At 65.7% G+C, this 202,852-nt stretch carries 193 protein-coding genes, 5 tRNA genes and 3 pseudogenes; 76 read left to right on the top strand and 125 right to left on the bottom strand.

Annotated features, from left to right (window positions below; genetic code table 11):
• Both HMPREF2914_RS24405 and HMPREF2914_RS24400 read left to right on the top strand, forming a co-directional pair.
• Positions 1-302 (top strand): annotated as a pseudogene (locus tag HMPREF2914_RS24405) (nitrite/sulfite reductase); the annotation flags it as partial.
• A complete protein-coding gene (locus tag HMPREF2914_RS24400) occupies positions 286-783 on the top strand; it encodes a DUF934 domain-containing protein (RefSeq protein WP_003088003.1) in 498 nt (165 codons plus the stop codon). The pseudogene HMPREF2914_RS24405 and the gene HMPREF2914_RS24400, both read left to right, overlap by 17 nt.
• A 64-nt stretch (positions 784-847) precedes the next feature.
• On the opposite strand, the gene HMPREF2914_RS24395 is transcribed toward HMPREF2914_RS24400, so the two are convergent.
• Entirely contained in the window at positions 848-1,429 is a 582-nt protein-coding gene (locus tag HMPREF2914_RS24395) for a TetR/AcrR family transcriptional regulator (RefSeq protein WP_003098179.1), read from the bottom strand.
• A 122-nt stretch (positions 1,430-1,551) separates the two neighbouring features.
• Between HMPREF2914_RS24395 and HMPREF2914_RS24390 the strand changes: the two genes are divergently transcribed.
• Together HMPREF2914_RS24390 and HMPREF2914_RS24385 are read left to right on the top strand one after the other, a co-directional pair.
• Entirely contained in the window at positions 1,552-1,989 is a 438-nt protein-coding gene (locus tag HMPREF2914_RS24390; RefSeq protein WP_003098177.1) for a hotdog fold domain-containing protein, read from the top strand.
• A 94-nt stretch (positions 1,990-2,083) separates the two neighbouring features.
• A complete protein-coding gene (locus HMPREF2914_RS24385) occupies positions 2,084-2,959 on the top strand; it encodes an alpha/beta hydrolase family protein (RefSeq protein WP_003087999.1) in 876 nt (291 codons plus the stop codon).
• On the opposite strand, the gene HMPREF2914_RS24380 is transcribed toward HMPREF2914_RS24385, so the two are convergent.
• Both HMPREF2914_RS24380 and sohB read right to left on the bottom strand, forming a co-directional pair.
• Positions 2,946-3,938, bottom strand: a complete 993-nt coding sequence (locus HMPREF2914_RS24380) for a YhdH/YhfP family quinone oxidoreductase (RefSeq protein WP_021264650.1) — start codon at positions 3,936-3,938, stop codon at positions 2,946-2,948. The genes HMPREF2914_RS24385 and HMPREF2914_RS24380 overlap by 14 nt on opposite strands.
• 58 nt (positions 3,939-3,996) lie before the next feature.
• Complete coding sequence (gene sohB / locus HMPREF2914_RS24375) at positions 3,997-5,022, bottom strand: protease SohB (protein WP_003087997.1); 1,026 nt, start codon at positions 5,020-5,022, stop codon at positions 3,997-3,999.
• A 233-nt stretch (positions 5,023-5,255) separates the two neighbouring features.
• On the opposite strand from sohB, the gene HMPREF2914_RS24370 reads away from it, so the two are divergent.
• From HMPREF2914_RS24370 to HMPREF2914_RS24355, 4 genes are all read left to right on the top strand, one after another.
• Positions 5,256-5,966: a histidine phosphatase family protein gene (locus HMPREF2914_RS24370; protein ID WP_004349259.1), complete on the top strand. Its 711-nt coding sequence runs from the start codon at positions 5,256-5,258 to the stop codon at positions 5,964-5,966.
• Positions 5,967-6,026: 60 nt separating this feature from the next.
• Positions 6,027-6,341: an SCP2 sterol-binding domain-containing protein gene (locus tag HMPREF2914_RS24365; protein WP_003087993.1), complete on the top strand. Its 315-nt coding sequence runs from the start codon at positions 6,027-6,029 to the stop codon at positions 6,339-6,341.
• Positions 6,342-6,597: 256 nt separating this feature from the next.
• Complete coding sequence (locus tag HMPREF2914_RS24360; protein WP_003087989.1) at positions 6,598-7,668, top strand: phosphotransferase family protein; 1,071 nt, start codon at positions 6,598-6,600, stop codon at positions 7,666-7,668.
• Between the two features lie 24 nt (positions 7,669-7,692).
• Entirely contained in the window at positions 7,693-8,460 is a 768-nt protein-coding gene (locus tag HMPREF2914_RS24355; protein WP_003087987.1) for an SDR family oxidoreductase, read from the top strand.
• 160 nt (positions 8,461-8,620) lie between these two features.
• On the opposite strand, the gene HMPREF2914_RS24350 is transcribed toward HMPREF2914_RS24355, so the two are convergent.
• Entirely contained in the window at positions 8,621-9,382 is a 762-nt protein-coding gene (locus tag HMPREF2914_RS24350; protein WP_004354847.1) for an SDR family NAD(P)-dependent oxidoreductase, read from the bottom strand.
• 131 nt (positions 9,383-9,513) lie between these two features.
• On the opposite strand from HMPREF2914_RS24350, the gene HMPREF2914_RS24345 reads away from it, so the two are divergent.
• On the top strand, positions 9,514-10,419 hold the full coding sequence (locus HMPREF2914_RS24345) for a LysR family transcriptional regulator (protein WP_003132802.1): 906 nt from the start codon (positions 9,514-9,516) through the stop codon (positions 10,417-10,419).
• Here HMPREF2914_RS24345 and HMPREF2914_RS24340 read toward each other — a convergent pair.
• The gene (locus tag HMPREF2914_RS24340; RefSeq protein ID WP_003087981.1) at positions 10,416-11,060 is read right to left on the bottom strand and encodes a hypothetical protein; all 645 of its coding nucleotides are present in this window, start codon (positions 11,058-11,060) and stop codon (positions 10,416-10,418) included. The genes HMPREF2914_RS24345 and HMPREF2914_RS24340 overlap by 4 nt on opposite strands.
• Positions 11,061-11,160: 100 nt before the next feature.
• On the opposite strand from HMPREF2914_RS24340, the gene HMPREF2914_RS24335 reads away from it, so the two are divergent.
• Positions 11,161-11,940: a TSUP family transporter gene (locus HMPREF2914_RS24335; protein ID WP_015503102.1), complete on the top strand. Its 780-nt coding sequence runs from the start codon at positions 11,161-11,163 to the stop codon at positions 11,938-11,940.
• Here HMPREF2914_RS24335 and nudC read toward each other — a convergent pair.
• Genes nudC through HMPREF2914_RS24320 form a run of 3 tightly spaced genes read right to left on the bottom strand, consistent with a single transcriptional unit; the run spans position 11,908 to position 15,284 of the window.
• Positions 11,908-12,744: an NAD(+) diphosphatase gene (gene nudC, locus HMPREF2914_RS24330; protein WP_003139928.1), complete on the bottom strand. Its 837-nt coding sequence runs from the start codon at positions 12,742-12,744 to the stop codon at positions 11,908-11,910. The two genes, HMPREF2914_RS24335 and nudC, sit on opposite strands and share 33 nt — an antisense overlap.
• The gene (gene fimL, locus HMPREF2914_RS24325) at positions 12,744-14,432 is read right to left on the bottom strand and encodes a type IV pilus/biofilm regulator FimL (RefSeq protein WP_023091943.1); all 1,689 of its coding nucleotides are present in this window, start codon (positions 14,430-14,432) and stop codon (positions 12,744-12,746) included. The genes nudC and fimL overlap by 1 nt, the downstream gene beginning before the upstream one ends.
• A 39-nt stretch (positions 14,433-14,471) precedes the next feature.
• Entirely contained in the window at positions 14,472-15,284 is an 813-nt protein-coding gene (locus HMPREF2914_RS24320) for a crotonase/enoyl-CoA hydratase family protein (protein WP_003087972.1), read from the bottom strand.
• Between the two features lie 223 nt (positions 15,285-15,507).
• On the opposite strand from HMPREF2914_RS24320, the gene nhaB reads away from it, so the two are divergent.
• Positions 15,508-17,010, top strand: coding sequence for a sodium/proton antiporter NhaB (gene nhaB, locus HMPREF2914_RS24315; protein ID WP_003087967.1), 1,503 nt, complete (start codon positions 15,508-15,510; stop codon positions 17,008-17,010).
• On the opposite strand, the gene HMPREF2914_RS24310 is transcribed toward nhaB, so the two are convergent.
• Positions 16,994-18,349, bottom strand: coding sequence for an amino acid permease (locus HMPREF2914_RS24310; protein ID WP_003087965.1), 1,356 nt, complete (start codon positions 18,347-18,349; stop codon positions 16,994-16,996). The two genes, nhaB and HMPREF2914_RS24310, sit on opposite strands and share 17 nt — an antisense overlap.
• 23 nt (positions 18,350-18,372) lie before the next feature.
• Positions 18,373-20,628 (bottom strand): lysine-specific pyridoxal 5'-phosphate-dependent carboxylase LdcA, encoded by a 2,256-nt coding sequence (ldcA, locus tag HMPREF2914_RS24305; RefSeq protein WP_003087961.1) that lies wholly within the window; start codon positions 20,626-20,628, stop codon positions 18,373-18,375.
• A 193-nt stretch (positions 20,629-20,821) separates the two neighbouring features.
• On the opposite strand from ldcA, the gene HMPREF2914_RS24300 reads away from it, so the two are divergent.
• The gene (locus HMPREF2914_RS24300) at positions 20,822-21,211 is read left to right on the top strand and encodes a nuclear transport factor 2 family protein (protein WP_003132809.1); all 390 of its coding nucleotides are present in this window, start codon (positions 20,822-20,824) and stop codon (positions 21,209-21,211) included.
• 27 nt (positions 21,212-21,238) lie between these two features.
• On the opposite strand, the gene dnaQ is transcribed toward HMPREF2914_RS24300, so the two are convergent.
• The 3 genes from dnaQ to HMPREF2914_RS24285 all read right to left on the bottom strand — a co-directional run bounded on the left by dnaQ (position 21,239) and on the right by HMPREF2914_RS24285 (position 23,254).
• A complete protein-coding gene (dnaQ, locus tag HMPREF2914_RS24295) occupies positions 21,239-21,979 on the bottom strand; it encodes a DNA polymerase III subunit epsilon (RefSeq protein ID WP_003087958.1) in 741 nt (246 codons plus the stop codon).
• A 64-nt stretch (positions 21,980-22,043) separates the two neighbouring features.
• Positions 22,044-22,490, bottom strand: a complete 447-nt coding sequence (gene rnhA, locus HMPREF2914_RS24290) for a ribonuclease HI (protein WP_003087954.1) — start codon at positions 22,488-22,490, stop codon at positions 22,044-22,046.
• 2 nt (positions 22,491-22,492) lie between these two features.
• On the bottom strand, positions 22,493-23,254 hold the full coding sequence (locus tag HMPREF2914_RS24285) for a methyltransferase domain-containing protein (protein WP_003087952.1): 762 nt from the start codon (positions 23,252-23,254) through the stop codon (positions 22,493-22,495).
• Between the two features lie 101 nt (positions 23,255-23,355).
• On the opposite strand from HMPREF2914_RS24285, the gene gloB reads away from it, so the two are divergent.
• From gloB to fabI, 8 genes are all read left to right on the top strand, one after another.
• Entirely contained in the window at positions 23,356-24,132 is a 777-nt protein-coding gene (gene gloB / locus HMPREF2914_RS24280) for a hydroxyacylglutathione hydrolase (RefSeq protein WP_003087949.1), read from the top strand.
• 77 nt (positions 24,133-24,209) lie between these two features.
• A complete protein-coding gene (locus tag HMPREF2914_RS24275; RefSeq protein WP_003132812.1) occupies positions 24,210-25,814 on the top strand; it encodes a lytic transglycosylase domain-containing protein in 1,605 nt (534 codons plus the stop codon).
• Positions 25,815-26,004: 190 nt separating this feature from the next.
• Positions 26,005-27,834 (top strand): extracellular solute-binding protein, encoded by a 1,830-nt coding sequence (locus tag HMPREF2914_RS24270; protein WP_003113590.1) that lies wholly within the window; start codon positions 26,005-26,007, stop codon positions 27,832-27,834.
• A complete protein-coding gene (locus HMPREF2914_RS24265) occupies positions 27,831-29,678 on the top strand; it encodes an extracellular solute-binding protein (protein ID WP_003087944.1) in 1,848 nt (615 codons plus the stop codon). Before HMPREF2914_RS24270 ends, HMPREF2914_RS24265 begins: the two co-directional genes overlap by 4 nt.
• Positions 29,679-29,684: 6 nt before the next feature.
• The gene (locus HMPREF2914_RS24260) at positions 29,685-30,767 is read left to right on the top strand and encodes a microcin C ABC transporter permease YejB (RefSeq protein WP_003098134.1); all 1,083 of its coding nucleotides are present in this window, start codon (positions 29,685-29,687) and stop codon (positions 30,765-30,767) included.
• 4 nt (positions 30,768-30,771) lie between these two features.
• Complete coding sequence (locus tag HMPREF2914_RS24255) at positions 30,772-31,791, top strand: ABC transporter permease (protein WP_003087942.1); 1,020 nt, start codon at positions 30,772-30,774, stop codon at positions 31,789-31,791.
• Position 31,792: 1 nt separating this feature from the next.
• Positions 31,793-33,403, top strand: coding sequence for an ABC transporter ATP-binding protein (locus HMPREF2914_RS24250; RefSeq protein ID WP_003087940.1), 1,611 nt, complete (start codon positions 31,793-31,795; stop codon positions 33,401-33,403).
• A 21-nt stretch (positions 33,404-33,424) separates the two neighbouring features.
• Positions 33,425-34,222, top strand: coding sequence for an enoyl-ACP reductase FabI (gene fabI, locus HMPREF2914_RS24245; protein WP_003087936.1), 798 nt, complete (start codon positions 33,425-33,427; stop codon positions 34,220-34,222).
• 97 nt (positions 34,223-34,319) lie between these two features.
• Here fabI and HMPREF2914_RS24240 read toward each other — a convergent pair whose 3' ends face one another.
• From HMPREF2914_RS24240 to tig, 7 genes are all read right to left on the bottom strand, one after another.
• A complete protein-coding gene (locus HMPREF2914_RS24240) occupies positions 34,320-36,185 on the bottom strand; it encodes a SurA N-terminal domain-containing protein (protein WP_003087933.1) in 1,866 nt (621 codons plus the stop codon).
• Between the two features lie 103 nt (positions 36,186-36,288).
• Positions 36,289-36,365 (bottom strand) — tRNA-Asp (locus HMPREF2914_RS24235).
• Between the two features lie 51 nt (positions 36,366-36,416).
• The gene (gene hupB, locus HMPREF2914_RS24230) at positions 36,417-36,689 is read right to left on the bottom strand and encodes a nucleoid-associated protein HU-beta (RefSeq protein ID WP_003087931.1); all 273 of its coding nucleotides are present in this window, start codon (positions 36,687-36,689) and stop codon (positions 36,417-36,419) included.
• 135 nt (positions 36,690-36,824) lie between these two features.
• Positions 36,825-39,221, bottom strand: coding sequence for an endopeptidase La (lon, locus tag HMPREF2914_RS24225; RefSeq protein WP_003124759.1), 2,397 nt, complete (start codon positions 39,219-39,221; stop codon positions 36,825-36,827).
• 131 nt (positions 39,222-39,352) lie between these two features.
• Positions 39,353-40,633 carry an ATP-dependent Clp protease ATP-binding subunit ClpX gene (gene clpX, locus HMPREF2914_RS24220; RefSeq protein WP_003087924.1) on the bottom strand — a complete coding sequence of 427 codons (1,281 nt, stop codon included), beginning with the start codon at positions 40,631-40,633 and terminating at the stop codon, positions 39,353-39,355.
• Positions 40,634-40,737: 104 nt separating this feature from the next.
• Positions 40,738-41,379, bottom strand: a complete 642-nt coding sequence (clpP, locus tag HMPREF2914_RS24215; protein WP_003098129.1) for an ATP-dependent Clp endopeptidase proteolytic subunit ClpP — start codon at positions 41,377-41,379, stop codon at positions 40,738-40,740.
• Positions 41,380-41,472: 93 nt separating this feature from the next.
• Positions 41,473-42,783, bottom strand: coding sequence for a trigger factor (tig, locus tag HMPREF2914_RS24210; RefSeq protein ID WP_003087920.1), 1,311 nt, complete (start codon positions 42,781-42,783; stop codon positions 41,473-41,475).
• Between the two features lie 231 nt (positions 42,784-43,014).
• On the opposite strand from tig, the gene parR reads away from it, so the two are divergent.
• From parR to HMPREF2914_RS24195, 3 genes are all read left to right on the top strand, one after another.
• The gene (gene parR / locus HMPREF2914_RS24205; protein ID WP_003087915.1) at positions 43,015-43,722 is read left to right on the top strand and encodes a response regulator transcription factor ParR; all 708 of its coding nucleotides are present in this window, start codon (positions 43,015-43,017) and stop codon (positions 43,720-43,722) included.
• A complete protein-coding gene (gene parS, locus HMPREF2914_RS24200; RefSeq protein WP_003087912.1) occupies positions 43,723-45,009 on the top strand; it encodes a sensor histidine kinase ParS in 1,287 nt (428 codons plus the stop codon).
• 104 nt (positions 45,010-45,113) lie between these two features.
• Entirely contained in the window at positions 45,114-46,946 is a 1,833-nt protein-coding gene (locus HMPREF2914_RS24195) for a serine hydrolase domain-containing protein (protein ID WP_023091944.1), read from the top strand.
• A gap of 286 nt (positions 46,947-47,232) precedes the next feature.
• On the opposite strand, the gene HMPREF2914_RS24190 is transcribed toward HMPREF2914_RS24195, so the two are convergent.
• The 5 genes from HMPREF2914_RS24190 to HMPREF2914_RS24170 all read right to left on the bottom strand — a co-directional run bounded on the left by HMPREF2914_RS24190 (position 47,233) and on the right by HMPREF2914_RS24170 (position 48,128).
• Positions 47,233-47,454 carry a hypothetical protein gene (locus HMPREF2914_RS24190; protein ID WP_003087901.1) on the bottom strand — a complete coding sequence of 74 codons (222 nt, stop codon included), beginning with the start codon at positions 47,452-47,454 and terminating at the stop codon, positions 47,233-47,235.
• A gap of 189 nt (positions 47,455-47,643) precedes the next feature.
• Positions 47,644-47,719: transfer RNA gene (locus HMPREF2914_RS24185), tRNA-His, on the bottom strand.
• Between the two features lie 66 nt (positions 47,720-47,785).
• Positions 47,786-47,870 (bottom strand) — tRNA-Leu (locus HMPREF2914_RS24180).
• A gap of 54 nt (positions 47,871-47,924) precedes the next feature.
• A tRNA-His gene (locus tag HMPREF2914_RS24175) sits at positions 47,925-48,000 on the bottom strand.
• 51 nt (positions 48,001-48,051) lie between these two features.
• Positions 48,052-48,128 (bottom strand) — tRNA-Arg (locus HMPREF2914_RS24170).
• A 278-nt stretch (positions 48,129-48,406) separates the two neighbouring features.
• Between HMPREF2914_RS24170 and folD the strand changes: the two genes are divergently transcribed.
• Entirely contained in the window at positions 48,407-49,261 is an 855-nt protein-coding gene (gene folD, locus HMPREF2914_RS24165) for a bifunctional methylenetetrahydrofolate dehydrogenase/methenyltetrahydrofolate cyclohydrolase FolD (protein WP_003087898.1), read from the top strand.
• 57 nt (positions 49,262-49,318) lie between these two features.
• Here folD and cysS read toward each other — a convergent pair whose 3' ends face one another.
• On the bottom strand, positions 49,319-50,701 hold the full coding sequence (gene cysS / locus HMPREF2914_RS24160) for a cysteine--tRNA ligase (protein ID WP_003120296.1): 1,383 nt from the start codon (positions 50,699-50,701) through the stop codon (positions 49,319-49,321).
• Between the two features lie 9 nt (positions 50,702-50,710).
• Positions 50,711-52,381 (bottom strand): glutamine--tRNA ligase/YqeY domain fusion protein, encoded by a 1,671-nt coding sequence (locus tag HMPREF2914_RS24155; RefSeq protein WP_003139945.1) that lies wholly within the window; start codon positions 52,379-52,381, stop codon positions 50,711-50,713.
• A gap of 122 nt (positions 52,382-52,503) precedes the next feature.
• On the opposite strand from HMPREF2914_RS24155, the gene HMPREF2914_RS24150 reads away from it, so the two are divergent.
• The 3 genes from HMPREF2914_RS24150 to HMPREF2914_RS24140 all read left to right on the top strand — a co-directional run bounded on the left by HMPREF2914_RS24150 (position 52,504) and on the right by HMPREF2914_RS24140 (position 55,193).
• Positions 52,504-53,001, top strand: a complete 498-nt coding sequence (locus HMPREF2914_RS24150; RefSeq protein ID WP_003087890.1) for a peptidylprolyl isomerase — start codon at positions 52,504-52,506, stop codon at positions 52,999-53,001.
• 4 nt (positions 53,002-53,005) lie between these two features.
• Positions 53,006-53,728: a UDP-2,3-diacylglucosamine diphosphatase gene (gene lpxH, locus HMPREF2914_RS24145; RefSeq protein ID WP_003122838.1), complete on the top strand. Its 723-nt coding sequence runs from the start codon at positions 53,006-53,008 to the stop codon at positions 53,726-53,728.
• Positions 53,729-53,861: 133 nt separating this feature from the next.
• The gene (locus HMPREF2914_RS24140; RefSeq protein ID WP_003087885.1) at positions 53,862-55,193 is read left to right on the top strand and encodes an SPFH domain-containing protein; all 1,332 of its coding nucleotides are present in this window, start codon (positions 53,862-53,864) and stop codon (positions 55,191-55,193) included.
• A 48-nt stretch (positions 55,194-55,241) separates the two neighbouring features.
• On the opposite strand, the gene HMPREF2914_RS24135 is transcribed toward HMPREF2914_RS24140, so the two are convergent.
• On the bottom strand, positions 55,242-55,865 hold the full coding sequence (locus HMPREF2914_RS24135) for a tRNA isopentenyl-2-thiomethyl-A-37 hydroxylase MiaE (RefSeq protein WP_073651551.1): 624 nt from the start codon (positions 55,863-55,865) through the stop codon (positions 55,242-55,244).
• 170 nt (positions 55,866-56,035) lie between these two features.
• Between HMPREF2914_RS24135 and HMPREF2914_RS24130 the strand changes: the two genes are divergently transcribed.
• On the top strand, positions 56,036-56,899 hold the full coding sequence (locus HMPREF2914_RS24130) for a universal stress protein (RefSeq protein WP_003087881.1): 864 nt from the start codon (positions 56,036-56,038) through the stop codon (positions 56,897-56,899).
• A gap of 55 nt (positions 56,900-56,954) precedes the next feature.
• Here the strand turns inward: HMPREF2914_RS24130 and HMPREF2914_RS24125 are convergent, their stop codons facing one another.
• On the bottom strand, positions 56,955-57,422 hold the full coding sequence (locus HMPREF2914_RS24125) for a DUF1289 domain-containing protein (RefSeq protein WP_003098041.1): 468 nt from the start codon (positions 57,420-57,422) through the stop codon (positions 56,955-56,957).
• A 381-nt stretch (positions 57,423-57,803) separates the two neighbouring features.
• On the opposite strand from HMPREF2914_RS24125, the gene acnB reads away from it, so the two are divergent.
• From acnB to cobA, 10 genes are all read left to right on the top strand, one after another.
• Positions 57,804-60,413, top strand: a complete 2,610-nt coding sequence (gene acnB / locus HMPREF2914_RS24120) for a bifunctional aconitate hydratase 2/2-methylisocitrate dehydratase (RefSeq protein ID WP_003087875.1) — start codon at positions 57,804-57,806, stop codon at positions 60,411-60,413.
• 177 nt (positions 60,414-60,590) lie between these two features.
• Positions 60,591-61,799, top strand: a complete 1,209-nt coding sequence (locus HMPREF2914_RS24115; protein ID WP_023091968.1) for a CmpA/NrtA family ABC transporter substrate-binding protein — start codon at positions 60,591-60,593, stop codon at positions 61,797-61,799.
• Between the two features lie 16 nt (positions 61,800-61,815).
• Entirely contained in the window at positions 61,816-62,394 is a 579-nt protein-coding gene (locus HMPREF2914_RS24110) for an ANTAR domain-containing response regulator (protein WP_003087868.1), read from the top strand.
• A 229-nt stretch (positions 62,395-62,623) separates the two neighbouring features.
• Positions 62,624-63,319 carry a polysaccharide lyase family 7 protein gene (locus tag HMPREF2914_RS24105; RefSeq protein WP_017148930.1) on the top strand — a complete coding sequence of 232 codons (696 nt, stop codon included), beginning with the start codon at positions 62,624-62,626 and terminating at the stop codon, positions 63,317-63,319.
• Between the two features lie 353 nt (positions 63,320-63,672).
• The gene (locus HMPREF2914_RS24100) at positions 63,673-64,884 is read left to right on the top strand and encodes a NarK family nitrate/nitrite MFS transporter (protein WP_070702864.1); all 1,212 of its coding nucleotides are present in this window, start codon (positions 63,673-63,675) and stop codon (positions 64,882-64,884) included.
• A gap of 74 nt (positions 64,885-64,958) precedes the next feature.
• On the top strand, positions 64,959-66,554 hold the full coding sequence (locus HMPREF2914_RS24095; RefSeq protein WP_229039901.1) for a bifunctional protein-serine/threonine kinase/phosphatase: 1,596 nt from the start codon (positions 64,959-64,961) through the stop codon (positions 66,552-66,554).
• Between the two features lie 267 nt (positions 66,555-66,821).
• Positions 66,822-69,272, top strand: coding sequence for a nitrite reductase large subunit NirB (gene nirB, locus HMPREF2914_RS24090; protein WP_003139951.1), 2,451 nt, complete (start codon positions 66,822-66,824; stop codon positions 69,270-69,272).
• Positions 69,273-69,324: 52 nt separating this feature from the next.
• Positions 69,325-69,651, top strand: coding sequence for a nitrite reductase small subunit NirD (nirD, locus tag HMPREF2914_RS24085; RefSeq protein WP_003139953.1), 327 nt, complete (start codon positions 69,325-69,327; stop codon positions 69,649-69,651).
• A 26-nt stretch (positions 69,652-69,677) separates the two neighbouring features.
• Positions 69,678-72,404 (top strand): nitrate reductase, encoded by a 2,727-nt coding sequence (locus HMPREF2914_RS24080; RefSeq protein ID WP_003144730.1) that lies wholly within the window; start codon positions 69,678-69,680, stop codon positions 72,402-72,404.
• Positions 72,405-72,415: 11 nt separating this feature from the next.
• The gene (gene cobA / locus HMPREF2914_RS24075) at positions 72,416-73,153 is read left to right on the top strand and encodes a uroporphyrinogen-III C-methyltransferase (RefSeq protein ID WP_003087845.1); all 738 of its coding nucleotides are present in this window, start codon (positions 72,416-72,418) and stop codon (positions 73,151-73,153) included.
• A 68-nt stretch (positions 73,154-73,221) separates the two neighbouring features.
• Here cobA and oprF read toward each other — a convergent pair whose 3' ends face one another.
• From oprF to ppsA, 8 genes and pseudogenes are all read right to left on the bottom strand, one after another.
• Positions 73,222-74,274 (bottom strand): outer membrane porin OprF, encoded by a 1,053-nt coding sequence (oprF, locus tag HMPREF2914_RS24070; protein WP_003087843.1) that lies wholly within the window; start codon positions 74,272-74,274, stop codon positions 73,222-73,224.
• A 108-nt stretch (positions 74,275-74,382) separates the two neighbouring features.
• Positions 74,383-74,973 carry an RNA polymerase sigma factor SigX gene (gene sigX / locus HMPREF2914_RS24065; RefSeq protein ID WP_003098059.1) on the bottom strand — a complete coding sequence of 197 codons (591 nt, stop codon included), beginning with the start codon at positions 74,971-74,973 and terminating at the stop codon, positions 74,383-74,385.
• 71 nt (positions 74,974-75,044) lie between these two features.
• On the bottom strand, positions 75,045-75,869 hold the full coding sequence (locus HMPREF2914_RS24060; protein WP_003087830.1) for a mechanosensitive ion channel family protein: 825 nt from the start codon (positions 75,867-75,869) through the stop codon (positions 75,045-75,047).
• A gap of 2 nt (positions 75,870-75,871) precedes the next feature.
• Positions 75,872-76,126, bottom strand: a complete 255-nt coding sequence (locus HMPREF2914_RS24055) for a hypothetical protein (RefSeq protein ID WP_003120308.1) — start codon at positions 76,124-76,126, stop codon at positions 75,872-75,874.
• Positions 76,127-76,174: 48 nt separating this feature from the next.
• A complete protein-coding gene (locus tag HMPREF2914_RS24050; protein WP_003098062.1) occupies positions 76,175-77,173 on the bottom strand; it encodes a zinc transporter ZntB in 999 nt (332 codons plus the stop codon).
• A 187-nt stretch (positions 77,174-77,360) separates the two neighbouring features.
• Positions 77,361-77,849, bottom strand: coding sequence for a ribonuclease E activity regulator RraA (gene rraA / locus HMPREF2914_RS24045; protein WP_003087823.1), 489 nt, complete (start codon positions 77,847-77,849; stop codon positions 77,361-77,363).
• 106 nt (positions 77,850-77,955) lie between these two features.
• A pseudogene (locus HMPREF2914_RS24040) lies at positions 77,956-78,966 on the bottom strand (alpha/beta fold hydrolase).
• Positions 78,967-79,035: 69 nt separating this feature from the next.
• Positions 79,036-81,411 (bottom strand): phosphoenolpyruvate synthase, encoded by a 2,376-nt coding sequence (gene ppsA / locus HMPREF2914_RS24035; RefSeq protein WP_003098065.1) that lies wholly within the window; start codon positions 81,409-81,411, stop codon positions 79,036-79,038.
• A gap of 171 nt (positions 81,412-81,582) precedes the next feature.
• Between ppsA and HMPREF2914_RS24025 the strand changes: the two genes are divergently transcribed.
• The 4 genes from HMPREF2914_RS24025 to HMPREF2914_RS24010 all read left to right on the top strand — a co-directional run bounded on the left by HMPREF2914_RS24025 (position 81,583) and on the right by HMPREF2914_RS24010 (position 85,750).
• Positions 81,583-82,401 carry a posphoenolpyruvate synthetase regulatory kinase/phosphorylase PpsR gene (locus tag HMPREF2914_RS24025; RefSeq protein ID WP_003087813.1) on the top strand — a complete coding sequence of 273 codons (819 nt, stop codon included), beginning with the start codon at positions 81,583-81,585 and terminating at the stop codon, positions 82,399-82,401.
• A gap of 290 nt (positions 82,402-82,691) precedes the next feature.
• Positions 82,692-83,231 carry a retropepsin-like aspartic peptidase RloA gene (locus HMPREF2914_RS24020; protein ID WP_003087811.1) on the top strand — a complete coding sequence of 180 codons (540 nt, stop codon included), beginning with the start codon at positions 82,692-82,694 and terminating at the stop codon, positions 83,229-83,231.
• Between the two features lie 5 nt (positions 83,232-83,236).
• Complete coding sequence (locus HMPREF2914_RS24015; RefSeq protein ID WP_003087809.1) at positions 83,237-84,763, top strand: osmotic stress tolerance membrane protein RloB; 1,527 nt, start codon at positions 83,237-83,239, stop codon at positions 84,761-84,763.
• 3 nt (positions 84,764-84,766) lie between these two features.
• Positions 84,767-85,750 (top strand): alpha-L-glutamate ligase-like protein, encoded by a 984-nt coding sequence (locus HMPREF2914_RS24010; RefSeq protein ID WP_003087807.1) that lies wholly within the window; start codon positions 84,767-84,769, stop codon positions 85,748-85,750.
• 56 nt (positions 85,751-85,806) lie between these two features.
• Here the strand turns inward: HMPREF2914_RS24010 and HMPREF2914_RS24005 are convergent, their stop codons facing one another.
• The 7 genes from HMPREF2914_RS24005 to HMPREF2914_RS23975 form a co-directional block, all read right to left on the bottom strand.
• On the bottom strand, positions 85,807-86,994 hold the full coding sequence (locus HMPREF2914_RS24005; RefSeq protein WP_003132833.1) for a MalM family protein: 1,188 nt from the start codon (positions 86,992-86,994) through the stop codon (positions 85,807-85,809).
• Positions 86,995-87,007: 13 nt separating this feature from the next.
• Positions 87,008-88,606, bottom strand: a complete 1,599-nt coding sequence (locus tag HMPREF2914_RS24000) for an outer membrane protein transport protein (RefSeq protein WP_003132834.1) — start codon at positions 88,604-88,606, stop codon at positions 87,008-87,010.
• A gap of 19 nt (positions 88,607-88,625) precedes the next feature.
• Positions 88,626-89,651 (bottom strand): transporter, encoded by a 1,026-nt coding sequence (locus HMPREF2914_RS23995; protein WP_003120313.1) that lies wholly within the window; start codon positions 89,649-89,651, stop codon positions 88,626-88,628.
• A gap of 40 nt (positions 89,652-89,691) precedes the next feature.
• On the bottom strand, positions 89,692-90,453 hold the full coding sequence (locus HMPREF2914_RS23990; protein WP_003098072.1) for a C39 family peptidase: 762 nt from the start codon (positions 90,451-90,453) through the stop codon (positions 89,692-89,694).
• Positions 90,454-90,531: 78 nt separating this feature from the next.
• Positions 90,532-90,969, bottom strand: coding sequence for a DUF6160 family protein (locus HMPREF2914_RS23985; RefSeq protein ID WP_003098074.1), 438 nt, complete (start codon positions 90,967-90,969; stop codon positions 90,532-90,534).
• A 231-nt stretch (positions 90,970-91,200) separates the two neighbouring features.
• On the bottom strand, positions 91,201-93,924 hold the full coding sequence (locus HMPREF2914_RS23980) for a winged helix-turn-helix domain-containing protein (protein WP_003087788.1): 2,724 nt from the start codon (positions 93,922-93,924) through the stop codon (positions 91,201-91,203).
• Between the two features lie 2 nt (positions 93,925-93,926).
• Positions 93,927-96,632 carry a winged helix-turn-helix domain-containing protein gene (locus tag HMPREF2914_RS23975; RefSeq protein ID WP_003120314.1) on the bottom strand — a complete coding sequence of 902 codons (2,706 nt, stop codon included), beginning with the start codon at positions 96,630-96,632 and terminating at the stop codon, positions 93,927-93,929.
• Between the two features lie 164 nt (positions 96,633-96,796).
• Here HMPREF2914_RS23975 and pabB point away from each other — a divergent pair, with 164 nt between their 5' ends.
• Entirely contained in the window at positions 96,797-98,158 is a 1,362-nt protein-coding gene (gene pabB / locus HMPREF2914_RS23970) for an aminodeoxychorismate synthase component I (RefSeq protein WP_023091970.1), read from the top strand.
• Between the two features lie 42 nt (positions 98,159-98,200).
• Here pabB and thrH read toward each other — a convergent pair whose 3' ends face one another.
• Entirely contained in the window at positions 98,201-98,818 is a 618-nt protein-coding gene (gene thrH, locus HMPREF2914_RS23965) for a bifunctional phosphoserine phosphatase/homoserine phosphotransferase ThrH (RefSeq protein WP_003098078.1), read from the bottom strand.
• 134 nt (positions 98,819-98,952) lie between these two features.
• Between thrH and HMPREF2914_RS23960 the strand changes: the two genes are divergently transcribed.
• The gene (locus HMPREF2914_RS23960) at positions 98,953-99,756 is read left to right on the top strand and encodes a phosphoadenylyl-sulfate reductase (protein ID WP_010895583.1); all 804 of its coding nucleotides are present in this window, start codon (positions 98,953-98,955) and stop codon (positions 99,754-99,756) included.
• Positions 99,757-99,820: 64 nt separating this feature from the next.
• On the top strand, positions 99,821-100,168 hold the full coding sequence (locus tag HMPREF2914_RS23955) for a hypothetical protein (RefSeq protein ID WP_003087777.1): 348 nt from the start codon (positions 99,821-99,823) through the stop codon (positions 100,166-100,168).
• Positions 100,169-100,224: 56 nt separating this feature from the next.
• On the opposite strand, the gene cysB is transcribed toward HMPREF2914_RS23955, so the two are convergent.
• The 4 genes from cysB to HMPREF2914_RS23935 all read right to left on the bottom strand — a co-directional run bounded on the left by cysB (position 100,225) and on the right by HMPREF2914_RS23935 (position 103,315).
• Positions 100,225-101,199 carry an HTH-type transcriptional regulator CysB gene (gene cysB / locus HMPREF2914_RS23950; protein WP_003087775.1) on the bottom strand — a complete coding sequence of 325 codons (975 nt, stop codon included), beginning with the start codon at positions 101,197-101,199 and terminating at the stop codon, positions 100,225-100,227.
• A gap of 131 nt (positions 101,200-101,330) precedes the next feature.
• Complete coding sequence (locus HMPREF2914_RS23945; protein ID WP_023091971.1) at positions 101,331-101,828, bottom strand: universal stress protein; 498 nt, start codon at positions 101,826-101,828, stop codon at positions 101,331-101,333.
• A gap of 162 nt (positions 101,829-101,990) precedes the next feature.
• Positions 101,991-102,938 (bottom strand): putative 2-dehydropantoate 2-reductase, encoded by a 948-nt coding sequence (locus HMPREF2914_RS23940; protein ID WP_023980850.1) that lies wholly within the window; start codon positions 102,936-102,938, stop codon positions 101,991-101,993.
• The gene (locus tag HMPREF2914_RS23935) at positions 102,938-103,315 is read right to left on the bottom strand and encodes a thioredoxin family protein (protein ID WP_003120319.1); all 378 of its coding nucleotides are present in this window, start codon (positions 103,313-103,315) and stop codon (positions 102,938-102,940) included. The genes HMPREF2914_RS23940 and HMPREF2914_RS23935 overlap by 1 nt, the downstream gene beginning before the upstream one ends.
• A 317-nt stretch (positions 103,316-103,632) precedes the next feature.
• Between HMPREF2914_RS23935 and HMPREF2914_RS23925 the strand changes: the two genes are divergently transcribed.
• Complete coding sequence (locus HMPREF2914_RS23925; protein WP_003087765.1) at positions 103,633-104,709, top strand: 3-deoxy-7-phosphoheptulonate synthase; 1,077 nt, start codon at positions 103,633-103,635, stop codon at positions 104,707-104,709.
• Positions 104,710-104,766: 57 nt separating this feature from the next.
• On the opposite strand, the gene HMPREF2914_RS32790 is transcribed toward HMPREF2914_RS23925, so the two are convergent.
• Positions 104,767-105,051, bottom strand: coding sequence for a GNAT family N-acetyltransferase (locus HMPREF2914_RS32790; protein ID WP_003087762.1), 285 nt, complete (start codon positions 105,049-105,051; stop codon positions 104,767-104,769).
• Between the two features lie 384 nt (positions 105,052-105,435).
• Here HMPREF2914_RS32790 and HMPREF2914_RS23915 point away from each other — a divergent pair, with 384 nt between their 5' ends.
• Entirely contained in the window at positions 105,436-106,125 is a 690-nt protein-coding gene (locus HMPREF2914_RS23915; protein WP_003087759.1) for a crotonase/enoyl-CoA hydratase family protein, read from the top strand.
• A gap of 150 nt (positions 106,126-106,275) precedes the next feature.
• Positions 106,276-106,464, top strand: coding sequence for a hypothetical protein (locus HMPREF2914_RS23910; protein WP_003087758.1), 189 nt, complete (start codon positions 106,276-106,278; stop codon positions 106,462-106,464).
• Between the two features lie 71 nt (positions 106,465-106,535).
• On the opposite strand, the gene HMPREF2914_RS23905 is transcribed toward HMPREF2914_RS23910, so the two are convergent.
• On the bottom strand, positions 106,536-107,042 hold the full coding sequence (locus HMPREF2914_RS23905) for a macro domain-containing protein (protein WP_003087757.1): 507 nt from the start codon (positions 107,040-107,042) through the stop codon (positions 106,536-106,538).
• Positions 107,043-107,262: 220 nt separating this feature from the next.
• Here HMPREF2914_RS23905 and HMPREF2914_RS23900 point away from each other — a divergent pair, with 220 nt between their 5' ends.
• From HMPREF2914_RS23900 to HMPREF2914_RS23890, 3 genes are all read left to right on the top strand, one after another.
• On the top strand, positions 107,263-107,751 hold the full coding sequence (locus HMPREF2914_RS23900) for a hypothetical protein (RefSeq protein ID WP_023091972.1): 489 nt from the start codon (positions 107,263-107,265) through the stop codon (positions 107,749-107,751).
• A gap of 154 nt (positions 107,752-107,905) precedes the next feature.
• On the top strand, positions 107,906-108,124 hold the full coding sequence (locus tag HMPREF2914_RS23895) for a hypothetical protein (protein WP_003098091.1): 219 nt from the start codon (positions 107,906-107,908) through the stop codon (positions 108,122-108,124).
• A gap of 27 nt (positions 108,125-108,151) precedes the next feature.
• Complete coding sequence (locus HMPREF2914_RS23890; RefSeq protein ID WP_003087754.1) at positions 108,152-108,391, top strand: hypothetical protein; 240 nt, start codon at positions 108,152-108,154, stop codon at positions 108,389-108,391.
• 57 nt (positions 108,392-108,448) lie between these two features.
• Here the strand turns inward: HMPREF2914_RS23890 and HMPREF2914_RS23885 are convergent, their stop codons facing one another.
• Positions 108,449-109,171, bottom strand: a complete 723-nt coding sequence (locus tag HMPREF2914_RS23885; RefSeq protein WP_003087753.1) for an amidotransferase — start codon at positions 109,169-109,171, stop codon at positions 108,449-108,451.
• Positions 109,172-109,415: 244 nt separating this feature from the next.
• Here HMPREF2914_RS23885 and HMPREF2914_RS23880 point away from each other — a divergent pair, with 244 nt between their 5' ends.
• Positions 109,416-109,787, top strand: coding sequence for a glutaredoxin family protein (locus HMPREF2914_RS23880; RefSeq protein ID WP_003087752.1), 372 nt, complete (start codon positions 109,416-109,418; stop codon positions 109,785-109,787).
• Between the two features lie 8 nt (positions 109,788-109,795).
• Here HMPREF2914_RS23880 and HMPREF2914_RS23875 read toward each other — a convergent pair whose 3' ends face one another.
• Both HMPREF2914_RS23875 and HMPREF2914_RS23870 read right to left on the bottom strand, forming a co-directional pair.
• The gene (locus HMPREF2914_RS23875) at positions 109,796-110,794 is read right to left on the bottom strand and encodes an SMP-30/gluconolactonase/LRE family protein (protein WP_003140024.1); all 999 of its coding nucleotides are present in this window, start codon (positions 110,792-110,794) and stop codon (positions 109,796-109,798) included.
• A gap of 22 nt (positions 110,795-110,816) precedes the next feature.
• Complete coding sequence (locus HMPREF2914_RS23870) at positions 110,817-111,788, bottom strand: aldo/keto reductase (protein ID WP_023091973.1); 972 nt, start codon at positions 111,786-111,788, stop codon at positions 110,817-110,819.
• 151 nt (positions 111,789-111,939) lie between these two features.
• On the opposite strand from HMPREF2914_RS23870, the gene HMPREF2914_RS23865 reads away from it, so the two are divergent.
• The gene (locus HMPREF2914_RS23865) at positions 111,940-112,854 is read left to right on the top strand and encodes a LysR family transcriptional regulator (protein WP_003087749.1); all 915 of its coding nucleotides are present in this window, start codon (positions 111,940-111,942) and stop codon (positions 112,852-112,854) included.
• 251 nt (positions 112,855-113,105) lie between these two features.
• Here the strand turns inward: HMPREF2914_RS23865 and HMPREF2914_RS23860 are convergent, their stop codons facing one another.
• From HMPREF2914_RS23860 to HMPREF2914_RS23850, 3 genes are all read right to left on the bottom strand, one after another.
• Positions 113,106-115,250, bottom strand: coding sequence for a 3-hydroxyacyl-CoA dehydrogenase NAD-binding domain-containing protein (locus HMPREF2914_RS23860; protein ID WP_023091974.1), 2,145 nt, complete (start codon positions 115,248-115,250; stop codon positions 113,106-113,108).
• A 13-nt stretch (positions 115,251-115,263) separates the two neighbouring features.
• On the bottom strand, positions 115,264-116,469 hold the full coding sequence (locus tag HMPREF2914_RS23855) for an acetyl-CoA C-acetyltransferase (protein ID WP_003087747.1): 1,206 nt from the start codon (positions 116,467-116,469) through the stop codon (positions 115,264-115,266).
• Between the two features lie 571 nt (positions 116,470-117,040).
• Entirely contained in the window at positions 117,041-117,928 is an 888-nt protein-coding gene (locus tag HMPREF2914_RS23850; RefSeq protein ID WP_003087746.1) for an AEC family transporter, read from the bottom strand.
• Positions 117,929-118,040: 112 nt separating this feature from the next.
• Between HMPREF2914_RS23850 and HMPREF2914_RS23845 the strand changes: the two genes are divergently transcribed.
• Positions 118,041-118,862: a cytochrome c gene (locus HMPREF2914_RS23845; protein WP_003109519.1), complete on the top strand. Its 822-nt coding sequence runs from the start codon at positions 118,041-118,043 to the stop codon at positions 118,860-118,862.
• Positions 118,863-118,869: 7 nt separating this feature from the next.
• Here HMPREF2914_RS23845 and HMPREF2914_RS23840 read toward each other — a convergent pair whose 3' ends face one another.
• The 6 genes from HMPREF2914_RS23840 to HMPREF2914_RS23815 form a co-directional block, all read right to left on the bottom strand.
• Positions 118,870-119,601, bottom strand: coding sequence for a proteasome-type protease (locus HMPREF2914_RS23840; RefSeq protein ID WP_003100716.1), 732 nt, complete (start codon positions 119,599-119,601; stop codon positions 118,870-118,872).
• Positions 119,602-119,682: 81 nt separating this feature from the next.
• Complete coding sequence (locus HMPREF2914_RS23835) at positions 119,683-120,483, bottom strand: transglutaminase family protein (RefSeq protein WP_003109518.1); 801 nt, start codon at positions 120,481-120,483, stop codon at positions 119,683-119,685.
• On the bottom strand, positions 120,480-121,433 hold the full coding sequence (locus HMPREF2914_RS23830) for an alpha-E domain-containing protein (RefSeq protein ID WP_003087742.1): 954 nt from the start codon (positions 121,431-121,433) through the stop codon (positions 120,480-120,482). The genes HMPREF2914_RS23835 and HMPREF2914_RS23830 overlap by 4 nt, the downstream gene beginning before the upstream one ends.
• Positions 121,434-121,435: 2 nt before the next feature.
• A complete protein-coding gene (locus HMPREF2914_RS23825; RefSeq protein ID WP_023091975.1) occupies positions 121,436-122,848 on the bottom strand; it encodes a circularly permuted type 2 ATP-grasp protein in 1,413 nt (470 codons plus the stop codon).
• A 349-nt stretch (positions 122,849-123,197) separates the two neighbouring features.
• Positions 123,198-123,896 carry a type 1 glutamine amidotransferase gene (locus tag HMPREF2914_RS23820; RefSeq protein ID WP_023091976.1) on the bottom strand — a complete coding sequence of 233 codons (699 nt, stop codon included), beginning with the start codon at positions 123,894-123,896 and terminating at the stop codon, positions 123,198-123,200.
• A 97-nt stretch (positions 123,897-123,993) separates the two neighbouring features.
• Entirely contained in the window at positions 123,994-124,335 is a 342-nt protein-coding gene (locus HMPREF2914_RS23815) for a ribonuclease E inhibitor RraB (RefSeq protein ID WP_003087738.1), read from the bottom strand.
• Between the two features lie 352 nt (positions 124,336-124,687).
• On the opposite strand from HMPREF2914_RS23815, the gene HMPREF2914_RS23810 reads away from it, so the two are divergent.
• Together HMPREF2914_RS23810 and bglX are read left to right on the top strand one after the other, a co-directional pair.
• Positions 124,688-126,745: a putative bifunctional diguanylate cyclase/phosphodiesterase gene (locus tag HMPREF2914_RS23810; RefSeq protein ID WP_003087737.1), complete on the top strand. Its 2,058-nt coding sequence runs from the start codon at positions 124,688-124,690 to the stop codon at positions 126,743-126,745.
• 170 nt (positions 126,746-126,915) lie between these two features.
• Positions 126,916-129,210 carry a beta-glucosidase BglX gene (gene bglX / locus HMPREF2914_RS23805; RefSeq protein WP_003087736.1) on the top strand — a complete coding sequence of 765 codons (2,295 nt, stop codon included), beginning with the start codon at positions 126,916-126,918 and terminating at the stop codon, positions 129,208-129,210.
• 102 nt (positions 129,211-129,312) lie between these two features.
• Here the strand turns inward: bglX and pscL are convergent, their stop codons facing one another.
• From pscL to popN, 28 genes are all read right to left on the bottom strand, one after another.
• A complete protein-coding gene (gene pscL / locus HMPREF2914_RS23800; RefSeq protein ID WP_003087735.1) occupies positions 129,313-129,957 on the bottom strand; it encodes a SctL family type III secretion system stator protein PscL in 645 nt (214 codons plus the stop codon).
• On the bottom strand, positions 129,936-130,556 hold the full coding sequence (gene pscK / locus HMPREF2914_RS23795) for a SctK family type III secretion system sorting platform protein PscK (RefSeq protein WP_023091977.1): 621 nt from the start codon (positions 130,554-130,556) through the stop codon (positions 129,936-129,938). The genes pscL and pscK overlap by 22 nt, the downstream gene beginning before the upstream one ends.
• 8 nt (positions 130,557-130,564) lie before the next feature.
• The gene (gene pscJ, locus HMPREF2914_RS23790; RefSeq protein ID WP_003120329.1) at positions 130,565-131,311 is read right to left on the bottom strand and encodes a SctJ family type III secretion inner membrane ring lipoprotein Psc; all 747 of its coding nucleotides are present in this window, start codon (positions 131,309-131,311) and stop codon (positions 130,565-130,567) included.
• Positions 131,308-131,646, bottom strand: coding sequence for a SctI family type III secretion system inner rod subunit PscI (gene pscI / locus HMPREF2914_RS23785; protein ID WP_003132858.1), 339 nt, complete (start codon positions 131,644-131,646; stop codon positions 131,308-131,310). The genes pscJ and pscI overlap by 4 nt, the downstream gene beginning before the upstream one ends.
• Positions 131,646-132,077: a YopR family T3SS polymerization control protein PscH gene (gene pscH, locus HMPREF2914_RS23780; RefSeq protein ID WP_003100725.1), complete on the bottom strand. Its 432-nt coding sequence runs from the start codon at positions 132,075-132,077 to the stop codon at positions 131,646-131,648. The genes pscI and pscH overlap by 1 nt, the downstream gene beginning before the upstream one ends.
• Positions 132,074-132,421: a YscG family type III secretion system chaperone PscG gene (gene pscG / locus HMPREF2914_RS23775; RefSeq protein ID WP_003109513.1), complete on the bottom strand. Its 348-nt coding sequence runs from the start codon at positions 132,419-132,421 to the stop codon at positions 132,074-132,076. The genes pscH and pscG overlap by 4 nt, the downstream gene beginning before the upstream one ends.
• 2 nt (positions 132,422-132,423) lie before the next feature.
• Positions 132,424-132,681, bottom strand: coding sequence for a type III secretion system needle filament protein PscF (gene pscF, locus HMPREF2914_RS23770; RefSeq protein ID WP_003087729.1), 258 nt, complete (start codon positions 132,679-132,681; stop codon positions 132,424-132,426).
• A gap of 2 nt (positions 132,682-132,683) precedes the next feature.
• Entirely contained in the window at positions 132,684-132,887 is a 204-nt protein-coding gene (pscE, locus tag HMPREF2914_RS23765) for a YscE family type III secretion system co-chaperone PscE (RefSeq protein ID WP_003100751.1), read from the bottom strand.
• Positions 132,850-134,148: a SctD family type III secretion system inner membrane ring subunit PscD gene (gene pscD / locus HMPREF2914_RS23760; RefSeq protein WP_003132859.1), complete on the bottom strand. Its 1,299-nt coding sequence runs from the start codon at positions 134,146-134,148 to the stop codon at positions 132,850-132,852. The genes pscE and pscD overlap by 38 nt, the downstream gene beginning before the upstream one ends.
• Position 134,149: 1 nt before the next feature.
• On the bottom strand, positions 134,150-135,952 hold the full coding sequence (gene pscC, locus HMPREF2914_RS23755; protein WP_003109511.1) for a SctC family type III secretion system outer membrane ring subunit PscC: 1,803 nt from the start codon (positions 135,950-135,952) through the stop codon (positions 134,150-134,152).
• Complete coding sequence (gene pscB / locus HMPREF2914_RS23750; protein WP_003109510.1) at positions 135,952-136,374, bottom strand: YscB family type III secretion system chaperone PscB; 423 nt, start codon at positions 136,372-136,374, stop codon at positions 135,952-135,954. Before pscB ends, pscC begins: the two co-directional genes overlap by 1 nt.
• 33 nt (positions 136,375-136,407) lie before the next feature.
• The gene (exsD, locus tag HMPREF2914_RS23745; protein WP_003109509.1) at positions 136,408-137,238 is read right to left on the bottom strand and encodes a T3SS regulon anti-activator ExsD; all 831 of its coding nucleotides are present in this window, start codon (positions 137,236-137,238) and stop codon (positions 136,408-136,410) included.
• Positions 137,239-137,335: 97 nt separating this feature from the next.
• The gene (gene exsA, locus HMPREF2914_RS23740; protein WP_003120334.1) at positions 137,336-138,172 is read right to left on the bottom strand and encodes a T3SS regulon transcriptional activator ExsA; all 837 of its coding nucleotides are present in this window, start codon (positions 138,170-138,172) and stop codon (positions 137,336-137,338) included.
• A gap of 297 nt (positions 138,173-138,469) precedes the next feature.
• Positions 138,470-138,883, bottom strand: a complete 414-nt coding sequence (gene exsB / locus HMPREF2914_RS23735) for a YscW family type III secretion system pilotin ExsB (protein ID WP_003109507.1) — start codon at positions 138,881-138,883, stop codon at positions 138,470-138,472.
• Between the two features lie 8 nt (positions 138,884-138,891).
• Positions 138,892-139,137, bottom strand: coding sequence for a T3SS regulon translocated regulator ExsE (gene exsE, locus HMPREF2914_RS23730; protein WP_003117722.1), 246 nt, complete (start codon positions 139,135-139,137; stop codon positions 138,892-138,894).
• 8 nt (positions 139,138-139,145) lie between these two features.
• On the bottom strand, positions 139,146-139,583 hold the full coding sequence (exsC, locus tag HMPREF2914_RS23725) for a type III secretion system regulatory chaperone ExsC (protein ID WP_003100769.1): 438 nt from the start codon (positions 139,581-139,583) through the stop codon (positions 139,146-139,148).
• Between the two features lie 126 nt (positions 139,584-139,709).
• Complete coding sequence (gene popD / locus HMPREF2914_RS23720) at positions 139,710-140,597, bottom strand: type III secretion system translocon subunit PopD (protein WP_009314655.1); 888 nt, start codon at positions 140,595-140,597, stop codon at positions 139,710-139,712.
• Between the two features lie 11 nt (positions 140,598-140,608).
• A complete protein-coding gene (gene popB / locus HMPREF2914_RS23715) occupies positions 140,609-141,781 on the bottom strand; it encodes a type III secretion system translocon subunit PopB (RefSeq protein WP_023091978.1) in 1,173 nt (390 codons plus the stop codon).
• Positions 141,762-142,268, bottom strand: a complete 507-nt coding sequence (pcrH, locus tag HMPREF2914_RS23710) for a SycD/LcrH family type III secretion system chaperone PcrH (protein WP_003087708.1) — start codon at positions 142,266-142,268, stop codon at positions 141,762-141,764. The genes popB and pcrH overlap by 20 nt, the downstream gene beginning before the upstream one ends.
• An 8-nt stretch (positions 142,269-142,276) precedes the next feature.
• Positions 142,277-143,161 (bottom strand): type III secretion system needle tip protein PcrV, encoded by an 885-nt coding sequence (pcrV, locus tag HMPREF2914_RS23705; RefSeq protein ID WP_003087704.1) that lies wholly within the window; start codon positions 143,159-143,161, stop codon positions 142,277-142,279.
• Between the two features lie 9 nt (positions 143,162-143,170).
• Positions 143,171-143,467, bottom strand: a complete 297-nt coding sequence (pcrG, locus tag HMPREF2914_RS23700; RefSeq protein WP_023091979.1) for an LcrG family type III secretion system chaperone PcrG — start codon at positions 143,465-143,467, stop codon at positions 143,171-143,173.
• A 27-nt stretch (positions 143,468-143,494) separates the two neighbouring features.
• Entirely contained in the window at positions 143,495-143,929 is a 435-nt protein-coding gene (gene pcrR, locus HMPREF2914_RS23695; protein ID WP_003100791.1) for an LcrR family type III secretion system chaperone PcrR, read from the bottom strand.
• The gene (gene pcrD, locus HMPREF2914_RS23690) at positions 143,926-146,046 is read right to left on the bottom strand and encodes a SctV family type III secretion system export apparatus subunit PcrD (protein ID WP_003100792.1); all 2,121 of its coding nucleotides are present in this window, start codon (positions 146,044-146,046) and stop codon (positions 143,926-143,928) included. The genes pcrR and pcrD overlap by 4 nt, the downstream gene beginning before the upstream one ends.
• Positions 146,043-146,372, bottom strand: coding sequence for a type III secretion system chaperone PscY (pscY, locus tag HMPREF2914_RS23685; protein WP_003113547.1), 330 nt, complete (start codon positions 146,370-146,372; stop codon positions 146,043-146,045). The genes pcrD and pscY overlap by 4 nt, the downstream gene beginning before the upstream one ends.
• A 4-nt stretch (positions 146,373-146,376) precedes the next feature.
• On the bottom strand, positions 146,377-146,742 hold the full coding sequence (gene pscX / locus HMPREF2914_RS23680; protein WP_003109499.1) for a type III secretion system protein PscX: 366 nt from the start codon (positions 146,740-146,742) through the stop codon (positions 146,377-146,379).
• Positions 146,739-147,110 carry a type III secretion chaperone SycN gene (gene sycN, locus HMPREF2914_RS23675; RefSeq protein ID WP_003087694.1) on the bottom strand — a complete coding sequence of 124 codons (372 nt, stop codon included), beginning with the start codon at positions 147,108-147,110 and terminating at the stop codon, positions 146,739-146,741. The genes pscX and sycN overlap by 4 nt, the downstream gene beginning before the upstream one ends.
• Positions 147,097-147,375, bottom strand: a complete 279-nt coding sequence (pcr1, locus tag HMPREF2914_RS23670) for an Acr1 family type III secretion system gatekeeper subunit Pcr1 (protein WP_003087693.1) — start codon at positions 147,373-147,375, stop codon at positions 147,097-147,099. The genes sycN and pcr1 overlap by 14 nt, the downstream gene beginning before the upstream one ends.
• A complete protein-coding gene (popN, locus tag HMPREF2914_RS23665; RefSeq protein WP_070702863.1) occupies positions 147,356-148,222 on the bottom strand; it encodes a SctW family type III secretion system gatekeeper subunit PopN in 867 nt (288 codons plus the stop codon). Before popN ends, pcr1 begins: the two co-directional genes overlap by 20 nt.
• Before the next feature lie 190 nt (positions 148,223-148,412).
• Between popN and pscN the strand changes: the two genes are divergently transcribed.
• From pscN to pscU, 8 genes are read left to right on the top strand one after another with little or no spacing between them, the layout of a single operon-like run.
• The gene (pscN, locus tag HMPREF2914_RS23660) at positions 148,413-149,735 is read left to right on the top strand and encodes a SctN family type III secretion system ATPase PscN (RefSeq protein WP_003100796.1); all 1,323 of its coding nucleotides are present in this window, start codon (positions 148,413-148,415) and stop codon (positions 149,733-149,735) included.
• Positions 149,732-150,208, top strand: coding sequence for a type III secretion system central stalk protein PscO (gene pscO / locus HMPREF2914_RS23655; RefSeq protein WP_003109497.1), 477 nt, complete (start codon positions 149,732-149,734; stop codon positions 150,206-150,208). The genes pscN and pscO overlap by 4 nt, the downstream gene beginning before the upstream one ends.
• Entirely contained in the window at positions 150,196-151,284 is a 1,089-nt protein-coding gene (gene pscP / locus HMPREF2914_RS31920) for a type III secretion system needle length determinant PscP (RefSeq protein ID WP_079383646.1), read from the top strand. Before pscO ends, pscP begins: the two co-directional genes overlap by 13 nt.
• Positions 151,281-152,210, top strand: coding sequence for a SctQ family type III secretion system cytoplasmic ring protein PscQ (gene pscQ / locus HMPREF2914_RS23645; protein ID WP_003087676.1), 930 nt, complete (start codon positions 151,281-151,283; stop codon positions 152,208-152,210). Before pscP ends, pscQ begins: the two co-directional genes overlap by 4 nt.
• Positions 152,207-152,860 (top strand): SctR family type III secretion system export apparatus subunit PscR, encoded by a 654-nt coding sequence (pscR, locus tag HMPREF2914_RS23640; RefSeq protein WP_003087674.1) that lies wholly within the window; start codon positions 152,207-152,209, stop codon positions 152,858-152,860. Before pscQ ends, pscR begins: the two co-directional genes overlap by 4 nt.
• A gap of 2 nt (positions 152,861-152,862) precedes the next feature.
• On the top strand, positions 152,863-153,129 hold the full coding sequence (gene pscS, locus HMPREF2914_RS23635) for a SctS family type III secretion system export apparatus subunit PscS (protein ID WP_003087672.1): 267 nt from the start codon (positions 152,863-152,865) through the stop codon (positions 153,127-153,129).
• Positions 153,126-153,914, top strand: a complete 789-nt coding sequence (gene pscT, locus HMPREF2914_RS23630) for a SctT family type III secretion system export apparatus subunit PscT (RefSeq protein ID WP_003132884.1) — start codon at positions 153,126-153,128, stop codon at positions 153,912-153,914. The genes pscS and pscT overlap by 4 nt, the downstream gene beginning before the upstream one ends.
• Positions 153,911-154,960, top strand: a complete 1,050-nt coding sequence (gene pscU / locus HMPREF2914_RS23625; protein ID WP_003087668.1) for a SctU family type III secretion system export apparatus subunit PscU — start codon at positions 153,911-153,913, stop codon at positions 154,958-154,960. Before pscT ends, pscU begins: the two co-directional genes overlap by 4 nt.
• A 105-nt stretch (positions 154,961-155,065) precedes the next feature.
• Here pscU and HMPREF2914_RS23620 read toward each other — a convergent pair whose 3' ends face one another.
• The 3 genes from HMPREF2914_RS23620 to speE all read right to left on the bottom strand — a co-directional run bounded on the left by HMPREF2914_RS23620 (position 155,066) and on the right by speE (position 159,061).
• Positions 155,066-157,168 carry an LTA synthase family protein gene (locus HMPREF2914_RS23620; protein WP_003087666.1) on the bottom strand — a complete coding sequence of 701 codons (2,103 nt, stop codon included), beginning with the start codon at positions 157,166-157,168 and terminating at the stop codon, positions 155,066-155,068.
• Between the two features lie 2 nt (positions 157,169-157,170).
• On the bottom strand, positions 157,171-158,040 hold the full coding sequence (locus HMPREF2914_RS23615) for an NHL repeat-containing protein (RefSeq protein WP_003087664.1): 870 nt from the start codon (positions 158,038-158,040) through the stop codon (positions 157,171-157,173).
• Positions 158,041-158,200: 160 nt separating this feature from the next.
• Positions 158,201-159,061: a polyamine aminopropyltransferase gene (gene speE / locus HMPREF2914_RS23610; RefSeq protein ID WP_003103196.1), complete on the bottom strand. Its 861-nt coding sequence runs from the start codon at positions 159,059-159,061 to the stop codon at positions 158,201-158,203.
• Between the two features lie 148 nt (positions 159,062-159,209).
• Here speE and HMPREF2914_RS23605 point away from each other — a divergent pair, with 148 nt between their 5' ends.
• Complete coding sequence (locus HMPREF2914_RS23605; RefSeq protein ID WP_003087659.1) at positions 159,210-160,103, top strand: DNA-3-methyladenine glycosylase family protein; 894 nt, start codon at positions 159,210-159,212, stop codon at positions 160,101-160,103.
• Positions 160,104-160,118: 15 nt separating this feature from the next.
• On the opposite strand, the gene HMPREF2914_RS23600 is transcribed toward HMPREF2914_RS23605, so the two are convergent.
• The 6 genes from HMPREF2914_RS23600 to aroC all read right to left on the bottom strand — a co-directional run bounded on the left by HMPREF2914_RS23600 (position 160,119) and on the right by aroC (position 164,550).
• On the bottom strand, positions 160,119-160,310 hold the full coding sequence (locus HMPREF2914_RS23600; RefSeq protein ID WP_003140068.1) for a PLDc N-terminal domain-containing protein: 192 nt from the start codon (positions 160,308-160,310) through the stop codon (positions 160,119-160,121).
• Positions 160,311-160,358: 48 nt separating this feature from the next.
• Complete coding sequence (mtnC, locus tag HMPREF2914_RS23595) at positions 160,359-161,036, bottom strand: acireductone synthase (RefSeq protein ID WP_003087657.1); 678 nt, start codon at positions 161,034-161,036, stop codon at positions 160,359-160,361.
• A 71-nt stretch (positions 161,037-161,107) separates the two neighbouring features.
• Positions 161,108-161,653, bottom strand: a complete 546-nt coding sequence (locus HMPREF2914_RS23590) for a 1,2-dihydroxy-3-keto-5-methylthiopentene dioxygenase (RefSeq protein ID WP_003087656.1) — start codon at positions 161,651-161,653, stop codon at positions 161,108-161,110.
• Positions 161,650-162,267, bottom strand: coding sequence for a methylthioribulose 1-phosphate dehydratase (locus HMPREF2914_RS23585; protein ID WP_003103182.1), 618 nt, complete (start codon positions 162,265-162,267; stop codon positions 161,650-161,652). Before HMPREF2914_RS23585 ends, HMPREF2914_RS23590 begins: the two co-directional genes overlap by 4 nt.
• Positions 162,264-163,415 carry an MFS transporter gene (locus HMPREF2914_RS23580; RefSeq protein WP_003087654.1) on the bottom strand — a complete coding sequence of 384 codons (1,152 nt, stop codon included), beginning with the start codon at positions 163,413-163,415 and terminating at the stop codon, positions 162,264-162,266. Before HMPREF2914_RS23580 ends, HMPREF2914_RS23585 begins: the two co-directional genes overlap by 4 nt.
• A 43-nt stretch (positions 163,416-163,458) precedes the next feature.
• The gene (gene aroC / locus HMPREF2914_RS23575; RefSeq protein ID WP_023091980.1) at positions 163,459-164,550 is read right to left on the bottom strand and encodes a chorismate synthase; all 1,092 of its coding nucleotides are present in this window, start codon (positions 164,548-164,550) and stop codon (positions 163,459-163,461) included.
• Between the two features lie 107 nt (positions 164,551-164,657).
• On the opposite strand from aroC, the gene HMPREF2914_RS23570 reads away from it, so the two are divergent.
• Both HMPREF2914_RS23570 and HMPREF2914_RS23565 read left to right on the top strand, forming a co-directional pair.
• Positions 164,658-165,641, top strand: a complete 984-nt coding sequence (locus HMPREF2914_RS23570; protein ID WP_003132885.1) for an alpha/beta hydrolase — start codon at positions 164,658-164,660, stop codon at positions 165,639-165,641.
• A 77-nt stretch (positions 165,642-165,718) separates the two neighbouring features.
• Positions 165,719-166,498: a hypothetical protein gene (locus tag HMPREF2914_RS23565; RefSeq protein ID WP_003087649.1), complete on the top strand. Its 780-nt coding sequence runs from the start codon at positions 165,719-165,721 to the stop codon at positions 166,496-166,498.
• 24 nt (positions 166,499-166,522) lie between these two features.
• Here HMPREF2914_RS23565 and prmB read toward each other — a convergent pair whose 3' ends face one another.
• Positions 166,523-167,437 carry a 50S ribosomal protein L3 N(5)-glutamine methyltransferase gene (gene prmB / locus HMPREF2914_RS23560; protein ID WP_003087648.1) on the bottom strand — a complete coding sequence of 305 codons (915 nt, stop codon included), beginning with the start codon at positions 167,435-167,437 and terminating at the stop codon, positions 166,523-166,525.
• 170 nt (positions 167,438-167,607) lie between these two features.
• Between prmB and HMPREF2914_RS23555 the strand changes: the two genes are divergently transcribed.
• From HMPREF2914_RS23555 to folE, 4 genes are all read left to right on the top strand, one after another.
• Entirely contained in the window at positions 167,608-168,204 is a 597-nt protein-coding gene (locus tag HMPREF2914_RS23555; protein ID WP_003103179.1) for a cysteine hydrolase family protein, read from the top strand.
• A 172-nt stretch (positions 168,205-168,376) separates the two neighbouring features.
• Positions 168,377-168,697, top strand: a complete 321-nt coding sequence (locus HMPREF2914_RS23550) for a hypothetical protein (RefSeq protein ID WP_003087644.1) — start codon at positions 168,377-168,379, stop codon at positions 168,695-168,697.
• 56 nt (positions 168,698-168,753) lie between these two features.
• Positions 168,754-169,311: a Smr/MutS family protein gene (locus tag HMPREF2914_RS23545; RefSeq protein WP_003087642.1), complete on the top strand. Its 558-nt coding sequence runs from the start codon at positions 168,754-168,756 to the stop codon at positions 169,309-169,311.
• A gap of 77 nt (positions 169,312-169,388) precedes the next feature.
• A complete protein-coding gene (folE, locus tag HMPREF2914_RS23540; RefSeq protein WP_003087639.1) occupies positions 169,389-169,934 on the top strand; it encodes a GTP cyclohydrolase I FolE in 546 nt (181 codons plus the stop codon).
• Between the two features lie 64 nt (positions 169,935-169,998).
• Here folE and HMPREF2914_RS23535 read toward each other — a convergent pair whose 3' ends face one another.
• A complete protein-coding gene (locus tag HMPREF2914_RS23535) occupies positions 169,999-170,460 on the bottom strand; it encodes a bacteriohemerythrin (RefSeq protein WP_003087637.1) in 462 nt (153 codons plus the stop codon).
• 245 nt (positions 170,461-170,705) lie between these two features.
• On the opposite strand from HMPREF2914_RS23535, the gene HMPREF2914_RS23530 reads away from it, so the two are divergent.
• Positions 170,706-171,086, top strand: a complete 381-nt coding sequence (locus HMPREF2914_RS23530; RefSeq protein ID WP_003110435.1) for a VOC family protein — start codon at positions 170,706-170,708, stop codon at positions 171,084-171,086.
• A gap of 27 nt (positions 171,087-171,113) precedes the next feature.
• Here the strand turns inward: HMPREF2914_RS23530 and HMPREF2914_RS23525 are convergent, their stop codons facing one another.
• From HMPREF2914_RS23525 to HMPREF2914_RS23435, 19 genes and pseudogenes are all read right to left on the bottom strand, one after another.
• Positions 171,114-172,103: a serine/threonine-protein kinase gene (locus tag HMPREF2914_RS23525; RefSeq protein WP_003140077.1), complete on the bottom strand. Its 990-nt coding sequence runs from the start codon at positions 172,101-172,103 to the stop codon at positions 171,114-171,116.
• Complete coding sequence (locus tag HMPREF2914_RS23520) at positions 172,100-172,828, bottom strand: PP2C family protein-serine/threonine phosphatase (protein ID WP_003110437.1); 729 nt, start codon at positions 172,826-172,828, stop codon at positions 172,100-172,102. The genes HMPREF2914_RS23525 and HMPREF2914_RS23520 overlap by 4 nt, the downstream gene beginning before the upstream one ends.
• Positions 172,828-176,355 carry a type VI secretion system membrane subunit TssM gene (gene tssM / locus HMPREF2914_RS23515; RefSeq protein WP_023091981.1) on the bottom strand — a complete coding sequence of 1,176 codons (3,528 nt, stop codon included), beginning with the start codon at positions 176,353-176,355 and terminating at the stop codon, positions 172,828-172,830. The genes HMPREF2914_RS23520 and tssM overlap by 1 nt, the downstream gene beginning before the upstream one ends.
• 15 nt (positions 176,356-176,370) lie before the next feature.
• Positions 176,371-177,240 carry a type IVB secretion system protein IcmH/DotU gene (icmH, locus tag HMPREF2914_RS23510; RefSeq protein ID WP_003087622.1) on the bottom strand — a complete coding sequence of 290 codons (870 nt, stop codon included), beginning with the start codon at positions 177,238-177,240 and terminating at the stop codon, positions 176,371-176,373.
• 2 nt (positions 177,241-177,242) lie between these two features.
• Complete coding sequence (gene tssK / locus HMPREF2914_RS23505; protein WP_003087620.1) at positions 177,243-178,574, bottom strand: type VI secretion system baseplate subunit TssK; 1,332 nt, start codon at positions 178,572-178,574, stop codon at positions 177,243-177,245.
• Complete coding sequence (gene tssJ, locus HMPREF2914_RS23500; protein ID WP_003110438.1) at positions 178,571-179,077, bottom strand: type VI secretion system lipoprotein TssJ; 507 nt, start codon at positions 179,075-179,077, stop codon at positions 178,571-178,573. Before tssJ ends, tssK begins: the two co-directional genes overlap by 4 nt.
• Before the next feature lie 5 nt (positions 179,078-179,082).
• On the bottom strand, positions 179,083-180,276 hold the full coding sequence (tagH, locus tag HMPREF2914_RS23495) for a type VI secretion system-associated FHA domain protein TagH (RefSeq protein ID WP_022580934.1): 1,194 nt from the start codon (positions 180,274-180,276) through the stop codon (positions 179,083-179,085).
• 17 nt (positions 180,277-180,293) lie between these two features.
• Positions 180,294-180,434 carry a hypothetical protein gene (locus tag HMPREF2914_RS23490; protein WP_003087614.1) on the bottom strand — a complete coding sequence of 47 codons (141 nt, stop codon included), beginning with the start codon at positions 180,432-180,434 and terminating at the stop codon, positions 180,294-180,296.
• Between the two features lie 88 nt (positions 180,435-180,522).
• Positions 180,523-182,034 carry a sigma-54 interaction domain-containing protein gene (locus tag HMPREF2914_RS23485; protein ID WP_023091983.1) on the bottom strand — a complete coding sequence of 504 codons (1,512 nt, stop codon included), beginning with the start codon at positions 182,032-182,034 and terminating at the stop codon, positions 180,523-180,525.
• Between the two features lie 10 nt (positions 182,035-182,044).
• Positions 182,045-184,678: a type VI secretion system ATPase TssH gene (tssH, locus tag HMPREF2914_RS23480; protein WP_073668174.1), complete on the bottom strand. Its 2,634-nt coding sequence runs from the start codon at positions 184,676-184,678 to the stop codon at positions 182,045-182,047.
• A 6-nt stretch (positions 184,679-184,684) separates the two neighbouring features.
• On the bottom strand, positions 184,685-185,692 hold the full coding sequence (tssG, locus tag HMPREF2914_RS23475) for a type VI secretion system baseplate subunit TssG (protein ID WP_003087607.1): 1,008 nt from the start codon (positions 185,690-185,692) through the stop codon (positions 184,685-184,687).
• Positions 185,656-187,443: a type VI secretion system baseplate subunit TssF gene (tssF, locus tag HMPREF2914_RS23470; protein ID WP_023091985.1), complete on the bottom strand. Its 1,788-nt coding sequence runs from the start codon at positions 187,441-187,443 to the stop codon at positions 185,656-185,658. The genes tssG and tssF overlap by 37 nt, the downstream gene beginning before the upstream one ends.
• A gap of 159 nt (positions 187,444-187,602) precedes the next feature.
• Positions 187,603-187,770 (bottom strand): annotated as a pseudogene (locus HMPREF2914_RS32455) (PAAR domain-containing protein); the annotation flags it as partial.
• Positions 187,771-187,780: 10 nt separating this feature from the next.
• On the bottom strand, positions 187,781-188,188 hold the full coding sequence (gene tssE / locus HMPREF2914_RS23460) for a type VI secretion system baseplate subunit TssE (protein WP_019683149.1): 408 nt from the start codon (positions 188,186-188,188) through the stop codon (positions 187,781-187,783).
• A gap of 12 nt (positions 188,189-188,200) precedes the next feature.
• On the bottom strand, positions 188,201-189,676 hold the full coding sequence (gene tssC / locus HMPREF2914_RS23455) for a type VI secretion system contractile sheath large subunit (protein WP_003087596.1): 1,476 nt from the start codon (positions 189,674-189,676) through the stop codon (positions 188,201-188,203).
• A 28-nt stretch (positions 189,677-189,704) separates the two neighbouring features.
• Entirely contained in the window at positions 189,705-190,211 is a 507-nt protein-coding gene (gene tssB / locus HMPREF2914_RS23450) for a type VI secretion system contractile sheath small subunit (protein WP_003114607.1), read from the bottom strand.
• Between the two features lie 35 nt (positions 190,212-190,246).
• Positions 190,247-191,803 carry a type VI secretion system protein TssA gene (tssA, locus tag HMPREF2914_RS23445; RefSeq protein WP_003097814.1) on the bottom strand — a complete coding sequence of 519 codons (1,557 nt, stop codon included), beginning with the start codon at positions 191,801-191,803 and terminating at the stop codon, positions 190,247-190,249.
• Between the two features lie 1,172 nt (positions 191,804-192,975).
• Positions 192,976-193,578, bottom strand: a complete 603-nt coding sequence (locus HMPREF2914_RS23440) for a glutathione S-transferase family protein (protein ID WP_023091986.1) — start codon at positions 193,576-193,578, stop codon at positions 192,976-192,978.
• Positions 193,579-193,633: 55 nt separating this feature from the next.
• Positions 193,634-194,800, bottom strand: coding sequence for an aminotransferase-like domain-containing protein (locus HMPREF2914_RS23435; protein ID WP_003097818.1), 1,167 nt, complete (start codon positions 194,798-194,800; stop codon positions 193,634-193,636).
• 81 nt (positions 194,801-194,881) lie between these two features.
• On the opposite strand from HMPREF2914_RS23435, the gene HMPREF2914_RS23430 reads away from it, so the two are divergent.
• Entirely contained in the window at positions 194,882-195,358 is a 477-nt protein-coding gene (locus tag HMPREF2914_RS23430; protein ID WP_003097819.1) for a MarR family winged helix-turn-helix transcriptional regulator, read from the top strand.
• Positions 195,359-195,397: 39 nt separating this feature from the next.
• Here HMPREF2914_RS23430 and HMPREF2914_RS23425 read toward each other — a convergent pair whose 3' ends face one another.
• Positions 195,398-196,033 carry a hypothetical protein gene (locus HMPREF2914_RS23425; protein WP_023091987.1) on the bottom strand — a complete coding sequence of 212 codons (636 nt, stop codon included), beginning with the start codon at positions 196,031-196,033 and terminating at the stop codon, positions 195,398-195,400.
• A gap of 230 nt (positions 196,034-196,263) precedes the next feature.
• Here HMPREF2914_RS23425 and HMPREF2914_RS23420 point away from each other — a divergent pair, with 230 nt between their 5' ends.
• Positions 196,264-197,460 (top strand): benzoate/H(+) symporter BenE family transporter, encoded by a 1,197-nt coding sequence (locus HMPREF2914_RS23420; protein WP_003087572.1) that lies wholly within the window; start codon positions 196,264-196,266, stop codon positions 197,458-197,460.
• Positions 197,461-197,466: 6 nt separating this feature from the next.
• Here HMPREF2914_RS23420 and HMPREF2914_RS23415 read toward each other — a convergent pair whose 3' ends face one another.
• Both HMPREF2914_RS23415 and HMPREF2914_RS23410 read right to left on the bottom strand, forming a co-directional pair.
• Positions 197,467-198,360 carry a bile acid:sodium symporter family protein gene (locus HMPREF2914_RS23415; RefSeq protein ID WP_003087569.1) on the bottom strand — a complete coding sequence of 298 codons (894 nt, stop codon included), beginning with the start codon at positions 198,358-198,360 and terminating at the stop codon, positions 197,467-197,469.
• A 158-nt stretch (positions 198,361-198,518) separates the two neighbouring features.
• Complete coding sequence (locus tag HMPREF2914_RS23410; protein WP_003120415.1) at positions 198,519-199,280, bottom strand: SDR family oxidoreductase; 762 nt, start codon at positions 199,278-199,280, stop codon at positions 198,519-198,521.
• Positions 199,281-199,530: 250 nt separating this feature from the next.
• Between HMPREF2914_RS23410 and HMPREF2914_RS23405 the strand changes: the two genes are divergently transcribed.
• Positions 199,531-200,535 (top strand): NADP-dependent oxidoreductase, encoded by a 1,005-nt coding sequence (locus HMPREF2914_RS23405; RefSeq protein WP_003110637.1) that lies wholly within the window; start codon positions 199,531-199,533, stop codon positions 200,533-200,535.
• Between the two features lie 163 nt (positions 200,536-200,698).
• Complete coding sequence (locus tag HMPREF2914_RS23400; protein ID WP_003087559.1) at positions 200,699-202,420, top strand: SulP family inorganic anion transporter; 1,722 nt, start codon at positions 200,699-200,701, stop codon at positions 202,418-202,420.
• Here the strand turns inward: HMPREF2914_RS23400 and HMPREF2914_RS23395 are convergent.
• Positions 202,401-202,852: methyl-accepting chemotaxis protein (locus HMPREF2914_RS23395; protein ID WP_256562294.1), on the bottom strand; the 452-nt coding region annotated here is incomplete at its 5' end. The genes HMPREF2914_RS23400 and HMPREF2914_RS23395 overlap by 20 nt on opposite strands.

The raw sequence follows: 202,852 nt of genomic DNA, 5'->3' as shown, positions 1-202,852 counted from the left end.
TGAACATCTCCGGCTGCATGAACGCCTGCGGCCATCATCATGTCGGCCACATCGGCATCCTCGGGGTCGACAAGAAAGGCGCGGAGTTCTACCAGGTCTCCCTCGGCGGCAGCTCGGCGCGCGACGCCAGCCTCGGGCAGATCCTCGGCCCGTCCTTCGCCCAGGAGCAGATGGCCGACGTGATCGACAAGATCATCCAGGTCTACGTGGAACGCCGGACCGAGGAAGAACCCTTCATCGACACCTTCCGCCGTATCGGTATCGACCCGTTCAAGGAGCGCGTATATGCAGCGAATCATTAAGGACCGCCAGGTGGTCGACGACCGCTGGCACTTGCTGCCCAAGGACGCGACCCTGGAAAGCGTGCCCAACAGCGACGACGTGATCATCCCGCTGGCCCTGTGGCTCGAGCACGGCCCGGCCCTGCGCGGCCGCGACGGTGGCCTGGGGGTCTGGCTGGACGCGGACGAGGAGCCGGAAAGCATCGCCGGTGACCTCGACAGGTTCCAGGTGATCGCGGTGAACTTCCCCGCCTTTACCGATGGCCGCGGCTTCAGCAGCGCGCGCCTGCTGCGCGAGCGCTACGGCTACAAGGGCGAGATCCGCGCGATCGGCGACGTGCTGCGCGACCAGCTGTTCTTCATGCGCCGCTGCGGCTTCGACGCCTACGCCATCCGTGCCGACCGCAGCCCGGAAGACGCCCTGGCCAGCCTGGACGACTTCAGCGAGGTCTACCAGACCTCGGTGGAGCAGCCGCTGCCGCTGTTCCGCCGCCGCGGCTGAACCCGGCCCTGACGAAAAAGCCCCGCAGCCGCGGGGCTTTTTCGTTCCCGAGGCCACGGACGCCTCAGGCCGCGCGCACGCTGTCCCAGGCCACCTGCGCCAGCAGTTCGCGACAGTCGGCCAACGCCACCCGGGTTCGCCCGGCCAGCCACTGGCGGGCAAGGTCGTGGGCCGGGCCGATCACCACCGAAGCAAAGCAGTCGTCCGGCATCTCGCGGAACAGGCCCTCGGCCCGATATCCCGCCAGCGCCGCATGGATCCGCGCGAAGTGGGCCTGGTTGTCGGCCCGCAGGCGCTCGCCCAACTCCCCCGCCTCTACCCGCCCGCGGCTGTGCAGGATGAAGCGTGCCCAGTCAGGATTCGCCACGACCCAGTCGATATAGCTGGTGACCAGCAACCTGACCGTTTCCTCGGCGCTGCGCGCCCTGGCGAAGCCGGCTTCGAGCAACGCCGCGTACTGGCCGATCCCGGCCAGGTACAGTTCGCCATGGATGCGTTCCTTGTTGCCGAAATGGTGGTAGAGGCTACCGATGCTCGCTCCGGAACGGTCGCGGATCATCTCGATGGTGGTGGCGTCTACGCCATGCTCGCTGAAGCAGGCCAGGGCGGCCTGGAGAATCTCGTCTTTGCGGGAAGAACGGCCCATGTCGGTCCTTGTCGATAATCGTCGAAACGCTGACTAGAATATTTTTCTAGAATAAATTTCTAACCTTCGTATACTGCCCCGGTGCGCACACATCTTCAATCCTGAAACGCCCGGAGTTTTCCATGAGTCAGATGATGCAGATGTACCAGCAGGTCGGCCCGGCTCAGTTCAGCGCCATGATCGGCCAGTTCGCACCCTATTTCGCCAGCATCGCCCCGCAGTTCGTCGAACTGCGTCCCGGCTATGCCGAAGTCACCTTCCCCAAGCGCCGCGAGGTGCTGAACCATATCGGCACGGTGCATGCCATCGCCCTGTGCAATGCCGCCGAACTGGCCGCCGGGACCATGACCGACGCCTCGATTCCCGCCGGCCATCGCTGGATTCCGCGCGGCATGACCGTCGAGTACCTGGCCAAGGCCACTGGCGACGTGCGCGCGGTGGCCGACGGCAGCCAGATCGACTGGCAAGCCACCGGCAACCTGGTGGTGCCGGTGGTCGCCTATGTCGACGACAAGCCGGTATTCCGCGCCGAGATCACCATGTACGTCAGCCAGGCCTGACCGCCAAGGCGCCCCGGCCGTGCTTTCGGCCGGCTGGAGGCGCCCTGGCGGCCAGCTCTATTCTCGAAGCCATGAGCAGACCACGGAGACCGGCATGAACCCTCCGCAACCACGCCTCATCGATAACGGCAACGGCCATCCGCTGGCCAGCCATTGGTACCGGCCTGCCGGGGAGCCGCGCGGCTATCTCCTGATCGTCCCGGCGATGGGCGTGGAACAGCGGTTCTACGCGCCCTTCGCCGCCTGGCTGGCAGAGCGCGGCTACCTGGCCATCACCTTCGACTACCTGGGCATGGGGCAATCGCGCAACGGCTCGCTGCGCGGTCTCGAGGTCGATGTGCTGGGTTGGGCCCGTCATGACTGCAGCGCCATGCTCGCCGCCGCGCTCGCCGAGAGCGGGAGCAAGCCCCTGTACTGGATCGGCCATAGCCTGGGCGGCCAGATCCTGCCCTTCGTCGAAGGGCGCGAGCGTATCGAGAGGGTCTTCAGCATCGCCAGCGGCAGTGGCTACTGGAAGGAAAACAGCCCGCGGTTGCGCAACAAGGTCTGGTTGTTCTGGTACCTCGTCGCGCCCCTGCTGACGCCGCTGCTCGGCTATTTTCCCGGGCGCCGCCTGGGCATGGTCGGCGACCTGCCGCGCGGGGTGATCGAACAATGGCGACGCTGGTGCCTGCATCCGCAGTACGCCCTCGCGGATGGCGAGGCTATCCGCCGCGCCTTCTCCGCCGTACGCACGCCCATCGTGTCGCTGTCGTTCACCGACGATGAAATGATGTCCCGACGCAGCATCGAGTCGCTGCTGGGCTTCTACCGCGAAGCGCCGAAAACCGCCTGGCGCATCGCTCCCGAGGAAATCGGCGCCCGCCACATCGGCCATTTCGGCTTCTTCCGGCCGCAGTTCGCCGAATCGCTCTGGGCGGGCTACCTGTTGCCGGAGCTGGGCTCCGGCAACGCCCTCAGCCGAGGTTGACCAGCACCCGGCCGACCAGTTTGCCGGCGAGGATCTGGTTGATCGCCCCCGGCAGCTCTTCGAGGGCGATCTCGCGCGCCACCTCTTCGAGGTTGTCGAGCTTCCATTGCAGCGACAGCTTGTCCCACATGGACGCCTTGACCACCAGCGGCAGCTCCACCGAGTCCACCCCGAGCAGGTTGACCCCGCGCAGGATGAACGGCAGCACCGAGGCCTTGAAGCCGGCGCCGGCGGTCAGGCCGCAGCAGGCGACGCTGCCGCCGTACTGCAACGACTTGACCACGTTGAAGAGGATGTCGCCGCCGACGGTGTCCACCGCGCCGGCCCACTGTTCCTTGAGCAACGGCTTGTCGACGCCATCGGCCACGGTGGCGCGATCGAGGATCTGCTTGGCCCCCAGGCGGTTGAGGAACTCGGCCTGCTCCAGCTTGCCGGTGGCGGCCGCCACGGTGTAGCCGAGCTTGGCCAGCAGTTCCACGGCGATACTGCCGACCCCGCCGCTGGCGCCGGTGACCAGCACCGAGCCATGGTCGGGGCGCAGGCCGCTGCGCTCCAGCTTTTCGACGCAGAGCGCCGCGGTCAGGCCGGCGGTGCCGAGGATCATCGCCTCGCGCAGGCTCAGGCCTTGCGGGCGCTTGATCACCCAGGCCGCGGGCACGCGGATGTACTGGCCGAAACCGCCGGCGGTGTTCATGCCCAGGTCGTAGCCGGTGACGATCACCTCGTCGCCGGCCGCGAACTCGGCCACCGAGGACTCGGCGACCACACCGGCGGCATCGATGCCGGGGGTATGCGGGTACTTGCGGGTCACCCCGCGGTTGCCGCTGGCGGACAGCGCATCCTTGTAGTTCAGCGAGGAATACTGCACGCGGATCAGTACGTCGCCCGCCGGCAGGTCGCCGGTATTGCGCTCGACCACCTGCGTTTCGTAAACGCCGTGGGGCGCTTCCGTCACCCACAACGCCTTGAATACAGCCATTTCGACCTCCTCTCGTGAAAACCCTGAAGACAGCGTGTTCGTCCCTGTCGGCGCCGGCCTATTGCCAGAACTTCTGCTGGTTGAGCCGCCCCCACCAGGTCACCAGCACGCGGTCGATAACCACGCTGGCGGCCAGGCCGACGCGTTCCTGCAGGCTCTTGCGCTCGACGAATTGCACCTGGTAGACATCGCGCTCCCTGGCCTGCTCGGCCAGGTACTCGTCGCTGGTCTTGAGTTCGTCCACCAGCAGCTTGCCCAGTGCGGCCTGGCCCAGCCAGACCTCGCCGGTGGCGATCTCGTCCATGTTCAGTTGCGGCCGGTAGTGGGCCACGAAGTTCTTGAACAGTTCGTGGGTCACCTCCAGGTCCTCCTGGAACTTTTCCCGGCCCTTCTCGGTGTTCTCGCCGAATACCGTCAGCGTACGCTTGTATTCGCCAGCGGTAAGCACCTCGAAGTCAATATCGTGCTTCTTCAACAGCCGGTGGACGTTGGGCAACTGCGCCACCACGCCGATCGAGCCGAGGATGGCGAAGGGCGCGGAAAGGATCCGATCGCCGATGCAGGCCATCATGTAGCCGCCGCTGGCCGCCACCTTGTCGACGCACACGGTCAGCGGCACGCCGGCCTGGCGGATGCGCGCCAGTTGCGAGGCCGCCAGGCCGTAGCCATGGACCATGCCACCGCCGCTTTCCAGGCGCAGCACCACCTCGTCGTCCTTGCCCGCCATGCTCAGCACCGCAGTCACTTCGTGGCGCAGTTGCTCGGTAGCCGAGGCCTTGATGTCGCCGTCGAAATCGAGCACGTAGACCCGCGACTTCTGTTCAGGATGTTTCTTCGCCTGCTTCGCCGCCTTGCTCTCCTCCTTGCGCAAGGCCTTGAGGCTGGCCTTGTCGAGGACGCTGTGACGGACCCGCTCGCGCAGGTCCTTGTAGAAATCGTTGAGTTTCTGCACGTCGAGGTGCCCGCCTGCGCCGCGCCGGCCGCGGCCGCGCAGGGCGACGATCACCACCAGCACCACGATGATCGCCGCCAGCACGGTCACGGTCCTGGCCAGAAAGCCCGCATATTCGGCAATGAACTCCACACAACCCCCTCTCTACTGTTGACGCACCCGTCTACGGGCGACACGATTGCGCAAGCATACCCAGGCCACCGACGGGCGGCCAGCGATGCCACTGCCTGAAGAGCCTTTGCAGGGCACGCCCGGAGCAGCCGATAAAGGCAGCGAATGACATTCAAACAAGCGTATGTTTTTTCGTTGACAGCCCTGGGTGATCCTCATACCCTCGCGGAACTTTCACCCGCCGAGGTCCGCCCGTGGGCAGCATCTACCTGATTCGACATGGCCAGGCGTCGTTCGGTGCCGACGACTACGACGTGCTGTCGCCGACCGGCATCCGCCAGGCGGAAATCCTCGGCGACCACCTGCTGAACCTCGGCGTCCGTTTCGACCGCGTCCTCAGCGGCGGCTTGCGCCGCCAGCAGCACACCGCCCGCGCCGCCCTCGAACGCCTGGAGTCCTCCGGGCTGGCCACGCCGGAGCTGGAAGTCGATCCGGCGTTCAACGAATTCGAAGCCGACGCGGTGATCCGCGCGCACCTGCCGGACCTGCTCGAGGAGCAGCCGGAAGCCCTGCACATCCTTCGCCATGCGGCCGAGCATCGGGCCGAGTTCCAGCGCCTGTTCTCCACCATCATCGCGCGCTGGGTTTCCGGCAACCATGAGAAAGATGGGCTGGAAAGCTGGCAGGAATTCCTCGATAAGGTCCATGACGGTCTTCGTCGTCTGCTGGCGCAGGCCAGCGGCAAGGACAGGGTCGCCGTGTTCACCTCCGGCGGTACCATCACCGCCCTGCTCCAGCTGATCGTCGGCGTTCCGCCGCTCAAGGCCTTCGAGCTGAACTGGCAGATCGTCAATACCTCGCTGACTCGCCTGAGATTCCGCGGCGAGGAAGTGTCCCTGGCTTCCTTCAACAGTCACGTGCACCTGGAACTGTTGAAGGCGCCGGAACTCATCACCTATCGATGAGCCGGCCTACCGCGACCGTTCCGGTCGCCGAAAAAACCCTAGAAGAAAGGAATAGAACCCATGACCACCGTTGCTGACATCGTCTCCACCATGAAAAGCAAGTTCAACGCCAGCGCGGCCGCCGGCCTGGATCTGGTGTTCCAGTTCAACATCGAAGACGGCGACAACCACTACCTGGTCGTCAAGGACGGTACCTGCGAAGTGGTACAGGGCGACGCCGAGAACCCCAACGTCACCCTGATCATGGACAGCGAAACCCTGAAGGGCATCACCAGCGGCGAGACCGACGGCATGCAGGCCTTCATGGCCGGCAAGCTGCGCGCCGAAGGCGACATGATGCTGGCGATGAAGCTGGGCGAACTGTTCCCGGTCTGACCGTTTCCGGCGCCATGCCAGAAGGAAAACCGGAGTCCCTCGCGGCTCCGGTTTTTTTTGTCCGGCATTCCTCCAGGCCGACGATCAGGGACCGTGATGGAGCGGCAACACGCTTGCCCATAACGCCCGGCGGCGGCTTGTGAGGGCCGGGACAGGGCATTAGATTAGCCAATTATCGCCGGCCACCATCATTGCGCAGCCTGATGCGCGCACCGGCTCCCGCGGCTCCGCCGTGGCACCACGAGAAGGGAACCCCATGTCGCTGACCGACCAATCCACTCGCATCCGCGCCGGCGAAGAACTCGACGCCGCCGTCATCGACCCGTACCTGAAAGCCCATATTCCCGGCCTCGAAGGCACCCCGAAGATCAGCCAGTTCCCCGGTGGCGCGTCCAACCTGACCTACCTGATCGAGTATCCGCGCCAGGAGTTCGTCCTGCGTCGCCCGCCATTCGGCCACAAGGCCAAGTCGGCCCACGACATGGGCCGCGAATACCGCATCCTGAACCAGTTGAACGCAGGCTTCCCCTACTGCCCGAAAGCCTACCTCTACTGCACCGACGAGTCGGTGATCGGCGCCGAGTTCTACGTCATGGAACGGGTCAAGGGCATCATCCTGCGCGCCGAACTGCCGCCTGAGCTGAATCTCGACGAACAACAGACCCGCAGCCTGTGCAAGAGCTTCATCGACAAGTTCGTCGAGCTGCACAACGTCGACTACGCCGCCTGCGGACTGGCCGACCTGGGCCGCCCGGACGGCTACGTGCAGCGCCAGATCGCCGGCTGGACCGACCGCTACGAGAAGGCCCTGACCCCCGACGCGCCGCTCTGGGAACCGGTCAAGGCCTGGCTCAAGGACAAGCAGCCGGCCGATCACCACAAGCCGGGCATCGTGCACAACGACTACCGCTTCGACAACGTGATCCTCGACCCGGACAACCCGATGCAGATCATCGGCGTGCTGGACTGGGAACTGGCCACCCTCGGCGATCCGCTGATGGACCTCGGCAACACCCTCGCCTACTGGGTGGAAGCCGGCGACCCGGCTCCGGTGCAACTGACCCGCCGCCAGCCCAGCCACCTGCCGGGCATGCTGACCCGCCGGGAGTTCGCCGACTACTACGCCGAGCGGGCCGGGATCCCGCCGATCGACAACCTGGACTTCTACTACACCTATGGCCTGTTCCGTCTTGCCGGCATCGTCCAGCAGATCTACTACCGCTACTACCACGGGCAGACCCAGGACAAGCGTTTCGCCCAGTTCGTGCAGATGAACAAGCTGCTGGAGCAGATGAGCCTGCAGGCCATCGAGCGCTCCCGCCTGTAACCGACCACTACAAGGGGATAGCCCATGTCCAAGACCCACCTGTTCGACCTCGACGGCAAGATCGCCTTCGTTTCCGGCGCCAGCCGCGGCATCGGCGAGGCGATAGCCAAGCTGCTGGCCCAGCAAGGCGCCCACGTGATCGTCTCGAGCCGCAAGATCGATGGCTGCCAGGCGGTCGCCGACGCGATCACCGCGGAGGGCGGCAAGGCCACCGCGATCGCCTGCCACATCGGCGAGATGGAGCAGATCCAGAACGTCTTCGCACAGATCCGCGAGCAGTTCGGCCGCCTCGACATCCTGGTCAACAACGCCGCCACGAACCCGCAGTTCTGCAACGTACTGGAAACCGACCTCGGCGCCTTCCAGAAGACCGTCGACGTCAACATCCGCGGCTACTACTTCATGTCCATCGAGGGCGGCAAGCTGATGAAGGAACACGGCGGCGGCAGCATCATCAACGTGGCCTCGATCAACGGCGTATCGCCCGGCGAGTTCCAGGGCATCTACTCGGTGACCAAGGCCGCCGTGATCAGCATGACCAAGGTCTTCGCCAAGGAATGCGCGCAGTTCGGCATCCGCTGCAACGCCCTCCTGCCAGGGTTGACCGACACCAAGTTCGCTTCGGCGCTGGTGAAGAACGACGCGATCCGCAACCTCGCCCTGCAGCGCATCCCGCTCAAGCGCGTGGCCGAGCCGAGCGAAATGGCAGGCGCCGTGCTCTACCTGGCTAGCGAAGCGTCCAGCTACACCACCGGCGTGGCGCTGAACGTCGACGGCGGCTTCCTTTCCTGACGGAACGGCGAACGCGCGAAGAGGGAGCCAGGGCTCCCTCTTTTCATTTCAGGATTGCCAATGCCTCGCACCAGCGCGGGACAGGCGCCCCACGGCTATTCACCTGCGTTCTCGGGTAGCCGGACGAGTCCCCCCATAGGTGTTACCCGCCGCCTCCACTTCAGTTGCCGACCCGCCAGCCACCGTTCACCGACACCACCGTTCCGGTGACGAACCCCGCCTCGGGCGAGGCCAGCCAGGCCACCGCCGCGGCGATGTCCTCGACCCGGCCGGTCCTGCCCAGCGGGGTCTCGCCGACGATGGCGGCGACCCGTTGCGGATCGAGGCCGCCGGGAAAGAACCGGGTGTCGGCGATGTAACCCGGCGCCACGCTGTTCACCGTGATCCCGCGCGAACCGAGTTCCCGCGCCAGGGCCACGCCGAAGCCATGCAGGCCGGCCTTGGCTGCCGCATAGCCCAGCGCACCGGGACTGCCGCTACCGGTCTGCGCAGCGATCGATCCGATATGGATGATCCGCCCGCCCTCTTCCGCGAAATGCGGCAGCACCGCCAGCGACATGAGGAACGCGCTTTTCAGGTTGCCGTCCAGCAGCGCATCCCATTCCCGCTCGGCCTCTGCCAGCGGAGTGGTGGCGGCGATCTTTCGGGTGAACCCGGCATTGTTCACCAGCACGTCGAGCCCTTGGAAGGTGTCGCCGACCCAGGCGGCCACCGCCTCGACAGCTTCGCGGCGGGAAAGATCGGCGGCCATCCAGGGCACGCCGCCCAACTCGGCGGCGGCGCGTTGCAGGCGCTGGGAATCACGGGCCACCAGGGCGATCCGATAACCCTGTTGCCGAAGGCGCCGGGCGATGGCCAGGCCGATGCCCGACGAGCCGCCGGTGACCAGGGCGGTACGGGGGGTTGGAGAATGAGTGTGCATGACGGGCTTCCTCTGTGATGGATGGAACGCCTCGTCTGGCCAGAGCGAACGTACGGATGGATTCTCGACGGATTCGCCGCGATATATCCAATACTGTCTTTCTTAACTCACCATATCCGGGAGATATCGCAATGGCCGACTTGCGCCAGTTCCGCCAGTTCGTCGCGGTTGCCGAGGAGCTGAGCTTCCGCCGCGCCGCTGAGCGCCTGCACATGGCCCAGCCACCGCTGACCACCGCGATCCGGCGGCTGGAAGAAGAAGTCGGCGCCAGCCTGCTGGAGCGTGACAACCGTATCCACCGCCTGACGCCGGCGGGCCGCGCGTTCCTCGACGAAGCCCGGCGCACCCTGGCCCAGGCCGAACGCACCCTGGCGGCCGCGCGCAGCGCCGCCAGCGGACGCAGAACGTTGCGCCTGGCGTTCGTCGACAGCACCATCAATATTCTGCTACCGCGCATACTCCAGGCATTCCGCCAACAGCATGGCGCGCTGGACTTCCAGCTCCAGGAAGACACCACCGCGGGGCAACTGGAGGCGCTGCGCGAAGACCGCATCGATGCCGGCCTGATCGTCCTGCCGGTCGACCGCCAGCCCGGCCTGTACACGCATCTACTGGTGGACGGAGACATGCGCGTGGCATTGCCCGAAGGGCATCGGCTGGCACGCCATGCGCGCCTGCGCCTGGAACAACTGGCCGGGGAACCCTGGCTGCTGTTCCCACGGCACTATGGGCCGGGCATGCACGACCTGATCGTCGCCGCCTGCGCGGCAGCCGGCTTCGTCCCGGAGGTGGTGCAGGAGGCGCGGCAGATGCAGACCATCGCCGGGCTGGTGGCCGGCGGCATCGGCGTCGCGCTAGTGCCTTCGCTGCTACAACCGTTGCGCCCGCCGGGAGTCACCTTTCGTCCCCTGCAAGGGCGGCGGGCGCGAATTCCCTACCGGCTGGCGTTGGCCTACCGCACGCCGTCGGACCTCATCGAACGCTTTCGCGAAACCGCCCAGACGATCGCCGCCGCCCCGGCTTTTCGCATGGCCTAGCGCCAGTCCCTGAGCGCCTCCTCGGCCGCCAGGTTCATCGGCTCGGCAAGCAGCCCGGCGACGCCGTAGTTCACCGCGAACACCGCCTTGTCCGCCATCGGCAGGAAAGTCACCCGCCCCGCCAGCGGCTCGAACAGGAACAGGTCGTGCTCGCCGGCCCGCAGCCAGCGCCAGAGATCGACCCCCAGCGGACTCTGCGACAAGCCCAGGCGGCGGCCCCGGGACTGCTGCTCGAGGGCCAGGAAGCGGCCGCTGAGCGCGTCGAGGCGATAGCCCGGCGCCAGACCGATCAACGCGGCCAGTCCCTTCCAGCGGAAAATCCGCGCGTCCAGTTGCCAGAGTTCGCCGTCCAGCACCACGCTGCGCTCGTTGGCGCCCTCCTGGATCAGCACCCGGTAGCGCTGCGGCCCTTCGGCCTGGAAGCTCAGGGTGGCCATCGGCTGCTCGGGCTTGAGCAGCGAATAGCTGCGCAGGTCCCAGGCGAGCACCAGCAACAGCGCCGCCACGGCGACGAAGGCCAAGCCGCAGGTGCCGCGCAGCCAGCCGAGGAACCAGGTGCGTTCGAAGAGGATGCGCACCGCGACCAGGGCGGCCAGCAAGGCCAGTAACGCGAATGCCCAGGCCAGACCGTCGTACTGCATGCAAGCGATTCCTTCTGCGTGAAATTGCGGGCATTATGCGCACCCCTCCTCCCGACGGCCAGCGAGGCCGTTTCCCGATTGGAAGCAGGTCCGGTTTTTCATGCCCTTCGAACTCGCGATAGACCCCAGCACCCTGATCATCCTGGCCGTGGTGGCCTTTCTCGCCGGCTTCATCGACGCCATCGCCGGCGGCGGCGGCCTGTTAACCATCCCTGCGCTGCTCACCGCCGGGGTCCCGCCGCACCTGGCGCTGGGTACCAACAAGCTGAGCTCGACCTTCGGTGCGGCGACCGCCAGCTACACCTTCTACCGGCGCAAGCTGTTCCATCCCGGGAAGTGGCGCAACGGCCTGCTCGCCACCGCGATCGGCGCCGCCATAGGCGCCTGGGCGGCTCACCTGCTGCCCGCCGAGTGGCTGAACCGGATGCTCCCGGTGGTGGTATTCACCTGCGGCCTCTACATGCTCTTCGGCGGCACGCCGAAGGCGCCACTGGACGCCGATGCGCCGGTCGGACGCAAGCGCCAGTGGCCGCAGGGCCTCGCCCTGGGCTTCTACGACGGCGTGGCGGGACCGGGCACCGGAGCGTTCTGGACCGTCAGCTCGCTGCTCATGTACCCGCTGGACCTGGTCCGCGCCAGCGGTGTGGCGCGGAGCATGAACTTCGTCAGCAACATAGTGGCGCTGGCGGTGTTCGTCGCCTCCGGCCAGGTGATCTGGCTGCTCGGCCTGTGCATGGGTGCGTCGCTGATGGTCGGCGCCTATTTCGGCGCGCGCACCGCCATCGGCGGCGGGGCGAAGTTCATTCGCCCGGTGTTCATCCTGGTGGTCCTGGCGCTGACCGCGCGGCTAGCCTGGCAGCACTGGTTCAGCGGCGCCTGAGCGGCGCGCCAGGTACAGGTCGATCAAGTGCCGGGCGATCGAGCGCTGCGCCGGTAGCGGCGGCAAGGCATCGAGGGAGAACCACTGGGCGTCCTCGATCTCGTCCTCCTGCGGGACGATCTCGCCGGACACGTACTCGGCGTGGAAACCGAGCATCAGCGAATGCGGGAACGGCCAGTTCTGGCTGCCGATGTATTCGAGATTGGCGACCTCCACCCCGACCTCTTCGCGCACCTCGCGGACCACGCACTGCTCCACCGACTCGCCGGCCTCGACGAAGCCGGCCAGGGTACTGTAGACCCCCGGCACGAAGCGCGGCGAACGCGCCAGCAACACCTCGTCGCCCCGGGTCACCAGGACGATCATGCTCGGCGACAGGCGCGGGTACTGGTGCAGCCCGCACTGCGGACACTGCATCACCCGCTCGTGGTCCTGCGCCTGCATGCGTGTGCCGCAGTTGCCGCAGAACCGGTTGTGACGTGCCCAGATGCCGATCTGGCTGGCATAGCCGAGCATGCAGAACTGATCGAAATCGCCGTGCAGCATGAACTGCCGCAACGGCGCCCAGGCCATGCCCGGCAGCTCGATCGGCTCGTCCAGTTCCAGCACGTAGACCGGCTCGCCCTGCCAATGGCCGACCCCATGTTCGGCGAGCAGCGGGAGTTCCTGGCGCTTCAGCCATTCGCGGGGGAACAGCAGGCCGTTGTCGTCTTGGAGGAAGCGCTGCTGACAGTGCGCGAGCACCCAGCCGCCGACCTGGGCGGTAGTCGGCCGACCTGCCTGCCAGCGGGACTCGCCGGCCATCAGGCGGCCACCGGCAGCCCGAGCGCCTTGACGCTGGCGCTGGCCAGGTCGAGGACATCCGGCTGGCCCTGCGGACGCAGCACGGCACCGCCCTCGAGATAGTATTCGAGACTGGTCAGGGCGTCGGCGAGGGTTTCCAGCATCTGTTCCGAAGGCATCTGCGCGGTCTCGATCATGCGCTGCTGGATGTAGTCGGCGCAGCCGCCGACCAGCAGCGCGGCGCGCTCCTGACCGAGGAACCAGAGACCGCCCCGGACCGCCTGCAGGCTGGCCGGGACGTTGGCCAGGTTGAGCTTGTCGCCATTGGATTCCAGGTACGCGGTGATCGCACGCTTGGCCAGGGCCAGGCCGGCCTTGGCCTCCTCGATCACCACGATGCGCGCCTCGGCCAACTGGTGCACGGCGAACGCATCGGCTTCCTGCCCGGGCTCCGCCGGAGTCGGCCGGATGATGCGGCGCTCGCCGCGCTCGAGGTTGCCGACCATGCTTTCCACGTAGAGCACCGCATCGGCCAGGCGCAGCAACGCCGGCGGCGAATCGGCGACGCCGCTGGCAGCCCAGGCGGCCACGGTGGGCAGCTGGGTCTGCAGGGCGGTGCCGGCCGAGTTCAGGCCGACCATGCCGAGGGTCTTGCTCAGCTTGCCCAGTTGCGCATGCAGGTTGGTCAGGCTATCCGGCTGGGCCACGCCGCGCTCGATCAGGTCGAGCATGTCCTTGACCCCGGCGAGTTCCTCGCGGATCGCCGTGGACAGCGAACGCATCACCGACTGGCCGGGGCCGGACAGGCGCTGCGATTCCTCTTCCAGCAGGTGGTCGGTGAACGGCAGCGGTGCCAGCCCATGCAGTTCGCGGACCTCGCGCGAACGCGGGCCCTGGCCGTCGGACAGCGCCACCAGGTAAAGCAGTTCCTTGAGCAGATGGCGCGGCGCCTCGTAGGCCGGGCCGATCAGCAATTGCTTGAGCTCGCGGTCGATGCGCGAGAACAGTTGCTTGCGCGACTTGCGCGGCAACAGTTGGCCATCGACGATCGACTCGATCGCCGCGGCGCCGATCCAGCACAGCCGCGAACGGGCCACCCCGCCGTGCAGGCTGTCGAGGCGCGCCAGCGCGCGGCCCATCAGCTTGAGGCTGGGATAGAGGTTCTGTTCGCGGATCAGGCCGAGCAGGCCGATCTGGTACATGTGGCGCATCCGCCGGCTTTCCTCGCCCAGTTCGGTTTCGGAAGGCAGGTGGTCGATGGCGGTGCTCGGCGGCCGCGGGATATCCAGGCGGGCGCTGAAGAAGAAGCTTTCCGGCAGCGCCGGCTGCCCTGCGGCACAGCGCACTTCGTTGATCGCCGGCAAGAGCAGCTCGGGGATCTCCTGGCGATTGGCCTCGACGTTCTCCAGGTAGCGGCGCAGCACGTACAGGGCGTTACCCAGGGCTGCCAACTGGCCGTCGCGCTCCTCGCTGACGCCGGTGGGAATGTCGGTCGCCAGCTGCAGGGCTTCCTGGGCCAGCAGCTCGGCGCCGGCCAGCTCGATCAGGTTGAGGGTGCCGCGGATCTGTTGCAGGCATTCGACGGCGTGCTGCAGCAGGCTGCCGTTCTGCCGCTCGGCAATGAACTGCTCAAGACCCTGTTCGGCCTGTTCCATGGTGGCGAACAACTCGTCGCGCACCAGACTGAGGGACGTGGCTCCTGTGACCATCGGCCTAGTGCGCCTCCCGCGCAAGAATATACAACGGCATCAATCAGCGAATTCCGGCTTCTGCTTGGCCATATGCGCGGCCATCGCCACCCGCAGGTCGGCGGACTGGAGCATGGCGGCGTTCCAGGTAGCGACGTACTCGAGGCCGTCGTCGACCCGGTGGTCGCGCATATAGCGGATCATTTCCTTGGTACCACGGATGGCGATCGGCGACTTCGCGGCGATCTGCCGCGCCAGTTCGAAGACCCCATCCATCAATGCGGCCTGGTCCGCGTAGGTACGATTGACCAGGCCGATGCTCCGTGCCTCTTCGCCGTCGACCATGCGCCCGGTGTAGGCCAGCTCACGCATCATGCCATCGCCGATGATCCGCGGCAGGCGCTGCAGGGTGCCGACGTCGGCGGCCATGCCGATGTCGATCTCCTTGATCGAGAACTGCGCGTCGGCGGTCGAGTAGCGCATGTCGCAGGCCGAGACCAGGTCGATGGCGCCGCCCAGGCAGTAGCCCTGGATCGCCGCGAGCACCGGCTTGCGGCAGTTGTCGACCGCGTTGAACGAGGCCTGCAGCTCGAGGATCTTGCGACGCAGGGCGTCGGCGTTGCGGCCGACGTCCTTGCCCAGTTGGCTGCCGACCTGGGCCAGCAGCATCAGGTCGATCCCCGAGGAAAAATGCTTGCCCGCCCCGGACAGCACGACCACCCGCACTTCGTCGGTATCGTCGACCCAGCGGAAGATCTCGATGATCTCGCGCCAGAAGTCCTGGTTCATGGCATTGATCTTGTCCGGACGGTTGATCTGGACGTGGGCGATCTTGTCTGCCAGCTCCACACGGAATGCGTTGTACTCGGTCACGGCGATAGTCCTCGGCAGAGCAACTGCGCTGTCAGAACGCAGAGATTTTTGTTGTGCGGGAAATCCCGCAACTATAACAAGGGCGAGCCAAATGTCGATGCTGCACTATGTGATGCACGGCACGCCCATTGATACCGCAATCTCTTCGATGATTGCGCTAAACGCTTGATCCAACGAAAGTCCTGCTGGCATTTTCAGTCTTTTCCTTGCCGTGGAGTCCATCGTGAGCAGTCCCTTGAGCCAGGCTTTCGCACAGAACTTCCTCGGGCATTCGCCGCGCTGGTACAAGCTGACGGTGCTCGCCTTCCTCTTGCTCAACCCCCTGCTGCTATGGCTGGCCGGGCCGGTGACAAGCGCCTGGGTGCTGGTCGGCGAGTTCATCTTCACCCTGGCCATGGCGCTGAAATGCTATCCGCTGCAGCCGGGCGGCCTGCTGGTGCTGGAGGCGCTGTTGCTCGGCCTGGCTACCCCCGAGGCGCTCTATGCGGAGTTGCAGCACAACTTCCCGGTGCTCCTGCTGCTGATGTTCATGGTCGCCGGCATCTACTTCATGAAGGACCTGCTGCTCCTGCTGTTTTCCCGCCTGCTGCTCGGCGTGCGCTCGAAGGCCCTGCTATCGCTCCTGTTCTGCCTGCTGGCCGCCCTCCTCTCGGCCTTCCTCGACGCCCTCACCGTGACCGCCGTGGTGATCAGCGTGGCGGTGGCATTCTTCGCCGTGTACCACCGGGTCGCTTCGGGGCAGCGCGCCAGCGAGGACTACGATCCCGCCACCGACCGCCAGGTCCCGGAGCTGCACCGGGCCCATCTCGAAGAATTCCGCGCCTTCCTCCGCAGCCTGCTCATGCACGCGGCGGTCGGCACCGCGCTGGGCGGCGTCTGCACCCTGGTGGGAGAACCGCAGAACCTGCTGATCGGCCACGAGGCCGGCTGGCATTTCGTCGAGTTCTTCCGCCAGGTCGCGCCGGTATCCATGCCGGTACTGGCGGCCGGCCTGCTGACCTGCGTGCTGCTGGAGAAGAGCCGCCGCTTCGGCTATGGCGCCCAGTTGCCGGCGGCGGTGCGCCAGGTGCTCGCCGAGTACGCCGCCAGCGAAAGCCGCAAACGCGGAGCGCAGCAGAAGGCCGCGCTGCTGGTGCAGGCCCTGGCGGCGCTGGTACTGATCGTCGGGCTGGCCCTGCATGTCGCCGAGGTCGGCCTGATCGGCCTGTTGGTGATCGTGCTGATCACTGCCTTCACCGGCGTCACCGACGAACACCAGATCGGCCGCGCCTTCCAGGAAGCCCTGCCGTTCACTGCGCTGCTGGTGGTGTTCTTCGCGGTGGTCGCGGTGATCCACCAGCAGCACCTGTTCACCCCGATCATCCAGGCGGTGCTGGCGCTGCCGGCGGAACGCCAGCCGGGCATGCTGTTCATCGCCAACGGCCTGCTCTCGGCGATCAGCGACAACGTATTCGTCGCCACCATCTACATCACCGAGGTGAAACAGGCGCTGGATGCCGGCCACATGAGCCGCGAGCATTTCGATACCCTGGCGGTGGCGATCAATACCGGCACCAACCTGCCCAGCGTAGCGACGCCCAACGGCCAGGCGGCGTTCCTCTTCCTGCTGACCTCCTCCATCGCCCCGCTGGTGCGCCTGTCGTACGGCCGCATGGTCTGGATGGCGCTACCCTACACCCTGGTGATGGGCGGCCTGGGCTGGTGGGCGGTCAGTCATTGGCTTTGAGCGTCGGCACTCCGTTGACCTGGTTGCGCCATTGCCGCCAGGTGTACATCGGGATACCGGCCATCAGCACCAGGAAGCCCCAGAAGATCGCCTGCTGGCCGGTGCCATACAGCGCCCATAGCGAGTAGGCGAAGCCCAGCGAGCCGATCACCAGCAATTGCCGGCGTGAACGCGGCGAGAACTCGTCCGGTCGCACCGCCAGCAGTTGCAACAGCGCGGCGGTGCAGAACGCGTAGGGGACCACCCCGGTCATGGTGCCGAGCAGGATGATCACGTTGAACACATCGACCAGGTCGCCATGCCCGTCGACCATCACCAGCGCCGTCACCAGCAGCCCCGAGGCCAGCAGGCCGTGGGCCGGCGCGCCGTTCTTGTTGAGCTGGCCGAGCGACTCCGGGAACAGCCCGTCGCGCGCCGGAGCCACCGGGATCTGGCCCTGCAACAGGACCCAGCCATTGAGCGCGCCCAGGCAGGCGATCACCGCCCCGGCAGCCACCAGGTAGTAGCCCCAGTCGCCCATCAGGATCCGTGCCGCGTCGGCGAACGGCGAGGTGGAGCGGGCCAGCACCTCCGGCGGCATCAGGCCCTGCACCGCAGTGATAGAGAGGATGTAGAGGGCCGCCGCGGCCAGCGTGCCGAACAGGGTCGCGCGGGGAATGGTGCGGCGCGGGTCCTCGACGTCGTCGGCCGGCACGGTGGCCGACTCCAGGCCGATGAACGACCAAAGAGTCAGCGCCGCGGTGGTGGCGATCGCCTGGGCATAGCCCATGTTCGGCAGTTCGCTGCGCGCCGGGATCGCCAGGTGCTCGGGATTGAAGTGGAACCAGCCGAGGATACCGACCAGCAACAACGGCAGCAGCTTGAGGATGGTCAGCAGGTTCTGCACCACGCTGAAGGTGCCGATGCCTCGCAGGTTGATCAGGGTGCACAGCCAGATCGCGGCGATGGCCACGCAGACCATCAACAGCGGATCCGCCAGCGCCGGGATGAACACCCGCAGGTAGCCGACCAGGGTCACGGCGATCGCCGCGTTGCCGATCCAGGCGGCTTTCCAGTAGGTCCAGGCGCACAGGTAGCCGGCGAAGCTGCCGAAACCGTCGCGGGTATAGGCGTAGGGGCCGCCGGCGCCGGGGTTGACCCGCGCCAGGCGGGCGAAGGTCAGCGCCAGCAGCACCGCGCCGGTGCTCGACACCAGCCAGCCGAACAGGCTGAGCCCGCCGAACGCCGCCAGGCTGGAGGGAAGCAGGAAGACTCCCGAACCGACCATGTTGCCGATCACCAGCGCGCTGCAGGTCCAGAACCCCATGCCGCGCTTGCCGGCCTTCTCTCCCCCCGCCATCGACACCCCTTAGCCTGTCGGCCTCATTCTTTTATGCATTCAACGGTATAGCAGCGCCCGGACGGTCCGTCCTGATGCTGCAGGCCGTGCACATCGGAGTCGAAACCAGGGAAGGCGCGCTCGAAGGTCCGCGCGAACTCGAGATAGTCGAGGATCGAGCGGGTCGCCTCGGTGAAGCGCTCACCCGGCATGATCAGCGGGATACCCGGCGGATAGGGTACCAGCATGACGGCAGCGATGCGCCCTTCCAACCGAGCGATCGGTACCGCCTCGACCTCGCCGCGCACCAGCTTGTCGTAGGCCTCGGACGGCCGCATCGCGACCTCCGGCAGCACCGTGTACATGCGCTTCATGGCCTTCGCCGTGGCGTTGTCGCGGTAGCTGGCGTGCATGGCGTCGCTGAGGTCGCGCAGGCCCACGCCGTTGTAGCGCTTGCCGCCGGCCTGGGCCACGGAGGGCAAGACGTCGAGCAGCGGCAGGTTGGCGTCGTAACAGCGCTTGAATTCGAGCAGTTCGGTGACCAGGGTGCTCCACTTGCCCTTGGTGATGCCCATCGAGAACAGCACCAAGAAGGAGTAGAGACCGGTTTTCTCCACCACCAGCCCGCGCTCCCAGAGGAAGCGGCTGACGATGGCGGCCGGAATCCCCTGCTCGCTGAGCTTGCCGCCGGCGCTCAGGCCCGGGGTGGTCAGGGTGACCTTGATCGGATCGAGCAGCACGTAGTCTTCGGCGATATCGCCGAAGCCGTGCCAGTCGGCGCTCGGCTCCAGCACCCAGTCATGGGTGCCGACCTGATCGGTGCCCTCCACCTGCTCCGGCTGCCAGACGCCGAACCACCAGTCGTTCCGGTCCAGGTTCTGCCGTACGTTGGCCAGGGCCCGGCGGAAGCTGAGGGCCTCGTCGAAGGTTTCCTGGATCAGCGAACGCCCGGCGGGCCCTTCCATCATCGCCGAAGCCACGTCCAGCGAAGCGATGATGCCGTACTGCGGCGAGGTCGAGATGTGCATCATGAAGGCTTCGTTGAAGCGCGCCACGTCCAGCTTCCGGGTCCCGCCATCCTGCACGTGGATCATCGAGGCCTGGCTGAAGGCGGCGAGCATCTTGTGCGTGGAGTGGGTGGCGAACACCAGGGGTCCCTCCTCGCTGCGCGAGGTGCCCATGCCATAGCGTCCGTCGTAGAACTCGTGGAACGCGGCATAGGCGTACCAGGCCTCGTCGAAGTGCAACACTTCGACGCTGTCGCCGAGGGTCTGCTTGATCAGCTCGGCGTTGTAGCACAGGCCGTCGTAGGTGGAGTTGGTCACCACCGCCAGCTTCACCTTCGGCTCGCGGCCGCGCGCCAGCGGGCTGGCGGCGATCTTCGCGGCGATCGACTCCTTGCTGAATTCGCTCAGCGGGATCGGCCCGATGATCCCCAGTTCGTTGCGTTCCGGAGTCAGGTAGAGCGGTATCGCCCCGGTCATGATGATCGAGTGGAGGATCGACTTGTGGCAGTTGCGGTCCACCAGCACCAGGTCTTCGCGACCGACCATGGAGTGCCAGACGATCTTGTTCGCGGTGGAAGTGCCATTGATCACGAAGAAGGTATGGTCGGCGCCGAAATTGCGCGCGGCACGGTCCTCGGCCTCGGCCAGGGGGCCGGTATGGTCGAGCAGCGAGCCCAGCTCGGGGACCGAGACCGACAGGTCGGAACGCAGCGTGTTCTCCCCGAAGAACTGGTGGAACGCCTGTCCCACCGGACTCTTGCGATAGGCGACACCGCCGCCGTGGCCCGGCGTATGCCAGGAATAGTTGGACTGCGCGGTGTGCTCGACCAGCGCACGGAAGAATGGCGGCAGCAGCCCGGCCAGGTAGTTGCGCGCCGCCCGGGCGACCTGGCGGGCGAGGAACGGCACGGTGTCTTCGAACAGGTAGAGGATGCCGCGCAACTGGTGCAGGTCGGCCATGGACTCGGCCGGCGCGTTCTCGATGGTCACCTGCTCGCCGAGGGCGAAGATCGGCAATTGCGGCGCCCGCACGCGGGCCACGCGGATCAGTTCGACCACATCCTGCAGCAGGCGCTGGTTTTCCCCGGCACCTTCGGCGGCGACCAGGATGCAGGCCAGGCCGTGGTGGGTGGAAGCGACGATGCGCCCCTCGGCGGAGCTGGCGGTGGAGAGAATGCTGAAGCCGTCCTGCTCCAGTTCGTGGGCGATGCCCCGCACGCGTTCGCCGGCAACGGTGTCGGCCTTGATGTCGCGATGGACGATGAGGACGGGAAATTTGAGGTCTTTATACATTGTTGATCCCGAGCAGCAGGCGGGCGAACCCCGCCGGTTGGCTCAGGGTAGAGACTTGCCGGCACGCGCGTAACCCCCGGCGGCTTGCCCTTGTAAGAAAAGGTCGCGGCAACACAAGTCGGCGCGCCGCGCTTGCCTCCGCTCCCGCCAGCAAGGAGCATGGACCTCTCTGCCCTGCTACGGAGCGACAACGATGCGCAGCGCTTATCGGATCGTCAGCGATCACTATGCGGCCTCTAGCCGTGGGGACCTCGCCGGAATGCTGGCGGACATGGACGAACGCACCGAATGGACGGAAATGGCCGGTTTCCCGCTGGCCGGCACCTATGTCGGCGCGGCCGCCATCGGCGCCGGTGTGTTCCAGGCCTTGCAGCGGGACTGGGAGGGCTTCAGGGTCGAGATCGAGCGCCTGATCGACGGCGGCGACAGCGTGGTCGCCGTCGGTCGATATGCAGCGACCCACCGTCGCAGCGGCAAGTCGTTCGAAGCGCGCGTGGCACACGTATGGACGGTGGAGGACGGCAGGATCCGCCGTTTCGAGCAGTTCTGCGACACCTTGCTGGTGGAGCGGGCGACGCGCTGAACGCGGCGCCCGTGGTGCATGGGCAGGCTATTCGCCGACCGGCGCTTCCAGTTGCGCCCAGAGCGACGGACCACCTGCCGACTTCTCGATCACCGCCAGCCGCGCCGCATGCGCAGCCAGCTCTTCGGCGTTGGCGCGCAGCACCGGGGTGGCGACCCGCGCCGGATCGAGCCGACGGATCGGGCTGACCATCGGCCGGCCGCTGCCGTCGCCTTCCGCGCCGCTGCCGGCCAGCGACAGGCTGGTCTGGCCGCCGGTCATCGCCAGGTAGACGTCGGCGAGGATCTCGGCGTCGAGCAACGCGCCGTGCAGGTCGCGGCCGGAGTTGTCCACGCCGTAGCGCTTGCACAACGCATCGAGGTTGTTGCGCTGGCCCGGATGGCGCTCGCGGGCCATCAGCAGGGTATCCAGCACCGAGCAGTACTCGGTCACGTCCGAGCGGTCCTGCTGGCCCAGCAGGGCGAACTCGTTGTTGATGAAGCCGATATCGAACGCCGCGTTGTGGATGATCAGCTGGGCGCCGCGGATGAATTCGAAGAAATCGTTGGCGACCTCGCGGAAGCGCGGCTTGTCCTTCAGGTATTCGTTGGTGATGCCGTGGACGGCGATCGCCCCTTCGTCGACCTCGCGATCGGGTTGCAGGTAGACGTGGAAGTGGCGACCGGTCAGGCGGCGCCCCTCCAGCTCGACACAGCCGATCTCGATGATCCGGTGACCATCGGTCACCGGCATGCCGGTGGTTTCGGTATCCAGTACGACGCTACGCATCTATAGAGCCTTTCTCTGTTTCGCTGCAGCCGTGGCTGCTGAACGCTTGTTTCGGTGTGGCCGCTCAGCGCGGCAATTCGGCGACGCCACGGTTGGCCAACTGGTCGGCCCGCTCGTTGCCGGGGTCGCCGGTATGCCCGCGGACCCACTGCCACTCCACCTGGTGCCGGGCGACCTGCTCATCCAGGGCCTGCCAGAGGTCGGCATTCTTGACCGGCTGCTTGCTGGCGGTCTTCCAGCCGCGCTTCTTCCAGTTCGGCAACCATTCGGTGATGCCGCGCATCACGTATTCCGAGTCCGTGATCAGACGGATCGGACAGGAACGCTTGAGTGCCGCCAGCGCCTGGATCGCCGCCATCAGCTCCATACGGTTGTTGGTGGTGTCCGGCTCGCCGCCCCAAAGCTCTCGCTCGGCGCCCTTGTAGAGGAGCAACGCCCCCCAGCCGCCGCGCCCAGGGTTGCCCTTGCAGGCGCCGTCGGTATAGATCACTACCTGTTCTTTATCTGTCATGCCTAAATTTCGGAGTCTCGCCGGCTGACTTTCGCCACCGGCATGGGCACCAGCTGACCGCGCGGTTCGCGCTTGCTCTGGCGCAACGGGCGCAACCCCACGACCAGCTTGCGTGCCACCAATAGATAGAAGCCGGCGCCCGAAGACTGCCAGGCGTCGCCCCAGCGCTCCAGGCGAGCCAGGCGCGATTGCCAGGCTGCCGACGCAAGCGGCGGACGATAGCACCCGAAGCGCCGTTTCTCCAGCGCGAAGCCCAGCAGGTTGAGCCAGTCGCAGGCCCGCGACGGAGGAATGCAACGGGCCTGGCGCAAGGCATCCCCGGCGAAATAATGACGGATGCCCCACAGGCTCCATGGGTTGATTCCGATCAGCAGCAGGTGGCCGCCCGGACGAACGGTACGCGCGGCTTCGCGCAGGAGACGGTGAGGCGACAGGCAGAAATCCAGGCCGTGTTGCAGCAGGACCACGTCCGCGGCATGTTCGCTGAGCGGCCAGGCGCCCTCTTCGCAGGCGATGTCCACGCCCGGCAGCGGCGGCCCCAGGCGCACGCCGCGCTGAATCTGCCCGGTGCTCGGCGGCAGTTCGGCATGCGGCCCGTAGTGCACCAGGTAGCCACCGAAGTAACGGGTCAGCTCGTCGCACAACAGGCGTCGCTCCTCGGCCAGCATCAGGCTGCCCAGCGGGCCCTGGAACCAGTCGCGCGCCCGGTTGATCGATGCCAGCCACTCGGCATCGGTCTGGGCGAAGGCTTGCGGTTCGTTCATGCGTACCTCCAGCGTCTTCCCCTTCGCGGCGACGGACGCCGGCACGACGGGAAAATAAGCAATACTATGCGCCAATGACTTCTGCTTAGCGACATCGACCCATGATACAGATCGACGCCCTGCCCGCCTTCAACGACAACTACATCTGGCTGTTGCAAGATGCGACAAGCCGTCGCTGCGCGGTGGTCGACCCCGGCGATGCCAAGCCGGTGGAAGCCTGGCTGGCCGCCCATCCCGACTGGCGGTTGAGCGATATCCTGGTGACCCACCACCATCACGACCACGTCGGCGGCGTCGCGGCCCTGAAGGAACTGACCGGCGCGCGGGTTCTCGGCCCGGCCAACGAGAAGATCCCGGCCCGCGACCTGGCGCTGGAAGACGGCGAACGGGTCGAGGTGCTCGGCCTGGTCTTCGAGATCTTCCACGTGCCCGGCCATACCCTCGGCCATATCGCCTACTACCACCCGGCGGAGACGCCGCTGCTGTTCTGCGGCGACACCCTGTTCGCCGCCGGCTGCGGCCGTCTCTTCGAAGGCACCCCGGCGCAGATGCACCATTCCCTGGCGCGACTGGCCGCGCTGCCGGCCAACACCCGGGTCTACTGCACCCACGAGTACACGCTGAGCAACCTGCGCTTCGCGCTGGCGGTGGAGCCCGACAACGCGGCGCTGCGGGAACGCTTCGAGGAAGCGACCCGGTTGCGCGAACGGGATCGCATCACCCTGCCGTCGGAAATCTCGCTGGAATTGTCGACCAATCCATTTCTTCGCGTTTCGGAAAATTCTGTTAAGAAAAAAGCCGACCAGCGGAGCGGCCAGCAAAACCGCACCCCGGAGGAGGTTTTCGCCGTCCTGAGGGCCTGGAAGGACCAGTTCTGAAGGTTGGCGAAATCTTGACCACTCTTGAGGTCATTTCTAGAATCGGCTGAATTTTTGCCCGGAACAGCACTCAGCCGATGCCGCCACAGACACGTAAAACCCCCGATCTAGACGCCCTGGCTCGCGCCGTTCGGGTGTCCATCCTGCTCATCGCCGGTGCGCTCGCCGGCTGCCAGGGCAGCGGCCAGATCAAGGGGGAGGCCCAGGCCAAAGCAGCACGTCCCGGCGCCCGAGCCGTCGACGTCCAGTTCAATCCCTCCTGGCTGCATGCCCAGCCCGGCCAGAACGCCGCCTACAACGACATCTGGGACCGCATGCGCGACGGTTTCCAGCTCCAGGATGCGATCAGCACCAACCCGCGCATCGAACGCCAGCGCCTCTGGTTCCTCAGCAACCAGTCGTTCCTCGAACAATCGAGCGCGCGCGGCAGCCTCTACATGCACTACGTGGTCGAGCGCCTGGAAGAACGCAACATGCCGCTCGAACTGGCGCTGCTGCCGGTCATCGAAAGCGCCTACAACCCCTTCGCCCTGTCGCGCAGCAACGCCGCCGGCCTCTGGCAGTTCATTCCCGCCACCGGCCAGCATTTCAACCTGCGCCAGACCAATTTCTACGACGGTCGCCGCGACATCACCGCCTCGACCAACGCCGCCCTGACCTATCTCGAGCGCCTGCACGACATGTTCAACGGCGACTGGATGCTCGCCCTGGCGGCCTACAACGCCGGCGAAGGCACTGTCAGCCGTGCCATCGAACGCAACGAGAAACTGGGCCTGCCGACCGACTACTGGAACCTGCCGCTGCCGCAGGAAACCCAGGACTACGTACCCAAGCTGCTCGCCCTCTCGCAGATCGTCATGGCGCCGGATTCCTACGGCATCAGCCTGAACCCGATCAACAACGAGCCCTACTTCCAGGCCGTCCGGGTCAAGCGCGGGATCGACCTGTCCAGTGTCGCCGCGCTGGCGAACCTGGACGAGGACGAGCTGTACCAGCTGAACCCGGCCTACAAGCGCCGCGTGACCATGGACGGCCCCCAGCAACTGTTGGTGCCGATGGAGAAAGCGGCGTTCCTGACCGCCTCGCTGGACACCCTCAAGCCGAAGGAAGTCACCGCCTGGCAGCAATACCGGGTGCGTAGCGGCGACAGTCTGCACAGCATCGCCAACCGCTATCGGATCACCGTAGCGGAGCTCAAGAGCGCCAACCGCCTGTCCAGCAACCACCTGCGCAAGGGCCAGCAACTGAGCATCCCCGGGCAGATCGCCGGCGGCGCCGTCAAGCCGGTCTACCAGCAACTTGCCCGACAGGCTTCCACCCCGGCCAGGACTCGCTCCTACAAGGTCAAGAACGGCGACAGCCTGTGGCAGATCGCCCGCAACAACGGCGTCGACGTCAACGACCTGAAGCGCTGGAACGGCCTGGACAAGCACGCCCTGAAGGTCGGCCAGACCCTCAAGCTGCAAGGCGGCACCCAGGCCCTGGCGGCCCGCAAGGGAAATGCCGCCGGCAAGCGCGACAGCGCCACCTACTACAAGGTCAAGCAAGGCGACTCGATGTACCTGATCGCCAAGCGCTTCAATGTCGAAATGAAGCACCTGCAGCGCTGGAACCCGCGCAGCAAGCAGGCGCTCAAGCCCGGCCAGACCCTGACCCTGTACCTGGACACCGCGAGCCGCTGACAGCCCATTGCAGGTCGTCCCGAAACGCCACGCCCGCTCCTGCCGGCGTGGCGTTTTCGCAAGCGCGGCCAGAACCCCGGACCCTAGGCCGGCCAGGCCCGCGCTCCCTCTTTTTTCCTGTGCGGGCAAGGTGTTACTGTTGCCTGACGATTCGTTGTCAAAAATAGCCAAGGACCCGGACACACGCCTGATGCGTCGCCTCTCCTTCCTGATCCTCGGCCTGGCCGTGAGCCTGCCCAGCTTCGCCGCGATTACCCAGAGCCATGGTTATGCCCAATTCGGCACGCTCAAGTATCCGGCCAATTTCCAGCACTTCGACTGGACCAATCCCGACGCCCCCAAAGGCGGCACCTTGCGCCTGATGGCCTCGGGCAGCTTCGACACGCTCAACCCCTACACCCTGAAAGGCACCAGCCCGATCGGCACCGGCGATTTCCTCCAGTACGGCGTCAACGAGCTGAACGAACCGTTGATGGTGGGCACCGGCCTGTACGATCCGTCCGGCGACGAACCAGCCTCCAGCTATGGCCTGATCGCGAAGAGCGTGGAATACGCGGAAAACCGCAGCTGGGTGGTATTCAACCTGCGGCCGGAAGCACGCTTCCACGACGGCAGGCCGATCACCGCCAGCGACGTGGCCTTTTCCTATCGCACCCTGGTCAAGCAGGGGCACCCGATGTACCGCACCTACCTGCAGGAGGTGAAGCGGGTCGATATCCTCACCCCCCACCGGGTGCGCTTCGTCCTGCGGCGCTCCGGCAACCCGCTGCTGATCCTGCGCCTGGGCGAGCTTCCGGTGCTGCCGCAGCATTACTGGAAGGATCGCGACTTCCGCGCCACCACCTTCACCGCGCCGCTGGGCAGCGGTCCCTATCGCATCGTCGAGGTCGATCCCGGGCGCCGCCTGGTGTTCGAACGCGTGAAGGGCTGGTGGGGCGAAAAACTGCCGGTGAACCGCGGCAAATACAATTTCGACCGGGTCGTGGTGGACTTCTACCGGGACAACGGCGTCGCCTTCGAAGCCTTCAAGGCCGGCGAGTTCGACTTCTACATCGAGCACCAGGCGAAGAACTGGCTGAACAACTATCGCTTCCCCGCGGTTCTGCGCGGCGATGTGATCCGCACGGAAATCCCGCACCAGATCCCCAGCCAGACCCAGGCGTTGTTCATGAACACCCGTCGCGCCGTGTTCAAGGAGCGCGCGCTACGCCAGGCGCTGGGCGAGATGTTCGACTTCGAATGGACCAATCGCGCCCTCTTCAGCAATTCCTACCTGCGCTCGCGCAGCTACTACCCGAACAGCGAATTCGCCGCCAGCGGCGTCCCGGAGGGCCAGGAATGGCTGTACCTGTCGCCGTACCGCAAGCAATTGCCGGCGCAGTTGTTCAAACAGCCGTTCAGCCTGCCGACCACCGAGGGGCGCGGCATTCCCCGTGAAACCCTCAGGCATGCACTCGGTCTACTGGCCGATGCCGGCTGGAAGCTGTCCGGCGACCGACTGCTGAATAAAAAGGGCGAACCGCTGCGCTTCGAAATCCTGCTGGTCAATCCGAGCCTGGAGCGTATTCTCCAGCCCTATCGCGAAAACCTCGCCAGCATCGGCATCGACGCGCGCCTGCGCACCGTCGACCGCGCCCAATACAAGCAGCGCCTGGACCAGTTCGACTACGACATGATCCTCATGACCCTGCCGCAGACCCTCAGTCCCGGCCTGGAACAGTGGCAGTACTTCCACTCCAGCCAGGTGAAGGTCAAGGGCAGCAAGAATTACGCGGGAATCGCCAACCCGGTGGTCGACGCCATGCTCAACCGCCTGCTCGGCGCCCACAGCCGCGACGAACAGGTCGCCGCCGCGCGCGCCCTGGACCGGACCTTGCTCTGGCAGTACTACAGCATTCCCAACTGGTACCTCAATTCGCACCGTCTGGCGTACCGCAACCGCTTCGCCTTCGTCGCCACCCCGCCCTACACCCTGGGCCTGCGCGCGTGGTGGCAGAAAAACCTGGAGACGTCCCGATGATCCGTCCCCGCTTCACCCCTCTGCTGGCAGCCCTGCTGCTCGGCTGCTGCGGCCCGCTCCTCGCCGCCCCGAAACATGCACTGACGCTCTACGATGAGCCTCCGAAGTATCCCGCCGATTTCAAGCATTTCGACTACGTGAATCCGGATGCGCCGAAAGGCGGCATCCTCCGCCAAGCCGACTTCGGCGGCTTCGACAGCCTCAACCCGTTCATCGGCAAGGGCGTCTCGGCCCCTTCGCTGGGCCTGATCTACGACACCCTGGCCTTCCAGTCGCAGGACGAGCCGTTCACCGAATACGGCCTGCTCGCGGAGAAGATCGAGAAGGCACCGGACAACAGCTACGTGCGCTTCTACCTGCGCCCCCAGGCCCGTTTCAGCGATGGCACGCCGGTCACCGCCGAAGACGTGGTGTTCACCTTCGAGACGCTGGTGAGCAAGGGCGACCCGATGTACCGCAACTACTATGCGGACGTCGACAAGGTGGTCGCCGAGGACAAGCTTCGCGTGCGCTTCGACTTCAAGCACGCCGGCAACCGCGAACTGCCGCTGATCCTCGGCCAGATCGCGATCCTGCCGAAACACTGGTGGGCCGACCGCGACTTTTCCAAGACCGGCATGGAAATCCCGGTAGGCAGCGGTCCCTACCGCATCGCCAAGGTCGATCCGGGACGCTCCATCAGCTACGAGCGAGTCAAGGACTGGTGGGCCAAGGACCTTCCGGTCTCTCGCGGACTCTATAACTTCGACACCATCACCATCGACTCCTATCGCGACATGTCGGTCGCCCTGGAAGCCTTCAAGGCCGGCCAGTACGACGTCAACCTCGAATATTCGGCGAAGGACTGGGCCACCGGCTACGAGTCGCCGGCATTGCGCGACGGGCGCTTCATCAAGGCCAGCATCCACAACCACAACCCGGTGGGGATGCAGGGCTTCGCCTTCAATATCCGCCGCCCGGTGTTCCAGGACCGCCGGGTACGCCAGGCGATCAGCCTGCTGTTCGACTTCGAATGGTCGAACAAGCAGCTGTTCTTCAGCTCCTACAAGCGCACCAACAGCTATTTCGAGAACTCGGAGATGGCCGCCCACCAGTTGCCCAGCGAAGCCGAGCTGAAGATCCTCGAACCGCTGCGCGGCAAGATTCCCGACGAGGCCTTCGACCAGGTCTTCCAGAATCCGGTCAATGACGGCAGCGGGGTGATCCGCGAGCAGCGGCGCAAGGCCTACCAGTTGCTCACCGAGGCCGGCTACAGGATCGAGAACAACCGCATGGTAGGTCCCGACGGCCAACCACTGAGCTTCGAATTCATGCTGTTCCAGGCCAACATGGAACGGGTCATCCTGCCGTTCAAGCGCAACCTGGCCGAACTTGGCATCGACATGCAGATCCGTCGCGTCGACGTCTCGCAGTTCGTCAACCGCCTGCGCTCGCGGGATTTCGACATGACCTCGGCGACCTGGCCGCAATCCAACTCGCCAGGCAACGAACAGCGAGAGTTCTGGCATTCCAGCAGCGCCGACAAGGCCGGCAGCCGCAACTTCATCGGCCTCAAGGACCCGGCCATCGACAGCCTGGTGGAAAGCCTGATCCAGTCCGACTCGCGGCAAAGCCTGATCGACCATACCCGCGCCCTCGACCGCGTACTGTCGTGGGGCTACTACGTGGTTCCCAACTACTACGTCGATACCTGGCGGGTCGCCTACTGGAACCGTTTCGGCCGGCCGAAGGTGACGCCACTCTACGACTGGGGCCTGATGACCTGGTGGCAGACCAGCGACAAGGCGCTGCCGAGCAAGGCGCAAGCCGAAGCCGCGCAAGACGCCGAGCCGGAACGGGAGTAACGCCGCATGCTCTCCTATATCCTGCGGCGCCTGCTGCTGATCGTCCCTACCCTGTTCGGCATCCTGCTGATCAACTTCATCATCATCCAGGCCGCTCCCGGCGGTCCGGTGGAGCAGATGATCGCCAAGCTGGAAGGCTTCGACGCCGCTTCCGGCGGCGCCACCGGACGCATCTCCGGCGGCGGCGGCGAAGTCGCCGTGGCCGGCTCGCAATACCGCGGCGCGCAAGGCCTGGACCCGGAGCTGGTGAAAGAGATCGAGCGCATGTACGGCTTCGACAAGTCGGCCCCCGAGCGCTTCATGATCATGCTGAAGAACTACCTGCACCTGGACTTCGGGCAGAGTTTCTTCCGCGACGCCAAGGTCACCGACCTGATCATCGAGAAATTGCCGGTGTCGATCTCGCTCGGACTCTGGAGCACGCTGATCATGTACCTGGTGTCGATCCCGCTGGGGATCGCCAAGGCGGTCCGCCATGGCAGCGTCTTCGACATCTGGACCAGCTCGGCGATCATCGTCGGCTACGCCATTCCCGCCTTCCTCTTCGCCATCCTGCTGGTGGTGCTGTTCGCCGGCGGCAGCTACTGGGACTGGTTCCCCCTGCGCGGCCTGACCTCGAACAACTTCGACCAGCTCAGCCTCGGCGGCAAGGTACTCGACTATTTCTGGCACCTGGCCTTGCCGGTAACCGCCCTGGTGATCGGCAACTTCGCCACCATCACGCTGCTGACCAAGAACAGCTTCCTCGACGAGATCGGCAAGCAATACGTGGTCACCGCCCGCGCCAAGGGCCTGACCGAACGCCGCGTGCTCTACGGGCACGTATTCCGCAACGCCATGCTGCTGGTGATTGCCGGCCTGCCGGCTGCGCTGCTGGGGATCTTCTTCACCGGTTCGCTGTTGATCGAGGTGATCTTCTCCCTCGACGGCCTCGGCCTGCTCAGCTTCGAAGCGGCGATGAACCGCGACTACCCGGTGGTCTTCGGCACGCTGTTCATCTTCACCCTGTTCGGGCTGGTCATGAAGCTGATCAGCGATATCGTCTACACCCTGGTCGATCCGCGCATCGACTTCGAGAACCGGGAGTAATCCGATGCGCCTGTCTCCCATCAACCAGCGCCGCTGGGCCCGCTTCAAGAGCAACAAGCGTGGCTGGTGGTCGCTCTGGCTGTTCCTCATCCTGTTCGTCGGCAGCCTCGGCGCCGAACTGATCGCCAACGACAAACCGCTGGTCGTGCATTACGACGGCGGCTGGTATTTCCCGGTCTTCAAACGCTACCCGGAAACCACCTTCGGCGGCGAATTCCCCCTGGAAGCCAACTACAAGAGCCCCTACATCAGCCAACTGATCGCCGAGAAGGACGGCTGGGTGCTTTGGCCGCCGATCCCCTACAGCTACGACACCATCAACTACGAGCTGAAGGTTCCCGCCCCCGCCCCGCCGTCGGCGGAAAACTGGCTGGGCACCGACGACCAGGCCCGCGACGTGCTCGCCCGGGTGATCTACGGCTTCCGCGTGTCGATCCTCTTCGCCCTGACCCTGACCGTGCTCAGTTCTCTGATCGGCGTCACCGTCGGCGCCCTGCAAGGCTACTACGGCGGCTGGGTCGACCTGCTCGGCCAGCGTTTCCTGGAAGTCTGGTCGGGGCTGCCGGTGCTCTACCTGCTGATCATCCTGGCCAGCTTCGTCCAGCCGAACTTCTGGTGGCTGCTGGGCATCATGCTGCTGTTTTCCTGGATGAGCCTGGTGGACGTGGTCCGCGCCGAGTTCCTCCGCGGGCGCAACCTGGAATACGTCCGCGCCGCCCGGGCCCTCGGCATGCGCAACAGCGCCATCATGTTCCGTCACATCCTGCCGAACGCGATGATCTCGACCCTGACCTTCATGCCGTTCATCCTCACCGGCGCCATCGGCACCCTCACCTCCCTGGACTTCCTCGGCTTCGGCCTGCCGCCCGGCGCGCCGTCGCTAGGCGAGTTGGTCGCCCAGGGCAAGTCCAACCTCCAGGCACCCTGGCTGGGCATTTCCGCCTTCGTGGTGCTGGCGGTCATGCTGAGCCTGCTGGTGTTCATCGGCGAAGCCGCCCGCGACGCTTTCGACCCGAGGAAATGAGATGAGCGAGAACATTCTGGAAATCCGCGACCTCGCCGTCGAATTCCTCTCCGGCGAGCAACGCCAGCGGGTGGTCGAAGGCGTCAGCTTCGACATCCGCCAGGGCGAGACCCTGGCCCTGGTCGGCGAAAGCGGCTCGGGCAAGTCGGTGACCGCCCACTCGATCCTGCGCCTGCTGCCCTACTCCGTCGCCAGCCACCCAGCAGGCAGCATCCACTACCAGGGCGAGGATCTGCTCAAGCTCCCGGAACGGCGCCTGCGCGGGATCCGCGGCAACCGCATCGCCATGGTCTTCCAGGAACCCATGACCTCGCTCAATCCGCTGCATACCATCGAGAAGCAGCTCGCCGAGGTCCTCGCCCTGCACAAGGGCCTGGGTGGCGCCAAGGCCAGCGCGAGAATTCTCGAACTGCTCGAGCTGGTCGGCATCCCCGAGCCAGCCAAGCGCCTGAAAGCCTATCCACACGAACTCTCCGGCGGCCAGCGGCAGCGGGTGATGATCGCCATGGCCCTGGCCTGCGAGCCGCAACTGCTGATCGCCGACGAACCGACCACCGCGCTCGACGTCACCGTCCAGTTGAAGATCCTCGATCTGCTCAAGGACCTGCAGGCACGCCTGGGCATGTCCCTGCTGCTGATCACCCACGACCTCAACCTGGTCCGGCGCATCGCCCACCGCGTCTGCGTCATGCAACAAGGGCGGATCGTCGAGCAGGCTTCCTGCCAGGAACTCTTCGCAGCCCCGCGACACCCCTATACCCGCGAGCTGCTCAACGCCGAGCCCAGCGGTGCGCCGGCAAGCAACCCGCCCGGTGAAACCCTGTTGGCGGTGGACGACCTGCGGGTCTGGTTCCCGATCCGCAAAGGCGTGTTCCGCCGCACCGTGGACCACGTCAAGGCGGTCGACGGGGTCAATTTCGAACTACCCCGCGGGCAGACGCTGGGCATCGTTGGCGAAAGCGGCTCGGGCAAGTCGACCCTTGGCCTGGCAATCCTGCGGCTGCTGGAAAGCCAGGGCGGCATCCGCTTCGAAGGCACCCGGCTGGACGGTCTCGCGCAACATGACGTGCGCCCGCTGCGCCGCGAGATGCAGGTAGTGTTCCAGGACCCGTATGGCAGCCTCAGCCCACGCATGTGTGTCGGCGAGATCGTCGGCGAAGGCCTGCGCATCCATAGGATCGGCAGCGAGGCCGAACAGGAGCAGGCGATCATCGACGCGCTGGTGGAGGTCGGGCTCGATCCGCAGACCCGCTACCGTTACCCCCACGAATTCTCCGGCGGCCAGCGCCAGCGCATCGCCATCGCCCGGGCACTGGTGCTGAAACCGGCACTGATCCTGCTCGACGAACCGACCTCGGCGCTCGACCGCACCGTGCAGCGCCAGGTCGTGGAATTGCTGCGGCAACTGCAGGGCAAGTACAACCTCACCTACCTGTTCATCAGCCACGACCTGGCGGTAGTCAAGGCGCTCAGCCACCAGCTGATGGTGGTTCGACATGGCAAGGTAGTGGAACAGGGCAGCGCCGAAGCGGTTTTCGCCTCGCCGCAACATCCCTATACGCAGCAATTGCTGGAGGCCGCCTTCATGGCCCCGGCAAGCGCGGAAAACTGAGTAGCAGACAAGGAACGGACCATGGGATTTCTCACAGGAAAACGCGCCCTGATCGTCGGAGTCGCCAGCAAGCTCTCCATCGCTTCCGGCATCGCCGCCGCCATGCACCGGGAAGGCGCCGAACTGGCCTTCACCTACCAGAACGACAAGCTCAGGGGCCGGGTGGAGGAGTTCGCCAGTGGCTGGGGCTCGCGGCCGGAGCTGTGCTTCCCCTGTGACGTGGCCGACGACAGCCAGATCGAAGCGGTGTTCGCCGCCCTGGGCAAGCACTGGGACGGCCTGGACATCATCGTCCACTCCGTCGGATTCGCTCCAGGCGATCAGCTCGACGGCGACTTCACCGCGGTGACCACCCGCGAGGGCTTCCGCATCGCCCACGACATCAGCGCCTACAGCTTCATCGCCCTGGCCAAGGCCGGACGGGAAATGATGAAGGGCCGCAACGGCAGCCTGCTGACCCTCTCCTACCTGGGCGCCGAACGGACCATGCCGAACTACAACGTAATGGGCATGGCCAAGGCCAGCCTGGAGGCCGGGGTCCGCTACCTGGCCGGCAGCCTGGGCGCGGAAGGCACCCGGGTCAATGCGGTTTCCGCCGGGCCGATCCGAACGCTCGCCGCCTCCGGAATCAAGAGCTTCCGCAAGATGCTGGCCGCCAACGAGCGGCAGACGCCGCTGCGGCGCAACGTCACCATCGAGGAAGTCGGCAATGCCGGCGCCTTCCTCTGTTCGGACCTGGCCAGCGGTATCAGTGGCGAGATCCTCTACGTCGATGGCGGCTTCAACACTACCGCCATGGGCCCGCTGGACGACGACTGATCACCCCGCCCATGAAAAATGGCCGCTTCGAGCGGCCTTTTTCATGGGCGGAATAAAGAAAAGGCCGCGTAAGCGGCCTTTTCTCTGCATCTCGGTCTCAGTATTTCTCGACTTCCGCCTTGTCCTGCAACTGACGGCGGAAGGCGGCGAAGTCTGCCTGTCCGCTGCGCGAAGCCAGGAAGCGGCGGTACATGGCCTTCTCGTCGTCGGAGATAGCCTCCTCCGGCTCGCTGACGCCATTCAGGCGGATCACCACGTAATCGCCATTGGCCAGGGTCACGCCAGAGAGCGAAGGCTTGTCCTTGGCCTCCGGACGCTGCATGCGGAACACCGCCTGGAGCAGTTTCGGATCGACGCCTTCCTGGCCGCGGGAGGCCGCCTCGACCACTTTCCACGACTCACCCGCTGCGGAAGAGGTACGGCCTTCACGCAGCTCTGCAATCAGGGCCTCGCCACGCTTCTGCGCCTCCTCGGCGGCCTTTTCGGCGGCCAGGCGCTCGCGGATGTTCGCCGCGACCTGCTCCAGCGGTTGCTCCTTCGGCTTGTTGTGTTCCTTGACCCGCAGCACCACCACGGTGTCCGGATCCAGCTCGATGGCGCCACTGTTGGCGGCTTCTTCCAGCACCTCGGGGCTGAACGCGGTCTGCACGATCTGGCGGTTGGCAGCGATGCCGTCGCCCCCCGAACGTCCGAACGGCTGGCTGGTCTGGACCTTCAGGCCCATTTCCTGCGCCGGCTGGCTCAGGTCGGCGGCTTCGTAGGCGGAGCTTTCCAGGTCCTTGGTAGCCTCGACGAAACGCTGCTCGACCATCTGCTTCTTCAGTTCGTCCTCGAGCTTCGGCTTGAGGCTTTCCAGGCTCGGCACTTCCGGTGCCTGCACGCCCAGCAGCTTGATCAGGTGGTAGCCGTACGGAGTCTTCACCGGGGCGGATACCTCACCTTGCTTCAGCGCATACAGCGCCTCCTCGAACGCGGGGTCGTACACGCCGCGACCGGCGTAGCCCAGGTCGCCGCCGGTGGCGGCCGAGCCGATATCCTGGGAGAACTCCTTGGCCAGCGCGGCGAAATCCTCGCCCTTGGCCAGGCGAGCCTTGATCTCGTCGATCTTCGCCTTGGCCTGCTCGTCGCCGACCTTGTCGTTCACCTCGATCAGGATGTGGGCGGCATCGCGCTGCTCGGAGAGGTTGGCGATTTCCTTCTGGTACAACGCCTCGAGGTCTTCCTGCTTCACCTTGACCTGGTCGAAGAAGGAGGACTTCTTCAGTTCCACGTATTCGACGACCACCTGCTCGGGAGTCATGAACTCGCTCTTGTGGCCTTCGTAGAAGGCCTTCACCTCGTCCTCGCTCACGCTGCTCTTGGAGGCGTCGGCCTTGATCGCCAGGGTGGCGAAGTCGCGGGTCTGCTTCTCGAGGCGAGCGAAGGACTGCAATTCGTTGTCGGTGACGAAACCGGTGCCCGCCAGGCCGGCGCGAAGCTGGCCGATGAGCATTTCCTGGCCGAGCATCTGGCGGAACTGCATGCGGCTGTAGTTCATCTGGCGGATGACCTGGTCGAAGCGATCCGCGTTGAACTTGCCGTCGACCTGGAACTCGGGAGTTTGCAGGATCAACTGGTCCAGCGCCTGGTCGGAGAAGGCGAACTTGTCGTCCTTGGCGGCCTGGAGCAGCAGGGTACGCTCGATCAGCCCCTTCAGGGCCGCTTCCTTGAGCAGCTTGTCATCCAGCATGGATGGATCGAAATCCTTGCCCAGGCGTTGCAGCAGCTGGCGACGCTGCATGTCCACGGCCTGTTGGACTTCATTGAGACTGATATCGTCGCCGTTGACCTTGGCGGCCACGTTGGAGTGGTCGGTGGCCCGGATGATCGCGTCGAAGCCGGTCAGCGACAGGAGAACGATGATCACGCCAATGATGGTCTTGGCGATCCAGCCCTGGGAATTATCCCTGATGTTCTGCAGCATGCAGCCCCCAAAAACTGCCACGACCAGCCGTCTTGGGCGGCGCGGCGTGGGTAAGAGATGCGGATATAAGAAAGGCGCATCCGAGGATGCGCCTTCTCGTAACTGGCGGAGCGGACGGGACTCGAACCCGCGACCCCCGGCGTGACAGGCCGGTATTCTAACCGACTGAACTACCGCTCCGCAGCCAGGCCAGCCTTGGCCGACCTGGGTAGAACGAGTCCCAAAAGACGCTTAGTTGACAGCATCCTTCAGGGCTTTACCGGCTTTGAAGCCCGGGATCTTGGCAGCGGCGATCTTGATCGGCTTGCCAGTTTGCGGGTTGCGACCGGTGCGAGCAGCGCGCTCTTTGACAGCGAAGGTGCCGAAACCAACCAGCACGACGGAGTCACCAGCCTTCAGGGCGCCAGTGACGGACTCGATCACTGCGTCCAGTGCGCGACCGGCAACAGCTTTCGGGATATCAGCAGATGCGGCAATTGCATCGATCAGTTCCGACTTGTTCACTCTAAGTCCCCTTATTTCTGTTGAGTATGTTTCTATGTGTTAGGTGTAAGGAAATTCTGCGCTGGTAGGCCAACTGACTCAGCAAGTGCCGCTTTATAACAAGGGCCCAAAAACAGTGTCAAGAATACCTACCGACTAATGCGTGCTAATTCGCTCCTTGGAATCAGGCTCGCGTTTTTCATCCTTTGCAACCATCTCCGGAGCCGCATCGGGCAAGGGCTCCGGGGCGTATTGCAGCGCAATTTGCAGGACTTCGTCAATCCATTTAACCGGTTTAATAACCAGATCACTCTTAATATTGTCCGGAATTTCCTTCAGGTCGCGAACATTTTCCTCGGGAATGATCACCGTCTTGATCCCGCCGCGGTGCGCCGCCAAAAGTTTTTCTTTCAGCCCGCCGATCGCCAGCACCTGCCCACGCAGGGTGATCTCCCCGGTCATTGCCACGTCGGCGCGCACCGGGATCTGCGTGATCGCCGAAACCAGCGCCGTGCACATGCCGATGCCTGCGCTCGGGCCATCCTTCGGCGTAGCGCCTTCCGGAACGTGGATATGGATGTCACGCTTCTCGTGGAAGTCCGCCGCGATTCCTAGGCTCTGGGCGCGGCTGCGCACCACGGTCAACGCCGCGGTGATCGATTCCGCCATCACGTCACCCAGCGATCCGGTCTTGGTCAACTGGCCCTTGCCCGGTACCACGGCCGCCTCGATGGTAAGCAGCTCGCCGCCGACCTGGGTCCAGGCCAGCCCGGTCACCTGGCCGATCTGGTCCTGCTGTTCGGCGAGGCCATAACGGAACTTGCGCACGCCGAGGTAGTTCTCCAGCGTCTCGCTGGACACCACCGCCTGGATACGCTTGAGCTTAGCATGCTCCTTCACCGCCTTGCGGCAGACCTTGGCGATCTGCCGCTCGAGGCTGCGCACCCCGGCTTCGCGGGTGTAGTAGCGAATGATGTCGCGCAGGGCGCCTTCCTCGAAGGTCAGCTCGCCCTTCTTCAGGCCGTTGGCCTGGACCTGCTTCGGAATCAGGTACTTGGAGGCGATGTTGACCTTCTCGTCCTCGGTGTAGCCCGGCAGGCGGATGACTTCCATCCGATCCAGCAGGGGCGCCGGGATGTTCATCGAGTTCGCGGTGCAGAGGAACATCACGTCGGACAGGTCGTAGTCGACTTCCAGGTAGTGATCGTTGAAGTTGTGGTTCTGCTCCGGGTCGAGCACCTCGAGCAGCGCCGAGGCGGGATCCCCGCGCATGTCGCTGCCCATCTTGTCGATTTCGTCGAGGAGGAACAGCGGGTTGCGCACGCCGACCTTGGTCATCTTCTGGATCAGGCGGCCCGGCATAGAGCCGATATAGGTACGACGGTGACCGCGGATCTCGGCCTCGTCACGCACGCCGCCGAGCGCCATGCGCACGAACTTGCGATTGGTGGCGCGGGCGATGGATTCGGCCAGGGAGGTCTTGCCCACGCCGGGCGGCCCCACCAGGCAAAGGACCGGGCCCTTGAGCTTCTTCACCCGCTTTTGCACGGCGAGATACTCGAGAATGCGCTCCTTGACCTCTTCCAGGCCGTAATGGTCGGCATCGAGGATGTCTTCCGCCTTGGCGAGATCATGGCGCACCTTGCTCTCGGCCTTCCACGGCACGTTCAGCAGCCAGTCTATGTAGGAACGCACCACGGTGGCTTCCGCCGACATCGGCGACATCTGCTTGAGCTTGTTCAGCTCGGCAGTGGCCTTGGTGTGCGCCTCCTTGGTCAGGCCGGCGGCGTCGATGCGCTTCTTCAGCTCCTCGACTTCGTTGTGCCCTTCGTCGATATCGCCGAGTTCCTTCTGAATGGCCTTCATCTGCTCATTCAGGTAGTACTCGCGCTGGCTGCGCTCCATCTGCTTCTTGACCCGGCCGCGGATACGCTTTTCCACCTGCAGCAGGTCGATCTCGGCATCCAGCAGCGCCAGGACATGCTCGACCCGCGACGACAGGTCGGTGATCTCCAGGATGTCCTGCTTCTGCTCGATCTTCAGCGCCATGTGCGCGGCCATGGTATCGACCAGCCTGCTCGGCTCGTCGATGCTGTTCAGCGAAGAAAGCACCTCGGCGGGGACTTTCTTGCCCAACTGGACGTATTGCTCGAACTGGCTCAGCAGGCTGCGAGTGAAGACCTCGGCCTCGCGCTCGCCGACATTGGCGTCATCGATGGCCTGGACCGCGGCACGAATGTGCCCTTCCTCCTCGATGAAGCGCTCGACCTGGCCGCGCTGCTCGCCTTCGACCAGCACCTTGACGGTGCCATCCGGCAGCTTGAGCAACTGCAGCACGGTAGCGACCGTACCCATGCGGTACAGGCCATCTTCGCCCGGATCGTCGTCCGCGGGGTTTTTCTGCGCCAGCAGGAGGATTTGCTTGTCGCCGGTCATCGCTGCCTCCAGGGCCTCGATGGACTTTTCCCGACCGACGAACAACGGGATGACCATGTGCGGGTACACCACCACGTCACGTAGCGGCAGCAAGGGCAATTCGACGAGTGTTTTCATAATGTCGGCTCTACAGCGGCACTTGGCCACGAAACAGATAGGAAGACCTTTCAGCCTAAGATGGGGTTAGGCCCGGGAAAAAACAAGCGTGCCAGTCGGAAAAGAAAAGGGGCCCGAAGGCCCCTGCTCTTTCATGCCTCAGGCGCAGCCTTGGCTGGCTTTTCGCTGTTCTCGTAGATCATCAGGGGTTGCGACGAGCCATCGATGACACTCTCATCGATGACCACCTTGCTGACATCCTGCTGGGAGGGAATCTCGTACATGGTATCGAGAAGGATACCTTCGAGAATTGAACGCAAGCCACGTGCACCGGTCTTGCGTTCGAGCGCCTTGCGGGCAACCGCCTTGAGGGCGTCCGGACGGAATTCGAGGTCGACGCCTTCCATCTCGAACAGCTTGGCGTACTGCTTGGTGAGAGCGTTCTTCGGCTCGGTCAGGATCTGCATGAGCGCAGCCTCGTCGAGTTCATCAAGAGTCGCGATCACCGGCAAACGCCCTACAAACTCGGGAATGAGACCGAACTTGACGAGATCTTCCGGCTCGACTTCCTTGAACGCCTCGCCGACCTTCTTGCCCATCTCCTGACTGCGCACTTCGGCATTGAAACCGATGCCGCCGCGCGCGGAACGGTTCTGGATGACCCGCTCCAGACCGGCGAAAGCGCCGCCGCAGATGAACAGGATGTTGCGCGTATCGACCTGCAGGAACTCCTGCTGCGGATGCTTGCGACCGCCCTGCGGCGGTACCGAGGCAACGGTGCCCTCGATGAGCTTCAGCAGGGCCTGCTGCACACCCTCGCCGGAGACGTCGCGAGTGATGGAGGGGTTGTCCGATTTCCGGGAAATCTTGTCGATCTCGTCGATGTAGACGATGCCCATCTGGGCCTTCTCCACATCGTAATCGCACTTCTGCAAGAGTTTCTGGATGATGTTCTCGACATCCTCGCCCACGTAGCCCGCTTCCGTCAGCGTGGTCGCATCGGCGATGGTGAACGGCACGTTCAGCAGACGTGCGAGGGTCTCGGCCAGCAGGGTCTTGCCCGAGCCGGTTGGGCCGATCATCAGAATGTTGCTCTTGCCGAGCTCGATATCGTCCTTCTTGTCACGCTGGTTGAGGCGCTTGTAGTGGTTGTATACCGCTACCGCCAGAACCTTCTTGGCCCGCTCCTGCCCGATCACGTACTGATCGAGGATGGTGCGGATCTCTTTCGGCGCCGGAAGTTTGTGCCCACTACTTTCCGCCTGCGCTTCCTGCACCTCCTCGCGGATGATGTCATTGCACAGGTCGACACACTCGTCGCAGATAAAGACCGAGGGGCCGGCAATCAACTTGCGCACTTCGTGCTGGCTCTTGCCGCAGAAGGAGCAATACAGCAGCTTGCCGTTGTCCTCGCCGTTGCGGGTATCAGTCATTCGATCGATCCAATGGGTAGCTTCAAACACAAGATGAAGGCAATTGTGGGCATTTTCAAGCCCACGAGGCGGCCGAATGTCTCGACCGCCAGTATTGCGGAGCCTTAGACGGCCAGGTCGCGCTGGGTCATGACCTTGTCGATCAGGCCATACTTGACGGCTTCGTCACCGCTCATGAAGCGGTCACGATCGGTATCGCGGGCAATGACGTCCAGGGGCTGGCCGGTGTGGTGCGCCAGGATCTGGTTCAGACGCTCCTTGATGAAGAGGATTTCCTTGGCATGGATCTCGATATCCGAGGCCTGGCCCTGGAAACCGCCCAGCGGCTGGTGGATCATCATCCGCGAATGCGGCAGGCAGTAGCGCTTGCCGGCGGCACCGCCCGCAAGCAGCAGGGCACCCATGCTGCACGCCTGACCGATACAGGTGGTCGAGACGTTGGGCTTGATGAACTGCATGGTGTCGTAGATGGACATCCCGGCAGTCACCGAGCCACCCGGCGAGTTGATGTAGAGATGAATGTCCTTCTCGGGATTTTCAGCCTCCAGGAACAGCAACTGGGCAACCACCAGGTTGGCCATGTAGTCCTCGACCTGGCCGACCAGGAAGATGATCCGCTCCTTCAGCAGGCGCGAATAGATGTCGTAGGCGCGCTCGCCGCGGGCGGACTGCTCCACCACCATGGGCACCAGGCCACCGGCGGCCTGGATATCGGGAACGTGCGGAATAAAAGAGTTGCGAGACATGTCTTGCGATCACTCCCTAACAGATAGTGAAGCCTCAAAGACGCACAAGCCAGCACTAAGGCTGGCTTGTGGGATTCGAACGAGAGGAACGAATCAGGCCGCTTGCGGAGCTTCGGCCGGCTTGACCGCTTCTTCGTAGGATACCTGCTTATCGGTCACAGTGGCCTTTTGCAGGACAGTATCTACGACTTGTTCTTCCAGTACAACAGAACGGACTTCGTTCAGCTGGGGCTCGTTCTTGAAGTACCAGGCGACGACCTGCTCGGGCTCCTGGTAGGCCGAGGCCATTTCCTCGATCATTTCGCGAACGCGACCTTCGTCGGCCTTCAGCTCGTGCTGCTTGACCACTTCGGCGACGATCAGGCCCAGCACCACACGGCGCTTGGCCTGCTCTTCGAACAGCTCGGCCGGCAGTTGGTCAGGCTTGATGTTGCCACCGAACTGCTGGACGGCCTGCACGCGCAGACGGTTCACTTCGTTGCCGATCAGGGCCTTGGGCACTTCGATCGGGTTGGCCTGCAGCAGACCTTCCATGACCTGGTTCTTGACCTTGGACTTGATCGCCTGGCGCAACTCGCGCTCCATGTTCTTCTGCACTTCGGCGCGGAAGCCATCGAGACCGGTTTCCTTCACGCCGAACAGAGCGAAGAACTCTTCGTTCAGTTCCGGCAGCTTGGGCTCGGCTACGCTATTGACGGTAACGGTGAACTCGGCAGCCTTGTTGGCCAGGTCCAGGTTCTGGTAGTCCTCGGGGAAGGTCAGGTTGAGCACGCGCTCTTCACCGGCCTTCGCCCCCACCAGCCCTTCTTCGAAGCCGGCGATCATGCGACCGGAGCCCAGCACCAGCAGGGTGCCCTTGGCGGAACCGCCGGCGAAGGCTTCGCCGTCGATCTTGCCGACGAAGTCGATGTTCAACTGGTCATCGTTCTGGGCGGCACGCTCGACCACTTCGAAACGGGTGTTCTGCTTGCGCAGGACATCGAGCATGTTGTCGACATCAGCATCGGAAACTTCGGCCTGCAGGCGCTCGACCTTGATGTCTTCCAGGCCGGAAACGGTAAATTCCGGGAAGACTTCGAAGGTTGCGATGTATTCCAAGTCCTTGCCTTTCTCGAAGGACTTGGGCTCTACCGACGGCGAACCGGCCGGATTCAGCTTCTGCTCGACCACGGCTTCGTAGAAGGTTTCCTGAATCAGATCGCCCATGGCTTCCTGGCGCGCGGAAGCTTCGTAGCGCTGACGAATGACACTCATCGGCACCTTGCCGGGGCGGAAACCTGGAATCTTGGCACGACGGGCGGTCTGCTGCAGACGCTTGTTGACTTCGGTCTCGATACGCTCGGCAGGCACACCAACGGTCATGCGGCGCTCAAGAGCGGAAGTGCTTTCAACAGAAACTTGCATGGATATTCCTCGTTGCACAGACGTAAGCCGGTCCTTCCGGCTCCCAGAATCAAGGGCATGCATTCTAGTAGAGGGAAAAGCAGAAGTCACCCCGCCAGGGTGCAGGCGGATCCCCGGGGTGTTTCCGGCCGCTTCCGCCGATCGCAGCCCGGTCTCGAACGAGTCGCTGGAGCTTCGCCGGAAGCGGGTGCATATAATGCCAGCCGATTCCGCTCCGACCGATGAAACCCTATGGACTGCCCTACCCTCAGCAAGGTATTGCTCGTCGAAGACGACCAGAAGCTCGCCCGCCTGATCGCCAGCTTCCTTTCCCAGCATGGTTTCGAAGTGCGCCAGGTGCATCGCGGTGATGCCGCGTTCGCCGCTTTCCTCGACTTCAAGCCGCAAGTGGTGGTTCTCGACCTCATGCTCCCCGGACAGAATGGTCTGCAGGTGTGCCGGGAGATCCGCCGGGTCGCGAACCTGCCGATCCTCATACTCACCGCCCAGGAGGACGATCTCGATCACATCCTCGGCCTGGAGTCCGGCGCCGACGACTACGTGATCAAGCCGATCGAGCCACCGGTACTGCTCGCCCGCCTGCGCGCCCTGATGCGCCGGCACGCGCCCCTTCCCGCCTCCCCGGAAAGCCTGACATTCGGCAAGCTGAACATCGACCGACGGCGGCGCGAAGCGGAACTCGAAGGCCGCGGCATAGAACTGACCACGATGGAGTTCGAGCTGCTCTGGCTGCTGGCCAACCAGGCAGGGGAAATACTTTCCCGCGACGAGATCCTCAACCAGATCCGCGGCATCGGCTTCGACGGCCTGAACCGCAGCGTCGACGTCTGCATCAGCAAGCTGCGCAATAAACTGAAGGACAATCCGCGCGAGCCGGTCCGGATCAAGACCGTCTGGGGCAAGGGCTACCTGTTCAACCCGCTGGGCTGGGAACTCTGAATGCTGCGCCTGTTCCTGCGCCTCTACCTGCTGCTGGCCCTGGGGTTCGCTGCCGCGATCTTCGTGGTCGACCATGTCATCGACGCGTTCTACGACAGCATCGTCGAGAACTATCACCGCGACGCCGTTCGCGGCCAGGCCTATTCGCTGGTGGAAAAGCTGGCCCCGCTGGACCAGGCCGGACGCCAGCGACAGCTCGAAGACTGGCGCCCCCACTACGGGCTCGAGCTGAGCCTGACGGATGCCAGGCAGGCGAAGCTGACGCAGGAAGAGCAGGCCCTCCTCGACAAGAACCTGCTGGTGGTACGCGAGGACTTTACGGAATTCATCAGCCGCATCGACGCGGGTCCGCAGCTGCTCGACATCAAGCTGCCGCCGGAACCCTCGCTGACCCCACTGTTCACCGTGCTGGCCTACATCCTGCTCGGCGTGCTGGTCGGCATCGCCCTGCTGGTATGGGTCCGCCCGCACTGGCGCGACCTCGAGACCCTGCGCCTGGCCGCGCAACGCTTCGGCGATGGCGACCTGTCATCGCGCACGCGCATTTTCCGACGCTCCGATATCCGCACCCTGGCCCAGCACTTCAACCAGATGGCCGACCGCATCGAAAGCCTGATCAGCAACCAGCGCGAACTGACCAACGCGGTATCCCACGAATTGCGCACGCCGATCTCCCGCCTGTCCTTCGAACTCGAGCAATTGAACAAGCAGGTCGACGCCGAAGTACGCCACGACCTGATAGAGGACATGCGCGCCGACCTCGGCGAACTGGAGGAAATGGTCTCCGAACTGCTGACCTACGCCCGCCTGGAGCACGGCAACGTCGGGAGCCACCGGGAAATCGTCGACGCCGCGAGCTGGCTGGATAGCGTCGTCGCCGACGTCGCCCTGGAAGCCGAAGCCGCCGGAGTCACCTGCGAGATCAGCGCCTGCCAGGTCGAACAGATCCGCATCGAGCCTCGCTTCATGGCGCGCGCCGTGATCAACCTGCTGCGCAACGCCATTCGCCACGCACACTCGCGCGTCGAAATCGCCCTCCTCGATCAAGGCGACAGCTGTCAGATACGGGTCAACGACGACGGCCCCGGGATACCGGCGGACGCCCGGCAGAAGATCTTCGAACCCTTTTCGCGCCTGGACGACAGCCGCGATCGCAGCACCGGCGGCTTCGGCCTGGGCCTGGCGATCGTCCGCCGGGTCGCGCAATGGCACGGCGGCTATGCGGAAGCGCTGGAAACGCCGCAGGGAGGCGCCTCCTTCCGCCTGACCTGGGAGCGGCCCCGTTGACAGCGGAGGCTTAACAATCTTTCACAGATTGCTGACAAAGCCGTAAGGATTGCCAGCCAGGCCCGCCCTAGCATGGGACACCTCGCCTTTCCGCCAGGTATTCCATGTTTCGCGCCATGCACCTTCCCCTTCTCGGCTGCCTGCTCGGCACCAGCGGCTGCCACGGCCTGCCACCCGCCCCGCCAGCGCCGAGCGCCGCCGTGGGCAACTACGGCGAGGTCATCGACTATCTGCAACGCCACATCCGCCGGGAAATGGAAAGGCAGGACGTGCCCGGCCTGGCACTGGCATTGGTCGACGACCAGCAACTGGTCTGGGCTCGCGGTTTCGGCTATGCCGACCGACAGCACAGGATCAACGCCAGCGAGCACACCGCATTCCACGCCGGCGACCTGTCCAAGCTACTGATCGCCAGCGCGACCCTGCAACTGGCCGAACGCGGCCAACTCTCTCTCGACGCTCCGCTCCAGGACACCTTGCGCGAGTTCTACGTACGCTCACGCTTCCATGCCGACCAGAGCGAGGCGGATCGCGCGATCACTTTCCGCCGGCTGCTCAGCCATCAGTCCGGCCTTCCTGGCGAACACCTGCCGCCCCTGTTCGGCGAACGCCCGAACTCACTCGGCCAACTGCCGGCGAAAGTATCCGGTGTCTGGCTGAGCAATCCGCCGGGAACCCAGGTCGCCCATTCCAACCTTGGCTACGAACTGGTCGGCGCGGCCATCGAGCGCAACACCGGAAAGCACTTCGAGCAGCACATGCGGGAGCACCTGCTGGACCCTTTGCAGATGACTCGCTCCAGCTTCGCCAGGAACGCCCTGCCCCAGGCGCAACGCGCCCACGGCTACAGCGGCGGCGGTCGCCCCGGCTCCGCCAGCGACCTCCCGGTCAACGATCTGTGGAGCAGCCCGGTCGACCTCAGCCGCTTCGTCCGCATGCTGTTCGCCAACGGGCGCCACAAGGAGCGCCAGCTTCTCAGGAAACACTCCGTCGAGGAGATGTTCCGCCAGCAGAACGCCGGCAATGCCCTGGACTTCGACTGCCAGGTGGGCCTGGCCTGGTTCCTCAGCCCGTGCGGCTCCGCGCCGCTGGAAGGGGGCATCCGTCACTATGAGTACGCCAGCGCCACCCCAGGATTCAGCGCCCACCTGGTTCTGCTGCCGGAACAGCGCCTCGCCGCCATTGTCATGAGCAACGCCGATGACCGCGGTTCGCTCACCGCCTCCCTGGCCCGGCAAGCGGCGTCGCTCATGCTGCAGGTCAGGCAGGGCGCTCGTCGCCCCGCCGTACAGCCCCCCCCCGCGCGGGCCCCCGCACTGAAGGTGCCGAGCCCGGAGGACCGGCGACAGCTATACGGTCGCTACGCAACCCGCCAAGGCCAGGTTCGCCTGCACGAGCGCAGGGGTCGCCTGTACGCGGATTTCGGCGAACAACGCGTGGAACTGTTGCGCGACACCTCGGGCTGGCTGCAGATGAGAAAAAGACTGCTGGGGTTCTGGCCCGTCGGCATGGACAGCGCCGGACAGTTGCAACTGGACGTGGTCAGCTACGGCCAACGCCGAATCCTGGTGTCCCGCCGCCACGGCCAGGCCGCCTACCTCGGCGAGCGCATCGAGCCGCCCCCCCTGCCCCAGGCCTGGACCGAAGCCGTCGGCACCTACCGCGTCGCCAGCACGGGCCGGCACAGCTACCTGAACGGCCTGAGCATCAGGATCGAAGACGGCTTCCTGCTGGTGCGCGGGCAAGCCGGAGGAACCCGCTCCGGCGAGTTCATCCTGCAACCCATCGACAGCGCACACGCCGTCCTGGCCGGCAGCGGCCAGGGCCTGGGAGACACCTTCAGTCGCGACTTCGACGGTCTGAACGCGCTCGGCTACCGCTTCGCCCAGCAAGACACCAAGGCACGTCCCTGGCCGCAACGGAAGGAGTCCCCATGAGAAGCCCCTCCCTGTGCCTCGCCGGCACGCTCGCCAGCCTCTGCTCCGCCGCTGTCGCCGAAGAGTGGCATGACAGCATCGGCCTGGGCGTCCTGGTGGAACACCGTTTCTGAAACGCACCGAGAGAGAATACGAACATGTTCACCGCCTTCGCCTTCCGCGGCCGCCAACCTTATACCGTTCGCCGGAACACAGCCCAGGGCGCGACCTTGCGCCCGAAACTGGCGAACCGGCCGGATGCGCCGGCTTCCGCCGGGAAGTCCTGAACTGCGGAGCGTCTACGGCCTCATTGGCAACGGATCACGCCGCTGGCGATTTCGTCGTCGATGGAGCGCAGCGCATCGGCATCCTGGTGCATCTGCTCGATCACCTCGAGCAGGCGCTGCGCCAGCTTCGGATCGTTCGCCCGCTCGACGGCGCGCATGACCTCGACCGCAGCCGATTCATGATTGTTCGCCATCTGCTTGAGAGCCTTGCGCAAGCGCTGCTCGGTCCATTTCATCGACATGTCGCTTCACCCAGACTGCATATACGGACCCGCCAGGAACGACAGGCTCGCTTAAGAGCGCCGGACCCGGAACAAGTTCAACCTGCCGTCGCGCCCATGAGGGCGGATTGGGTACCGGAAAGGCAAGCGGAGAAGAGATCGTGAAGCGCAAACGAAAACGCCAGGCACAAGGCCTGGCGCTTCGAAATATGGGGTGGACGATGGGAATCGAACCCACGACACCAGGAGCCACAATCCTGTGCTCTACCAACTGAGCTACGCCCACCATATCGTGAATCGTGCCGGACGTTCCGGCTTCAACCGCAGCGGCCGGACAAGCCGAGCCTGAAGGTGGTGCGGACGGAGAGACTCGAACTCTCACGCCTTGCGGCGCTGGAACCTAAATCCAGTGTGTCTACCAATTCCACCACGTCCGCGGGACACTGCTTGGAAATGAAAACGCCAGGCCCCGGGCCTGGCGCTTCGGAATATGGGGTGGACGATGGGAATCGAACCCACGACACCAGGAGCCACAATCCTGTGCTCTACCAACTGAGCTACGCCCACCATATTACGACTTGCGGTAAAACATCGCCTGCTTCTTGCCGATTCGCCGAATGGCGCACCCGGCAGGACTCGAACCTGCGACCATCCGCTTAGAAGGCGGATGCTCTATCCAGCTGAGCTACGGGCGCTTTATTCATCTGCATTCAATGCTGAGCGCAAACTTTAAGCTCTGGCAATCACAAAGTCAGCAACCGACTTGCTTTACCTCTTACCCTGCGTCCGGCTGTGCTCGGCAAGCGGGGCGCATGTTATACAGGGGGCGAAAGGCCGTCAACGGGTTTTTTAAAAAAATTCAGCTATATAAAGGAGTTACGGCAAATCCACGGGTCGCCTCCTTTGCCCCGGGCGGCGTCCATGCGAAAATGCGCGTCCTTTTTCCACCCGATTCGATGGTTACCCTTCCGACATGACCGCACAACTGATCGACGGCAAAGCGATCGCCGCCAACCTTCGCCAGCAGATAGCCCAACGCGTGACCGAGCGCCGCCAGCAAGGCCTGCGCGTTCCCGGCCTGGCGGTGATCCTGGTCGGCACCGATCCGGCCTCTCAGGTCTATGTGGCGCACAAGCGCAAGGACTGCGAGGAAGTCGGCTTTCTCTCCCAGGCCTACGATCTTCCCGCCGAAACCAGCCAGGACGACCTGCTGGCCCTGATCGACCGCCTGAACGACGACCCCGCCATCGACGGCATCCTGGTCCAGCTACCCCTGCCCGCCCACCTGGACGCCTCCCTGCTGCTGGAGCGCATCCACCCGGACAAGGACGTGGACGGTTTCCATCCCTACAACATCGGCCGCCTGGCCCAGCGCATGCCCCTCCTGCGCCCCTGCACCCCGAAAGGCATCATGACCCTGCTCGCCAGCACCGGCGCCGACCTGTACGGCATGGATGCGGTCGTGGTCGGCGCCTCGAACATCGTCGGCCGGCCCATGGCTCTGGAGTTGCTGCTGGGTGGCTGCACCGTCACCGTGACCCACCGCTTCACCCGCGACCTGGCCGACCATGTGTCGCGCGCCGACCTGGTGGTGGTCGCTGCCGGCAAGCCGGGACTGGTCAAGGGCGAGTGGATCAAGGAAGGCGCCATCGTCATCGACGTCGGCATCAACCGCCAGGCCGACGGCCGACTGGTCGGCGACGTGGAATACGAAGTGGCAGCGCAACGCGCCAGCTGGATCACCCCGGTGCCGGGCGGCGTCGGGCCGATGACCCGCGCCTGCCTGCTGGAAAATACCCTGCACGCCGCCGAACACCTGCACGACTGAGGTCGCCGGTAATGAAAAGCCCCGCGTTCGCGGGGCTTTTCATTTATCGCTGCGGGTTCAGTCGGCCAGGCGCCAGGTAGTGCCGCCCTTGCCATCCTCCAGCACCACGCCCATGGCGGTGAGCCGATCGCGAATCCGGTCGGACTCCGCCCAGTTCTTCGCCGCCCGCGCCTCCAGGCGCGCCTGGATCAGCGCCTCGACCTCGGCCGCATCGACCTTGCCCTCGGCGCCCGCCTGCAGGAAGGCTTCCGGCTCCAGTTGCAGCACCCCCAGCAGGCCAGCCAACTGCTTCAGGCGCGCGGCCAGCGCGGCCGCCGCCGACAGGTCGCTTTCGCGCAGACGATTGACCTCCCGCGCCAGCTCGAACAGCACCGAGCAGGCACCCGCGGTATTGAAGTCGTCGTCCATCGCCGCGGCGAAGCGCTCGACATACTCCGCCGCTTCCGCCGGCGCCGCCTCGGGCAGCCCCTTGAGCGCGTTGTAGAAACGGTCCAGGGCCGCCTTGGCCTCGCGCAGGTTCTCCTCCGAGTAGTTGATCGGACTGCGGTAATGGCTGGCGATCAGCAGGTAACGCACCACTTCGGGGTGATATTTCTCCAGCACTTCGCGGATGGTGAAGAAATTGCCCAGCGACTTGGACATCTTCTCGCCGTTGATGGTGATCATCCCGCAGTGCAGCCAGGACTTGGCGTAGGGCTTGCCGGTCGCGGCCTCGCTCTGGGCGATCTCGTTCTCGTGATGAGGGAACTCCAGGTCGTTGCCACCGCCATGGATGTCGAAGGAATCGCCCAGGCAGCAGGTGGACATCACCGAGCATTCGATGTGCCAGCCCGGGCGCCCCTCGCCCCAGGGCGACGACCAGCTCGGTTCGCCCGGCTTGGCGCCCTTCCAGAGCACGAAATCGAGCGGATCCTCCTTCGCTTCGCCCGGCTCGATCCGCGCACCGATGCGCAGGTCCTCGACCCGCCGCCGCGACAACTTGCCGTAGCCAGCGAACTTGCCGACCCGGTAGTACACGTCACCGTTGCCCGGCGCGTAGGCATAGCCCTTGTCGATCAGGGTCTGGATCATCGCGTGCATGCCGGCGATGTGATCGGTGGCGCGCGGCTCCTGGTCCGGCTTGAGGATGTTCAGCCGGGCCTCGTCCTCGTGCATCGCCGCGATCATGCGCTCGGTCAGCACATCGAACGGCTCGCCGTTCTCGTTGGCGCGATTGATGATCTTGTCATCGATATCGGTGATGTTGCGTACGTACGTCAGGTCGTAGCCACGGTGGCGCAACCAGCGGGTGATCACGTCGAACGCCACCATGCTGCGGCCGTGGCCCAGATGGCAGTAGTCGTACACGGTCATGCCACACACGTACATGCGCACCTGGTTGCCGACCAGCGGCGTGAAGACTTCTTTGGTCTTGCTCAGCGTGTTGTAGATCTGCAGCACGGTCTTTCCTCAGCCCTGTCCCCAGGAGTCACGCAGGGTGACGGTACGGTTGAACACCGGCTTGCCCGGCCTGGAGTCCTTCAGGTCGGCGACGAAATAGCCTTCGCGCTCGAACTGGAAGCGATCCTCCGGGTTCGCCTGGCCCAGCGACGGCTCGGCGCGACAGCCGGTCAGTACCTGCAGGGAGTCGGCGTTGATGTTGTCGAGGAAGCTGCCGCCCTCTTCCGCCTTCTCCGGATTGGCCGAGCGGAACAGCCGATCGTACAGGCGCACTTCGCACTCGACGCTGCCCTCGGCCGGCACCCAGTGGATCACGCCCTTGACCTTGCGGCCTTCCGGGTTCTTGCCCAGGGTGTCCGGATCGTAGCTGCAGCGCAGTTCGACGATATTGCCGTCGGCATCCTTGATCGCTTCGTCGGCACGGATCACGTAGCTGCCGCGCAGACGCACCTCGCCACCGGGGATCAGGCGCTTGTAGCCGGCCGGCGGGACTTCCTCGAAGTCACCGGCATCGATGAACAGCTCGCGACCGAACGGCAGTACGCGCACTCCCATGTCTTCCTTCGGATGACGCGGCAACTCGAGGTTCTCCACCTGCCCTTCGGGGTAGTTGGTGATCACCACCTTGAGCGGTTTCAGCACGCACATGGCACGCGGCGCGGTGGCGTCCAGGTGGTCGCGGATGCTGAACTCGAGCATGCCGATGTCGACCACGCCGCTGGCACGGTTCACTCCGATCATCTCGCAGAAGTTGCGGATCGACTCCGGGGTGTAGCCGCGGCGGCGATAGCCGGACAGGGTCGACATCCGCGGATCGTCCCAGCCGCTGACATGGCCTTCGTCGACCAGTTGCTTGAGCTTGCGCTTGCTGGTCACGGTGTAGTTCAGGTTGAGCCGGGAGAATTCGTACTGGCGCGGTTGCGCAGGTACCGGCAGGTTGGCCAGGAACCACTCGTAGAGCGGACGATGGTCTTCGAATTCCAGGGTGCAGATCGAATGGGTGATGCCCTCGATGGCGTCCGACTGACCGTGGGTGAAGTCGTAGCTCGGGTAGATGCACCACTTGTCGCCGGTCTGGTGGTGATGCGCATGGCGGATGCGGTACAGGATCGGATCGCGCAGGTTCATGTTCGGCGAACCCATGTCGATCTTCGCCCGCAGCGAACGGGCGCCGTCGGGGAACTCACCGGCCTTCATGCGGGCGAACAGGTCGAGGTTCTCCTCCACCGAACGGTCACGGTAAGGGCTGTTGCGGCCCGGCTCGGTGAGGGTGCCGCGGTATTCGCGCATTTCCTCGGGACCGAGGTCGCAGACGAACGCCTTGCCGGCCTTGATCAGCTCGATGGCCCAGGCATGCAACTGGTCGAAATAGTTGGAGGCATAGCAGACCTCGCCGGACCACTGGAAGCCCAGCCACTTGATGTCGGCCTCGATGGCATCGATGTACTCCTGGTCTTCCTTGGCCGGGTTGGTGTCATCGAAGCGCAGATGGCAATCGCCAGCGAATTCCTGGGCCAGGCCGAAGTTCAGGCAGATCGACTTGGCGTGGCCGATGTGCAGGTAACCGTTGGGCTCCGGGGGGAAACGGGTGACGATCTTCGCGTGCTTGCCGGCATCCAGGTCGGCTTGAACGATCTGGCGCAGGAAGTTCGGGGCGGCGGTGGTCTCTGGCTTGCTCATGGGATCCTTGGTCATGCTCTCGCCCGACCAGGGTAGGCCGGGCAAATCAAAGCGCTTATCATAGCCGAAGCTGTCAACCCCCTGACAGGCCTTCGATTTTCACGACAAAGCGGATTACCCACATGATCAAGCTGCATACCAACCATGGCGTCATCACCCTGAAGCTCGATGAAGAGAAAGCCCCGGAAACCGCGGCGAACTTCAAGGAGTACGTGAAAAGCGGCCACTACGACAACACCGTCTTCCACCGCGTGATCAACAACTTCATGATCCAGGGCGGCGGTTTCGAGCCGGGCATGAAGCAGAAGCCCACTCGCGCACCGATCAAGAACGAAGCCAACAACGGCCTGACCAACAAGGTCGGCAGCATCGCCATGGCTCGTACCATGGACCCGCATTCGGCCAGCGCGCAGTTCTTCATCAACGTCGCCGACAACGATTTCCTCAACCATACCGCCCCCACCACCCAGGGCTGGGGCTATGCCGTCTTCGGCGAAGTGGTCGAGGGCATGGACGTGGTCAACAAGATCAAGGGCGTGGCCACCACCATGCGCAGCGGCCACCAGGACGTGCCGGCCGAGGACGTGATCATCGAGAAGGCCGAAATCGTCGAAGAATGAAGCGATGAGCGTCCTGTTCATCTCGGACCTGCATCTCGAAGCGGAACGCCCGGACATCACCCGGGCGTTTCTGTCTTTCCTCGATGAGCGCGCCCGTCGGGCCGAGGCCCTGTACATCCTCGGCGACTTCTTCGAAGCCTGGATCGGCGACGACGGCATGGACGCCTTCCAGCGCTCCATCGCCCAGTCCCTGCGCCAGGTGGCCGACGACGGTACGCGCATCTACCTGATGCACGGCAATCGCGACTTCCTCATTGGCAAGGCGTTCTGCCGCGAGGCCGGATGCACGCTGCTGCCCGACCCGAGCGTGATCGACCTGTACGGCGAGCCGGTATTGCTGATGCACGGGGACAGCCTGTGCACCCGAGACGAGGCTTACATGCGCCTGCGCCGCTGGCTGCGCAACCCGCTCACGCTCTGGGTACTGCGCCACCTGCCGCTGGCCACCCGGCACAAGCTGGCACGCAAGCTGCGCAAGGAAAGCCGCGCGCAGACCCGCATGAAAGCCGTCGACATCATCGATGTCACGCCCGAAGAAGTGCCCCGGGTCATGCGCGGGCATGGCGTGCGTACCCTGATCCATGGCCACACTCATCGGCCGGCCGAACACCCGCTGGACATCGACGGCCAGCCCGCCCGGCGCATCGTGCTCGGCGACTGGGACCGCCAGGGCTGGGCCCTGGAGATCGACGCCAACGGCCATCGCCAGGCGCCCTTCCCGCTCTGACCCACCCCAGGCCCGCCATGCGGGCCTTTCAGCGAAGCATTATGCGATTCGCATTTTTTCCGCCGTCCATCTTGACGTCGCGGGCCACCTTTCAGCAGGATCGCGCTCCCCCACCCCGCATCAAGGAATGATCGTGATCATCTCGAAGGGAAACCTGATCAAGTTCGTCGCCGCCCCCCTCGGCGTGCTCGCCCTCGGCTTCGGCCTGTTCAACGGCGTGTTCTTCTATAACGAAGCCGGCTTCATGACCCACGTAAGGACCATCTTCGGCGACGAGAAGATCGTCGATGACGTCGGCTACGCGACCAAGTGGTTCGGTCGCGCCACCACCTGGAAGAAGGCCATCAGCGTGCAGTCCGTGCTGGTCATGGACGATAACGACACCAATCCGGACAACGACGGCCTCGGCGCCACCATCGAGGCTTTCCCGATCGTGTTCCTCGGCAACGTCGACGCCAAGGTCGAATCTTCCGCGCGCTTTCGCCTGCCCGGCGGCGAGCCGTTCCTGAAGATGGCCCAGGAATACCGCAACCCGGACAATTTCATCCGCACCGCACTGGTGCCGGCGATCAAGGAAACCCTCCAGGCCACCGCTTCGCTGATGAGCGCCGACGACTACTACGCCGGAGCCCGCAGCGAATTCGCCGCCGAGTTCGAGAACCAGCTCAACGACGGCCTGTACCTGATCAAGCGCAAGGAAGTCCGCGGGCCGCGCGGCGCCATTCCGCACCAGACCGCGATCCTCCAGGCCGGCACTGAGCAGGGAGCGTTCGGCGACAACAACGCCAGCCAGTTCGTCACCGAGAAGGTCACCGATGCCAAGGGCATCCCGGTACGCAAGCAACAGCAGTTCCGCAAGTTCGGCGTCGAGGTGGTGGAAGCGCGGATCACCAACGTCGATCCCAACCCGCAGTACAAGCAGCGCATGGTCAAGGTCCAGCAGGCGCTCGCCGAGCTGGCGGTGGCGCGGCAGAACCGCCTGAAGGAAGAAGAGGAAAAGCTGCTGGTCACCGCCCGCGGCGAGAAGGAAGTCGAGGCCAAGCGCCAGGAAACCCTGCGCGACCAGATCGAACGCACCACCCAGGCGGAAACCGACAAGCAATTGGCGGTGATCAACGCCGAGCGCGAGAAGCAGCGCGCCGAGATCGAGAAGCAGACCGCCGAACTGCTGCGCGACAAGGCCACGGTGACCGCCCAGGCCACCAAGATCACCGCCGACGCCGAGGCCTACGCCCGCGAAGCGGTGATCAAGGCGGACGGCGCGTTGCAGCCGAAGCTCGACGCGCTGATCGCGATCAACAAGGTCTGGGCCGAAGCCGCCGCCCAGGCCCCCGTCCCCAGCGTAATGATGGGCGCCGGCGCCAACGGCGCGGCAAGCCGCCAGGACGAGATCGGCCAGCTGATGGGCGTTCTGGCGACCAAGGCCGCCCGCGACCTGGCCCTCGACCTCAAGGTCAAGGACTGATTCAGGCAGCAAAAAAAGCGCCCCGCGGGGCGCTTTCTTGTTTCCGGCTCAGGCCACCAGGTCCACCGGGTGGCCGCTGTGGAAGCGGAATTCGTTGTCCGGACTGCTGATCAGCTCGGCCTCCTTGGCCCGCACCACCTCGATCGTCCGCTCCACGTCGGCCTCGTCGCCGTACTGGTAGGCCAGCTTCAGGTAGTCCTGGAAATGCCGCGACTCGGACTTCAGCAAACCGCCGTAGAATTTCGCCAGCTCCGCGTCCAGGTGCGGCACCAGGGCGGCGAAGCGCTCGCAGGAACGCGCCTCGATGAAGGCGCCGACCACCAGCGTATCGGTCAGCCGCTGCGGCTCCTGCTTGCGCACCAGGTCGCGCAGCGCCGAGGCGTAGCGGGAGGCGCTGACATTGACCACCGGGATACCGCGTTTCTTCAGGATCGCCAGCACCTGCTCGAAGTGGCGCAGCTCCTCGCGCGCCAGGCGGCTCATCTTGTTCACCAGGTCCAGGCGGCCGGAGTACTTGCCGATCAGTTGCATCGCCGTCGCCGCGGCCTTCATCTCGCAGGCCTTGTGGTCCAGCAGCATGACGTCCTGGCGCTCCAGGGCCGCCTCGACCCAGGCGGCGGGAGTGGAACAGGCGAGGAATTGGTCGATCTCGGGCAACATGGTGCAGGTCACTCATTCTGGAAAGGGTCTGCCACGACGCTGGTCGGGGCAGGAAAGGCGGAGCATTATACGGAAGCTGCGGTGGTCGGGCAGGCCGACCCGTTTGATATGCATCAAGAGCAGCGGCTGGATTGCGTCTAGAGTTGTTTCAGCGATAACCACAAGCACTCAGGGAGACGATCATGCAAGCCATTCGCAGCATCCTCGTGGTGATTGAACCGGACCAGTTGGAAGGTCTCGCCCTGAAACGGGCACAACTGATCGCCGGCGTGACCCAGTCGCACCTGCACCTGCTGGTCTGCGAGAAGCGCCGCGACCACAGCGCCGCCCTCAACGACCTGGCCCAGGAACTGCGCGAGGAAGGCTACAGCGTCTCGACCAACCAGGCCTGGAAGGACTCCCTGCACCAGACCATCATCGCCGAGCAACAGGCCGAAGGCTGCGGGCTGATCATCAAGCAGCACTTTCCCGACAACCCGCTGAAAAAGGCCATCCTCACCCCGGACGACTGGAAACTGCTGCGCTTCGCGCCCTGCCCGGTACTGATGACCAAGACCGCCCGGCCCTGGACGGGCGGAAAGATCCTCGCCGCGGTCGACGTCGGCAACAACGACGGCGAGCACCGCTCCCTGCACGCCGGGATCATCAGCCATGCCTACGACATCGCCGGCCTGGCCAAGGCCACGCTGCACGTGATCAGCGCCCACCCCTCGCCGATGCTCTCCTCCGCCGACCCGACCTTCCAGCTCAGCGAAACCATCGAGGCCCGCTATCGCGAGGCCTGCCGCACCTTCCAGGCCGAGTACGGTTTCAGCGACGAACAATTGCACATCGAGGAAGGTCCGGCCGACGTGCTGATCCCGCGCACCGCGCAGAAGCTCGACGCGGTGGTCACCGTGATCGGCACCGTGGCGCGCACCGGGTTGTCCGGCGCGCTGATCGGCAATACCGCGGAAGTGGTGCTGGATACCCTGGAAAGCGACGTGCTGGTGTTGAAGCCGGACGACATCATCGCCCACCTGGAGGAACTGGCCAGCAAGGAGTGACCGCTGGTCGGACGAAAAAGCCGCCCAAGGGCGGCTTTTTCGCTGGAGACACCGCCTATCTGTCGATCGCCTGCAGGAACGAGGGCGCGATGTAGCGCTGGTAATGCGCTTCCGACAGCAGGAAGAATTCCCGGTCGATGGCATCGCGCAGGTCCGGCAGGCTCCAGTCGCGGAATTCCGGCAGCAGTGCCACGCCGTAGGCTTCGATCTGGTTGATCAGCCGGGAACCGCGGGCGATCAACTGGTAGGCCCAGCAATAGGGAGACTGCTCGGGGACGAAGCGGATCTGCCGCTGCTCCAGTTGCAGGCGCAGGCGCGCGGCGTCGAAGACTTCCAGCTTGGCGGCCATCACCTGGGCCAGCAACTGCTCAAGGCGACTCCAGACAGCCCGCTTTTCCTCGGCGTCGTAGAGGTTCCAGTTGACCACCTCATGGTGGAAACGCTTGCAGCCACGGCATACCAGGTCGCCGTATACCGTGGAGCAAAGCCCTACGCAGGGGGTTTTGATTCTTTGCGAAGACATGGCCGGGACAACGAAAACAAAGCGGCATCTTAGCCCTTTGTCTAATCAAGTTCACCCCGTGGTTCCTAGGGTTTCCGACTTAACTTTGCGTCGAGTTTCCAGTAACATTGGCCCGCCTTTTTAGGCGCCAATGTCCGTTAGAAGCTGTTTTCAAAGCGTCACGAGCACAGTTTCCGGCAGGTACGCTGGCGACGGCGCCTCCCTCAAGCGTCTCGCCAGCCCCACCCCAGCCCGCCGGCGTAAAACTTTGAAAACAGCTTCTGTCTGGAACCTGCCGATGCCCTCGTAGGTTGGTGGATTACCGTCCACCTGGGCCTGACGAGCGGATCTGCGTCGGTTCCTGGATACGTGTCCCCCGGGACCACTGATGAGGGAAATACTGTGCTTGAAGCCTACCGCAAACACGTAGAAGAGCGTGCCGCCCAGGGTGTCGTGCCCCAACCGCTGAACGCCGAACAGACCGCAGGCCTGGTCGAGCTGCTGAAGAACCCGCCGGCCGGCGAAGAAGAATTCCTCCTTGACCTGATCACCAACCGCGTACCGCCGGGCGTCGACGAAGCCGCCTACGTCAAGGCCGGTTTCCTTTCCGCCATCGTCAAGGGCGAAGCCACCTCCCCCCTTATCGACAAGCAACGTGCCGCCGAGCTGCTGGGCACCATGCAGGGCGGCTACAACATCGCCACCCTGGTCGAGCTGCTGGACGACGCCGAACTGGCCAACACCGCCGCCGAACAGCTGAAGCACACCCTGCTGATGTTCGACGCCTTCCACGACGTCGCCGAGCGCGCCAAGAAGGGCAATGCCGCGGCCAAGTCCGTGCTGCAATCCTGGGCCGATGGCGAGTGGTTCAAGGCCAAGCCGGAAGTCCCGGAAAAGCTGACGCTCACCGTATTCAAGGTCCCCGGCGAAACCAACACCGACGACCTCTCCCCGGCCCCCGACGCCTGGTCGCGCCCGGACATCCCGCTGCACGCCCTGGCCATGCTGAAGATGGCCCGCGACGGCATCGAGCCGGTCCAGCCGGGTTCGGTCGGTCCGCTGAAGCAGATCGAAGCGGTCAAGGCCAAGGGCTTCCCGGTCGCCTACGTCGGCGACGTGGTCGGCACCGGTTCCTCGCGCAAATCCGCCACCAACTCGGTGCTGTGGTTCTTCGGCGACGACATTCCGTTCGTGCCGAACAAGCGTGCCGGCGGCTTCTGCTTCGGCACCAAGATCGCGCCGATCTTCTACAACACCATGGAAGATGCCGGCGCCCTGCCGATCGAGTTCGACTGCACCAACCTGGCCATGGGCGACGTCATCGACGTATACCCCTATGAAGGCAAGGTCGTTCGCCACGACAGCGGCGAAGTGGTCACCACCTTCGAGCTGAAGACCCCGGTCCTGCTCGACGAAGTCCGCGCCGGCGGCCGTATCCCGCTGATCGTCGGCCGTGGCCTGACCGAGAAGGCCCGCGCCGAGCTGGGCCTGGGCGCCTCCGACCTGTTCCGCAAGCCGGAAGCACCGGCCGATAGCGGCAAGGGCTTCACCCTGGCGCAGAAAATGGTCGGCCGCGCCTGCGGTCTGCCGGAAGGCCAGGGCGTGCGCCCGGGCACCTACTGCGAACCGAAGATGACCACCGTCGGTTCCCAGGACACCACCGGCCCGATGACCCGCGACGAACTGAAGGACCTCGCCTGCCTCGGCTTCTCCGCCGACCTGGTGATGCAGTCCTTCTGCCACACCGCGGCCTATCCGAAGCCGATCGACGTCAAGACCCACCACACCCTGCCCGACTTCATCATGACCCGTGGCGGCGTGTCGCTGCGCCCGGGCGACGGCATCATCCACAGCTGGCTGAACCGCATGCTGCTGCCCGATACCGTTGGTACCGGCGGCGACTCGCACACCCGCTTCCCGATCGGCATCTCGTTCCCGGCCGGCTCCGGCCTGGTGGCCTTCGCCGCCGCCACCGGCGTGATGCCGCTGGACATGCCGGAGTCGGTGCTGGTGCGCTTCAAGGGCAAGCTGCAACCGGGCATCACCCTGCGTGACCTGGTCCATGCGATCCCTTACTACGCGATCCAGCAGGGCCTGCTGACCGTCGAGAAGAAGGGCAAGAAGAACATCTTCTCCGGCCGCATCCTCGAGATCGAAGGCCTCAACGACCTGACCGTGGAGCAGGCCTTCGAGCTGTCCGACGCCTCGGCCGAGCGTTCCGCCGCCGGCTGCACCATCAAGCTGCCGGAACAGGCGATCGCCGAGTACCTGAAGTCCAACATCACCCTGCTGCGCTGGATGATCGGCGAAGGCTACGGCGACCCGCGCACCCTGGAGCGTCGCGCCCAGGCGATGGAAGCCTGGCTGGCCAAGCCGGAGCTGCTGGAAGCCGACAAGGACGCCGAGTACGCCGCGGTGATCGAGATCGACCTGGCCGACGTCAAGGAGCCGGTGCTCTGCGCGCCGAACGATCCGGACGACGCGCGTCTGCTGTCGAGCGTACAGGGCCGCAAGATCGATGAAGTGTTCATCGGCTCCTGCATGACCAACATCGGTCACTTCCGCGCAGCCGGCAAGCTGCTGGACAAGGTCAAGGGCGGCATCCCGACCCGTCTGTGGCTGGCTCCGCCGACCAAGATGGACGCCCACCAGCTGACCGAGGAAGGCTACTACGGCATCTACGGCAAGGCTGGCGCGCGCATGGAAATGCCGGGCTGCTCGCTGTGCATGGGCAACCAGGCTCGCGTCCAGACCGGTTCCACCGTGGTCTCCACTTCGACCCGTAACTTCCCGAACCGTCTGGGCGATGCCACCGATGTGTTCCTGGCATCGGCCGAGCTGGCGGCGGTCTCCTCGATCCTCGGCAAACTGCCGACCGTGGAGGAGTACATGGCCTACGCGAAGGACATCGACAGCATGGCTGCCGACGTCTACCGCTACCTCAGCTTCGACCAGATCGCCGAGTTCCGCGAAGCGGCTGCGAACGCCAAGATCCCGGTCGTCCAGGCCTGATCCAGCGACGCGTCGAACAAGCCCCGCCCCGTGCGGGGCTTTTTCTTGCCCGGCGAAAACCCCCGCGCCGCCTGGCATAGCGCTTGCTGTGGCAGCTATGGAAAAGCGCGCCGACGACGGCGCCGGCGCACTGGAAAACGGGACGGCCCGCGCCGCCCTCCCGCACTCGAGGTGGTGATGACAGACAGAGCGATACGCAGCCAGGCCTGGGCCGGCGGTTCCGACGCACCGGAAAAGAGCGCCCTGGACATCGGTTTCATGGCGCTGACCGATTCGGCCTCGCTGATCGTGGCCGCCACCCAGGGCTTCGCCCAGCCCTACGGCCTCACGCTCAATCTCAGGCGCCAACCGTCCTGGGCCGCCTTGCGCGACAAGCTGCTCAGCGGCGAGCTGGATGCCGCGCAGTGCCTGTACGGGCTGGTCTACGGCGTCCAGCTCGGCCTCGGCGGCAGCGCGGCAAGCGAGATGGCGGTGCTCATGGGACTGTGCCAGAACGGCCAGGCGATCAATCTTTCCGAACCGCTGAAGCAGGCTGGCGTGACCAGTGCGGAGGCACTGCTCCGGCATCGGCGCCAGAATGGTGCACGCCTGACCCTGGCGCAGACCTTTCCCACCGGTACCCACGCGCTCTGGCTGAACTACTGGCTGGCGAGCATCGGTCTGCATCCGCTGCACGACGTGCACAGCGTGGTGGTTCCACCGGCGCAGATGGTCGGCCATCTCCAGGCCGGGCGCATCGACGGGTTCTGCGCCGGCGGCCCCTGGGGCGCCCTGGCCGTGGACCAGGGCCAGGGCTTCACCATCGCCACCAGCCAGGCGATCTGGCCGGACCACCCGGAAAAGGTCCTCGGCACTACCCGCGCCTTCGTCGACGCCTACCCGAACACCGCCCGCGCGCTGGTCATGGCGGTCCTCGACGCCAGCCGCTTCATCGAACAGAACGCCGAGAACCGCCTGGGCACCGCGCAACTGATCAGCGGCCGCGACTATGTCGACGCTCCGCTCGGCGCGATCCAGCCGCGCTTCTTCGGCCGCTACCAGGACGGCCTCGGCAACGCCTGGCAGGACCCGCATCCGCTGCGTTTCTACGCCGACGGCGAAGTCAACCGGCCCTGGCTCTCGGATGGCATGTGGTTCATGACCCAATTCCGCCGCTGGGGCCTGCTGCGCGAAGACCCGGACTACCTGGGCATCGCCCGCAGGGTCCAGCAGACCGCGCTGTACCGCGATGCCGCGACGGCCCTTGGCCTGTGCCTGGACGGCGCCGACATGCGCCGCTCGACACTGATCGACGGGCGCACCTGGGACGGCAGCGACCCCGCCGGCTACGCCCGCAGCTTCCCGATCCACGCCCTGGCCGAAACCGGCCAGGGTATCGCCCCCTGACCCTGGTGCGCCCGCCATGCTGCGTATCCTGCTGATCGACGACACGCCGAAGAAAGTCGGACGCCTCAGGGCCGCCCTGCTCGAGAGCGGTTTCGAAGTGGTGGACGAGTCGGGGCTGACCATCGACCTGCCGGCGCGCGTCGAAGCGCTACGTCCCGACGTGATCCTGATCGACACGGAGTCTCCCGGCCGCGACGTGATGGAGCAGGTCTGCCTGGTCAGCCGCGACCAGCCGCGCCCGATCGTGATGTTCACCGACGAGCACGATCCGGGAGTGATGCGCCGCGCCATCCAGTCCGGGGTCAGCGCCTACATAGTCGAAGGCATCCAGGCCAGCCGCCTGCAACCGATCCTCGACGTCGCCATGGCGCGCTTCGAGAGCGACCAGGCGCTGCGCGCTCAACTGCAGGCGCGCGAGGCGCAGCTGGCCGAGCGCAAGCGCATCGAGCTGGCCAAGGGCCTGCTGATGAAGATGAAGCATTGCGGCGAGGAGGAGGCCTACACGCTGATGCGGCGCCAGGCCATGAGCCGCCAGCAGAAGCTGATCCAGGTCGCCGAGCAGATCATCGCCATGCACGACATGCTCGGCGGCTGAATCCGGCTGGGCAGCTGGCGATCATATCGCCAGCCACCCTGCTGGCCCCCGGCGCAGAGCGGCGCGGCTATGCTCGTGCGCCCGGAACGGCCCTATCCGTTCTGGGAGCTACCCTCTCGCCACCCTCGACTAGCATGACCAGGGAGGCCCGCAGTGGACGCCCAGGGCTAGGAGCCGCAGGCGTCCGCCCGAACCGCACCGCCGACTCAGCGGTCAGGAGATGCTCAGCATGATCGATCTCAGCACCTGGAACCTTACCATTCCCACCGAACCCACCCCGCAGGTGATCACCACCCAGCAACTCAACAACGGCTACCAGAGCCGGTACTTCCAGCAAGGCAACGATGGCGGCCTGGTCTTCTGGGTGCCCATCGACGGCTCGCACACCGAGGACAGCACCTATCCCCGCACCGAACTGCGCGAAACCCAGGCCGACGGCAGTCTCGACAACTGGTACTACTGGCAGGCCGACAACGAACTGCGGGTGACCATGAGCGTCGAGGAGGTCCCCTCGAAGAACAAGGTGATCATCGGCCAGATCCACAGCAAGTCGCCACAGACCGACGACGGCGAACCTCTGGTGAAGCTGCAGTACTACTACAAGCCCGAGGAAGGCCTCGGCCGGGTCGAGGCGCTGGTACGCAACCACCCGGACGATTCCTATAGCCGCAACGTGTCGATCCTCGAGCAGGTACGCCTGGGCGAGCGCTTCAACTACAGCCTGCGCGTCACCTCCAGCGGCGAGTTGGCGGTGCGCGCACGCAGCCAGGACGGCGAAGAGGACGCTTACTACCAGACCCTCGGCAGCGCCTGGAACGACCAGTTGCTCTATTTCAAGGCCGGCGCCTACGTGAACGACAACGCCGGCGACAGCGGCGAAGGCAGCCGCGTGACCATCTACCACCTGAACACCGCCCATCGCTGAACCGCCGACGGCGCAAGGACGCGCCGCCCCAGCCCTGTGCAAGCCCCCGACGCCTGCCACCGCGGCGTGCACGCCCGACGCCATGGTTGTCCCTGCAATCGCTCTACGCCGCGCTTTCGACAACTTGGCAAAGAGCTTGCTACGTCCTGCCTGACGGTAGCCAACGGCGGTTACCCATCCCCGACAAAGACGTCGCGCGGCCTCTCCTTCCCGGCAGAGGCCCGTGGCGTCTTCGTCGTTTCGCCCCAGCGTCGGGGCGGGTGGGTGGTCCGCTGTCGGACGCTCACCTTGTAGCGATGCAACTTCCGCCGGGCGGCCGTTCCGCCCCGATTCCGCTGGATACGAGGTGTTCGATGAACAACAGCTTCTGGAAGGCCGGCCATGCGCCGACCCTGTTCGCGGCGTTTCTCTATTTCGACCTGAGCTTCATGGTCTGGTACGTGCTCGGCCCGCTGGGGGTGCAGATTGCCGGCGATCTGCAACTGAGCACCCAGCAGCGCGCGATGATGGTCGCCACGCCGATCCTCGCCGGCGCCGTATTGCGCTTCCTGCTCGGCCTGCTGGCCGATCGCTGGTCGCCGAAGAGCGCCGGCATCCTCGCCCAGGTCATCGTCATCGCCGCCCTGGCGGCCGCCTGGCTGCTGGGCGTGAACAGCTATGCGCAGGCACTGCTGCTGGGGTTGTTCCTCGGCTTCGCCGGGGCATCCTTCGCCGTGGCCCTGCCGCTCGCATCGCAATGGTACCCGCCGCAACACCAGGGCAAGGCCATGGGCATCGCCGGCGCGGGCAACTCCGGCACCGTGCTCGCCGCCCTCTTCGCCCCCGGCCTGGCCGCCGCGTTCGGCTGGAACAACGTGTTCGGCTTCGCCCTGCTGCCGCTCGTCCTGACCCTCCTGGTGTTCGCCATGGTCGCGCGCAACGCCCCGCAGCGGCCGGCGCCCAAGGCCATGGGCGATTACCTGAAAGCCCTCGGCGACCGCGACAGCTGGTGGTTCATGTTCTTCTACAGCGTCACCTTCGGCGGCTTCCTCGGCCTGGCCAGCACCCTGCCCGGCTATTTCCACGACCAGTACGGCCTGAACCCGGTGACCGCCGGCTACTACACCGCCGCCTGCGTCTTCGCCGGCAGCCTGATGCGCCCGCTCGGTGGCGCCCTCGCCGATCGCATCGGCGGCATCCGCAGCCTGCTGATGGTGTACACCCTGGCCGCCATCTGCATCGCCGCGGTCGGTTTCCACTTGTCCAGCGCGATGGCCGCCCTCGGCCTGTTCGTGGTCGCCATGCTCAGTCTCGGTGCCGGCAATGGCGCGGTGTTCCAGTTGGTACCGCAGCGCTTCCACAAGGAAATCGGCGTGATGACCGGGCTGATCGGCATGGCCGGCGGCATCGGCGGCTTCTGCCTGACTGCCGGCATCGGCGCCATCAAGCAAAGCACCGGCGACTACCAGCTCGGCCTGTGGCTGTTCGCCAGTCTCGGCGTGCTGGCCTGGTTCGGCCTCCACGGGGTGAAGCGGCGCTGGCGCACCACCTGGGGCTCGGCCGCGGTTACCGCCGCGCGGGTCTGAGCGTGGGGCTGCGACTGAGCATCGGCGAGGCCAGCGCCTGCGGGCCTCGCACGGAAAACCAGGACGCGCTGCGGGTGGTCACCCCGGCGCCGGCCCTGGCCGCCAGCAAGGGACACCTGCTGGCCATCGCCGACGGTGTCAGCCAGTGCGCCGATGGCGGCCTGGCGGCGCGCAGCAGCCTGCAAGCGCTGGCCCTGGATTACTATGCGACTCCGGAAACCTGGGCCATCGTGCAGTCCCTGGACCGCCTGCTGCTGGCGCAGAACCGCTGGCTACAGGCCAACGGCGGCGGCCAGCCGCTGCTCACCACCCTCACCGCCCTGGTGCTGCGCGGCACCCGCTACACCCTGGCCCATGTCGGCGATTGCCGGGCCTACCTGTGGCGCGACGGCGAGTTGCTCCGGCAGACCAGCGACCACGTCTGGGAACAGCCGCACATGCAACACGTGCTGACCCGCGCCCTGGGACTGGACCAGCATCTGGTGGTCGACTATCTGGAAGGCGATCTGGAGCCCGGCAGCCAGTGGTTACTGGTCAGCGACGGCGTCTGGGCGACGCTGGGCGACAGCGGCATCCGCAGCATCCTGCGCAACGCCGAAGAGCCGCAGCGCAGCGCCGAGGCTCTGGTTCGCGCCGCCCACCTGGCAGGCAGCCAGGACAACGCCAGCGCCCTGCTGGTGCGCGTGGAAGCCGTGCCCGCAGGCAGCCTCGGCGACGCCCTCGCGCAACTGGGCCACTGGCCACTGCCGCCACCGCTGAAGCCCGACCAGCTCTTCGAAGGCTGGCGGGTCCGGCAGTTGCTCGGCGAATCCCGCCAGTCCCTGCTCTACCGGGTCGAAGATGGCCAGGGCCAACCCTGGCTGCTGAAGACCCTTCCCGCCGCACGTGCCGACGATCCGCTGGCAACCCAGGCCCTGCTGCTCGAGGAATGGTTCCTGCGCCGCGTCCAGGGCCGGCATTTCCCCGAGCTGCACGGATTGGCGCAACGCCAGCATCTGTATTACCTGATGCGCGAGCACCCCGGAGAGACTCTCGCCGAGCGCTTGCGCAACCATGGCCCGCTGTCGCTGCCGGAGTGGCTGGGGCTGGCCAACCAGCTGCTGCGCGGGCTTGGCCAGTTGCATCGACGCAACCTGCTGCACCGCGACCTCAAGCCGGAAAATCTCCACCTCGGCCGCGACGGCGAGCTGCGCCTGCTGGATTTCGGCCTGGCCTGGTGTCCGGGATTGTCGCGCGAAGACCCCCATCTGCTACCGGGTACGCCCAGCTACCTGGCGCCGGAGTGCTTCTCCGGCACCTCGCCCTCGGTGCGCCAGGATCTCTACGCCACCGGCGTCTGCCTCTACCAGGCGCTGACCGGGCGCTATCCCTATGGCGAGATCGAAGCCTTCCAGCACCCGCGCTTCGGTCGCCCCGCCCCGCCCAGCCGCTATCGCCCCGACCTGCCGGCCTGGATCGACGACCTGCTGCTGCGCGCCGTCGCCTGCGACCCCGCACAGCGCTTCGAGACCGCCGAGGAATGGCTGCTCTCGCTGCAACAGGGAGAAGCGTTGCCGGTCGCGGCACCCCGCCCATTGCTGGAGCGCGAACCGCTGCAGACCTGGCGCGCCATCGCCCTGCTGTCCCTGGCCGCCAACCTGGCGCTACTCCTGGTCTGGCTGAAGGGCTGAGTGGCACCAGCCCGGTGCGATACGCCCCGGCACGGAGCAGAAAGACCGCGGTGAGGCCCCGCGTTATCCCTGCAAGGCCATGGAGATAGGCAATAGCGCAAGTTGGCACGGCGCCTGCTTGGGTTCTCCCGACAATCGACAACAAAGCGCCTGCCTCAACGACGAGGCGGCGTTTCCCGACCGAACGGGACCTGGACAAAGGCGTCCTGCTGGCAACAGCGGGACGCCTTTTTTGTTTGCGCCAACCTTATGCAGGAGCTACTCCGCATGAAGAAGATCAAGCTGGTGATGGTCGGCAACGGCATGGCCGGGGTCCGTACCCTGGAAGAACTGCTCAAGCTCAACTCGGACTTCTACGACATCACGGTGTTCGGCGCCGAGCCCCATCCCAACTACAACCGCATCCTGCTGTCCCCGGTACTGGCCGGCGAGCAGACCTTCGAGGAAATCGTCCTCAACGACCTCAACTGGTATGCGGAAAACGGCATCAAGCTCCTCCTCGACCGCAAGGTGGTGCAGATCGACCGGGTCCGCCGCAGGGTGGTCGCCGCGGACGGCAGCGAGGCCGAGTACGACCGCCTGCTGCTGGCCACCGGCTCGGTCCCCTTCATCCTGCCGATACCCGGCAATCGGCTGCAGGGCGTGATCGGCTACCGCGACATCGCCGACACCCAGGCCATGATCGACTGCGCCCGGACCCACAGCCACGCGGTGGTGATCGGCGGCGGCCTGCTCGGCCTGGAGGCGGCCAACGGCCTCAAGCAACGCGGCATGGACGTGACCGTCGTGCACCTCTCCGACTGGCTGCTTGAACGCCAACTGGACCGCACCGCCGGCAAACTCCTGCAAGGCGCGCTGGAAGCCCGCGGCATCCGCTTCCGCCTGAACACCCAGACCCAGGAACTGATGGACAACGGCAGCGGCCGGGTCTGTGCCGTGCAGTTCAACGACGGCGACGTGATTCCCGCCGACCTGGTGGTAATGGCCGCCGGTATCCGCCCCAACACCGAGCTGGCCGAAAGCGCAGGCATCCCCTGCAACCGCGGCATCCTGGTCAACGACACCCTGCAGACCTACGACCCACGCATCTATGCGGTCGGCGAATGCGCCAACCACCGTGGCATCGCCTACGGCCTGGTTGCGCCGCTGTTCGAGCAGGCCAAGGTCTGCGCCAACCACCTGGCTCATCTCGGCTACGCCCGCTACCAGGGCTCGGTGACCTCGACCAAGCTCAAGGTGACCGGTATCGACCTGTTCTCCGCCGGCGACTTCATCGGCGGCGAAGGCAGCGAGACCATCACCCTTTCCGACCCCATCGGCGGCGTCTACAAGAAACTGGTGATCAAGGACGATGTACTGGTCGGCGCCTGTCTCTACGGCGACACCGCCGACGGCGGCTGGTACTTCCGGCAGATCCGCGAGAACCACAACGTCGCGCAGATCCGCGACCACCTGATGTTCGGCGAGAACGCCCTCGGCGATGTCGGCCACCAGGGCCAGAACAGCGCCGCGAGCATGCCCGACACGGCCGAAGTATGCGGCTGCAACGGCGTCTGCAAGGGCACCATCGTCAAGGCGATACAAGAACACGGCCTGTTCAGCGTCGACGAAGTCAAGAAACACACCAAGGCCGCCAGCTCCTGCGGCTCCTGCGCGGGATTGGTGGAACAGATCCTGATCAGCACCGTCGGCGGCGCCGCCGACGTCAAGCCGAAGAGCGAGAAGGCCATCTGCGGCTGCAGCGACCTCAACCACGGGCAGATCCGCAAGGCCATTCGCGAACACCGGCTGACCAGTCTCGACGCCGTCATGCGCTTCATGGACTGGAAGACCCCGAACGGCTGTGCCACCTGCCGCCCGGCCCTGAACTATTACCTGATCTCGACCTGGCCGGGAGAAGCCAAGGACGATCCGCAGTCGCGCCTGATCAACGAACGCGCCCACGCCAACATCCAGAAGGACGGCACCTACTCGGTGGTACCGCGGATGTGGGGCGGCGTGACCAACGCCGCCGAGTTGCGGCGCATCGCCGACGTCGCCGACAAATACCAGGTGCCGATGGTCAAGGTCACCGGTGGCCAGCGCATCGACCTGCTGGGGGTGAAGAAGGACGACCTGCCGGCCATCTGGAAAGACCTCGACATGCCCTCCGGACATGCCTACGGCAAATCCATCCGCACCGTGAAGACCTGCGTCGGCAGCGAGTTCTGCCGCTTCGGCACGCAAAACTCGACGCAGCTGGGCATCGATCTGGAACACGACCTGTTCAACATGTGGTCGCCGCACAAGGTCAAGCTGGCGGTCTCCGGCTGCCCGCGCAACTGCGCCGAGGCCGGGATCAAGGACGTCGGCATCATCGGCGTGGACTCCGGCTGGGAGATGTACATCGGCGGCAACGGCGGGATCAAGACCGAGGTCGCGGAGTTCTTCGTCAAGCTCAAGACCGCCGAAGAAGTGCGCGAATACAACGGCGCCTTCCTCCAGCTCTACCGCGAGGAAGCCTTCTACCTGGAGCGCACGGTGCATTACCTGCAGCGGGTCGGCATGGAGCACATCCGCAAGGCGGTGGTCGAGGACGCGGAAAACCGCAAGGCGCTCAACGACCGCCTGCAATTCGCCCTGTCCTTCGAGCAGGACCCATGGAAGCAGCGCATCGAACAGCCGCAATTGAAGAAGGAGTTCGAACGGATTCCGCTCAAGCAACTGGAAAACGTCTGAATCCCTTGTCCGGGCCGTCCCACGGCGGCCCTCCCCCTACCGGAGTGAACCGATGAACTGGCTGGATATCTGCGCCCTCGATGAAATCAACCCGCTGGGCTCGCGCGTGGTCGCCGGCCCGAAAGGCGACATCGCCATCTTCCGCGCCTCCGACGACCAGGTCTTCGCCCTCGATGACCGCTGCCCGCACAAGGGCGGCCCGCTGTCCCAGGGCCTGATCTACGGCAAGCGAGTGGCCTGTCCGTTGCACAACTGGCAGATCGAACTGGAGAGCGGCGAAGCCGTGGCCCCGGACCAGGGCTGCGCCCATCGCCACCCGGTGCGGGTGGAGAACGGACGGGTGCTGCTCGGCCTGGACAGCGTGGCGCTGTGCGCCTGATCTCTCGCCGATAACAGGAGCCGAGCATGTCGACAGATTCCCCGCTGCGCACCACCGCTTCGACCTGCTGCTACTGCGGCGTGGGTTGTGGCGTCCTGATCGAACACGACGGCGAACGCATCCTCGGCGTGCAAGGCGATCCTCGGCACCCGGCCAACTTCGGCAGACTCTGCAGCAAAGGCGCCAGTCTGCACCTGACCGGCGACCTCCAGGCCCGCGCGCTGTACCCCCAACTGCGCCTAGGCAAGCAACTGGCGCGGGCTCGCAGCGACTGGGAGAGTGCCCTGGAACATGCCGCCGGGCGTTTCGCCGAGACCATTCGCGAACACGGGCCGGACAGCGTGGCCTTCTATATTTCCGGCCAGTTGCTGACCGAGGACTACTACGCCTTCAACAAGCTGGCGCGGGCCCTGGTCGGCACCAACAACATCGACAGCAATTCGCGCCTGTGCATGTCCTCGGCGGTGGTCGGCTACAAGCGCAGCCTGGGCGCCGACGCACCGCCGTGCAGCTACGAAGACCTCGACTGCGCCGATTGCGTGCTGATCGCCGGCAGCAACATGGCCTTCGCCCACCCGGTCCTGTTCCGTCGCCTGGAAGCCGCCAAGGCCGCTCGGCCGGAGATGCGCATCGTGGTGATCGACCCGCGGCGCACCGACACCTGCGAGCTGGCCGACCTGCACCTGGCGCTGCTGCCCGGTACCGACGTCGCACTGTTCCACGGCATCCTGCATATCCTGCTCTGGGAGGACTGGATCGACCGTTCGTTCATCGCCGAGCATACCGAGGGTTTCGCCGACCTGAAGGAACTGGTGCGCGACTACACCCCGGCCGCCGTCGCCGACATCTGCGGCATCGACCGCGCCGACCTGCAGCGCTGCGCCGAATGGATCGGCCGTTCGCCGCGCTTCCTTTCGCTCTGGTGCATGGGGCTCAACCAGTCCAGCGCCGGCAGCGCCAAGAACAGCGCACTGATCAACCTGCACCTGGCCACCGGCAAGATCGGCCGCGCCGGATGCGGGCCGTTTTCCCTCACCGGCCAGCCGAACGCCATGGGCGGTCGCGAGACCGGCAGCCTGGCCAACCTGCTGCCCGGCCACCGCGAAGCCGCCGATCCCGGCCATCGCGCCGAGGTGGCGCACTACTGGGGCGTGGAACAGTTGCCCACGTCCCCCGGTCTCAGCGCCATCGAGCTGTTCGATGCGGTCCACGACGGCCGGATCAAGGCGCTCTGGATCGCCTGTACCAACCCCGCGCAATCGCTGCCGGACCAGCGCAAGATCCACGAGGCCCTTGCCCGCTGTCCCTTCGTGGTGGTCCAGGAAGCCTTCGCCGGCACGGAAACCTGCCAATACGCCGACCTTTTGCTTCCAGCCGCATCCTGGGGAGAAAAGGAAGGCTCCGTGACCAATTCGGAACGGCGGGTCAGTCATGTCCGTCGGGCCGTTCCGCCCCCCGGGGAAGCACGCCAGGACTGGAACATCGTCTGCGACTTCGCGCGCCGCCTGGAAGGGCACCTGCGACCCGCTAAACCCGGCCTGTTCGCCTTTGCCGACAGCCGCAGCCTGTTCGACGAATACAAGCTGCTTACCGCCGGCCGCGACCTCGATCTTTCCGGCCTCAGCTACGCACTGCTCGACCGCCTGGGGCCGCAGCAGTGGCCATTTCCCACTGGCGCGGAGCAAGGCACCGCACGGCTCTATGCAGACGGCCGCTTCCCTACCGCCTCGGGACGCGCGCAACTGGTCGCCGAACCCTACCGCGCCGCCCAGGAAAAACGCGACGCGCGCTACCCGCTGACCCTCAATACCGGACGCTTGCGCGACCAGTGGCACGGCATGAGCCGGACCGGCACCTGCGCACGCCTGTTCGGCCATGAAGAGGAGGCCCTGGTGCACCTGCATCCCGAGGAACTGCGCCGCCGCCAACTGCGGGACGGGCAGCTCGTGCGCCTGAAGAGCCGGCGTGGCGCCCTGGTCCTGCCGGTGAGCGCAGACGACTCGGTGCGCCCCGGCCAGGCCTTCCTGCCGATGCACTGGGGCGATCGCTTCCTCAAGGGCCTGGGCTGCAATGTCCTGACCCTGCCGGCGTTCGACCCCCTGTCGAAACAACCCGAACTCAAGCACGCCGGGGTTCAGGTCGAATCCGTCGAACTGCCCTGGCGCCTGTTCGCGCTGGTGGAAACCGATATCCAGGCGCGTTTCGAGGCCCTCCGTGCGCTGTGCGAAGTCTTCGACCACGCCAGCTTCAGTCTCGCCGGACGCGAGCGCCCCGCCCTGCTGGTCAGCGCCGCACACCATGAGGCACCTGGCGCAGACCTGCTGGAGCGGATAGATCGCCAACTCGAATTGCTCGACGGGCCGATCCTCGCCTACGACGACCCCCGGCGCGCCATCGGCAAGCGCGTGCGCCTCGAAGACGGGCGCATCGTCGCCGTCCGGCTCGCCGGCGAAACCCTCGCCCGCGACTGGTTGAAAGAGCTCTGGCTTACCGGCCGGGCCGATAGCGAGCTACGCCGCTGGCTGCTCGCCCCACTCGGCGCGGCACCGGGACGACCCAGCCAGGGTGCGGGCGGCAAGACCCTGTGCAGTTGCCAGAACGTCAGCCAGCAAACGGTGCTCGGCGGCATCGCCCGCGGATTGGACCTGGACGGATTGAAGCGCGAGTTCGGCTGCGGCACCGGCTGCGGCTCCTGCGTACCGGAAATCAAGAGACTGCTGGCGGCCCCCCGGCCCATGGCGGCGAATGCCTGAGGAGAACGACGATGAGCGGTAAGGTCTGGCTGGTGGGTGCGGGTCCCGGCGATCCGGAACTGTTGACCCTGAAGGCAGTTCGCGCCCTGCAGGACGCGGATGTGGTGATGGTCGACGATCTGGTCAACCCGAGCATACTGGAGCACTGTCCGTCCGCCCGGCTGGTCCGGGTCGGCAAACGCGGCGGCTGCCGCTCCACACCGCAGGACTTCATCCAGCGCCTGATGCTGCGGCATGCCCGCCAGGGACGCAGCGTGGTGCGCCTGAAAGGCGGCGATCCATGCATCTTCGGCCGCGCCGGCGAAGAAGCCGAATGGCTGGCCCGGCACGGGATAGACAGCGAGATAGTGAACGGCATCACCGCCGGGCTGGCTGGCGCCACTGCCTGCGGCATACCGCTGACCTACCGCGGCATCAGCCGCGGCGTGACCCTGGTGACCGCGCATACCCAGGACGACAGCCCGCTGGCCTGGGAAGCCCTGGCACGCAGCGGTACCACGCTGGTGGTCTACATGGGCGTCGCCCGACTCGCGGAGATCCAGGCCGGGCTGCTGGCTGGAGGCATGGCCGAGGATACGCCGCTGGCGATGATCGAGAACGCCACCTTGGGCAACCAGCGCGAATGCCGCAGCAACCTCGGCGAGCTACTGCGGGACGCCGGACGTTTCGCCTTGAAAAGCCCGGCGATCCTGGTGATCGGCGAAGTAACCCGCGACATCGTGTCGCAACCGATTTCCCTGAGCGCCTGACGAGCGGTCTTTTTCCAGGCAAAGAAAAACCCGGCCTGAGCCGGGTTTTTCCTTAGAGGCTCAGCCGATTACTTGGCTTCAGCTTCTACTTCGGCTTCAACGCGACGGTTGATAGCGCGGCCTTCAGCGGTGGCGTTGTCGGCAACCGGGCGGGACTCGCCGTAACCAACAGCGTTCACGCGACCACCTTCTACGCCGTACTCGTTGACCAGTACGTCACGAACGGCGTTGGCACGACGCTCGGACAGCTTCTGGTTGTAAGCGTCGGTGCCGACGGAGTCGGTGTGACCTTCAACGGTGGTGGAAGTGGACGGGTACTGCTTCATGAAGTCAGCCAGGTTCTTGATGTCAGCGTAGCTGTTCTCTTTGACCTTGGACTTGTCGAAGTCGAACTTCACGTCCAGCTGTACGCGTACGACTTCGGCGACAGCCGGGCAGCCGTTGGCGTCAACGGTGACGTTGGCCGGGGTATCCGGGCACTTGTCGACGTTGTCGCAAACGCCGTCGTTGTCGGAGTCGGAGCAAACGTCGGCAACCGGTTCCGGAGCCGGAGCGGCTTTCGAACCACCGAAGTTGAAGCCGACGCCCAGGCCAGCCATCCACTCGCCCTGGTGACCGTTGTCACGCTTCTCCAGACCGTACTGGCCGTCGAGGCTGGCCTTGGCGAAGAAGTTCTCGGTGAAGTAGTACTTCAGACCAGCGCCGATGTTGGCCATGGTCATCTGCTGACGGCCTTGGCTGTCGCTGTTGATGTTGGTGATGTTCTGGTGAGCCAGACCAGCCGACACGTACGGACGCAGACCTACGCCCGGGGTACCGAAGTGGTAGATGGCGTCCAGAGAGGTCAGGTTGCCGTGGACCTTCTTGTTGCCGGTTTCGTAGGTGCCACGAACGTCATGGTACTCACCGTAGGACAGCGCCAGCTCGACGTCGTCGGTCAGGAAGTAACCGATCGAGCCGCCGTACAGGTCCGCGTTCTTCATGTTGCGAACGCTGTCGGTGAAGTAGCGCTTGCCGAAGGCTTCGATCTCTACCGAGTTCTGGCCCTGGGCAAAGGCGTTCATTGCCGAAGCGGCAACCAGCGAGCCGATGACAACGCCTAAGGTGTTCTTCAGTTTCATCCGTTAAATCCCCATCTTGATGGTCAGTTAGTTGTCCAACAATCAGCCGCACAACTTGGGTGGCAAGTTTATCAGAACTTCCCGCATAGAGAGACAATATTTACCCAACTATGTTTCGGTCGCATCTGAAAACTTTTCGCGCAGGCGGTCCAGTGCCCGCTTGTAGCGCATTTTCGTCGCACTCAGACCCATGTGCATGATATCCGCTATCTCCTGAAACTCCAGTTCCGCGACGAAGCGAAGAACCAGAATCTCCCGATCTATCGGATTGACATGGACGAGCCAACGATCCAATCCGCCCCGCTCCTCAACCTTCGGCGACTTCTCCTCGGAAGCCTCCTCCAGCGGGTCGAGGCTGAGCGCATCCATCAATCGGCGCTTGCGGCGCTCCTTGCGGTACTGCGTGATGCACTCGTTGTACGTGATGCTATATAGCCACGTTTTGAACTTCGACTTGCCCTCAAAGTTCTTCAACCCGTACAAAACTTTCAGCATCACCTCCTGGCACACGTCGTCCGCGTCGCGGTCGTTGCCCAGGTAGCGGGCACAGACGTTGAACAGCGTGCGCTGGTAACGCCGCATCAGTTCTTCATAGGCGCGCGTCACGTGGAACAGCTCCGAGTGCGCACGCTCGACCAGCTCTTCATCGGAAAGCTGGCGTGGGTCATACCGCTGTGACAGGGGGTGAGGCTTATTCAAGTGAGATCAGGCCAGTCATATCGTAAGCCGGGCCGCCCTGCAGAGCAGCCACGTCCATTATCTCTCCCGGATCAGCGGCTGGTAACTCGCTGATCGAGCAGTAGACGGTTGGCCAGCGACACAAGCTCTCCCTCTTCCGTCAGCAGGATGGTCTTGACCGTACCTATCTCTTCAATAGTGCCTTCAACGTCACCCACTTTCACCTGTTGTCCGACCTGATACAGCTCGCGGACGTAGATTCCTGCAATGATCTGCCCGGCGACCTCGCGGCTGCCCAGGCCCAGGGCCAGCGCAGCGGCCAGGCCGACGGTGATCAGGACGATGGCGATGATGTAGTTGAGCAGGTCGGTCTTGACCTCGAGCTGCCCCACCGCCACCGAGATGCTGATGATGATGACCAGCCACTGGGCGATCCGCCCCAGGCCGTTCGCGTATTCGAGGCCGACGCCGTCCGCTGCGCCGCGCACGACGCTGTTCACCAGTTGCGCCAGGAGCACGCCGACGATCAGCACCAGGGCCGCGCCGAACACCTTGGGCAGGTACAGGGCGAGGACGTCCAGCGTGGCGGATACCCGCTGCAGGCCGAGCGACTCGGCGGCGGATACGAGGAAGACGAGCAGCACGAACCAGTAGACGATCTTGCCGACCAGCGTCGAGACCGGAACCTGGATACCGACCCGGGCCAGCAGCTTGGTCAGGCCGGTGCCACCCATCAGCCGGTCCAGGCCCAGCTTGGCCAGCAGCTTGGAAAGCAGCGCATCGAGCAGCTTGGCGATGACGAAGCCGAGCAGAACGACCACCAGGGCGCCGAGCAGGTTGGGAATGAAGCCTGCCAGCTTGCCCCACAGGGTGTTCATCGCGGTCAGCAAGCTCTGGGTCCAGATATCGAATTGCATGTTCACTCAGCCTTGTCAGCAGAAGATGCGTTTTTCGCGGAAATACGGGAAACCGGCGCCAGATGCGGCGAACCGTTGTTGATGCCGATCATCAGCGCCTGCAGCCAGTGCCCCATGAGGCTGAACAGGTCACCGGCGCCGACCTGGCGATTGGCGGTCTTCAGCACCCGTCCCAGACGCGCGTCGTCGTCCGGCTGGGGAGCCGAAGCCTTGAGCAGGTCCCGCAGGGACTCTTCGAACGGATCGTGCATGCGCACCTCATGTCTGTACGAGGGAGTGACGCACTCTCCTCACCCCAGGTCACGTCAGAGCCAGCGCAGCCGACGAAATACCCACCACTGGAAGGTGGCGACCCCGCCGATCAGCAGGCAGGCCAGCCAGAACCCATGCGGTGCATCCGCCCCTGGAATGCCGCCGACATTGATTCCCAGCAGGCCGGTGACGAAGCTCATCGGCAGGAAAAAGCCGGTGATTATACCAAGGAGATACATGGTGCGGTTCATCCGTTCGGTAATTCGCCGCGACTCGGCTTCCTGCAGGACGCTGATGCGCTCCCGTATCAACTCGAGTTCTTCGAGATTCCGCGTCAGCCGGTTGTTCAGCTCGTTCCAGTAATCGGCGTCGTCCTCGACGAACCAGGACAGCTTGTAGCGCGCCAGTTGCGAGTAGATGTCCCGCTGCGGCGCCAGGTAGCGCCGCAACCCCGCCGACCGGCGGCGCAGGGTACGCAACTGGTGCTGGTCGGGACTGGCGCGCTCGTCCGCCTCGACCAGCTCCTCGACAGCATCGAGCTGGTCGGCTATCCCGCTGATCAGCGTGTCGACGCGATCGGTCAGGTAGTGCGCGAGGTAGTACACGACCTCGGATGCCGTCTTCGGCCCTTTCCCCGCCTCCAGGTCCTCGAGCAGATCGGCCACCGCCTTCAGCGGCCGCAGGCGCAGCGAGATCACCCGGCGCGCGTCGGCGAATACCCGCAGCGAAACCATGTCTTCCGGCTCCGCGCCCGGATTCAGGTTCACTCCACGGAGGAACACCAGCAGGCTTTCGGCCCCGAGATCGAGCAAACGGGGGCGGGTCGCCTCCTCCAGCAGCAGATCGCAGGCGAACTCGCTGAGCCCCGCGGAATCCCGCAGCCAGGCCTGCGCTTCCGGTACGCCGCGGTCCCAGTGCAGCCAAAGGCTCTCCTCCGGCAGCAGGTCGAGCACCGCTATCTGGTTGCGTCCGACACGGCGTCCGCCGCCGCGCCCGTTGAGGACGTAACCATAGATCAAGCCGCGCTCGTCACCCGACTCGTACGCTTGCATTGCGCTTCCCTTGGTAAAACGACCATTTCGACAGTAAAAACACAAGTCCGGCACCAGTCAATTCATGGACTTGCGGCACAACCTTAAAGCCAGTCCTGAGACCCATATGCGCGCCTCGGGTTCATTCCAGCAAAAAGCCCCGGGACGCTGCCTGCGTCACCGGGGCCGGAACGGCTGTTAAAAAGCCCTATTCGGGCATCTTCAAGGCCTGCGGAGAAACGATGATGCCGTTGTTGTCGGCATACACGAACTCGCCGGGGCGGAAGGTGACGCCGCCGAAGGTCACGGCGACGTTCAGATCGCCGATGCCGCGCTTGTCGGTCTTCAGCGGATGACTGGCCAGGGCCTGGACGCCGAGGTCGGTCTGGGCGATCACGTCGACGTCACGGATGCAGCCATACACGACGATCCCTTCCCAGCCGTTCTTCGCCGCTTTCTCGGCCAGCATGTCGCCCAGCAGGGCGCGGCGCAGCGAACCACCGCCATCGACGACCAGGACCTTGCCCTTGCCGTCCTTGTCGACCTGCTCCTTGACCAGCGAATTGTCTTCGAAGCACTTGATGGTGACGATCTCGCCACCGAAGGAGTCGCGGCCGCCGAAGTTGCTGAACATGGGTTCGACGACCTGGACCAGCTCAGGATAGGCATCGCACAGATCGGGAGTGACGTAATGCATGGGAAGCTCCTGTGGGTGAAGGGATCGGCTCGGGCAGCTCCGGAGGATCATCGGCCGCCCGCCCCGGCGGCGCCGGCGTGACCGGAGCCGCCATTTGCGTCACATGTTAGCCGCTGATTCCGGCTTCCGATACGTCTAGCGCCTCGCCCCACGCGGATTCGTCGCGCACCGGCGATCACTGGCGCAGCCAGCGCTCCACCAAGGGCCAGACCTCTAGCTGGGCCGCCTTGCCGATCAGCATCTCGATATGCCCGTAGTCCTCGGCGTAGCCAGCCTCGCGTCCGAGCAACAGGTATTCGCGCTCGGACGAGGCGAACTGCTCGAACAACTTGCGACAGGCCCAGGACGGGTCCTGCCGGTCCCCAGCCCCGGCGACCGCCAATAGCGGCACGTCGACTGCGGCGAGCCCCTTCCACCAGTCGTTGCCCGGCTCGCCGAAGCGGCCGAACAGCCCATGCCAACGCAGGACCTCCAGCGCCACGCCGACCGGCTCGTCTTCCGGGCCCTGCCGCCAACGGCTTCCGGATAGCGCGTCGACGCGGCGCAGCAGCAGGCGCGCGAGGATGCCTGCCATGGGCAACCTGAACAGCCAGTGCGCGGTGCTGACCTGGCTACCGAACAACGCCACGGAAGCGATCCGTGCCTGGTCCAGGTAGCCCCCGCCCAGTCCCGCCGCCAGCACCACCCCACCGAGGGAGTGGCCAATCCAGTGCGCCGGCTGCCCGCACTGCTCGTGGATGAAGGAGGCCAGCGCCGGCAGGTCGTAGCGCGCGTAGTCGGCGACCCGGTTGTCCCGGTAACCATCGTTGCGAATCGACAGGCCATGGCCGCGCATTTCCGGCAGCCAGACATCGAACCCCGCCCGCGCCAGGTAAGGACCTAATCCGAGCGCACGCGGCGAGTACCAGAAGCGGCGGTTGGAAAAACTCCCGTGCAGGAGGATCACAGGCGGTCCGCGCCGCTCGCCGGCGGCCTGCTGTCCGAGCCGGGTTACGACCAGCTCGACGCTGGCATCAGGGCTGTTGCCGGGCTTCAGGCGGTAGATGTCTTCGGTAAGATCGGCGCGCAATTCGGCGCTGACCAGGGCGACAGGAAAGAGGCGACTACTGCTTTGCATGCTTGTCTTGTACAGGAGGCACGAAAAAGGGCGGTGTTACCCGCCCTTTCCGGATACAGCGAGGACCGATCAGGCCTGGTCTTGCCCCTCGGCGAGGAAGAACCAGGTATCCAGCACCGAGTCGGGGTTCAACGAGACGCTCTCGATGCCCTGCTCCATCAGCCAGCGGGCCAGGTCCGGGTGGTCCGACGGACCCTGGCCGCAGATGCCGATGTACTTGCCGGCCTTGTTGCAGGCAGCGATGGCGTTGGCCAGCAGCTTCTTCACCGCCGGATTGCGCTCGTCGAACAGGTGGGCAACGATGCCGGAATCGCGATCCAGGCCCAGGGTCAGTTGGGTCAGGTCGTTGGAACCGATGGAGAAGCCATCGAAGAACTCGAGGAACTCGTCGGCCAGCAGGGCGTTCGACGGCAGTTCGCACATCATGATGACCTTCAGTCCGTTCTCGCCGCGCTTCAGGCCGTTCCCGGCCAGCAGCTCGACCACCTGGCTCGCCTCGCCCAGGGTGCGCACGAAGGGCACCATGATCTCGACGTTGGTCAGGCCCATTTCGTTGCGGACCTTCTTCAGCGCACGACACTCCAGCTCGAAGCAGTCGCGGAACGACTCGCTGATGTAGCGCGAGGCGCCACGGAAGCCGAGCATCGGGTTCTCTTCTTCCGGCTCGTATAGCTTGCCGCCGATCAGGTTGGCGTACTCATTGGACTTGAAGTCGGACAGGCGCACGATGACCTTCTTCGGCCAGAACGCCGCGGCCAGGGTGCTGATGCCCTCCACCAGCTTCTCGACGTAGAAGCCGACCGGATCGGGATAGCCGGCGATGCGCTTCTCCACGCTTTCCTTGATGTCCGCCGGCAGGCCGGCGAAGTTCAGCAACGCCTTGGGGTGCACGCCGATCATGCGGTTGATGATGAATTCGAGGCGGGCCAGGCCCACGCCTTCGTTCGGCAACTGGGCGAAATCGAAAGCGCGATCGGGATTGCCGACGTTCATCATGATCTTGAACGGAAGGTCGGGCATGGCGTCGACCGAGTTCTTGCGCACATCGAAACCGAGTTCGCCTTCGAAGATGAAGCCGGTATCGCCTTCGGCACAGGAAACGGTCACCCCCTGGCCATCCTGCAGGATCTGGGTGGCATTGCCGCAACCGACCACCGCCGGGATGCCCAGTTCGCGAGCGATGATCGCCGCGTGGCAGGTGCGCCCGCCGCGGTTGGTGACGATGGCGCTGGCGCGCTTCATCACCGGCTCCCAGTCCGGGTCGGTCATGTCGGAGACCAGGACGTCACCCGGTTGGACCTTGTCCATTTCCGACACGTCGTTGATCACCTTGACCGGACCGGCACCGATGCGCTGGCCAATGGCACGTCCTTCCACCAGGACGGTCCCCTTCTCTTTCAGCAGGTAGCGCTCCATGACCGTGGCGCTGGCGCGGCTCTTCACGGTTTCCGGGCGTGCCTGGACGATGTACAGCTTGCCGTCGTCACCGTCCTTGGCCCATTCGATGTCCATCGGGCGGCCATAGTGCTTCTCGATGATCATGGCCTGCTTGGCCAGCTCGGTGACCTCGGCGTCGCTCAGGGCGAAGCGGGCGCGATCGGCGCGATCGACGTCCACTACCTTGACCGAGCGACCGGCCTTGGCCTCGTCGCCGTAGATCATCTTGATCGCCTTGCTACCCAGGTTGCGGCGCAGGATGGCCGGACGCCCGGCTTCCAGGGTCGGCTTGTGGACGTAGAACTCGTCGGGGTTCACCGCGCCCTGAACCACGGTCTCGCCCAGGCCGTAGGCACCGGTGATGAAGACCACGTCGCGGAAGCCGGATTCGGTGTCCAGGGTGAACATCACCCCGGCGGTGCCGGTTTCCGAGCGGACCATGCGCTGCACGCCGGCGGACAAGGCGACCAGCTTGTGATCGAAGCCCTGGTGCACGCGGTAGGCGATGGCGCGGTCGTTGAACAGGGAGGCGAAGACCTCTTTTGCTGCGCGGATCACATTGTCCACGCCGCGGATATTGAGGAAGGTTTCCTGCTGGCCGGCGAACGAGGCGTCCGGAAGGTCTTCGGCGGTAGCGGAGGAACGCACTGCCACGGCGAGGTTGTCGTTGCCGTTGGCCAGGGCGGCGAAGGCCTGGCGGATCTCGCTGTCGAGACGGGCCGGGAACTCGGCTTCCATCACCCACTGGCGGATCTGCGCGCCGGTCTTGGCCAGGGCGTTGACGTCGTCGACGTCCAGGGCGTCCAGGGCCGCGTGGATACGGTCGTTGAGGCCACTCTGCTCGAGGAAGTCACGGTAGGCCTGGGCGGTGGTGGCAAATCCGCCGGGTACGGAAACGCCGGCACCGGCCAGGTTGCTGATCATCTCGCCGAGGGATGCGTTCTTGCCCCCCACATGCTCTACATCATGGACGCCGAGCTTATCGAGGGAAACTACGTACTCTACCAAGGTGATCTCTCCACTATTGAATTGGAAAAGCTCAAGCGGGGCCAGGAGCAGCTCCGCTGGATTCTGGCCTGGCCCTTAGAAATAAGTGACAATGCTGCGACAGAAAGGCCTCTGACAACGCGCGGCCTATCATAGCCAAGAATCGTTCCTACCTTAAGGCTTTCGGTGCAAATGAAACGAACCGCATTCTTCATCTCGGACGGCACCGGTATCACCGCCGAAACCCTGGGCCAAAGCCTTCTGGCACAGTTCGAGAACATCAGCTTCGTCAAACTGACGAGACCGTACATCGATACCGAAGAAAAAGCGCGCGCCATGGTACAGCAAATCAATAATGCTGCCGAGTCGGACGGGGCCCGCCCGATCATCTTCGATACCATCGTGAACCGCGACATCCGGGCGGTCCTGGCGCAATCCAACGGTTTCATGATCGATATCTTCGCCACCTTTCTTTCGCCTCTGGAACAGGAGCTTTCGGCCGACTCGTCCTATTCGGTCGGCAAGTCCCACTCCATCGGCCACAACTCCAACTACATGGATCGCATCGAGGCGGTGAACTTCGCCCTCGACAACGACGACGGCGCCCGCACCCACTACTACGACAAGGCCGACCTGATCCTGGTCGGCGTCTCGCGCTGCGGCAAGACGCCCACCTGCCTGTACATGGCCCTGCAGTATGGCATCCGCGCCGCCAACTACCCGTTGACGGAAGAGGACATGGAGCGCCTGCAACTGCCGAACGCCCTCAAGCAGTACAAGCACAAGCTGTTCGGCCTGACCATCGACCCCGACCGCCTCACCGCGATCCGCAACGAACGCAAGCCCAACAGTCGCTACGCCAGCTTCGCCCAGTGCGAATTCGAGGTACGCGAGGTCGAAAGCCTGTTCCGCCGCGAAAACATCGCCTACATCAACTCCACGCATTTCTCGGTGGAGGAGATTTCCGCAAAGATCCTCGTCGAAAAAGGCGTGGAACGGCGCTTCAAATAACCGCTCCGGGGCCAGCGGCTCGGCACCGCCAAGGTCCCTTGCCCGCTTCCGGTAACGCTTCGAGCCCCTGGATGGAATTTCGTTTCATCCCAGGAGCAAAACCCCGACCAAGTGGTATAAGCGGCTGTCGCTGCCGAAAAACCGCGTGATAGAATGCGGCCCGCATGCGCCTGGCGGGGCGCCCGGCATGCCCGGCCTGCCGAGCGCAGGTCGATGACGCAGGGTTTTCCGTCACGGACTGGACAGCGATCGCAAGATCGACCCGCCGAACGCGACACCAACCAGGACTTATGAAACTCAAGCCCTTAGCTCCCCTGCTCTGCCTATTCATCGCCGTACCAGGCCTGAGCGTAGCCGCCGAAAAGACGGTCTACGGCCTGAACGAATACGCGCGCATCAACGACCCGGACATCCAACTGGCCGCCAAGCTCGACACCGGCGCCAAGACCGCCTCCCTCAGCGCCCGCGACATCAAGCGTTTCAAGCGCGACGGCGAAACCTGGGTGCGCTTCTACCTGGCCACCGACAACGCCGACGACACCCCGATCGAGAAGCCCCTGGCGCGGATCAGCAAGATCAAGCGCCGCCACGGCGACTTCAACCCCGACGAGGGCAAGGCCTATACCGCCCGTCCGGTGATCGAGCTGCAGGTCTGCATGGGCAAGGCGATTCGCACCATCGAAGTGAACCTGACCGACCGAAGTGCATTCCAATACCCGCTTTTGATCGGCTCGGAGGCCTTGAAGAAATTCGACGCACTGGTCGATCCGAGTTTGAAATACTCGGCCGGGAAACCCGGCTGCAAACCTGATGCAAAACCTGCTGAGTAAACGACATGCGCTCTCTCAACCTGCATCTGAAAGTCCTGATCGCCATCCTGCTGACCCTGGGTGTGGCGATCACCGCCTATCAGATTTTCGTCCAGGGTATTCCCGTTACCGAAGCCGAAACCGATGACCTCTGGAACATCGATGCCAAGGTCGACTTCGTCGCCACGCCGAAAACCCCGGTCAAGGTGCAGATGTTCGTTCCGCCGTTGAGCCAGGACTACGTCAGCCTCAACGAAAGCTTCGTCTCCAACAATTACGGCGTCAGCATCAATCGCGCCGACGGCAATCGCAAGGTGACCTGGTCCGCCCGCCGCGCCAACGGCAAGCAGACCCTGTACTACCGCCTGGTGCTGACCAAGCGCTACACCGGCGAGAAGACCAAGGAGAAAGGCCCGATCTTCCGCGACAGCCTGCCCCTGGAAGGCCCGGAGAAGATCGCCGCAGAAGCCCTGCTGGCCCCCATTCGCCAGCACTCGGCCGACGTCGAGACCTTCGTCAGCGAAGCCATCAAGCGCGCCAACAACGGCAACGACGACAACGTCAAGCTGCTGATGGCCGGCGACACCAGCCTGGAAAAGAAAGCGCATATCGTCGAGACCCTGCTGTCCATCGCCCATGTGCCGATGGAGCGGGTCCACACCATCCGCCTGGTCGCCGACCTGCAACAGAGCCCGGAACTGTGGCTGCGCAGCTTCAACGGCGAGAACTGGCTGTACTTCAACGTGGTCACCGGCGAACAGGGCCTGCCCTCCGATCGCCTGATCTGGTGGCTTGGCGATGAGCCGCTGATGACCATCGACGGCGGCAAGAAGGCCCAAGTCAGCTTCAGCCTGAACAGCAGCGAGATGAACGCCATCCGCCTGGCCAAGCTGTCCGACGAGAACACCGAGGCGGCCTTCCTCGAGTACTCCCTGTACGGCCTGCCGCTGTCCACCCAGCAGACCTTCCAGATCATGATCATGATCCCGATCGGCGTGCTGGTGATCCTGATCCTGCGCAACCTGATCGGCCTGCAGACCCTCGGCACCTTCACCCCGGTGCTGATCGCCCTGGCCTTCCGCGAGACCGGCCTGCAATGGGGTATCGCCCTGTTCACCGTGATCACCGCCCTGGGCCTGTCGCTGCGCTCCTATCTCGAGCACCTGAAGCTGCAGATGCTGCCGCGCCTCTCGGTGGTGCTGACCTTCGTGGTGGTGATGATCGCGGTGATCAGCCTGTTCAGCCACAAGCTCGGCTTCGAGAGCGGCCTGTCGATCGCCCTGTTCCCGATGGTGATCCTGACCATGACCATCGAACGCCTGTCGATCACCTGGGAAGAGCGCGGCGGCGGCCATGCGATGAAGGTGGCCATCGGCACCCTGTTCGCGGCATCGCTGGCGCACATCCTCATGCGCATCCCGGAACTGGTGTACTTCATCTTCACCTTCCCGGCCGTGCTGCTGATCCTGGTCGCCTTCATGCTCGCCATGGGCCGCTACCGCGGCTACCGCCTGACCGAGCTGTTCCGCTTCAAGGCCCTGCTCAAGGACTGAACCATGTCGATCTGGAAGACCTGGAAAGACCTGACCGCGAAAGGCGTGATGGGCATCAACCGACGCAATGCCGATTACGTCCTGAAGTACAACAAGCGGCACCTGTATCCGGTGGTGGACGACAAGATCATCACCAAGGAACGCGCGCTCGAGGCCGGCATCCACGTGCCGGAGATGTACGGCATCATCGAGACCGAGAAAGGCATCGACAAGCTCAACGAGATCATCGGCGAGCACAACGATTTCGTCATCAAGCCGGCGCAGGGCGCCGGCGGCGACGGCATCATGGTGATCGCCGACCGCTTCGAGGGCCGCTACAAGACCGTGTCGGGGAAGATCGTCAGCCACGAGGAGATCGAGCACCACATCTCGAGCATCCTCTCCGGCCTCTACTCCCTCGGCGGCCATCGCGACCGCGTACTGATCGAGTACCGGGTGACCCCCGACCAGATCTTCAAGAGCATCAGCTACGAAGGTGTCCCGGACATCCGCATCATCGTACTGATGGGCTACCCGGTGATGGCCATGCTGCGCCTGCCGACCCGGCAGTCGGGCGGCAAGGCCAACCTGCACCAGGGCGCCATCGGCGTGGGCGTCGACCTGGCCACCGGCGTCACCCTGCGCGGCACCTGGCTGAACAACAAGATCGCCAAGCACCCGGACACCACCAACGCGGTGGACGGCGTGCAACTGCCGAACTGGGACGGCTTCATGAAGCTGGCGGCCGGTTGCTACGAGTTGTCGGGCCTCGGCTACATCGGCGTGGACATGGTTCTCGACCAGGAGAAAGGCCCGCTGATCCTCGAACTCAACGCCCGCCCGGGCCTGAACATCCAGATCGCCAACGACAGCGGCCTGGTGCACCGCTGCCACGCCGTCGAGGCGCGACTGGAAGAACTCAAGGCGAAAGGCATCGAAGAGTCCGCGGAAGAGCGCGTACGCTTCTCCCAGCAGTTGTTCGGCCACGTCCAGCAGCACCAGGGCTGACGTGCTTCCGGTATGAAAAAGCCCGGCTCCGGCCGGGCTTTTTCATGTCTCGGATTTCAACGCACCACGGCCAGCTCGAAGCCGCCCTGCCGGGCGTGCTCATGCACCTGCATGCCCGCCTCGTTCACCGCCAGGCCCTGTAGCGGACGCTTGAACGGCTTGTTGTCGAGGGTTTGCAGCGAGCGGTCCTCGTCGGTGGTCAGCAGCAGCACGTAGCGCTCGCCGCGATTGGCCCGCACCGGCACCGTACCCTCGATGAAAGCGTAGCGATACCAGGTTTCCGGGTTCAGCTTGTACACCGCGTCGCTGACCAGCCGGGTTGGCCGCTTGTGCTCGTCGAGGAACAGCAGCGACGGGTAGACCACCTGGCGATTGGCGAAACTGCGGATGCGCAGGCCGTAGACCCCCTGGGAGCGCGGCAGCCGGATCGCCGCGTAGAAGCTCCTGCCCATGGGAAAGTCGAAGCTCGGCGAGAAGCGGTTCAACTCCTCGTAGCGCGGCTCGTCGGCATCCAGTTCGGTGAAGTCGCTCTCGGCGATCTGCTCGCAGCAGCGCCGTTGCAGGTCCTGGTAGAGATCGTCGATGGTCATCTCGGTGCCCTTGAGCAAAGCCTTCAGCGCATCGCTCTGCTGGCCGGCGCCATCCAGCCCGGGCAACGCCGTCGGACGTTGCTTGAACTCGATCTGCCGGCCCTCGGTGAAGGCGATCTGCGACGAAGGCGCGGCCTCCCGCTTGAAGCGCGCCGCGCGCTCCTCGGGCGGGATCTGCGAGTTGTGCATGCGGCCCTTCTCGTCCACCCAGGTGTAGTAGGGACTGCCGTTCTCGCTGCGAACGAAACCCTTGCCCTCGAAGGCCTCGGCATCGATGTATTCGGCGGAGTGCTCGCCGTTGGGCAGGACGTAGTCGGCGCGCTGGCCGGCGACCTGGGCGCCGGCATAGAAGCTGTTCTGCACGTTGCCGTTGGCATCGATCCAGGTGTAGTAGCGACGCTTGCTCTCCCCTCCGCTGCTGTTCCCCGGCCACTGCGTGGCGTTGTCCGCCTTGTTCAGCACCCGCGCCTGGTCGCTCTGGCCGATGCGCTGCCGCGCCTGGCGCTGCTGGCGGTCGAACTGGCCGTCGACGAAGGTGTTGTGCACCCCGCCATTGTCGTCCACCCAGGTCAGGTAGCGCCCGCCGGAGGCCCAGCCCGGCGAAGATGCCGGCAGCGCCAGGGAGAAGACGCAAAGTACGATGGATGCGCGCATCATGCTCCAGCCCTCAGAAGGTCGTACGGTAGGTCATGGCGAAAATATAGGCCTTCACCGTGGTGTCCACGTCCAGTCCCGCGTAGGGGTTGTACACCAGGTTGTCGAGCCCGGTGCAGTTCAGGTTGCAGCTGGTATCGGCCTTGACGCTCTGCTTGGTGACGAAGTAGTTGAAACCGACATCGATCACCGTGTCCTTGTCCCACTGGTAGCCCAGCCCCAGGCCGTAGAGATTGGCATCGCCGATCGGCACCAGGATGTCCGCCTGGCCCTTGGGGATCGCCGAAGGCCGGTATTCGTAGCCGGCGCGCAGCTGCAAACGGTCGTTGACGTCGTACTGCACGCCCATGGCCCAGCTCCAGGTATCGCGGTAGCCGCGGTCGAGGGTGATGCTGTGGCTGGTGGCGTCCTTCGAGTCGAGGTACTTGGCGATGCGCAGCAGGTCAAGCTCGCGGTCGAACTCGATCTTGAACTCGTTCCAGTCGCTGTAGCCGTTCCATTTCAGGTCGAAGTTGAATTGCCACTTCTTGAACGGGCGCAGCTTCACGCCGGTGGAGAAGGCATCCGGGTAGACCATGTTCATCGTGGCGTTGCCATGCTCTTCATCGACGTTCCCGTAGGGGAACATCTGGCCGAGGATCGCACCACCGAGCGACTTGTGCACCCCGGTCCAGAAACCCTGCCAGCCTTGGCCGTAGTCGACCCGGTACTTGCCCTTGAGCCTCATCCGCGACTCGCTCTGGTAGGTCGCGCCCCAGGCGAACCAGTCGGTGGGCTCCCAGAGCACGCCGAGGTTGAAGCTGGGCGACAGCGACTGCTGCATGTCCAGGTCGATATTGGCCAGGTTCTGGAACGGACCGATGTTGCCGCCGCAGACGTTGAAGAACACCTCGAGGATCTCCTGCATTCCCGGCAGGCAACCGATCTCCTTGGTCTGCTGCAACAGCCCGAGCAACTGGTTCGGCGCCCGGAAATCCTCGTTCAACGCTACTGCCTGGTGGGAAAAACCCACCGACAGGCCGACCGACAGCTCGTCGTTGACCTGGTAGGCCAGGGTCGGCGAGAAGTAGGTGAGCCGCTGCAACGACACCTCGCGTCCCTGGTAGCGCGCCGGATCGCTATCGGAATCGCGGCTGTAGCCCAGCGCTTGCGGGGTGTAGACGTTGGTGGCGAAGGTGAACTTGGAACCCGGCGGGTTGATCGAGATCCCGGCCAGCGGCGCCACCAGCAACGGCACGTCGGTCATGCCGCCGAGGCCGGGCAGGTACATGGTCGGGGTCAGGGTCCGGCTGTGGCTGTTGGCGACCGGGTCGTCGCGCAGGCCGAAGGTGCCTTCGCCGTAGTTCGGCGGCGCCTTGAAGCCGGCGCGGATGTCCATTACCCCGGTGAGCAGCTTCACGGTCGCCTGGCGGCCCTTCATCTTGGTCAGCGCCGCCGGGTTGTAGTGCACCGAATCGATGCCGGTCTCGTCGGCGGTCACGGCGTTGCCGAGGGCCATGGCTTTCGGGTTGCCGATGGTCAGGTCGTTGGCCATCTGCGCGCCGGCCGGCGGAATCCAGGCCAGGCACACCCCTGCCAGCGCCAGCCAGAGCGGCGCAATGCGCATCTTCATAACAGGCCTCGCTCGCGGGTTACTGGGCCTTCAGCCCTTTGATATCGAGGGGTACGGATAACCCCAGCAGTACATCCGGCGAGTCTTCCGTGAGGCCGAAACCGGCGTTGACGTTGACGATGTAGTCCGGTGACGTCCGCAAGCCGAGCGAGAAGTTCATGATGCTACTGGTCTGTTCGGACGACTCGAACGTACCGGCAGTGGTGTGGTAGCGGTTCTTCAGCGTGTAGGCCATCTGGTACGAAGTCGCCAGCGAGACGTCGTAGGACAGCGCGTAGGCCATGCCCATGTTGAAGTTGATCGTGTTGCCGGGCGAGACCTTCTCCAGCTGGGAGTTGTCGGCCAGGGTCTGGTGCACGTCGTCCACCGGCAGGTTCCAGGTGTAGCCGAGCGAGCCGTAGAGGACCACCGGGTCGATCACATAGGACATGTTCGCGCCGAAGCCCAGGCTGTAGTAGCCGTTGCCGGTGGAGATGTCCTTGTCCAGGTTGGTCTTGTAGGGACTGTCGCCGGTCGGCAGGCCGATGGTGGTATACAGCGTGGTGACCGGCCGCCCGCGCACCGCCGCCCAGGGCTGCCAGCGCAAGGTCGCGGAAACGTCGCCGAGGCTGTAGGCGTGGGTATCCATCTCGGTGTCGTACTTGGCTACCAGCGGCAGGCGGAAACTGAAGGTGAGGTTGTCCCAGATCCCGTAGTCGAAGGTGAAGGAGTTGGTGAAGGTGTGCTGGGACTGGCTCTGCCGGCCGGCGAGGCCGTAGATCTGCGTGCCGCCGCTGGTCTTGGTCAGCGGCACCAGGGTCAGCCGCTGGTCGCGCACCAGCGCGTAGTCGAAACCGTAGGTCAGGGTCCGCTCGCCCTTCTTCAGCAAGGTGTAGCTCTTCTCGGCGGCCTGGAAGACTTCCTCCAGCGCCTTGGCGCTGTCGGCATCGTCATTCTTCTTGGCCAGCGCGTCACGGGCCTGGTCGACCGAGGCTTCCTCGGCAACGGACAAACCGCTGATAGACAGCATCAGCGCCGCCGCGCATGTGTACCCCCTGATTCTCATGGCGCTATCCCCAGAGATTGTTCTTGTTTTTGGGTATCTGCTACTTGGTGCGCAGGTGTATGACGTCGCCACCAGTGCCCAGCTCACGGACCTGGTTTTCAGTGATCTTGTTGATCTGCGGAAACTCGCGGAACGCCAGCAGGCTGACGGTGCGGTCGTCCACCAGGCGCATGTCGCGATCGTTCAGCGCCAGCGCGTTGCGGGGCTCCTGCCCACTCGGGAAGATCACGAACAGGACGTTCTGGTCCCAGATTTCCTCGAAGCGCGTCCGGGTGAAGCTGATGTTGCCCAAGGCCGGATCGGCGACGAAGACGTGATCGTTGTAGACATCGCGCACCACCACGAAATGCTTGAAGCCGGCATAGTGGATGGGGACCAGCGCCGGATGCTCGAGAGCGTCCAGGTCGCTGAACTCGGCGCGAAAACCACCGCTCTTGTAGCCCAGCGCAGCGGCGTAGCGCTTCATGTCGAGCAGCGAGAAACCGCGGCGCTGCACGATCTTATCGGCCTCGCCATAGCGCAGCAGCCCTTCCATGACCTGGCGTTCCTCGAGGTTGCGCCCGAGGTAGTAGTCCAGCAGCGTGGTAAGCGCCGCCGAGCCGCAGCTGTAGTCATAGGCCTGGCGGATGACGTTGCGGAACTGCAACTGGCTCATCGGCTCCAGTTGCACCGATTCGCGGTAGGGTCCATTGGGGGTCAGAGGCTGGCTGAGGTTGACCGTGCCCTGCGGTTGCGGCTTGGTATCGACCGTCTGGGTGAACCCGAACAGTCCGATCAGACTTCCCAGCAAAATCTCGAACATCGCCCCGTCGTACCTCTTTCGGAGAAAGACCCCGCCGATGCCTCGGCGAGGTCTTCGCGTCTCGACTCGGTTCCTGGATCAGTGACCCCAGACCTTGATGGTGGAACCGGCCATGTTCAGCCCGGAGACGGTCAGCGAGCCGATGCTGGCGGCGCTGGTGTCGCCCACCTTGATGGCGCCCACGGTCACGTCGCCGGTGATGGCCGGCAGGCCGATGGCCAGTTGCTGGGTCGACTTGCCGCCGATGTCGGTGGTGACGACGTCGATGGTCAGCGGCTTGGTATCGTCGATGGTCAGCGCCGGCAGGCTGATGTTCTCCAGCCGCAGGGAGCCGCCGTTGGTGTCGGTATCGGTGTAGGTCACGGCCCCGACGGAGCCCTGGAAAGTACCGGAAATGCTGATGCCTGCCTGGCCGGTCACGTCGGACAGCGCGCCATCGTCCATGGCTTTCAGGTCGGCATGCGCCAGCAAGGGAGCAGCCAGAACAGCAGTTGCAAGGAACAGGTGCTTTTTCATTGTTATTTCTCCAGTGTTCAGGTGTGGTTTGCCCCAGGGCACTGCCGTTTGCATCCTGTCCCCGGCAGATCGACCGGCATCTCGCCGGTCTCCAGGTCCGGTACTGCTTCCCTAGGTGTCCCGGACATGGATTCGGTAGAGCCTCATGCTCTCTCGTCCTGGATTCCAAGCTACTGGGCCACCCCTTCCGCCGCCAGCCCATCCAAGGGATGGAGCGATGGCGGCTGCCGCTCACGCCTCGCTCAGCAGTCCCAGGCTTTTACCCTTTAGTACGGCTTGCGTTCTGCTCTTCACACCCAGCTTGGCGAACAGGTTGTGCAGGTGCCACTTGATGGTGGCTTCCGACAGGTGCACCGCCTGCGCGATATCGCGGTTCGACAAGCCCGCCGCCACCAGCCGCAGGATTTCCCGTTCGCGATGGCTAACATCCTGATTTTCATCGAAACTTTCCGGGTCCACGGAGAGCTTCCGGCACTGCTCGCGGAGCAGGTCGGCCAGCCCCTGCCAGGCCGCGGCACGCTTGGGCTCCGCTTCCCTCCAGCTTTCCCACATCGGCAACAGCCACAACGCGTCGTCCTGGAACAGCCGGCGATAGCCGAGATTCCAGGCTTCCTCGAGCGTGGCGAGGAACAGGCCGATGGCTTTTTCGCTGTTACCTTTCTGCCAATACGCCACAGAAAGTAACAAGGACAAACGCAGCCGCCGATCCCTCTGGTAAGCGGAAGAGTAGCCGGCCAGACAGCTTTCCAGCTTGCTCTGCGCGCGTTCCGCGTGACGCTCGGACAATGCCAGCCGAGCCTCCGCCAGGACCAGGGCGGTCTGTGCGTCGGCGTGCCGCTCGCCGGAGAGCCCGGCAAGATGCCGCTCCAGTTGCAGGCAGACCCGTTCGGCCTCGTTCGGACGGCGCAGCCACAGCAGGAACTGCACCTTGCAGCTCATGGCGTGAGCATAGACACGCTCGTAGCCGGGCGAGAGCAGACCGCTCAGCCATTCGTCGAGTTGCGCCAGCCCCTGCTCGGCGGCGCCGGAGAAGAAGCGCGCCTTGGCCATGACCAACTGGCCGCGACTGAGCAGTTCCACCGGCGTCGCGACATCCCGCCAGACCGTCGCCAGCGGTAGTTCGGCGAGCACGCCGGCATGCCGGTCCTGCTCGTAGAGCAGGTCGGCATAGGCCAGCGACAAGGGGCCGCCGACCCGGCTGCGCCGGCCGAATACCTGCTCGACCCGGTTGCGCGCCGACTCGGCGATCGCCCTGCCCCGCTCCAGATCGCCACTCTCCTTGCAGATCAGGGATTCGATCAGGCTGGTCACCACCTGCAGGTACTCGCTGTCGGCGACTTTCAGGTCCTCCCGCGCGGAACCGATGGCGCCGGCGGCCTCGGCGTAGTCGCCGAGCAGCGCATGCGCCGAAGCCTGCACGCAGAGCAGGCTGGCGCGGAACACCGGCTGGTTGCTCGGAACCATGGACAGCCAGTGACGGGCGACCTTCAGGCAGGCTTCGAGCTTGTCCTGGTAGAGCAACACCAGGGCCTTGAGCACCTGGGCGGCGGCGAGCAACTCGCCGAGCCCGAAGTGCATGACCTTGCCGCGCCCCTGCAAGAGGCGGTGGCTGACCTCCTCGATCAACGCCTCGGCCTCGGCGAAGCGTTGCTCGAACGCCAGTTGCCAGGCGTAGAAGATCTGGAACACCGGATGCTCGCGGATCACCTCGGCGGGAATGCCGTTGAGCATGCCGAGGATGCCGTACACCCGGTTACCGGCGATCAGGCGCGCGCCCTGGCGCTCCAGCAACTCGGCGGCGAACAGGTAGTCGCGGGCGCGAAGGGCGTACTTGATCGCCCGGTCGGCCAGGTCGCGCCCCTCGCACCAGCGCGCCGCCGCATGCAGCAACGGGGTCGGATCGGCATGCCGGGACAGCCGCCCCTGGAGGAACTCGGCGAACAGATGGTGGTAGCGGAACCATTCGCGCTGGTCGTCCAGGGCGATGACGAACAACTGCTCGTTCTGCAGGCGCATGAGCATGTCCAGGCCGTCGCGACGTCCGGTCAGCGCATTGCACAGTTCCGCATTGAACTCGTCGAGCACCGAGGTCTGGTCGAGGAACAGCTGCAGGTCGGCGGGCAGGCTGGCCAGCACGTCTTCCGCCAGGTAGTCGGCGATGTTCCGTTCGGTCCCGGAGAGCCCGCGGAGGAAACCTTCCCGGTCGGTATTGCGACTGAGGGCCAGGGCCGCCAGGTGCAACGCCGTGATCCAGCCTTCGGTGCGCTTGAACAGCAGCTTCAGCTCACGCTCGCCCAGCTCCAGCCCCTTGAGATCGAGGAGAAACGCATCGCTCTCCTCGCGCGAAAGTCGCAGGTCTTCCGCGCTCAGGCAGAAGGTCCAGGGCTTGAGGGTCGGCTCGTCGACCAGGAAGCGCGGGCGGAAGCGGGTCGAGGCCACCACCCGCACGTGATCGGGCAGGTTCTCGATCAGGTAGCGAACCCCATGCGGCAAGGCGGCGTGGCGGATGCGGTGGAAATCGTCGAGGAACAGGTACAAGGGGCCTTCCAGGCGACGCAGGTCGGCGAGGAAGGCATCCAGGATACCCTCCAGCGGCACCGCGACGTCGGTGCCGAGCAGATTGGCGGTATTGCCGCCGAATGCCGGGACCACTCGCTGGATGCTCGCCAGCAGGTACTGGATCAGACGCTGCGGTTCGCTGTCGGTCTCGTCGCAGGACAGCCATGCCACCGCCGCGCCCTGCTCCAGCAGGCGCAGGCGCAACTGGCAGAGGATGGTGCTCTTGCCGAAGCCGGCCGGCGCGCTGAGCACCATCGCGCGTCGCCCGCGGGCCTCGTACAGGCGGTCGATCAGCGCCTGGCGGGGCAGCAGCGGCAGCCCTCCGGCGCCTGGCGGGAACAGCTTGGTCTGCAACAGCGGGATGGTGCTGGCGGGAACACCGTCGCGATGGCCCATGGTCAGAGAAGGCTCAGCTCGCGGGCTCGCCGGATCGCCTGGGTGCGATTGCGCACCTTGAGCTTTTCGTAGATGTTGTGCAGATGCCATTTGACGGTCCCCAGGGCCAGCGACAGGCGCTGGCCGATTTCTTCGTTGGATAGGCCCTGTGCGGCCAGGCAGACCACTTCGCGCTCGCGCTCCGTCAGGCCTTCCTCGAGCGCATCCTGGGGCTTGCGCACGCCCTGCCCGGGCCAGATGCCGAGCAGGCCGCGAATGAAGGTCTGTAGCGCCGGCTGGCGCTCGGTGGATTCGAGTTGCTGGAGCAACTGGCGAATGCCGTCGCCTTCCTCGATGAAGAGGCTGCGCACCCCTTCCCGTTCGGCATTGATCAGGCATTCGCCGAGCAGGCTGTTGGCCCGTTCCTGGTAGCCCAGGCGCTGATAGCTGAGCGCCGCCAGGATATCCAGGCGCAGGCGCTGCAGGCCGTGCCAACCGGGCTGCAAGGTGCCGCGCAACTGAGTGATCTCGTGCAGCGCCTCGCTGAAATGTCCTCGCCCCTGCAACAGGCGCACGCGGCTCACGCCCAGCGACCAGTTGACCGGGTTGAAGGCCATGTTGCGGTAGTGTGCCGCCATCTTGTTCCAGTCCACGCTCTTCAACCGCTGCTCGGCGCGCTTCAGGCGGTCGGGGCCGCTGTCCTGGAGGATCAGGTTGATCTCTTCGGCCATGGCCTGGGCGAAGAAGCGCCACGACTGATTGCGCGAGGCCAGGGCCTGCATCGCCGCCAGGCTGGCCAGCGCCTCCTTCGGCCGTCCCAGCAGGCGCTGGGTGCGCGCCAGGCAGATCTGCCCCTGGGCATAGAAATCGATCGGATTGATCACATCCACATGCCCGAGCGCCCAGCCCAGGCGCTCTTCCAGCCCGTCCAGCTCGATCCTGTAGTAGGCGGTCAGGGCCTCGGTGATGGTCGGCAGCGCCAGCGCGCTCCTGGACTTCTCGAACAGCGGCCGGGCACGCTGGCGGAGCCGCTCGATGAGCAGTTGCGCCTGCTTCACCTGGCCCTGCTCGAGTGCGAGGATCACCTCGACGTTGGCCAGTTGCATGTCCAGGTAGCGCCCTTCGAGGAAATGATTGCGCTGCTGCGCCAGTCCCAGCAGGCGCCGCGCCTGGTCGCCCTGGCCACGGACCACCTGGGCCAGCGCGGCGGTGATCAACACCGCCACTTCGAGGAAGGCAGCGTTCTGCCCGAGCTGGACCTCGACCCGGCGAGCCAGGGCGATGCACAGTTCCAGATCGTCCTTCTGCAACGCCACCACCGCCTTCACCGCCAGCGCGGAGAGGTACTGGTCGCCCATCGGCCCATCGCCGCGGCTCTCCCCCCAGCGCGCCAGCAGTTCGTCGATGATCCGGTTGGCCTCGCCCAGGCTGAGGTCGCTGGCCCGCGACCAGACATCGGTAAGGACCAGGATCGGATAGCGCTCGGCGATTTCGTCCGGCACATGCTTGCGCCAACGGTAGATCAGGCTGAGCTGGCCGCGGTTGATCAGCTCCAGTCCGCATCCGTCGACCAGCGCGGCGATCATCTCCGGGTCTTCCGCCGCACAGGCATGCTCGATGGCGAACGTCGGCATGTGGTGGTTGGTGAACCACAGGCTGGCGTTGAAATGCAGTTGCTTGAAACGGTCCGGATCGGAGTCGCGCAGGCGGTTGCGGAGGAAGTCGGCGAACAGCAGGTGGAAGCGATACCACTGGCGTTCGCGATCCAGCGGCAGGAGGAACAATTGCATGGACTCCAGGCGCTCCAGCAGCGCCTGGCCGTCCTGGCGCCCGGTCAGGGCGTTGGCCAGGTCGCCGCTCAATTGGCTGGCAACGCCAAGGGCCAGCAGCGCTTCCTGCAGATCGCCAGGCAAGCGTTCGAAGACCGCCGCCAGCAGATAGGCGCTGACCGCCTGCTTGTCGCCGTCGAGCAGGGCCATTTCCTGCACCTGCGGTTGCTGGCGCAGCCACAGGCTGACGAGATGCACGCCCACCACCCAGCCTTCGGTCTGGCCATAGAGCGCCTTCAGGCAGGGCTCGTCCAGATAGAGACCGCTACGCTCGAGGTATTCGCGGGTTTCCTCGAAGCCGAGGCGCAGCTCCTCGAGACCGATTTCCAGCAACAGCCCCTTGGCCCGCCAGGTAGCCAGGCTCAGCGCCGGCTGCGAACGCGTGCCCAGGGCCAGGACCAGCCCGGGGGGTGCGTACTGCACCAGGCGGTTGAGGCCGGTGAAGATGTCCGGGTTGCTAACCAGGTGCAGGTCGTCCAGCACCAGCAGCAACGGCCGCGCATAGCGATCGAGATCGCCGAGCAGGCTTTCGATCACCGCCACCACCGGGACCCGCATGGTGTTCTGCAGGTAGGTCTGGGCGTCGTCGCCAAGCTGCGGCACGGCTTCGCCCAGCGCCTCGATGAGCTGCCGGCAGAAACGGGCGGGGTCGTCGTCTTCTTCGGCCAGCGACAGCCAGGCCACCGCCTGGTCTGCTACAGTGCGCTCCCTGGCCAGGGCGGCGAGCGCGCAGGTCTTGCCGAAGCCGGCAGGTGCGGAAAACATCAGAACGCGTGAATGGGGATTGCGATCCAGCAGGTTGCGGATCGCGGGGCGAAGAGAATATTCGGCTGGCACCTGAGGCGGCACTATTCTGGAGCGCGAAAGGCTGCCGGCTGCTGGATCCTGTACTGCATCCACGGCCTGTATCCCTGTGTCATTATCATTGTGGTACGGAGCCAAATCTCCGTGGGATATTTCCATAATTAGCAGATCACCCTTCTTACGTAAACTGAAGAAATGGCTCTAGGATCGACGATTCCGGCGAACTAGAATTCCTGACTGTCCCACTACCCCCACTTTCCATGCCCAGTTGTCATGTTCACCCCCTGCCCTACCATAGCGACCCAAGCTGTCTCTTTGCCATCATCCATGAGGCGCCCGGTGCGGTGATGCTCGATTCGGGTCGCCCCATCGCTACCCGTGGACGCTATGACCTTATGAGCGCCTGGCCATTGGCAGAACTGGCGCCGCTGCCCGACGAATCGGCCAACCGCTTCTTCGCCCGCCTACGCGAAGCGGCCGGAAGCCTGGGCCCCGCGCAGCTGCCAGCGCCGTACGAACTGCCCTTCGCCGGCGGTCTGCTGGGCTATTTATCCTACGACCTGGGTCGGCGCATCGAGCGCATCGGCGAACACGCCCGCGATGACCTGGGCCTGCCGCTGGCCTCCGTCGGCCTGTATGCCTGGGCGCTGATCAGCGACCACCAGGCCGGCACCAGCCAACTGGTATTCCACCCGCGATTGGACGAGCGCGAACGCCAGCGCCTGATCGCCCTGTTCAGCGAGGAGCCGCAAGGCACGGCCGGCAACTTCAAGCTTCTGGGAAAATTCCGACGGAGCATCAGCGCATCCGACTATCGGCAGGCGATCCGCCGCATCCAGGACTACATCCAGGCAGGCGACTGCTACCAGGTGAACTATAGCCAGCGCTTCCAGGCCGCTTGCAGCGGCTCGCCGTGGCCGGCCTATCGCGCCCTGCGCGAGGCCTGCCCGACGCCGTTCTCCGGCTACCTGCGACTGGCCGACAGCGCGATCCTCAGCCTGTCGCCGGAGCGCTTCCTCAAGCTCGGCAAGGGCAAGGTGGAAACCCGGCCGATCAAGGGCACCCGCCCGCGCGGCAAGACGCCCGAGGAGGACATGGCGCTGGCGGCGTCGCTGCTGGCCAGCCCCAAGGACCGCGCGGAAAACCTGATGATCGTCGACCTGCTGCGCAACGACATCGGACGCAGTTGCCAACCTGGCAGCGTACGGGTACCGGAGCTGTTCGCCCTGGAAAGCTATCCCAACGTGCATCACCTGGTGAGCAGCGTCACCGGCGAACTGGCGCCGGGCAAGGACGCCCTCGACCTGCTGGAAGGCAGCTTCCCCGGCGGCTCGATCACCGGCGCGCCGAAGATTCGCGCCATGCAGATCATCGACGAACTGGAACCGAGCCGACGCGGCATCTACTGCGGCAGCCTGTTCTACCTCGACGTGCGCGGCGAGATGGACAGCTCGATCGCCATCCGCACCCTGCTGGTCAGGAACGGCCAGGTCAGTTGCTGGGGCGGCGGCGGCATCGTCGCCGACTCGCACTGGGAGGACGAGTATCAGGAAACCCTGGACAAGGTCCGGGTGCTGCTGGAAACCCTGGAAGGAATGGCCGGGACAGCGTCCCCGGAATAGAAAAGAGCCCGCGTTCCGCGGGCTCTTTCATCGGCGGCGCGGCTACAGGCTCAGCGAACGGCTGGAAGCCTTGAGGAACTCGCGCTTGAGGTCTTCGTAGGTATGCACCGCGGGGAACTGGGGAAACTCGCGGATCACGTTTTCCGGGGCATGGAACAGGATGCCGGCGTGGGCCTCGGAAAGCATGGTGGTGTCGTTGTAGGAGTCGCCTGCGGCGATCACCCGGTAGTAGAGGCTCTTGAAGGCGATCACCGACTGCCGTTTGGGATCCTTCTGGCGCAATTGATAGCCGACCACGCGGTCGCTGTCGTCGATCTCCAGCTTGTGGCACAACAGGGTCGGGAAGCCCAACTGGCGCATCAGCGGCTGGGAGAACTCGTAGAAGGTGTCGGAGAGGATCACCACCTGGAAGCGCTCGCGCAGCCAGTCGACGAATTCCACCGCCCCCTCCAGCGGCTTCAGGGTGGCGATCACCTCCTGGATGTCGCCCAGCTTCAGGCCATGTTCGTCGAGGATGCGCAGGCGCTGCTTCATCAGCACGTCGTAGTCCGGAATGTCCCGGGTGGTCGCCTTCAAGGCGTCGATACCGGTTTTTTCCGCGAACGCGATCCAGATTTCCGGAACCAGCACGCCTTCCAGGTCAAGACAGGCAATTTCCACAGGACTCTCCTCGAAATTCTCTGAACGATGGGGTGACGACGGACGCGGCACTCTAGCCCCTCGCCGAGGGCAAGGCAACGCCGGCTTATTCCTGGAATCAAGGTCGACAGGGGTAAATGGTTATTTAGGGCCATATGCTGCCCTTTGCTACCATTCCCGCCACAGAGCGCAACAGCGCCGCCCAGCACCAGGACCCCAGCCCGATGAGCCAGCCTTTCGACCTTCCCGCCCTCGCTTCCAGCCTTGCCGACAAATCCCCCCAGGACATCCTGAAAGCCGCCTTCGAGCACTTCGGCGACGAGCTGTGGATCTCCTTCAGCGGCGCCGAGGACGTCGTCCTGGTAGACATGGCCTGGAAGCTCAACCGCAACGTGAAGGTGTTCAGCCTCGACACCGGTCGCCTGCACCCGGAAACCTATCGTTTCATCGACCAGGTCCGCGAACACTACGGCATCGCCATCGACGTGCTTTCCCCCGACCCGCGCCTGCTCGAACCCCTGGTGAAGGAAAAGGGCCTGTTCAGCTTCTACCGGGACGGCCACGGCGAGTGCTGCGGCATCCGCAAGATCGAACCGCTCAAGCGCAAGCTCGCCGGTGTGCGCGCCTGGGCCACCGGCCAACGCCGCGACCAGAGCCCCGGCACGCGCAGCCAGGTGGCGGTGCTGGAAATCGACGGTGCCTTTTCCACGCCGGAAAAGCCGCTGTACAAGTTCAACCCGCTGTCGTCCATGACCAGCGAGGAAGTCTGGGGCTATATCCGCATGCTCGAACTGCCCTACAACAGCCTGCACGAACGCGGCTATATCAGCATCGGCTGCGAACCCTGCACCCGTCCGGTGCTGCCCAACCAGCACGAGCGCGAGGGCCGCTGGTGGTGGGAGGAAGCCACCCACAAGGAGTGCGGGCTGCACGCCGGCAACCTGATCAGCAAGGCCTGAAACCGTCGATAGAGCGTATGCAATCGGGGTAAAGTGCGGGTCGAACCCCGAGCGGAGACCCAGCATGCGCATCACCATGGTCAAGAAAGTCCTCGCCAACGGCGAGGACTGCCGCAAGTGCAAGGAAGTCCGGCAACGCCTGGAACAAGGCGGCTACCTGCCGCGCATCCATCGCACCCTGGTGGCCGACGAACGCGACCCGAACAGCGCAGGCTGGATGGTCGCCGCCCAATATGGCGTAGAGACCGCGCCGTTCTTCGTGGTTCGCCACGACGACGGGCGCGAACAGGTCTACACCGTGTTCATGAGCTTCCTCCATGAAGTCCTCGAACCGCGAGCCGAGCAGGCCGCGGACGCCGATCGCGAAGCGCTGGCCAGGCTGGCCGGACGCGACAATCTCGACATGCTCTGAGGGCCAGCCATGAAAAAGCCCGGCACCAGGCCGGGCTTTTTCATGGGCCGAGGCGATCAGTAGACCGGCAGTTCGATGCCGTCGAACAACTCGTCCAGCTCGGCCTTGTTGTGGCATTGCACGGCCTTGGCCAGCAGCTCGCGGGTCAGGTGCGGAGCGAATTTCTCGATGAAGTCGCACATGAAGCCGCGCAGGAAGGTGCCGCGGCGGAAGCCGATCTTGGTCACGCTGGACTCGAACAGGTGGCTGGCGTCGAGGATCACCAGGTCGTTGTCGAGCTTCGGATCGACCGCCATGTGCGCCACGATGCCGACCCCCAGGCCCAACCGCACGTAGGTCTTGATCACGTCGGCATCGGCCGCGGTGAATACCACCTTGGGCACCAGTCCGCGCTGGCTGAAGGCTTCGTCGAGCTTGGAACGGCCGGTGAAGCCGAACACGTAGGTGACGATCGGCTGCTCGGCCAGGGCTTCCAGGGTCAGTTTCGGCAGCTTGGTCAGCGGATGCCCGTGGGGCACGATGACGCAGCGATTCCAGCGGTAGCAGGGCATCATGATCAGGTCGCCGAACAACTCCAGCGCCTCGGTGGCGATGGCGAAGTCGACGGTGCCGTCGGCCGCCATTTCGGCGATCTGCATCGGCGTGCCCTGGTGCATGTGCAGGGAGACGTCCGGGTACTGCTTGATGAAGCCGCTGATCACGTTGGGCAGCGCATAGCGCGCCTGGGTGTGAGTAGTGGCGATGGACAGCGTGCCCTTCTTCTCGTTGGAGAATTCCTGGGCGATCTGCTTGATGCTCTCGACCTTGCGCAGGATCTCGCCGGCGGTATGGATGATCCGCTCCCCCGCCGGCGTCACCCGGGTCAGGTGCTTGCCGCTGCGAGCGAACACCTCGACGCCCAGTTCGTCCTCCAGCAGGCGGATCTGCTTGCTGATGCCCGGCTGCGAAGTATAGAGGCTCTGCGCCGTGGCGGAGACGTTGAGGTCGTGGTGCGCAACCTCCCAGATATAGCGCAATTGCTGAAGCTTCATGGAGATTCCTCGAAAAGGTTGTCGCGACCGGCGATCAAGAACCGAAGGTATATAACCATATTAATGGTTTGAGGAATAAAATTAGACGTTTTTTTTGATTTTGCACGCTTTTTCACCAGCCGACTGCTGGCCTACAGGTCGCGACTACGGTGCTGCAACATCGGCACCAGGTACACCGGTACCTCCGCCAGTTGCACCAGACGCGCGGCAGTCCGGCCCAGCGGCGTCTCGAGCTGGGTGCCGTGGCTATGGCTGCCGGCGACGATCAGGTCCACGGCCAGCTTTTCCGCCTCATCGAGGATCATCTGCGGCGGGTCGCCCTGCACCACCCGCACGCTCTTGACCAGCGCCGCATCCTGGGGCAACTCGCCGAGTTCATCGCGAAACCCTTCCAGGACCCGCTTCTCGATGCTTTCCATGACGTTGTCCAGCCCTTGCGCCCGCAGGTCCTGGAGACGCTCGGTGTCAAGGTAGGTCTGCAGGACCGACTCGGCGAACAGCCCGAGTGGCTCCACCACATGGACGACATAGAGCTCGGCGTTGTAGGCGCGGGTCAGCGACAGGGCGTGTTGCAGGACATAGGGAGCATAGAGCCCCAGATCGGTGGCATAGAGAATCGAACGAATCATGCGGCCTCCTCGACAGCCTGCGCGGCGGGCCTCATTAGCAGATTAGCAGCAAGCATCCATTCTCCTAGCGTTCCCTGCTGTTTCGGGCTTTTTCCGGCCCGTTGGGGTAAATCCCTTTTCTCCCTGCGAGCGCGGCGCCGGCTGGTCGCCGCGCTCGGCCCTTCAGCGCGGTTGCGCTTCGAGGAAGCGCAACGCCTGGTGCAGCGCCTCGACCCTGGGCATCCGGTAGCCCGCAGCAGCAGCGCGGGCCAGGGGCGCGGCATAGATCGCCGCCAGCTCCAGTGGCCGCCCATGGGCGAAGTCGTGGTACATGCTCGGCCGATAGTCGGGCATCCGCTCGGTCGCCGCCAACAGTTGGTCCGCATAGCCCTCAGGCAGGATGAAGCCGCAGGCGCCGGCAGCACCGATGACTTCCTCCATGATCGCCTCGATCAGCGACCGACTGTCCGCGTTGGCCATCAGCGGCGCGGTGCTGCTCTTCAGCAATACCGACAGCCCGTTGTAGGGGATGTTCCAGACCAGCTTCTGCCAGCGCGCCTGCTCCAGGTCGGGCATCGCCGTGGACTCCAGCCCGGACTCGCGGAACAGCGCGGCACCCTCCTCGACGATCTCGCGCCGGCGGCGCTCGTCGGCCGGTCCGGAATGATAGCCGAGATTCACTCCGCCGTAGGCCTGGTGCTCGATCACGCCCGCTTCGCCGCGATGCACACAGATGAAGCAGAGGCCGCCCAGCAGATGCAGGCTTTCCGGCAGCAGCGGCCGCAGCCGCTCCTCCACGCCCAGACCGTTCTGCAGCAGCAGAACCTTGGCTCCCGGCGCCGCCGCTGCGCGGATCAGGGGTGCCAGTTCGTCATTGCCGGTGGTCTTGGCGCCCACCAGCAACCAGTCGCAGGGCGGCATGTCCTGCGCCGAATGGTAGGCCTGGACCGGTGCCAGGCGCCGGGAGCCATGCACCGCACTATTCAGGCTGAGTCCGGCGCGATTGACCGCCTCGAACTCGCTGCGCAGGAGAAAATGCACGTCGTGACCGGCATGCGCCAGCATCAATCCATAGAAGCCGCCGATGGCTCCCGTACCGATGACGCCGATCCGTTGCTGCTTTGAATCCATCAGGGCAACTCCTCAGGTAAAGCGGTCGACCCCGCCAGCACCGCACCCCGCAAGGCTTCCTGGTGCAGCGGAACGTTCAGTGCGCCATGGAAGCGGCCGTCGCGGACCATGAACAGGGCCGGCAGGTGAAAGACGCCGTAGCGTTCCACCAGGCCGCCATTGCGGCCGGCGTCCACCCAGCACAGGCGCTCGATGGGCAGGTCCATCGCGGGGAGATGGCGCCGGGCCCAGCGGCACGACGCGCAGCCTTCGCTGGTGAATACCAACAGCGAAACCCCTTCCAGGGCAAGCAACTGCCGGTCGGCGTCCAGATCGGTGAGTTCCAGGGACGGCACGCTGCTGACCTCGATAGAAAGGAAGAAATGGGGCCCGACCATCATCCGTATGCTTCGGCTCCTGCGATAGCGCTGGCGCCCTCCTCGGCCAGCGGATACGCGCAAGGCGCGCCCCTCCGCAGCACCTGCACAATATCGTCCGCGGCGGCCTCGCCTGCAACTCCGCTGGCAGCCTTGGCCCGGAGCAACGAAGAAAACGTGCGCAGAGCGGGGAAAACACCGGCGAACCGCGTCCCGCCCATTGTCTAGGCCCGGCCCGACACGTTAAGGTTCGTCTCCCCGTTTGCGAACTTCATGCCTGCGCCCTTTCGCAGGGGGCCTCCCGGCGGCCGGCGCCCGTGACCTGATTGAGTACCACGATGGCTGATTTACAGATCGACGACCTTAACGTTGCCTCCAACGAGACCCTGATCACGCCGGAGCAGCTCAAGCGTGAAATTCCCCTGACCGACAAGGCGCTGCAGACCGTGGCCCATGGTCGCCAGGTGGTGCGCGACATTCTGGATGGCAAGGACCACCGTCTGTTCGTGGTGATCGGCCCCTGCTCCATCCACGACATCAAGGCCGCCCACGAATACGCCGACCGCCTCAAGGCGCTCGCGGCCGAAGTGGCGGATACGCTGTTCCTGGTGATGCGCGTGTACTTCGAGAAGCCGCGTACCACGGTGGGCTGGAAAGGCCTGATCAACGATCCGTACCTGGACGACTCGTTCAAGATCCAGGATGGCCTGCACATCGGCCGCCAACTGCTCCGCGACCTCGCCGAGAAAGGCTTGCCCACCGCCACCGAAGCGCTCGACCCGATTTCCCCGCAGTACCTGCAGGACCTGATCAGTTGGTCAGCGATCGGCGCCCGTACCACCGAATCGCAGACCCACCGCGAGATGGCCTCCGGCCTGTCTTCCGCGGTCGGCTTCAAGAACGGCACCGATGGCAGCCTGACCGTGGCGATCAATGCCCTGCAGTCGGTCTCCAGCCCACATCGTTTCCTCGGCATCAACCAGCAGGGCGGCGTATCCATCGTCACCACCAAGGGCAACCGCTACGGTCACGTGGTGTTGCGCGGCGGCAACGGCAAGCCGAACTACGATTCGGTCAGCGTCGCGCTCTGCGAGCAGGACCTGAACAAGGCGAAAATCCCGCTGAACATCATGGTCGACTGCAGCCACGCCAACTCCAACAAGGACCCGGCCCTGCAACCGCTGGTGATGGACAACGTCAGCAACCAGATCGTCGAAGGCAACAACTCGATCGTCGGCCTGATGGTGGAAAGCCACCTGGGCTGGGGCAGCCAGCCGATTCCGAAGGATCTCGACCAACTTCAGTACGGCGTCTCCATCACCGACGCCTGCATCGACTGGGCGACCACCGAGAAGAGCATCCGCAGCATGCACGCCAAGCTCAAGGACGTGCTGCCGAAACGCCAGCGCGGCTGAGCGAGGCGGAAACGAAAACGCCGGGCTGATGCCCGGCGTTTTTCATTGCACGCCTGCTCAGGCGGCCGGATCGGCCTGACGCTGACGACGCTCGATGTAACGCTCCACGTAGGAGCAGGACGGGATCACGCTGTAGCCCATGCGGTCGGCGTACTGCAGGGCGTGCTCGGTCAACGCGGCGGCGATACCGCGACCACGCAGCGAATCCGGTACGAAGGTCCGGTAGATATCCAGCGTCTGCTTGCCCAGGTCCATATAGGCCAGATAGGCACGATGGCCATCCACCGTCGTCTCGAATTGATGGCCGCCCACGTCATGATGGATGGACAGGGACTCGCTCACTTTGGATCTCCTCAACGGGTTCGTAACCCGACCCGCGCCTGATTGATAGGTTCCTCGCGAGGACGCCCCCGCGTACCGGCCTCCAGCGGACCGCCGGAGACCTTCGTCCGTTCTCGTCCCGGTGGCGGATCGCGCCTGGCGGACATCCTCGAAACGGCTGGCCTGCACCGCATGCAAGGCCGGACTAACGATAGGGCCCATATTGCTGTCTTCCCCGGTCAGACTCAACCGTTTCTTCTGGCAGGAACGCGCAGGCGTCGCTGGAGCCCTGGCCGGGAGGCCGCGCAAGCGCAATCGCGCATGACCCGCGGGTCAGCCAAAGCGCTTTACGCCGACGGCGGCCATCAGTAAGGTCTGCGCCACTCCACCAAAAGGAATCCTGCCATGAGCGAGTTGATCAGCTACCAGTTCGAAGACGGCATCGCCACCCTGACCCTCAACAACGGCAAGGTGAACGCCATCTCCCCGGCGGTGATCGACGCCTTCAACCAGGCTCTCGACCAGGCCTTGCAGGACAAGGCCGTGGTCATCGTCACCGGCCAGCCGGGCATCCTCTCCGGTGGCTACGACCTGAAGGTCATGACCTCCGGCCCGGAGAATGCCGTCAACCTGGTCGCTGCCGGCTCGACCCTGGCTCGCCGCCTGCTCTCCCATCCCTACCCGGTGATCGTCGCCTGCCCCGGGCACGCGGTAGCCAAGGGCGCCTTCCTGCTGCTCTCGGCCGACTACCGGATCGGCGTCGACGGGCCGTTCCAGATCGGCCTGAACGAAGTCGCCATCGGCATGACCATGCACCATGTCGGCATCGAACTGGCCCGCGATCGCCTGCGCAAGTCGGCGTTCACCCGCTCGGTCATCAATGCCGAGATGTTCAGTCCGGCCGCTGCGGTGGATGCCGGCTTCCTCGACACCCTGGTCAGCGCCGACCAGTTGCAGGAAAGCGCGCGTGCAGCGGCCCAGCAGTTGAAGAAACTCAACATGACCGCGCACCGCAATACCAAGCTCAAGGTGCGCAAGGCACTGCTGGAAACCCTCGACCAGGCGATCGAGCTGGACAAGAAGCACCTGGGCTAAGGCCCGCTCCAGCGAAAGCCCGGTTGATACCGGGCTTTTTTTGCGCCCAATAATTACTTATTACGCAAAGGTAACTCTCCAGAGCTGCTATTTTTAAAAAATTATTACGAATTATCCTGATGACATTCCCAAGGAAAACCGGAGGTCATCATGAAACGCAACGTCTTCGCCGCCATTCTCCTCGGCATGGCTACCACCCTCGCAGTGCAAGCCAGCTTCGCCGACGAATCCAGCCTGATGGAAAACCGCATGGTCCAACTGAACCAGCACGCCATCGAGCAGGCCCAGCAGCAACAGGCCACGGCGCCAACCGCGAGCGACACCGATGCGCAGGGTTGAACGCCGCCTGCCAGGAACGTTTTTCTTTTCCCCGCAACCCTGAAAAGCCCGGCTCACGCCGGGCTTTTCGTTCAGGCCAGCTTTTCCTCGGCCGCCACGCCCTTGCGATAGACCTCGTAGAGAATCACCGGGATCTCCAGGTCGCCCAGGTGGCGAACCACCAGCGGCTTGACCTCGGACCAGTCCAGCCCGCCCACTCCCGTCGCCACGCAGGGCAGAGCCAGGCTGCTCACCCCTTCGCTGCGCACATAGCGGGCCAGCTCGCGCAGGGCATGGCCGACATCCTCCAGGCTCGCCTTGCCCGGCTTGGCGCTACGACCGCTGTGCAGCATGCCCTGGGTGATCAGGTTGACGATGCACTGGGTCTTGCCCTGCTCGTCGACCCCGGCCCAGACCCAGATGCCGCCCGGCTCGGGCGCCCTGGCATGGGCGGCATGCCGGTAGTCGCGAACCATCGACGGCCAGCGTTCGCGCAAGGCGAGGGCCAGGCCGCTGTCGAAATGGTCCTGGGGCGCGATGCCGTGGGCGATCACCTGGGCCCCGGAAAGCAGAATGTCACCTTCAACTTCACGAATCATGAGCGTTTCCTTCTTGGCTTCGGGACAGGCGCTTCGTGCGCCGCCCTGCATCTTTCACCGTACGCCTTGCCCGCCGGCGCCAGTTGATGCGTATCAAGAACGGCCGGTCCCATCCGCTACGGGCCGACTAGACTGCATGCGAGGGAACCTTGGAGGCGCCTCGCCTCTCCATTGGATTCCAGCCTCGTGCCGTCTCATCCATGACAAGGAAACAACCGCCATGCCGAAATGGATTGCACTTTGCCTGATCCCGCTGTTGGCAAGCTGCGCCACCTGCCGCCAGGACAGCGACAGGGAAAAACTGCTGTACGAGAACGACATGCTGCAGGCGAAACTGATCATCGTCGCCAACGACCGCGATCGCCTGCCGCTGGCCCAGGCCCTGCTGGAGCGCGCGGCGCGCGACGACCGCAGCGGCGAGGCGGACTTCTACCAGGCCGTGCTGATCGCTCGCCGCGACGGCCAGGCCAGCGATTGCGAGCGCATCACCCGCCTCCTCGAACGTTCCGCCGAGCGACGCTACCCGCTGGCCAACGCGATGCTCTACAAGATCTACGCCGAGCCCTTCCTGTTGCCGCGCGCCGACATTCCCAAGGCCGAGACCTATCGCCAGGCCTACGCCGAGCTGCCGGTCGCGCGCAGCGGCTACCCCTCCTTCGAGCGAGCCCGGCAGGTGGTCGATCGCCTGCTCACGCCGACTTCGTCCTGATCCATCGGGCCCGAACCCGGGCCCCGCAACCCGTACCGGTCGTTCGCCCAAAGCATCATTTCTGTCGATAGTTAATAGCGCGACAATTCGTTATCCAATCGAATTCTTCTCCGCGATCCTATGCCCATCCGAGGTATCGATCACGGAAGCCGCCATGAAACGTCGCAGCCCACGCCATTACGCCCGCAACACCGCCCTGGCCACCCTGGGTCTGTACGCCATCCTCATGCTGGTCGTGCTGAGCCTCGTCGCCGGCGCCGAAAGCGCCAGGAACGCCACACCGGACAACGACACCGCCACGACCTTCTCCAACCAGATCGGCCAGGCCCTGCCAGGCCTGCTCTCGGGGTTGAACAGTCGACGCGCCGGTTGAACGCCGGCTTCTTTCCCGGGAAACAGCATGAGAAGGCAAACACGGAAATTCTGGATCGTCGCCGCCCTGGCGATATTGACCAATGGCTACTCGCTACTCGGCCTCGCCCAAGGCTCGGCAGGCGCACTGGCGCGCACCATCGAATGCAACCAGGCGATGGTCCGCGCGCTGGCGGCCAACCTGGCGCTGAAGCTGCAGAGCGGCACCCCGCCGGCACGCCCGCAGCGCTGGATCCCGGAGCGCTTCATCCTCGACTGCCCGGCCTGAAACGAAAACGCCGCCAACCCCGGGAGGCTGGCGGCGCTCGCATGGCGCGGGGCCGGCTCAGGCGCCGGTCGGCTGGCGCGCGACGAAACGCATCATCCATTCGGCGACGACGGTGCCCTGGTGATCCCTCGCCAGGCTATCGACCCCCTTGCGATAGAGTTCCTCGCCCAGGTGCTGCTGGCGCAGTTCGAGCAGTTCGCGGGAATAGTCGTGGACGAACTCGGGATGCCCCTGGAAGCACAGCACCTGGTCGCCGATGGCGTAGGCGGCATAGGGACAGAAGTCGCTGGAAGCGATCACCCGCGCGTTTTCCGGCAGCCGGGTGACCTGGTCCTGGTGGCTGATCAACAGGGTCAGGTCCGGCAGCGCCGGGCTCATCCAGTCGGCCCGTTCGTTCAACTGGTACTGGTGGATGCCCATGCCCCAGCCCTGGCTGGCGCGCTCGGCCTTGCCACCGAGCAGCAGGGCCAGCAACTGGTGGCCGAAACACACGCCGAGGAGCTTGTCGCCGCGCTCGTAGCGGTCCAGGAGGAAGGTCTTCAGGGTCTGGATCCACGGGTCGGGACCGAAGGAGTCGGCCTTGCTGCCGGTCACCAGGTAGGCGTCGAAGCGCTCGTCGTCCGCCGGATAGCGCCCCTCCACCACGTTGTAGATGACGAATTCGGCGGCGATCGGTTGCTTGGCGAACAGTTGCTGGAACATCCGGCCGTAGCCTTCGTAGCGCTCGATCAGCTCGGGACGAAGGATATCGGTTTCCAGGATACAGATGCGGAGCGACATAAAGACTCTCTGAAGAAGTGGGGTTATTGTCGTTTTCGTTTGATTTAATTAACACAGGAGCGCGGGCAAGGGAACCGTCGCCCTGGCCTCGAAAGGAATATCCGGACGATTCGCCAAAAAACAAGCAGCCCGCAGAAAGATTCCCGAGACGCCCAGCCGTAAAGAAATCTGCACAGGAGACGGAAGGACTCCCCATGCCCGGAACCGCCACGTAAACTGGCGGTTTTCCCGCGAGGCACGCGCCATGTTGCTCAAGGCAGTACGTAACGGACTGGGTCAGGCGATTATCCTCGCCGACTTCGTCAGCCGCCCCCGCAAGCTGCAGCGCAGCGCCGAGGCCCAGGCCGAGGTCGAGCGGGCGCTGCGGAACCTGTCGCTCTACCAGTTCCGCGCCTGTCCGTTCTGCGTGAAGACACGCCGCGCCATGCACCGGCTGAACCTGCCGATGCAACTCAAGGACGCCATGAACGATCCGCAGGCCCGCCAGGCTTTGCTGGAAGGCGGCGGCAAGGTCAAGGTGCCGTGCCTGCGCATCGAGGAAAACGGCCAGGTGCGCTGGATGTACGAATCCAGCGAGATCATCGCCTATCTGGAAGGCCGTTTCGCCAACGCCTGAGCGGCCGATCAACGGCCCCCGGCCGCATCCAGGGGCAGCCGATGGATCAGGAAATGCGCCGGCACCTCGCCCTCGCGCCCCGGCAACAGGCGGTGGCGAATGCGTGACTCGCTGACATAGGCGCAGCCCTGTCCGGTGACGGTCAGGTTGACCGGCGACTCCAGGCCCTCGCGTATCACTTCGATGCCGCGCCGCCCGGCGGCGAGCGGCTCGGCGATCCGCAGCACCTTGCCGGCGCCGCTGCGGATGGCGTTCTCCAGCACGATCAGCGAGCCGTCCGGAGCCAGCGCCATGCCGTCCGGATTCTCCAGCGTTCGGGGCAGCTCCATCTCGCGCAGCCGCGGACGCGTGGCGACCCCTTCGACGACATGGATCGCCCCGCTACCGAAGTTGCCGACCAGCAGGGTGTCGTCGTCCACCCGGACGATGCCCGCCGCGCCCAGCCCGCCGGGGCCGGCCAGGCGGCTGTCGCGCAGCAACACCTGGAACGCCGGTTCCCCGGGCCGCAGCCGCATCAGGCTGCCATCCCGGGTTTCGCTCAGGTAGACCGTTCCGTCCGGCGCCACCGCGAGATCGTTACCCATCCCGTCGCCGGGCAGGGTCAGATATCGGCGCACGGCACCGGTCGCGAGATCCAGGGCGAACACCCCATGCGGCCGGCGCCGGCCAGCGGGTAGGAAGTCCGGCGAATTGCCCCAGAGCAGGCCACGCGACTCGTCCAGCCGCAGCGCGGTGGCAGCGAAGATCGCCGGGCTGCCGGCGAAGAAGGTTTCCCACTCGCCCCCGGGAGGCTTGCGCAGGATGCGCCCGCTGGTGACCAGGCCGACGTACAGCGTTCCATCGGCGGCATGGGCGATGCCGTTGGGATACCGGGCCCCCGCTGGCAGAACGATGCTCGTCGCGGCGCAGGACGGTTCGCGCTCGCCCGGCGCACGGGCGAAAACCGGCAAGACGGTCGCCGATACCATGGATACCAGCAGCAACACGGAAGCCTGTCGTCTCATCATGCTTTCTCCGTCGATGTGCGCCCTACCAGCGCGGGGTCCGGGCGCGCACCGTGAGCGGCGCCTCCAGCGTGGCGCACTCCTCTTCGGCGAGGTCCAGCGTCAGCGCCGCGAGGGCATCCTCGAGGTGATGCGGCCTGGACAGGCCGACGATCGGCGCGGCGACACCGTTCCGGCCAAGCAGCCAGGCCAGGGCGAGTTGCGCCGGTGGAAGCCCGCGGGCTGCGGCGAGTTTCTCCAACGCGCCGAGGGTCGACTCGACTTCCTCCCTGCCGCCGTACCAGCGCGGGGCCTGTTCGTCCGTCCGGGTCCGCAGCGTGCCGGCGCTTCGCGCTCCGGCCAGCAGCCCACGCGCCAGCGGCGACCAGGGCGTCAACGCGATCCCCTCTTCCCAGCACAGCGGCACGAGGTCCTCCTCGTCCTCGCGAACGATCAGGTTGTACTGGCTCTGCATCGAGATGAATTGCGCCAGGCCGTGGTGGCGCTGGAAGGCGAGCATCTTCATGAAGCGCCAGGCCGGCATCGACGAGGCGCCGAGGTAACGGACCTTGCCGACGCGCACCAGGCTGTCGAGGGTTTCGCAGGTTTCCTCGATCGGGGTGTCCGGATCGAAGCGATGGATCACGAAGAGATCCAGGTAGTCCGTACCCAACCGCCGCAGCGAGGCATCCACGCTGGCAAGCAGGTGCTTGCGCGACAAGCCGCAGGCGTTGGGCCTGTCGCTCATGGGAAAGAACGCCTTGGTGGCGATTACCAGGTCCTCGCGCTGCGCGAAGTCCCTGAGCGCGCGCCCGAGGATCCGCTCGCTCTCGCCGGTGGAATAGATATCGGCACTGTCGAAGAAGTCGATCCCGGCTTCCAGCGCCTCGCGAATGAACGGACGCGCCCGTTCCTCGTCCAGCACCCACGGACGCCACACCGGATCGCCATAGGTCATGCACCCCAGGCAGAGTCGGGAGACTTTCAGGCCGCTGTTGCCAAGACGGACATGCTGCATCGTACGACCTCGTCGGAAGGCTCTGAAAAGAGCGGTTTCCCCGGCCCCACCCTGTTCATGAGCCAGGTTTCCCGACGATGCTATATTGCTGCCGAATAGCTAACTATCCTGGAAAAATCTCTTTCATTGATCGAGTTATTTTAATAATCCAATGAAGAAGCCCGATCTCGCCGGTCTCGCCGCCTTCGTCGCCATCGCTCGCGAACGCAGTTTCCGCCGCGCCGCCGCCACCCTCGGCGTAACCCCGCCGACGCTCAGCCACACCCTGCGCGAACTGGAAACCCAGCTCGGCATCCGCCTGCTCAACCGCACCACTCGCAACGTCTCGCCGACCGAGGCCGGCGAGCACCTGCTGGCACACCTGGACCCGGCGTTCGAAGACATCGCCGCCGCGCTGGACAGCCTTAACCGCTTTCGCGAAACGCCTCACGGCCTGGTACGAATCAACGCACCGCGAAACGCCATCGGTCTCGTCCTCGCGCCACGTTTCGGCGAACTGGCCCGCGACTATCCCGGCATCACCTTGGAAGTGGTGGCGGACGAGGGTTTCGCCAATATCGTCGAAGCCGGTTTCGACGCCGGCATCCGCCTCGGCGAAGACCTCCAGCACGGCATGCGCGCCGTGCGGGTCGGCCCGGACCTGCGCTTGGCCATCGTCGCGACCCCGGCCTACTTCCGACGGCAAGGCAGGCCGGGTAGCCCGGAGGAATTGCTCGGCCACCGTTGCATCGGCTGGCGCAAGGTGTCTTCCGGAGAGCTGTACAAATGGCAATTCAGCAAGGGCACGAAAGCGCTTTCGGTGGCCGTGAGCGGACCGCTGGTCCTCGACGACCCGCGCCTGATGCTACAGGCGGCGCTGGCCGATGTCGGGATTGCCTTCGCCATCGAGGAGGAAGTCGCCGAGCACCTCGCCGCCGGCCGCCTGGAACGGGTCCTGGCGGATTGGTGCGCCCCCTTTCCCGGTTTCCATCTCTATTATCCAAACCGCCGCAACCACCCGGCGGCGTTGAGCGCCGTGATCGACCTGCTGCGCTACCCCGGCGAGGAACACCCAGGTCCCGCGTAGGCACATCGGCGGAAGCGCCCGTGGCAGCCTGGAGGCTGGCCCGTACCGACGCACGGCGTAGGGCGGATAACCGCATCGCGGTTATCCGCCAAACCTCGGCATATCGGCGGATAGCGCCCATGGCGCTATTCGCCCTACCCGTGGCGGCCTGGCTGGCAAGAACCAGGGGATACCGGGGTGGCGTCATCCGCCGCGGTACGCGACCACGAGAAAGCCGGCCCGAAGGCCGGCTCTCCATGCGACGTCAGGACTCAGAACAGCTCGCCCTTCGCCGCCTTCTCCAGCAACAGCGCCGGCGGCTCGAAGCGCTCGCCGTACTGTTCGACCAGGTATTGGGCGCGGGCGATGAAGTCCTTCAGGCCGTACTGGTTGATGAACTGCAAGGCGCCCCCGCTCCAGGCGGCGAAACCGATACCGAAGATCGAGCCGATGTTCGCGTCGGCGGTGGAGTGCAATACCCCCTCCTCCACGCAACGCACGGTCTCGATGGCCTGGATGAACAGCAGGCGGTCGCGTACGTCCTCGGCGGATATTTGCGCATCGGGCTTCTCGAAGCGGCTCTTGAGTTCCGCCCAGAGATGTTTCCTGCCGTTCGCCGGGTAGTCGTAGAAGCCGGCGCCGGCCGCCTTGCCCGGGCGCTTGTACTCATTGACCATCAGGTCGATCACGGCGAACGCGGGGTGCGTCGGCAGAGCCTTGCCCTCGGCCTCGAGGTCACGGGCGGTCTGGTTGCGGATGTGGGTCATCAGGCTCAGCGAGACTTCGTCGGAAATCGCCAGCGGCCCCACCGGCATACCGGCCTGGCGCGCCTGGTTGTCGATCATCGCGGCGCTCACGCCTTCGCCGAGCATGGCGATGCCTTCGTTGGTGAAGGTGCCGAATACCCGCGAGGTGAAGAAGCCGCGGCTGTCGTTGACCACGATCGGCGTTTTCTTGATCTGCAGCACGTAGTCGAAACCGCGTGCCAGGGTTTCGTCGCTGGTCTTTTCGCCGCGGATGATCTCCACCAGCGGCATCTTGTCCACCGGGCTGAAGAAGTGCAGGCCGATGAACTTCTCCGGCCGCGCCACCGCCTGGGCCAGCCCGGTGATCGGCAGGGTCGAGGTATTGGACGCCACCACCGCATCGGCCAGGGCATGCTTCTCGGCCTCGGCGGTGACCTTGCCTTTCAGCGCGCGGTCCTCGAAGACCGCCTCGATGATCAGGTCGCAGCCTTCGAAGTCGGCTTCGCTGACGCTCGGCACGATCCGCGCGAGGAAGGCGTCGCGCTTCTCGGCGGACAGGTGCCCGCGCGCAACTTTCTTGTCCAGCAGCCTGGCCGAATAAGCCTTGCCCTTCTCCGCCGCTTCCAGCGAGACGTCCTTGAGCACCACCTCGATGCCGGCCGCCGCCGATACGTAGGCGATGCCCGCGCCCATCATCCCGGCGCCGATCACGCCGACCTTTTTCGTCGCCCGCACCGGATACCCCTGCGGCCGCGACTTGCCGGCGTTGATCTCGTTGAGCTGGAACCAGAAGGTGCCGATCATGTTCTTCGCCACCTGGCCGGTGGTCAGCTCGGTGAAATAGCGCGCCTCGATCAGTTGCGCGGTGTCGAAATCGACCTGGGCGCCCTCCACCGCCGCGCACATGATCTTCTCGGGCGCCGGGAAGCAACCCTTGGTCTTGTCGCGCAGCACCGACGGTGCGATGGCCAGCATCTGCGCCACGTTGGGACTGGCAGGCGTACCGCCGGGAATCTTGTAGCCGGCGCTGTCCCAGGGCTGCTTCGCCGCCGGGTTGGCGAGGATCCAGGCGCGGGCCTTCTCCAGCATTTCCTCGGGGCTGTCGGCCAGTTCGTGGATCAGCCCGGCCTTGAGCGCTTCCGCCGGACGCACCTTCTTGCCTTCGGCGAGGTACGGCAGGGCTTTCTCCAGGCCAAGCAGGCGCACCATACGTACCACCCCGCCGCCGCCCGGCAACAGGCCGAGAGTCACCTCCGGCAGGCCGAGCTGCACGCCGGGATTGTCCAGGGCGATGCGGTGGTGGCAGGCCAGGCAGATCTCCCAGCCGCCGCCCAGCGCAGCGCCGTTGATCGCGGCGACCACCGGCTTGCCGAGGGTCTCCAGGCGCCGCAGTTGGCCCTTGAGTTCGAGGATGCCCTGGTAGAAGGCCGGGGCGTCGGCCTTGGTGACCTTGATCAGCTCGTTGAGATCGCCGCCGGCGAAGAAGGTCTTCTTCGCCGAGGTCAGCACCACGCCGGCGATCCCCTCTTTCTCCGCCTCCAGCCGCGCGATGGTCTTCGCCATCGCCTCGCGGTAGACACCGTTCATGGTGTTGGCGCTCTGCCCGGGCATGTCCATGGTCAGGACGACGACGTTGTCCTGGCCTTTTTCGTAACGGATAGCGTCAGTCATTCCGGTTCTCCCTTCACACGCGCTCGATGATGGTGGCGATGCCCATGCCGCCACCTACGCAGAGGGTGGCCAGGCCGTAGCGCAGGTTGCGCCGCTCCAGTTCGTCGAGCAGCGTGCCGAGGATGATGCAGCCGGTGGCGCCGAGCGGGTGGCCCATGGCGATGGCGCCGCCGTTGACGTTGACCTTGCTTTCCGCCACGCCCATGTCCTTCATGAATTTCATCACCACCGAAGCGAACGCCTCGTTGACTTCGAACAGGTCGATGTCTTCCACCTTCAGGCCGGCCTTGGCCAGGGCCTTGCGGGTCGCCGGCGCGGGGCCGGTAAGCATGATGGTGGGGTCGGTGGAGGTCACCGCGGTAGCGACGATCCGCGCCCGCGCCTTCAGGCCCAGTTCGCGGCCCTTGGCCTCGGAGCCGATGAGCATGGCGCTGGCGCCGTCGACGATCCCCGAGCTGTTGCCCGGCGTATGCACGTGCTCGATGCGCTCGACCTGGCTGTACTTGCGCAGCGCGGTGGCGTCGAAGCCCATCTGCCCCATCATCTCGAAACTCGGCTTGAGCGCGGCGAGCCCTTCCAGGGTGGAGTCGGCGCGAATGAACTCATCGTGGTCGAGCAGGACGATGCCGTTCTGGTCGGCGACCGGCACCAGCGACTTGCCGAACAGCCCTTCGGCGCGGGCCTTGGCGGCCTTCTGCTGGGAGCGCAGGGCGAAGGCATCGACATCGGCGCGACTGAAGCCTTCCAGGGTGGCGATCAGGTCGGCGCCGATCCCTTGTGGGACGAAGCTGGTGTGCAGGTTGGTTTCCGGATCCAGTGCCCAGGCGCCGCCGTCGGAGCCCATCGGCACGCGTGACATGGACTCGACGCCGCCGACCAGGACCAGGTCCTCGAAACCGGAGCGTACCTTCATCGCCCCCAGGTTCACCGCCTCCAGGCCGGAGGCGCAGAAACGGTTGATCTGCACGCCGGCAACCTGTTCGTCCCAATCGGCCACCAGCGCCGCGGTCTTGGCGATATCGGCGCCCTGGTCGCCCACCGGCGTCACGCAGCCGAGCACGATATCGTCGACCTGGGCGGTATCCAGGTCGTTGCGCCGCTGGACCGCGCGCAACAACCCGGCCATCAGGTTCACCGGCTTGACGCTGTGCAGCGCGCCATCCTTCTTGCCCTTGCCGCGGGGAGTACGCACGGCGTCGTAAATGAATGCGTCGGTCATGGCGGTCTCTCTTATCCTGTTCTCGTCCGGCCGAGCGGGCCTCCGCCTACCTTAAACAGGCTCGCCGGCGGGACAATGACCGAACCGCTCAGGCTGATTGACCGCCCAGCTCAGCCTGCAACGCCGGGAAGATAGCACCATGCCATCTTTCGACCGGAAACCCGGACACCGGACGAACGGTCGAGACGCACGCCAGAGCCGTCACCACGCTGTCATATAGAGGGAATATGTCTAGACCGGAGCAGCTTGTATCCAAGTGGTCTAAGCCCGCGCAGGCCGGGGCTTAGACTGATTCATGCAAGCGTTCGAAAGGGAGGTCGACGCCGGGGATGCCGGGCCGACCGAAGAGTACGCCACTGCGTGGCAAGCCGTTCCGCCGGGCCGTAGCGCGGAGCAGGCAGCCACCCGACAACAAGAAAGGCAGACAGGCCATGTTGAACGAGCAGCCAAAAAGATGGCGGCAAGCGAGTCTCATCGTCTTCGCCACCACAGTCATCCTGATCCTTCCCAACCTTAACAGTCTGATCCGCTAGGGCACCCTGCTGCCTGCACGCTGCGCACCGCCTCGCGGTCAGCGCAGCGCAGGCAGCCACCAGGTCAGCAGCAGCGGAATGAAGGCGAACGACAGCAAGGTCGAACACAGCACCAGGCTGGCGACCTGATCCGGCGAACGATTGCCGCGCAAGGCGTAGAGATAGTTGAACACCGCCACCGGCATCGACGATTGCACCACCAGCACTCCCTGCGCCAGCGGCGGCAATTGCAACGCCAGCGCCACCGACCAGCCCACCAGCGCCCCCAGCAGAAGACGCAGGCCGCCATAGAAGAAGCCATTGCCCAGTTGCCGCGGACGGATGCTGGCCAGGGACACGCCGAGGGTGATCAGCATCAGCGGAATGGTCAGCCCGGCCATCAGGTCGACGGTATTCGCCATCCAGCGCGGCAGTTGCAGGTCGAGCCCCATCAACAACAAGGCCAGTAGCACGCTGAGCAGGATCGGATTGCCCAGCAGCGAGCGCCAGGAGCGCTCGCCGCTCATCCAGAACACGCCGAGGCTGAAGTTGCCGATCGACATGATCAGGTAGAACGCCACCGCCAGGGTCATCCCCGCCTCGCCGAACGCATACAAGCACACCGGCAGGCCCATGTTGCCGACATTCGGGAAGCTGTAGGCCGGCACCAGCACCTGCCACTCCTGGCGCCCGAGGCGCGCCGCCGCCCAGCCCAGCGCAGCCATGCAGACGCAGATCAGCGCGCTGGCCAGGGCCATCCGGCCGAAGCTATGCAGGTCCACCCGGGTATGCGCCAGGGTGGCGAGGATCAGGCATGGCGAACCGATGTTGAACACGATGCGCGAAACGAACTCGGTCGGATAGGCGTGTCCGAGACGGACCCAGACATAACCGACACCGGCGCCGAACAGCACGGGCGCCATCACGGCGAACAACTCGGCGAGCACGGGAACCCCTTGGTTAGCCAGCTATGCAATGGCCCGCATGCTACCGCGAGGCCCCCGTTCCGTGCCAATCTCTCGCTCCATGTCATAACCGGCGGATGCACGAGGAACCCGCATGCCTGTCACTCTCCCGCGCCTGGCGTTGCTAGGTGCCCTGCTCTTCCCTGTGGCTGCCGCCTGGGCCGCCGAGCTCCGCCTGGAACTGCCGGGGGGCACGCAGACCTGGAGCAGCGAAGAACTGCTCAGGCATCCGCAGGCCCGCGACCTGGACATCCCGGCCGACGTCGCCTACCGCCGGAACATGCGCTACCGCGCCGTGCCACTGGCGGCCTTGTTGAAAGGCGTGCATCCCGAAGACCATTTGCAGGCCGTGGCCAGCGATGGCTTCGCCGCCGAGTTGCCGGCCGCCCCGCTGCTCGCCGAACAGGGCTCGCAAGCCTGGCTGGCGATAGAGGATCCGCAGCGCCCCTGGCCGCCGTTGGGCGCCGGCAAGCCGTCCGCCGGGCCGTTCTATCTGGTCTGGAGCAAACCCGAGGAAAAACGCATCGGTCCGGAGCAATGGCCCTTCCAGGTCGTCCGCATCCGCTATCAGCCCCCTCTGGCCGAACGCTTCCCGGCCCTGCTGCCGGCCGCCGACGCCAGCGCGGAAGTGCGCGCCGGCTTCGCCGTGTTCCAGAAGAACTGCCTGGCCTGCCACCGTCTCAACGGTGCCGGCGACGCCCAGTTCGGCCCGGACCTGAACCTGCCGTACAACCCCACCGAGTACTTCCAGCCGCAATTCCTCTCCCGCTACATCCGCGACCCGCAGGCGCTGCGGCAATGGCCACAGGCGAAAATGCCGGCGTTCCCGGAACGGGTGATCGACGACCAGGAGTTGCGCCAGCTGATCGGCTACCTGCGCCACATGGCCGGCCGCAAAGCGGGCGCGGCCGGCTGAAGCGGCGTCAGATGTTGTACGCCGAGGGCGGCGACGGCAGGCGCTCCAGCAAGTCGTGCAGGCCGGCGCTCCACTGGCGGCGGATGGCGCTGAAATAGGCGTCGTCCTCGGTGACCCGGTAGCCCTCCGGCAGGATCAGGCTGTCGCGGTGGTAGACCAGCAGGTCCAGCGGCATGCCCACCGAGAGGTTGCTGCGGATCGTCGAGTCGAACGACACCAGCGCGCAGCGCAGGGCCTGCTCCAGCGGCGTGTCGAAAGTCAGGTTGCGGTCGAGGATCGGCTTGCCGTACTTGCTTTCGCCCAGTTGCAGGAAAGGCGTGTCCGGCGTGGCCTGGATGAAGTTGCCCTGGGGGTAGATGCTGTACAGCGCCGGCGGTCCGCCGGCGATCTGCCCGCCGACCAGGAAGGAGCAGCTCAGGTCGGTATTGCCGGCCAGATTGCCGCCGTCGCGGGCCATCACCTCGCGGGTGGTCTCGGCGATCAGCGCCGTGGCGTCGTAGACCGAGGGCACGTTGAGCAGGCTGGCGCCGTCCCGGCGGATGCGCTGCTGCAGCAGGTTGATCACCGATTGCGAGGTCGCCAGGTTGCCGGCCGTCTGCACCACCAGCAGGCGCTCGCCGGGCGTGCCGAAGGTGAACAGCTTGCGGAAGGTGGCGATATGGTCGATCCCGGCGTTGGTCCGCGAATCGGAGGCGAACACCAAGCCGTCGGCCAGGTGCATCGCGACACAGTAGGTCATCTCGAATCTTCCTTATTCCGTCCGTCCCCGCCCCTCAAGCGTAAAGGCAATCGCCGATAACGCCAGGCGCGCAATGGATCGTCACTGTTGCTGCACCTGCAGCAGCGGCGCGCTGACCAGCACCCGCGCATGCATCTGCTCGCAACCGCCGCCACGGCGCAAGCCGCGCACCGGGCAGGCATCCAGGTAGTCGAGGCCGACGGCCAGCTTGAGATGGCGCTCCGGACGGCCGAGCCGGTTGGTCACGTCGAAGCTGTACCAGCCGTCGCCGAGCCAGGCCTCGGCCCAGGCATGGCTGGCCAGGTGCGTGTCGTCCTCGGTGTAGAGGTAGCCGGAGACATAGCGCCCCGGCACACCCTGGCTGCGGATGCAGGCGAGGAAGGCATGGGCATGGTCCTGGCAGACCCCGGCGCGTGCGCCGAAGGCCTCGATGGCGGTGCTGTCGACGCGGGTCGCCCCCGGCTGGTAGAGGATATGCTCGTGCAGCGCATGCATCAGGTCGAGCAGGCCGCCGCGGTCCTTGCGGCCGCCCATGGCGCGTTCGGCGAAGGCGCGTATCTCGGCATCGGCGCCGGTCAGGCGGGTGCTGCGCAGGAACGGCAACGGCGACTGGCGATCGTGCTCGACCTCGCGCTCCTCATCGATCTCGACCAGGCCGTGGGCGGCGATCAGGACCGACTCATGCGGTTCGTCCAGGGTCAGGACGTGCAGGATGTTGCCGTACGGATCGCGCAGCGGCCGCGCCGGGCGCGGCAGGTCCAGGCGCCAATCGACCACGTGCTGGCGCTCGCTGTCCTGCGGGGTCAGGCGCAGGTACTGGATGCTGGCGCGCACCCGGTCTTCGTAGCGATAGGTGGTGTCGTGGGTGATCGAGAGTCTCATGCGGCCTCCAGGTAGGAGCTGTGAATGGCGTTGGCCAACTGGCGAACCAGCAGGATGTAGTCGGTGATCCAGGTATGCAGGCCCTGCTCCAGCACCTCGTCGATGCCGGTGTAGCGCACCCGCGCCTCCAGCTCGGCGGCCAGGCGCTGCGCCGGCCGGCCGTTGACACCGGGCAGGCCGGAAAGGATCTCGCTCAGTTCCTCGATGCAGGACAGCAGCGAACGCGGCACGTCCTCGCGCAACAGCAGCAATTCGGCGATGTTGCGCGCGTTGGGCGAGGCGCGGTACAGCTCGGTGTAGCCCTCGAAGGCGGATAGCGCCCGCAGCAGCGCGCTCCACTGGTAGTAGCCGCGCGCGGTGCCCTCGTCCGCCCCGGCGAGCGCCGCTTCGCCCTGGGTCTGGTAGCGCGCATCGAGCAGGCGCAAGGTATTGTCGGCGCGTTCGATGAAGGTTCCGAGACGGATGAAGCGGAACGCATCGTTGCGCATGCTGGTGGCGAAGGTCGCGCCGCGGAACAGGTGCGAGCGGTCCTTCACCCATTCGCAGAAACGACTGATGCCATAGCGCAGGATGCCCTCGGCGGCGATGCCGCGCATTTCCAGCCAGGTGGCGTTGATGTTCTCCCACATGTCCAGGGTGATCCGCCCGCGTACCGCATGGGCACTGGCGCGCGCTGCAGCCAGGCAGCTGTAGATGCTCGCCGGGTTGTCCGGGTCGAGGGCGAAGAAACTCAGCAGGCGCTCGGCGGCCAGTTCGCCGTGGCGCTCCAGGTAGGCGTCGAGGGTGCCGGTGATCAGCAGCGGCATGGCCAGTTCGTCCAGGCCGCCGCCGTTGCGGTCCTGCGGCAACAGCGACAGCGAGTAGCTGACGTCGAGCATGCGGGCGAGGTTCTCCGCGCGTTCCAGGTAGCGCGACATCCAGTACAGGTCGGAAGCGGTCCGGCTGAGCATGCTTATTCCTCCACCACCCAGGTGTCCTTGGTGCCGCCGCCCTGGGACGAATTGACCACCAGCGAGCCTTCGCGCAACGCCACCCGGGTCAGCCCGCCAGGCACCAGGCGAACCCGATCCGGCGCCGACAGGACGAACGGCCGCAGGTCGATATGGCGCGGCGCGACGCCGCTCTCGACGAAGGTCGGACAGGTCGACAGGGACAGCGTCGGTTGCGCGATATAGGCCTCCGGGCGAGCCTTCAGGCGCTCGCGGAACAGCTCGATTTCCTCCCGGCTGGCCGCCGGTCCGACCAGCATGCCGTAGCCGCCGGAACCCTGGGTCTCCTTCACCACCAGCTCCGGCAGGTGCGCCAGGACGTGCGCCAGTTCCTTCGGCTTGCGACATTGCCAGGTCGGCACGTTGTGCAGCAGCGGGTCTTCGCCGAGGTAGAAGCGGATCATGTCCGGCACGTAGGGGTAGATCGACTTGTCGTCGGCCACCCCGGTACCGATCGCGTTGGCCAGCACCAGGTTGCCTGCCCGGTAGGCGGCCAGCAGGCCGGGCACGCCGAGCAGCGAATCCGGGTTGAACGCCAGCGGGTCAAGGAAGGCGTCGTCGATCCTTCGGTAGATCACGTCCACCGGTTGCGGTCCGGCTGTCGTGCGCATGTAGACCCGCTCGTCGCGGACGAACAGATCGGCGCCTTCGACCAGTTCCACGCCCATCTCGCGGGCGAGGAAGGCGTGTTCGAAGTAGGCGCTGTTGAAACGTCCCGGCGTCAATACCACCACGCTCGGCGATTCGACGTCACTGGCCCGCTTGAGGGTGTCGAGCAACAGGTCCGGGTAGTGGTCGATCGGCGCCACGCGCTGGCGGACGAACAGCTCGGGAAACAGGCGCATCATCATCTTGCGGTTTTCCAGCATGTAGGAAACACCGCTGGGCGTGCGCAGGTTGTCCTCCAGCACGTAGTAGTTGCCGCTGTCGTCGCGGACCAGGTCGACCCCGGCAATGTGCGCGTAGACGTTGCCCGGCAGGTCCAGTCCCTGCATCGCCAGTTGGTACTGGTCGTTGGCCAGGACCTGCTCGGCAGGAATCACGCCGGCCTTGAGGATGCGCTGTTCGTGGTAGAGATCGGCGAGGAACAGGTTCAGCGCCTGGACGCGCTGGATGCAGCCGGCCTCGATGTGCGCCCACTCCGCCGCGGGAATGCTGCGCGGGATGGTGTCGAAGGGGATCAGGCGCTCGGTGCCCTGCTCGTCGCCGTACAGGGTGAAGGTGATGCCGGCGCGGTGGAACAGCAGGTCGGCTTCGCGCCGGCGTTGCAGCAATTGCTCTTCAGGGGTGTCGGCCAGCCAGCGAGCGAATTCCCGATAATGCGAGCGGCATTCGCCGCCAGCATCGTGCATCTCGTCGTAAAACATGCGTGCCATGCCGGACTCCTTGTCGTCACGAACGATGGGGAACTCGCAAAGCCCGTGCCAGCGCGCGGATCACGGCTCGTCGGCGATTCGCAGGGTCGGCGCGGCGGGTTCGCCCCAGTCTGGTGCATCCTGCCCACAGGGAGAGGAAGGGCGCCCCGTTCGACGGCATGCGCGCCCCGCGGCCACGGACCGGCATCGACCTGCCGATCGCGAAGCGACCTGTGGGACCGATAAGTCTAGAACAGACCCGGAAGGGAGACGGCTTCTCCCCTCCCTTCCATGCAGACAGCCGTCTCGCTCGAACGAGCGATAAAGCGGACCGGCGGTAGTGCCAGGGAGGCGCCCACGGCCGGGAAGGTCAATCGATCAGCGACAGCCAATGACGGTAGAAACCCTCGGCCACCCGATTCAGCCCGGCAACCTTGGCAGGCAACCCGGCCAGCATGTCCTCGGCGGATTGCTGGCTGGGCTGGGAGGGATCGAGCAGGTGCGGCCAGCCGGCGATCCAGCGCCGCACCAGTTCCTCGGTCATTTCCGGATGGCCTTGCAGGCCGAGTACGTGACCACCCCAGGAAAACCCCTGGTTCTCGCACCACGGGCTGGACAGCAGGCGCTCGGCGCCCTGCGGCAGGTCGAAGGCATCGCCGTGCCACTGGAAGATCGAGAAGCGCTCCGGCAGCCCGGCCAGCCATGGACTGTCGCGGCTTTCCCGCTGCATGGGCTGCCAGCCCATTTCGGTGTAGGGCTGGTGCCGCACCGTCGCGCCCAGGGCGCGGGCCAGCAACTGGCCGCCGAGGCAATGGCCGATCAGCGGGATGCGCCGCTCGATGAAGCGACGCAGCAGCGCCAGTTCGTCGCGCAACCAGGGCAGGTCGTCGTTGACGCTCATCGGCCCACCCATGATCGCCACCGCTCGCGGGCGTTCGGCGTCGAGGCCGGCGAGTTCGCCGAGGTCGGCGCGGATCACGCGGAAGTCCAGGCCCCGCTCCGCCAGCACGGCACCCAGATGGCCTGGCGGACAGAACTCGGCATGGGTCAGGATCAGAATATCGCTCATGGCTTACCTCCTTCCCCAGTCTGAAGGAAAGCCTTCGAGGAAGGAAAGCCCGACGCAGGAGCCCCGGCCCGGGATCGCGGCCGGGGTCCCGCCGCCGTCACGGACGCAGCGAAGTGACCTCCTGGGTCACGCCCCACCCGTCCAGCACGCCGCCCAGCGGCACCACGACTTCTTCCAGGTCGTGTTCGAAGGCACCGATGGCGGCATGGGTGGCGTACATCACCTTGCTGACCTGCAGGTTCCAGGAGCCATCGTCGCGAGCGACGACCTGGGCCCTGAGGGATTCGCCGCGAAACTGGCCCGCTGCCTGGCGGGCCTCCCGCTCACTGGGAAAGATGGCGAAGAAGTCGATGGGATGGATGCGCGCGAAGTCGAAGCCGCCTTCTTTCATGCGACGCAGGACATTCACGCTGACATCATCCGAGAAGGGCTTTTCCATGAGACGCACCTCCTGTCGAGACATTCAGAAAATTCACCGATTCCCCATTCAGCTGAAGCCATCGTCGGCGATCATGAGAGTTTTGTGATCAGGCCAGAGGAGGATCGGACGACCATGGCTTCTTTCAGGGTAGCGTCAACCTGCCAGCGCTGCCGAGCTTTCCGCCGCCTGCCCCGGCGGGCGGCGACCGGCGGCAGACAAAGCGCTGTACAAAAGGCCCGGCCGTTGAGCAAGATTCCGCCTGCGCCGGCGACCGTTGGTCCTGCCCGATGGCATTGGCGAAAGCGACTCGTGCAATAATATCAGGTTGATATCAACCACTTCTCTCCCGCTATCCCGTTCGGACGCTTTCATGCTTATCAGCAGCTACAACCAGGTTCTTGTCGCCTTTTCCCTGATTGTGGCCATCCTGGCGTCCTACACCGCTCTCGACATGGCCGGCCGGGTGACCCTGGCGAAAGGCCGCGAGGCGCTCTCCTGGCTGATCGGCGGCGCTTTCGCCATGGGCTTCGGCATCTGGTCGATGCATTTCGTCGGCATGCTCGCCTTCAGCCTGCCGATCCCGCTCGGCTACGACCTGGGCCTGACCCTGCTGTCGCTGCTACTGGCCGTCGGCAGTTCGGCCTTCGCCCTCTGGCTGGTGTGCCAGGCGGAACTCCCCTGGCAACGCCTGGCGCTGGGCGCCCTGCTGATGGGCAGCGGCATCGCCGCCATGCACTACACCGGGATGGCCGCCCTGCTGATGATGCCGGGGATCGTCTACGACCCGCTGTGGCTCGGCCTCTCCATCCTGATCGCGGTGATCGCCTCCGGCGCCGCGCTGTGGATCGCCTTCCGCCTGCGCCATGGCAGCCGGCGCATCGTCCTGGTCCGCGCCGGCGCCGCCCTGGTGATGGGCTGCGCCATCGTCGGCATGCACTACACCGGGATGGCCGCCGCGCAGTTCCCCCTGGGCAGCTTCTGCGGCGCCGCCGGCCGAGGCATCGACAACGGCTGGCTGGCGGTGCTGGTCATCGTGATCACCCTGGCGGTGATCGCCATCGCCCTGATCGTCTCGGTGCTGGACTCGCGCCTGGAGGCACGTACCTCGGTGCTCGCCACCTCCCTCGCACGAGCCAACCGCGAGCTGATCCAGTTGGCCCTGCACGACAACCTGACCAAGCTGCCCAACCGCATGCTCCTCGACGACCGCCTGGAGCAGGCGATCCAGCAGGCGATTCGCGACGATCGCCGGTTCGCCGTGCTGTTCATGGACCTGGACGGCTTCAAGGCGGTCAACGATGCCTACGGCCATCACCTCGGCGACCTGTTGCTGATCGAAGTCGCCGAGCGTATCCGCGCCAACGTCCGCGCCCAGGACACCATCGCCCGCCTCGGCGGCGACGAGTTCGTCCTGCTGATCGAGGCCCGCGAGCCCGCCGACGCCGCGACCCTGGCCGAGAAGCTGGTGAAGCGGATCAGCCAGCCGTACCAGATATCCCGCCACGAGGTGCGGATCTCGGCGAGCATCGGCATCGCGCTCTACCCCGGCGACGGGCAGACCCGCCACGAACTGATGATCAATGCCGACGCGGCGATGTATCACGCCAAGGACCAGGGACGGAACGGCTACTGCTTCTTCGAGAGTTCGATGAACGCCAACGCCCAGGAACAGTTGCAACTGCTCCATGACCTGCGCCAGGCCCTGGAGCGCCGGCAGTTGGTCTTGCACTACCAACCCAAGGTACTGGCGCCGAACGGACCGATGGTCGGCGTGGAAGCGCTGCTGCGCTGGGAGCATCCGCAACACGGACTGATCCCCCCCGACCAGTTCCTGCCGCTGGCGGAAAAAACCGGCCTGATCGTGCAGATCGGCGAGTGGGTGCTCGACGAAGCCTGCCGGCAGATGCGCCTCTGGCTGGACGGCGGGCATGCGGAGTGGAACATCGCGGTGAACCTTTCGGCCTTGCAGTTTGCCCATGCCGGCCTGGTCGACTCGGTGCGCAACGCACTCCTGCGCCACAGCCTGGAGCCCAGCCACCTGATCCTCGAGGTGACCGAATCGACCGCCATGCGCGATGCCGATGCCAGCCTGGTGATCCTCGAGCAGTTGTCGGCGATGGGCGTCGGCATCTCCATCGACGACTTCGGCACCGGCTACTCCAGCCTGCTCTATCTCAAGCGCCTGCCGGCGAGCGAACTGAAGATCGACCGTGGCTTCATCAACGAGCTGGCCCACGACAGCGACGACGCCGCGATCGTCTCGGCGATCGTCGCCCTCGGCCGCACGCTGAACCTGAAGATCGTCGCCGAGGGCGTGGAAACCGAGGCCCAGCAGGAGTTCCTGACCCGCCTCGGCTGCAATTCGCTGCAAGGCTTCCTGCTCGGCAGGCCGATGCCGGCCGAGCAGTTGCTCGCCAGCGTCGCCTGAGCGCCGCCAGCGGCGTGCCACGGGACCTGTCAGAACCGGCAGATTCGCCCATCGCCGTCTCGTTGACTTCCGCCCGCGCTGCGAACACCTTATGTCGCGCCCGCCGGGCGGCATGCCGCGACATGTCACGCCGCCACGACGAGCGTCTATCCAATAACGAGAAAACATGCATGAACAGGCTGTGTGTACTGGGGCTTCTCATCGGGCTGAGCGGGAGCCCGGCACTGGCGGCTGGCCAGGGCGAATCCGGCAATCCACCGGCTACCGACAAGGAGCGTTTCATCGCCAGCCTGATGGCTCGCATGAGCAACGCGGAAAAGATCGGCCAGCTACGCCTGGTCAGCGTCGGCGCCGACCATCCCAAGGAGGCGCTGATGGCGGACATCCGCGCCGGCAAGGTCGGCGCCATCTTCAATACCGTGACCCGCCCGGACATTCGCGCCATGCAGGATCAGGTCCGCCATAGCCGCCTGAAGATCCCGCTGTTCCATGCCTACGATGTGGCCCACGGCCACCGCACCATCTTCCCCATCAGCCTCGGCCTCGCCGCCAGCTGGGACCCCGAGGTGGTCGCCCGCAGCGCGCGGATCTCCGCCCTCGAAGCCAGCGCCGACGGGCTCGACATGAGCTTCTCGCCGATGGTCGACATCACCCGCGACGCGCGCTGGGGGAGGGTCTCGGAAGGCTTCGGCGAAGATACCTACCTGACCTCGCTGCTGTCCGGCGTGATGGTCCGTGCCTACCAGGGCTCCAACCTGGCCGCTCCGGACAGCATCATGGCGGCGGTCAAGCACTTCGCCCTGTACGGCGCGGCCGAAGGCGGCCGCGACTACAACACCGTGGACATGAGCCTGCCGCGCATGTTCCAGGACTACCTGCCGCCCTACAAGGCCGCGGTGGACGCCGGCGCCGGCGCGGTGATGGTCTCGCTGAACACCATCAACGGCGTGCCCGCCACCGCCAACCGCTGGCTGCTGACCGACCTGCTGCGCCAGCAGTGGGGCTTCAAGGGGCTGACCATCAGCGACCATGGCGCGGTGAAGGAACTGATCAAGCACGGCCTCGCCGGCAACGAGCGGGACGCCACGCGCCTGGCGATCCAGGCCGGTGTCGACATGAACATGAACGACGATCTCTACTCGACCTGGCTACCGAAGCTGCTGGCGGCCGGCGAGATCGACCAGGCCGACATCGATCGCGCCTGCCGCGACGTGCTGGCGGCGAAGTACGACCTCGGCCTGTTCGCCGATCCCTACCGGCGCCTGGGCAAGCCGGACGACCCGCCGTTCGACACCAACGCCGAGAGCCGCCTGCACCGCCAGGCCGCCCGCGAGGTGGCTCGCGAAGGACTGGTCCTGCTGAAGAACCGCGACGGTCTGCTGCCGCTGAAGAAACAGGGGCGGATCGCGGTGATCGGCCCCCTGGCCAAGAGCCAGCGCGACGTCATCGGCAGTTGGTCGGCAGCCGGCGTGCCACGCCAGGCGGTAACCGTCTACCAGGGCCTGGCCAATGCCGTCGGCGAGCGTGCCACCCTGCTCTACGCCAAGGGTGCCAACGTCAGTGGCGACCAGGCGATCCTCGACTACCTGAACAGCTACAACCCGGAAGTCGAGGTCGATCCGCGCTCCGCCGAGGCGATGCTCGAGGAGGCCTTGCGCACCGCGCGCGACGCCGACCTGGTGGTCGCCGTGGTCGGCGAATCGCAGGGCATGGCCCACGAGGCCTCCAGTCGCACCGACCTGCGCATCCCGGCCAGCCAGCGGCGGCTGCTGAAGGCACTGAAGGCCACCGGCAAGCCGCTGGTGCTGGTGCTGATGAACGGCCGACCGCTGTCGCTGGGCTGGGAGCAGGAAAACGCCGACGCGATCCTGGAAACCTGGTTCAGTGGCACCGAAGGCGGCAATGCCATCGCCGACGTGCTGTTCGGCGAGCACAACCCCAGCGGCAAGCTGACCATGTCCTTCCCGCGCTCGGTGGGCCAGGTACCGGTCTACTACAACCATCTGAACACCGGCCGGCCGATGGACCACGACAACCCCGGCAAATACACCTCGCGCTATTTCGACGAAGCCAACGGCCCGCTCTACCCGTTCGGCTACGGCCTCAGCTACACCGAGTTCAGTCTCTCGCCCCTGCGCCTGTCCAGCGAACGGCTGGCCCGTGGCGACACCCTGGAAGCGCGGGTCACGCTCAGCAACAGCGGCAAGCGCGCCGGCGCCACGGTGGTCCAGCTTTACCTGCAGGACCCGGTCGCCAGCCTCAGCCGTCCAGTGAAGGAACTGCGCGGGTTCCGCAAGGTGATGCTGGAGCCCGGCGAATCGCGGGAGATCGTCTTCCGCCTCGGCGAGGCGGACCTGAAGTTCTACGACAGCCAGCTCAGGCACACGGCCGAGCCAGGCGAGTTCAAGGTCTTCGTCGGCCTGGACTCGGCGCAAACCGAAAGCCGCAGCTTCACCCTGCTCTGAAGGCGCCGACCGCACCGCCAGCGTCGCCGCCGCGGGCGAACGGCAGCGCCTCAGCCCTCGGCCCGGAGCCAACGCCCGGGCCGGGGGCGGCGCCTGGTTCCCTCAACCGGCGTCCCCTTCCTCCTCGCCGCTCCGCGCCACGCCCTCCGTCAATGCGGCCTGCAACGCCGCCAACTGGCTGTCGAGCGATGCGTCGATGATCCCGATCTCGGTTTCCAGGATGCAACCGCCCTGGTCCAGCCGGGCATCGCCGACCACTTCCAGGTAGCCCACCTCGGGGAAATCCTTGAGCACCCGGGCGACCTGCTCGCGCACCGCGACCAGCTGTTCCGGCTGGACGTGCAGGATCACCTGCTTCTGGTTGCTCACCAATGCCAGTGCCTCGCGCGTGGCCGCCAGGGTCAGCTCGACAGCGTCGTAGTGGCGCAACACCTTGCGCACCGCCTGCAGCACCACTTCGCCAAGCTGGCGATCGACCTGCCGGTAGTAGCGATTGCAGCGCAGTAGCGTTTCCTGGATCAGCCCGGCCTGGCGCAGACGCGCCTCCTCCAGTCCGGCCTCCCAGCCCAGGCGCTTCTGCTCCTGGTAAACCTCGTGGGCCTCGCGCTCGATTTCGGCGGCACGCTCGCGTGCCGCTTCCACCAGGCGGTTGGCGCTGAGGTAGTCCTGGTAGTCGCGGGCGCGCAACAGGGCCTGCCCGGGGGCCAGCCGTACGCGACTGGCGTCTAGTTCAACAAATGGAAGCATTCATAGCTCGCTTGTCGGGCGACCTTCAGGCACAGGGTCCGCGCCAGGGATCGCCGTTGTTCGTCGAAGGTCCAGTCCGCCGGGGCCGGCATGGCCTCCAGGCGCAGGCGCAGGCGCCGCGAGAAACCGCAGTCGGCATCGCTACAGGCGGCCAGCCAGAAAGCCAGGCCGCAGCGCCGGAAATAGCCGTCTTCCGGGTTTTCCGGCAAGGCCCGCTGCCAGCCGGGCGGCCAGCGACCGATGAGCAGGTCGAGCTGCTCCAGGCAGAAACGCTGGCCCTGTTCGCCGATCTGCGCGCGGATGCGCCGTACCCGCGCACCGTCCAGCACCTGCCGCAAGGCCTGGCCGTGCAGCAGCGCGCCGAGCCAGCCCAGGGTCCGTTCCAGCGCCGCCTGCGGGTAAAGGGCCAGCCCGCCCAGTTGCGCGGGCATGCGGAACGCGCAGTCCAGTTCCAGCTGCTCCAGCAGCCAGGCGTTGAGAACGCTCTGTCGCCGCCAGTCCGGCAGCGCCGGCAGCAACCGCAGCAATACCGCGGGCAGGTGCGACTCGTGGATGTAGCGGGCCGGGCAGAAGCGCAGCTGGTAGGCCGTCAATGGCATCGCGCCGCTCAGCCCCGTTGCCGGTGCCAGAAGAACTGCGCCAGGTTGCTCGCCAGCAGCAACGCCAGCAGCAGGCCGAACAGACCGAGCAGGCGTCCGCGCGAGTGCTCCGCCACCTGGATCGAGAAGACACTCTCGAAGCGTGGCGCCAGCGGGACCTGGCGGACCCCGGCCGACGGCACCAGCACCACGCTGATGCGGTCGTAGCTGAGGCCTTCGATGCCGTTGTTCACCAGTTGCTTGATCTGCGGCACGTAGGCATCCAGTTGCACGTCGGCGGCGTGCTTGATGAACACCGAGGCCGATGCCGGCGAGGACTTCCTGCCCAGTCCGTCGCGCTCCTCGGGCAGCACCACATGGACCCGCGCCACCAGCACGCCATCGATCTCGGAAAGGGTATGGGAAATCTCCTGGGCCTTGGCGTAGTTGAGCCGCGCGCGCTCTTCGATGGGCGAGGAAATCAGCCCGTCCTTGGGAAACACATCCTTCAGCGTGGAGAAGTTCTCCCGCGGATAGCCCTTGCGCTTGAGCACCTCCACCGCCTCGGCGATATCCGATTCCTCCACCAGCAGGCGCACGGTGCCATCCTTGTCCGCCTGCTTGTCCGCGGAAACGCCCTCCGAACGCAACAGCGCCAGCATCTCGTTGCCTTCCTTCTGGCTGATCCCGGTATAGAGTTCGACCTTGCACCCGCCCAACGCCAGGACCAGCGCCAGGAGCGCCATGCGCGACAGACCTTTCACCGTTCGCCTCATTGGGTCTTCATCAGGGTTTCGACGTTCTGGCTCATGCGCCCGACGGTCTTGGCGATCAGCTCTTCCTGCATGGTGATGCGCATCAGCGACCACTGCATCTGCATCAGGCTGTTGGGATCGTCGCCGGGCGTCGACAGCTCCACCTGCAACTCCTGCTTGGCCTGGCTGAAACGCTCCTTGATCTGCCCCAGTTCGCTGAGCAGGTCGCCGCCCAGGCTGCCGGCACCGCCCATCGCCCGTTCGAACTCGGCGACGTGGGCCGCGCCGGCCGGGCCGCCGGAGAGTTCTTCGAGACTGGTGATCTGCGCCTGGGCGCCCATCCGAGAGATATCCATCATGACTCCAGGTCGAGTTTGTGGCTGTTGCGCACGAGGTTGTCGAGCATGCCGTTGAGCGGGATCAGCACCTGCAATTCGCGACGCGCCAGTTGCGCCAGGTATTCGCCGCCCGGCGCATGCTCGACTGCACCGAGCAACTGGAGGAGAAAGGTTTGCTGCTGGCGCCCCAGCGGCAGTTCCGCACGGAGCATCGCCTTCAGCTCCAGGCGGTCCGCCTCCAACCCTTGTAGCGGCTGGGCAAAGCGCTGCAGCAGGCGCTCGCCGAGAGCGCCGTTCTCCAACCCGGCCAGGCGGCGTCCGGCCGCCGGCGGCTCGCCGCCGAGGGCCTGCTCGAAAGCCAGCACCTGATCGACAGCCGGCAGGTTCGCCGCCTTTGGACTGGCCGACGGATAGACGGCGAATCCCGGTGGCGTGTCGATGCGGCTCATGTCCGCACCTGGGCGCGCATGCCGGCGGCGAAGTCGGCCAGGGCAGGATCGCTGCTGCCGCCCAGCCCGGCCAGCCTGCGGTCCAGCGCGGCGCCCAGCCCCAGGTGCCACTCGCACAAGGCGAACCAGGGCTCCAGCGCCGGCCAGGGATTGCCATGGGCGAAGACCAGGGCCTCCTGATAGCGCCCCTGGTTGGCCAGGCTGGAAATCCGGATCAGCCGTGCCGCTTCGTCCTGTCCGAGGCGCTCCAGCCACTCGGCGATGCACAGCGCCTCTTCGTGGCAGTGCTGCCCGCTGCCGGCCAGCGCCAGTTCCGCCAATTCGCGTATCAGTGAAGTGTCCATGTTCAGATCTTCTGCAGGATGCCTTGCATCAGGTCGCGCAGCGCACGGGTCACCGTCGAGTTGATGTTGTAGATGACCGACCACTTGTTGATCTTGTGTTGCAGCTCGGCCAGCAGCGCCGGGTTGTCGGCATTGTCGGTCCCCTGCAAGGCCTTGATCGCGTCGTTGACGTCCTTGTTCGCTGCGTTGGCCTGCTCCTTCAGGGCATTGGCCACGGTATCGAGGGTATTCCCCGGGTTGGGGTTGAATATCTGCGCCATGCTTAGTCCTCTGTGAGCTGCGAAAGAATGCCGAGACCGCCTTCGAGGGCCCGGGCCTGCTGTTGCAGGAATTGAAAGCGCTCCGGGCCGGCGCCTCTGGCCAGTTCCCGGCGACACTCCGCCAGCGCCGCCTGCAGACGCTGCCGGAGCGCTGCGGCATGCGTGCCGTCAGCGACCGACAGTCGCGTTTCCAAGGCTGTCATCATGGAGCACCTCCCCTTTGAGATTGATGATGAAACGCTGCTTGCCGCGGGCCACCAGGATCGACTCCGGCTCGATGGCGAGGATTCGCACACCGCGGGATGTCGAGGCGCCCACCGGGTATTTCTGCCCGTCGCCGAGCACTACATAGGGCACCCGCCCCAGCGACACCGAGCGCACCGTGAACTCCAGTTCGTCGCCGCTGGCGCGCTTGCCGCGACTGAGCAGCTCCAGGCTCGGGCGGTTGCCGAACTCCTGCTGGAACTCGCGCTGCAGGCGGTAGAAGGCGCTGAGCTGGACCTCGTCGAGCGTGCCGCTCAACTCGATGCGCTCGCCGCGCTCGCGGAAACTCAGTTGCCGGTCGAGGCCGGCGTCCGCCAGCAGGCGCTCGAGGCGGCGCAGGTGCGAGCCGGCCACCCGGACCTGGTTTTCCACCCCGAGCAGGCCCGGCACCTCGGACTCCAGCAATGCGTCGATCCGCGCCCAGCGTTCGTCCTGTTCCGCCAGTTCGCCGTTGAGCCGGACCCAGCCAGGCTTGTCCGCGTTGCTGCTGAGGATCTGCCGATAGCCGAATTTCTGCAGGATGAAATCCACGCCCTGGCGAATGTCTTCCATGCTCCGTGCTTCCAGTCGGTAGTCCACGCCGCTGCCATCGAGGTAGCGCTGCAGCGCCAGGCGCCGGGCGTTGTCCTCCAGGTAGCCGCCGAGCAGGAGACTGTCGCCCTGGCGCTGCACATCCACCTCGCTCATGCCCTGCTCGCGCAGGTAGGCGCGCACCCTCGCCAGGGGCTCCTCGCCGGCCATGCCGTGCTGGCGGGCCGACCAGGGTTCGACGAGCATGCCCAGCAGGCACAGGGCCAGCGCCAGGCTGATGCCGAGCAGCCAGGCCCCGCCGGCACGGGCGGACGGCTTGCGGCGCACTGGCGCGGTCTGCGCCTCGACTTCGGGGAAACGCTCGGGAAAACTCCGCTGCGGGTCGCAGAATGCCCAGCGCAGCGGGCCGCAGGTCTGCCCGGCAAGCGCCTGCAGGATCGCTCCGGCGACTTGCGCCTGGCCGTCCTGGCGAGGCTCGCAGCCCTCCGCCCACTCCAGCAGGCGCACGCCCTGGGCATCGACCTCGAGCACCAGGTGGACTGCCGCGATGCCCTCGTCGAGCAACACCAGGTCGGCCTGCAACGGATCGCTGCCAAGCGCCACCCGGCCCTCTCCGAGCGAGACTTCGGCGCCCTGGTTCAGCCCGCTGTAGAAGCGGATCTTCCAGGCCATGCTAATTCCCGCGCTCCGCGCCGACGCACCAGGCGCCGTCCTTGGGACAGGCGCCGTCGGTCACCCGCCAGCCCTCCTGCGCACCCATCCGGCAGGGCGTGAGGAACGATCCCTGGCCGGCCTGGCGCAAGCGCTCCTGTTCGGCCCTGGCCGGCGCCAGCGCCTGGCAGCGGGCGCTACCGAGCAGCTTGCGCAACGACAGGCTCTGGTTCGACAACTCGTCGATTTCAAGCAGGCCGCCGCGCAGGTCGCGACGGTTGTTCAGCGCCAGGTAATGGCCGACGCCATCGTCGATCAGCCGCGGCTCGATGAGGAACAGCCGCACCGAGCGGCGCACGGTGTCCGCGGTAGTGCGGAACAGCGCGCCGAGATAGGGAATGTCGCCGAGCCAGGGTACCTTGCGCTGGCTCTGGCTCAGTTCGTCGCGGTAGATGCCGCCGATCAGCAGGCTCTGGCCATGGCCCACGCGGGCGATGGTATCGATCACCGTGCGGTTGATCGTGGGGATCTTGTCCAGGCCGGCGCTGTTGGGTTTCTGGCTGCCGTCCTCGATGTGCAGGCTGAGGCTGATCTCCGGCGTATCGCCGAGAGTCACCACTCGCGGCGTCATTTTCAGCATGGTGCCGTAGGTGATCGCCTTCAGCTCGGCCACCCGCTCGCCCGTGACCCGCACATAGTAGGTTTCGCTCTGGTCGAGCACCGCCTGGGTATTCTCCTGGGTCAGCAGGGTCGGCCGGGATCCGATCTGCGCCTGCCCCTGGCTCTGCAACAGGGTGACCTTGGCCAGCAGGAAATCCAGCCCGCGACTGTCCACCAGGCTGCCGACCGCCCCGTTACCGGCGCCGCCGCCCTCCTCGCTATCCTGGCCGGTGGTGCGGATCTGGATCGACTTGTTGTTGCCCAGGCGAATCCCGGCGCTCCAGTCGACGCCCAGCTGGGCGAGGTTCTCGGCATTGATGTCGATGATCGACAAGCCGACCTCGATCCGCGCCGAGGGCCGGTCGAGGGCTTCGATCAGGCGGCGATACATGGGCAACCGGTCCTTGTGGTCGCGCACCACCACCGCGTTCAGCGACGGTTCCGCCTGGACCACCGCATGGCTCGATTGCGGTCCCGGGCGCAGCTTGCCCGGCTCGTCCCCCACCGCAACCACGTTGGCATCGCTGAGCACCCGCGAGAGGATGCTGGCGATGCCCGGCGCCTCGATCTCGTCGTCGCGGTACTCGATCTTGCGGTCCTCGGCGACCGCATAGCGCAGCGGGAAGATCTCCACGCTGAGGTCGCCGGTCTTTTCGCTGCGCAGGGTGTATTGCTGCTCCAGCACCTGGGCGGTCTGCTCGACCAGTTCGAGATAGCGCCCCGGACCGGACACGTGCACCAGCCGCCCGGAAGGGTCGGCACGCCAGCCGAAGCGCGGCTCCCAGATGCCGGCGGCGGTCAGCGCGCGCTTCAGCTCGGCCTCGCCGACCTGCTCCAGCCTCACCAGCCGCGATTGCATCTCGGTGGTCTTGAATACGTACAGCACGGTGCCGTCGTAGTACCAGCCGAGGTTGTAGAGGGAGGCCATCAACTGCAGGAAGGCCTGCGGGCTTTCCAGGTCGAAGCGACCGCTGACCTGGTCGTTGACCTTGTCGCTGACGATCACCGAGGCATCGTAGTTGGCGCCGAAGTTCGCCAGCACGTCGCGCAGGCTTTCGCCCTGCGCCACATAGTCGTAAGGCAGGCTGGGCCAGTCCAGCGGCTGCGCGCGCAAGACCGCGCCAGGCAGCAGCGCCAGCAGTCCGCCGATCAGCAGGCGGCGCATCAGGGACGCCACACCGGAACCTGCGGCGGCAACCCGCGGGGCAGCGGCTCCAGCTCCGGCGCCAGCGCCTCGAGCAGCCCCACCTGGGCGGCCAGGGCCCGTTCGAGTCGCTCGGGATCGAGGCCGTCGAGGCCCAGCCGCGCCTGCAACAGCAGGCGCCCGTCCGCATCCAGGACGATGGCCTGGGGATAGCGCCGGCTCCAACTGGCGACCCGCGACAACAGCGCCCGCAGCAACCCCTGCTGGTCGCGCTGCGGGTCCAGGGGGGCGTGCTCCAGCGGGCTTTCCAGCAGCAGGTCGTCGCCCTGGCGCAGCAACAGGACGCTCTGTCCGTCGATGCGCAGGTGGTACGAACCCGTCCGATCGGCAACAAAGGGCCCTTGGCCCAGGCGAGTGGCCAATCCGCTCAACAGATGATCCATGATTCCTCGGTAGGGCCGGCTTTCGCCGGCCGTTCAGCTCTGCCAGTAGAAGTGATCCTGTGCCTGGCACAGGTTGCGTTCGTGCAGCCAGGCCTGGACGGCGTCCGCCGCGCCGACGTCGTCGTCCAGCCGGCAGAGAGGTTGCCAGAGGCATTCGAGGACCTCGGGGATCGGCTCGAAGCCGGCCAGCCCGCCGCTGGCGAGCAGCGTCGCCATGCCCCGCTGCCAGTTCGGCCAGGCGCTCTTCGCCAGTGCCGAAGCCGTCTCCAGCTTGCCGGCCAGTTCGGCCACCTGTTCCTGGGTGCGCGCCTGGCACTTGGCGACCCTGGCCAGTTCCTCGCGGGCCTGCTCCGGCTCCAGCTCGGCCACGCGGGACCAGAATTCGGACTTGATTCGCAGTTGCCGGGACTGGGTCTCCAGCTCCACCAGCGACAGGCGCCAGCCGGGGATCGCCTGGTCGAGCAGGCTTTCCCACCAGCCATAGACCGGCAGCAGGACCCAATCGATCATCGACTGCGGCACGGCGAGGTTGACCCGGTCGCCCAGTTCGGCGCACCAGCCGTCGTCGTCCTGCGCCGCGCAGAGGAGAATCTGCCGCACCTCTTCGCGCCCCAGTGCCAGGCCGCGCGCCAGGCGCTGCTGCAACCATTCGCAGCGGAACAGTTGCTCCAGCCGCAGGCGCGGCAGCATCCGCTGCAGCAACGCCAGTTGCCGCGCACTGATGATTCCGGACTCACGATACAAACTGCTCGATGCGTAACCCGGCACCCGACCCCGCGAGCGGGCGTCCGAGCCCACCACGGATACCCGCCTGCCGGCGAACACCGCTTCTCGGGAGTACTGCTTATCGTCTTCCTGCTCCATTCTCTGCCTTGGCTTCCTCACTACATTGCGCGCTCGTCAGAGCCTGCAATTTGGGCCGATTCTACTCATGCAGCCGCTACCGGGCTTTCAAAAAACGTCAGTTATTTTTAGCCCGGCATTCGTCCTTCCCCTGCCGCGAGCGGCTCGGTGTGCAGCCGAAACGGCGGCGATAGCTCTGGGTGAAATAGGACTGGCTGGAAAAGCCCGCCTCCATGGCGATGTCGACGATGCTCATGTCGCTGTTGAGCAGCAACTGATGGGCATAGAGGATTCTCCGCTCGCTGATCCAGGCGCGCGGCGAAACCCCGTAGACACTGCCGAACAGCTCCTTGAAGGTGGTCAGCCCCATGCCGAACTCGCGGGAGAAGTCGGACAGCTTCCACTCGTTGAGGTAGTGCTTCTCCATGAATAGCTGCAGACGCTCGACATGCCGGTTGCTCAGTTGCCGCAGGACCGACATCAGCAGCGGCCCCTGCGGACTGAACGCGAAGAGCATCAGCAACTCCTCGATCTTCAGGCAGGCGAGCATCGGCGGATGCTCATGCACAAGCAATTCCTTCAACCCCTTGACGCAACCGGCCAGCAGAGGCGTGGCAGCGAACGCGATGATGCCCGGCACGGGCTCGTCGCAACGCTCGACTTCACTCAACAGCGCGCCGAAGCGCTGGACGAAGCCTTGTAGAAACTGGGCAGATAATGGAATCCAGAGTATTCGGCTGTCCTTTCCCTTGGTACTTACGACATAGCTTCCGCGGCGGACGAAAAGCAACTCGCCAGGCGCCAGGCAAAAAGTGGAATCGATGTCCTGGACGGTCAGTTCGCCCTCGAGCAGAACATATACGCCCTCTTCCTTGTTTACCCTGTATTCGAAAGTTGGAATGTTCCAATGACAAGACGTTATCTGCTTTCGGCCAAGAGATTTGGCTCCTTGCATATTATAAGAACCCCAACACTTCCCGTCGTACCTTGAATGCCCCGCCTAGCGGAGAGGCATGAATACGCTCCGTTTTATTGATTTTCAAAGCCATGAGCACGGAGTCGATTTTATAATAATCAGGATTATCCGACGTGCGCTGATTCGCAGAGCGAGTCGGCTTCCGCCAATTAATCCAGCCTTCTTTAGAAGCGGAACAAAAGTACCAGTTTTATTATTCGAGGCCTTCCCTGACAACGAACGAGACTTGCACTTCTTTAATCTCCATACGCACTTTCCGAAACAGCAGGCAATGTATCAATCGTTGCCAGATCTTTCTTCCGGGCGAGCGGCCGTACAATTCGGAAAACAGTCGCGCCGAACCAGCCGGACCCGCTCATCGACGCCCGCCGCCACCCGCTGCCAGGCGCTCGCCTGGACCGCCGCGACGCCCACCCAGGAAAGCTCGGTGCGTAGGTACAATGCCTCGCCCTCCAACCTGTCGACCTCCAGATCGAACGCATAGCGCAACGGCAACCCGGACACCCGGTAGCGCCGCTCGGCAATCGTTTGCATCCCTCCCTGAACGACGGCATACAGGCGCAGCCTGAGTTGCGCCTGGCGCGCCTGCAGGGAAACGCCGCCCACCGAGCCGCCCACCGTCACCTTCGGCGACATCGGCGCGGGCTGGCTGACGCAACCGCCGAGCAGCAACGCCAGCGGCAACAGCATCCAGCACCTCACCTGCGCCGGACCGTGCGCGCCTCCAGCGGCGTGCCGTCGCCGTCGGCGAGGCGCTGCAAGGCCTGCTCGCTGCGCGGATCGCCAGCCACGTTGCGCGCCAGCCAGCGCGCCAGCCCGGCCACGCTGGAACGGTCGTCGCCGCGAACGGCCGCGCGGGTCACCGAACGCCCCTCGAAATGCCCCACCGTCTCGGCTCCTGCGTCTTGGGACGGCTGCACCGGCGAAATCGATTCGATTTTCATGGGGCCACTCAAACCCTCATGCCGACCGCAGCGACCGCCTCGCGATCGCTGTCGCACGGCAGCAGGCGTTGCCAGAACTCGGCGTGGTCGAGCAGGTTGGCCAGGGTCGCCTCGAAGCATTCGAGGGTCAGTTGCGCTGCGAGAATCTGCGCATACAACTGGACCTTGCCGGTCAGCTCGTCGAAGCCGAAATGCAGATCGAAACGGTGCCAATGGCGGTTGAAGCTGGCGAGCTGGCGAAAGATCCCCTCGCCCAGCACATCGATGCCCGCCACATCGGCCTCCAGCAACAGACGCTCGCGCTCGGCGAGCAGCAACAGGGTGACGCCCACCTGTTCGTCGAACAGCAGGCTCGCCATGCCCTCTTCGTCGAGGGACAGGGAAGGCAAACCGATACGGCCTGCGAACTCGGCAAGCAGTCGGTTGACCTTGCTCGTTAAATCCATGGGGGCGCCTCCTAAAGCTCAGCGCATGCTAGCACCGGGCTATGCCTCGCTTTTGTCACTGAGAGACTTTTCTTTTAAGAAAAAAGCCACATCGCTGTGGCCTTTTTCCTCCCGCGCGGAGACGGCTCAGACCACTCCGGCCGCCGCACGCCAGGCCTGGTTATGGCTCTGGGTGTACTGCTGGATGAGCTGCAGGACGTCCTTCATGAAGCCGGCATCGAAGCTCATCTGGTCCTCGACCTTCTGCTTCTGGCTCTGCCCGATGGTGGCGTTGACCTCCTCTTCCCGGGCGCTCGCCTGCGACTCGCCCTGGCGCACCTGGACCGAGGCGTTGGCCATCTGGACGAAGGACTGGATCACCGTGTTGGCCACCTGCAGGGCGCCGTTGCGGCTCTCGAAGGCACGGCCCGCCGCGCGCAACGCCACACTGTCCTGCGCCTGGTCCGCCGCCCAGACCTTGCCGACGATCTTGCGATCCTCATCGGAGGTCTTGCCCAGCGCCTGCATCTTCGCGTCGATCAGTTCGTTGCGCCCATCGATGTTCTTCTGCAGGGTCTTCTCCTGGCTGATGGCCTTGCCGTTCTTCAACGCGCCGAGACTGCCGACCACTGCCGAGGCCAACGCGCCGACGCCGGCGATCACCGCCATGGCGATCATCAGCGTGGCGCCGCTGCGCATCTCGTCCACCTGCGCCTTCTGCGCGTGGATGATCGCCTGGTTCTCGTTGTCGCGCTGGAGTACACCCAGCTCGCGCGCCTTCTGCGCGATGCGGAAGAGAATCAGCAGAAGCTCCACGCTGCTGTCCAGCTCGCTGCCGGCCGCTTCCATACGCACCGGGTCGAGCGCCTGACGCGGAGCGTTCAGTTCGACCCGGTCGGCCCGCGCGGCCGGCACCTGCGGCAGCTCCGCAGCCGCTTGCGGCGTGCCGACGGAACGCCCGGCGGCGCCGGGAGCGATCGGCTCGGAGGGGATCGCGGCCTGGGTAGCCGCCAGGGAATATTGCGTATCGATCATGTGACGCCTCCTCAGATCGCTGCCGGTCGGCTGGACAGGTTGTGCAGGGTTTCACCCTTGGCCTGGAGCATGGCGAAGATCCGCTCCATGATTTCCTGGAATGCTTCCAGCATGCGGCTCAGCTCTTCCTTCAGGCGCTCGATCACGCCCTGCAGGGTGGTCAGGTCGGCACGCGATTCCTGCACGTCGGCCTGGCGGTTCGCGGCCTTCGCCTGGAATCCCGAATGAGTGGCCTGGGCCGCGCCGTTGGCGACGTCCAGGGTCAGGTCGGAAACCTGCACGCCGAGTTTCAGCGAGTGCGACAGCGATTGGCCGGCCAAACTGCCGAACTTGCCGCCCAGGCCGGCGACCTTGCTCGCCAGGCTAGCGGTCATCTCGGCCGCCTTGCCGCCGATCTTCGCGCCCAGCTTGGCCAGCCCGCCGACCGCTGAGCCGCCGAAGCTGACCACCGCCGCCAGCAGCGCGACGGCGATCTCGATACCCATCAGTGCCGGGCCGAGCTTTTCCATCACTTCCTTGCTGATCAATCCGTCCGCGGCTGCCTGCTGTACCGACTGGGAGACCACTCCCATGACACCGCCCGCGATCATCAGTGCACCCGCGGCCGCGCCGACGCCGGTTGCCACCATGATTGCGCCGACGATGATCGAAGCTATTGCACTGATCCAACCAAAGATTTTGGCTGCCAGACCGGACTTCTGGGCTTCTTTCGCGGCTTCTTCCGATTCCCTGATCTTCTGCTGGTTGTCCTCCATCTTCTGCAGGTTCTGCTTTCGCGCCTGCTCGATTTCGGTCAGCTTGAGTTTCTTCTGCTGGTTCTCGACTTCGCCGGTGATTTTCGCCAGCTCGATCTCGAACGCCTGCGGCGACATCAGGCCGGCGGACAACAGCGTCGAAGCGCCGGCCAGCACAACCTGCCGCGCCAGTCCGGCATCCTCGCCCACTGCTTGCACCAGGCTGGCGATCTCCGCACGATTGGCGATCTCCAGGCGCTGCTGGCTGGCTGCGGACGGCGGCGTCAGCGCCACCCCCGTGCCGCTCGCGGAAGCCGCGGCCGGCGCCGCCAGGCGCTCCACCCGCAGACTCTCGACATCCCTCGCGACCGGCCTGCCGAGCGCCGGGATATCCCCGGCGTCGGCCACCCCGTAGGGCAGTCCGGCGCGTTCAAGCGTTATCGGATTCATATGTTCGATCCTTTCTCGCGGTTACGGCTTCCAACATGGCGCCGGCACGCGCGGCCAGGGCCTCGTGCGCCGGCTGTGCCGCGGCCAGGGCCCGGGCCGAGTAGAAGCCACTCTCGGCTCCGTCGAGATCACCCAGTTGCAGGTGGCACTCGGCGGCATGGAAGGGAAAGCGCGGCTCGTTGATGTCCATCAGCGCGCCGTAGCTGTAGCTCTGCAGGGCCTGTTCATAGAGACCGAGGGACTGGCGGCAGGCGCCCAGGCCGAGAAAGTAGCGGGCGTCGTAGTGGTCGAGCATGCACAGTGCCTGGAAGATCTTCTGCGCGTCGTCCCACTTGCCCGCCTGGTACTGGTTGAAGCCCAGCGCATAGAGCTGCTCCAGGGTGTCCTCGCTGAGTCCGCGAAGCATCGCCAGGGTGCCGCCGTCGCGCAGGAAGGCCTCCAGCGCCTGTTGCTGGTCGGTGTCGGAAGGGGTCGCTTGCTGGTTCATGGATACCTCTAGATCGCGCTGAGAATGTCGCGCAGGACGCTGTCGTATTTCTGGATGAAGCGGTTGAGCGCCTCGACCGCCGAGTTGTAGCGGGAGCTGGTGTCGTTGAGCAGGGTGGTCTTCTCGTTGACCTTGTCGTTCAGCGGACGCGAGCGGTCGCTCACCGTGGTGGCGAAATTGCCGACCGGGTTGTTGTCCTTCTCGAAGGGGTACTCATCCCTGAGGCCCTTGAGTTCCCCGCTCTGCTTCGGCGAGCCGCTGAGAAAATCCTTGATCGACAGCTTGCCGCTGAAGGTATCCAGATTGCTCAGCAACGCATACTCGGGGCTGTCCTTCCACCTGGGATCGCCGACGGCATAGCCATAGAGCGTGGGGTCGACCAGATCGATACCGCCAGCGTCGATCCTGATGCCCTGCTTGGCCGACAGCGCGGCGTTGATCTGCGACTGGATCACGCTGTAGACCTTCAACTCCGCGGTCAGCGCCTTGAGCTCGTCGAGCAGCGCCTTGCGCTTGCCGTCCTGGGTCTGCAGGACATCCTTGTAGACACCGATGACATCCTCGTCGAGACGGCCGTGCAGGCTGAAATAGGCCGACACCAGGAACTCGCGCAAATCCCACTGCGCACCGGGCTGCCGACGTGCCTGCAGGACTTCGCGGAGTACCTCGAGGCCCTGCCCCGGAGGCGCGGACGGATTGGCCGCGAGCAACCAGGCGAGCGCCTTGAGCACTTGCGCCTCGCTCAGCGGCTGGCCGGCGTGGGCCAGCACGATCCGCTCGCTGCGCAACAAGGCCAGCAGTTCCTCCTGCTCGGCACTGGCAGGCGCCGCCGGCGCGGCCAGGAGTTCGTCCAGGAACAGCTCGCGACCGGCATTAAAGTTTCTGACTTCCATCGTGATTCCTCAGATCAACAAGCCACGCATCGGCGTCGGACGCCGCGGCCGGGTACCCAGCTCGCCCTGCGTCGGCTGGGAACTGCGCATGCGCCGCAGTTCGGCCAGCAGCTCCTCTTCGGCGGCTCGCGCCAGCTCTCGCTCCGGCGCCTGGAACAGCAGCTCGCCGGCGTCCGCGGCAAGCCCCAGGCCTTGCCACATTTCCGCCAGCAGGCGGCCGCGTTCCTCGCTGTCGCGAATCGCCAGTTCGGCGGCCTGGACGGTCGCCCGCAGGGTGTCTTCGGTGTATTCGTTCATGTCGCCCATGGTAGGGATCGACGTCGCCGGAGCCTGTCAGGCACGGTCGGGTTTTTGTCGTTTTCGCAGGCTTCGCTGCGTCACCACCCGCCCGGCCTCCAGCTCGAACCAGCCGTCGGCGGGCTCGGCGGCGCCGGTCCAGCGGCGATAGAAGCGCGCCATGCGCTCGCCAGGCAGCGGGCTGCCGGCCAGCGCCAGGACCTTGCCGTAGAGACGCTGGCGCGGCCCCAGCGTATCGAGCGTGGCCTCCGCCAGCAGGTACAGCGCGGCGAATGGATTGGCCAATCCGCTGCGCGCCTGCCGCCGACGCAACATCACGATCCAGACCCGCTCGCCGTCGCAGCGCCAGGCCAGTTCGCAGCCATGGGCCAGGACCTGCCAACCGAGCGCGATCGAGGTGTCGCGCAGGCAATGCGGACGCACCGCCAGGCCGCGGGCGAGAAACCAGGGAATCAGCGGATCGGCGCTCACAACACGATCCTGCCAAGCGGCTGGATGTTGATCTGCTGGGTCAGCTCCTGGTAGGACAGCACCGGCAGCCCGGCATAGTCGCTCTCCACCAGCTTGCGCACGTAGCGGCGGATATCCATGGAAACGATCAGCACCGGCCGGTTCTGCATCTGCGCGAGATCGCCGACGGTCTGCCGCACGCGCTCGAGGAAGGCCTGGGTTATCGCCGGGTCGAGGGCCAGGTAGCTGCCGGCGCTGGTCTGGCGGATGCCACCGCGGATCTGCTCCTCCACCGCCTGGTCCAGCAGGTAGGCGGGAAGGATATTGTTGCCGCTGGAGTACTTGTAGCAGATGTAGCGCTTGAGGCTGCTGCGGATGTACTCGGTGAGCTGCACCACGTCCTTCTCCTTCTGCCCCCACTCCACCATCGCCTCGAGGATCGCCCGCATGTTGCGGATCGAGATGTCCTCGCCGACCAGGCGCTGGAGAATCTCGGTCATCCGCTGCAGGGGAACGATCCGCTGCGCCTCCTTCACCAGCTCGCCGTAACCCTGCTCCATCTGCTCCAGCAGGTAGCGCGTCTCCTGGATGCCGATGAAATCCTCGGCGTACTCCCGCAGCACATGGGACAGGTGCCAGGTGAGCACCTGCTCCAGGCCCAGGCAGGCACAGCCGGAACGCTCCAGGCGATCCTGGTGCGCCTGCTCCACCCAGCTCGCCTCTTCTCCCGGCACCTGCAGCTCCGCCGGCTCGTGGGGGACCGCGAGCAGTTCCAGCTGCGCGGCGCGTTCGCGCACCAGCAACCAGCCCGGCCGCAGGCATCCGCGCGCGACCGGGACCTCCTGTAGCTGCACCAGGTATTCGCCATCGCCCATCGCTTCGTTGAAGCGCAAGTGGATACCCGGGAACGGCACGCCGAAATCCAGGTACAGCGCGCGTCGTACCCGCACCAGTTCCTCGTTCAGCGACATCGCCTCCAGACGTTCCTGGAGGCTGGCATCGACGTCGATCAGCAACGGCACGGTGAGGGCGAATTCTTCCTGCTCGGCGAGACGCCCGGCCTTCGGCTTGCCGCCGCCAGCCTTGCCACGCGCCTTGGCCGATGGCGCTCCGGCGCCCTGCGCGAGCAACGCCGGCAGGTCGCGGGAACCGGCGCTGGCCTGGGCCCGCTGGCGCCAGAGCATGAAGTAGCCGCCGCCGCCGACCAGCAGCGCGAGAGCCAGGAAGGTCAGGGTCGGGAAACCGGGAATCAGGCCGAACAGTACCAGCAACAGGCCGCCGATCAGCAGCGCCTTGGGCTGCGCCACCACCTGTTCGCCGATGTCGCTGCCGAGGTCCGCCGATTCGTCGGAAGACACCCGGGTGACGATGATCCCGGCGGTGATGGCGATCAGCAACGCCGGCACCTGCGAGACCATGCCATCGCCGACGGTCAGCACCGCGTACAGTTGCAGCGCGTCGGCGGTGCTCAGGCCCTTCTGCGTGACGCCGATGGCGATGCCGCCGAGGATGTTGACGACGATGATGATCAGCCCGGCGATGGCGTCGCCCTTGACGAACTTCATCGCGCCGTCCATGGAGCCGAACATCTGGCTTTCCTTTTCGATCACCGCGCGCCGCGCCCGCGCCTCGTTGACATCGATCACGCCGGCACGCATGTCGCCGTCGATGCTCATCTGCTTGCCCGGCATGGCATCCAGGGAAAAGCGCGCGCTGACCTCGGCGACCCGCTCGGCACCCTTGGTGATCACCAGGAACTGCACGATGGTGATGATCAGGAAGATGATGATGCCCACCACCAGGTTGCCGCCGACCACGAAGCTGCCGAAGGTGTTGACGATCTGCCCCGCGTCGGCCTGCAGCAGGATCATCCGCGTGGTGCTCACCGACAGCGCCAGGCGGAACAGCGTGGTGATCAGCAGCACCGCCGGGAACACCGAGAACTGCAACGGCGAGCCGATGTACACCGACATCATCAACAGGACCACGGAGATGGTGATGTTGACGGCGATGAGGATGTCCAGCAGCAGCGGTGGCAACGGCAGCACCATCATGAACACCACCGCCAGCAGCAACACCACCAGCAGGATGTCCTTGCGCTCGCCGACCCGGCCGAGAAGCCCGCTCAGGTCGTTCATTCCCGCGCCTCCAGCTCCAGCGCCCGGGCGTGCGCGGCACGCGCCGCGTCGAGACGCCCGGCGAGCTGTTCGGCACGGCTCAGGCAACGCCACAGACCGGGCTCCTCCTCGCCATCCTCCTGCAACTGCCGGCACAGGCGCACGGCGGGCTCGCCGAGGCCTTGCTGGAGCAACGCCAGGAGCAAGGCGCGGCGCCCGTCGCGGCGCTCCGGCGCAACGCTCAGCAAGGCCTCCAGCAACACCTGGGCGCGTCGCGGCTGGCCGCATTGCAGGTGCAGCCAGCCCAGCATCAGCAACAGGCGCTGTTGCGTCGGTTTCAACGTCATCGATTCATACCTTGTGCAACAGGTTCAGGGCCATTTGCAGCAGTCGCTCGTCTTCGTCGCGCTCGCCGAGCAGGCAGGCCGCGGCCTGCAGGGCGGGCTGGCGGGGCAGCGTGAGGGCCAGGCGGAGATCGCGCAGCGCCCGGCGGAAGTCGCCGGGGCGCAGCAGGCCGTGGAACTCCAGCTGGGGCCGGGCATAGTCGAACAGGCGCTGTTGCGCCTGCTGCGCGGGATACAGGCTGGCGACGTGGGTCTCCACCGGCCGGCCGTCGGGCGCCAGCAGATGGCGCTCCGGCAGGGGCGGCGCGAACGGCTCGGCATGCGCCAGGTCGAGCCGTTCGATGCCGATGTGCCAGGCACCGACCCGGCTCATGCGGCGAGCACTTCGCTGCGCGCCGAGCGCAGCGCCTGCAAGGCCTGGTGCAGCGTCGGGATGCCGACCTGCCGGGCTTCCAGGGTGATGCACAGCAGCAGGCGCGATTCGCCGCTCCAGGCGCAACGCAGCGGCAGGCTCCCGGCCGCGCGCGCATGGCACAGGCGCAACGCCCGCAGCGTTCCGCGATAGGCCTGGTGCCAGGCCAGGTCACAGGCCAGCCAGAGCGACAACTGTTCGCCATGGCGTTCCAGCTGCAAGGTGCCGCTGTCCTCGAAATCCAGTTGCACCACGCGCGCCAGCGGCGCCGGTACGCTCACCCGCAGGTCCTGGCAGAACTGCGCGACGGCCAGCTCAACCCAGTCCATGCTGCTGCTCCTCTTCGCGCTCGATCGCCAGGTCGAGTGCCATCTGGCAGGCATTCAAAAGATTCTGGCGCTGCTCGTCGTCGCCGAACACTTCGACCGGCAACAGGCGGTAGAGACGCTTCAGTTCGCGGAAGAAATGGATCTGCCGGGCGACGTCGGCCAGCGGCAACGGCTCGAGCAACGCCTGCACCTCGGCGACGCCGACCCAGCGCTTCTCGAGCAAGGCGATGACTGCGCCGGTCAATTCAGAAGGCCCGTATGCCATGGCCCCGCTCCCCTGTCACCAGCACCTGCCAGAGCGCCCCCACCTGCTCCGCCAGGCCGCCGAGCACGCGCAGCTTGTGCATGTCGCTCATGACCCGCTCCAGCTTCACCGGATCGAGCCGGCTCGACTGACTGTCCAGGTCGGCGCTCAGGGCTTTCTGCAGGAAGGCCACGACCCGCTCCAGCGGCGTCGCGGCGAAGCGCGCCTGGATGTCCTGCCAGGCCGCCGACAGGCCCCGGTAGTCGAGTACCGCGTCACGGTAGGTATCGCGCAGCGCCTGGATATCGCCGACACCGGCGGCGGAAGCCTCGGCGGCCAGCGGCTCGATGCGCAGGCCGAGTTCGATCTCCAGGCCCTGCGCGTCGGCCATCCGCAGCAACGCCTGGTCGACCAGCGCCAGCATCGCCCGCGCCTCCGGCCGCCCGGCCAGGACGTCGCGCGCCCGCGACAGCGCCAGGAAGCGCTGGCTGATCTCGCTGGAGAAGCCCTCCAGGTAAGCACTGAGCTGCGCCAGGCTGCTCAGTTGGCCGCTGCCCAGGTGGGCGATCAGCGCCTCGAGCTTCTGCTGGCTTTCCAGGTCCGGAATGCGCTTCCAGTACTCCTGCAGCATGGCCTGGACTTCGCTCAGGCGCGCATGGGCGTCGCTCAGGCGGCGCTTGGCCAGGGATTTCTCGGCGCGCTCGGAAAAGGCGAAGGTCAGCTCTTCCGCGGCATCGGCCAGCGACTGCGAAACGGAAACGTAGTGGACGCGCTCGCCCTGAAAGCTGCCGCCAGCCTGCTGCGCGGGGGCGTTGGCCGCTTCCCGCGGCGCGAGGGGCGCGGCGGAGGAACTCTGGAGGATGTCCATCGTGGCTGTGGTTCCTGGTCTGCAAAGGCGGCGCAGTATAGGAACCGGCCCGGCGGCGCCGATGCCAATATCGGCCGGTTTTTTTTAGCCGCGGCGGCAACCGATTTCTAAAAACTCCCGGCTGGCACTGAAATTCGTCGCGCGAGGCTTTCTCTATAGTGCGCGCCGACTCCAGCCGAACCGATCCGCCATGCCCGCGCCTCTCTCTCCTCTCATCGTCCGGATGCGCCACGCCATCGAAGGCTGCCGGCCGATCCAGATCCGCGGGCGGGTCACCCAGGTCACCGGAACCCTGCTCAAGGCCGTGGTGCCCGGCGTGCGCATCGGCGAACTCTGCCAGTTGCGCAATCCCGACCAGAGCCTGGCGCTGCTCGCCGAGGTCATCGGCTTCCAGCAGCACCAGGCGCTGCTCACCCCGCTCGGCGAGATGCTCGGGGTTTCCTCCAACACCGAAGTCAGCCCTACCGGCGGCATGCATCGCGTGGCGGTTGGCGAGCACCTGCTCGGGCAGGTGCTCGACGGCCTCGGCCGCCCCTTCGACGGCAGCCCGCCGGCCGAGCCGGCGGCCTGGTATCCGGTCTACCGGGATGCCCCGCAACCGATGAGCCGGCGCCTGATAGAGCGGCCGCTATCGCTGGGTGTGCGCGCCATCGACGGCCTGCTGACCTGCGGCGAAGGCCAGCGCATGGGCATCTTCGCTGCCGCCGGCGGCGGCAAGAGCACCCTGCTGGCCAGCCTGGTGCGCAATGCCGAGGTGGATGTGACGGTACTCGCCCTGGTCGGCGAACGCGGTCGCGAAGTCCGCGAGTTCATCGAAAGCGACCTCGGCGAACAGGGGCTGCGCCGCTCGGTGCTGGTGGTCGCCACTTCCGACCGACCGGCGATGGAGCGCGCCAAGGCCGGTTTCGTCGCCACCAGCATCGCCGAGTATTTCCGCGACCAGGGACGCCGCGTCCTGCTGCTGATGGACTCGCTGACCCGCTTCGCCAGGGCCCAGCGCGAAATCGGCCTGGCGGCCGGTGAACCGCCCACACGCCGCGGCTATCCGCCATCGGTGTTCGCCGCGCTGCCACGCCTGATGGAGCGTGCCGGGCAATCCGAGCGAGGCTCGATCACCGCGCTCTACACCGTGCTGGTGGAAGGCGACGACATGAGCGAGCCGGTGGCCGACGAGACCCGCTCGATTCTCGACGGGCACATCGTGCTGTCGCGCAAGCTGGCCGCCGCCAACCACTATCCGGCCATCGACGTGCTGCACTCGGTGAGCCGGGTCATGAACCAGATCGTCGACGACGATCAGCGCCATGCGGCCGGACGCTTGCGCGAATGGCTGGCGAAGTACGAGGAAGTCGAGTTGCTGCTGAAGATCGGCGAATACCAGAAAGGCCAGGACAGCGAAGCCGACCAGGCCATCGAGAAGATCGGGGCGATCCGCCAGTGGCTGCGCCAGGGTACCCACGAAACCAGCGATTACGCACAGGCCTGCGCGCAGTTGCGGAGCCTCTGCGCATGAGCCTGGCGCTGCTGTTGCGCGTCCGACGCCTGCGCCTGGACCGGGCCGAGCGCGCCCAGGGCCGCCAATTGCTACGGGTTCGCGCCGCGGCGCAGGAACACACCGAGCGCCAGGCGGCGCAACGGGACTACCGCGACTGGCGACTGGCCGAAGAGCAACGGCTGTTTCTCGCCTGCCAGGCGGCCATGCTCGACCGCCGACGCCTGGAAGCCTGGCAGCAGCAGGTAGGGCTGCTGCGGGAAAAGGAAGCCGGCCTGGAACAGGACTGCGCCGAGACCGCGCAGCGCCTCGAAGGGGAGCGCGAGCGCCTGCGGCAGTGCCGGCGAGAACTGCTGGAACGCCAGCGGCAACTGGAGAAGTTCGCCGAACTGGAGCGCCACGTCGACGCCGAGCGCCAGGGGCTGCGCGAACGCAGCGAGGAAGGCGAACTGGAAGAATTCACCCGCCACGAGACCTGGCCATGCTCAAGCTGAACGCCGTGGATACGGCTCCGCTCGTGTCGTCCGACACCCCTGCCCCCCTTCCGCCGCTGCGCGCGCAGCAGATCGCCTTCGAACAGGCCCTGCCCGCGCACCGACCGCCGGCGCCCAGGCCACCGTTCGACAAGGGCGACGAAACGACAGAGGCCGAAGAGCCCGCCGCGACAGCCGACGCGCCGACCTCGACGCCTCTCGCCGACCAGCCCGCGGCGCCTGCCGCCGACCGGCCGCCGACCACTCGGCAAGCCCCCGTGCCAGTTGCCGCGGACGCAACGCCAACGCCAACGCCAACGCCAACGCCAACGCCAACAGTGTCGCCGTCCGGATCGGTAGCACGGCAAGCGCCGGCGGTCTCCGCGCGCGTCGCGGCGTCCACGCAAGCCCGGGAGCCGGCCAGCGTTTCGGCGCCTCCGGTCGACGAACCGCCGCTGGTGCCGGTGTCCTCCCACCCGCAAATCGCAGGTCGGACGCATGAGCGGCCGCAGCCCGGCCCCGGCTTCCCGGCGAAAGCCGCAGCCGAGGTCGCGCCCACGGCGCAGGCCAGTGCCCAGGCTTCGCCGCCCGCGCCGACAGCGGGCGGCGAAGGCCGCGGAGAGGAGCGTCGGCAACCCGGAGAAACCGATCCATCCGCACTGCCCCCCGACGACCAAGCGCCTGTGCCACTGCCTGCCATGCAAACCCCCGGCGACCGCCTGCTGGCACGCATGCTGGCATCGAGCGGGAGCCGGCCACTGCCGCTGGCCGATCTCGCGCGCCTGCTCGATGCCGTGCAGGGGCGCATCCAGGTCGCCAGCGCAGCCGAAAGCCATGCGGCGCGCCTGCAGGTGCAACTGCCCCAGCTCGGCGCCGTGGAGGTGCAGGTCCTGCATGGCCATGGCCAGTTGCAGATCGAGATCAGTGCCAGCCCCGGCAGCCTGGCGTTGCTCCAGCAAGCCCGTGGCGAGTTGCTCGAACGCCTGCAACGGCTGCATCCGGAACAACCGGTGCAACTCACCTTCAATCAGCAGCAGGACAGCGGCCAGCGCTCGCGGCAACGTCGCTACCTGCATGAAGAGTGGCAAGCCGAATGAACGGGGCGGACCTCGACCTGCCGCTCGCCAGCCGCGCCGAACTGGATCTCCAGCGACGTCTCGCACGTTGCCGTCGCCACTATGTCGGCAACGCTTTGCAAGCGCGCCTGGACATCGCCCAGGCCGCCCCCGACGTCGATCTCGAACTGAGCCTGGCGTGGGACGGCCTGCCCCTGCGCTTTCTCTGCCAGGCCCCGGCGCTGGCCCGCTGGCTCGCGCCGAACCTGCAGGAGGCAGCCTTCGCCAGCCTGCCGGCGGCCCTGCAACTGGCCTTGCTGGAGCGCGAAGGCAACGTCTTTCCCGGCCTGGTCTGGTACGGCCTGAGCCCGGCGCAACCACGCGCTGCGATGGGCCTGCGCCTGAGCCTGGAACGCGACGACCAGCGCCTGGCGCTCTGGCTCGACGGCGATCCCGCGACGCTGCTGGCACGCCTGCCGCCGCGCCCCTCGGCGCAACGCCTGGCCATACCGCTGCGCCTGTCGCTGCAATGGCCCGGCCTGCCGCTGGAGGCCGGCGAGCTGCGCACCCTGGAGCCCGGCGACCTGTTGCTGCTGCCTGCCGGCCATCGCCCCGACGCAGCGCTGCTGGGGGTTCTCGAAGGACGCCCCTGGGCGCGCTGCCAACTCCACTCCACGCAACTGGAACTGCTCGACATGCACGACATCCCCTCCCTCGCCGACAGCGAGGACCTGCACGAACTCGACCAACTGCCGATCCCGGTCAGCTTCGAGGTCGGCCGCCGCACCCTGGACCTGCATACCCTCTCCACCCTGCAGCCAGGCTCGCTGCTCGATCTCGACTGTGCCCTGGACGGCGAAGTGCGCATCCTCGCCAACCAGCGCTGCCTCGGTATCGGCGAACTGGTCAGGCTCCAGGACCGGCTCGGGGTGCGCGTAACCCGCCTGTTCGGACACGACGAAGCATGATCCAGTTGCCCGACGAGCTCGGCCTGATCCTCGGCCTGGCCCTGCTCGCGCTGGTCCCGTTCATCGCGGTGATGGCGACCTCCTTCATCAAGATGACCGTGGTCTTCTCGCTGCTGCGCAACGCTCTGGGCGTCCAGCAGATTCCGCCGAACATGGCGATGTACGGGCTGGCGATCATCCTCAGCCTGTACGTGATGGCACCGGTCGGCTTCGCCACCCGCGACTACCTGCGCAACCACGACGTCAGCCTGAGCGACTCGGCATCGGTGGAACGCTTTCTCGACGAGGGCATGGCGCCCTACCGGAACTTCCTCAAGCGGCAGATCCAGGAGCGCGAACACACCTTCTTCATGGAAAGCACCCGCCAGGTCTGGCCCAGCGAATACGCCGAGCGGCTCGACCCGGACAGCCTGCTGATCCTGCTGCCGGCCTTCACCGTCAGCGAACTGACCCGTGCGTTCGAGATCGGCTTCCTGATCTACCTGCCCTTCATCGCCATCGACCTGATCATCTCCAACATCCTCCTGGCGATGGGCATGATGATGGTGTCGCCGATGACCATTTCCCTGCCGTTCAAGCTGCTCCTGTTCGTCCTCCTCGACGGCTGGGCGCGGCTGACCCACGGCCTGGTCATCAGCTACGGAGGCTGACCATGAGCAGCGCCGACATCCTCCACTTCACCAACCAGACCCTGTGGCTGGTGCTGGTCCTGTCGCTGCCGCCGGTACTGGTCGCGGCCCTGATCGGCACCCTGGTATCGCTGGTCCAGGCACTCACCCAGATCCAGGAGCAGACCCTCGGCTTCGTCGCCAAGCTGGTGGCCGTGGTGGTGGTACTGTTCGCCACCAGCGGCTGGCTGGGCGGCGAGCTGTACCGTTTCGCCGAAATGACCCTGCTGAAGGTGCCGCTGGTGCGATGAGCGTCCAGGACCTGCAGCAACTGCTGCTGACCTACAGCCTGCTGCTGCCGCGGATCATCAGTTGCTTCGTGGTCCTGCCGGTGCTGGCCAAGCAGACCCTGGGCGGCGGCCTGGTGCGCAACGGCGTGGCCTGCTCGCTGGCGCTGTTCGCCTACCCGATCGTCGCCGGCAGCCTGCCGCCGGCCCTCGGCGCGCTGGACATCGCCCTGCTGATCGGCAAGGAAGTGCTGCTCGGCCTGCTCATCGGCTTCGTCGCCACCATTCCCTTCTGGGCCATGGAAGCGACCGGCTTCATCATCGACAACCAGCGTGGCGCGGCACTCGCCTCGACCCTCAACCCCAGCCTGGGCAGCCAGACCAGCCCCACCGGGCTGCTGCTGACGCAGACGCTGATCACCCTGTTCTTCTCCGGCGGCGCCTTCCTCGCGCTGGTCGGCTCGCTGTTCAGGAGCTATGCCAGTTGGCCGGTGAGCAGTTTCTTCCCGCAGTTCGGCAGCCAATGGGTGGCATTCTTCTACGCGCAGTTCTCGCAGATGCTGATGCTCTGCGCGCTGTTCGCCGCGCCGCTGCTGATCGCCATGTTCCTCGCCGAGTTCGGCCTGGCGCTGGTCAGCCGCTTCGCCCCGTCGCTGAACGTGTTCATCCTCGCCATGCCGATCAAGAGCCTGGTCGCCAGCCTGCTGCTGGTGCTCTACCTGGGCATCCTCATGGAGCACGCCTACGATGCCCTGCTGCTCGCCGTCGACCCGCTGCGCCTGCTGCGTCCCGTGCTGGAGACGCCATGAGCGCCGAGAAGACCGAGCAGCCCACGGCGAAGAAGCTGCGCGACGCCCGCCGGCAGGGCCAGGTGGTGAAGAGCAAGGAAATTGTCTCCAGCGCGTTGATCCTGTCGCTGGTGGCGCTGCTGATGGGCTTTTCCGACTACTACCTGGAGCATCTCGGCAAGCTGCTCCTGCTGCCCGCCGAGTACATCGACCTGCCGTTTCGCCAGGCGCTGGAGACCATCCTGGAGAACCTTCTCCAGGAACTCCTCTACCTGCTGGCGCCGGTCCTGCTGGTCGCGGCGCTGGTGGTGGTGCTCAGCCATGTCGGCCAGTACGGCTTCCTGCTCAGCCTCGACAGCGTCAAGCCGGACCTGAAGAAGATCAACCCGGTGGAGGGCGCGAAGAAGATCTTCTCGATCCGGAGCCTGGTGGAGTTCCTCAAGTCGACCCTGAAGGTCGCCCTGCTCTCCCTGCTGGTCTGGCTGACCTTGCAGGGCAACCTGGCCAGCCTCCTGCGGATTCCCGCCTGCGGGCTGGACTGCGTGGCACCGGTGAGCGGGCTGATGCTCAGGCAACTGATGCTGGTCTGCGCGGTCGGCTTCCTGGCGATTGCCGTCGCCGACTACGCCTTCGAACGCCACCAGCACTACAAGCAGTTGCGCATGAGCAAGGACGAAGTGAAGCGCGAATACAAGGAGATGGAGGGCAGCCCGGAGATCAAGAGCAAGCGCCGGCAATTCCATCAGGAACTGCAATCGAGCAACCTGCGCGCGGATGTCCGGCGTTCCTCGGTGATCGTCGCCAACCCGACCCACGTCGCCATCGGCATACGCTATCGACGCGGCGAAACACCCCTGCCGCTGATCACCCTGAAGCACACCGACGCCCTGGCCCTGCGGGTCCGGCGCATCGCCGAGGAAGAAGGAATCCCGGTGCTGCAACGAGTTCCGCTGGCACGGGCGCTGCTGCGCGACGGCAATGTCGACCAGTACATACCGGCGGACCTGATCCAGGCCACCGCCGAAGTCCTGCGCTGGCTGGAAAGCCAGCAGACGGATACACCCTGAACGCTATCGGGCAGGGTGGCCGCCTCGGCACCGGCAACGCAAGACGCTGCGACCTGGCGCCGAAAAAAAGGGGCCCGAAGGCCCCTTTCTCATGCTTGCTACGGGTCAGTCCTTGTCCGGGATCCCGTGTACCACGCCCGCGGTATTCTCCAGCAGGCTCTTGGTCGCGGTCTGGATGAACGACTCCAGCTTCTTCTGTAGCTCGGCCTGGTCCGGTACGTCCTTGGTGATCACCGCCTTGGCATCGCCGCCCAGCTGGTAATCGTAGACGCGCACGTCACCGTCCTTCGGCCGCACCAGGATGCGGTTGCCGGAGACGATGGCGACGTTCTGCTCGCTGCCCGACGGCTTGATCACGCCGAAGCCCTTGTCGCCTTCCGGCAGGTTCAGCAGGTCGCGGCCCCAGCACTGGTGGACGGTCTCGCCGCCGAGCAGGCCCATGATGGTCGGCACGATGTCGACCTGGGTACCGACGGTCGGCAGGTGGGTACCGAACTTCTCCTGGATGCCGGGGGCGATCAGCAGCAGCGGCACGTTGAAGCGGTGCAGGTCCATCTCGGTGAGCTGCTCGGGGCTGCCGAAGCCATGGTCGCCGACCACCACGAAAAGGGTGTCCTTGTAGTACGGCGACTTCTTCGCCTTCTCGAAGAACTGGCCCAGCGCCCAGTCGGAATAGCGCATGGCGGTCAGGTGCTCGTCGAGCGAACCGTAGCCGGTCACGCGCTCCACCGGCAGGTCCTTCGGCAACGCGTAGGGCACGTGGTTGGAGAGGCTCTGCAACAGCGCATAGAACGGCTTGCCGGTGCTCGCCAGCTTGTCCAGCTCCTCGTTGCCACGGGCGAACATGTCCTGGTCGGAGACGCCCCAGGTCGGATCGGAGAACACCGGGTCGACATAGTCGTTGCGGCCGATGAAGGTGGTCATGCCCTGGTTGCTGAAGAAGCCGGACTGGTTGTCCCAGGCGAAATCGCCGTTGTAGACGTAGACGTCCTCGTACTGGCGGGCGCTGAGCAACTGCGGCAGGCCGGAGAACTTGTGGCCGCCCTCCGGGGTTTGCATCAGGTATTCGAAGCCCGGCAGGTTGGGGAAGCAGGCCATGGTGGCGAACATGCCCTGGTGGGTATGGGTGCCGTTGGAGAAGAACTGGGTGAACAGCAGGCCTTCCTTCGACAGCTTGTCGAAATACGGCGTGATGTTGCCCGGCGCGCCCAGGGCGCCGACATAGTGGCCGGCGAAGCTTTCCAGCAGGACCACCACCACGTTGCGGATCGGCAGGGTGTTCGCCGCCGGCGGGGTGAACTCGCGGCGCACCGCGGCCTCGTCGGCGTCCACCAGCTTGTCGTTGGGGGTCAGCAACATCTGCCGGGTGGTCTCCAGGGCGACCTTGTCGTCCAGGGTGGCCTTCCAGATGTTCGCGCGGTCTTCGGAGAAGCGCTCCTTGGCCGCCTTGACCAGGGTCAGGGTGCCGTTCAGGCCCAGTTGGTTGGCGAACATGGATTCGGTGGTGAAGGCATCGCCCCAGCGCAGCGGCGGGCCCTGGCGCAGGGTGCCGCGGGCGGCGAGGACGCAGACCAGCACGCAGAGGAACAGCACCACGCCGCGCACGTACCAGGGCGCGGCAGCGCCCGGGCGGGCGATCACGCTGTCTTCGCGCGGCTTGCGCTGGCTCGGGCGGGTCGCCAGGTCGATGGCCTTGAACACCCGGTACAGCACCCAGGTGGCGAAGGCCCAGGCCAGCAGGTAGCGGACCACCGGGAAGCCGTACCAGAGCATGCTCATGACGGTCTTCGGGTCTTCCGACATGTACTGGAAGACCAGGCTGTTCAGGCGCTGGTGGAACTCGCGGTAGAAGTCCAGCTCGAGTACGCCGAGGAACAGGGTGATGCTGGCGAACAGCGTCAACCATGTACGGAACAGGCCGCGAGCGGCCATCGCGCGTACCGCGAACAGCGACAGCACCAGCGGCGCCACGGCATAGACGACGACCCGCAGGTCGAAACGCACGCCGTTGCCGAACGCCTCGAGGAAGGTGCTCGCCGGGGTCGCGCCGATCAGTTCGCGGTTGTAGATCAGCAAGGCCAGGCGCAGCAGGCTGAACATGACCAGCAGCACCAGCGCGCTGAGCGCGGTGAACGCCAGGTGGCTGCGGATGGTGGGCTGGAACAGCCGTGGGGGCGATTGGGTGGTTCGGACTTCCGTTTGGTCCATGTTTACAATTCGCTCTTCTGTCGTTCGATTTCGAGAATGCGGTCCCGCCCCTGCTCGGCCAGCAGGTAGCGGCCGGGCCCGATGGGCAGTAGGGACTGTGCGGAACGCAGGCGCCGTACGATCACCTGCAGCGGCCCGTCGGGCGGCAGCAGCAAGGCTCGCGCGTTATGCGTCGAGTCCTCGGTGATCCACAGGCCTTCGCTGTCGCACAGCAAAAAGCTCGGTGCATTCAGTCCGTTCAGCACCACCTCGTCCTCGGCCCCCTCATGCAGACGCATGACGTGGCCACGTTTCTTTTCCGTGTAGAAGACGCTTCCGTCCGGGCAGGCGGCCACCCCTTCGGAGCGCTGCAATCCCTCGCGCAGTACCGTCAGTCCGCCGGTCTCCGGGTCGTAGCGGAGAATCCGCCCGTCCAGGTCGCGATCCTCGGCGGCGTACAGGTAGCGGCCGTCGCTGGCGACGCCCTCCACCTGGATGCCGTCGAACAGCGGCCGGGCCTGCTGGGCATGCCACCAGAACACCGGCGAGGCGCCCTGCTCCTGGCTGATCGCGATGCCGTCGCGGAAGCTGGCCATGCCGTCGGGCTTGGACAGCCCGTCGAGCACCGTATCGCGGCTGCCATCGGCGGCGATGCGGAACACCAGGCCCTTGCCGTCCTGCAACTCCTGGCTCACGTAAAGCAGGCCGTCCGGGTCGCGGGCCAGGGCGCTGACGTGGGGAATGTCCTCGAGCACTACCCGGTAGGTCCAGCCGGATACGGTGGCCGCCGGGGCGAAACGTTGCCAGCCGAGGAAGGCCAGGGCGATGAAGAGGACGCTACCGAGCAGGCAGGAGACTACTACGCCGCTCTGGCGCAATCGTTTGGTCAGCATTCGATGCACTCAAGGACAAAACTGCCATTTATAGCCATGGCAACGGAAAAAAGCGCGCAGATTTTCCCGGATCGATTGTGAAAAAAATGTTAGCTGGCAGTAACAGGGGATGTCGGAGCGACGCATGAAAAAGGGCCTTGCGGCCCTTCTTGGTGAAGCGTCAGTCGTTGTCCTGCTTGCCGATGGCCTGCAGCACATACTGCGGCAGAGCAAACGCGCCCAGGTGGATATCGGCGTTGTAGTAGCGGGTGGCGATGCCGCTGTCGCGGAAGCGCTGGCGCAGCGTTTCCAGCGGAAGGCGACGCAGGCCTTCGCGAGTCGAGCCCCAGGCGAAGGTCATGGCGCCGCCGATATAGGTCGGCACCGCCGCCTGGTAGAAATGCCAGTCGGCGAACAGCCCGTCGGTACGTGCGGCGGTGGTGCGCACTTCCTCCAGTTGCATGAACGGCGTGCCGTTCTGGGTGACCAGGATGCCGCCCTCGTTCAGGCAGCGCCGGCAGGCCTGGTAGAAGTTCTCGGAGAACAGCACCTCGCCAGGGCCGATCGGGTCGGTGGAGTCGGAGATGATCACGTCGAAGCGTTCTTCCGTGGTAGCCACGAAGCGCATGCCGTCGTCGATCACCAGGTTCAGCCGCGGGTCGTCGAAGGCGCCCTGGGAGTGGTTGGGCAGGAACTCCTTGCACATGTCGACCACGGTGCCGTCGATCTCGACCATGGTGATCCGCTCGACGCTCTTGTGCTTGGCCACCTCGCGCAGCATGCCGCCGTCGCCACCGCCGATGATCAACACGCGCCGGGCCGCGCCGTGGGCGAGAATCGGCACGTGGGTGAGCATCTCGTGGTAGATGAACTCGTCGGCCTCGGTGGTCTGGATCACTCCGTCGAGCGCCATCACCCGGCCCATCCGGGCGTTTTCGAAAATCACCAGGTGCTGGTGCTCGGTGCGCACCTCATGCAGCATGTTGTCGATGCTGAAGCGCTGGCCGTAGCCCTGGTACAGAGTTTCCTGATAATCGCTCATGGGCCGGGATCTCCCTGGTAAGGCTGCAATCTGGCAGCGGGACTTGCCCGCGCCGCGAAGAAAGGCGCGCATTCTACGCTGGCGGCAATGACAGGTCGAACCCCGCCGGCGGATGGCGCCGGCTGCGCCGGACAGGTATCGTCTGCCCATGAGCCAGCCTACCTCTCCCCTCGTCCTGCACCTGCCCTACCAGTCGCCCTGGGAATGGCGCCAGTTCCACCAGCATTTCGCCCTGCGCCTGCTCGCCGGTGTCGAAAGCCTGGGCGACGACCACTATGCCCGCAGCTTCCGGGCCAACGGCCGCCCGGCCTGGTTCGAGGTGCGACCGCTGGCGGAACGCCAGGTCCTGGCGCTGAGCCTCAGCCCGTCCGCCCATGCCCTGGCCGCCGAACTCGAGGCACGGGTCCGCCGGATGTTCGACCTGGACAGCGACCCGGCCGCCATCGCCCGGCATTTCGCCGGGGATCCCCTGCTCGGCCCGCTGGTAGCCGCCAATCCGGGGCTGCGCCTGCCGGTGGCCTTCGACCCCTTCGAACAGGCGGTGCGCGCCATCGTCGGCCAGCAGGTCACGGTGAAGGCCGCGGTGACCATCACCGGGCGCCTGATCCAGCGCCTCGGCGAGCCGCTGGAAAATCTCGGCTACGACGGCATCAGCCACCTGTTCCCGACACCCGCCGCGCTGGCGCAAGCCAACCTCGACGGCATCGGCATGCCCGGCAAGCGGGTACAGACGCTGCAACGCTTCGCCGCGGCGATCGCCTCGGGAGAGCTGAGCCTGGACCTGGCGGACGGCCCCGAGGCGCTGGTGGAGCGCCTCTGCGCGTTGCCCGGCATCGGCCCCTGGACCGCCGAATACATAGCCCTGCGTGCCATGGGCGAAGCCGACGCCTTCCCCGCCGCCGACCTCGGCCTGCTGAAATCCACGGTCTGGGGGCCGCAAGGCATCGATGCGCGCAGCCTCAAGGCCCGCGCCGAGGCCTGGCGGCCTTGGCGCGCCTACGCCGCCATCCACCTGTGGCACCACTACGCCGCAGGCGGCTAGCGCCGCGGCGGGAGGCTACAGCCTGACGTTGCCGCGCGGGCCGGCGATGGCCCAGATGATCAGGCCGAGCACCGGCAGGACGATGATCACCAGGACCCAGATGATCTTCATCGCGGTTTCCGCAGTGCTTTTCAGGATGTTGACGATGGCCCAGATATCCAGGGCCAGGATGACCAGGCTGATCAGCCCGCTGAGGGTGGAACCCATGGCGCGATGCTCCCGAGCAAGAGTGTTCCCTCAGGATAGCCGGCGCGCTCACTCCACGACGATGTCGGCGAAGCTGGCCACCGTCGGATGGCCGTCCAGGCTGCCGCCTTCGCGGGCCAGGCCGAGCGTGCGCATGCCCGCGTCGCGCGCGGCATCCAGCTCCTGCACCACGTCGGAAAGGAAAAGGATTTCCGCGGCCGGCAGGCCGATGGCCCCGGCGATCCGCGCATAGGAGGCGCTTTCCCGCTTCGGCCCGCTGGTAGTGTCGAAGTAGCCGGAAAACAGCGGGCCCAGGTCGCCGGCCTCGGAACAGCCGAAGATCAGCTTCTGCGCCTGGATCGAGCCGGAGGAATAGACGTACAGGTCCAGCCCACGGGCCTTCCACTCGCGCAGCGCCTGCACCGCGTCCGGGTAGACGTGGCCCTTCAATTGACCGTCGCGGTAGCCCTGGGCCCAGACCATGCCTTGCAGGGCCTTCAGCGGCGTCGCCTTGCGGTCCTCGGCGATCCATTGCAGGAGGATCGCGATCGCCCGCTCGACATCGGCGTCCGCCTCACCGCTCTCGGCACGCACCGCCGCCAGTTGCGCGGCTACCTCGGGCTCCCCGGCGTGTTCGCGGACGAAGTCCGGCAGGTGCCGGGCGGCATAGGGAAACAGCACGTCGAAAACGAAGCTGACCGCGCTGGTGGTGCCTTCGATGTCGGTGAGGATGGCTTTGATGGTCATGCGGACTCCGGATGAAACCGCCCCCGGCAGGACCGGGGGCGCGGATGGTGACGGATGGGACGGTGCCTCGCTCAGTCTTCCAGCAGGGGGAAGCGGCTGGCGATGTCGTCGCCGGTGAACTGGGCGACCCAGCCCTCCGGGTTGTTGAACAGGCGCACGGCGACGAAATGCGGGTGCTCGCCCATGTCGAACCAGTGGCGGGTGCCGGCCGGCACCGAGATCAGGTCGTTGCGCTCGCAGAGCACGGCGTAGACATGCTCCTCGATATGCAGGACGAACAGGCCGCGCCCGGCGACGAAGAAGCGCACCTCGTCTTCGCCATGGCGGTGCTCGTCGAGGAACTTGGCGCGCAATTCGGCCTTCTGCGGGTGGTCGCTGTTCAGGCTGACCACGTCCACGGTGATGTAGCCGCGCTCGCGCTTGAGCCGCTCGATCTCGTGGGCGTAGGCGGCGATCACCTCGTCCTGGCTGGCGCCGGCGGCGATCGGCGCGGCGGCTTCCCAGCGTTCGAAGCGGACGCCGACCTCGGCCAGGGTCGAAGCGATGTCCTCGGCATGGGTCAGCAGCTTCAGCGGCTGCTCCGGCTGGTTCTCGTGATAGACGGTAAGGCTGCTCATCGGCTCAGACTCAGTACTTTCAGTTCACACTCGAACAGAAACTCGAAAGCTTCCACCTGACGCAGGGCATCGCTCATGCGCGCGCCCCAAGTGTACAGCCCGTGGCCGCGGATCAAATACCCCGGGCAGTGCGGATGCGCCTCCAGCCAGGGCTGCACGCGGCTGGCCAGGCGGGCGATGTCCTGGTCGTTGTCGAAGATCGGCACCTCGACCTGGCCTTCGTGGGTGGTGACCCCGGCGAAGGCCTTCTGCAGTTCGTAGTCCTGCAGCACCAGGCGGTCGCCGCGAACCAGGCGGGAAAGCACGGTGGCATTCACCGAGTGGGTATGCAGCACCGCGCCGATCGCCGGGTTCCAGGCATACAGCTGGGTGTGCAGGAGGGTCTCCGCCGAGGGTTTCTTGCCCGGTTCCAGGCTGTTGCCGGCCAGGTCGGTGGCCAGCACGTCGTCGAAGCCCAACTGGCCCTTGTGCTTGCCCGAGACGGTGAGCAGCGCGCGCTGTTCGTCCAGGCGCGCGGAGTAGTTGCTGCTGGTTGCCGGCGACCAGCCGCGGCCGTAGAGGAACCGGCCGGCGTCGATGATCTGCTGGGTCAGCTGTTCACGGTTGTCGTTCATGCCCGCACCTCTTGCAAACGGGTACTGATGATAGCGGCTGCCAGCAAGGCTGCCAGGCTGGCGATGGCGAAGGTCCAGGCAGGGCCCAGGCTGTTCCAGCTATAGCCGGAATACAGCGCGCCCAGGGCTCCGCCGGTACCGGCCAGCGCAGCATACAGGGCCTGGCCCTGACCCTGCTGGCGCGGGCCGAAGCTACGCTGCACGAAATGGATGGCAGCCGCATGAAAACTGCCGAAGGTGGCGGCATGCAGCGTCTGGGCAAAGACCAGCAGCGCCAGGCTGTCGGCCAGGTTGCCGAGAAGCAGCCAGCGCAGCGACGCCAGCAGGAAGCTCGCGGCCAGCACCTGGCGCAGGCTGAAACGTTGCAGCAGGCGTGGCATGGCGAGGAACAACATGACCTCGGCGACCACCCCCAGCGCCCAGAGCAGACCGATCAGCGCTCGGCTGTAGCCCAGCGATTCCAGGTGCAGGGTCAGGAAGGTGTAGTACGGCCCATGGGACAGCTGCATCAGGCACACGCACAGGTAGAACGCCAGCACGCCCGGCTGGCGCAACTGGGCGAGGAAGCCGCCCTCGCCTTCGCGCGGTTCGCGATGGGCCGGCTGGGCATTGGGCACCCACCAGCTGCACAGCACGATGCCGAGCATGATACCCAGCAGCGTCGCCGGGTAGACATCCAGGCTCAGGCGCTCGAACAGCGCGCCGAGACCGACCACGGTGCAGATGAAACCGATCGAGCCCCACAGGCGAATCCGGCTGTAGCTGGCGCTGCGCTCGCGCAGATGGGCCAGGGTGATGACCTCGAACTGCGGTAGCACGGCATGCCAGAAGAACGCGTGCAACGCCATCACCAAGGCCAGCCAGGCGTAGCTGTGGCTGACGAAGATCAGCGAGAAGCCCAGCGCCGTGCATACCGCGCCGAAGCGCACGATGGCCAGGCGCTGGCCGCTGCGGTCGCCCAGCCAGCCCCACAGGTTGGGCGCGACGCAACGCATCAGCATGGGAATCGCCACCAGCTCGCCGATGCGCGGGCTGGGGAAGCCCAGGTGATGGAAATACAGGGCGAGGAACGGCGCCGTGGCGCCGAGCAGGCTGAAATAGAAGAAATAGAAGCTGGACAGGCGCCAGTAGGGAACCGCACTGGTCACGATCCGCCGTTCACCCGTCCCGCACCGCGGCCTGCCACAGCCCTCACAGCTGCGGCAGGACCGGCGTGTCGACGCGCACGTCGGCGTTCTGCCCACGCTGGCGCAGCAACTGGTCGAGCAGGACGATGGCCATCATCGCCTCGGCGATCGGCGTGGCGCGGATGCCGACGCACGGGTCGTGACGGCCCTTGGTGATCATGTCCACCGGCTCGCCGGCGGTATCGATCGAGCGCCCGGGAGTGGTGATGCTGGAGGTCGGCTTCAGCGCCAGGTGGGCGACGATCGGCTGGCCGGAGGAGATCCCGCCGAGGATGCCGCCGGCATTGTTCGACAGGAAGCCTTGCGGGGTCAGTTCGTCGCGGTGCTCGGTACCGCACTGGGCGATGCTGGCGAAGCCGGCGCCGATCTCCACGCCCTTCACCGCGTTGATGCTCATCAGCGCATGCGCCAGTTCGGCGTCCAGGCGGTCGAAGATCGGCTCGCCCAGGCCCGGCGGCACGCCTTCGGCAACCACGGTGATCTTCGCCCCGACCGAATCCTGGTCGCGGCGCAATTGGTCCATGTAGGCCTCCAGCTCCGGCACCTTGTCCGGGTCGGGGCTGAAGAAGGCATTCTGCTCGACGCTGTCCCAGCTCCTGAACGGAATCTCGATCGGCCCGAGCTGGCTCATGTAGCCGCGCACCTGGATGCCCAGGCCCGCCAGGTATTTCTTGGCGATAGCCCCGGCGGCCACGCGCATGGCGGTCTCGCGCGCCGAAGAACGGCCGCCGCCGCGGTAGTCGCGCACGCCGTACTTGTGGTGGTAGGTGTAGTCGGCGTGGGCCGGGCGGAACAGGTCCTTGATCGCCGAGTAGTCCTTGGACTTCTGGTCGGTGTTGCGGATCAGCAGGCCAATCGGCGTGCCGGTGGTCTTGCCCTCGAACACCCCGGAAAGAATCTCCACCTCGTCGGCTTCCTGGCGCTGGGTGGTGTGCCGGCTGGTGCCGGGCTTGCGCCGGTCGAGGTCGCGTTGCAGGTCCCGGGCGGACAGTTCCAGCCCCGGGGGGCACCCATCGACGATGGCGACCAGCGCCGGGCCGTGGCTTTCGCCTGCGGTGGTGACGGTGAAGAGCTTGCCGTAGGTGTTGCCGGACATGCGAGGCTCCGCGTGAGGACGAGAGGGAAAGACATGGGAGTATACCCGTCAAGGACGGGCCTGCGAACCTTCCCCGGAGGACGCGATCAAAGCGCTATCATCGGCCCATGAAGACCTCCATGCCGCGCGCCCTCCTCGCCCTGTTCTGCCTGCTCGCCAGCCTGGCCCACGCCGCTCCCAACAGCATCCTGCACCGCCCCTACGACCTGGACACCGGGCACGGCGTGCTGCGCGGCTCCTTGCTGCTGCCGCGCAGCGCCGTGCCGCCGCCGGTGGTCCTGCTGGTCGCCGGCTCCGGTCCCACCGACCGCGACGGCAACAACCCCTTCGGCGGCAACAACCGCTACCTGCTGCGTCTCGCCGAGGCCCTGGCCGAACGCGGAATCGCCAGCGTGCGCTACGACAAGCGGGGAGTCGCCCGCAGCCTGGCGGCGGCGCCGCGCGAGGAAGACCTCAGCGTCGGCGCCTATGTCGACGACGTGGTCGCCTGGAGCGAGCGGCTGGCCCGCGACCCGCGCTTCTCCCGGCTGATCCTGGTCGGCCATAGCGAAGGCGCGCTGATCGCCAGCCTGGCGGCGCCTCGCACGCCGGCCGAGGAATTGATCGCCATCGCCGGCAGCGGCCAACCCATCGACCGGGTGTTGCGCGAGCAACTGCGCGGTCGCCTGCCGCCGGCGCAACTGCGCCAGGCCGACTCGGTGCTGGCTTCGCTGAAGGCCGGCGAGACCCGCAGCGATATCCCGCCGGCGCTCTCCAGCCTGCTCCGACCCAGCGTGCAGCCGTACCTGATCTCGCTGTTCCGCGAAGACCCGGCCCGCGCGTTCGGCCGCCTGCGCATCCCGACCCTGATCGTCCAGGGCCGCAATGACATCCAGGTCGGCGTCGCCGACGCCAAGGCGCTCCAGCGGGCCAAGCCCGACTCGCAACTGGTGCTCATCGACGGCATGAACCACATCCTGCGGATCGCCCCGAGCACCGGTCTGCAGCAGCTTTCCGCCTACAACGACCCGAACCTGCCGCTGGCCCGGCAACTGGTCGAGGCGGTCAGCCGCTTCATCCTGCGCGGCGCAGACGCGGAAAAAGGCCGCTGAGCCGCTACAGAAATCGCTTCCCGCGCCGACAAGTTCTGAAAGCCGGCCCGTGAAGGCGGCCGGCCAGAGGATGTCCGATGATCGATAGCGATACCCAACCGGCCGCAGAAGAAGCCGAGAAGAAACCGCCGCACCCCTGGGCCGAACTGGCGCCGGAGCATTTCCGCCTGCTCCGCCTGGCGCCGCTGCCCACCGACCGCGCGACCGGCGCCCGCCCCCTGCGCTTCGTCCAGCTCGGCAGGGTCGAACGGCATAGCGCGGACCAGAGCCTGCTGCGCCTGAGCATCCAGGTGCCAGGCCTGATGCTGCGCAAGGAGCAGAACCTGCTGGAGGTCTGGGCCGATCATCGCAACAAGGAAGTGCGTTTCGGCTCGGACGCCGGGCTCAGCCTTGAACCCTTGAACCGCGGGCTGGGCCGTTTCCTGCTGGCCCAGGCGATCGCCTGGGCGCAACGACGCTGGGCCCACTACAAGGTGGAAGGCGGCGCACTGGCGCTGAAGGATGGCCTGACCGAAGACGCACGCCTGCGCCGCGACCATTTCATCCGCGCCCAGGGCTTCGACGTCAGCTATGAGGACCAGCGGTTGCTCAAGGCCCGCTACAGCGCCGGCCGGGTCAGCGAGCTGCACAGCGATTGGCACAAGGACAAGGTGCAGATCGTGCCGCTGCTGGACGCCGCGGCGATGCTGGAACAGGCCGAGCAGACCCTGCAGGCCCAGGATGCGGAGATCCGCCAACTGGAACAGCGCATCAACCACTACCGCCGCGACGACACCAGCTTGCGCTTCACCATCGCCTGCCTGACCGCCTTCGCGGTGTTCCAGGCCGGCCTGCTGATCTGGATCGCCACTCACTGAACCGGCGGCACCAGCCGCCTCCGATCACTTTTCCAAGCGCGAACGGAACAGTTCCCGGTGCTCGCGGCACTGCGCGGCGGACAGCATGAACACCCCGTGGCCGCCGTGCTCGAACTCCAGCCAGGTGAAGTCCACTTCCGGATACAGCGCCTGCACATGGACCTCGCTGTTGCCCACCTCGACGATCAGCAGGCCTTTCTCGCTGAGGTGGTCGGCCGCCTCGGCGAGCATCCGTCGCACCAGGTCCAGGCCGTCGTCGCCGCAGGCCAGGCCGAGTTCAGGCTCATGATGGAACTCCGCCGGCATGTCGGCGAAATCCTCGGCATCCACGTAGGGCGGATTGGACACGATCAGGTCGAAGCGCTGGCCGGGAAGCCCGGCGAAACCGTCGCCCTGGACGGTGTAGACCCGCTCGCCGAGGTCGTGGCGCTCGATATTGACGTTGGCCACCTCCAGCGCATCGAAGGACAGGTCGGCGAGCACCACCTCCGCCTGCTCGAACGCATAGGCGCAGGCGATGCCGATGCAGCCGGAACCGGTGCAGAGGTCGAGGATTCGCGCCGGCTCGGCCGGCAGCCAGGGCGCGAAGCGCTGTTCGATAAGTTCGGCGATAGGCGAGCGCGGCACCAGCACGCGTTCGTCGACGCTGAAGGGAATCCCGCAGAACCAGGCTTCGCCCAGCAGGTAGGCCGCCGGAATCCGTTCCTCGATGCGCCGCCGGAGGATCTCCGCCAACTCGGCGCGTTCATCGTCTTCCAGGCGGCAATCCAGGTAGCTGTCAGAAATTTCCCAGGGAAGGTGCAGGGAGCCCAGAACCAGGTGGCGCGCCTCGTCCCAGGCATTGTCGGTGCCGTGACCGAAGAACAGGCCGGCGGCGTGGAAACGGCTGACAGCCCAGCGGATGTAGTCGCGCAGGGTGAGCAGACGGGACTCGGACATGACGGAATTGCTCCTCGCAACGCACAAAAGGGCGACATTCTAGCCGATCGCGCCGGAGCTGGCCTCCAGCGCGGGAAGTCCATACCACTTTAGTGCGCATGCGGCAAAGGTTCACAGGCTCGCCGATAGGGGCCAGAATGAAAGGCATGTGCCTTCTCAGGAGTAGTGACATGCCTCATCCGCTCACCCTTTTGCAGATCAGCGGACGCGGCTACCCGCCAGCCCCCCTTCGGCAGAGCACCTTGCTGATCATCGATGCCCAGGAAGAGTACCGCAGCGGCGCCCTGCGCCTGCCAGGCCTCGACGCCGCCGCCGCGGAGATCGGCGTGCTGGTGCAGGCGGCCCGCGCCAGCGGTACGCCCATCGTGCATGTACGCCACCTGGGTATCCAGGGCGGCCTGTTCGATCCGCAAGGGCCGCGCGGCCAGTTCCTCCCGGAACTGCAACCGGAAGCCGGGGAAAAAGTCGTGGAGAAACGCCTGCCCAATGCCTTCTCCGGCACCGAGCTGCACGACCTGCTGCAGAACCACGGCCGTCTCGACCTGATCGTCTGCGGCTTCATGACCCATTCCAGCGTCAGCACCACCGTGCGCGCGGCCAAAGACTACGGCTACCGCTGCACCCTCGCCGATAGCGCCTGCGCCACCCGCGACATACCCACCCTGAACGGCGGGGTCCTGAGCGCCGCGGATCTGCAACGCGCCGAGATCGCCGCCCTCGGCGACAACTTCGCGGCGATCGTCGCCCAGGCCCGGGAACTGCTCTGACCGCCCATCCAGCCGCCCTCCCGTCCCGCCCTGCGGAGGACTAGTCTGCCTGCAGGGCCATGGCTTGCAGCGAGAAGACGAGTGGCGCACGGTTTGCCCACGGCTCCCGGGAATCCGGGAACCCGGCCGGAAGGTTCCGGTCCTAGCCCCGATGACACACGAGGAAGTCGGGATGAAGTTGTCCGATAGTTTCGATGCGCGCCGGCTGCGCCCGCGCCGGCCGAGAGTCTGGCGCTGGCGCCTGGCGGCGGCGTTCGCGGCCCTGGTGGCGAGCCTGGGCGTGCTGCTGTCGCTGGCCGGCACCTCGGCCTTGATCGGCCGCCAGCCGGCTGTCGGCATGCTGCATATCGAACCCGCCGCTGGCGGCGTCTTGCTGGCCCTTGGCCTGCTGTCGCTCTGCCTCGGCGTGTTCTTCTGGCGTTTCAGCCGCCGTCGCAGCCGCCGCAACAGCGACCTGAGCCTGTCGCCGAACCTGATGAAAAAGCGCGACTGAGCGGGCTGCCGGCGTGCGGCCGATCCGGTAAACTGCGCCGCTTCGCGGAGGCTCCCATGCAAGACGACGACTTTTCCCTGTTCAAGAGCGAGATGCGCGGCGTCAAGCGCATCTCGGTCGATCGAGCCGATACCGGCAAACCTCGCAACGACCGCCAGCAACTCAAGCAGCGCCAGCTCAATGCCAGCGTGCGCAACGACGAAATCCGCGTCGACGGCCTGTCCGACCAGTTCGTCATCGACGTCGGCCCCGAGGACGAGCTGTCCTGGGCCCGCGACGGCGTCCAGGAAAGCCAGTTGCGCAAGCTCAAGCAGGGCCTGGTGCCCTTCGACGGTAGCCTCGACCTGCACGGCATGAGCGTGGAGAAGGCCCGGCAGACGCTATGGGACTTCCTTGCCGAGGCCACCCGCCTGGAAATCCGCTGCGTGCGCGTGACCCATGGCAAGGCCGCGCGCAAGGACGGACGCAGCCCGCTGGTGAAAAGCCACGTCAATACCTGGTTGCGCCAACACCCGCAGGTGCTCGGTTTCACCTCCTGCCTGCCACGCCACGGCGGCACCGGCTCGGTCTACGTGATGCTGCGCAGGACCATGCTCGAAGGCCGCGACGAGTAGCCGGCAAGCGCCGAGTCTTGCCAGCGGCCCGGCGACGTCCTACCCTCCGCGCTGGTAATCGTCTGACTGGAACGCTCATGTCCCTGGAACAACACTACTCCTCGATCCTCACCCAGCTCGGCGAGGACGTTAACCGCGAAGGTCTGCTGGACACGCCCAAGCGTGCCGCCAAGGCCATGAAGTACCTGTGCCGCGGCTACCAACAGAGCCTGGAAGAAGTCGTCAACGGTGCCCTGTTCAGCTCCGACAACAGCGAAATGGTATTGGTCAAGGACATCGAGCTGTACTCGCTCTGCGAGCACCACCTGCTGCCCTTCATCGGCAAGGCCCACGTGGCCTATATTCCGAACGGCAAGGTGCTCGGCCTGTCGAAGGTCGCGCGGATCGTCGACATGTACGCCCGCCGCCTGCAGATCCAGGAGAACATGAGCCGGCAGATCGCCGAGGCGGTCCAGCAGGTCACCGGCGCCCTCGGCGTCGCGGTGGTGATCCAGGCCCAGCACATGTGCATGATGATGCGCGGCGTGGAGAAGCAGAACTCGTCCATGGTCACTTCGGTGATGCTCGGCGAATTCCGCGACAACGCAGCCACCCGCAGCGAATTCCTCAGCCTGATCCGCTGAGGCCAGGTCCGCTGGCGAAAGAACCGGCCCCACTGGGCCGGTTTTGCGTTTCCTTCCCCGGCGATCAGCCGAAGAAGCGCTTCATCGAGCGCGACAACCAACCGCCCTCGCTCTTGTCCTTGACCAGTTCGGACATGCTGTGGCGTACCGCATCCACATATCCGGCGTCGTCGTTGCGGATGTGGTTGAACAGCCAGCGCGAGAGCAAGCCCTTGAGTTCATCGCCGACATCCTCGCCGGCCTGGAAGCGCACCCGGTATTCGGAGACCCGGCGGATGAACAGCTCGTGGATCTTCTTGTGCGCCCGGGAAAACTGGTAGCCGGCATCCTCCATCAGGGTTTCCTCGAAGGCGAAGTGCGACAGCGTGTAGTCCACCAGCTCCTCGATCACCTCGGCGATCGCCGCGTGTTCCTTGCCTTGCTGGGCGTCGTGCAGGTGATTGATCATCTCGACGATGCGTTTGTGTTGATTATCGATGACCTGAATACCGGTATTCAGGTCATCCTGCCAGACCAGATGCGCCATGATGACTTCCCCCAAGCGAACAGCGAACGGCCTTTCCGAACGGCCTGGGGCCAGGGTATTTTTGTGACGCAGTACGGGTATTGACGCCGGTCAAGCGGGACAAGATGTTAATGAATTTCGCATGAATTCATTCGCCCCCCTCGCGGCGGCATGCCCGCCCGATCCGCTCGGTTTCGCGCGGCTGAACATCCGCCATCGTCGCCGGAAAGCGGCGTCACCAGTGGTCCCGACAGGACAGGAAGGAAATGAACCTGATCGCGCACGTGGAAATACCGGTGTCCGACCTGGAGAGGGCGATGCGTTTCTACGCCTCGGTGTTCGGAGTGGCGTTCGGCGAGGTAGCCACCCTGCACGGAAGCAGAATGGCGCATTTCCCCTTCGAGGAAGGCCGTGACGGTGCCAGCGGCGCACTCGCCGAGGGCGACGTCTACGTGCCTACGCTACATGGGGCGATCATCTACCTGAATGTCGCGGACCTGGATGTCGTCCTTGCCCGGGCCCTCGGCGAAGGCAGCGAAATCCTCTTCCCGAAGACGCCGCTTGGCGACGGCGTGTTCATCGCCGAGATCAGGGACAGCGAAGGCAATCGTATCGCCCTGCAGAGCGCTTGCGGAGAGCGGCCGTAGAGGTCCTGCAAACCGAGCGCCGCCGGCTCAACGGGCAAGAACGCCGGCCAGCCAGGAACGCCGCGCGCCCAGCGCTTCCTGCAATTCGCGGACGCCGATGCAGCGCCGTTCGGGGTCGAGGCTCAGGGCGGTACGCAGCGCCGGCCAGCAGCGCCGAGGCAGGTGTCCGGGCGCGCGCAGCTGGCGCTCCAGCCCCTGCTCCCGGGCCTGGTTCGAGGGCAGGCGGCGGAACGGATGGCGACCGTCGGCCAGTTCGTAGAGGACGCAGGCCAGCGCATACAGGTCGGCTGCCGGCGACAACGGCGCACCCTCGAGCAGTTCGGGAGCGGCGTAGCCCGGGGTCCAGGCGTCGATGCGGCCCCGGCTGAGCTGCGGCAGGCCGTCCAGGATGCCTGCCTGCGCCTGGCCGAGGCCGAAGTCGAAGAGCCGCACGCCCTCCTCGCCGAGCATCACGTTGCTCGGCTTCAGGTCGCCATGCAGCACCCCTTGTTCGTGGACATAGGCCAGGGCGTCCAGCAACGGCCGGGCGATCGCGCTCAACTCGGACCAGGGCAGGCCTTCGGGACGCTCGCAGAGCAGGCGATCGAGCGGCAGGCCAGGCATGAGTTCCATGACGATGTAGGCGCGCTGGCAGACGGTGTCGACGTCGAAGGTGAACAGACGCACGACGTTCGGATGGCGCAAGCGCCGGGTCAGGGCGAACTCGCTATAGAGCAAGGCGCTGGCGTCGGGTGACTCGGCGACCGATTCGTTGAGCAGCTTCAACGCTACCAGCGGCGCCGGGTCGCCGAACTGCTCATGGAGCAGGTCCCGGGCACGGTATACCGTGCCCATGCCGCCGGCGCCGAGCATCCGCTCCAGACGGTAGCGCCCGGAAAGAACGTCCGGCAGCGGACCGGGCAACACGGCCGGCAGGTCCGGCGCCGAGGCGGTCGGGGCGGCGAAGGCGAAATAGGTCAGGTTCGCGCCGCCCTCCTCCTCCGGCAGCAGCTCCAGCGACGACAGCGGTTCGTTCATTGGCGGATCACCACGGCCGTCAGGTTGTCCCGCGCGGCGCCGCTCAGAGCGCCGTCGAACAGCCGCTCCACCGCCACCTGCGGCGATGCCAGGCTCAACGCGCGGCCCAGCGCATCGGCGCTCAGCTCTTCGTAGAGCCCGTCGCTGCAGAGCAGGAAGACATCACCGGGATGCACCTCCAGTTCCAACACGTCCAGCACCAGTTGTTCGCTGGCGCCGACGGCACGGGTCAGCGCGCGCGCCGAGGGATAGGCGCGCGCCTGCTCGATATCCATCCGCCGTTCGTCGACCAGTCGCTGCAACAGCGAGTGGTCGCGGGACAGCTGGTACAGCCGCTGGCCGCGCCACAGGTAGCAGCGGCTGTCGCCGACCCACACGCAGGCCGCCCGCGAACCCTCCACGACCAGCGCCACCACCGTACTGCCGATGATCCTGTCGCCGCGTTCGGCGCTGAGGGTGAGTTCCTCGCCCAGGCGCCGGTTGAGCCAGTGCAGGCACTGGCGCATCGCGTTCAGGCGCTCGTCGAATCCCGCCCGGGCCGGCAGTTCCGCCAGGCTGGTGACGATCATCCGGCTGGCCAGGTCGCCGGCCTGGTGCCCGCCCATGCCATCGGCGACCACCCAGAGCCCGCGATCCGGGCAGTCCAGGAAGGCATCCTCGTTGCGCGCGCGGACCTTGCCGCGATCCGTGCGCGCCGCGCTGCGCCAGGGCTCGGTGCGTTGCATCAGAGCTGCACCGGCATGCGGAAGCTGCGCAGGACCGCGAGATCGAACGGATTCGGCGTGCGCTGGGCGAGCAGCAGGTAGTTGGCGCGCAGGCCGCCCAGGTCGGCCTTGAGCACCATCACGTCACGCCCGCTGAGGTACTCGGTCTGCATCAGGTCGAACAGCCTGAACAGCGACCAGGGCCCGGTATTGCGTTCGATTCCCACCGGTCGCCCGGCCATCTTCTCCAGCACCAGGCTGGTGCGGCCGCCGTCGGCGTCGCTGGGCCACTTGAACGACATCGGCACGATCGGGCCGTGGCGGTATTCCATGGATTGACCGTCGAAACGGAACTCGGCGCGGCTGACGCCAGGATCGAGGGTATAGGGCTCCAGGCGGAAGCGCACCTGTGGCTCGGCCGGGTTCTCGGCGAAGAAGCTCTGGCGGATCACCTGGGCCGTGCCCATCTGGTCGAGATAGACCTTGGACATCGGCAGGCTGTAGCCGTCCACGCTGCGCAGGCGATAGCTGCCCGGGTCGCCGCTGACGAAGGGCCGCATGTAGGTTTCGAAGAAGCGTTCGGCGACGCCCTGCGCCTTGAAGAACTCGCGGAAATCGCTGACCGCGACATCGCTGGCGCTGTGCGCGTTGAACGGGTAGCGCTTGTTGATCGCCTTGCTGTAGAAACCGTACAGCTCGCTCTGGTAGCGCTGGTTGAGGTACAGGTAGGCATCGCCGAGGACCAGCCGCCAGGCGTCTTCGGCCAGCACGCTGAACCATCCGCCAAGCGGTCGCGGCAGTCGTGCGGAGGCGTTGCGCAGGTTGCTCAAGGCATCGCGCTGGCCGCCCATGCGGCTCTTCGCCATGTCGAAAGCCGCCTGCTCCGGCTGGCTGGCGCGCGCCAGTCCGGCGAGTTGCAACTGCAACTCGTTGAGCGCCTGCAACAGTGGGGTGAGGTCGGCCGCCGGGCCGTTGTTATCGTCGAGCAGGCGATGCAGGGGCTCGAAGCGGCGTTGCAGGGACTTCTTCGCGGTATCCGGCAGGTTCTTCGCCAACGCGTCCCTGGCCTTGCCGGCCGCCGCGGCGGCCGCCTTGCCCAGCTTGCCGCCCTTTTCCGCGGCCTTGTCGCTGGCCTCTGCCAGCGCCTCGGCGCTCTCCGCCAGGACCGGGAAACGGGTGTTCTCACGGACCTCCAGCAACAACTGGAGGATCGGCGAGTTGGCGGCGAGCAGCCCGGAAACCTGGTCGGCGCCCTCGCCGGCATCGTTGAACGGCAGCAGGCCCAGGCGTCCGACCGCCTCGCTCCAGAAGTTCGCGTAGTCGCGGAAATACAACTGCTCGAGTTCGACCATCAGGCGCCGCAGGTCCATGTCGCTGATCCCGCTGCCCTCGCCCAGGACCCAGTTGTCGCGAAGGATGTCGTTGACCAGGCTGGCGCCCTGGACCACGAAGTACTGCTGGTAGCCCTGCTGGGTGTAGAACCCCGGGATCACGTAGTCGGTGCCGACGAACAGACCGGCCTGCGGCCCCAGGTGCTGGCCGAAGCGATACTCGGGCAGGCTTCGCGCCTGTTCGCGCAGCACCCGGTAGACCACGTTGGCCAGGGACTCGCTGCGCAGCACCTGGCGCGCCTGGGCCACCAGGGTGTCGTTCAGCGGATAGCTGAACGGTTGCTCGAGCAGACGGGCGAAATGCGTGTTCAGGCCATTCTGCACGGTGCCGTTGCCGGCATAGCGCTGCGACCAGTCGTTAGCCACCCAGTCCTTGAGCCATCCGTTCTCGCGGCGCTCGCGCAGATTCAGCATCAGGTAGGCCCGCAGGCTGTTGAGCAGGCGTTCGCGATTCTGCATGTTGCCGCGGATCTGCGCTTCGAGCATCCGCGCCACGCGCGGCAGCAGTTGCGTCTCCAGCTCGCGGCGATAGGCAGCGGCCAGCGGTGGGTTGACCTCGTTGCCCTGGTACAGCCCGGCGCGCTCGTGCAGCGAGACTTCGCCTTTGGGCGGAAACACGGTGGTCGCCGCATAGCTGCTATCCAGCGTCTTCAGCGCCGCCATGGCGTCATCGCGCTCGCCAAGCGCCTGGCGCTGCTGGGTCCATTGCTGCGCCAGCTCGCGGACCCGCTCCAGGCGCTCGTGGTTGGCCGAGAAACCGCCAGCCCAGAGCAGGCCGAATAGCAGAAGGAGCGCCAGCGAGCCGACGTACAGGGCGCGCTGGCCCCAGTGGATGCGCGTGCGTTCGCGGCGATCGAGACCTGCCAGGTTGGCCTCGGGGAAGATCACCTGGCTCAGCAGGTGATGGATGAAGCGCGAGCGCCCGTTGCGCAGGGTCGGCAGCAGGCCGCTGGCGATCCCCAGGTTGGCGCCGATGCCGGCGGTGTCCTCATCCAGCTGCTGGGCCAGGTGCGGCGCACTGGTCAGGTAGAAGCCGCGCAGGCGGCTGGCGCGCTGGTAGCGGTTGCCGGTGAAGGCGAGTTCGACGAACAGGCACAACCGCTCGCCGATCTGGCCAAGCTGGTGCGGGAAGTCGAGGATGCGACCGCGACGCAGGGTATCGCGCTCCTGGTGGATGCGCATGATCACCTGGCTGTTCAGGCGTCGCAGAAGGTCCTCGAACGCCTGGCGCAGGACCGTCACATCGGTGCCGTTCTGCTCCTTGCCGAAGCTGGTGCCCAGAACCTGGTCGCTCTCCTCGCGGCTCAACTGGTCGAAGAACTCGTCGAAGCCGAGCAACTGGTCGGCCTTGCTCAGCACCAGGTAGACCGGCAGATCGAGGTGCAGGGTCTGCTGGATTTCCTGCAGGCGCGCGCGCACCTGGCGAGCCAGCGTATCCAGCGCCATCTCGTCGTCGCTGAGCAACGTTTCCACCGGAATCGACACCATCACGCCATTCAGCGGCCGTGCGCGGCGGCGCTTGCGCAACAGGCCGAGCAGGGTCGCCCAGGCGCCCCCGTCGACCTCGCCGTCGGCTTGGGTCAGGTAGCGCCCGGCGGTGTCGATCAGGACGCCGTGGTCGGCGAAGTACCAGTCGCAGTAGCGCGTGCCGGCGGTATCGCGGGTCAGCTTGCGGTCGATCCGGTTGATCGGGAACTCCAGTCCGGAAAAGTCCAGCAGGCTGGTCTTGCCGCTTCCCTGCGGGCCGATCAGCAGGTACCAGGGCAGCTCGTTGCGCCAGCGCTCGCTACGACCGCGGTACAGGCTGGAGGTCTTCAGGGTGCGCAAGGCGTCCTTGAAGCGGCTGCGCAATTCCTTCTGTTCGTCTTCGATCAGACCGTCGCGGCGCAAGCGCTCCTGGCCCTCGTCGCTGTCCTCGACGGCCTTGCGCCGCACTCCGGCGCGCCAGCTGACGAAGACCATCGCCAGCCCCCAGACCAGGAACATCAGGCTGATGCTCAGCAACCGCGAGGTCGGGCTTTCCCAGAACTTGTAGTCGGCGACCGCCAGCAGCGGCCCGACGAACCACACCAGCAATGCCGCCAGGAGTACCAGCAGCAGCGTCCAGACCCACGTCTTGCGCAGGAAGGCGCCGACTTTCTTGAAGAAGTTTTTCATTTCGCGTCCCTGTGTTTACGAACCGGGCTGTCCTGCCGCCGCATCGAGCGACTGGTAAGGCTGCAGCACCGTGTCGCGTTGCTCGCCGAGAACCCAGGCGAATCCCGAATACATCACCACCAGGCAGACCAGGGTGAACAGCGCCACCATCCACCAGGGCACGATCCGCACCAGGCCGCGACGCTGGTCGCTGAGCCCCTGCCAGTGCGGCGACAGTTCGCGCGGCACGTCGCCGCGCAACTGGCGGATCTGCCGGTAGAGCGCATCGGAAATACCGTCCAGGTCGAGCACGCCGCGAGCCATCACCCGGTACTTGCCCTCGAAGCCGAGGGCCAGGCAGAGGTACATCAGCTCCAGCATCGGCAGGTGCTTGACCGGGTTCTTCGACAGCCGGTCGAGCAACTGGAAGAACTTCTCGCCGCCGAAGGTCTCGTTATGGAAGCTGCTCAGCAGGCTGATCTTCGACCATTCGCTTTCGTTGCCCCACGGGGTAGTCACCACCGCCTCGTCGACCACCGTGCACAGCACGTAGCGCGCCGCCATGACCTGGCTGTTTTCCACGCCATCCTGCACGGCGCGGAATTCGAAGAGCTTCATGGCGGAGGTCAACCGCTCCTTGAGCGCCGCAAGGTTCTCCAGCACGGTGCTGTGCTTGAGCCGGACCACTTCCGAAAGCAGTTCGGAAGCCGCCGCCACCAGCGGGTTCAGGCTGACGTTGAAGGCCTCGCCCGGACGCAGGCGCGCCGCGTAGATCATCCGCTCCTCGAGCTGCTCGAAGCGCGGCGGTTCGGCGAAATCGGTCAGCGGCCCCTGGGCCGGTACCTGTCCTTGGTGATCGAGGAGGACGGTCTTCTCGTCCTCGTGGTATTCCCTTTCCTTGATCATGTTCAGTTCCTGATGGCCCAGAATTTCAGTTCAAGCTCGGAGAACTCGCCGGATACGTGGAACGCGAAACCGCCGGAGCGCTCCAGCTGGGTCATATCCTCGGCGTTGGGTTCGAGAATGAAATAGGTCTTGTTGGAGTGGAACGGGATCTGCCGCGGCGCCACCGGCAGCGGCTTGACCCGGATCCCCGGCAGGTGCAGGTTGACCAACTGGCGAATGTGCTCGACCGCACCCACCTTGAGATGCGCGGGCAGGCGCTGGCGCAGTTCCTCCGACTCGCAATTGGCACTGGCGGCGAGCACGAACGAGGCGCTGCCGAGCAGCTTGTGGTCGTGCAGGGGCGAGACCAGGATGCCGTACTGGCGGGCCTGGAGAGGCAGTTCGATGGCATGCTGCTCGAGCACCATCGACAGGACCTGGCGAATCGCCTCCATCAGCCTGCGGAAGCTGGCGCCCTGGTCGCTGTGCTGGTAACGGCTGTCCAGGCGCGGACGCTTGCTCTCGCTGCCGAAGGTGGCGAGGTCGCCGAGCATGGTCAGCAGCACCCGGTACAACTGCTCCGGATGCACCTGCTCCAATCCCAGGTAGTGGCGCAGCAGCAACTCGGTGCGATTGATCAGTTGCAGCATCATGAAATCGCCGACCTCCGCGCCGCCGACCTTGCCATTGGACCGGATACGCTCGGCGATGGTGTCGCCGCGATGGCCGAGCATGCTGATCACCTCCTTCAGGCAGGACAGCAGGTAGGCGGATGCGTGGGCGTGGAGGTAGCTCGGCACGAAGTCGGGGTCGAGGCTGATCACCCCGTCCGGCGTGGTATCCAGCACCACCGCCACCTTCAGTTTGACGTAGGCCTGGTCGCTCTGCTGCTCGCCGAGCAGCAGGCGAAAATCCGGCCGCGCGCAGCTGACCTGCACCATGGAATCCTCGCCGGCGTTGGAGTCCGCCACCTCCAGATCGTAGGCGGTATAGCGCGCCAGGACCTCGGCCTGCTCCGGCCGGCGCGCCTCGATGTGGTTACCGGTGACCAGCGGCAGGGCCAGGTAGATCGGCACGTTCGAGGTATTGGGCGGCACGTCGAGGGCGAGCGGCTCGGTGTTGCCGCCGAGTTCGAACAGGCTGCCGTCGGGCAGTACGCCGGAGGCCTGGCTGATCACCAGCTTGCCCATGTTGAGGAACTGGCGGTCCAGCTCCAGGGCGAGGAAGCCCCAGTTGTAGCTGCCCAGCAACTGGGTCCGGGCCTTCATCTGGTTGTCGTAGTAGCGGTCGTTGTGTTGCAGGTGCTGCGGGCGCAGCAGCATGCCTTCCTGCCAGACGATCTTGTGCACGTTCATCGCGCGTCACCCGCCTTGCCGAGCAGTTCGCCGGCATTCAGGATGCCCTTCCGGCCCAGCTTCAGCTCTACCCGGGTCAGCTCTTTCGCCGTGACCGGCACCACGTAGCGCCAGCTTGCCTCGCCGAGATCGCGGTAGGCGGCGAGCACGCCCACGTAGCGGCTCCCCTCCTCCACGCTGAGCTTGAGTTCGACCCGCTCGCCGGGCCGCAGCTCCAGCTCCTCGCTGGTCACCAGGTCGGGGTCCAGGGTCTCCTTGGGACGTTCGTAGAGGCTGAAGAAGTCGGCGTTCTCGAACGCCACCGGGTGCTTCAGCTCGAACAGCCGCACTACCACCGGCGACGGCCGGCCATTGAGGTCGGGATTGACCCGCTCGCCGGCGCTCAGGGCGAGGTCGAGCTTGGTCAGTCTGGAATACGGCGACAGCGTGGAACAGCCGGCCAGCAGCGCCAGGACGGCGAGCATGGCCAGCGCCCTGGCTGGCGGAATCGGGCGACGAGACATGGCGATCATCCTTGGTGCTCGGTGTAGAGGGTGGAAATCAGGCGAACCTGCTCTTCGTAGGCCTGGGCGAAATCACGTGCCAGCAGGCGCTCGCTCCAGTCGTCGTCCTGGCATAGCGACTGGTGGTAGCGACCATAGGCACGCCAGCGGCTGCCCGAGGTGGCCAGCAACGGCCGGCGGCCGTCGCGCTCGAAACGCAGGGTCAGCTGCTGCGGCGAGAAATGCTCGAGGGTCGCGCGCACCGCCGCCCGGCTGGCGCCGAGCAGCGCCACCTGGTGCGCCTGGAGGTCGCGGAAACTGCGTGCGACGGCCTGTTCGCCACTCAACTGGCCAGGCTTGCCATCCCGTAGCAGATGACCCAGCGCCTCGCCGGCATCGGCGCTGAAGCGCAAGGGATTCTTGCCGGTATCGCGCAACGTGCTCAGCGACAGGCGCAGTTCGTTCTTCAGTTCGCTGCGGGTCCGCAGGCTCTGCTGCAAGCCGCCGATGCACTGCCGCAGCAAACCGGCAGCGTTGATCGCCAGCGCTTCGCGCGCAGCGCCGTCGAGGCCTTCGAGGTCCATTCCCAGAGCCTGGCCGAAACGCTGCCAGAAGGCTTCGTCGTGACCCGGACGCGGACTGTCCACGGGTTCCTGCGGAGCCGCCGGGGCGGGCACCAGCTCCGGTACGACCAGGCTTTCCATGTCGATCCGCGCGTAGTCCGCACGCGCCCCGGCCTCCTGGCTGGGCTGGGCGATCGCGCTCAGGTCGTCGAGTTCGTAGGCATCTGCACCGTCCTGGTCGAGCGCCTGCAACGGATCGAGGGCCAGGAAGGCATCGTCCGGAATGATGCTGCCCGCCGGCTGCGGCCGCCCGACATCCATGGCGAACTCGTCGGGCTCGCGCAGCAGCCGCGCGCGGATCTCGAAGTCGCCGAGCAGGAAGACGCTGTCCTGCTCGATGCGCTGCGGCTCGCCATGCGGCAGGCGGCTGCCGTTGCCGGCGCGGATGCCGTTGCTGCTGGTGTCGGTCAGGTAGAACGCGCCGTTGCGATAGCTGACCCGCGCATGCTGCTTGGACAGGTGCCGCTTGCGATCGGGAATCGCCCAGTCGCACTCACCGCCGCGGCCGATGAGGCCGCCGTTCCTGCCGAAGGTCTTGCTGCACAGCTCCGTCGGTACGAATTGCTTGGCGCTGAGCATTTCCAATACCAGTTCCATGAGATCGCTCCTTGCGGTCACTTGCCGCGATTGACCGCCTGCGGATCGCCAAGCGGGCGATAGTCGCCGTCGTTGAATTTGTAGTTGCCGCTGCAACCGGCGAGGCCGCAGAGGACGGCCAGGGCCAGAAGCACGGCGGGCCAGTGACGAACAGGCATCAGGGAGTCTCCATGGAAGGGCCGCGGACGCCGCGCTCCAGGCGCGCGCCCGGCAGGGCTGGATGGAAGGAAATCTCGATCATGGGCTTCAGGTCCGGGGATCGCCGAAATGAATGTTCAGGCGTCCCATGCGATAGATCAGGGTTCGGCGCGGCAGACCCAGTTCGCGCGCAGCGAGGGTCTGGTTGCCAGCGTTCCTGCGCAGGCAGGCGAGCAGCAGGTCGCGCTCGATCTGCTCCAGGTGCTCGCGCAGCTTGAGCGGCGCCTCCGCTTCCGGGGGCGCGCGCAGGGAAAAGTGTTCGGCCAGCAGCACCTCGCCTTCGCAGAGCAGTACCGCGCATTCCACCAGTCCCTTCAGCTCCCGAACGTTGCCGGGAAAGCCATAGCCGTCGAGCAGTTCCAGCGCTTCCGCGGACCAGCCCAGCGGCGCGCGGCGCAGGAACACGCAGGCGCGTTCGGCGAAATGCCGGGCCAGTTCGAGGGCGTCGCCCTCGCGCTGGCGCAACGGCGGCAACTCGATGGGAAACTGCGCCAGCCGGTAGTAGAGGTCTTCGCGGAACTTGCCATCGCGTACCAGCAGGGCGAGGTCACGGTGGGTAGCGGCGATGATGCGTACATCGACCTTGTGCGTGTCGTTGCCGCCGAGCGGGCGAATCTCGCCTTCCTGCAACACGCGCAACAGCTTGGCCTGGAGCGACAGGGGCATGTCGCCGATTTCGTCGAGCAGCAGGGTTCCGCCATCCGCGGCATCGAACAACCCGGGACGATCGCGCTCGGCACCGGTAAAGGCGCCCTTGCGGTAGCCGAACAGCTCGCTTTCCAGCAGGTTTTCCGGAAACGCCGCGCAGTTCTGCACCACGAACGCCTGTGCTCGCCGCGGGCCGTACTCGTGGATCGCCCGTGCGACCACCTCCTTGCCGGTGCCGGTCTCGCCCTGCAGCAACACGGTATAGGGGTTGTGCAGGACCTTGCTGATCAGGCGGCAGGTCTCACGCATCGCCGCGCTCCTGCCGATCAGCCCGTAGCCGCTGACCACCGGCGCGCTGGACGGTCCCTGCGGCTCGCCGGAGGGTTGCGAGAGGCGTTGCAGCAGATGCAGCTGGGCCAGCACGAACGAGCCCAACTGGCCCAGTGGATGGGCGAATCCCTGCAGGTCCAGTGGGCGCCGGGTGGCGCAGACCACCATGCCCTCGACCGTTTTCTCCGGGCTCACCAGCGGAACGCAGAGCAGGGACAGCCAGGGCTGCTCCCCTACCGGCAGAAAGCCGGTCTCGTGCAGCCGCGACGGCAGGTCGACGAGACTGACCACGCGGTTCTGGCACAGGGCGAACTGCAGCAACTGCTCGCCGGTGTAGTCCGCCGGCAGGCTCGACGGCTCCAGCGCCTGCAACAGGCCGTCCCGGCATTCGGCGTTGAGGGTGAGCGCGGTATGGGTCTGGTCGAGCAGATACAACTGGCTCAGCTCGCAGCCGCTGAGTTCGCCGACTGCGCGTGCGAAACCGCCCAGCAGGGCCGCGATGTCGGTTTCCCGCGACAGCGCGCCAAACTGAGCGAGCAGGGCTTCGGCGAAGGCCAGGGGTTGCGGTACGCGGCTGAACATCGCACCCACCTCAGGCGAACTCGCAGAGCACGCGGCCGTGCTCGCCCAGCGTCGCATGGACCCGCTCGAGACGCTCGTCGCGCGCCATCGCTTCCAGCAAACGGTCGGCCACCAGCGGCAGCAGGTGCGTGTCCAGCAGGTGGTCGATCAACCGTGCGCCGCTGTCGCTCTGGGTGCAACGCTCGGCCAGGTGGTCCACCAGCGCCTGGCTGTAGTCGAAAGCCAGTTGACGGCGCGCCAGACGCTCGCCGAGGCGCTCCAGCTTGATCTCGATCAGCTCGCGCAGTACCGGGCCGCCCACCGGGTAGTAAGGCACCACGCGCATGCGCGCCAGCAGCGCCGGCTTGAAATGCCGGCTGAGCGCCGGCCGGATGGTTTCCTCCAGGAGTTCGGCGGAAGGTCGCGCGCCGTCCTGGCAAAGCGCGGCGATGTGCTCGCTGGCGAGGTTGGAGGTCATCAGGATCAAGGTATTGCGGAAATCGATCTCGCGCCCTTCGCCATCGTTGGCCACGCCCTTGTCGAAGATCTGGTAGAACAGGTTGAGCACGTCCGGATCGGCCTTCTCCACCTCGTCCAGCAATATCACCGAATAGGGCTTCTGGCGTACTGCCTCGGTGAGCATGCCACCCTCGCCATAGCCGACATAGCCGGGCGGCGCGCCGATCAGGCGTGAGACGGTGTGCTTCTCCTGGAACTCGGACATGTTGATGGTGGTGATGAAACGCTCGCCGCCATACAGCAGGTCGGCCAGCGCCAGCGCGGTCTCGGTCTTGCCCACCCCGCTCGGGCCCACCAGCAGGAACACGCCGACCGGCGCATCGGGCTTGTTCAGCCCGGCCGCGGTGGCGCGCATCGCGCGGTCCAGGGCGCTGACCGCCTGTTCCTGGCCACGGATCCGCGTCCGCAGGTCGTCGGCGAACCCCATCACCTTGGCGTTGTGTTCCCGCGCCAGTTGTTCCACCGGTACGCCGGTCCAGGCGCCGATCACCTCGGCAACCAGGCGCGGGCAGACCTCGAAGCTGACCAGCCGCCCCTGGGCCTGGGCATCGGCGAGTGCCTGGCGGGTTTCGTGAAGGGCCTTTTCCAAGGCTTCGACACCGCCATGCTCGTCGGCCGGGAAAGCCTCCGTGTCCGCCTCGCTGCCCTGCTCTTCCCGGTTCGCCTCGCGGGCCCTGGCCAATTGCTGGCGCAGGGCGAGCAGGCGCTCGGCGAGTTCGCGCTGGCGGCTCCACTGGTCCTCCTGTACGTGCCGCTCGCTTTCCGCCTGGGCCAGACGCTCCTCCAGCGCCTGCAGGGCATTGTGGTCGATCGGCAGGCCTGCCTCGGCATCGCGGCGCAGGGCCTGGCGCTGGCGCTCACCTTCGGCCAGCTCGCCGCGCAGGCGCTCGAGACTCTCCGGCGCCGCCGCCAGGCTGATGCGCACCCGCGCACAGGCGGTGTCGAGGACGTCGACGGCCTTGTCCGGCAACTGGCGACCCGCCAGGTAGCGGGCGGACAGTTCGGCGGCGGCCACCACCGCGTCGTCGCGCAGGTAGATACCGTGGCTTTCCTCGTAAACCCGGGCCAGGCCACGCAGAATCGTCACCGCCTCGGCAACGCTCGGCTCATGCAACTGCACGGGCTGGAAGCGCCGGGCCAGCGCCGGGTCCTTCTCGAAATACTTCTTGTATTCGGCCCAGGTCGTCGCCGCGATGGTGCGCAACTCGCCACGTGCCAGGGCCGGCTTGAGCAGGTTGGCGGCATCCGAGCCGCCGGCCTGACCGCCCGCGCCGATCAGCGTATGGGCCTCGTCGATGAACAGGATGGTCGGCCTGAGCGCTGCCTTCACTTCGTCGATGACGCCTTTCAGGCGCCGCTCGAACTCGCCCTTCACGCTGGCACCGGCCTGCAACAGGCCCATGTCGAGGGACAACAGCTCGACGTCCCTCAGCGCCGGCGGCACTTCCCCTGCGGCGATCCGCGAGGCCAGGCCTTCGACGATGGCGGTCTTGCCGACGCCAGCCTCGCCGACCACGATGGGGTTGTTTTTCCGCCGACGGGCCAGGATGTCGACCATCTGGCGAATAGCCCCGTCGCGACAGAGCACCGGATCGAGCTTGCCGTCGCGCGCCTGCTGGGTAAGGTTGTGGGTGAAACGCTGCAACAGGGACTCGCCGCCGCCCGGCTTGCCGCTGGGCGCGCCCTCCAGCGGCTGCGAGAGCGCGAAATCCTTCAACCGCTCGATGTCGAGCCGCGCCAGCAGCGGCTGGTAGCGGCTGCCGGCATAGCGCAACGGGTTGCGTAGCAGGGCCAGGATCAATGCCGCCTGGTCGATCTGGCTACGGCCCAGTTCGAGGTTGGCCAGCAACAGCGCATCCTGCAGCCACTGCACCAGCTCGGGCGCGAACACCGGATTGCGCGAGGCGCTGTGCTCGCCCCGCGCTTGCAACGCGGCGTTGAGTTCGCCAGCGTCCACCGCGGCATCCTGCAGGGCGCGCGCCAGCAATCCCCGGGGACGCTCCAGCAGGCCCAGCAACAGGTCCTCCACCAGTACCTTGCTGCCGCCGCGGGCTACGCAGCGCTCGGCCGAGCCCTCGAGGTCGCGCCGGGTGTCGGCATCCAGCGCCTGAATCAGTTGTTGCAGGTCTACGTTGATCATGCTCATCCATCCTTAATGAATCTTGCTGCCCAGCGTCACCACGCCATCGGCGCGCTCCCGGCCCAGCCAGCTGGTCCAGCCAAGGCGGCAGGCGTTCTGCGCGCCGATGCGGAACTCGCGGATTTCCTCGTGGCGCAAGACCAGCCGGATGTCGTAGTCGAGCGGGTCGCGCAGGGTGAAGCGGACCAGCGCGCAAAGCGGCTGGTAGCCGGGACCGATCGGCAGGAACTCGTGGAAGCGCTGCCAGTCGAGCTGGCGGATATGAATGCGGAACTTGCCGCTGCGGTCGCGGACCCGTTCGCCCAGCACCGCGTCTTCGCCAAGCTGGCTGTTGAACAGGCCGAGTCGGTTGCGCTGCTCTTCGAGGATCGCGACGCGCCGTTCGATACACTGCTCGGCGACCAGTTCGGCATGCTTGAAGTAGTAGCGCAGCACCGACTCGATCAAGGCCGCCGAGTGCGCCCGCAGGCTGAGCAGGCCCAGGTAGGGCAGCAGGCGTTTCCAGTTCAGTTCCCTGGCCTTGCGGATCTCTTCCCCGCCCAATCCGACGAGGGCGAACAACTGAGCGGAGAACGCATCGCTCGCGCCGCTCTGGAAGCTCACCCGGTAACGGTACTTGCGCCAGATCGGCAACAGCAGCCGATGCAGGCGGTGATGGAAGAGATCGAGGAAGTTCCGCGTAGGATTGCCCTCCTCGCTGTCGCCCAGGGCCTGCTCGCTGTAGAACGCCGGCAACGGCGAACTGGCACCGAACAAGCCGATCAGGTTGAAACGCAGCCGCGCCCGCAGCATGCCGCGCTCTTCGAAGAACTCCACCCGATCGACATCGCTGCCCGGGAAGCCGAGGCTAGGATTGGCCTGGAATTCCAACTGATCGTAGAGCGCCTCGTCTCCCAGGCCGGGATATTCCTCGCGCAGGCGATCCATGACCAGCAGGACCGCCTGGAACAGCGAGTACTCGCGAATGCCCCGGGCCAGCGCGCTTACAGCAGGGGCTGCAAACCCATGCGCGGTTTCCATTGGTACACGTCTCCCTGTGTGCTCCTCACCCGCAACTCGTGGTAGGAGTTGATGCTGGCGTAAAGCGCGAAAAATTCGTTCAGAACCGAAGCGAACACGAACAGGTCGCCCTCGCCGATGTAGCCTTCCGGATCGATCGTCAGCTCGGTACGCAAGCCGCGCAGCGGCAGGCCCCGATGCAGGCGGTCGACATGCTCGTGGCGGACCGCCTTGAGCCCGCCCAGCAGGCGCTTGCTGACCTTCGCCGCATGCTGGTCGTAGTAGCGCGGCAGGTCGTAGGTTTCGAGGATCACCTTGAGCGCGTCGACGTTGGCCAGCGACAGGTAGTTGAGCGACATGTTGCTGATCAGTTTCCAGAGGAAATCGCGGTTCAGCGGCGGCGCGTAGCTCGGCGTCGCCGGGGTGATATTGCGGAAACCGAGGAACTCCGGCGTGCCTTCGCAGGCGACGCAGATATCGCCCAGGCGCAGCCGTTGGGGCAGGTTCTGGTTGGTGCAGGTCAGTTCCACCGACAGCGTCTCGATCTGCTCGGGATGGCGGATGCCGAAGCTCAGATAGGTGTCCAGGCCATCGTGCAGCAACGAGGTACGTTGCCGGACGCTGTAGTGGGGCCGTGCTTCGGGAACGTCGAAGCTGGGATCGTGCTCGAAGGACTCGAACGGCACGTAGGCCTGGTAGCCGAGCCCGCCCGGCCGCCAGCCGGTGACGCCCTCTACCGAGAACACCCCGCAGTCCTCCAGGCTGTATTCGGCCGGCATCAGCAGGTATTCGTCCTGCTTGCCGTCTAGGCGGATCGGCAGCGCATCGTGGCGGAACAGGTTGGCCACCGGCGTACAGTACAGCTTGACGTTCTCCAGCGTCGGGTGCAGGCGCTGGATGCCGCTCTTGCGGATATCGAAGCGCAACTCAAGGCCGCGGACCTGCTTGAGGGTTTCCTCGGGCAGAGCGCCGAGCAGGTCAAGGCCATCCACGTCGACGAACAGGAACTTGTCCTGGAACGCGAAGTATTCCTGCAGGTAGCGATAGCCACGGAAGGTATTCAGCGGATAGGGAATCAACGCCTCGTCTTCGGCGAACCCCACCGGCTGCACCCGCTCGCCCGTCAGGCGGAACGACATCGGCTTGCCGGCCACGCCATCCAGCGGCCGCCCATGGGCGTCCAGCGGAATCAGTTGGATGCTCTCCAGGTTGCGCAGCAGGCACAGATAGAGCATCTGGCTGATGTAGCGCTCGCCGGCCAGGTGCAGGCGCAGCCGACTCAGGCCCAGCTCGCCGAGATGCCCGTCGCAGTTCATCGCCAGGCGCAGGCCGAGCAGCGCACCCTCGCCGGTCACCGAATAGTTGAGCGCCTCCAGCACCAGCGGCAGGACTTCGGTGGCGTAGCAGATACGGAAGCGACAGGCGACCTCGCCCACCGGCCGGCTCTCGACCGGCGTATCGCGCTCCACGCGCAGCGCCCCGCCCGGGCGGGTCAGGGGGTCGAACTGGAGAATGCTGAAAGCCGGCAGCGGGCGCATATAGTTCGGCCACAGCAGGTGCATCATCGAGTGGCTGAGTTCCGGCAACTCGTCGTCCAGCTTCTGCCGCAACCGCCCGGTCAGGAAGGCAAAGCCCTCGAGCAGGCGCTCGACATCCGGATCGCGTCCGACCTGCCCGAGAAACGGGGCCAGGGCCGGGCTACGCTCGGCGAAACGGCGCCCCAGCTGGCGCAGTGCGGTGAGTTCGCTCTGGTAGTAATGATTGAAGGACACGGCTTACCTGCTGGATATCGTTTCACTGATGGCAGTCGTCTGACCGCTGCCGCCAAAACCGCAATGACATTTCTGGCCTGAAGATCGGAAACCCACGGTGTCCGTTGTCTTTCCGTAATCGACCCGATTCGCGCCCATCTCAGAAGACCTCATGGACGAACCAGGCATCGAAGCGGTACAGCGCCAGGCCGAGGCGTCACCCTGGCGGGCCGCCGCGAGGCCGTCGAAGAACACGTCGGCGGAACCGACGACGATGGGGTTGCTGCCGTGCCCGGGGAGCGGACAAGCGGTGGGATCGGAAACGCGGGCTGCGGGTTTGCCGGACATCGAAACCTCCTTAGCTGACCTTCACCTGGCCGCTGCCATCCAGGCGTGCGGAAAAACTCACCTGGCGCTTGAAACCTTCCACCTCCAGCAACCCTTCGATGCTGAAGGCCAGGCGGAGCTGGTCGTTGTCGCGCGGCAGGGAAACGACACGCACGTTGCTCAAGCGCGGTTCGTAAGCCTCGATGAAACCTTCGATGGCCGAGCGGGCCTGGCTCAGGGAGTCGTGCAGGCTCAGGCGCATGTCGTTGAGATCGGGCAACCCGTAGTCGGACAGCGTCTGCACGCTGCCCGCCCGGGTGCTGAGCATCTTGCCCAGATGGGCAGCCACCGACGCCATGGCGGAAACCTCGCGGCTCCAGCCGACGCGCTTATCCGCGTCGCCGTTCAGGCGCTCGAACAGGCTGCCGTATCCGGTCATGGAAAGCTCCGCTTACTCTTTGTCCAGCTTGCCGACCAGCGACAGGGTGAAGTCCGCCCCCATGTACTTGAAGTGCGGGCGCACGTTCAGGCTGACGCGGTACCAGCCCGGCTCGCCCTCGACGTCACTGACGATGATCTGTGCAGCGCGCAGCGGGCGACGGCCGCGCACTTCGGCGCTGGGGTTTTCCTGGTCGGCGACGTACTGGCGGATCCACTTGTTCAGCTCCAGCTCGAGGTCGGTACGCTCCTTCCACGACCCCAGCTGTTCGCGTTGCAGGACCTTCAGGTAATGGGCCAGGCGGTTGACGATCATCATGTACGGCAACTGGGTGCCGAGCTTGTAGTTCAGCTCCGCGGCCTTGCCTTCGGCGCTGATGCCGAAGAACTTCGGCTTCTGCACCGAGCTGGCGGAGAAGAACGCGGCGTTGTCGCTGCCCTTGCGCATGGTCAGGGAAATGAAGCCTTCCTCGGCCAGTTCGTACTCGCGGCGATCGGACACCAGCACCTCGGTGGGGATCTTGGTCTCGATCTCGCCCATGCTCTCGAAGTGGTGCAAAGGCAGGTCCTCCACCGCACCGCCGCTCTGCGGCCCGATGATGTTCGGGCACCAGCGATACTTGGCGAAGCTGTCGGTCAGCTTGGTGCCGAAGGCATAGGCGGTGTTGCCCCACAGGTAATGCTCGTGGCTGTTGGCCACGGTCTCCTTGTAGGCGAACGACTTGACCGGATTCTCTTCCGGATCGTAGGGCGTGCGCAGCAGGAAGCGCGGTACGGTCAGCGCCACGTAGCGGGAATCCTCGGACTGGCGGAAGCTCTGCCACTTGGCGAACTGCGGGCCTTCGAAATGATCCTTCAGGTCCTTCAGGTCCGGCAGGCCGGTGAAGCTTTCCAGGCCGAAGAACTTCGGACCGGCGGCCGCCACGAACGGCGCATGGGCCATGCAGGCCACGCTGGAGACGTATTGCATCAGCTTGACGTCGGGCGAACTGGGCGACATGTAGTAGTTGGCGATGATGGCGCCGACCGGCTGGCCACCGAACTGGCCGTATTCGGCGGTGTAGATGTGCTTGTACAGGCCGGACTGCATCACCTCGGGCGAGTCCTCGAAATCGTCCAGCAGGTCCTGCTTGGAAACGCTGAGAATCTCGATCTTGATGTTCTCGCGGAAGTTGGTGCGGTCGACCAGCAGTTGCAGGCCGCGCCAGGCCGACTCCAGCGCCTGGAAATCGGGATGATGGAGGATCTCGTCCATCTGCGTGCTGAGCTTGGCATCGATCTCGGCGATCATCCGGTCGACCATCGCCTTCTTCACCGGCTCGCCGTCGTTCTGCGGCTTGAGCAATTCCTCGATGAAGGCGGAGACGCCGCGCTTGGCGATGTCGTAGGCCTCGTCGTCCGGGCTCAGGCGGGTCTCGGCGATGATGCTGTCGAGAATGTTGTATTCGCCGTTCTGGTTCCGGCCTTGCTGTGCGGCACTGGTGCTCATGTATCTGCTTCCTTGGCTAGGGGGTGGCTCAGGCGTCCTGGGAGGGGGCGGCGCTCAGCCCCAGCTCGCCCAGCACACGGCTACGGGACTCGTCGTCGGCGAGTACGCTTTCGATGGCCTTGCGGAACGCCGGGGCGTTGCCCAGCGGGCCCTTGAGGGCCACCAGCGCATCGCGCAACTCCATCAGCTTCTTCAGCTCGGGCACCTGCTCGACGATGCTGGCCGGGTTGAAGTCCTTCATCGAGTTGATCTGCAGCCCCACCGCCAGCTCGTCGCTGCCGCCCTCCTCCTGGAGACGATTGGGTACGCTCAGCGTCAGCCCCAGCTCCTGCTTGGCCAGGACCTCGTCGAAGGTCATCTTGTCGATGCCGATCGGCTTGCGGTCCTCCACCTTGCGCTCATCCGCGCGCTGGGTGTAATCGCCGATCGCCAGTAGCTTCAACGGCAGTTCGATTTCTTCCTGGGCACCGCCAGTGGCGGGCTTGAAGGTGACGTTGATGCGTTCCTTTGGGGCTACCGAGCCTTCTTTGGCCATGGCTTTTTCTCCTTGAGAATTGAGGGCGCGAAGCCCTATTCGAGCACCACCTCGAGATCGAGGTGGCACAGCCTGCGATAAATGTCTTCCTTGCGTTCTCGCACGGCGTGGTTCTGCGGCAACAGCTCGCAGCAGCTATGCAGCAGGTGCAGTACATCCAGCGCCAGATCGGGCTCCCAGGCGTGCAATCCCGATTCGTGCAACTGATGGTCGAGGCTCTCCAGCTGGGTCTTGGCCAGCTCGTACTTCTTCGCCAGGAAGCACAGTCGCGCGAGGCTCAGTTGCCAGAAGAACCGGGCGCGCCCGCCGTGGGCGCGCTTCATGCCCTGCTTCAACACCTGTACCGCCGCCTTCAGGCCGTCCTTGCGCAACACCGGCTGGACCTCGTCCAGGGCGACGTCCCATTCGGCCTGCAGGGCCACGGTCTCGACCTTGCGCGGCGCACTGTCGTTCTGGAGATGGGGCATGACATGGGCGCTGATCCAGCCGCGGGTGGCCGCATCGGCGAATGCGCTGCCGTCGTGGAAACGCAGCTCCACCAGCCCCGGCAGACGCTGCAGGAGCAAGGCGAAATGCATTTCGACTTCCCGCATCGCCTGCTCGGCGTTGAGCCCTTGCAGGCACTCCCAGACCAGGCGCTGGCCGTCGAACCAGAACGGCGCCCGTGCCAGGCTCGCCTCCAGCTCCACCAGGAGATCGGCGTACAGGCCCTGGGCGAAACGCTCCTGGTAGCTTTTCAGCTTGTCCGCCGGCACTCCCCTTAGCGCAGTGACCTGTTCGGCATTGCGCTCGGGCATGGACTCGATGGGCAGCCAGAGCATCGTCCGGTTGAGGCGCAGCGCGCGCAGATCGGTGGCTTTCTGCTTCAGCCACCAGGCGCACAGGGGGCGTGCGGCCTCCTGCTGGGCGCGCATGGCCTTGTGGGCGTCGCGCTCGTTGTCGATGGGCGCACCCGGCGCCAGCAACTGGCTGGCCGCCTGCTTGACCTGGGCCACCACGGCGCCGACCACGCCAGGTTCGGGCTGGTTGTCGGCGGCGCGCTGGAGCATGCCCGAAAGGCGTCGGCTGATCGGCAGCAACAAGGGCGCGTCGTCGCCCAGTTGCGCGGTCAGCGCGGTATCGAGTTTTTCCAGGTGCTCGGCGAGACGCCGGAACAGGGGGAGTTGCTCCTTGATCGGTACGTTCTCGTTCAGCGCCTGCTCCAGCCGGGGCACCAGCCAGGCAATGGCCGCGGCGCGAGTGCGCGCCTTGAGCGGATGGATCTCGACCCAATGCCGGCTGCACAGACGTTCCAGCAATCCCAGTCCGGCCAGCAAACCGGGAAAGGATTCCCGTTGGTAGAGAGCCCAGGTCAACCAGGCTGCAACACGCAGGTCCTTGGATTGGGCACGAAGCAGCGCTTCGCTGTTTTCCAGGATTTTCAACCAGTCGGTCTGGCCGTTCTCATGGAGCGAGAGCGCCTTGCCCAGCTCATTTTCCAGCGCCTCGTATTCGCTGGAAAAACGCACATCCTCACCCGCAAAGACATCCTTTGAAATCGGCTGTTCCGCGAGTTCCAGATAATGCGAGGAGAGCTTGCTCGAATAGGTCATCCTAACCCTTCAATGCACACCATGTGCGCCAATGAATATCTTAACAATTCAACTAGTTGGCATAAAAACCGAACAAAAATCCCAATAGCCTGAAGAGCTCTTTGCCTTTTCCATGAAAACAACATAAAAACTGGCAAGCAACAGGACATTCCCTCTTTGGGAATTTTCCTATTCATTGATACGAATCAATGAAAGATTTTCAGCCAAACGTCAGGCGTCTGCGTCCATGCCCTTTACGGCTTGGCTCTAGCCATCATAACGACATTGATGGCCATTTGGAAAACCCTACCAAAACAGGTAGTTAACAATTTATAAAAAATAAGGCAGGCAGTATGGATTCCTCCGGAGAGCCTCGAAACATAGGCGTTCCAAGCGAACCAACAGCTGATTTAGAGCGTAACAGCGATTGTGCAAGAAGTTGCACAATGAAAACCAAGAAATATCCCCAATAACAATCCGCAACCCTTGAAAATACTGGCCTGGACACTACTGCGCAAAAAGTTGCACAACACTGCGCAACTTCTTGCTCAATTCACTTGTTATTTTTCTTTTCAGAATGAGACATGGATAACAATCAGCCATTGGATGAGATTGATTAAAAGAGCCATGAAAAGACTGGCACGGGAATTGTTAGGGAAATTAATCGAGATGGGCGGTCCCATGGCCACCGGCGAGGAAGTTGCGCCGTGACCGACTGCAGGCGGGACGCACCGCTGCGTTTACCCTGGACACGCCCGTACCGCACCGGCTGGGCGGAAATCGATAGCGACCCGAGCAGTCAGGAAAGCAGGATTCGATGACCGCCGCAGCGCCTATCGCCAAGCCCTCGATGACCAACTTATGCGGTAGGCCGCGTACGGCGACGACAGAGAATTGCGCACCGCTTACCCGCTCGACAGTGCTGTGCGCCTACTGGCGAGAAAGCTGCCCGACAGTAGTCGGGTCGGCTAGCGCGGCCAGTCGGTCGATGCCCTCCTGGGCATCGACCTCAACGGCCAGTAACTGACCCGCCACCAGCGCAGCGCCGGGTACCAACAGCAGCGCCAGGAAAGCGAGCTACGAATAATCAGGAAAAACGCGCATCCAGCCCGATGCATAAAAATTTCGCTCTACCCGAAATTCCCGCTCATGACAGAAATCACTGCCTCGCCAACCGCTGATCGAAGCTCCCCTCAATCCAGCATCCCCACATACCCCGGCACCTCCCCCACTCGCTTGATCCACGCGCGGATCGCCGGGTAGGCCGTCAGGTCGAAGCCGCCTTCATGGGCGACATGGGTGTAGGCGTAGAGGGTGATATCGGCGATGGAGAACTGTTCGCCGACCAGGAATGGCGTGCGCGACAGCTGTTTCTCCATGACGTCGAGGGCCTTGTAGCCGCCGGTCTTCTTCTCTTCGAACTCGGCGCGGCGGGCTTCCGGGAGGCCGAGGTAGAGCTTGATGAAGCGCGCCACGGCCACATAGGGCTCATGGCTGTATTGCTCGAAGAATTGCCATTGCAGCACCTGGGTGCGCAGGCGCGGTTCGCTGGGCAACAGGGCGCTGCCGTCGGCGAGGAAGTTGAGGATGGCGTTGGACTCCCACAGGCAACTGCCGTCCTCCAGCTCCAGCACCGGTATCTTGCCGTTGGGGTTCTTCGCCAGGAACTCCGGGGTCTGGGTCTCGCCCTTGAGAATGTCCACCGGAACCCACTGGTAGTCGATGCCGAGCAGCGACATGGCCAGCTTGATCTTGTAGCAGTTGCCCGAACGGTAATCACCGTAGACCTTGTACATCGTGTCGCTCCTCGGATCGGATGGCCGGCGCCCTCGGAGGAGCGCCGATGAGGGTTCAGGCCGCTTCGGCGGCCTGGGCGTCGCGGACGACCTTGGCCAGGCGCCGCAGGCCTTCGTGCAGGCGCTCCGGGGCGACGTGGCTGAAGTTCAGCCGCAGACGCCCGAGGTTCTGCTCCGGCTCGGCGAAGAAAGGTTCGCCGGGCATGAATGCGACATCGGCGGCCAGCGCCGGCTGGAGCAGGGTGCGGGTATCCAGCGGCTGCCTGAGGGTCAGCCAGAAGAACAGCCCGCCCTCCGGGATATTCCATTCGGCCAGCTCGCCGAAGTGCTCCAGCAGCGCCTCCTGCATGGCGTCGCGGCGGACCCGGTAGAACTCGCGCAGTTCGGCCAGGTGCTGGCGGTAGGCCTCGCTGCCGAACCATTGCAGCGCCTGCCACTGCCCTACCCGGTTGGTATGCAGGTCGGCCGACTGTTTCAGCCGCAGCAGGTGCGGGAACAGGTCCGGGGTGGCGATCAGGAAACCGACGCGCAGGCCCGGCAGCAGGGTCTTCGACACCGTGCCGGTATAGATCCAGCTGGACTTGCGCAGGCGGCTGACCAGCGGGGTTGCGCGGCCCTCGTCGAACACCAGTTCGCGATAGGGTTCGTCTTCGATCAGGGTCACGCCGAATTCGTCTAGCAGCGCCGCCACCGCGTCGCGGCGTTCCTCGCTGTAGCGCACGCCGGACGGATTCTGGAAAGTCGGGATCAGGTAGGCGAAGGCCGGCTTGTGTCGCTCCAGGCGCTGCCGCAGGGCAACCAGGTCGGGGCCCTCGGCACCCAGCGGCACGGTCACGCAATCGGCGCCGAACAATTGGAAGGCCTGTAGCGCGGCGAGGTAGGTCGGCGCCTCGAGCAGCACCTCGGTGCCCGGATCGATGAACAGCTTGCTGGCCAGGTCGAGGGTCTGCTGCGAACCGCTGACGATCAGCACCTGGCTCGCCTCGCAGGGGACGCCGAGGGCGCGCGCTTCGGCGGCGATGGCTTCGCGCAGGGCAGGCTCGCCTTCGCTCATGCCGTACTGGCCCATGGAGGCCGGCATCTGCTCCCACTGCACCTTCGGCAGCATCGGCTCGGCCGGCAGCCCGCCGGCGAACGACATCACCTCCGGACGCTGCGCCGCGGCAAGGATTTCGCGGATCAAGGAGCTTTTCAGGCGGGAGATGCGTTCAGAGAAGGCCATGGGATCACCGGTAGCGTAGGCGGGGAAAAATGAGTCAAACTGCTTGACCGAAACTACGATGCCGCGCCCGGAAGCGTCAATATGCCTGACCTGAAAAACCACGCCGTCCAGCAGCAGGCCATGATGGAAGCCTTCTTCTTCGCGTACCAGGCCTTCACCACCAAGCCTGACGAGATGCTCGCCCGCCGCGGCCTGGGTCGCGTGCACCACCGCGTGCTGTTCTTCATCGCCCGCTATCCGGGCCTCAGCGTGAAGGAACTGCTGGCCCTGCTCGGCGTGACCAAGCAGGCGCTGAACATCCCGCTGCGCCAGTTGCTGGAGATGAACCTGATCGGCAGCGCCACCGCCGACGACGACAAGCGCAAACGCCTCCTCGGCCTCACCGCCGAGGGCGTGCGGTTGGAAAAGGCGCTGCGTCGCGAGCAGTCGCGGCTGCTCCAACGCTGCTTCGAGGAAGCCGGCGGCGAAGCGGTCTCCGGCTGGCTGGCGGTCAATCGCACCCTGGCTCGGGCGCATGCAGGCAGCCGCGGCGAAGCGGCGACGGAGGCCGCCGACTGACGCCCCATGGGCCTGGCGCCTGGACGCTCCGGCTGCCCGCTAGCCCCGCTCCAGCTCCCGCGCCGCGCGCCAGCAGGCCAGCGCCATGGCCAGGGTGGCGGCCAGCAGCGGCAGTACCGCCAGCACCAGCAACAGCACCGAAGCCAGCATCGCGCCGCCGGCGATGTCCAGCCAGGCCATGATCCGCAGCGACGGATAGAGGTTTTCCTGCTTGAGCAGACGCAGGCCCAGCCAGAGGGTGGTAGCGCCGATCAGCGCAAGCAGCGCGAAGTACACCAGCGCCTGCCAGTTCCAGCCCTGCAGCGCATCGTCGGTAACCGCCAGCAGGCTCCAGCCCTCGCCCAGCAGGGTCAGGAGAATCGACAACCATACCGGCCAGGCCAGCGAGGGGCCGCGAAAGCGCGACTCGACCAGGTGCTTGAGCCGCAGCAGCAGGTAGGCGCCGAGCAGGCTGAGGAGCAGGCCCAGCCAGTCGGCGTAGACCCCGAACGCGGCGCCATCGCCGAATGCCTCCAGCAGGCTGAGCACCATCAGCACCACGCCGCCGGCTATCGAGGCCAGGCAGAGCCAGGCGAGGATGCGCAGTTGCGCGGACGTCCAGCGCCGGCGGAAAGCATCCGGTATGCCCTGCTCGACCAATTCGACACGCGGCGTGGCGTAGGGGTTTGCATCCATGGCGAAGCTCCTCGGCAAATGCCGGGAAGTTACCAGCTCCGCCAGCTTCCGGCAGCTGCGACTGTATGGCCAACTATGTCCGCGGCTGTACCGGGACAGCCCCTGGCCGGCTGTTTAGGCTGCGCAAAACAGAAAAAGATGATCGGCACTCCGCGCCTCGCGCAACCTGCCCCGTGGCTCCGCCTACCGCCGTGCCCGGTCGTCCCGCACACTCCATGGAAGTACCCGGCATGACCGAAACCACCCAGCCCCAGCCTCGTCTGCGTCCGTTCGCCGACTCCTCTCCCGCCGCCGTGGTGGCCGGCTTCGTCGCCATGCTCACCGGCTACACCAGCTCGCTGGTACTGATGTTCCAGGCCGGGCAGAACGCCGGTCTCAGCAGCGCGCAGATTTCCTCGTGGATCTGGGCCCTGTCGATCGGCATGGGCCTGGCGACCATCGGCCTGACCCTGCGCTACCGGGTGCCGATCGTGATCGCCTGGTCCACCCCCGGCGCGGCGCTGCTGATCAGCAGCCTGCCCGGAGTGCCGTACAGCGAGGCGATCGGCGCCTTCATCGTCTGCGCCCTCCTGATCACCCTGTGCGGCGTCACCGGCAGCTTCGAACGCCTGATGCGCCAGGTTCCCTCCTCGCTGGCCTCGGCGCTGCTGGCCGGGGTGCTGTTCCGCATCGGCATCGAGATCTGCAACGCCGCCGAGCAACAGACCCTGCTGGTGCTGGCGATGTTCTTCAGCTATCTGCTGTGCAAACGCTTCTCGCCGCGCTATGCGGTGTTCGCTGCGCTACTGGTGGGGGTGCTGCTGGCCGGGATACTGGGCCAGCTGGACTTCAGCAGGTTCCGCCTGGAACTGGCGGTACCGGAGTGGACCACGCCGAGCTTCTCCCTGGCCGCCACCATCAGCATCGGCATCCCGTTGTTCATCGTCGCCATGGCGTCGCAGAACATGCCCGGCATCGCCGTGCTGCGCGCCGACGGCTACCAGGTGCCGGCCTCGCCGCTGATCTCGAGCACCGGCATCGCCTCGATCCTGCTGGCGCCGTTCGGCTCCCACGGGATCAACCTGGCGGCGATCAGCGCGGCGATCTGCACCGGTCCCTCGGCCCACGAGGACCCGCACAAGCGCTATACCGCGGCGCTCTGGTGCGGCTTCTTCAACTGCGTCGCGGGAACCTTCGGCGCCACCCTGGCAGCGTTGTTCGCGGCGTTCCCCAAGGCACTGGTGCTGTCCATCGCCGCCATCGCCCTGCTCGGCTCGATCATGAACGGCCTGGCCAACTCGATGGCCGACGAGCGCCAGCGCGAGGCCGCGCTGGTGACCTTCATGGTCACCGCCTCCGGCTTCACCCTGCTGTCCATCGGCTCGGCGTTCTGGGGCCTGGTGGCCGGCCTGCTGACTCAGTTCGTGCTCAACTGGCGGCGCGGCTGACCGACCTCAGTCCGGCGCCGTCACGGGCGCCGGCGCGGCCTGGTGGCCACGGCTGACCCACCAGCCGAAGGCCGCCGCGGTGAAGAACATCAACACCCCGTAGATCGCCGGCGGAATCGCCATGGTGCTGTTGTTCAGCAGGCTCGGACTCAGCGCCAGGGCGATCGCCAGGGTGCCGTTGTGGATGCCGATCTCCATGCCGATGGCCACCGCCTGGGCCTTCGGCAGGCGCAGCAGGCGCGGTACCCAATAGCCCACCGCCAGGCTCAGCAGGTTGAAGGCCAGCGCGGCCAGCCCGACCACCGGCGCGTAGGTGACGAAGGTCTGCCAGTCCTTGGCCAGCGCCAGCAGGATGATCACCAGCAACAGCAGCGCGGAAAGGATCTTCACCGGCTTCTGCAGCCGATCCGCCACGGCCGGCAGGCGGTTGCGCACCAGCATGCCGATGGCCACCGGGCCGAGGACGATGACGAACACCTGCATGACCTTGCCGAACTGCAGGGGAATCGCCTGCCCGTCGCCCATGAAGTATTGCAGCGACAGATTGACGATCAGCGGCATGGTGAGGATGGCGATCACCGAGTTCACCGCGGTCAGGGTGATGTTCAGTGCCACGTCGCCATGCGCCAGGTGGCTGTAGAGGTTGGCGGTGGTGCCGCCGGGCGAGGCCGCCAGCAACATCATGCCGACCGCCAGGGCCGCCTCGAGGGCGAAGCCCTGGACGATCAGGAAACAGGCCATGGGCAGCAGGACGATCTGGCACACCAGGCCGACCAGCACCGGCTTCGGGTAGCGCACCACGCGGAGGAAGTCGGCCGGGGTCAGGGACAGTCCGAGACCGAGCATGATGATGCCCAGGGCGATGGGGAGGAACAGGGTCAGGATGGGATCGGCGGTCATTATTGTTATTGCTCCGATGCGATGGAGACGGGCTCAGGCCCCGGATTCTCGACCCAGGTTAGTCCCCCGGCAGTGGCCTGGCGCGCCAAACCGCGCGCCGACCTGTAACAGAATGCGAATGCCCCGCGCCGGGGCATCCCGATTGTATCGCCGCCCGCTCAGATCGCCGTCGCCCCGCCGTCCACTGGCAAGGCGATACCGGTGGTGAAGCCCGCGTGGTCGCTGCACAGGTAGAGCACCGCGGCGGCGATTTCCTCGACCCGTCCGACCCGACCCAGCGGATGCATCGCGGCGGCGAACTCGGCCTTGCGCGGATCGGCCTCGTAGGCGCGGCGGAACATGTCGGTGTCGATCACCGCCGGACACACGGCGTTGACGCGGATGCCCTTCTTCGCGTACTCGATCGCCGCCGATTTGGTCAGGCCGATCACCGCGTGCTTGGAAGCAGCGTAGATGCTCATCTTCGGCGCCGCGCCGAGCCCGGCGACCGAGGCGGTGTTGACGATCGCGCCGCCGCCCTGGGCCAGCATCAGCGGGATCTGGTGCTTCATGCACAACCAGACGCCCTTCACGTTGACAGCCATGATGGCGTCGAACTCGGCTTCGTTGCCGTCGGCCAGCTTGCCCTGCTCGATCTCGATGCCGGCGTTGTTGAAGGCGTAGTCGAGACGGCCGTAGGCCGCCGCGCAACCCTCGACCAGCGCCTTGACCTCGGCGTCGCGGGTGACGTCGCAGCGAATGAAGAGGGCTTCGCCACCTGCCTGGCGGATCGCTTCGACCGTGCCCTCGCCGCCGGCGCTGTCCAGGTCGGCGACCACCACCTTGACCCCGGCGGCGGCGAAGGCCAGCGCGGTAGCGCGGCCGATGCCCGCCGCACCGCCAGTGACCAGTGCGACCTGGCCGGAAAGAAGTTTGCTCATCTGCTGCTCCTCGGAAAATCGCCTTCCGCCAACCGCGACGGAACCGGGCCGCGCCAGTCTAGCCAGGGCCGGCGCAAGGCATAGCACTATCAGGGGACTGGAGGATGGGCCATCCAGCCCGCTGATAAGACTGATGGCGGCGAATCATCGGCATAGATGACCGGTCATTTCCGCACTCGCCTTCGCTTGCCGCCGGCGCCGGTGCCGGCTATCCCTAGGGACCTGTTTCCCGACATTCGAGTGCCCTGCCATGACCTCCCAGATCAATCGGCAATACCAGTTGGCCCAGCGTCCCAGCGGGCTGCCCGGCCGCGACACCTTCAGTTTCGTCGAGACCCCGCTCGGCGAGCCGGCCGAGGGCCAGATCCTGGTGAAGAACGAGTACCTGTCGCTGGACCCGGCGATGCGCGGCTGGATGAACGACGCCCGCTCCTACATCCCGCCGGTGGGGATCGGCGAGGTGATGCGCGCGCTCGGCGTCGGCAAGGTGCTGGTTTCGAAGCACCCCGGCTTCCAGGCCGGCGACTACGTCAACGGCGCCCTCGGCGTGCAGGACTATTTCGTCGGCGAGCCCAAGGGTTTCTACAAGGTCGACCCGTCCCGCGCGCCGCTGCCGCGCTATCTCTCGGCGCTGGGCATGACCGGCATGACCGCCTACTTCGCGTTGCTCGACGTCGGCCAGCCGAAGAGCGGCGAGACCGTGGTGATCTCCGGCGCCGCCGGTGCGGTGGGCAGCGTTGCCGGGCAGATCGCCAGGCTCAAGGGCTGCCGGGTGGTGGGCATCGCCGGCGGCGCCGAGAAATGTCGTTTCCTGGTCGAGGAGCTGGGCTTTGACGGCGCCATCGATTACAAGAACGAAGACCTCGCCGCCGGACTCAAGCGCGAATGCCCGAAGGGCATCGATGTGTTCTTCGACAACGTCGGCGGCGAAATCCTCGACACGGTGCTCACCCGTATCGCCTTCAAGGCACGCATCGTCCTCTGCGGGGCGATCAGCCAGTACAACAACAAGGAAGCGGTGCGCGGCCCGGCCAACTACCTGTCGCTGCTGGTCAATCGGGCGCGCATGGAAGGCATGGTGGTGATGGACTATGCCCAGCGCTTCCCAGAAGGCCTGAAGGAGATGGCCACCTGGCTGGCGGAAGGCAAGCTGCAATCGCGCGAGGACATCGTCGAAGGCCTGGAGACCTTCCCCGAGACCCTGCTCAAGCTGTTCAGCGGGGAAAACTTCGGCAAGTTGGTGTTGAAGGTCTGAGGTCCGCCGCCGGCGCGAAGAAGCGGCGGATAGCGCCTTGCGCTATCCGCCCTGCGCCTCGCCTCGAAGAGCGTGTGCACTGAAGAAATAATGATTCCCGGCAATCCTGCCGCCTGTCCTTCGGGCTAAGCTGCGGCATCCGCGCCTGCAAGGAAACAGCCGCATGCCACTCGCCCGCTGGGTACCCGGACTCGATAGCCTGCTCCACTACCGCCGCGCCTGGTTCCGTCCGGATGTCCAGGCCGGGCTGTCGGTGGCGGCGATCCAGATCCCCACTGCCATCGCCTACGCCCAGATCGCCGGCTTCCCGCCCCAGGTAGGCCTCTATGCGTGCATCCTGCCGATGCTGATCTACGCCCTGATCGGCAGCTCGCGACAGTTGATGGTCGGCCCCGACGCGGCGACCGCGGCGATGGTCGCCGCCGCCATCACCCCGCTGGCGGCGGGCGACCCGCAGCGCCTGGTGGACCTGTCGATGATCGTCGCGATCATGGTCGGGCTGTTCTCCATCGTCGCCGGCCTGGCCCGCGCCGGATTCATCGCCAGCTTCCTCTCGCGACCGATCCTGGTCGGCTACCTCAACGGCATCGGCCTGAGCCTGCTGGTCGGGCAACTGGGCAAGCTGTTCGGCTACGAGGCGGCGACCAGCGGCTTCGTCGCCGGCATCCTCGCGCTGCTGGAGAACCTGCTGCACATCCATTGGCCGACGCTGATCCTCGGCAGCCTCTCGCTCTTGCTGATGGTGCTGCTGCCGCGGCGCTTCCCGCAGTTGCCCGGGGCGCTCTGCGGCGTCCTCCTGGCCAGTCTCGCCGCGGCGCTGCTGGGCCTGGATCGCTACGGCGTGGAACTGCTTGGCGAGGTACCGGCCGGGCTGCCGCAACTGAGCTGGCCGCAGACCAGCCTGGAGGAACTGAAAAGCCTGCTGCGCGACGCCACCGGTATCACCGTGGTCAGCTTCTGCAGCGCCATGCTCACCGCGCGCAGCTTCGCCGCCCGTCACGGCTACAGCATCAACGCCAACCACGAATTCGTCGCCCTCGGCCTGGCCAACATCGGCGCCGGGGTCTCCCAGGGCTTCGCCATCAGCGGCGCCGACTCCCGCACCGCGGTGAACGACATGGTCGGCGGCAAGACCCAACTGGTCGGCGTGGTCGCCGCGCTGGTGATCGCCGCCACCCTGTTGCTGCTGAACAAGCCCCTGGGCTGGGTGCCGATGCCGGCGCTCGGCGCGGTCCTGTTGCTGGCCGGCTGGGGCCTGATCGACGTGCAGGCGCTGAAGGGCTTCTGGAAGCTCAGCCGCTTCGAGTTCAGCCTCTGCCTGCTGACCACCGTCGGCGTGCTCAGCGTCGGCGTGCTGCCGGGAATCTTCGTCGCCGTCAGCATCGCCGTGCTGCGCCTGCTCTACTACACCTATCGCCCGAGCGACGCGGTGCTCGGCTGGATGCACGGCATCGACGGCCAGGTCGAGCTGGCCAAGTACCCGCAGGCCACCACTCTTCCCGGCCTGGTGATCTACCGCTTCGACGCCCCCCTGCTGTTCTTCAACGCCGACTACTTCAAGCAGCGGGTGCTTGCCGTGGTGGACGGCAGCGAGCGGCCGAATGCGGTGCTGCTCAACGCCGAAGCCATGACCAACCTCGACATCAGCGGCCTGGCCACCCTCCACGAGGTGCAACAGATCCTCAAGGCCCAGGGCGTGCACCTGTCGCTGGCGCGGGTGACCGGGCAGACGCTGGACCTGCTGCAACGCTCGAGCATGCTCGGCGAGATCAAGCCGCCGCTGGTGTTCAGCTCGGTGCGCTCGGGGGTCAGTGCTTATCGCTACTGGCTGCGCCAGCAGGAAAGACTCGCCGCCCAGGCCGCGGCTACAAGCGGAAATGCCTGACCATGCCCTGTAGTTCGCGCCCCAGCGCCGCCAGTTGTTCGCTGGACGAAGCCGTCGACTGCATGGCCTGGGCCGACTGATCGGCCACCTCGCGGATCGCCGTGACGCTGCGGTTGATCTCCTCGGCGACCGCGCTCTGCTGCTCGGAAGCCGCGGCGATCTGCTGGTTCATCTGCTGGATCAGCGCCACCGCCGTGGCGATGTTGCCCAGCGCCGCCTCGGTCTGCAGCGCGTCGTCGACGCTCTGGTCCACCAACTGGTGGCTGCGCTGCATACGCTGCACCGCCTGCTGCGTGCCATTCTGCAAGGCACCGATCAGGGTCTCGATCTCGGCCGTGGACTGTTGGGTGCGCCGCGCCAGCGCCCGCACCTCGTCGGCGACCACGGCGAAGCCTCGACCCTGGTCGCCGGCCCGCGCCGCCTCGATGGCGG

It is taken from the genome of Pseudomonas sp. HMSC067G02, from assembly GCF_001813485.1.
Lineage (GTDB): Bacteria > Pseudomonadota > Gammaproteobacteria > Pseudomonadales > Pseudomonadaceae > Pseudomonas > Pseudomonas aeruginosa.
This window is presented reverse-complemented; position numbering and strand designations above follow the sequence as displayed.

What these genes read in the sequence shown, in the direction of transcription:
- HMPREF2914_RS24400 (WP_003088003.1), top strand. Translation starts at nt 286, where the DNA reads ATGCAGCGAATCATTAAGGACCGCCAGGTGGTCGACGACCGCTGGCAC.
- HMPREF2914_RS24395 (WP_003098179.1), bottom strand. Translation starts at nt 1,429, where the DNA reads ATGGGCCGTTCTTCCCGCAAAGACGAGATTCTCCAGGCCGCCCTGGCC.
- HMPREF2914_RS24390 (WP_003098177.1), top strand. Translation starts at nt 1,552, where the DNA reads ATGAGTCAGATGATGCAGATGTACCAGCAGGTCGGCCCGGCTCAGTTC.
- HMPREF2914_RS24385 (WP_003087999.1), top strand. Translation starts at nt 2,084, where the DNA reads ATGAACCCTCCGCAACCACGCCTCATCGATAACGGCAACGGCCATCCG.
- HMPREF2914_RS24380 (WP_021264650.1), bottom strand. Translation starts at nt 3,938, where the DNA reads ATGGCTGTATTCAAGGCGTTGTGGGTGACGGAAGCGCCCCACGGCGTT.
- HMPREF2914_RS24365 (WP_003087993.1), top strand. Translation starts at nt 6,027, where the DNA reads ATGACCACCGTTGCTGACATCGTCTCCACCATGAAAAGCAAGTTCAAC.
- HMPREF2914_RS24360 (WP_003087989.1), top strand. Translation starts at nt 6,598, where the DNA reads ATGTCGCTGACCGACCAATCCACTCGCATCCGCGCCGGCGAAGAACTC.
- HMPREF2914_RS24355 (WP_003087987.1), top strand. Translation starts at nt 7,693, where the DNA reads ATGTCCAAGACCCACCTGTTCGACCTCGACGGCAAGATCGCCTTCGTT.
- HMPREF2914_RS24350 (WP_004354847.1), bottom strand. Translation starts at nt 9,382, where the DNA reads ATGCACACTCATTCTCCAACCCCCCGTACCGCCCTGGTCACCGGCGGC.
- HMPREF2914_RS24345 (WP_003132802.1), top strand. Translation starts at nt 9,514, where the DNA reads ATGGCCGACTTGCGCCAGTTCCGCCAGTTCGTCGCGGTTGCCGAGGAG.
- HMPREF2914_RS24340 (WP_003087981.1), bottom strand. Translation starts at nt 11,060, where the DNA reads ATGCAGTACGACGGTCTGGCCTGGGCATTCGCGTTACTGGCCTTGCTG.
- HMPREF2914_RS24335 (WP_015503102.1), top strand. Translation starts at nt 11,161, where the DNA reads ATGCCCTTCGAACTCGCGATAGACCCCAGCACCCTGATCATCCTGGCC.
- nudC (WP_003139928.1), bottom strand. Translation starts at nt 12,744, where the DNA reads ATGGCCGGCGAGTCCCGCTGGCAGGCAGGTCGGCCGACTACCGCCCAG.
- fimL (WP_023091943.1), bottom strand. Translation starts at nt 14,432, where the DNA reads ATGGTCACAGGAGCCACGTCCCTCAGTCTGGTGCGCGACGAGTTGTTC.
- HMPREF2914_RS24310 (WP_003087965.1), bottom strand. Translation starts at nt 18,349, where the DNA reads ATGGCGGGGGGAGAGAAGGCCGGCAAGCGCGGCATGGGGTTCTGGACC.
- ldcA (WP_003087961.1), bottom strand. Translation starts at nt 20,628, where the DNA reads ATGTATAAAGACCTCAAATTTCCCGTCCTCATCGTCCATCGCGACATC.
- HMPREF2914_RS24300 (WP_003132809.1), top strand. Translation starts at nt 20,822, where the DNA reads ATGCGCAGCGCTTATCGGATCGTCAGCGATCACTATGCGGCCTCTAGC.
- dnaQ (WP_003087958.1), bottom strand. Translation starts at nt 21,979, where the DNA reads ATGCGTAGCGTCGTACTGGATACCGAAACCACCGGCATGCCGGTGACC.
- rnhA (WP_003087954.1), bottom strand. Translation starts at nt 22,490, where the DNA reads ATGACAGATAAAGAACAGGTAGTGATCTATACCGACGGCGCCTGCAAG.
- HMPREF2914_RS24285 (WP_003087952.1), bottom strand. Translation starts at nt 23,254, where the DNA reads ATGAACGAACCGCAAGCCTTCGCCCAGACCGATGCCGAGTGGCTGGCA.
- gloB (WP_003087949.1), top strand. Translation starts at nt 23,356, where the DNA reads ATGATACAGATCGACGCCCTGCCCGCCTTCAACGACAACTACATCTGG.
- HMPREF2914_RS24275 (WP_003132812.1), top strand. Translation starts at nt 24,210, where the DNA reads ATGCCGCCACAGACACGTAAAACCCCCGATCTAGACGCCCTGGCTCGC.
- HMPREF2914_RS24270 (WP_003113590.1), top strand. Translation starts at nt 26,005, where the DNA reads ATGCGTCGCCTCTCCTTCCTGATCCTCGGCCTGGCCGTGAGCCTGCCC.
- HMPREF2914_RS24265 (WP_003087944.1), top strand. Translation starts at nt 27,831, where the DNA reads ATGATCCGTCCCCGCTTCACCCCTCTGCTGGCAGCCCTGCTGCTCGGC.
- HMPREF2914_RS24260 (WP_003098134.1), top strand. Translation starts at nt 29,685, where the DNA reads ATGCTCTCCTATATCCTGCGGCGCCTGCTGCTGATCGTCCCTACCCTG.
- HMPREF2914_RS24255 (WP_003087942.1), top strand. Translation starts at nt 30,772, where the DNA reads ATGCGCCTGTCTCCCATCAACCAGCGCCGCTGGGCCCGCTTCAAGAGC.
- HMPREF2914_RS24250 (WP_003087940.1), top strand. Translation starts at nt 31,793, where the DNA reads ATGAGCGAGAACATTCTGGAAATCCGCGACCTCGCCGTCGAATTCCTC.
- fabI (WP_003087936.1), top strand. Translation starts at nt 33,425, where the DNA reads ATGGGATTTCTCACAGGAAAACGCGCCCTGATCGTCGGAGTCGCCAGC.
- HMPREF2914_RS24240 (WP_003087933.1), bottom strand. Translation starts at nt 36,185, where the DNA reads ATGCTGCAGAACATCAGGGATAATTCCCAGGGCTGGATCGCCAAGACC.
- lon (WP_003124759.1), bottom strand. Translation starts at nt 39,221, where the DNA reads ATGAAAACACTCGTCGAATTGCCCTTGCTGCCGCTACGTGACGTGGTG.
- clpX (WP_003087924.1), bottom strand. Translation starts at nt 40,633, where the DNA reads ATGACTGATACCCGCAACGGCGAGGACAACGGCAAGCTGCTGTATTGC.
- clpP (WP_003098129.1), bottom strand. Translation starts at nt 41,379, where the DNA reads ATGTCTCGCAACTCTTTTATTCCGCACGTTCCCGATATCCAGGCCGCC.
- tig (WP_003087920.1), bottom strand. Translation starts at nt 42,783, where the DNA reads ATGCAAGTTTCTGTTGAAAGCACTTCCGCTCTTGAGCGCCGCATGACC.
- parR (WP_003087915.1), top strand. Translation starts at nt 43,015, where the DNA reads ATGGACTGCCCTACCCTCAGCAAGGTATTGCTCGTCGAAGACGACCAG.
- parS (WP_003087912.1), top strand. Translation starts at nt 43,723, where the DNA reads ATGCTGCGCCTGTTCCTGCGCCTCTACCTGCTGCTGGCCCTGGGGTTC.
- HMPREF2914_RS24195 (WP_023091944.1), top strand. Translation starts at nt 45,114, where the DNA reads ATGTTTCGCGCCATGCACCTTCCCCTTCTCGGCTGCCTGCTCGGCACC.
- HMPREF2914_RS24190 (WP_003087901.1), bottom strand. Translation starts at nt 47,454, where the DNA reads ATGTCGATGAAATGGACCGAGCAGCGCTTGCGCAAGGCTCTCAAGCAG.
- folD (WP_003087898.1), top strand. Translation starts at nt 48,407, where the DNA reads ATGACCGCACAACTGATCGACGGCAAAGCGATCGCCGCCAACCTTCGC.
- HMPREF2914_RS24155 (WP_003139945.1), bottom strand. Translation starts at nt 52,381, where the DNA reads ATGAGCAAGCCAGAGACCACCGCCGCCCCGAACTTCCTGCGCCAGATC.
- HMPREF2914_RS24150 (WP_003087890.1), top strand. Translation starts at nt 52,504, where the DNA reads ATGATCAAGCTGCATACCAACCATGGCGTCATCACCCTGAAGCTCGAT.
- lpxH (WP_003122838.1), top strand. Translation starts at nt 53,006, where the DNA reads ATGAGCGTCCTGTTCATCTCGGACCTGCATCTCGAAGCGGAACGCCCG.
- HMPREF2914_RS24130 (WP_003087881.1), top strand. Translation starts at nt 56,036, where the DNA reads ATGCAAGCCATTCGCAGCATCCTCGTGGTGATTGAACCGGACCAGTTG.
- HMPREF2914_RS24125 (WP_003098041.1), bottom strand. Translation starts at nt 57,422, where the DNA reads ATGTCTTCGCAAAGAATCAAAACCCCCTGCGTAGGGCTTTGCTCCACG.
- HMPREF2914_RS24115 (WP_023091968.1), top strand. Translation starts at nt 60,591, where the DNA reads ATGACAGACAGAGCGATACGCAGCCAGGCCTGGGCCGGCGGTTCCGAC.
- HMPREF2914_RS24110 (WP_003087868.1), top strand. Translation starts at nt 61,816, where the DNA reads ATGCTGCGTATCCTGCTGATCGACGACACGCCGAAGAAAGTCGGACGC.
- HMPREF2914_RS24105 (WP_017148930.1), top strand. Translation starts at nt 62,624, where the DNA reads ATGATCGATCTCAGCACCTGGAACCTTACCATTCCCACCGAACCCACC.
- HMPREF2914_RS24100 (WP_070702864.1), top strand. Translation starts at nt 63,673, where the DNA reads ATGAACAACAGCTTCTGGAAGGCCGGCCATGCGCCGACCCTGTTCGCG.
- nirB (WP_003139951.1), top strand. Translation starts at nt 66,822, where the DNA reads ATGAAGAAGATCAAGCTGGTGATGGTCGGCAACGGCATGGCCGGGGTC.
- nirD (WP_003139953.1), top strand. Translation starts at nt 69,325, where the DNA reads ATGAACTGGCTGGATATCTGCGCCCTCGATGAAATCAACCCGCTGGGC.
- HMPREF2914_RS24080 (WP_003144730.1), top strand. Translation starts at nt 69,678, where the DNA reads ATGTCGACAGATTCCCCGCTGCGCACCACCGCTTCGACCTGCTGCTAC.
- cobA (WP_003087845.1), top strand. Translation starts at nt 72,416, where the DNA reads ATGAGCGGTAAGGTCTGGCTGGTGGGTGCGGGTCCCGGCGATCCGGAA.
- oprF (WP_003087843.1), bottom strand. Translation starts at nt 74,274, where the DNA reads ATGAAACTGAAGAACACCTTAGGCGTTGTCATCGGCTCGCTGGTTGCC.
- HMPREF2914_RS24060 (WP_003087830.1), bottom strand. Translation starts at nt 75,869, where the DNA reads ATGCAATTCGATATCTGGACCCAGAGCTTGCTGACCGCGATGAACACC.
- HMPREF2914_RS24050 (WP_003098062.1), bottom strand. Translation starts at nt 77,173, where the DNA reads ATGCAAGCGTACGAGTCGGGTGACGAGCGCGGCTTGATCTATGGTTAC.
- rraA (WP_003087823.1), bottom strand. Translation starts at nt 77,849, where the DNA reads ATGCATTACGTCACTCCCGATCTGTGCGATGCCTATCCTGAGCTGGTC.
- HMPREF2914_RS24025 (WP_003087813.1), top strand. Translation starts at nt 81,583, where the DNA reads ATGAAACGAACCGCATTCTTCATCTCGGACGGCACCGGTATCACCGCC.
- HMPREF2914_RS24020 (WP_003087811.1), top strand. Translation starts at nt 82,692, where the DNA reads ATGAAACTCAAGCCCTTAGCTCCCCTGCTCTGCCTATTCATCGCCGTA.
- HMPREF2914_RS24015 (WP_003087809.1), top strand. Translation starts at nt 83,237, where the DNA reads ATGCGCTCTCTCAACCTGCATCTGAAAGTCCTGATCGCCATCCTGCTG.
- HMPREF2914_RS24010 (WP_003087807.1), top strand. Translation starts at nt 84,767, where the DNA reads ATGTCGATCTGGAAGACCTGGAAAGACCTGACCGCGAAAGGCGTGATG.
- HMPREF2914_RS24005 (WP_003132833.1), bottom strand. Translation starts at nt 86,994, where the DNA reads ATGCGCGCATCCATCGTACTTTGCGTCTTCTCCCTGGCGCTGCCGGCA.
- HMPREF2914_RS24000 (WP_003132834.1), bottom strand. Translation starts at nt 88,606, where the DNA reads ATGAAGATGCGCATTGCGCCGCTCTGGCTGGCGCTGGCAGGGGTGTGC.
- HMPREF2914_RS23995 (WP_003120313.1), bottom strand. Translation starts at nt 89,651, where the DNA reads ATGAGAATCAGGGGGTACACATGCGCGGCGGCGCTGATGCTGTCTATC.
- HMPREF2914_RS23990 (WP_003098072.1), bottom strand. Translation starts at nt 90,453, where the DNA reads ATGTTCGAGATTTTGCTGGGAAGTCTGATCGGACTGTTCGGGTTCACC.
- HMPREF2914_RS23985 (WP_003098074.1), bottom strand. Translation starts at nt 90,969, where the DNA reads ATGAAAAAGCACCTGTTCCTTGCAACTGCTGTTCTGGCTGCTCCCTTG.
- HMPREF2914_RS23980 (WP_003087788.1), bottom strand. Translation starts at nt 93,924, where the DNA reads ATGGGCCATCGCGACGGTGTTCCCGCCAGCACCATCCCGCTGTTGCAG.
- pabB (WP_023091970.1), top strand. Translation starts at nt 96,797, where the DNA reads ATGCCCAGTTGTCATGTTCACCCCCTGCCCTACCATAGCGACCCAAGC.
- HMPREF2914_RS23960 (WP_010895583.1), top strand. Translation starts at nt 98,953, where the DNA reads ATGCTGCCCTTTGCTACCATTCCCGCCACAGAGCGCAACAGCGCCGCC.
- HMPREF2914_RS23955 (WP_003087777.1), top strand. Translation starts at nt 99,821, where the DNA reads ATGCGCATCACCATGGTCAAGAAAGTCCTCGCCAACGGCGAGGACTGC.
- cysB (WP_003087775.1), bottom strand. Translation starts at nt 101,199, where the DNA reads ATGAAGCTTCAGCAATTGCGCTATATCTGGGAGGTTGCGCACCACGAC.
- HMPREF2914_RS23945 (WP_023091971.1), bottom strand. Translation starts at nt 101,828, where the DNA reads ATGATTCGTTCGATTCTCTATGCCACCGATCTGGGGCTCTATGCTCCC.
- HMPREF2914_RS23940 (WP_023980850.1), bottom strand. Translation starts at nt 102,938, where the DNA reads ATGGATTCAAAGCAGCAACGGATCGGCGTCATCGGTACGGGAGCCATC.
- HMPREF2914_RS23935 (WP_003120319.1), bottom strand. Translation starts at nt 103,315, where the DNA reads ATGGTCGGGCCCCATTTCTTCCTTTCTATCGAGGTCAGCAGCGTGCCG.
- HMPREF2914_RS23925 (WP_003087765.1), top strand. Translation starts at nt 103,633, where the DNA reads ATGGCTGATTTACAGATCGACGACCTTAACGTTGCCTCCAACGAGACC.
- HMPREF2914_RS23915 (WP_003087759.1), top strand. Translation starts at nt 105,436, where the DNA reads ATGAGCGAGTTGATCAGCTACCAGTTCGAAGACGGCATCGCCACCCTG.
- HMPREF2914_RS23910 (WP_003087758.1), top strand. Translation starts at nt 106,276, where the DNA reads ATGAAACGCAACGTCTTCGCCGCCATTCTCCTCGGCATGGCTACCACC.
- HMPREF2914_RS23905 (WP_003087757.1), bottom strand. Translation starts at nt 107,042, where the DNA reads ATGATTCGTGAAGTTGAAGGTGACATTCTGCTTTCCGGGGCCCAGGTG.
- HMPREF2914_RS23900 (WP_023091972.1), top strand. Translation starts at nt 107,263, where the DNA reads ATGCCGAAATGGATTGCACTTTGCCTGATCCCGCTGTTGGCAAGCTGC.
- HMPREF2914_RS23895 (WP_003098091.1), top strand. Translation starts at nt 107,906, where the DNA reads ATGAAACGTCGCAGCCCACGCCATTACGCCCGCAACACCGCCCTGGCC.
- HMPREF2914_RS23890 (WP_003087754.1), top strand. Translation starts at nt 108,152, where the DNA reads ATGAGAAGGCAAACACGGAAATTCTGGATCGTCGCCGCCCTGGCGATA.
- HMPREF2914_RS23885 (WP_003087753.1), bottom strand. Translation starts at nt 109,171, where the DNA reads ATGTCGCTCCGCATCTGTATCCTGGAAACCGATATCCTTCGTCCCGAG.
- HMPREF2914_RS23880 (WP_003087752.1), top strand. Translation starts at nt 109,416, where the DNA reads ATGTTGCTCAAGGCAGTACGTAACGGACTGGGTCAGGCGATTATCCTC.
- HMPREF2914_RS23875 (WP_003140024.1), bottom strand. Translation starts at nt 110,794, where the DNA reads ATGATGAGACGACAGGCTTCCGTGTTGCTGCTGGTATCCATGGTATCG.
- HMPREF2914_RS23870 (WP_023091973.1), bottom strand. Translation starts at nt 111,788, where the DNA reads ATGCAGCATGTCCGTCTTGGCAACAGCGGCCTGAAAGTCTCCCGACTC.
- HMPREF2914_RS23865 (WP_003087749.1), top strand. Translation starts at nt 111,940, where the DNA reads ATGAAGAAGCCCGATCTCGCCGGTCTCGCCGCCTTCGTCGCCATCGCT.
- HMPREF2914_RS23860 (WP_023091974.1), bottom strand. Translation starts at nt 115,250, where the DNA reads ATGACTGACGCTATCCGTTACGAAAAAGGCCAGGACAACGTCGTCGTC.
- HMPREF2914_RS23855 (WP_003087747.1), bottom strand. Translation starts at nt 116,469, where the DNA reads ATGACCGACGCATTCATTTACGACGCCGTGCGTACTCCCCGCGGCAAG.
- HMPREF2914_RS23845 (WP_003109519.1), top strand. Translation starts at nt 118,041, where the DNA reads ATGCCTGTCACTCTCCCGCGCCTGGCGTTGCTAGGTGCCCTGCTCTTC.
- HMPREF2914_RS23840 (WP_003100716.1), bottom strand. Translation starts at nt 119,601, where the DNA reads ATGACCTACTGTGTCGCGATGCACCTGGCCGACGGCTTGGTGTTCGCC.
- HMPREF2914_RS23835 (WP_003109518.1), bottom strand. Translation starts at nt 120,483, where the DNA reads ATGAGACTCTCGATCACCCACGACACCACCTATCGCTACGAAGACCGG.
- HMPREF2914_RS23830 (WP_003087742.1), bottom strand. Translation starts at nt 121,433, where the DNA reads ATGCTCAGCCGGACCGCTTCCGACCTGTACTGGATGTCGCGCTACCTG.
- HMPREF2914_RS23825 (WP_023091975.1), bottom strand. Translation starts at nt 122,848, where the DNA reads ATGGCACGCATGTTTTACGACGAGATGCACGATGCTGGCGGCGAATGC.
- HMPREF2914_RS23820 (WP_023091976.1), bottom strand. Translation starts at nt 123,896, where the DNA reads ATGAGCGATATTCTGATCCTGACCCATGCCGAGTTCTGTCCGCCAGGC.
- HMPREF2914_RS23815 (WP_003087738.1), bottom strand. Translation starts at nt 124,335, where the DNA reads ATGGAAAAGCCCTTCTCGGATGATGTCAGCGTGAATGTCCTGCGTCGC.
- HMPREF2914_RS23810 (WP_003087737.1), top strand. Translation starts at nt 124,688, where the DNA reads ATGCTTATCAGCAGCTACAACCAGGTTCTTGTCGCCTTTTCCCTGATT.
- bglX (WP_003087736.1), top strand. Translation starts at nt 126,916, where the DNA reads ATGAACAGGCTGTGTGTACTGGGGCTTCTCATCGGGCTGAGCGGGAGC.
- pscL (WP_003087735.1), bottom strand. Translation starts at nt 129,957, where the DNA reads ATGCTTCCATTTGTTGAACTAGACGCCAGTCGCGTACGGCTGGCCCCC.
- pscK (WP_023091977.1), bottom strand. Translation starts at nt 130,556, where the DNA reads ATGCCATTGACGGCCTACCAGCTGCGCTTCTGCCCGGCCCGCTACATC.
- pscJ (WP_003120329.1), bottom strand. Translation starts at nt 131,311, where the DNA reads ATGAGGCGAACGGTGAAAGGTCTGTCGCGCATGGCGCTCCTGGCGCTG.
- pscI (WP_003132858.1), bottom strand. Translation starts at nt 131,646, where the DNA reads ATGGATATCTCTCGGATGGGCGCCCAGGCGCAGATCACCAGTCTCGAA.
- pscH (WP_003100725.1), bottom strand. Translation starts at nt 132,077, where the DNA reads ATGAGCCGCATCGACACGCCACCGGGATTCGCCGTCTATCCGTCGGCC.
- pscG (WP_003109513.1), bottom strand. Translation starts at nt 132,421, where the DNA reads ATGGACACTTCACTGATACGCGAATTGGCGGAACTGGCGCTGGCCGGC.
- pscF (WP_003087729.1), bottom strand. Translation starts at nt 132,681, where the DNA reads ATGGCGCAGATATTCAACCCCAACCCGGGGAATACCCTCGATACCGTG.
- pscE (WP_003100751.1), bottom strand. Translation starts at nt 132,887, where the DNA reads ATGATGACAGCCTTGGAAACGCGACTGTCGGTCGCTGACGGCACGCAT.
- pscD (WP_003132859.1), bottom strand. Translation starts at nt 134,148, where the DNA reads ATGGCCTGGAAGATCCGCTTCTACAGCGGGCTGAACCAGGGCGCCGAA.
- pscC (WP_003109511.1), bottom strand. Translation starts at nt 135,952, where the DNA reads ATGCGCCGCCTGCTGATCGGCGGACTGCTGGCGCTGCTGCCTGGCGCG.
- pscB (WP_003109510.1), bottom strand. Translation starts at nt 136,374, where the DNA reads ATGGATCATCTGTTGAGCGGATTGGCCACTCGCCTGGGCCAAGGGCCC.
- exsD (WP_003109509.1), bottom strand. Translation starts at nt 137,238, where the DNA reads ATGGAGCAGGAAGACGATAAGCAGTACTCCCGAGAAGCGGTGTTCGCC.
- exsA (WP_003120334.1), bottom strand. Translation starts at nt 138,172, where the DNA reads ATGCAAGGAGCCAAATCTCTTGGCCGAAAGCAGATAACGTCTTGTCAT.
- exsB (WP_003109507.1), bottom strand. Translation starts at nt 138,883, where the DNA reads ATGCTGTTGCCGCTGGCGTTGCTGCTCGGCGGTTGCGTCAGCCAGCCC.
- exsE (WP_003117722.1), bottom strand. Translation starts at nt 139,137, where the DNA reads ATGAAAATCGAATCGATTTCGCCGGTGCAGCCGTCCCAAGACGCAGGA.
- exsC (WP_003100769.1), bottom strand. Translation starts at nt 139,583, where the DNA reads ATGGATTTAACGAGCAAGGTCAACCGACTGCTTGCCGAGTTCGCAGGC.
- popD (WP_009314655.1), bottom strand. Translation starts at nt 140,597, where the DNA reads ATGATCGATACGCAATATTCCCTGGCGGCTACCCAGGCCGCGATCCCC.
- popB (WP_023091978.1), bottom strand. Translation starts at nt 141,781, where the DNA reads ATGAATCCGATAACGCTTGAACGCGCCGGACTGCCCTACGGGGTGGCC.
- pcrH (WP_003087708.1), bottom strand. Translation starts at nt 142,268, where the DNA reads ATGAACCAGCAAGCGACCCCTTCCGACACCGACCAGCAACAGGCGCTG.
- pcrV (WP_003087704.1), bottom strand. Translation starts at nt 143,161, where the DNA reads ATGGAAGTCAGAAACTTTAATGCCGGTCGCGAGCTGTTCCTGGACGAA.
- pcrG (WP_023091979.1), bottom strand. Translation starts at nt 143,467, where the DNA reads ATGGGCGACATGAACGAATACACCGAAGACACCCTGCGGGCGACCGTC.
- pcrD (WP_003100792.1), bottom strand. Translation starts at nt 146,046, where the DNA reads ATGAACGACCTGAGCGGGCTTCTCGGCCGGGTCGGCGAGCGCAAGGAC.
- pscY (WP_003113547.1), bottom strand. Translation starts at nt 146,372, where the DNA reads ATGACGTTGAAACCGACGCAACAGCGCCTGTTGCTGATGCTGGGCTGG.
- pscX (WP_003109499.1), bottom strand. Translation starts at nt 146,742, where the DNA reads ATGAGCCGGGTCGGTGCCTGGCACATCGGCATCGAACGGCTCGACCTG.
- sycN (WP_003087694.1), bottom strand. Translation starts at nt 147,110, where the DNA reads ATGGACTGGGTTGAGCTGGCCGTCGCGCAGTTCTGCCAGGACCTGCGG.
- pcr1 (WP_003087693.1), bottom strand. Translation starts at nt 147,375, where the DNA reads ATGGCATACGGGCCTTCTGAATTGACCGGCGCAGTCATCGCCTTGCTC.
- popN (WP_070702863.1), bottom strand. Translation starts at nt 148,222, where the DNA reads ATGGACATCCTCCAGAGTTCCTCCGCCGCGCCCCTCGCGCCGCGGGAA.
- pscN (WP_003100796.1), top strand. Translation starts at nt 148,413, where the DNA reads ATGCCCGCGCCTCTCTCTCCTCTCATCGTCCGGATGCGCCACGCCATC.
- pscO (WP_003109497.1), top strand. Translation starts at nt 149,732, where the DNA reads ATGAGCCTGGCGCTGCTGTTGCGCGTCCGACGCCTGCGCCTGGACCGG.
- pscP (WP_079383646.1), top strand. Translation starts at nt 150,196, where the DNA reads ATGCTCAAGCTGAACGCCGTGGATACGGCTCCGCTCGTGTCGTCCGAC.
- pscQ (WP_003087676.1), top strand. Translation starts at nt 151,281, where the DNA reads ATGAACGGGGCGGACCTCGACCTGCCGCTCGCCAGCCGCGCCGAACTG.
- pscR (WP_003087674.1), top strand. Translation starts at nt 152,207, where the DNA reads ATGATCCAGTTGCCCGACGAGCTCGGCCTGATCCTCGGCCTGGCCCTG.
- pscS (WP_003087672.1), top strand. Translation starts at nt 152,863, where the DNA reads ATGAGCAGCGCCGACATCCTCCACTTCACCAACCAGACCCTGTGGCTG.
- pscT (WP_003132884.1), top strand. Translation starts at nt 153,126, where the DNA reads ATGAGCGTCCAGGACCTGCAGCAACTGCTGCTGACCTACAGCCTGCTG.
- pscU (WP_003087668.1), top strand. Translation starts at nt 153,911, where the DNA reads ATGAGCGCCGAGAAGACCGAGCAGCCCACGGCGAAGAAGCTGCGCGAC.
- HMPREF2914_RS23620 (WP_003087666.1), bottom strand. Translation starts at nt 157,168, where the DNA reads ATGGACCAAACGGAAGTCCGAACCACCCAATCGCCCCCACGGCTGTTC.
- HMPREF2914_RS23615 (WP_003087664.1), bottom strand. Translation starts at nt 158,040, where the DNA reads ATGCTGACCAAACGATTGCGCCAGAGCGGCGTAGTAGTCTCCTGCCTG.
- speE (WP_003103196.1), bottom strand. Translation starts at nt 159,061, where the DNA reads ATGAGCGATTATCAGGAAACTCTGTACCAGGGCTACGGCCAGCGCTTC.
- HMPREF2914_RS23605 (WP_003087659.1), top strand. Translation starts at nt 159,210, where the DNA reads ATGAGCCAGCCTACCTCTCCCCTCGTCCTGCACCTGCCCTACCAGTCG.
- HMPREF2914_RS23600 (WP_003140068.1), bottom strand. Translation starts at nt 160,310, where the DNA reads ATGGGTTCCACCCTCAGCGGGCTGATCAGCCTGGTCATCCTGGCCCTG.
- mtnC (WP_003087657.1), bottom strand. Translation starts at nt 161,036, where the DNA reads ATGACCATCAAAGCCATCCTCACCGACATCGAAGGCACCACCAGCGCG.
- HMPREF2914_RS23590 (WP_003087656.1), bottom strand. Translation starts at nt 161,653, where the DNA reads ATGAGCAGCCTTACCGTCTATCACGAGAACCAGCCGGAGCAGCCGCTG.
- HMPREF2914_RS23585 (WP_003103182.1), bottom strand. Translation starts at nt 162,267, where the DNA reads ATGAACGACAACCGTGAACAGCTGACCCAGCAGATCATCGACGCCGGC.
- aroC (WP_023091980.1), bottom strand. Translation starts at nt 164,550, where the DNA reads ATGTCCGGCAACACCTACGGCAAGCTCTTCACCGTCACCACCGCAGGC.
- HMPREF2914_RS23570 (WP_003132885.1), top strand. Translation starts at nt 164,658, where the DNA reads ATGAAGACCTCCATGCCGCGCGCCCTCCTCGCCCTGTTCTGCCTGCTC.
- HMPREF2914_RS23565 (WP_003087649.1), top strand. Translation starts at nt 165,719, where the DNA reads ATGATCGATAGCGATACCCAACCGGCCGCAGAAGAAGCCGAGAAGAAA.
- prmB (WP_003087648.1), bottom strand. Translation starts at nt 167,437, where the DNA reads ATGTCCGAGTCCCGTCTGCTCACCCTGCGCGACTACATCCGCTGGGCT.
- HMPREF2914_RS23555 (WP_003103179.1), top strand. Translation starts at nt 167,608, where the DNA reads ATGCCTCATCCGCTCACCCTTTTGCAGATCAGCGGACGCGGCTACCCG.
- HMPREF2914_RS23550 (WP_003087644.1), top strand. Translation starts at nt 168,377, where the DNA reads ATGAAGTTGTCCGATAGTTTCGATGCGCGCCGGCTGCGCCCGCGCCGG.
- HMPREF2914_RS23545 (WP_003087642.1), top strand. Translation starts at nt 168,754, where the DNA reads ATGCAAGACGACGACTTTTCCCTGTTCAAGAGCGAGATGCGCGGCGTC.
- folE (WP_003087639.1), top strand. Translation starts at nt 169,389, where the DNA reads ATGTCCCTGGAACAACACTACTCCTCGATCCTCACCCAGCTCGGCGAG.
- HMPREF2914_RS23535 (WP_003087637.1), bottom strand. Translation starts at nt 170,460, where the DNA reads ATGGCGCATCTGGTCTGGCAGGATGACCTGAATACCGGTATTCAGGTC.
- HMPREF2914_RS23530 (WP_003110435.1), top strand. Translation starts at nt 170,706, where the DNA reads ATGAACCTGATCGCGCACGTGGAAATACCGGTGTCCGACCTGGAGAGG.
- HMPREF2914_RS23525 (WP_003140077.1), bottom strand. Translation starts at nt 172,103, where the DNA reads ATGAACGAACCGCTGTCGTCGCTGGAGCTGCTGCCGGAGGAGGAGGGC.
- HMPREF2914_RS23520 (WP_003110437.1), bottom strand. Translation starts at nt 172,828, where the DNA reads ATGCAACGCACCGAGCCCTGGCGCAGCGCGGCGCGCACGGATCGCGGC.
- tssM (WP_023091981.1), bottom strand. Translation starts at nt 176,355, where the DNA reads ATGAAAAACTTCTTCAAGAAAGTCGGCGCCTTCCTGCGCAAGACGTGG.
- icmH (WP_003087622.1), bottom strand. Translation starts at nt 177,240, where the DNA reads ATGATCAAGGAAAGGGAATACCACGAGGACGAGAAGACCGTCCTCCTC.
- tssK (WP_003087620.1), bottom strand. Translation starts at nt 178,574, where the DNA reads ATGAACGTGCACAAGATCGTCTGGCAGGAAGGCATGCTGCTGCGCCCG.
- tssJ (WP_003110438.1), bottom strand. Translation starts at nt 179,077, where the DNA reads ATGTCTCGTCGCCCGATTCCGCCAGCCAGGGCGCTGGCCATGCTCGCC.
- tagH (WP_022580934.1), bottom strand. Translation starts at nt 180,276, where the DNA reads ATGGAACTGGTATTGGAAATGCTCAGCGCCAAGCAATTCGTACCGACG.
- HMPREF2914_RS23490 (WP_003087614.1), bottom strand. Translation starts at nt 180,434, where the DNA reads ATGCCTGTTCGTCACTGGCCCGCCGTGCTTCTGGCCCTGGCCGTCCTC.
- HMPREF2914_RS23485 (WP_023091983.1), bottom strand. Translation starts at nt 182,034, where the DNA reads ATGTTCAGCCGCGTACCGCAACCCCTGGCCTTCGCCGAAGCCCTGCTC.
- tssH (WP_073668174.1), bottom strand. Translation starts at nt 184,678, where the DNA reads ATGAGCATGATCAACGTAGACCTGCAACAACTGATTCAGGCGCTGGAT.
- tssG (WP_003087607.1), bottom strand. Translation starts at nt 185,692, where the DNA reads ATGGAAACCGCGCATGGGTTTGCAGCCCCTGCTGTAAGCGCGCTGGCC.
- tssE (WP_019683149.1), bottom strand. Translation starts at nt 188,188, where the DNA reads ATGACCGGATACGGCAGCCTGTTCGAGCGCCTGAACGGCGACGCGGAT.
- tssC (WP_003087596.1), bottom strand. Translation starts at nt 189,676, where the DNA reads ATGAGCACCAGTGCCGCACAGCAAGGCCGGAACCAGAACGGCGAATAC.
- tssB (WP_003114607.1), bottom strand. Translation starts at nt 190,211, where the DNA reads ATGGCCAAAGAAGGCTCGGTAGCCCCAAAGGAACGCATCAACGTCACC.
- tssA (WP_003097814.1), bottom strand. Translation starts at nt 191,803, where the DNA reads ATGACCTATTCGAGCAAGCTCTCCTCGCATTATCTGGAACTCGCGGAA.
- HMPREF2914_RS23440 (WP_023091986.1), bottom strand. Translation starts at nt 193,578, where the DNA reads ATGTACAAGGTCTACGGTGATTACCGTTCGGGCAACTGCTACAAGATC.
- HMPREF2914_RS23435 (WP_003097818.1), bottom strand. Translation starts at nt 194,800, where the DNA reads ATGGCCTTCTCTGAACGCATCTCCCGCCTGAAAAGCTCCTTGATCCGC.
- HMPREF2914_RS23430 (WP_003097819.1), top strand. Translation starts at nt 194,882, where the DNA reads ATGCCTGACCTGAAAAACCACGCCGTCCAGCAGCAGGCCATGATGGAA.
- HMPREF2914_RS23425 (WP_023091987.1), bottom strand. Translation starts at nt 196,033, where the DNA reads ATGGATGCAAACCCCTACGCCACGCCGCGTGTCGAATTGGTCGAGCAG.
- HMPREF2914_RS23420 (WP_003087572.1), top strand. Translation starts at nt 196,264, where the DNA reads ATGACCGAAACCACCCAGCCCCAGCCTCGTCTGCGTCCGTTCGCCGAC.
- HMPREF2914_RS23415 (WP_003087569.1), bottom strand. Translation starts at nt 198,360, where the DNA reads ATGACCGCCGATCCCATCCTGACCCTGTTCCTCCCCATCGCCCTGGGC.
- HMPREF2914_RS23410 (WP_003120415.1), bottom strand. Translation starts at nt 199,280, where the DNA reads ATGAGCAAACTTCTTTCCGGCCAGGTCGCACTGGTCACTGGCGGTGCG.
- HMPREF2914_RS23405 (WP_003110637.1), top strand. Translation starts at nt 199,531, where the DNA reads ATGACCTCCCAGATCAATCGGCAATACCAGTTGGCCCAGCGTCCCAGC.
- HMPREF2914_RS23400 (WP_003087559.1), top strand. Translation starts at nt 200,699, where the DNA reads ATGCCACTCGCCCGCTGGGTACCCGGACTCGATAGCCTGCTCCACTAC.